General features: G+C 68.4%; 192 protein-coding genes, 3 tRNA genes, 3 pseudogenes and 1 riboswitch (1 of these 199 cut by a window edge). Of the genes and pseudogenes, 117 read left to right on the top strand and 81 right to left on the bottom strand.

Annotated features, from left to right (window positions below; translation table 11 throughout):
- A protein-coding gene (locus ACQ3HB_RS04430) for a PucR family transcriptional regulator (RefSeq protein WP_430918113.1) crosses the window boundary here: on the top strand, positions 1-1,292 show its 3' portion. The gene continues 388 nt to the left of window position 1, outside the view; only the last 1,292 of its 1,680 coding nucleotides appear in the window; its start codon lies off the left edge, out of view; it ends in the stop codon at positions 1,290-1,292.
- Positions 1,293-1,451: 159 nt separating this feature from the next.
- Here the strand turns inward: ACQ3HB_RS04430 and ACQ3HB_RS04425 are convergent, their stop codons facing one another.
- The gene (locus ACQ3HB_RS04425) at positions 1,452-2,666 is read right to left on the bottom strand and encodes an alpha/beta hydrolase (RefSeq protein WP_430918112.1); all 1,215 of its coding nucleotides are present in this window, start codon (positions 2,664-2,666) and stop codon (positions 1,452-1,454) included.
- A 514-nt stretch (positions 2,667-3,180) separates the two neighbouring features.
- On the opposite strand from ACQ3HB_RS04425, the gene ACQ3HB_RS04420 reads away from it, so the two are divergent.
- The 6 genes from ACQ3HB_RS04420 (at position 3,181) to ACQ3HB_RS04395 (ending at position 11,065) form a co-directional block, all read left to right on the top strand.
- Entirely contained in the window at positions 3,181-4,116 is a 936-nt protein-coding gene (locus ACQ3HB_RS04420; RefSeq protein WP_430918110.1) for a phosphate/phosphite/phosphonate ABC transporter substrate-binding protein, read from the top strand.
- A gap of 209 nt (positions 4,117-4,325) precedes the next feature.
- On the top strand, positions 4,326-5,489 hold the full coding sequence (gene phnC, locus ACQ3HB_RS04415) for a phosphonate ABC transporter ATP-binding protein (protein WP_430918108.1): 1,164 nt from the start codon (positions 4,326-4,328) through the stop codon (positions 5,487-5,489).
- Positions 5,489-7,291, top strand: coding sequence for a phosphonate ABC transporter, permease protein PhnE (phnE, locus tag ACQ3HB_RS04410; RefSeq protein WP_430918106.1), 1,803 nt, complete (start codon positions 5,489-5,491; stop codon positions 7,289-7,291). Before phnC ends, phnE begins: the two co-directional genes overlap by 1 nt.
- Positions 7,288-8,670, top strand: coding sequence for an FAD-dependent oxidoreductase (locus tag ACQ3HB_RS04405; RefSeq protein WP_430918104.1), 1,383 nt, complete (start codon positions 7,288-7,290; stop codon positions 8,668-8,670). Before phnE ends, ACQ3HB_RS04405 begins: the two co-directional genes overlap by 4 nt.
- A 57-nt stretch (positions 8,671-8,727) precedes the next feature.
- The gene (locus tag ACQ3HB_RS04400) at positions 8,728-9,795 is read left to right on the top strand and encodes an HAD family hydrolase (RefSeq protein WP_430918102.1); all 1,068 of its coding nucleotides are present in this window, start codon (positions 8,728-8,730) and stop codon (positions 9,793-9,795) included.
- Between the two features lie 115 nt (positions 9,796-9,910).
- The gene (locus ACQ3HB_RS04395; RefSeq protein WP_430918100.1) at positions 9,911-11,065 is read left to right on the top strand and encodes a zinc-binding dehydrogenase; all 1,155 of its coding nucleotides are present in this window, start codon (positions 9,911-9,913) and stop codon (positions 11,063-11,065) included.
- 228 nt (positions 11,066-11,293) lie between these two features.
- Here the strand turns inward: ACQ3HB_RS04395 and ACQ3HB_RS04390 are convergent, their stop codons facing one another.
- Entirely contained in the window at positions 11,294-12,181 is an 888-nt protein-coding gene (locus ACQ3HB_RS04390) for a VOC family protein (RefSeq protein WP_430918099.1), read from the bottom strand.
- Positions 12,182-12,451: 270 nt separating this feature from the next.
- Here ACQ3HB_RS04390 and ACQ3HB_RS04385 point away from each other — a divergent pair, with 270 nt between their 5' ends.
- The gene (locus ACQ3HB_RS04385; protein ID WP_430918097.1) at positions 12,452-13,174 is read left to right on the top strand and encodes a hypothetical protein; all 723 of its coding nucleotides are present in this window, start codon (positions 12,452-12,454) and stop codon (positions 13,172-13,174) included.
- 249 nt (positions 13,175-13,423) lie between these two features.
- On the opposite strand, the gene ACQ3HB_RS04380 is transcribed toward ACQ3HB_RS04385, so the two are convergent.
- Positions 13,424-14,338: a phosphoribosylaminoimidazolesuccinocarboxamide synthase gene (locus ACQ3HB_RS04380; RefSeq protein WP_430918096.1), complete on the bottom strand. Its 915-nt coding sequence runs from the start codon at positions 14,336-14,338 to the stop codon at positions 13,424-13,426.
- Positions 14,339-14,545: 207 nt separating this feature from the next.
- Between ACQ3HB_RS04380 and ACQ3HB_RS04375 the strand changes: the two genes are divergently transcribed.
- Positions 14,546-15,298 carry a PadR family transcriptional regulator gene (locus ACQ3HB_RS04375; protein WP_430918094.1) on the top strand — a complete coding sequence of 251 codons (753 nt, stop codon included), beginning with the start codon at positions 14,546-14,548 and terminating at the stop codon, positions 15,296-15,298.
- Positions 15,299-15,466: 168 nt separating this feature from the next.
- A complete protein-coding gene (locus ACQ3HB_RS04370; protein WP_430918092.1) occupies positions 15,467-17,020 on the top strand; it encodes a DHA2 family efflux MFS transporter permease subunit in 1,554 nt (517 codons plus the stop codon).
- 158 nt (positions 17,021-17,178) lie between these two features.
- On the opposite strand, the gene ACQ3HB_RS04365 is transcribed toward ACQ3HB_RS04370, so the two are convergent.
- Entirely contained in the window at positions 17,179-18,042 is an 864-nt protein-coding gene (locus tag ACQ3HB_RS04365; protein ID WP_430918091.1) for an alpha/beta fold hydrolase, read from the bottom strand.
- Between the two features lie 93 nt (positions 18,043-18,135).
- Positions 18,136-19,404, bottom strand: coding sequence for a phosphoribosylamine--glycine ligase (purD, locus tag ACQ3HB_RS04360; protein ID WP_430918090.1), 1,269 nt, complete (start codon positions 19,402-19,404; stop codon positions 18,136-18,138).
- Positions 19,405-19,423: 19 nt separating this feature from the next.
- Between purD and ACQ3HB_RS04355 the strand changes: the two genes are divergently transcribed.
- On the top strand, positions 19,424-19,789 hold the full coding sequence (locus ACQ3HB_RS04355) for a sterol carrier family protein (RefSeq protein WP_430918088.1): 366 nt from the start codon (positions 19,424-19,426) through the stop codon (positions 19,787-19,789).
- 216 nt (positions 19,790-20,005) lie between these two features.
- On the opposite strand, the gene ACQ3HB_RS04350 is transcribed toward ACQ3HB_RS04355, so the two are convergent.
- Both ACQ3HB_RS04350 and ACQ3HB_RS04345 read right to left on the bottom strand, forming a co-directional pair.
- Positions 20,006-23,548 (bottom strand): fibronectin type III domain-containing protein, encoded by a 3,543-nt coding sequence (locus ACQ3HB_RS04350; RefSeq protein WP_430918086.1) that lies wholly within the window; start codon positions 23,546-23,548, stop codon positions 20,006-20,008.
- A gap of 8 nt (positions 23,549-23,556) precedes the next feature.
- Positions 23,557-24,654 (bottom strand): hypothetical protein, encoded by a 1,098-nt coding sequence (locus tag ACQ3HB_RS04345; RefSeq protein WP_430918084.1) that lies wholly within the window; start codon positions 24,652-24,654, stop codon positions 23,557-23,559.
- A gap of 227 nt (positions 24,655-24,881) precedes the next feature.
- On the opposite strand from ACQ3HB_RS04345, the gene ACQ3HB_RS04340 reads away from it, so the two are divergent.
- Complete coding sequence (locus ACQ3HB_RS04340) at positions 24,882-31,052, top strand: beta strand repeat-containing protein (RefSeq protein ID WP_430918082.1); 6,171 nt, start codon at positions 24,882-24,884, stop codon at positions 31,050-31,052.
- 208 nt (positions 31,053-31,260) lie between these two features.
- Here the strand turns inward: ACQ3HB_RS04340 and ACQ3HB_RS04335 are convergent, their stop codons facing one another.
- Positions 31,261-31,716: an Lrp/AsnC family transcriptional regulator gene (locus ACQ3HB_RS04335; RefSeq protein WP_430918081.1), complete on the bottom strand. Its 456-nt coding sequence runs from the start codon at positions 31,714-31,716 to the stop codon at positions 31,261-31,263.
- Positions 31,717-31,812: 96 nt separating this feature from the next.
- On the opposite strand from ACQ3HB_RS04335, the gene ACQ3HB_RS04330 reads away from it, so the two are divergent.
- Positions 31,813-32,436, top strand: a complete 624-nt coding sequence (locus tag ACQ3HB_RS04330) for a LysE family translocator (RefSeq protein WP_430918079.1) — start codon at positions 31,813-31,815, stop codon at positions 32,434-32,436.
- A 231-nt stretch (positions 32,437-32,667) separates the two neighbouring features.
- Here ACQ3HB_RS04330 and ACQ3HB_RS04325 read toward each other — a convergent pair whose 3' ends face one another.
- Genes ACQ3HB_RS04325 through ACQ3HB_RS04315 form a run of 3 tightly spaced genes read right to left on the bottom strand, consistent with a single transcriptional unit; the run spans position 32,668 to position 35,887 of the window.
- A complete protein-coding gene (locus tag ACQ3HB_RS04325) occupies positions 32,668-33,576 on the bottom strand; it encodes a heme ABC transporter ATP-binding protein (protein WP_430918077.1) in 909 nt (302 codons plus the stop codon).
- On the bottom strand, positions 33,573-34,787 hold the full coding sequence (locus ACQ3HB_RS04320) for a FecCD family ABC transporter permease (RefSeq protein ID WP_430918075.1): 1,215 nt from the start codon (positions 34,785-34,787) through the stop codon (positions 33,573-33,575). The genes ACQ3HB_RS04325 and ACQ3HB_RS04320 overlap by 4 nt, the downstream gene beginning before the upstream one ends.
- A gap of 5 nt (positions 34,788-34,792) precedes the next feature.
- Positions 34,793-35,887 carry a heme/hemin ABC transporter substrate-binding protein gene (locus tag ACQ3HB_RS04315; RefSeq protein WP_430918073.1) on the bottom strand — a complete coding sequence of 365 codons (1,095 nt, stop codon included), beginning with the start codon at positions 35,885-35,887 and terminating at the stop codon, positions 34,793-34,795.
- A gap of 298 nt (positions 35,888-36,185) precedes the next feature.
- On the opposite strand from ACQ3HB_RS04315, the gene rffA reads away from it, so the two are divergent.
- The 4 genes from rffA (at position 36,186) to ACQ3HB_RS04295 (ending at position 41,102) form a co-directional block, all read left to right on the top strand.
- Positions 36,186-37,448 carry a dTDP-4-amino-4,6-dideoxygalactose transaminase gene (rffA, locus tag ACQ3HB_RS04310; RefSeq protein WP_430918072.1) on the top strand — a complete coding sequence of 421 codons (1,263 nt, stop codon included), beginning with the start codon at positions 36,186-36,188 and terminating at the stop codon, positions 37,446-37,448.
- 17 nt (positions 37,449-37,465) lie between these two features.
- Positions 37,466-38,482 (top strand): glycosyltransferase, encoded by a 1,017-nt coding sequence (locus tag ACQ3HB_RS04305; RefSeq protein WP_430918071.1) that lies wholly within the window; start codon positions 37,466-37,468, stop codon positions 38,480-38,482.
- A 206-nt stretch (positions 38,483-38,688) separates the two neighbouring features.
- The gene (locus ACQ3HB_RS04300) at positions 38,689-39,690 is read left to right on the top strand and encodes an NAD-dependent epimerase/dehydratase family protein (RefSeq protein WP_430918069.1); all 1,002 of its coding nucleotides are present in this window, start codon (positions 38,689-38,691) and stop codon (positions 39,688-39,690) included.
- 254 nt (positions 39,691-39,944) lie between these two features.
- Complete coding sequence (locus ACQ3HB_RS04295) at positions 39,945-41,102, top strand: glycerol dehydrogenase (protein WP_430918068.1); 1,158 nt, start codon at positions 39,945-39,947, stop codon at positions 41,100-41,102.
- A gap of 269 nt (positions 41,103-41,371) precedes the next feature.
- Here the strand turns inward: ACQ3HB_RS04295 and zapE are convergent, their stop codons facing one another.
- Positions 41,372-42,634 (bottom strand): cell division protein ZapE, encoded by a 1,263-nt coding sequence (gene zapE, locus ACQ3HB_RS04290; protein WP_430918067.1) that lies wholly within the window; start codon positions 42,632-42,634, stop codon positions 41,372-41,374.
- Between the two features lie 320 nt (positions 42,635-42,954).
- Here zapE and ACQ3HB_RS04285 point away from each other — a divergent pair, with 320 nt between their 5' ends.
- The 10 genes from ACQ3HB_RS04285 to ACQ3HB_RS04240 all read left to right on the top strand — a co-directional run bounded on the left by ACQ3HB_RS04285 (position 42,955) and on the right by ACQ3HB_RS04240 (position 54,029).
- On the top strand, positions 42,955-44,178 hold the full coding sequence (locus ACQ3HB_RS04285; protein ID WP_430918066.1) for an ROK family transcriptional regulator: 1,224 nt from the start codon (positions 42,955-42,957) through the stop codon (positions 44,176-44,178).
- Positions 44,179-44,509: 331 nt separating this feature from the next.
- Positions 44,510-45,850, top strand: a complete 1,341-nt coding sequence (locus ACQ3HB_RS04280; protein WP_430918065.1) for an extracellular solute-binding protein — start codon at positions 44,510-44,512, stop codon at positions 45,848-45,850.
- Between the two features lie 5 nt (positions 45,851-45,855).
- Complete coding sequence (locus ACQ3HB_RS04275; RefSeq protein WP_430918064.1) at positions 45,856-46,887, top strand: carbohydrate ABC transporter permease; 1,032 nt, start codon at positions 45,856-45,858, stop codon at positions 46,885-46,887.
- Complete coding sequence (locus tag ACQ3HB_RS04270; protein ID WP_430918062.1) at positions 46,884-47,798, top strand: carbohydrate ABC transporter permease; 915 nt, start codon at positions 46,884-46,886, stop codon at positions 47,796-47,798. The genes ACQ3HB_RS04275 and ACQ3HB_RS04270 overlap by 4 nt, the downstream gene beginning before the upstream one ends.
- Before the next feature lie 7 nt (positions 47,799-47,805).
- Positions 47,806-49,071 carry a 6-phospho-beta-glucosidase gene (locus tag ACQ3HB_RS04265; protein WP_430918059.1) on the top strand — a complete coding sequence of 422 codons (1,266 nt, stop codon included), beginning with the start codon at positions 47,806-47,808 and terminating at the stop codon, positions 49,069-49,071.
- A complete protein-coding gene (locus ACQ3HB_RS04260; protein ID WP_430918057.1) occupies positions 49,059-50,129 on the top strand; it encodes an N-acetylglucosamine kinase in 1,071 nt (356 codons plus the stop codon). The genes ACQ3HB_RS04265 and ACQ3HB_RS04260 overlap by 13 nt, the downstream gene beginning before the upstream one ends.
- A gap of 155 nt (positions 50,130-50,284) precedes the next feature.
- The gene (locus tag ACQ3HB_RS04255) at positions 50,285-50,779 is read left to right on the top strand and encodes a hypothetical protein (RefSeq protein ID WP_430918055.1); all 495 of its coding nucleotides are present in this window, start codon (positions 50,285-50,287) and stop codon (positions 50,777-50,779) included.
- Positions 50,780-50,786: 7 nt separating this feature from the next.
- The gene (gene purM, locus ACQ3HB_RS04250; protein WP_430918053.1) at positions 50,787-51,893 is read left to right on the top strand and encodes a phosphoribosylformylglycinamidine cyclo-ligase; all 1,107 of its coding nucleotides are present in this window, start codon (positions 50,787-50,789) and stop codon (positions 51,891-51,893) included.
- 96 nt (positions 51,894-51,989) lie between these two features.
- Entirely contained in the window at positions 51,990-53,447 is a 1,458-nt protein-coding gene (gene purF / locus ACQ3HB_RS04245; protein ID WP_430918052.1) for an amidophosphoribosyltransferase, read from the top strand.
- A gap of 174 nt (positions 53,448-53,621) precedes the next feature.
- Positions 53,622-54,029 carry a TIGR02611 family protein gene (locus tag ACQ3HB_RS04240; protein WP_430918050.1) on the top strand — a complete coding sequence of 136 codons (408 nt, stop codon included), beginning with the start codon at positions 53,622-53,624 and terminating at the stop codon, positions 54,027-54,029.
- A 247-nt stretch (positions 54,030-54,276) separates the two neighbouring features.
- Here ACQ3HB_RS04240 and ACQ3HB_RS04235 read toward each other — a convergent pair whose 3' ends face one another.
- The gene (locus tag ACQ3HB_RS04235) at positions 54,277-55,614 is read right to left on the bottom strand and encodes a 2TM domain-containing protein (protein WP_430918049.1); all 1,338 of its coding nucleotides are present in this window, start codon (positions 55,612-55,614) and stop codon (positions 54,277-54,279) included.
- A gap of 157 nt (positions 55,615-55,771) precedes the next feature.
- On the bottom strand, positions 55,772-55,966 hold the full coding sequence (locus ACQ3HB_RS04230) for a DUF3073 domain-containing protein (RefSeq protein WP_430918046.1): 195 nt from the start codon (positions 55,964-55,966) through the stop codon (positions 55,772-55,774).
- Positions 55,967-56,214: 248 nt separating this feature from the next.
- On the opposite strand from ACQ3HB_RS04230, the gene ACQ3HB_RS04225 reads away from it, so the two are divergent.
- Genes ACQ3HB_RS04225 through crcB form a run of 3 tightly spaced genes read left to right on the top strand, consistent with a single transcriptional unit; the run spans position 56,215 to position 57,637 of the window.
- Positions 56,215-56,739 carry a universal stress protein gene (locus ACQ3HB_RS04225; RefSeq protein ID WP_430918044.1) on the top strand — a complete coding sequence of 175 codons (525 nt, stop codon included), beginning with the start codon at positions 56,215-56,217 and terminating at the stop codon, positions 56,737-56,739.
- Between the two features lie 20 nt (positions 56,740-56,759).
- Positions 56,760-57,260 carry a fluoride efflux transporter FluC gene (locus ACQ3HB_RS04220; protein ID WP_430918042.1) on the top strand — a complete coding sequence of 167 codons (501 nt, stop codon included), beginning with the start codon at positions 56,760-56,762 and terminating at the stop codon, positions 57,258-57,260.
- A complete protein-coding gene (gene crcB / locus ACQ3HB_RS04215; protein WP_430918040.1) occupies positions 57,257-57,637 on the top strand; it encodes a fluoride efflux transporter CrcB in 381 nt (126 codons plus the stop codon). The genes ACQ3HB_RS04220 and crcB overlap by 4 nt, the downstream gene beginning before the upstream one ends.
- Before the next feature lie 84 nt (positions 57,638-57,721).
- On the opposite strand, the gene ACQ3HB_RS04210 is transcribed toward crcB, so the two are convergent.
- Positions 57,722-58,027 (bottom strand): hypothetical protein, encoded by a 306-nt coding sequence (locus ACQ3HB_RS04210; RefSeq protein ID WP_430918038.1) that lies wholly within the window; start codon positions 58,025-58,027, stop codon positions 57,722-57,724.
- Between the two features lie 110 nt (positions 58,028-58,137).
- Complete coding sequence (locus tag ACQ3HB_RS04205) at positions 58,138-59,397, bottom strand: TM2 domain-containing protein (RefSeq protein ID WP_430918036.1); 1,260 nt, start codon at positions 59,395-59,397, stop codon at positions 58,138-58,140.
- Between the two features lie 315 nt (positions 59,398-59,712).
- Here ACQ3HB_RS04205 and ACQ3HB_RS04200 point away from each other — a divergent pair, with 315 nt between their 5' ends.
- Positions 59,713-60,978, top strand: a complete 1,266-nt coding sequence (locus tag ACQ3HB_RS04200; protein WP_430918034.1) for an MFS transporter — start codon at positions 59,713-59,715, stop codon at positions 60,976-60,978.
- Between the two features lie 90 nt (positions 60,979-61,068).
- Here the strand turns inward: ACQ3HB_RS04200 and ACQ3HB_RS04195 are convergent, their stop codons facing one another.
- The gene (locus tag ACQ3HB_RS04195; RefSeq protein ID WP_430918032.1) at positions 61,069-63,090 is read right to left on the bottom strand and encodes an APC family permease; all 2,022 of its coding nucleotides are present in this window, start codon (positions 63,088-63,090) and stop codon (positions 61,069-61,071) included.
- Positions 63,091-63,333: 243 nt separating this feature from the next.
- Between ACQ3HB_RS04195 and ACQ3HB_RS04190 the strand changes: the two genes are divergently transcribed.
- Positions 63,334-63,843, top strand: coding sequence for a septum formation family protein (locus tag ACQ3HB_RS04190; RefSeq protein ID WP_430918031.1), 510 nt, complete (start codon positions 63,334-63,336; stop codon positions 63,841-63,843).
- A 290-nt stretch (positions 63,844-64,133) separates the two neighbouring features.
- Here ACQ3HB_RS04190 and ACQ3HB_RS04185 read toward each other — a convergent pair whose 3' ends face one another.
- Entirely contained in the window at positions 64,134-64,781 is a 648-nt protein-coding gene (locus tag ACQ3HB_RS04185; protein WP_430918029.1) for a PadR family transcriptional regulator, read from the bottom strand.
- Complete coding sequence (locus tag ACQ3HB_RS04180; protein ID WP_430918027.1) at positions 64,778-65,704, bottom strand: DUF4097 family beta strand repeat-containing protein; 927 nt, start codon at positions 65,702-65,704, stop codon at positions 64,778-64,780. Before ACQ3HB_RS04180 ends, ACQ3HB_RS04185 begins: the two co-directional genes overlap by 4 nt.
- Before the next feature lie 315 nt (positions 65,705-66,019).
- Here ACQ3HB_RS04180 and ACQ3HB_RS04175 point away from each other — a divergent pair, with 315 nt between their 5' ends.
- Both ACQ3HB_RS04175 and ACQ3HB_RS04170 read left to right on the top strand, forming a co-directional pair.
- Positions 66,020-66,808 (top strand): MerR family transcriptional regulator, encoded by a 789-nt coding sequence (locus ACQ3HB_RS04175; protein ID WP_430918026.1) that lies wholly within the window; start codon positions 66,020-66,022, stop codon positions 66,806-66,808.
- Positions 66,809-67,017: 209 nt separating this feature from the next.
- Positions 67,018-67,272: a hypothetical protein gene (locus tag ACQ3HB_RS04170; protein ID WP_430918024.1), complete on the top strand. Its 255-nt coding sequence runs from the start codon at positions 67,018-67,020 to the stop codon at positions 67,270-67,272.
- 201 nt (positions 67,273-67,473) lie between these two features.
- Here the strand turns inward: ACQ3HB_RS04170 and yczE are convergent, their stop codons facing one another.
- Entirely contained in the window at positions 67,474-68,196 is a 723-nt protein-coding gene (gene yczE, locus ACQ3HB_RS04165) for a membrane protein YczE (RefSeq protein ID WP_430918023.1), read from the bottom strand.
- A gap of 63 nt (positions 68,197-68,259) precedes the next feature.
- Between yczE and yczR the strand changes: the two genes are divergently transcribed.
- Together yczR and ACQ3HB_RS04155 are read left to right on the top strand one after the other, a co-directional pair.
- Positions 68,260-69,690: a MocR-like transcription factor YczR gene (gene yczR, locus ACQ3HB_RS04160; protein WP_430918021.1), complete on the top strand. Its 1,431-nt coding sequence runs from the start codon at positions 68,260-68,262 to the stop codon at positions 69,688-69,690.
- A gap of 338 nt (positions 69,691-70,028) precedes the next feature.
- Positions 70,029-73,277, top strand: a pseudogene (locus ACQ3HB_RS04155) (efflux RND transporter permease subunit); the annotation flags it as partial.
- A gap of 1,402 nt (positions 73,278-74,679) precedes the next feature.
- Here the strand turns inward: ACQ3HB_RS04155 and hutH are convergent.
- Positions 74,680-76,275 (bottom strand): histidine ammonia-lyase, encoded by a 1,596-nt coding sequence (hutH, locus tag ACQ3HB_RS04150; RefSeq protein WP_430918019.1) that lies wholly within the window; start codon positions 76,273-76,275, stop codon positions 74,680-74,682.
- 95 nt (positions 76,276-76,370) lie between these two features.
- On the opposite strand from hutH, the gene ACQ3HB_RS04145 reads away from it, so the two are divergent.
- The 5 genes from ACQ3HB_RS04145 (at position 76,371) to ACQ3HB_RS04125 (ending at position 79,848) form a co-directional block, all read left to right on the top strand.
- The gene (locus ACQ3HB_RS04145; protein ID WP_430918017.1) at positions 76,371-77,123 is read left to right on the top strand and encodes an IclR family transcriptional regulator; all 753 of its coding nucleotides are present in this window, start codon (positions 76,371-76,373) and stop codon (positions 77,121-77,123) included.
- Between the two features lie 230 nt (positions 77,124-77,353).
- Positions 77,354-77,917 (top strand): ArsR/SmtB family transcription factor, encoded by a 564-nt coding sequence (locus tag ACQ3HB_RS04140; protein ID WP_430918015.1) that lies wholly within the window; start codon positions 77,354-77,356, stop codon positions 77,915-77,917.
- A 5-nt stretch (positions 77,918-77,922) separates the two neighbouring features.
- On the top strand, positions 77,923-79,263 hold the full coding sequence (locus ACQ3HB_RS04135) for an MFS transporter (protein ID WP_430918013.1): 1,341 nt from the start codon (positions 77,923-77,925) through the stop codon (positions 79,261-79,263).
- A gap of 109 nt (positions 79,264-79,372) precedes the next feature.
- Entirely contained in the window at positions 79,373-79,576 is a 204-nt protein-coding gene (locus tag ACQ3HB_RS04130; protein ID WP_430918012.1) for a toxin, read from the top strand.
- Positions 79,573-79,848 carry a ribbon-helix-helix domain-containing protein gene (locus tag ACQ3HB_RS04125; RefSeq protein WP_430918010.1) on the top strand — a complete coding sequence of 92 codons (276 nt, stop codon included), beginning with the start codon at positions 79,573-79,575 and terminating at the stop codon, positions 79,846-79,848. The genes ACQ3HB_RS04130 and ACQ3HB_RS04125 overlap by 4 nt, the downstream gene beginning before the upstream one ends.
- 55 nt (positions 79,849-79,903) lie before the next feature.
- On the opposite strand, the gene ACQ3HB_RS04120 is transcribed toward ACQ3HB_RS04125, so the two are convergent.
- Positions 79,904-80,488, bottom strand: a complete 585-nt coding sequence (locus ACQ3HB_RS04120) for a pilus assembly protein CpaE (RefSeq protein WP_430918008.1) — start codon at positions 80,486-80,488, stop codon at positions 79,904-79,906.
- Positions 80,489-80,606: 118 nt separating this feature from the next.
- Positions 80,607-81,404 carry an antibiotic biosynthesis monooxygenase gene (locus ACQ3HB_RS04115; RefSeq protein ID WP_430918006.1) on the bottom strand — a complete coding sequence of 266 codons (798 nt, stop codon included), beginning with the start codon at positions 81,402-81,404 and terminating at the stop codon, positions 80,607-80,609.
- Positions 81,405-81,583: 179 nt separating this feature from the next.
- On the opposite strand from ACQ3HB_RS04115, the gene ACQ3HB_RS04110 reads away from it, so the two are divergent.
- Positions 81,584-82,066 carry an NUDIX hydrolase gene (locus tag ACQ3HB_RS04110; RefSeq protein ID WP_430918005.1) on the top strand — a complete coding sequence of 161 codons (483 nt, stop codon included), beginning with the start codon at positions 81,584-81,586 and terminating at the stop codon, positions 82,064-82,066.
- 175 nt (positions 82,067-82,241) lie between these two features.
- Here ACQ3HB_RS04110 and ACQ3HB_RS04105 read toward each other — a convergent pair whose 3' ends face one another.
- From ACQ3HB_RS04105 to ACQ3HB_RS04090, 4 genes are all read right to left on the bottom strand, one after another.
- Complete coding sequence (locus ACQ3HB_RS04105; RefSeq protein ID WP_430918003.1) at positions 82,242-84,011, bottom strand: glycoside hydrolase family 15 protein; 1,770 nt, start codon at positions 84,009-84,011, stop codon at positions 82,242-82,244.
- Positions 84,012-84,208: 197 nt separating this feature from the next.
- Entirely contained in the window at positions 84,209-85,834 is a 1,626-nt protein-coding gene (locus ACQ3HB_RS04100) for a carboxylesterase/lipase family protein (protein WP_430918001.1), read from the bottom strand.
- A gap of 12 nt (positions 85,835-85,846) precedes the next feature.
- Positions 85,847-87,199 (bottom strand): MFS transporter, encoded by a 1,353-nt coding sequence (locus tag ACQ3HB_RS04095; protein WP_430917999.1) that lies wholly within the window; start codon positions 87,197-87,199, stop codon positions 85,847-85,849.
- 444 nt (positions 87,200-87,643) lie between these two features.
- Positions 87,644-89,050 (bottom strand): ROK family protein, encoded by a 1,407-nt coding sequence (locus tag ACQ3HB_RS04090; protein ID WP_430917997.1) that lies wholly within the window; start codon positions 89,048-89,050, stop codon positions 87,644-87,646.
- Between the two features lie 336 nt (positions 89,051-89,386).
- Here ACQ3HB_RS04090 and ACQ3HB_RS04085 point away from each other — a divergent pair, with 336 nt between their 5' ends.
- Positions 89,387-91,858, top strand: a complete 2,472-nt coding sequence (locus tag ACQ3HB_RS04085) for a DEAD/DEAH box helicase (protein ID WP_430917995.1) — start codon at positions 89,387-89,389, stop codon at positions 91,856-91,858.
- 181 nt (positions 91,859-92,039) lie between these two features.
- On the opposite strand, the gene ACQ3HB_RS04080 is transcribed toward ACQ3HB_RS04085, so the two are convergent.
- On the bottom strand, positions 92,040-92,834 hold the full coding sequence (locus ACQ3HB_RS04080) for an SDR family NAD(P)-dependent oxidoreductase (RefSeq protein ID WP_430917993.1): 795 nt from the start codon (positions 92,832-92,834) through the stop codon (positions 92,040-92,042).
- A gap of 121 nt (positions 92,835-92,955) precedes the next feature.
- Positions 92,956-94,497 (bottom strand): carboxylesterase/lipase family protein, encoded by a 1,542-nt coding sequence (locus ACQ3HB_RS04075; protein WP_430917992.1) that lies wholly within the window; start codon positions 94,495-94,497, stop codon positions 92,956-92,958.
- 268 nt (positions 94,498-94,765) lie between these two features.
- On the opposite strand from ACQ3HB_RS04075, the gene ACQ3HB_RS04070 reads away from it, so the two are divergent.
- Complete coding sequence (locus ACQ3HB_RS04070) at positions 94,766-94,984, top strand: hypothetical protein (protein ID WP_430917990.1); 219 nt, start codon at positions 94,766-94,768, stop codon at positions 94,982-94,984.
- Between the two features lie 99 nt (positions 94,985-95,083).
- Here the strand turns inward: ACQ3HB_RS04070 and ACQ3HB_RS04065 are convergent, their stop codons facing one another.
- The 9 genes from ACQ3HB_RS04065 to ACQ3HB_RS04025 all read right to left on the bottom strand — a co-directional run bounded on the left by ACQ3HB_RS04065 (position 95,084) and on the right by ACQ3HB_RS04025 (position 105,616).
- Complete coding sequence (locus tag ACQ3HB_RS04065; protein ID WP_430917988.1) at positions 95,084-95,743, bottom strand: alkylhydroperoxidase domain protein; 660 nt, start codon at positions 95,741-95,743, stop codon at positions 95,084-95,086.
- Between the two features lie 2 nt (positions 95,744-95,745).
- Positions 95,746-96,348, bottom strand: a complete 603-nt coding sequence (locus tag ACQ3HB_RS04060) for a CMD domain protein (protein WP_430917986.1) — start codon at positions 96,346-96,348, stop codon at positions 95,746-95,748.
- Between the two features lie 167 nt (positions 96,349-96,515).
- Complete coding sequence (locus tag ACQ3HB_RS04055; protein ID WP_430917984.1) at positions 96,516-97,571, bottom strand: putative FMN-dependent luciferase-like monooxygenase; 1,056 nt, start codon at positions 97,569-97,571, stop codon at positions 96,516-96,518.
- Positions 97,568-99,310: a dipeptide ABC transporter ATP-binding protein gene (locus ACQ3HB_RS04050; RefSeq protein WP_430917982.1), complete on the bottom strand. Its 1,743-nt coding sequence runs from the start codon at positions 99,308-99,310 to the stop codon at positions 97,568-97,570. Before ACQ3HB_RS04050 ends, ACQ3HB_RS04055 begins: the two co-directional genes overlap by 4 nt.
- On the bottom strand, positions 99,307-100,308 hold the full coding sequence (locus tag ACQ3HB_RS04045; protein ID WP_430917981.1) for an ABC transporter permease: 1,002 nt from the start codon (positions 100,306-100,308) through the stop codon (positions 99,307-99,309). The genes ACQ3HB_RS04050 and ACQ3HB_RS04045 overlap by 4 nt, the downstream gene beginning before the upstream one ends.
- Complete coding sequence (locus tag ACQ3HB_RS04040; RefSeq protein WP_430917979.1) at positions 100,305-101,264, bottom strand: ABC transporter permease; 960 nt, start codon at positions 101,262-101,264, stop codon at positions 100,305-100,307. The genes ACQ3HB_RS04045 and ACQ3HB_RS04040 overlap by 4 nt, the downstream gene beginning before the upstream one ends.
- A 176-nt stretch (positions 101,265-101,440) precedes the next feature.
- Entirely contained in the window at positions 101,441-103,081 is a 1,641-nt protein-coding gene (locus ACQ3HB_RS04035; protein WP_430917978.1) for a TIGR04028 family ABC transporter substrate-binding protein, read from the bottom strand.
- A 223-nt stretch (positions 103,082-103,304) separates the two neighbouring features.
- Positions 103,305-104,996, bottom strand: a complete 1,692-nt coding sequence (locus ACQ3HB_RS04030) for an LLM class flavin-dependent oxidoreductase (RefSeq protein ID WP_430917976.1) — start codon at positions 104,994-104,996, stop codon at positions 103,305-103,307.
- A 137-nt stretch (positions 104,997-105,133) separates the two neighbouring features.
- Positions 105,134-105,616 (bottom strand): heme-degrading domain-containing protein, encoded by a 483-nt coding sequence (locus tag ACQ3HB_RS04025; protein WP_430917974.1) that lies wholly within the window; start codon positions 105,614-105,616, stop codon positions 105,134-105,136.
- Positions 105,617-105,675: 59 nt separating this feature from the next.
- Here ACQ3HB_RS04025 and ACQ3HB_RS04020 point away from each other — a divergent pair, with 59 nt between their 5' ends.
- On the top strand, positions 105,676-106,095 hold the full coding sequence (locus ACQ3HB_RS04020) for a GNAT family acetyltransferase (RefSeq protein ID WP_430917972.1): 420 nt from the start codon (positions 105,676-105,678) through the stop codon (positions 106,093-106,095).
- A gap of 302 nt (positions 106,096-106,397) precedes the next feature.
- Here the strand turns inward: ACQ3HB_RS04020 and ACQ3HB_RS04015 are convergent, their stop codons facing one another.
- On the bottom strand, positions 106,398-107,510 hold the full coding sequence (locus ACQ3HB_RS04015) for an Rv2578c family radical SAM protein (protein ID WP_430917971.1): 1,113 nt from the start codon (positions 107,508-107,510) through the stop codon (positions 106,398-106,400).
- A gap of 85 nt (positions 107,511-107,595) precedes the next feature.
- Between ACQ3HB_RS04015 and ACQ3HB_RS04010 the strand changes: the two genes are divergently transcribed.
- From ACQ3HB_RS04010 to ACQ3HB_RS04000, 3 genes are read left to right on the top strand one after another with little or no spacing between them, the layout of a single operon-like run.
- Positions 107,596-107,988, top strand: a complete 393-nt coding sequence (locus ACQ3HB_RS04010) for a PadR family transcriptional regulator (protein WP_430917969.1) — start codon at positions 107,596-107,598, stop codon at positions 107,986-107,988.
- Entirely contained in the window at positions 107,985-108,770 is a 786-nt protein-coding gene (locus ACQ3HB_RS04005; RefSeq protein WP_430917967.1) for a hypothetical protein, read from the top strand. The genes ACQ3HB_RS04010 and ACQ3HB_RS04005 overlap by 4 nt, the downstream gene beginning before the upstream one ends.
- A complete protein-coding gene (locus tag ACQ3HB_RS04000) occupies positions 108,770-109,024 on the top strand; it encodes a hypothetical protein (protein ID WP_430917965.1) in 255 nt (84 codons plus the stop codon). The genes ACQ3HB_RS04005 and ACQ3HB_RS04000 overlap by 1 nt, the downstream gene beginning before the upstream one ends.
- A gap of 33 nt (positions 109,025-109,057) precedes the next feature.
- On the opposite strand, the gene ACQ3HB_RS03995 is transcribed toward ACQ3HB_RS04000, so the two are convergent.
- Entirely contained in the window at positions 109,058-109,630 is a 573-nt protein-coding gene (locus ACQ3HB_RS03995) for a MepB family protein (protein ID WP_430917964.1), read from the bottom strand.
- A gap of 220 nt (positions 109,631-109,850) precedes the next feature.
- Here ACQ3HB_RS03995 and ACQ3HB_RS03990 point away from each other — a divergent pair, with 220 nt between their 5' ends.
- Together ACQ3HB_RS03990 and ACQ3HB_RS03985 are read left to right on the top strand one after the other, a co-directional pair.
- A complete protein-coding gene (locus tag ACQ3HB_RS03990; protein ID WP_430917962.1) occupies positions 109,851-110,522 on the top strand; it encodes a hypothetical protein in 672 nt (223 codons plus the stop codon).
- A gap of 243 nt (positions 110,523-110,765) precedes the next feature.
- On the top strand, positions 110,766-112,235 hold the full coding sequence (locus ACQ3HB_RS03985; RefSeq protein ID WP_430917960.1) for a mannitol dehydrogenase family protein: 1,470 nt from the start codon (positions 110,766-110,768) through the stop codon (positions 112,233-112,235).
- Between the two features lie 251 nt (positions 112,236-112,486).
- Here the strand turns inward: ACQ3HB_RS03985 and ACQ3HB_RS03980 are convergent, their stop codons facing one another.
- The 5 genes from ACQ3HB_RS03980 to ACQ3HB_RS03960 all read right to left on the bottom strand — a co-directional run bounded on the left by ACQ3HB_RS03980 (position 112,487) and on the right by ACQ3HB_RS03960 (position 117,812).
- Positions 112,487-113,299 (bottom strand): energy-coupling factor transporter transmembrane component T family protein, encoded by an 813-nt coding sequence (locus ACQ3HB_RS03980; RefSeq protein ID WP_430917958.1) that lies wholly within the window; start codon positions 113,297-113,299, stop codon positions 112,487-112,489.
- On the bottom strand, positions 113,296-115,320 hold the full coding sequence (locus tag ACQ3HB_RS03975; RefSeq protein WP_430918418.1) for an ABC transporter ATP-binding protein: 2,025 nt from the start codon (positions 115,318-115,320) through the stop codon (positions 113,296-113,298). Before ACQ3HB_RS03975 ends, ACQ3HB_RS03980 begins: the two co-directional genes overlap by 4 nt.
- A gap of 115 nt (positions 115,321-115,435) precedes the next feature.
- A complete protein-coding gene (locus ACQ3HB_RS03970; protein ID WP_430917957.1) occupies positions 115,436-116,146 on the bottom strand; it encodes an ECF transporter S component in 711 nt (236 codons plus the stop codon).
- Between the two features lie 377 nt (positions 116,147-116,523).
- Positions 116,524-117,474 carry a pirin family protein gene (locus ACQ3HB_RS03965; protein WP_430917955.1) on the bottom strand — a complete coding sequence of 317 codons (951 nt, stop codon included), beginning with the start codon at positions 117,472-117,474 and terminating at the stop codon, positions 116,524-116,526.
- Positions 117,471-117,812 carry a GNAT family N-acetyltransferase gene (locus ACQ3HB_RS03960; RefSeq protein ID WP_430917953.1) on the bottom strand — a complete coding sequence of 114 codons (342 nt, stop codon included), beginning with the start codon at positions 117,810-117,812 and terminating at the stop codon, positions 117,471-117,473. The genes ACQ3HB_RS03965 and ACQ3HB_RS03960 overlap by 4 nt, the downstream gene beginning before the upstream one ends.
- Positions 117,813-118,018: 206 nt before the next feature.
- Here ACQ3HB_RS03960 and ACQ3HB_RS03955 point away from each other — a divergent pair, with 206 nt between their 5' ends.
- The 5 genes from ACQ3HB_RS03955 to ACQ3HB_RS03935 all read left to right on the top strand — a co-directional run bounded on the left by ACQ3HB_RS03955 (position 118,019) and on the right by ACQ3HB_RS03935 (position 122,262).
- Positions 118,019-119,131 (top strand): AI-2E family transporter, encoded by a 1,113-nt coding sequence (locus tag ACQ3HB_RS03955; protein ID WP_430917951.1) that lies wholly within the window; start codon positions 118,019-118,021, stop codon positions 119,129-119,131.
- A gap of 317 nt (positions 119,132-119,448) precedes the next feature.
- Complete coding sequence (locus ACQ3HB_RS03950; RefSeq protein WP_430917949.1) at positions 119,449-119,919, top strand: hypothetical protein; 471 nt, start codon at positions 119,449-119,451, stop codon at positions 119,917-119,919.
- Between the two features lie 133 nt (positions 119,920-120,052).
- A complete protein-coding gene (locus ACQ3HB_RS03945; RefSeq protein WP_430917947.1) occupies positions 120,053-120,694 on the top strand; it encodes a hypothetical protein in 642 nt (213 codons plus the stop codon).
- An 84-nt stretch (positions 120,695-120,778) separates the two neighbouring features.
- The gene (locus ACQ3HB_RS03940) at positions 120,779-121,654 is read left to right on the top strand and encodes a YcnI family protein (protein ID WP_430917945.1); all 876 of its coding nucleotides are present in this window, start codon (positions 120,779-120,781) and stop codon (positions 121,652-121,654) included.
- Positions 121,651-122,262: a copper resistance CopC family protein gene (locus tag ACQ3HB_RS03935; RefSeq protein ID WP_430917943.1), complete on the top strand. Its 612-nt coding sequence runs from the start codon at positions 121,651-121,653 to the stop codon at positions 122,260-122,262. The genes ACQ3HB_RS03940 and ACQ3HB_RS03935 overlap by 4 nt, the downstream gene beginning before the upstream one ends.
- 172 nt (positions 122,263-122,434) lie before the next feature.
- Here the strand turns inward: ACQ3HB_RS03935 and ACQ3HB_RS03930 are convergent, their stop codons facing one another.
- Positions 122,435-123,091, bottom strand: a complete 657-nt coding sequence (locus ACQ3HB_RS03930) for a fasciclin domain-containing protein (RefSeq protein WP_430917941.1) — start codon at positions 123,089-123,091, stop codon at positions 122,435-122,437.
- 688 nt (positions 123,092-123,779) lie between these two features.
- Here ACQ3HB_RS03930 and ACQ3HB_RS03925 point away from each other — a divergent pair.
- The 7 genes from ACQ3HB_RS03925 (at position 123,780) to pip (ending at position 134,562) form a co-directional block, all read left to right on the top strand.
- A complete protein-coding gene (locus ACQ3HB_RS03925; protein WP_430917939.1) occupies positions 123,780-125,708 on the top strand; it encodes a cytochrome c biogenesis protein DipZ in 1,929 nt (642 codons plus the stop codon).
- 222 nt (positions 125,709-125,930) lie between these two features.
- Complete coding sequence (locus ACQ3HB_RS03920) at positions 125,931-126,710, top strand: nucleoside/nucleotide kinase family protein (RefSeq protein WP_430917938.1); 780 nt, start codon at positions 125,931-125,933, stop codon at positions 126,708-126,710.
- 199 nt (positions 126,711-126,909) lie between these two features.
- On the top strand, positions 126,910-128,955 hold the full coding sequence (recQ, locus tag ACQ3HB_RS03915) for a DNA helicase RecQ (protein ID WP_430917937.1): 2,046 nt from the start codon (positions 126,910-126,912) through the stop codon (positions 128,953-128,955).
- A 362-nt stretch (positions 128,956-129,317) separates the two neighbouring features.
- The gene (locus ACQ3HB_RS03910) at positions 129,318-130,136 is read left to right on the top strand and encodes a phosphatase PAP2 family protein (RefSeq protein ID WP_430917935.1); all 819 of its coding nucleotides are present in this window, start codon (positions 129,318-129,320) and stop codon (positions 130,134-130,136) included.
- Between the two features lie 148 nt (positions 130,137-130,284).
- Positions 130,285-132,360: an acyl-CoA dehydrogenase family protein gene (locus ACQ3HB_RS03905; RefSeq protein ID WP_430917933.1), complete on the top strand. Its 2,076-nt coding sequence runs from the start codon at positions 130,285-130,287 to the stop codon at positions 132,358-132,360.
- A gap of 106 nt (positions 132,361-132,466) precedes the next feature.
- Complete coding sequence (gene ypfJ / locus ACQ3HB_RS03900) at positions 132,467-133,354, top strand: KPN_02809 family neutral zinc metallopeptidase (RefSeq protein WP_430917931.1); 888 nt, start codon at positions 132,467-132,469, stop codon at positions 133,352-133,354.
- 248 nt (positions 133,355-133,602) lie between these two features.
- Positions 133,603-134,562, top strand: coding sequence for a prolyl aminopeptidase (pip, locus tag ACQ3HB_RS03895; RefSeq protein ID WP_430917929.1), 960 nt, complete (start codon positions 133,603-133,605; stop codon positions 134,560-134,562).
- A gap of 129 nt (positions 134,563-134,691) precedes the next feature.
- Here pip and ACQ3HB_RS03890 read toward each other — a convergent pair whose 3' ends face one another.
- The 3 genes from ACQ3HB_RS03890 to ACQ3HB_RS03880 all read right to left on the bottom strand — a co-directional run bounded on the left by ACQ3HB_RS03890 (position 134,692) and on the right by ACQ3HB_RS03880 (position 137,322).
- A complete protein-coding gene (locus ACQ3HB_RS03890) occupies positions 134,692-135,156 on the bottom strand; it encodes an FAD synthase family protein (RefSeq protein ID WP_430917927.1) in 465 nt (154 codons plus the stop codon).
- 175 nt (positions 135,157-135,331) lie between these two features.
- Entirely contained in the window at positions 135,332-136,276 is a 945-nt protein-coding gene (locus ACQ3HB_RS03885; protein ID WP_430917926.1) for a glycosyltransferase family 2 protein, read from the bottom strand.
- On the bottom strand, positions 136,273-137,322 hold the full coding sequence (locus tag ACQ3HB_RS03880; RefSeq protein WP_430917924.1) for a glycosyltransferase: 1,050 nt from the start codon (positions 137,320-137,322) through the stop codon (positions 136,273-136,275). The genes ACQ3HB_RS03885 and ACQ3HB_RS03880 overlap by 4 nt, the downstream gene beginning before the upstream one ends.
- Before the next feature lie 175 nt (positions 137,323-137,497).
- Here ACQ3HB_RS03880 and ACQ3HB_RS03875 point away from each other — a divergent pair, with 175 nt between their 5' ends.
- The 10 genes from ACQ3HB_RS03875 to ACQ3HB_RS03830 all read left to right on the top strand — a co-directional run bounded on the left by ACQ3HB_RS03875 (position 137,498) and on the right by ACQ3HB_RS03830 (position 154,487).
- Positions 137,498-138,097, top strand: coding sequence for a hypothetical protein (locus tag ACQ3HB_RS03875; RefSeq protein ID WP_430917922.1), 600 nt, complete (start codon positions 137,498-137,500; stop codon positions 138,095-138,097).
- Positions 138,098-138,306: 209 nt separating this feature from the next.
- Complete coding sequence (locus ACQ3HB_RS03870) at positions 138,307-144,024, top strand: PKD domain-containing protein (protein WP_430917920.1); 5,718 nt, start codon at positions 138,307-138,309, stop codon at positions 144,022-144,024.
- Between the two features lie 117 nt (positions 144,025-144,141).
- A complete protein-coding gene (locus ACQ3HB_RS03865) occupies positions 144,142-145,485 on the top strand; it encodes a hypothetical protein (protein WP_430917919.1) in 1,344 nt (447 codons plus the stop codon).
- Positions 145,472-146,896 (top strand): tyrosine-protein kinase domain-containing protein, encoded by a 1,425-nt coding sequence (locus tag ACQ3HB_RS03860; protein WP_430917917.1) that lies wholly within the window; start codon positions 145,472-145,474, stop codon positions 146,894-146,896. Before ACQ3HB_RS03865 ends, ACQ3HB_RS03860 begins: the two co-directional genes overlap by 14 nt.
- Before the next feature lie 7 nt (positions 146,897-146,903).
- Positions 146,904-149,012 carry a glycosyltransferase gene (locus tag ACQ3HB_RS03855; protein ID WP_430917916.1) on the top strand — a complete coding sequence of 703 codons (2,109 nt, stop codon included), beginning with the start codon at positions 146,904-146,906 and terminating at the stop codon, positions 149,010-149,012.
- Positions 149,013-149,047: 35 nt separating this feature from the next.
- Positions 149,048-150,361, top strand: a complete 1,314-nt coding sequence (locus ACQ3HB_RS03850) for a lipopolysaccharide biosynthesis protein (RefSeq protein WP_430917914.1) — start codon at positions 149,048-149,050, stop codon at positions 150,359-150,361.
- Position 150,362: 1 nt separating this feature from the next.
- Positions 150,363-151,088, top strand: coding sequence for an arsenate reductase/protein-tyrosine-phosphatase family protein (locus ACQ3HB_RS03845; RefSeq protein ID WP_430917912.1), 726 nt, complete (start codon positions 150,363-150,365; stop codon positions 151,086-151,088).
- Positions 151,089-151,202: 114 nt separating this feature from the next.
- Entirely contained in the window at positions 151,203-152,426 is a 1,224-nt protein-coding gene (locus ACQ3HB_RS03840; protein ID WP_430917910.1) for a DUF1972 domain-containing protein, read from the top strand.
- Positions 152,419-153,579 (top strand): Gfo/Idh/MocA family protein, encoded by a 1,161-nt coding sequence (locus ACQ3HB_RS03835; protein WP_430917908.1) that lies wholly within the window; start codon positions 152,419-152,421, stop codon positions 153,577-153,579. Before ACQ3HB_RS03840 ends, ACQ3HB_RS03835 begins: the two co-directional genes overlap by 8 nt.
- On the top strand, positions 153,564-154,487 hold the full coding sequence (locus tag ACQ3HB_RS03830; RefSeq protein ID WP_430917905.1) for a hypothetical protein: 924 nt from the start codon (positions 153,564-153,566) through the stop codon (positions 154,485-154,487). The genes ACQ3HB_RS03835 and ACQ3HB_RS03830 overlap by 16 nt, the downstream gene beginning before the upstream one ends.
- Before the next feature lie 99 nt (positions 154,488-154,586).
- Here ACQ3HB_RS03830 and ACQ3HB_RS03825 read toward each other — a convergent pair whose 3' ends face one another.
- The 3 genes from ACQ3HB_RS03825 to ACQ3HB_RS03815 all read right to left on the bottom strand — a co-directional run bounded on the left by ACQ3HB_RS03825 (position 154,587) and on the right by ACQ3HB_RS03815 (position 158,792).
- Positions 154,587-155,813, bottom strand: a complete 1,227-nt coding sequence (locus ACQ3HB_RS03825) for a glycosyltransferase family 4 protein (protein WP_430917903.1) — start codon at positions 155,811-155,813, stop codon at positions 154,587-154,589.
- Between the two features lie 23 nt (positions 155,814-155,836).
- Positions 155,837-156,655 carry a CDP-alcohol phosphatidyltransferase family protein gene (locus tag ACQ3HB_RS03820; RefSeq protein ID WP_430917901.1) on the bottom strand — a complete coding sequence of 273 codons (819 nt, stop codon included), beginning with the start codon at positions 156,653-156,655 and terminating at the stop codon, positions 155,837-155,839.
- A 535-nt stretch (positions 156,656-157,190) separates the two neighbouring features.
- Complete coding sequence (locus ACQ3HB_RS03815; protein ID WP_430917899.1) at positions 157,191-158,792, bottom strand: sugar transferase; 1,602 nt, start codon at positions 158,790-158,792, stop codon at positions 157,191-157,193.
- A 381-nt stretch (positions 158,793-159,173) separates the two neighbouring features.
- On the opposite strand from ACQ3HB_RS03815, the gene ACQ3HB_RS03810 reads away from it, so the two are divergent.
- Positions 159,174-159,692 carry a MarR family winged helix-turn-helix transcriptional regulator gene (locus ACQ3HB_RS03810; protein ID WP_430917897.1) on the top strand — a complete coding sequence of 173 codons (519 nt, stop codon included), beginning with the start codon at positions 159,174-159,176 and terminating at the stop codon, positions 159,690-159,692.
- Between the two features lie 83 nt (positions 159,693-159,775).
- A complete protein-coding gene (locus tag ACQ3HB_RS03805; RefSeq protein ID WP_430917895.1) occupies positions 159,776-161,104 on the top strand; it encodes a CPBP family intramembrane glutamic endopeptidase in 1,329 nt (442 codons plus the stop codon).
- Positions 161,105-161,194: 90 nt separating this feature from the next.
- Here the strand turns inward: ACQ3HB_RS03805 and ACQ3HB_RS03800 are convergent, their stop codons facing one another.
- Complete coding sequence (locus ACQ3HB_RS03800) at positions 161,195-161,332, bottom strand: hypothetical protein (RefSeq protein ID WP_430917894.1); 138 nt, start codon at positions 161,330-161,332, stop codon at positions 161,195-161,197.
- Between the two features lie 264 nt (positions 161,333-161,596).
- Here ACQ3HB_RS03800 and ACQ3HB_RS03795 point away from each other — a divergent pair, with 264 nt between their 5' ends.
- From ACQ3HB_RS03795 to ACQ3HB_RS03765, 7 genes are all read left to right on the top strand, one after another.
- Positions 161,597-162,925: a C40 family peptidase gene (locus tag ACQ3HB_RS03795; RefSeq protein ID WP_430917892.1), complete on the top strand. Its 1,329-nt coding sequence runs from the start codon at positions 161,597-161,599 to the stop codon at positions 162,923-162,925.
- A 156-nt stretch (positions 162,926-163,081) separates the two neighbouring features.
- Complete coding sequence (locus ACQ3HB_RS03790; protein ID WP_430917890.1) at positions 163,082-164,281, top strand: DNA alkylation repair protein; 1,200 nt, start codon at positions 163,082-163,084, stop codon at positions 164,279-164,281.
- Positions 164,282-164,755: 474 nt separating this feature from the next.
- Positions 164,756-166,006, top strand: coding sequence for an SLC13 family permease (locus tag ACQ3HB_RS03785; protein WP_430917888.1), 1,251 nt, complete (start codon positions 164,756-164,758; stop codon positions 166,004-166,006).
- 236 nt (positions 166,007-166,242) lie between these two features.
- Positions 166,243-166,424, top strand: a riboswitch (M-box (ykoK) riboswitch).
- Positions 166,425-166,870: 446 nt separating this feature from the next.
- Positions 166,871-169,702 carry a magnesium-translocating P-type ATPase gene (mgtA, locus tag ACQ3HB_RS03780; RefSeq protein WP_430917886.1) on the top strand — a complete coding sequence of 944 codons (2,832 nt, stop codon included), beginning with the start codon at positions 166,871-166,873 and terminating at the stop codon, positions 169,700-169,702.
- A gap of 132 nt (positions 169,703-169,834) precedes the next feature.
- Positions 169,835-170,536, top strand: coding sequence for an MgtC/SapB family protein (locus tag ACQ3HB_RS03775; protein WP_430917884.1), 702 nt, complete (start codon positions 169,835-169,837; stop codon positions 170,534-170,536).
- 256 nt (positions 170,537-170,792) lie between these two features.
- Positions 170,793-171,197: a RidA family protein gene (locus ACQ3HB_RS03770; protein WP_430917881.1), complete on the top strand. Its 405-nt coding sequence runs from the start codon at positions 170,793-170,795 to the stop codon at positions 171,195-171,197.
- Between the two features lie 145 nt (positions 171,198-171,342).
- Positions 171,343-171,861, top strand: a complete 519-nt coding sequence (locus ACQ3HB_RS03765) for a DUF427 domain-containing protein (protein WP_430917879.1) — start codon at positions 171,343-171,345, stop codon at positions 171,859-171,861.
- Positions 171,862-172,098: 237 nt separating this feature from the next.
- Here ACQ3HB_RS03765 and ACQ3HB_RS03760 read toward each other — a convergent pair whose 3' ends face one another.
- Positions 172,099-172,794 carry a FadR/GntR family transcriptional regulator gene (locus ACQ3HB_RS03760; RefSeq protein WP_430917878.1) on the bottom strand — a complete coding sequence of 232 codons (696 nt, stop codon included), beginning with the start codon at positions 172,792-172,794 and terminating at the stop codon, positions 172,099-172,101.
- 174 nt (positions 172,795-172,968) lie between these two features.
- On the opposite strand from ACQ3HB_RS03760, the gene ACQ3HB_RS03755 reads away from it, so the two are divergent.
- Positions 172,969-174,906 carry a 2-isopropylmalate synthase gene (locus ACQ3HB_RS03755; RefSeq protein WP_430917876.1) on the top strand — a complete coding sequence of 646 codons (1,938 nt, stop codon included), beginning with the start codon at positions 172,969-172,971 and terminating at the stop codon, positions 174,904-174,906.
- A gap of 270 nt (positions 174,907-175,176) precedes the next feature.
- Here the strand turns inward: ACQ3HB_RS03755 and ACQ3HB_RS03750 are convergent, their stop codons facing one another.
- Complete coding sequence (locus ACQ3HB_RS03750) at positions 175,177-176,220, bottom strand: hypothetical protein (protein WP_430917874.1); 1,044 nt, start codon at positions 176,218-176,220, stop codon at positions 175,177-175,179.
- A 228-nt stretch (positions 176,221-176,448) separates the two neighbouring features.
- On the opposite strand from ACQ3HB_RS03750, the gene ACQ3HB_RS03745 reads away from it, so the two are divergent.
- Positions 176,449-177,168, top strand: coding sequence for a GAP family protein (locus ACQ3HB_RS03745; protein ID WP_430917871.1), 720 nt, complete (start codon positions 176,449-176,451; stop codon positions 177,166-177,168).
- 42 nt (positions 177,169-177,210) lie between these two features.
- Positions 177,211-177,954, top strand: a complete 744-nt coding sequence (locus ACQ3HB_RS03740) for a potassium channel family protein (RefSeq protein WP_430917868.1) — start codon at positions 177,211-177,213, stop codon at positions 177,952-177,954.
- Positions 177,955-177,976: 22 nt separating this feature from the next.
- On the opposite strand, the gene ACQ3HB_RS03735 is transcribed toward ACQ3HB_RS03740, so the two are convergent.
- The 7 genes from ACQ3HB_RS03735 to ACQ3HB_RS03705 all read right to left on the bottom strand — a co-directional run bounded on the left by ACQ3HB_RS03735 (position 177,977) and on the right by ACQ3HB_RS03705 (position 185,930).
- Entirely contained in the window at positions 177,977-179,635 is a 1,659-nt protein-coding gene (locus ACQ3HB_RS03735; RefSeq protein ID WP_430917866.1) for a SulP family inorganic anion transporter, read from the bottom strand.
- Between the two features lie 86 nt (positions 179,636-179,721).
- Complete coding sequence (locus ACQ3HB_RS03730) at positions 179,722-180,216, bottom strand: DUF1269 domain-containing protein (RefSeq protein ID WP_430917865.1); 495 nt, start codon at positions 180,214-180,216, stop codon at positions 179,722-179,724.
- Between the two features lie 114 nt (positions 180,217-180,330).
- A complete protein-coding gene (locus ACQ3HB_RS03725; protein WP_430917862.1) occupies positions 180,331-180,732 on the bottom strand; it encodes an SHOCT domain-containing protein in 402 nt (133 codons plus the stop codon).
- A gap of 89 nt (positions 180,733-180,821) precedes the next feature.
- A complete protein-coding gene (locus tag ACQ3HB_RS03720; RefSeq protein ID WP_430917860.1) occupies positions 180,822-183,176 on the bottom strand; it encodes an arylsulfatase in 2,355 nt (784 codons plus the stop codon).
- Positions 183,173-185,005, bottom strand: a complete 1,833-nt coding sequence (locus tag ACQ3HB_RS03715; RefSeq protein ID WP_430917858.1) for a SulP family inorganic anion transporter — start codon at positions 185,003-185,005, stop codon at positions 183,173-183,175. Before ACQ3HB_RS03715 ends, ACQ3HB_RS03720 begins: the two co-directional genes overlap by 4 nt.
- A 48-nt stretch (positions 185,006-185,053) precedes the next feature.
- On the bottom strand, positions 185,054-185,725 hold the full coding sequence (locus ACQ3HB_RS03710; protein ID WP_430917856.1) for a GAP family protein: 672 nt from the start codon (positions 185,723-185,725) through the stop codon (positions 185,054-185,056).
- Between the two features lie 28 nt (positions 185,726-185,753).
- Positions 185,754-185,930, bottom strand: coding sequence for a hypothetical protein (locus ACQ3HB_RS03705; protein ID WP_430917855.1), 177 nt, complete (start codon positions 185,928-185,930; stop codon positions 185,754-185,756).
- Here ACQ3HB_RS03705 and ACQ3HB_RS03700 point away from each other — a divergent pair.
- The 5 genes from ACQ3HB_RS03700 (at position 185,929) to ACQ3HB_RS03680 (ending at position 190,893) form a co-directional block, all read left to right on the top strand.
- Positions 185,929-186,369, top strand: a complete 441-nt coding sequence (locus tag ACQ3HB_RS03700; protein WP_430917854.1) for a DUF6325 family protein — start codon at positions 185,929-185,931, stop codon at positions 186,367-186,369. The genes ACQ3HB_RS03705 and ACQ3HB_RS03700 overlap by 2 nt on opposite strands.
- Positions 186,369-186,707, top strand: coding sequence for an SHOCT domain-containing protein (locus ACQ3HB_RS03695; protein WP_430917852.1), 339 nt, complete (start codon positions 186,369-186,371; stop codon positions 186,705-186,707). Before ACQ3HB_RS03700 ends, ACQ3HB_RS03695 begins: the two co-directional genes overlap by 1 nt.
- A gap of 301 nt (positions 186,708-187,008) precedes the next feature.
- Positions 187,009-189,639: a helix-turn-helix transcriptional regulator gene (locus tag ACQ3HB_RS03690; RefSeq protein WP_430917850.1), complete on the top strand. Its 2,631-nt coding sequence runs from the start codon at positions 187,009-187,011 to the stop codon at positions 189,637-189,639.
- A 210-nt stretch (positions 189,640-189,849) separates the two neighbouring features.
- On the top strand, positions 189,850-190,053 hold the full coding sequence (locus ACQ3HB_RS03685; RefSeq protein WP_430917849.1) for a hypothetical protein: 204 nt from the start codon (positions 189,850-189,852) through the stop codon (positions 190,051-190,053).
- Positions 190,054-190,071: 18 nt separating this feature from the next.
- Positions 190,072-190,893, top strand: a complete 822-nt coding sequence (locus ACQ3HB_RS03680; RefSeq protein WP_430917847.1) for a mechanosensitive ion channel family protein — start codon at positions 190,072-190,074, stop codon at positions 190,891-190,893.
- Positions 190,894-191,015: 122 nt separating this feature from the next.
- On the opposite strand, the gene ACQ3HB_RS03675 is transcribed toward ACQ3HB_RS03680, so the two are convergent.
- A complete protein-coding gene (locus ACQ3HB_RS03675; RefSeq protein ID WP_430917845.1) occupies positions 191,016-191,285 on the bottom strand; it encodes a hypothetical protein in 270 nt (89 codons plus the stop codon).
- Between the two features lie 171 nt (positions 191,286-191,456).
- Here ACQ3HB_RS03675 and ACQ3HB_RS03670 point away from each other — a divergent pair, with 171 nt between their 5' ends.
- Both ACQ3HB_RS03670 and ACQ3HB_RS03665 read left to right on the top strand, forming a co-directional pair.
- The gene (locus tag ACQ3HB_RS03670; RefSeq protein WP_430917843.1) at positions 191,457-191,945 is read left to right on the top strand and encodes a histidine kinase; all 489 of its coding nucleotides are present in this window, start codon (positions 191,457-191,459) and stop codon (positions 191,943-191,945) included.
- Positions 191,946-192,031: 86 nt separating this feature from the next.
- Positions 192,032-192,877 (top strand): DUF4097 family beta strand repeat-containing protein, encoded by an 846-nt coding sequence (locus tag ACQ3HB_RS03665; RefSeq protein WP_430917841.1) that lies wholly within the window; start codon positions 192,032-192,034, stop codon positions 192,875-192,877.
- Here the strand turns inward: ACQ3HB_RS03665 and ACQ3HB_RS03660 are convergent.
- A complete protein-coding gene (locus ACQ3HB_RS03660; protein ID WP_430917839.1) occupies positions 192,855-192,998 on the bottom strand; it encodes a hypothetical protein in 144 nt (47 codons plus the stop codon). The two genes, ACQ3HB_RS03665 and ACQ3HB_RS03660, sit on opposite strands and share 23 nt — an antisense overlap.
- Before the next feature lie 27 nt (positions 192,999-193,025).
- On the opposite strand from ACQ3HB_RS03660, the gene ACQ3HB_RS03655 reads away from it, so the two are divergent.
- Both ACQ3HB_RS03655 and ACQ3HB_RS03650 read left to right on the top strand, forming a co-directional pair.
- The gene (locus tag ACQ3HB_RS03655; protein ID WP_430917838.1) at positions 193,026-194,000 is read left to right on the top strand and encodes an ATP-binding cassette domain-containing protein; all 975 of its coding nucleotides are present in this window, start codon (positions 193,026-193,028) and stop codon (positions 193,998-194,000) included.
- Entirely contained in the window at positions 193,997-194,833 is an 837-nt protein-coding gene (locus ACQ3HB_RS03650) for an ABC transporter permease (protein ID WP_430917836.1), read from the top strand. The genes ACQ3HB_RS03655 and ACQ3HB_RS03650 overlap by 4 nt, the downstream gene beginning before the upstream one ends.
- Positions 194,834-194,916: 83 nt before the next feature.
- On the opposite strand, the gene ACQ3HB_RS03645 is transcribed toward ACQ3HB_RS03650, so the two are convergent.
- Together ACQ3HB_RS03645 and ACQ3HB_RS03640 are read right to left on the bottom strand one after the other, a co-directional pair.
- Positions 194,917-195,258, bottom strand: coding sequence for a cupin domain-containing protein (locus ACQ3HB_RS03645; protein ID WP_430917835.1), 342 nt, complete (start codon positions 195,256-195,258; stop codon positions 194,917-194,919).
- Between the two features lie 98 nt (positions 195,259-195,356).
- On the bottom strand, positions 195,357-195,653 hold the full coding sequence (locus ACQ3HB_RS03640; protein ID WP_430917833.1) for a hypothetical protein: 297 nt from the start codon (positions 195,651-195,653) through the stop codon (positions 195,357-195,359).
- A gap of 166 nt (positions 195,654-195,819) precedes the next feature.
- On the opposite strand from ACQ3HB_RS03640, the gene ACQ3HB_RS03635 reads away from it, so the two are divergent.
- The gene (locus tag ACQ3HB_RS03635) at positions 195,820-196,227 is read left to right on the top strand and encodes an MmpS family transport accessory protein (protein WP_430917832.1); all 408 of its coding nucleotides are present in this window, start codon (positions 195,820-195,822) and stop codon (positions 196,225-196,227) included.
- Positions 196,228-196,436: 209 nt separating this feature from the next.
- Here the strand turns inward: ACQ3HB_RS03635 and ACQ3HB_RS03630 are convergent, their stop codons facing one another.
- The 7 genes from ACQ3HB_RS03630 to ACQ3HB_RS03600 form a co-directional block, all read right to left on the bottom strand.
- Positions 196,437-196,700 carry a hypothetical protein gene (locus ACQ3HB_RS03630; protein ID WP_430917830.1) on the bottom strand — a complete coding sequence of 88 codons (264 nt, stop codon included), beginning with the start codon at positions 196,698-196,700 and terminating at the stop codon, positions 196,437-196,439.
- 125 nt (positions 196,701-196,825) lie between these two features.
- Positions 196,826-197,731 (bottom strand): nucleotidyl transferase AbiEii/AbiGii toxin family protein, encoded by a 906-nt coding sequence (locus tag ACQ3HB_RS03625; RefSeq protein ID WP_430917829.1) that lies wholly within the window; start codon positions 197,729-197,731, stop codon positions 196,826-196,828.
- On the bottom strand, positions 197,728-198,387 hold the full coding sequence (locus ACQ3HB_RS03620; RefSeq protein ID WP_430917826.1) for a type IV toxin-antitoxin system AbiEi family antitoxin domain-containing protein: 660 nt from the start codon (positions 198,385-198,387) through the stop codon (positions 197,728-197,730). The genes ACQ3HB_RS03625 and ACQ3HB_RS03620 overlap by 4 nt, the downstream gene beginning before the upstream one ends.
- 154 nt (positions 198,388-198,541) lie before the next feature.
- Positions 198,542-199,201, bottom strand: coding sequence for a hypothetical protein (locus tag ACQ3HB_RS03615; RefSeq protein ID WP_430917825.1), 660 nt, complete (start codon positions 199,199-199,201; stop codon positions 198,542-198,544).
- 173 nt (positions 199,202-199,374) lie between these two features.
- A tRNA-Phe gene (locus ACQ3HB_RS03610) sits at positions 199,375-199,447 on the bottom strand.
- 77 nt (positions 199,448-199,524) lie between these two features.
- A tRNA-Asp gene (locus tag ACQ3HB_RS03605) sits at positions 199,525-199,598 on the bottom strand.
- 33 nt (positions 199,599-199,631) lie between these two features.
- Positions 199,632-199,704, bottom strand: a tRNA-Glu gene (locus ACQ3HB_RS03600).
- A 342-nt stretch (positions 199,705-200,046) separates the two neighbouring features.
- On the opposite strand from ACQ3HB_RS03600, the gene ACQ3HB_RS03595 reads away from it, so the two are divergent.
- Positions 200,047-201,354, top strand: a complete 1,308-nt coding sequence (locus tag ACQ3HB_RS03595) for a peptidoglycan DD-metalloendopeptidase family protein (RefSeq protein ID WP_430917823.1) — start codon at positions 200,047-200,049, stop codon at positions 201,352-201,354.
- 140 nt (positions 201,355-201,494) lie between these two features.
- On the opposite strand, the gene ACQ3HB_RS03590 is transcribed toward ACQ3HB_RS03595, so the two are convergent.
- Positions 201,495-201,986 carry an inorganic diphosphatase gene (locus tag ACQ3HB_RS03590; RefSeq protein WP_430917822.1) on the bottom strand — a complete coding sequence of 164 codons (492 nt, stop codon included), beginning with the start codon at positions 201,984-201,986 and terminating at the stop codon, positions 201,495-201,497.
- A 206-nt stretch (positions 201,987-202,192) separates the two neighbouring features.
- On the opposite strand from ACQ3HB_RS03590, the gene tilS reads away from it, so the two are divergent.
- From tilS to ACQ3HB_RS03535, 11 genes are all read left to right on the top strand, one after another.
- Entirely contained in the window at positions 202,193-203,272 is a 1,080-nt protein-coding gene (gene tilS, locus ACQ3HB_RS03585; RefSeq protein ID WP_430917820.1) for a tRNA lysidine(34) synthetase TilS, read from the top strand.
- 118 nt (positions 203,273-203,390) lie between these two features.
- Positions 203,391-203,942 (top strand): hypoxanthine phosphoribosyltransferase, encoded by a 552-nt coding sequence (hpt, locus tag ACQ3HB_RS03580; RefSeq protein ID WP_430917818.1) that lies wholly within the window; start codon positions 203,391-203,393, stop codon positions 203,940-203,942.
- A 240-nt stretch (positions 203,943-204,182) separates the two neighbouring features.
- A complete protein-coding gene (ftsH, locus tag ACQ3HB_RS03575) occupies positions 204,183-206,195 on the top strand; it encodes an ATP-dependent zinc metalloprotease FtsH (RefSeq protein ID WP_430917816.1) in 2,013 nt (670 codons plus the stop codon).
- A gap of 6 nt (positions 206,196-206,201) precedes the next feature.
- Positions 206,202-206,864, top strand: a complete 663-nt coding sequence (gene folE, locus ACQ3HB_RS03570; protein WP_430917814.1) for a GTP cyclohydrolase I FolE — start codon at positions 206,202-206,204, stop codon at positions 206,862-206,864.
- Between the two features lie 97 nt (positions 206,865-206,961).
- On the top strand, positions 206,962-207,753 hold the full coding sequence (gene folP / locus ACQ3HB_RS03565; protein ID WP_430918416.1) for a dihydropteroate synthase: 792 nt from the start codon (positions 206,962-206,964) through the stop codon (positions 207,751-207,753).
- Positions 207,746-208,114 (top strand): dihydroneopterin aldolase, encoded by a 369-nt coding sequence (folB, locus tag ACQ3HB_RS03560; protein WP_430917812.1) that lies wholly within the window; start codon positions 207,746-207,748, stop codon positions 208,112-208,114. Before folP ends, folB begins: the two co-directional genes overlap by 8 nt.
- Positions 208,114-208,677: a 2-amino-4-hydroxy-6-hydroxymethyldihydropteridine diphosphokinase gene (gene folK / locus ACQ3HB_RS03555; RefSeq protein ID WP_430917810.1), complete on the top strand. Its 564-nt coding sequence runs from the start codon at positions 208,114-208,116 to the stop codon at positions 208,675-208,677. The genes folB and folK overlap by 1 nt, the downstream gene beginning before the upstream one ends.
- The gene (locus ACQ3HB_RS03550) at positions 208,674-209,147 is read left to right on the top strand and encodes a DUF3180 family protein (protein ID WP_430917808.1); all 474 of its coding nucleotides are present in this window, start codon (positions 208,674-208,676) and stop codon (positions 209,145-209,147) included. Before folK ends, ACQ3HB_RS03550 begins: the two co-directional genes overlap by 4 nt.
- Positions 209,110-209,676 carry a PH domain-containing protein gene (locus ACQ3HB_RS03545; RefSeq protein WP_430917806.1) on the top strand — a complete coding sequence of 189 codons (567 nt, stop codon included), beginning with the start codon at positions 209,110-209,112 and terminating at the stop codon, positions 209,674-209,676. Before ACQ3HB_RS03550 ends, ACQ3HB_RS03545 begins: the two co-directional genes overlap by 38 nt.
- Positions 209,673-211,622 carry a PH domain-containing protein gene (locus ACQ3HB_RS03540; RefSeq protein WP_430917804.1) on the top strand — a complete coding sequence of 650 codons (1,950 nt, stop codon included), beginning with the start codon at positions 209,673-209,675 and terminating at the stop codon, positions 211,620-211,622. Before ACQ3HB_RS03545 ends, ACQ3HB_RS03540 begins: the two co-directional genes overlap by 4 nt.
- Positions 211,619-212,332 carry a Rossmann-like and DUF2520 domain-containing protein gene (locus ACQ3HB_RS03535; RefSeq protein ID WP_430917802.1) on the top strand — a complete coding sequence of 238 codons (714 nt, stop codon included), beginning with the start codon at positions 211,619-211,621 and terminating at the stop codon, positions 212,330-212,332. The genes ACQ3HB_RS03540 and ACQ3HB_RS03535 overlap by 4 nt, the downstream gene beginning before the upstream one ends.
- 8 nt (positions 212,333-212,340) lie before the next feature.
- Here the strand turns inward: ACQ3HB_RS03535 and ACQ3HB_RS03530 are convergent.
- Positions 212,341-212,832: pseudogene (locus tag ACQ3HB_RS03530) on the bottom strand (IS5 family transposase); the annotation flags it as partial.
- Positions 212,833-213,912: 1,080 nt separating this feature from the next.
- On the opposite strand from ACQ3HB_RS03530, the gene ACQ3HB_RS03525 reads away from it, so the two are divergent.
- The gene (locus ACQ3HB_RS03525) at positions 213,913-214,527 is read left to right on the top strand and encodes a hypothetical protein (RefSeq protein ID WP_430917800.1); all 615 of its coding nucleotides are present in this window, start codon (positions 213,913-213,915) and stop codon (positions 214,525-214,527) included.
- Between the two features lie 17 nt (positions 214,528-214,544).
- On the opposite strand, the gene ACQ3HB_RS03520 is transcribed toward ACQ3HB_RS03525, so the two are convergent.
- Together ACQ3HB_RS03520 and ACQ3HB_RS03515 are read right to left on the bottom strand one after the other, a co-directional pair.
- Positions 214,545-215,342, bottom strand: a complete 798-nt coding sequence (locus tag ACQ3HB_RS03520; protein ID WP_430917798.1) for a MurR/RpiR family transcriptional regulator — start codon at positions 215,340-215,342, stop codon at positions 214,545-214,547.
- Between the two features lie 537 nt (positions 215,343-215,879).
- Positions 215,880-216,047 (bottom strand): toxin-antitoxin system HicB family antitoxin, encoded by a 168-nt coding sequence (locus ACQ3HB_RS03515; RefSeq protein ID WP_430918414.1) that lies wholly within the window; start codon positions 216,045-216,047, stop codon positions 215,880-215,882.
- Between the two features lie 31 nt (positions 216,048-216,078).
- Here ACQ3HB_RS03515 and ACQ3HB_RS03510 point away from each other — a divergent pair.
- A pseudogene (locus ACQ3HB_RS03510) lies at positions 216,079-216,342 on the top strand (DUF2520 domain-containing protein); the annotation flags it as partial.
- Between the two features lie 246 nt (positions 216,343-216,588).
- On the opposite strand, the gene ACQ3HB_RS03505 reads toward ACQ3HB_RS03510, so the two are convergent.
- Positions 216,589-217,035 (bottom strand): DoxX family protein, encoded by a 447-nt coding sequence (locus ACQ3HB_RS03505; RefSeq protein WP_430917796.1) that lies wholly within the window; start codon positions 217,033-217,035, stop codon positions 216,589-216,591.
- Between the two features lie 484 nt (positions 217,036-217,519).
- Between ACQ3HB_RS03505 and lysS the strand changes: the two genes are divergently transcribed.
- The 6 genes from lysS to ACQ3HB_RS03475 all read left to right on the top strand — a co-directional run bounded on the left by lysS (position 217,520) and on the right by ACQ3HB_RS03475 (position 222,613).
- The gene (gene lysS, locus ACQ3HB_RS03500; RefSeq protein WP_430917794.1) at positions 217,520-219,070 is read left to right on the top strand and encodes a lysine--tRNA ligase; all 1,551 of its coding nucleotides are present in this window, start codon (positions 217,520-217,522) and stop codon (positions 219,068-219,070) included.
- A 43-nt stretch (positions 219,071-219,113) separates the two neighbouring features.
- The gene (locus ACQ3HB_RS03495; RefSeq protein WP_430917792.1) at positions 219,114-219,257 is read left to right on the top strand and encodes a hypothetical protein; all 144 of its coding nucleotides are present in this window, start codon (positions 219,114-219,116) and stop codon (positions 219,255-219,257) included.
- Between the two features lie 33 nt (positions 219,258-219,290).
- Positions 219,291-219,485 (top strand): hypothetical protein, encoded by a 195-nt coding sequence (locus ACQ3HB_RS03490; RefSeq protein ID WP_430917791.1) that lies wholly within the window; start codon positions 219,291-219,293, stop codon positions 219,483-219,485.
- A 72-nt stretch (positions 219,486-219,557) separates the two neighbouring features.
- Positions 219,558-221,018, top strand: coding sequence for a cardiolipin synthase (cls, locus tag ACQ3HB_RS03485; RefSeq protein ID WP_430917789.1), 1,461 nt, complete (start codon positions 219,558-219,560; stop codon positions 221,016-221,018).
- 219 nt (positions 221,019-221,237) lie between these two features.
- Entirely contained in the window at positions 221,238-222,119 is an 882-nt protein-coding gene (locus ACQ3HB_RS03480; RefSeq protein ID WP_430917788.1) for a hypothetical protein, read from the top strand.
- A gap of 44 nt (positions 222,120-222,163) precedes the next feature.
- Positions 222,164-222,613, top strand: coding sequence for a GNAT family N-acetyltransferase (locus ACQ3HB_RS03475; protein ID WP_430917786.1), 450 nt, complete (start codon positions 222,164-222,166; stop codon positions 222,611-222,613).
- A 44-nt stretch (positions 222,614-222,657) separates the two neighbouring features.
- Here ACQ3HB_RS03475 and ACQ3HB_RS03470 read toward each other — a convergent pair whose 3' ends face one another.
- Positions 222,658-222,891, bottom strand: coding sequence for a helix-turn-helix domain-containing protein (locus ACQ3HB_RS03470; RefSeq protein ID WP_430917784.1), 234 nt, complete (start codon positions 222,889-222,891; stop codon positions 222,658-222,660).
- The gene (locus ACQ3HB_RS03465; protein ID WP_430917783.1) at positions 222,891-223,538 is read right to left on the bottom strand and encodes a hypothetical protein; all 648 of its coding nucleotides are present in this window, start codon (positions 223,536-223,538) and stop codon (positions 222,891-222,893) included. Before ACQ3HB_RS03465 ends, ACQ3HB_RS03470 begins: the two co-directional genes overlap by 1 nt.
- A 461-nt stretch (positions 223,539-223,999) precedes the next feature.
- On the opposite strand from ACQ3HB_RS03465, the gene ACQ3HB_RS03460 reads away from it, so the two are divergent.
- Both ACQ3HB_RS03460 and ACQ3HB_RS03455 read left to right on the top strand, forming a co-directional pair.
- Positions 224,000-225,136 carry a baeRF11 domain-containing protein gene (locus ACQ3HB_RS03460; RefSeq protein WP_430917782.1) on the top strand — a complete coding sequence of 379 codons (1,137 nt, stop codon included), beginning with the start codon at positions 224,000-224,002 and terminating at the stop codon, positions 225,134-225,136.
- Positions 225,137-225,296: 160 nt separating this feature from the next.
- Positions 225,297-227,825 (top strand): ATP-dependent Clp protease ATP-binding subunit, encoded by a 2,529-nt coding sequence (locus ACQ3HB_RS03455; RefSeq protein WP_430917781.1) that lies wholly within the window; start codon positions 225,297-225,299, stop codon positions 227,823-227,825.
- Between the two features lie 315 nt (positions 227,826-228,140).
- Here the strand turns inward: ACQ3HB_RS03455 and ACQ3HB_RS03450 are convergent, their stop codons facing one another.
- Complete coding sequence (locus tag ACQ3HB_RS03450) at positions 228,141-229,067, bottom strand: Ppx/GppA family phosphatase (RefSeq protein ID WP_430917779.1); 927 nt, start codon at positions 229,065-229,067, stop codon at positions 228,141-228,143.
- A gap of 211 nt (positions 229,068-229,278) precedes the next feature.
- On the opposite strand from ACQ3HB_RS03450, the gene ACQ3HB_RS03445 reads away from it, so the two are divergent.
- A complete protein-coding gene (locus ACQ3HB_RS03445) occupies positions 229,279-230,631 on the top strand; it encodes a glucose-6-phosphate dehydrogenase (RefSeq protein WP_430917777.1) in 1,353 nt (450 codons plus the stop codon).
- Positions 230,632-230,686 lie beyond the last annotated feature (55 nt).

The raw sequence follows: 230,686 nt of genomic DNA, 5'->3' as shown, positions 1-230,686 counted from the left end.
AAGCCGAGCGGGCCAGGGACACGTGGGCCATCAACGCGCAACGAGCCATCTCGTTCGCCGCGCTCCGGCCCGATGCGACGCCGTCGATCCTCGCGGAACTATCCAGGCAGCTCGGACGGTGGGTCGCGCTCTTCGACGCTCGCGGCGGTCTCGCCGGGGTGCACGGGGTCGGGAGCGGGGAGGCTGGCGGGGGAGACCTGCTCGCGAGGACCGGGGCCGAGGCGCTGCGGCTCCTGCAGCGCGGACAGCGGTCGAGCGCGACGATCACGACCGAGTCCGAGACGGTCTCCCTCCAGACGCTCGGGCGGCGGGGCGATCTGCGCGGTGTGCTCGCGATCGGGGGCATCGGCGGCCTCGACGGTGCTGCGCAGACCGTGGTGACGTCGGTCGTGGCGCTCGCCGGCCTCGCGCTCGAACAGGGCCGTGCGCTCTCCCGAGCGACCGGCACATTGCGATCCGGTCTCCTCACAGCGCTGCTCGACGGCGAGGTCGCGCTCGTTCGCAACGTCGCTCGGCAGCTCGGGACGCCGCTCCCCGTCGAACCGGTGCGGGTCGCCGTCTGGACGGTGTCGGGCGGTGCGCGTGACGTCCTGCTCGCCGACCTCGAAGGGCTGCGCGAGCGGCGCCCGGGGCTTGTGTTCTCAGCCGTCCACCGCGGCGATGTCGTCGCGTGTCTGCCGGCCGACATCGCGTACGACCTCGCGCTCGAGATCGTCGGTGCGCACGGTGACCCGGCGGGCGGCGATGATGCAATGGGTGCGGGTGCGGGTGCGGGTGCGGGTGCGGGTGCGGGTGCGGGTGTGAGTGCGAGCGCGGGCTCAGACGCGAGCGCGGCTGCCGGGGCCAGTGCGTCCGCCGATCGGAGCGCCGCGGACCGGCTGCACGCGGGCCTGTCCGATCCCGTTCCGCACGCGGAGATCGCGGCCGGTGTCGAGCAGGCGCGACTCGCCCTGGATCAGCGTTCCGGCGATGAGGTGTCGGTGACGCGGTTCAGTGATCTCGCCGTCGGCGGGGTGCTCGGGCTCTTCGATGCCCCGCAGTTGGAGGCCGTCGCTCGAGCCGTCCTGCAACCGGTGCTCGACGTCGATCGCGCCGAGGGTTCGCATCTCCTGGAGAGCGTTTCCGTGTGGTTGTCGGCGAACGGACAGTGGGATCCGGCGGCGAAGCGGCTCGGCATCCATCGGCACACCCTGCGGTCCCGCATCACGCGTGTCGAGCAGCTCACGGGCCATCGGCTCGACGCGTTCGAGGCCCGCACCAATCTCTGGCTCGCCATCCGCTCCCTCCCCTGACCGCCCTGTCCCTACTCGCCGCGCGGTTGCACAATTCAGGACCGTTTGCATCATTCAGGATGATTGACCGGCGTTTCGGCCGAGATCCTCCTGAATTGTGCGGATGTTCCTGAATTGTGAAAGCCCCAGGGGTGAGGGAGGCTGGCGAACGGGCGCCGGTCAGGGGTGGAGGGAGCGCAGGGCGGTGACGACGTCGGCGTGCCAACGGCGCGCGGCGGGGAGGACGCCCGTGAAGATCGACGCGTCGTGCGTCACGCCGAGGTACTGGGTCGCGCTCGCGTCGACACCGGCTGCCCGGAGCGCCGCCGTGTACGCCGCACCGTCGCCTCTCAGCGGATCGAACTCGGCCGTCAGGATCACCGCGGGCGGCAATCCGACATGCGACGCGGCGAGCAGCGGCGACGCATGCGGGTCCTTCGCCTGCGACCGCGACGGCAGGTATGTCTTCGCGACCGACCGCATCTCCCGGATCGCGAGAATGCTCGGCACATGCATCGCCCGCACCGGCTTCAGATCGATGTGCTTCCCCGTGAGATCGACGACCGGCACTTCCAATACCTGCAGTGCGATCGGCAGCGCGTCCCGTTCGCGGTTCACGATCGTGACTGCCGCGGCGATGTTCGCGCCGGCCGAGATCCCGGCGACGGCGATGCGGGTCGGATCGACACCGAGGGACTCCGCCTCCGCGAACAGCCAGACGAGCGCCGCGAAGGACTGCTCGACCTGTGTCGGGTAGCGGTGCTCGGGCGCGAGGGCGTAGTCGACGGCGACGATCGCGACTCCCGCGTCGGCAGCACGTCGGCGGAACGCCGCATCGGTCGTCGGATAGTCGATGCCGCCGATGCGGAACGCGCCGCCGAAGAAGGAGAGGACGCCGGGAACAGGATGCTCCGTCGTGACCTCCGTGCCCGGGTAGTAGATGCGCACGCGGACGTCGGGGAACCGGTCGACGGGCACCGTGTGCTCGACGGTGAGGACGCGAGGACCCGGCGTCCCGATGGTCTGCAGCTCCTTCTTGTCCCAGTTGAGCGCGGCTTTCCGATGCGAGGCGCGCGTCTTCTTCTTGCGCGGCGCCTTCGGCGTGTTCGCGGGGACGGTCGGTTTCGGGGCCCGGGCCGATGTCGCGGGGCCGGCCGGGTCGGCCGTCGCGCCGGTCCCGCCGACGGGTGCCGGACCAGATCCGGTCGCCGACTGCAGCGATGTCGCTGATTTCGTCGATTCTGTCGATTTCGTCGGCTTCGCGGCTGCGGTCTGGGCGGCCTGCGCGCCACCGCGAGGGTGCAGCAGGAACGCCTTGGCCTGCTCGAGTGCCGTCGAGATGAGGTACTTGCGATGCGTGCGGAGACGCTCGGAGAAGATCGGGTCGAGAGGCACGGCGCTCACCTTCCTGGTGCGGTCGGCCGGCTGCGGTCGACGATCCCAGCAGTCTAGGCGTGACTGCGCCGGTGCCTGCCGCACGAGGGCAGGAGGAGTGCGCGAGAGCAGGACGGATCGTGGTGATGCGTCCTGCTGTCGCGCGGCTCTCCTGCTGTGGGGTCCTTCGACAGGCTCAGGGACCGGGGTGGGGCCCTTCGACAGGCTCAGGGACCGGGGTGGGGCCCTTCGACAGGCTCAGGGACCGGTTCTGCTCGGGGACCGGGTCCGGGAGCGGCATCTGATATTCGCGTCGGTCAGCTGTCGGCAGCACTTCACCGGCCGTTCACCGGGATGCCCCGCCCCGTTCGGGTGGCGCTCGTAGCGTCTGACAACGTACGCAGCAGCACGGCTCGAGCACCGCGTCGCCGAGCAGGATCGCAGCGCACAGGCACCTCTCCTCGCACCTCACAGCAGCGCCCAACGGCATCCGGCGATGGGCGACACGGTTCTTCCGAAAGGGACGTTCACCACCATGAAGCTCTCCATCACCCGCACCCTGGCACTCGGTGCGGCGGCCTTCCTCGCACTCGGCCTCGCCGCTTGTTCGAGCGCATCCGCATCGACCGACGGCTCGAGCGACAGCGCGGGCTCCGGCGCCGGTACGTTCGCCGTCGACGACCAGACGCTCGTCTTCGGCGTCGTCCCCGACAGCGTCAGCACGCAGACGAACTACCAGCCGCTCATGGATTACATCGCCAAGGAGACCGGCAAGAAGGTCGAATACCACGAGTCGACCGACTACGCCGCCCTCATCGAGGCAGCCGTCGCCGGCAAGATCGACGTCGCCTCGTTCTCCGGCTTCACCTACGTCACCGCCGTCAACAACGGCGCCAAGATCACCCCGATCTCCTCCATCGTCACCAAGCAGGGCCAGGAGCCCGGCTACTACTCCGAGGCGATCGTCCCGAAGTCGTCGAGCATCACGAAGCTCGAAGAATTCAAGGGCAAGAAGGTCTGCTTCGTCGACCCGTCGTCGACCTCCGGCTACCTCTTCCCCAGCTACAACCTCCTGAACGCCGGCATCGACCCCGAGAAGGACGTCACCCCGGTCTTCGCCGGCAAGCACGACGTCTCGGTCACCAAGACCGGTGAGGGCGTTGAGTGCGAGGCTGGCTTCGCCGAGGACTCCGAAGTCGCCAAGAGCGACAAGGTGAAGGTCATCGACAAGACGATGGTCCCCGGAGCGCCGATCGTGGTCTCCGACACCCTCCCGAAGGACGTCCGCGAGACGCTCACCAAGACGCTCGGCGAGGTGACGATCGACCAGATCATCAAGGCCGGCATCAAGGGTGCAGACAGCGATGCGTTCCGCGCCACGTTCTATGCGACCTCGCCCGTGGACGACAAGTACTACGACACGATCCGCGACATCTGCAAGAAGACCAACGCGAAGCAGTGCCAGGGCTAGTCCCTCATCTGCACTTCGACAGGCTCAGTGACCGGGCCCAGGCTCAGTGACCGGGCCCAGGCTCAGTGACCGGGTTCGGTCCCAGTGACCGGGTTCGGTCTCAGTGACCGGGACTCGGTCCCTGAGCCTGTCGAAGGGCGGCGGCCTCCGATCCAGGGCCGCCCCGCATCACCACACAGCCTCATCCGATGACCGGAAGGACCGATGACATGACCGTCACCGACCAGCAGCACAGCGACACCGCCGCGCGAGCCGGCGGTTCTCCGGTGATCGCGCTGCGCTCCGTCACGAAGCGCTTCGACAGCACCGTCGCACTGCGGAACGTGAGCCTCGAGATCGGGCGCGGCGAGATCGTCGTCCTCCTCGGCCTCTCCGGCTCAGGCAAGTCCACGCTCCTCCGCCACCTCGACGGGCTCGAGCTCCCGACCTCCGGCCAGGTGACCGTCCTCGGCGACGACGTCCCCGCCCTCGGCAGCCGCGACCTCCGCCGTCTGCGCGCGAAGGTCGGCTTCGTCTTCCAGCAGTTCGAACTCGTCCCCTCCCTCACCGTTCTCGAGAACGTGCTCACGGGATCGCTCGCCACCGTCCGCGGGCCACGGCTCGGCATCATCGGCTACGGTCGCACCCTCCGGCTCAAAGCGCTCCGTCACCTCGACCGCGTCGGCCTCCTCGAGCGCGCCTACCAGCGCGCAGACACGCTCTCCGGCGGCCAGCAGCAGCGCGTCGCCATCGCCCGCGCGCTCATGCAGGACCCGGACATCCTCCTCGCCGACGAGCCCGTCGCATCCCTCGACCCGGAGTCGAGCGACCAGGTCATGGCGCTCATCCGCGAGATCGCGATGGACAGCGGACTCACGGTCGTCTGCAGCCTCCATCAGGTGGACCTCGCGCTGTCCTGGGGCGATCGCATCGTCGGCCTCCGCCACGGCGAGGTCGTCCTCGACACCCCCACGGAAGGCCTCGGCAAAGCGGAGGTCATGGAGATCTACGGTCGCGTCGCCACGACGACGCGCGAACTGCAGGCCATTCAGAACGAGCTCGGGATCGACGAACTGCTCGGCGACCCGGACGACGACCTCCGCGAGATCCTCGGCATCGAGGACCGCGCCGGAGAGGACGAACTCCCGCGCGACGAGGACGCCGCCTGGGACGTCGATTCGGATGACGAGGCCCGCGACTGGAACGCGGGAACGGCGAGTCGGAATGCGGGTGCGACGGCACGCACTTCGACAGGCTCAGTGACCGGGTCAGCGACCGGGAGGGGCACTTCGACAGGCTCAGTGACCGGGAGCGGCTCAGTGACCGGGAGCGGCTCAGCGACCGGGAGCGGCTCAGCGCCCGAGGCCGGCACCGAGCGGGACGGCGTCAGCTGATGGCCGTCACCCTCGCGCCCACCCGCCGGCCCGGCTCGGAACGCCCCGAGCCGGCTGCCGACGACGACCTCGCGGGCCGCGCACCGGCGAGGCGCATCTCCGCCCAGACCGTCGCGGCATCGCTCACTCTCATCGCGCTCCTCGGCTTCTCCGTGTACTCGCTCGTCTCGGTGAACATCTCGATCCCGAAGATGATCGCGAGTTGGGGCAACGCCGTCAACTTCGTGAACCGCGTCGGCACGATCACCTTCCCCCCGATCGGCGAGCTCATCGGCCTGACCGCGCTCACCCTCGGCATCGTGATCACCGGCACCGTCCTCGCCGCGATCCTGTCCGTGCCCGTCGCCTACCTGTCGGCCGCCAACACGACGCCCGGCCAGTTCTGGCGGGGTCTCGGCCGCTTCATCGGCGTCTTCACCCGCGCGGTCCCCGACGTCGTCATCGCGATGATCCTCGTCCTCATGTTCTCCCTCGGCTCGCTCCCCGGCATCATCGCGATCGGCATCCACTCCACCGGCATGATCTCGAAGCTCTTCGCCGATGCGATCGAGCAGATCGATGAGGGACCGCGCCTCGCGATCCGCGCGGCCGGCGGGTCGAAGCTGCAGGAGTTCACGAGCGGCGTCCTCCCGCAGGTGCTGCCGTCGTGGGTCGCGACCGTCCTGCACCGTGGAGACATCAACCTGCGGGGGTCGGTCCTCCTCGGCTACGTCGGTGTGGCCGGGCTCGGGAGGGAACTGTCGCTCGCGTTCAAATCGCTCGACTACTCCCTCGGCATCGGGCTCGCCCTCGTCATCTTCGCGCTGTGCGTGGTCATGGAGATCGTGTCGAGCGCGGTGCGGAAGACGATGCTGGGGATCGCGCCGACGGGGCGCGGCCTCGGCGATCGTGTGGTGCGGGGGATCGGGAACCGGGCGAGGCGAGGCGCTGCGCCGGGCTCAGCGACCGGGGTCGGCGCTGCGACGGGCTCAGCGACCGCCGCGACCGCGACCGCGGCCGACGCGGATCGGATCGCCGCCGCTGCTCGACGCCCGTGGACGAGTGCGCGCGTACGTGGCACGGTGTCCGCGTGGGTCGCCGTCGCCGTGATCATCGGGGGCGTCGTCGTGTCCAACATCGTCTGGAGCGACTTCCTGACGTTCTGGGCGAAAGCGCCCGCGGTGCTCGCCAAACTGTGGCCGCCGTCGTTCGGCAACTATCTGCCGGAGCAGATGTTCGGTGCGATGCTCGAGACCATCACGATCGCCTTCGCCGCGACTCTCATCGCCCTCGTCGTCTCGATCGTCATCGGCTCGCTCGCGGCGCGCAACGTCGCCCCGACGCCCGCCGTCCGCACCACTTCGCGCTTCCTGCTCGTCGGGATCCGCGGCATCCCGGAGCTCATCCTCGCGATCCTCCTCATCGTCGTGACCGGCATGGGCGCTCAGGCGGGCGTCCTCGCGCTCGGGATCTGCGGCATCGGCCTCCTCGGCAAGCTCATCGCCGACTCCTTCGAAGAGGTTGCGGCGGGTCCGGAACGCGCCGTCCGCGCGGTCGGCGCGACGCGACTCCAGGTCTATGCCTCTGCCACGTTCCCGCAGGGCCTCAAAGCCCTCATCGGCCACACCTTCTACGCCGTCGACACCAACATCCGCGCCGCGACCATGCTCGGCATCGTGGGCGGCGGCGGCATCGGCTACTACCTCATCCAGGCGGACCAGGGCGGCAACTACGACCAGGTGACGGCGATCGTGCTCATGATCCTCGTCGTCGTGCTCGCGGTGGAGGGGCTCGCGATGTGGATGCGGCGGGTGTTCCGATGACCGCCGTGAGCGTGCCCGCGACGGTCGACGGGAGCATGACGGCTGCGGCGGCGGCCGCCGCATCGGGCGGCACGGCGGCGGGCGCGTTCGACGTCGCGATCGTCGGCTCCGGCATCGTCGGTCTGGGTGCTGCGCTGGCCGCTGCCGACAGGGGTCTGCGCGTCGTCGTGATCGACCGATCGGCCGAGGTGCAGGGTGCGACCGTCCGGAACTTCGGACACTTGTGCGTCACTCCGCAGGCCGGCTTCGCGAGAGCGCTCGGTGAACGGTCGCGGGAGATCTGGCTGCGTCTCGCCGCGGACGCCGACGTGTGGGTGCGGGAGAGCGGCACATTCGTCGTCGCCAGGCACGAGGACGAGCTCCGCGTCCTGCAGGAGTTCGCCGAGCGGACATCTGCCGCCAGTGGCTCCGCGATCCCGGCCACCCAGACCATCCAGGATCCACTGTTCTCACACAGAGGTGAGCGTCAGCCGCTGCGTGCGCTCGGCGAAGACCTCTTCCTGAAAACGGAGGATGAGCAGATCCGGATGCTGGACGCCGAGACCTTCCGCTCCATCGCGCCCGTCGCTCCCGCGTCGGTCGTGGGCGGCGCGTGGTTGCCGCGCGACCTGCAGGCGAACCCGCGGCAGGCGGCATCGGCCGTCCAGTCGCACCTGCGCTCCCGCGGCGTCGAGTTCCGAATGCGCACGGCGGTCACCGGGGTCCGCTCCGGCGCCGTCGAGACGACCCGCGGCAGCGTGACCGCCGGGACGGTCGTCGTGGCCGTGAACCACGACATCGACCAGCTGTATCCGGAGGTCGCTGAACGGCTGCAGATCCGGCGATGCGGCCTCGACATGATGCGGGTGCGCGGACGTCTGCGCGCGCCGTTGCATGCCCCCTTGCTCACCGGATGGTCGATGCTGCGCTACGGCGCGTTCGCGGAGCTGCCGTCGATCGGCGAGGTCCGCGAACGACTCACGAGGAGCGAACCAGGGCTCGCGGCGCTCGACCTCAACCTCATGACGACGCAGCTCCCGGACGGCAGCCTCATCGTGGGCGACACGCACTACCGCGGCGAGGCGGTCCCGCCGTTCCAGAGCGAGCACGCGTTCCAGGAGCTGCTGCGGGCGACGGGCGAACTCTTCGGCACGCGCGAGCTCCGCGTCATCGAGCGGTGGCAGGGGGTGTACGCGAGCGCGCCGCAGGACTTCCTCGTCGAGGAGCCGGAGCCGGGCGTGCACCTCGTCGCGGCGACCACCGGCATCGGTATGACGACGGGGCTCGCACTCGGCGAGCACGCCATCGACGCAGCCCACGGCGGTTCACAACTCAGGAGCGTCCCGGCGAGTCGCGCCGAGACACCGCATTCCCCGGCCGACACGCCGAATCGCTCCTGAGTTGTGAACACATCCACCGATGTCCGAACCGTCCGTCCCCTCCTCGAAAGGCACCTCATGACCACCATCGACACGACCGACACCGCCGGAACGACTGACGGCCTCCCGACCGAAGGGGCCGTCGAAGCCGAGCAGATCGTCGACGAACTCGCCGAACTCGACGACTTGGACGACGAACTGACCGCCATCAGCGATGAGGTGGACGAGGACGACGAACTCGTCCTCGAACTCGTGGTCCTCGACCTCGCCGGGACCACCGTCTCCGACGACGGCATCGTCGAAGAGGCGTTCCGCATCGCCGCAGCCGCGATCGGCCTCGATGACAGCGACGCCGACGGGTTCGACGACGAGGACGGGTTCGACGACAGCGCACTGGACGACGCCGATGACGCGGACGCCGAAGACGCCGACGCCGACGCCGATGACGCGGACGCCGGCGACGACTCGTCCAACCTCGCCGACACCGACGACGCCAGCGACGAGCGGGACGAACGCGACGAGGACGAGGACGACGAGACCGACGACGACGCTCGCGACGACGACTTCTCGGACGCTACCCCGACCCGCATCGACGAAGCCCTCGACTACGTCCGCCGCACCATGGGGCAGTCGAAGATCGACGTCTTCCGGGTGCTCACGGGCGGCGACGAGGAGCGGGCCCAGGCCGGCAACGTCGCGTTCGAAGAGGCCTATGCATCGCTCATCGCCGCCGGCCGCGTCGAGGAGATCCCCGGAGCATCCGACACGATCCGCCTCCTGCGCGAACTCGGCGTGACCGTCGTCCTCACGACCGGATTCGCCCCGGCGACCCGCGACGCGCTGCTTGAGAGCCTGGGCTGGACCGACATCGCCGACCTCGTCCTGTCGCCGTCCGACGCGGGCCGCGGCCGCCCCGCCCCCGACCTGCCGCTCACCGCGCTCATCCGCACGGGCGCGAGCTCGGTGGACACGATGGTCGTCGTCGGCGACACGGCGAGCGACATGCTCTCCGGTCTGAACGCCGGTGCCGGACTCGTCGTCGGCGTGCTCACGGGAGCGCACGACGAGAGCGTCCTGCTGGAGGCCGGCGCGGACGACGTCATCGCGAGCATCGCCGACCTGCCTGCGCTGCTCGGCCTCGACTGAACGTCCGCCGGCGCCCGCTCACCGAACGGCGGCCGCCACCCACCGCACCACTCGCACCGACGACAGCACTGACGACCGCACCGACGAAGGAACGACGGGGCAGGGACCGGGGATCATGCACACCACACTCACCGAACACGTCGGCAGCGACGTGCTCATCAAACCCTCACCGACCGCGATGGTCTGGCCGGGGCCCGGACACCCGCACCAGGCGATGGCCGTTCCCGGCGTGACCCTCGGCGCGGGAGACGTCCTCGTCGAGGTGGAGCTCGCCACGGTGTGCGGGTCCGACGTGCACACGGTCCTCGGGCGCCGCGATGCGGCGACACCGCTCGTCCTCGGTCACGAGCAGGTGGGTCGGGTCGTGGCGGTCGGGGGGCCTGTCACGGCCGTCGACGGCACCCTCCTCGTCGCAGGGATGCGGGTCGTGTGGTCGGTGATCGTGAGTTGCGGATCGTGTGATCGATGCGCCGCGGGACTCGAGCAGAAGTGCCGCCGCCTCGCGAAGTACGGTCACGACCGGGTGCACCGCGGCTGGGAGCTGAGCGGCGGGTTCGCGACGCATGTCGAGGTGCTGACCGGGACCGCGATCGTCGTCGTCAGCGAGACCCCGCCGGCGGAGGTGTTCGCGCCCGCGTCCTGCGCGACGGCGACAGCGGTCGCGGCACTCGACGCCGTCGGTCGTCCGCTCGCCGGGCAGGCCGTGTTCGTCACGGGGGCCGGGATGCTCGGCCTCACGGTCGCGGCGATCGCGACCGATGCTGGAGCGCGAGTGGTCGTGAGCGATCCCGATGCCGGACGCCGCGCCCTGGCGATGTCGTTCGGGGCGATCGCGACGGTCGATCCGACGGCGGTCGGTTCGGGTCCCGTCGGTGGTTCCGTCGGGCAGGCGTCGGTCGAAGCGGCGAAACTGGCGGCCGGCGTCGACGGCTTCCCCGTCGCGATCGAGATGTCGGGTGCCGGGGCCGGAGTGGATGCTGCGATCGGTTCCCTCGGCGTCGGCGGGACGGCCGTGCTCGTGGGCAGCGTGTTTCCGGGCGTTCCGCTCGCGATGGACGCGGAGCGCATCGTCCGGAACCTGTTGAGCGTGCGCGGCGTCCACAACTACCGGGCTGCTCATCTCGCCCGCGCCGTTGACTTCCTCACGGAGGCGTGGCGGCGGTACCCGTTCGCCGAGCTCGTGGGGGCCACCCTGCCGCTCGCCGAGGTCGACGCCGCGCTCGAACTCGCGGCCGCCGGTACGCACCCTCGGGTCGCGCTGCGTCCCTGAGCGTCCGTCCCGGTCGCTCCGCCCGGTCCCTGAGCCTGTCGAAGGGCATCGAGCACAACTCCTTCGATTCCGAGGTGTCGACATCGGCGATCCGCGGAATCCTGGGGATCTCGGATCGGCGACTGTTCGAATCGAAGGAGTTGTGCTCGATGGGACGGTGGCACTTGGGCGAGGTCGGCGGCCGGGTGCACTTCGACAGGCTCAGCGACCGGGTGCACTTCGACGGGCTCAGTGGTCGGAAGCGGCGACCACGTGCAGCGAGTTCAGCCACGGGTCCTCGACGCTCAGCGTCCTGCCGTCGTTGCGTGTCTGCAGACGGTGGTGCTTGAGCCGTTCCTCGAGCGCACCGAGGTCATCGGCCGTCGGCACCTGGATGTCGACGCGACCGAGCCCGAGCGCGGGCATCCGAGGGCCGGCTCCGCGGGAGTCCCACACGTTCATCGCCATGTGGTGGTGGTACCCGCCCGCCGAGACGAACAGGGCGCTCGAACCGAGGGCGACCGTCTGGTCGAAGCCGAGTGTGCCGACGTAGAAGTCGCGAGCGGATGCGACATCGCCCACCGACAGGTGCACGTGCCCGACGACCGCCGGGCCGGCCGGCGCGGCGAGATGCTCCTCGGTGAGGTGGGTCCGGAGGAACTCGTTGGGGTCGAGGTAGAGGGTCGCCATCTCGATCTGCCCGTGCACCCAACTCCACTCGGTGCGAGCCCGATCCCAGTAGAGCTCGACGCCGTTGCCCTCCGGGTCGGTGAAGTAGAACGCCTGGCTGACGAGATGGTCGGCGCTGCCCGTGAAGGTGCCAGGGGCGTGTGCGGCGACGGAGTTGAGGGCCGCGGCCAAGGCGCCCTGCGTGTCGAAGAGGATGGCCGTGTGGTACAGCCCGGCCGAGCCGGCGGAGGCGTGGCGCAGGGCAGGAGCGTGCTCCAGGATGACGATCGGCGTGGTGCCGCGGCCGAGGACGACGCTCTCGACGTCCGCACTCAGCACCTGGAGTGTGACGGCGTCGCGGTAGTACGCGGTCATCAGGTCCAGATCGCCGACGAGCAGCGTGACCGGGCCCATCGCCGTGTCGCCTGCCAGTTTGTCGAGCTGCGAGAGCTGCGGATCAGTATTCATGTGAATGGAAACCGATGTCGCCCCGTCGGCATTCCCAATTCCGATCGAGCGCGCCGCGGCATCGATTTCGCATGCTCACCTGAGCAACGGTGCGAGCGTTCGTGGGCCGTGCTGCGGAGTTTTGAACACCCCCGGACGGGTCGCACCTGAACGGAGGCGGATCGGATGTCCTCATTTCGGGGGACAAGGGTCCCGGGATCCCGGGAAATCCGCGACGAAACGACCCGTCGGCCCCGCCCGATCCGACACCTCCTGCGGTATCTTGAGGTCATGACGGTCACCGCGCGGCACCCCGGAGTGGTGCGAATCGGTGGCCGGTTGATGGTGGTCGATCCGTTCGCGGAACGAGGCGAGCTCACGGACGAGCAAGCGAACGTCCGTCGCCTCCGTCGGCGCCTCACGCTTCTCTTCGGTGGCTTCCTCGTGTTCGTCGCCCTCGTCATCGGCGGCCTCATCGGTGCATTCATCGACGCCGTCATCGCGCCGGGCAATGACATCGTCCTGTCCATGCCGATCGCCGACCCCGACTGGGTGCCCGGCGTCGACGTCATCGGCGCGATCGTGGCCGCACTGCTCACGGTCTTCCTGCTCATCACCCGTCAGGACCGACTCCGCCGACGTGACTCCCTGCGCGGCGGCCACCAGCCGTCGCGATGGGTCGACCCGCTCAACGACCACCTCATCGGGCTCGACGACGACGTCTCCTGGACGGGGCTCTGGACGCTCACCCGGATGTATGCGGCGGCCGAACGGGCCCAGCGCGAGTTCATCCGTGTCGGCGCGGCGCAGCCGGAGGTTGGCAGCGAGTGCGACCAGGTCGTCGCCGACGCACGATTCGCGGCGAACGACACGCGTGCGGCGCTCGAGAAGACCGCCGTGCAGATGGGCGTGCTCGTGCCGGAGGGGCCGTTGCCCGATGCGCAGGCCATCCTCGCCAACTCGGCTCGTCAACGCGGCCGCGCCACTCGCAAGAACCTCGCGACCGGCCTCTGACGCTTCGAGCTCGGTCCCTGAGCCTGCGTGCCCGGTCCCTGAGGCCGCACGCCCGGTCCCTGAGGCCGCACGTCCGGTCCCTGAGCCTGTCGAAGGGTGGAGTCAACGCACTTCGACAAGCTCAGTGACCGGTGGTGGGGTCGATGCACTTCGACGGGCTCGGTGACCGGTGGTGGGGTCGATGCACTTCGACAAGCTCAGTGACCGTGGTGCACTTCGACGGGCTCAGTGATCGGAGCCGGGGCGCGCTCAGCGCACTGGCGCGGTGAGCCGCTCGAGGAGTTCGCGGTAGCGGGCCGTCGTCTGCTCGACGATGTCGGCGGGGAGCGCCGGCGGCGTCTCGGAAGCCGACTGGTCCCAGTTCGCGGCCATCCAGTCGCGGACGATCTGCTTGTCGAAGCTCGCCATCCGTTCCTCCGGCGACCCGCCCGCGGCGTAGGTGACGGCATCCCAGTACCGGCTGGAATCGGCGGTGAGCACCTCGTCGGCGAGCGTGATGACACCCGTCTCGGGGTTCCGGCCGAACTCGAACTTCGTATCGGCGAGGATCACACCGCGGGCTTCTGCGATGGTCGACGCCGTCGCGTAGATCGAGAGCGACAGATCCTTGAGCGCGACCGCGTCGTCCTCGCCGATGAGTTCGATCATGCGGCTGAAGCTGATGTTCTCGTCGTGTTCGCCGAGCGGCGCCTTGTAAGCCGGTGTGAAGAGGGGCTCAGGGAGACGGTCGCCGTTGCGGAGTCCTGCGGGGAGGGGGATGCCGCACACGCTCTGGCTGGCGACGTACTCCTTCCAGCCGGAGCCGGTGAGGTAGCCGCGGACGACGCACTCGATCGGGAACATGTCGAGTTTCCGGACGAGCATCGCACGGCCGGAGAATTCGGCGGGGATGAGCTCGCGCACGGTGCCGTCTGCGGCCTGTTCGTGGTCGGCGACGAGGTGGTTGGGAACTGTCGCCAGCTGGTCGAACCACCACAGGCTGAGGGCGGTGAGGAGCTCACCCTTCCCCGGGATGCCGGGTTCGAGGACCTGGTCGAACGCGCTGACGCGGTCGCTCGCGACGACGAGCACCCGATCGGTCGTGCCCTCGGTGGGCGCGTACAGGTCGCGCACCTTGCCGGAGTAGGTGTGGGTCCAGCCGTTCGGTTCCGCAGATTCGCTCACCGCATCATTATCCCGCACCGCCGAAGGCCCGATGTCGCAGGCGCCGGGGACACGTGGTGCCGGGACGGGTGGGTGCGGCGGACGGTTGCGGCGAGCGATTCCACGAGGTATATTCCATGTGGAATAGTTCGAGCGGAACACATCCGGGATCCGATCAGGAGACCGGAACTCGACAGGCAGCGCGACAGGAATCAGGGAGGGAGACGCATGATGCACCCGAAACCCCTCGGTCCCCTCGGCGTCGCCGCCCTCGGCTTCCTCAACGAACGCCCCATGCACCCGTACGAGATGTACCAGCTCGCCGTGCTCCGCCAAGAGGTCCGCGTCGTCAAAGCGAGCGCCGGCTCCCTCTACCGTGCGGTGTACGCACTCGAACGCGACGGCTACGTCCGCGACGTCGGCACCGACCGCGACGGCGCCCGCCCAGAGCGCACGACCTTCGAGATCACCGATGCCGGACGCGACGCGCTCGCCGACCGCCTCGTCGAGATGCTCCGCACCCCGGTGGACGAGTTCCCCGAATTCGCCCTCGCGATCGCCGAAGCGCACAACCTCACTCGTGACCACGTCATGGACCTGTTGCGTGAGCGCCTCGTCGCCAAGCGACGCGATATCGCCGAGACCGAGGAGCGCGTCGCGGAGGTCGACTCGCGCAACGTGCCCCGCGTCTACTGGATGAACGTCGGCTACTCGCAGGCCATCGCCAACGCCGAGGTCGCCTGGATCGAGCAACTCCTCGGCGAACTCGAATCCGGATCACTGCCCTGGCACGACCCGGACCACCACCACTGCTCGATGTCGCACGTCCACGAACCGGACGACGCGCACCAGGCCCACGAATCGCACCTCCACGCATCCCACGTGCACGCGTCCCATATATCGGGAACTCCTGGGACTCCCGGAACGCCCGAACAGGAGACCGACCAGCGGCCTTCGCCGGTCACCCTGCCGAGCGGTTAGCCGCAGAGCAGCGCGTTCTCCCGGACTCGTCGGCCCGACCGACCCGTCCGTCCACCCCACTTCACCTCCCGCACCGGCGCGGAACACGCATCGCGTCCGCGCCAGCCCGCAGACCTCCGTCGCGGCGTCCCGCGGCGAGTCACCGCCTCCGCTCAGAAAGCACGAAGCATGTCACAGACAACCACCAAGAACACCGCAGTGCGGCCATGGCCGGCACTGTGGTCCCTCGTCATCGGGTTCTTCATGATCCTGATCGACACGACCATCGTCTCCGTCGCGAACCCCTCGATCATGAAGGGGCTCGACACCGACATCAACAACGTCATCTGGGTGACGAGCGCCTACCTGCTCGCCTACGCGGTGCCGTTGCTCATCACCGGCCGCCTCGGCGACCGCTTCGGCCCGAAGAACCTCTACCTCATCGGCCTCGTCATCTTCACCCTCGCCTCGCTCTGGTGCGGTCTGTCCGGCACGATCGAGATGCTCATCGTCGCCCGCGTCGTCCAGGGCCTCGGCGCCGCGCTCATGACGCCGCAGACGATGGCGGTCATCACCCGCATCTTCCCGCCGGACCGCCGCGGTGCTGCCATGGGCCTCTGGGGCGCCACGGCCGGTGTCGCGACGCTCGTCGGACCGATCCTCGGCGGCGTGCTCGTCGACGGCCTCGGCTGGGAGTGGATCTTCTTCATCAACGTGCCCGTCGGCATCGTCGGCTTCATCATGGTGTGGCGAAACGTCCCGCACCTCGCGACGAGCCCCCACAAGTTCGACATCCTCGGCGTCGTGCTGAGCGCGATCGGCATGTTCCTCCTCGTCTTCGGCATCCAGGAGGGCCAGACCTACGACTGGGGCACCATTACGGGACCCATCACCGTCTGGGGACTCATCATCGCCGGCATCGTCGTCCTCGCGCTGTTCGTCGGATGGCAGGCGGTCACGAAGAGCGAGCCGCTCCTCCCGCTCGGCCTGTTCCGCGACCGCAACTTCTCGGTCGGCAACCTGGCGATCTCCACGATCGGCTTCACGATCACGAGCATGTCCCTCCCGCTCGTGTTCTTCTACCAGACCGTCCGCGGCCTGACCCCGACGCAGTCCGCCCTGATGCTCGTGCCGATGGCCGTCATCTCCGCCGGTCTCGCACCCGTCGTCGGCCGCGCCATCGACAAGGTCAACCCGAAGTGGTTCGCCCTCGCCGGTCTGCTGCTCCTGGCGCTGGCCCTCGGCTGGTACTCACTTCTGCTCACGCCGGAGCAGCCGATCTGGATGCTCCTGTTCCCGAGCGCGATCCTCGGTTTCGCGAACGGATTCATGTGGGGGCCGGTCTCGAACCTCACGACCCGCAACCTGCCGCAGCACCAGGCGGGTGCCGGATCGGGCGTCTTCAACACGACCCGTCAGATCGGCGCCGTCCTCGGCAGCGCTGGCATCGCAGCGCTCATCCAGGGCCGCCTGGCCGCGGAACTCCCCGCCGCTCCCGGTGGTGCGAGCTCGGGAGCCTCTGACTTCACCGGTGCGGAACTGCCCGAAGCACTCCACGCTGGCTTCACGACGGCGATGGCGCAGTCCCTGCTCCTCCCCGCGGCGCTCGCGGTCGTCGGTGCGATCGTGGTGCTGTTCTTCCAGAAGCCCAAGGCTGCGGCATGGTCCTCGCCCGAGACCCGCTCCGGTCAGCAGGCCACCGCGGCCGATGCGGCTGAAGCCGCCGTGCTGGCCGCCGAGTAGCCTTCCGCCTCGCCCCATCGCCTCAGCGCGATGACAGCCCGCGATCCGTCACTGACGGGTCGCGGGCTGTTCGCGTTGCGAGAGTGAGTGACACGTGCGGGACTTCGGAGGCCTGGTCAGACGACCGTCGTCAGACGATCTTGGTCTGGCTAGCCTCGTCAGACGAGGGGGAAGAACGGAGTGAGGGCCGCCGAGAACGACCGGGGCTGCTCGACCCACGGGTAGTGGCCGCACTCGTCGAGGACGACCGCCTGGCCGTACGGGAACTGCTTCGCCAGGGCGACGACCGGGGCGAGCCCAGTCAGGCCGTCCTCGGCACCCGCGACGACGAGCACCTGCGCCGTGACCGCCTTGAGCGCATCGCGGAGGTCGTACACGTCGTCCTCGCTGATGGTCCGGACGAACGCGTCCTGCGCAACGGGGTGCCAAGCACCGAGTTGTTCGTGGGAGCGCGCGGCATCGTTCCACTCCGCCCAAGCGATGGGTGCAAGCGCTGGGAAGAACGTGTTGCCGGTCGCGGAATCAGGCGCCGCCATGATGCCGGGCACCGCCTCGACGAACTCCGGATACCAGTCCTCGCCGCTGTGCTTCGCGATGATGTCGGCACTGTCGTCGTCCGTGTCGACCAGCCAGGTGGCGGGCGGGGTCACGAGGCAGAGCCGCTCGAGGTGCTGCGGGTAGCGCGAGGCGTAGACGATCGCGACCCGGGTGCCGGCTGAGTGCGCGAGGAGTTCGATGCGCTCGAGCTCCAGCCAGCGCCGGAGCGACTCGACGTCGTCCGCGAGCCCCGGCCACGATGCGGCGACCGCACCGGCCTCGGTGTTCGGGCCCGACTCGGACTCGCCCACACCGCGCTGGTGCAGGACCACGAGCCGACGCCTGGCGCTCAGCCCGCCGAGATCGCCCAGGTACTCGGGATGCCGTGCAGGCCCGCCCGCGAGCACCACGAGTGTGGGAAGGGAGTCGTCGCCGATGAGATCGACGTGGAGACGGGTTCCGTCGTGACTCGTGAAGCTCGGCATCGTTGCTCGCCCGTTCGATCGTTCGGTTGGTCGGTGAGGGGATCAGTCGTCTCGTGGGAACACTCCGCGAGCCGGTTCCGTCCGCGAGGCGGATCAGTCCGCGACGCGAGCCGCGATGTCGGTACGGTACTGGCCGCCTTCGAGGTGGATCAGTTCGATGGCCTCGTACGCTCGAGCGCGGGCCTCGGTGAAGGTGGTCCCGAGGGCGACGACGTTGAGGACGCGACCGCCGGTGGCGACGAGACCGCCGTCGACATCGGCCGTTGCGGCATGCACGAGGTGGACGCCCTCGACGGCGACTGCTCGGTCGAGGCCCGTGATGGGACGACCGGTGACGGGCTTCTCCGGGTAGTTCTCGCTTGCGAGCACGACGGTGACGGCTGCCGCTTCGGCGAAGGCCGGCTTGGGCTGCTGGGCGAGCGTGCCGGTGGCCGCACCGAGCAGCAGTGTGGAGAGCGGCGTGACGAGACGGGGGAGGACGACCTGCGTCTCCGGGTCGCCGAAGCGCGCGTTGAACTCGATGACGCGGATGCCGCGCTCCGTGATGATGAGGCCGGCGTAGAGGAGGCCGGAGAACGGGTTCTTCTCGGACGCCATCTGCTGCACGACGGGGATCGCGATGGTGTTCAGCACCTCGTCGACGAAGAGGTCCTCGCCGCCGAAGCGCTCGTCGAGCCAGGGGAGGGGCGAGTACGCGCCCATGCCGCCAGTGTTGGGGCCCGCATCGGCGTTGAGCAGCCGCTTGTAGTCCTGTGCCGGGGAGAGCGGGTAGACCGTCTCGCCGTCGGTCACGAAGAAGAGGGAGACCTCCGGGCCCTCGAGGAACTCCTCGACGAGGACGCCGCCGTAGCCCAGCCAGTAGGTGGCGTGCTCGATGGCCGCATCGCGATCGGGGGTCACGAGGACGCCCTTGCCGGCCGCGAGTCCGTCGGCCTTGACGACGTACGGAGCGCCGAACTCGTCGAGCGCGGCGATGGCGGCGTCGAGCGCTTCGGCGCGGACGGCACGGCCCGTGGGGACACCGGCCTCGTCCATGATGCGCTTGGCGTAGGACTTGGAGCCCTCGAGCGCAGCGGCGGAACGATTGGGCCCGAAGACCGGGATGTGGGCTGCGCGCAGCTTGTCGGCGACACCGGCGACGAGCGGGGCCTCAGGACCGATGACGACGAGATCGACCGCTTCGTCGCGAGCGAAGTCGCGGACGATGGACGGGTTCTCCTGATCGATGCCGACGACCGTGACGTCGCCGGCGATGCCGATGTTGCCCGGCGCCGCAATGATCTGGTGGCCGGCTTCTTCCGAGAGGAGGGCCTTGATGATGGCGTGCTCGCGGGCACCGGAACCGAGGACGAGGATCTTCACGCGTACTAGCCTAGGGCGCATGGCACGACCTCGGATCACGGATTCCACAGGCAAGGCTGCACTCGAGCAGGCGCTCGGCGATGCGGCTGCTCCACGGAACGACATCGCGACGGCGGTCCGCTATCTCCTGGAGCTGCTCGTCGAGCGGGCGCCGGGAAACACGGTCGAGGTCCGGGTGCCGCCGTTCGGCGCCGTGCAGTGCATCGAGGGCCCGCGGCACACGCGTGGCACGCCGCCGAACGTCGTCGAGATGGACGCGCAGACCTGGTTGTCCCTCGCGAGCGGACGCACGACGTGGGACGAGTCCGTCGCGACCGGCAAGGTTCACGCGTCGGGCCAGCGCGCGGACCTCTCCGACCTCGTGCCGCTGCTCCTGCCCCGCTGACGCCGGCCGGATGCGCTGACGCGTCTGCACGGGTGAAGGAGAACCGCGCGAGAGAAGGACCGTTCGCGTGGGAACGTCCTGCTGTCGCGCGGTTCTCCTGCTCTCGTGCCCTTCGACAGGCTCAGGGTCCGGGGTACGGCTCAGGGTCCGGGGTGCGGCTCAGGGTCCGGGGTGCGGCTCAGGGTCCGGGGTGCGGCTCAGGGTCCGGGGTGCGGCTCAGCGACGGCCCATGGGGATCAGGCCGGACGCGATGAGGCCACCTCCGGCGGCGGCCACGACCGTGACACCGCCGAGGAGCACGAGGAGCGCGAGGAACAGCGGCACGACTTGCGATGCCGGGACCACCTGCCCCTCCTGCACGACCGTGACGGTCTCGTAGATCGTGCCGCCCACACCTGCCGCGGCCGCAGCCGGAGGGGGCAGCGGCGCAGGGGCCTTCAGGGAGCGGGGCGGTTGCTTTGCGTTCGGGACGAGCGACGGCATGCTCCCATCACCGCTCTGCGCGGGAGGCACTGCCACGAACGTCGCGGCATCGAAACCGACCGTCAACGGAGCCGCGACCTTGCCCGGATCCTGGCGTCCCCCGCTCGTGAACCAGTAGGAGAACTGGCCGGTGAGCTGCTGGAAGTCGACGAAGCTCTGCGGGAAGGACCCCCAGTACGAGCCGTTCGTCCCGTCCCGCCCGACCTGCTCGCCCTGCGCGATCTTCACGCCGACGTAGTCGGGGGAGACGGTGAAGCCGTCGGAGCGCATCGTCACGCCGTGGAGGGTGCCGAGCACGATCTCGCGCGGAGGGATCGGGACCCATTTGCTGAGATCGTCCATGTCCGTGCCGTAGCCGCTCGCCGTCGCGGTGAGGGTGCCGACGCCGTTCTCGACGGTGAGCTTCGGGTCCGAGCCGTACCAGAACGTCAGGCCGCCGTAGAAGGCGACGGAGAAGTCGCCCTTCCACTGGATCGTCCCGCTGTTCGTGGAGGGGTCGACCGTTCCGGCGCCGCCGACGATGACGAGCTGTGCATCCGTGAAGGGGCTGTTGACGTTGGAGTCGACGGGCTTGCCGTTGCGGTCCGTGCAGCGGGTCTCGTAGCGTGCGAGCTCGTAGGCGCCGGACGCACCGGGCTTCTCGATGCTGACGGGCCCGGACTGCGCCGAGTAGCGGTCGGGGGTCAGGACCTCGCCGTGCCCGATGTCGGGGATGCGACCGGCCGTGAGGAAGTTGCAGCCTCCGAAGAACGCACCGTTGCCGGCCTCGTGGCTGAATCCCCAGCGGAGCACGGCGTTGTCGATCGTCGTCGGGCCGGACCGGTTCGCGGCGACCGTGAAGGGGACGGCGGCGATGCGATCGGCCGAAGCGCGATTCGCGGTATCGGCCCTCGAGCCTTTCGCGGCCTGCCCGTCCGGCACGAAGGAGAGGGCGTAGTCGCCGTCGTCGACCTCGCCGATGCGGACGGTGGTCGTGAGGACGCCGTCCTTCACCGAGAACTGTCCGAGGTAGGTGAGGGGTTCGTAGAGCCAGACCTCGCCGCTCGTCGCCGATCCCTTCCAGGGGAACGTCGCGGAGAGCATCGACGTCGGTTCGACGGTCCTCCCGATGCCGGCCTCCTCCGCCGTGACCATGCGGACGGAGCCGTCCGCCATCGCGGTTCGCAGTGCTGCGAGCGTGGTGATGGCGGGCGGGACTGAGCCGGGGACCGCTTTCGCGAGCGTGGTGACCGCGGCGCTCGACGTCGACGCTGGACCTGTGCCGGCAGCGTTCACGGCGGCCGCCGTGACCGTGTACGTCGTCGAGCGGTCGAGGCCGGTGAAGGTGTATGCCGTCTGCAGCATACGATCGGGATCGTCCGGGTTCGTGACCGCGGGCACCTGCGTCTTGCCGACGGCGGTCGAGCTCCCGGCCCGGTAGAGGGTGAGTTCGAACGCCGTGACGGGTGAGCCGTTGGCGCGGCCGTTCGCGATGCCGGCGCCCGCGACCGTGAGGCGGTCCGCGCCATCGCTCGTGAGGGTCGTCGGCCGGTCTGCACGTTGCGGAGCCGATGCGCCGGACGCCTGCACGGCCGCGCTCTTGAGCGAGGTGACCCGGTAGCGCTTCGCCTGCGCATCGATCCGTTCGTACGCCGTGATCTGCACCGTGTAGGCGCGGCCGCCGGGCTGGTCGGGCAGCGTCGCCGTCAGCGTCCCGCTCTGGCCGAAGCCAGTGCCGAGGTCGACGACGCCGACGATCGCCGACGAGCTGAGGCCCTCAGTGGTCGCGATCGTCGCCAGGTAGCCGGTCGATGCGGTCGCTCCGGTCGCTGTGGTCCATTCGGCGCCGAGGCGGCCGGGGCCGAGTTCCGTCAACTTGGGCTGGGCGACGCGGGTCGACGGCACGGCGGTCGCTTCGACGCGTACGGAGGCGCTGAGCGGCGAGGAGGTCTCCCCTGCGCCGTTGAGTGCCGTCACCCGTACGGAGAGCGAACTGCCGACGAGCCCCACGCGGCCGAAGGCGTGCGTCGTCGTGTCGGCCCCGACCTCGGTCGTGGCGACGAGGTTGCTGAGGTTGATGGTCGTGCCCGCGAAGAGCTCGAGCCGGTAGCCCGTGAGGGCGTAGCCGCCGTCCGATGCGGGGGCGGTCCAGGACGCATCGATGCCGAGCGGGTCCGTCGCCGACGCGGCGACGATGGGCTTCGACGGTGCACCGGGGGCGCCGCGCAGGGTGGAGACGGCTTCCGACGGGGCGGATGGCGCACTCGACGCATCGGTGCCCTGTGCCGTGATCGTGAAGGTGTAGGCCGTGTGCGCGGCGAGCCCCGTGACGTCGTAGGTCGTGCCGACGAGGAGCGGATCGAGGTTCGGGATCGTCTTGACGCGGTCTCCGCCCCGGTACACGTCGATGACGTAGAAACGGACGGGGGCGCCGGAGGAGACGGCGGGCCACGACACGGTGATGGCGCTGTCGCTGAGGGGAGTCGCGTTCGGTGCGTCGGGGACGCCGGGCGCCGCAGCCGCTGCGATCGCGGACCGCTGCGAGGCGAAGTCGTTCGACGGCGTCGGGTCGGCGGAGGGCGACGGGGTCGGCGACGCCTGTGCGGGGTTCGGGGTCGGCGTGCTCGACTCGCTGGAGGGCTCTGGCTCCGCGGGTCGTTCGGGTTCGGCGAGGGTGCTCGTCGCCGCAGTCGCGACGGAGTCGAGAGCGGAGGTGCCGACTGCCGGGGTGCCGACTGCGGGGGTGCCGACTGCGGCATCGGGCGAAGCGCTCGTCCCGAGGAACCGCGTGACGATTCGATAGGAGGTCGACGCCTGCAGGCCGCCGATGCTGACGGCCGTCTCTCCGGAGGCGAGTGGCCGCTCGAGGGTCGCGTCCACGATCGTGAACGGACTCGTGTCGGGCGCGTCCGGTGCACCGGGAGACGCCGCGGGCACTCCGGGCGTCGGGTCGAGCTCGGCGAGGGGAGACGGAGCGATCGCGTCCGCCGCGGCGTCGGGATCTCCCGGGAGGATCGCCTCGGCCGGGTACAACAGGAGGTGCGTGTCCGTGGCGACGCCGCCCTGCAGAGCGGCGAGTGCATCCGGTGCAGGGGACGGCCAGCTGAGCGTGAGCGCTTCGGGCGCCGCCGACTCGAGGACGGGCGCCGCGATCGACGGATTCGTCGTCACCGTGAGCGCGGACGGATCCGCGCCGTCGATCGTGGCGAATGCGGCTCCGGCTCCCGCGCCGGCTCCGGAGGCGATGACCGCCAGGCTGAGGGCGGCGCCGAGCGCGGTCGTCGTGCGGCGTCGCATCGCCCGCATCATCGGGACGCGTCGCCGGACGGCTGATCGATGGAGGGCGATTCGTCGGGAGGGCTTCCGGCGGTCGTCGTCCCGCTGCCCGCACCCGCTCCGGACCCTGTTGCGGCTCCCGCCCCCGCGGCCACGAGTTCAGCCTTTGCCGCACGCTTCCTGCCGGACACGACCGCCCACACGAGGAAGGCCACGGCCCCGATCGCGAGGGCCCCGACGCCGATGATGGCTCCGGTCAGGAGCGGCACGAGGTCGTCGGTCGCCGACGCCGCGGCCAGCTCGTTCGGCTTGGCGACGATCGTGCTCGAGACGATCGTCGGCTCCGGTGTGCTCACGGGAGCAGCCGCCGGCGCGGGCGGCGCGGCCACCTGGGCGTTCGTATCCCCGCTGTAGAGATCCGTGAAGGTGATGGGCGTGAAGCTCTCGTTGTTCGCGTTCTTCACACCGTGCGCGCCGATCGTGATGATGCCGCACTGGACCTGCCGGCAGTCGACCGTGGTCGCGTTGCCGCTGCGGTCGAAGGCCTGGAAGGTGGATCCCGGGATGCTGATGACGCCGGACCAGTTGCCCGCGGCATCGACCTCGCCGCCGTTGGCCGCGTAGCTCGTGTCGCCGCCGGGGAAGGTCACGAAGAGGGCGTATCCGGTCGGATTGGTCTCGTCATCGGGGACGTAGCGGTACTCGCCGCCCGTGGTGCCGCCGTTGCTCGGCTTCCAGGATTCGCCGGGCTCCGCCCAGCCGAAGAGGACGTAGATGCCGCCGTGCCCGTTGACGATGGACTGGAACCCGGATCCCGTGACCTGCACCTGGGTGAGGTAGTTGGGGTCTGCGACGTTCTGCAGGTCGGGGCGGTCCACGACGTGGGTCGTGACACTGCCGGCGGCGTGGGCCGGGGCGGGGACGGAGAGCGGCACGCCGGCTGCAGCCAGGGCGATGCCGGCGACGAGCGCCGCCGCGAACACGGGACGTCTGCCGAACCGCCGAAGACGTGAGCCGAGGCGGCCACCCGCTCCGGCATCCGGTCGGAGGTCGGAACGTGCGTGCGTTCGCGCGCCGACGAGCGGGGCGCCTGCAACGGCTGGATGGCTGGTGGTGCTCGCGGTCATGCCGATTCTCTCCTGCGGTGGGGGAGCTGCTGTGGGAGGGCTGGCGAGAGCGGCCTCGCGCGGTGGGAGCGGCAGTTCCGTCAGCCGGTTCTTAGCCTAGCCTTAATTAGGTATGGATTACCTTACTTAGTTAAGGCTAGGCTAACTTCGCTTGGATCGTCGCACTCGCGACGCCGCTCCCCGAGCGGTTCCCGGCTTCCCCTTCGTCACAGTAAACGGAGTTCGCCTTGCCCGTCCCACGCAGCGCCCCAGGCGCACACAGCAGTCCACCGAGCGGCCCGCCGAGCGCGGCGCCCAGGCGTCGCCCCTTCCGGGCCGCGACGACCCTCCTGACCTCGATCGCCGTCGTCGCCCTCGGGCTCACGGCCGCCGCCCCGGCCAGCGCGGCACCCGCTGCAGCCCCTGCGGGCAGCCACTCCGTGACGGACGCCGTGTTCCGTTGGGGCGTCAACAACGAGACCAACAACTCCGCGTTCAACGGCGGATTCAACCTCCTGAGCGCAGGCAACATCAACAAGGTCGACGCCGCCGACCTCATCACCGAGGCCGAATGGAACGCCGCGAACAACGGCGCCGGCAACGTGCACATCGAGAAGCAGACCGCCACCGGCGGCACCGCGCCCGCGACCTGGGCGGGGCTCCGGACCGACGCCAACGGCGCGAGCACCTCACCCCCCACGAACAACCGCTACAGCGGACACCAGGTCGTCATCGACGGCGGCACCGGCACGGTCGACACGTCCGCCGGCACCGCCGAGATCCAGTGGAACGGCACCTTCACGGTCGCCTACTACACCGGCCTCACCCAGTTCTACGTCGTCGACCCCAAGCTCACCGTCGAACCCGACGGCACCGGGACGGTCACCGCGACCCTCGGCGGCTGGGGCACCGACATGACCGACACGACCAAGTTCGTCGTCCTCCCCGAACAGCCGGACACGGTCATCGCGAGCCTCTCCGGCGTCGAACTGACCGACACCGGGATCACGGTCACGCCCGACTACCTCGGCGTGCAGATCACCCCGCCAGCCGACCAGCCCGACCAGGTGCTCGGCAACGCGACCTCCGGCTCGTTCCCGCAGTCGTTCGTCAACTTCCAGGCGCTCACCGGCCAGGCCCCGTACTGGTACTCGAGCGGAGGATCGACCGACAAGGCGAAGCCGATGCTCCCGCTCAGCGTGAGCTACTCGGCGGCGCCCACGGAACCGGAGAAGGTGCCGGCGTCGATCACGACCCAGCCCGCGGCCGCATCCGTCGCGGACGGCGCCACGGCGTCGTTCGCCGTCACCGCGGCCGGTGACGCACCGCTCAGCTACCAGTGGCAGCGGAGCGGCAACGGCACCGACTGGGCGAACATCGACGGCGCGAACGCCGCCACGTACGCGTTCACAGCAACGGCGGCCGACAACGGCGCATCGTTCCGAGTGATCGTCGACAACGCCGCGGCGAAGCCCGTCACCTCCGACCCCGCGGCCCTCACGGTCGCCGCCAAGCCGACCATCGAGGTCACCGGCGCCCAGCTCGAATGGGCTTACACCGCCTACGCGCAGTACGGCGTCTTCGGCCCCTGGTCGCAGAAGGCAAACGGGAAGAACGTCAGCCTCACCACCACGAACGGCAAGACCGTCACCGGCAATGACGTCGACAAGGACACCGACTTCACCCTCGTCCGCTTCGACGGCGGAACGGGAACCCTCGACGAGGCGACCGGCGCCGGCACGATCACGTGGGCCGACACCGGCGACTGGGTCATCAACGCCTACAGCGGCCAGTTCGGCGCACCCGACGAGACCCTCCGCAAGCCGATCCTCACGATCAACCCCGACGGCACCGGCTCACTGAGCTTCGAGGCCTACATCCCGGCAGCGGTCGACATGTCCGGCAACCCGACGCCCGCAGTGGGCCCCACCCGCATCACGACCGTCACCCTCTCCAAGGTCACGGTGAAGGACGGCGTCATCTCCGTCGTCCCCGACTACGCCGGCCGCACCTACTCCGTCGACGGCGTCGTCAAGAACACTCTCTGCGACGGCATCGGCGGCGCCTGGCCGACCGACTGGATCAACTTCGTCCCGTCATCCGTCCGCACGCACTACTACACGACGAGCTGCACCGGCCTGAACCTCAAGAAGCCGACGCTGCCCTTCACCGTGTCGATCCAGCAGACCCCCGCAGAGATCAGCACGCAGCCGAAGGACGTCACGGCCGATGAGGGCAAGGCCGCGACGTTCACCGTCAACGCCTCCGGCAACCCGATCAGCTACCAGTGGCAGCGCAGCAGCGACGGCACCGACTGGGCGGACGTCCAGGGCGCGACCGACCGCACGCTCAGCGTGACGACGGCAGCAGCCGACACCGACGCGAAGTTCCGCGTCGTCGTCGCAGGCACCGTCACGAGCGACACGGTCACACTGACCGTCGTCCCGAAGCCCGTCGTCCTGAACCCCGTCGAGCATGCGACCTTCGAGTGGGGCATCAACGCCGTCTCGCAGGGCGCATCCGCCAACGGGGCGTGCAGCTACTTCGTCGCAGGCATCGCCGACGGCACCGACGCGAGCTACAAGACGAAGGACGGCGACGTCGTCCTCATCAAGCGCGCAGCGAACGGCGCAGCCATCGAGGTCACCAAGGAGAACCGGTGCACCCCGATCGAGAACGGTGACGCTCGTCAGCGCGTCCTCTTCACGAACGGCACCGGCACGACCAACCCGGAGACCGGCGAAACGGTCATCCAGTGGAAGGGCTCCTTCACGGTCTACTCCTACGGCGGCCTGGTGCCGTGGTCGGTCACGGACCCGAAGCTCACCATCGACGCAGCCGGCAACGGCGTGATGAAGGCGGAACTGTCCGGCTTCGCGGCATCGATGGCGGACCCGAACGTCAAGGTCCCGCTCCCGCCGGAGAAGGACATGACGATCCTCAACCTCAAGAACGTCTCGATCTCGGGCGACACGATCACATCCACGCCGGTCTACGCCGGCGTCGACTACCACCGCCTCATCGACGCGAACGACCCGAACTCGGGACGCGAAGCGGCATCGGCCATCCCCGACGAAGCCAAGGCGGCGAACCCGAACTGGGGCTCCTGGCCGACCGACATGGTCGACTTCCAGTACCGCAGCGGCCTGTCCAGCTACTGGCACACGAGCGGCCTGAGCGCCGACCCGCAGAAGCCGCCCATGGGCGTTGGACTCAGCCTCGACGGCGGCGTCCCGCCGTACACGACGCTCGAACCGATCACCGTCACGAAGCAGCCGAAGGGCGTCAGCCTCGTGACCGGCAAGGACACGTCGTTCTCCGTCGAGGCCACGAGCAAGCAGGATCTGCACTACCAGTGGATGCAGACGCCTGACGGGTACACCTGGACGAACATCCCGGGTGCGACCTCGGCGACCTACTCGGTCACGAACGCACCGGCGACGACCGACGCCACCTACGTGAAGGTGCGCATCACGAACGACGGCCTGTCCGTCGACTCCGACTCCGCGCGATTCCGGGTCAATGCCCAGACGCTGCTCGTCGAGGAGTACCCCGTCGGCGACGAGACGGTCTTCGCCGGCTCCGACCTGTACCTGAGCGCGTACTTCAGCGGGTTCCCGGACCCGTCGTACACGCCGCAGCTCAGCTCCGACGGTGGGAAGACCTGGACGGACCTCGCGCCGGCCCAGGACTACTCGAACTACCAGATCCCGAACATCCCAGAGTCGTACGACGGTTCGCTCTACCGCCTGCTCGTCACCAACGGGTACGACACGGTCGAGAGCAAGCCGGCATCACTCCACGTGTTGCCGAAACCGAGCTCACCGACCCTCGCGGTTGCACCGGAGAGTCTCCCGGGGTCGGGTGCCATCGATCCCGCGGTGGAGACGAACGTGTACATCCGCGGTGGCGGCTTCCCCGACCCGACGGCAGACGTCACGGTCGCGGTCGTCCCCACGGCGAGCTGGAACGCACGCGGCGCCACCTACACGGCTCCCGACGCGGTCTGGAAGAACGACATCCAGTCGCAGTGGAACTTCACGAAGGGATACTTCACCTTCGTGCCGACGATCGAGCCGGGCCTGCTGGACCCGAACGTCGCCTACTCGGCTGTCGTCTTCAACAAGAACACGACAGACCGCAGCTACGACGCAGGCATCGTCCTCCCGATCATCGGTCAGGGCGCACCGACCATCACCGCGCAGCCGACCAACGTGACCGCACCGGTCACGCCGGCGACCGGTGACGCCACCGCGAGCTTCACGGTCGCAGCGACGGGCACTCCGTCGCCGCAGATCAGCTGGCAGAAGCGCTTCGGCACGGCTGAGTGGACGACGATCGACGGCGCCGAAGCTGCGACGCTCAACGTCGCGTACACGGCCTCCGACAACGGCACCTCCTACCGCGCGGTCGTGACGAACGGCCTCGGCTCGTCCGTCACCTCGGATGCCGCGAAGCTGACCGTCGGCACTGCCCCGGCGATCACCTCGCAGCCGATCGCGGCCAGCGTCCTCCCCAAGCAGACGGCAACGTACTCGGTGGGTGTCGCGGGAGATGACGCAGCCGTGCAGTGGCAGCGCCTCGACGCCGGTTCCTCCACCTGGAAGGACCTCGCAGGCGAGACGAAGACCACGCTGAACGTCACGGCGGCGAAGACCGATGACGGCGCAGCGTTCCGCGCGGTCGTCACCGGTTCGATCCCCACCGAGATCAACGGTTCCGTGTTCAGCGTCACGAGTGCGGCAGCCGGCCTCACCGTGCAGACCACGGCCATCGCCATCACGAAGCAGCCCGCCAGCTGGGTCGCTCCCGTGACCCCCGTGACGGGCCCCGCGACGGTCTCCTTCGGCATCGAAGCGACCGCGCAGCCCGCCCTGAAGTCGATCCAGTGGCAGCGTCTCATCGGTTCGACGTGGACCGACGTCGTCGGCGCGACGGAGTCCGTCTACGCCTTCGCCTACACCGAAACGGACAGCGGCTCGCAGTTCCGGGCGGTCGTCACCAACACGGCCGACGAGAGCGCGACGAGCCACGTCGCGACCCTCACGGTCGGAACGCCCGCCGTCATCACGGCGCAGCCGGCATCGGTCACCGCCGTCGACGGAACCAAGGTCGACTTCACGGTCGCCTTCGCCGGGACCGGCACGACCGTTCGCTGGCAGTCGCTCGCGGCTGGCGCGTCCACCTGGACCGATGTCGCAGGCGCCACGGGAACGACGCTCCAGGTTCCTGCAGTGCTCGCGGTCTCTGGTACGGCGTACCGCGCCGTCGTCACGGGAACCATCCCGACGGAGATCACCGACGCATCGCTCGCCGGCATCTCGAGCCTGCTCGCCTCGGAGCAGGCCGTCCTGACCGTCACCGTCCCGGCGACGATCACGACCCAGCCCGGGTCGATCACGGCGCCCGTCGCGCCGGTGGCCGGTTCCCCGGTCGCACGGTTCACGGTCGGTGTCGCCGGCAGCCCGGTCCCCACGGTCACGTGGGAGCGCCAGATCGCCGGTGGCGAGTGGACCTCGATCGACGGGGCCTCCGGCGCTGTGCTCGACGTCGCCTACACGGCGGCTGACAACGGCAACCAGTACCGTGCGGTCGTCACCAACGGCGTCGGTGAGACGATCCGATCGAACGCTGCGACCCTCACGGTCGGCGAGCAGGCAGCCATCGCGGGTCAGCCGACAGCGGTAACGGTCGCGAGCGGCGCTGACGCGACGTTCACGGTGGAGGTCTCCGGATCGCCGGCACCTGCCGTTCAGTGGCAGAAGCAGGCGCTCGGCAGCACCTCGTGGACCGATGTGCAGGGCGCGACCGGTACGACGCTCACCGTCGCATCGGCCGATGTCCGGGGCGGCGAGTCCTACCGCGCGGTCGTCAGCAACCCCATCCCCACCACGGTGGGTGGCACGGGCGGCAGCTCGGTCACGAGTTCCGCTGCGGCGATCACGCTGACCGCTCCGGCATCGGCTCCCAAGCCGCTGACGGATGAGCAGCTGAACGCGGCAACGCCGAACACGACCGTCACGATCGACGGCATCACGGGATCGACCGTGGTCGTGAACGTCGGTGCCAAGCATGCCGGACAGTTCGTCGGTGCGACGGTCTACTCGACGCCGCAGTGGCTCGGCTGGAACCTCGTCGATGCATCCGGCACGGTCACGCTCACGCTGCCGGAGGGCCTGCCTGCCGGCGACCACCGCATCGCGATCGTGGACGCGTCCGGTGCGCTCATCGGTGTCGCCACGTTCACGGTGACGGTCACCGTCAACCCCGACGGGACCACGACGAGCACGGCGAAGCTCGCCTCGACCGGTGCGGACCCCGTCCTCCCGATCCTGGGGGCTGCACTGTTCCTCATCGCCGGTGCCTGGTTGGCGGTCTCCGCTCGCCGTCGCCGCGAGCAGGGAGTGCTCATCGGTTGATGAGACCCGTGGTCAGTGGTCGCTGCGCGCACCGCGGCGGCCACGGGCCACGCAACACAGGAGGCCGTCCCGTCCGGGGCGGCCTCCTGTCGTCCGCCCGCATCCCCCGTCCTGGCCTCTGATCCGCCGAGGTGAGGCTTCCGGTCGTCCGTGGCGCTCCTGAGCAACCGGAAGCCTCACCTCGGCGGGTGGGGACCTGGCGGTGTGCTCAGGGGAGGGGGACGCCGTGGGTGGTCGCGAGGCGCTTCATCACGAGCGTGGATGTGAGGCGTTGGACTCCCGGGAGGCCGCCGAGGGCGCCGTCGTAGAGCTCCTGGTAGGCGGCGAGATCGCGCGTGAGCACACGGAGCACGTAATCGGTCTCGCCGAAGAGTCGTTCGGCCTGCACGATGTTGGGCAATGCGGTGGCCGCGGCTTCGAACGCCGCGACCGTCTCGGGGTCCGTGCGTCCGATCGTGACGAACACGATCGCCTCGAACGTGAGCCCGACGGCCTCTGGCGAGACGACAGCGCGGTAGTGCTCGATGACTCCCGACTGCTCCAGTTCGCGAACACGGCGATGGCACGCCGACAGACTGAGGCCAACGCGCGAGGCCAGTTCGGTCACGCTGATCCGGCCATCCTCTTGCAGGGATGCAAGGATCTCTCGGTCAAGTGCGTCCATGTCAATAATTCTTGCGCACATCAGGCGAAACCGAAGCGTACATCGAAGCACATTCCACCGTTTTCTGCGTAGCTTCTTCCGGGAGGAGGAACGATCGTGGACGCATCGCTCATCGGACAGTTCTGGGTGGTCGCCGTGTTGCTGGCACTGACCCCGGGCGCGGACTGGGCGTACGCCATCGCCGCCGGTCTGCGCGCCAGAACGATCCTCCCGTCGATCCTCGGGATGCTGACGGGCTACGCGGTCGTCATCACGATCGTGGCCGTGGGGGTGGGCGCGCTCGTCACGACGTACCCGATGCTCTTGACGGTCCTGACGCTCGCCGGCGGGGCGTACCTGATCTGGCTCGGGCTCTCGACTCTGTTCCGCCCGGTTCCGCCGATCCAGGCGAGCGACGAACCGATCCGCGGCGGCGCGGTCGGACAGTTCTTCCGGGGCGCCGGGGTGAGCGCGATCAACCCGAAAGGCCTCCTCCTGCTCCTCGCCCTCCTGCCGCAGTTCACCTCGGCTACCGGCTGGCCGTCGACGACGCAGATGCTCGTCCTCGGCGCGCTCCACCTGCTCAACTGCGCGGTCATCTACTCGAGCGTCGCGCACCTCGCGCGACGTCTGTTGCGGTCACGGCCGAAGGCGGCGGTCGTCGTGACGAAGGCGTCGGGCATCGTCATGACGCTCATCGGCGCCGCCATCCTCGTGGAGCGGATCATCGAGCTGCTCTGAGCGGTCCGGCCGTTCGTGCTGTGCCTGTCCGTGGCCTGCCACTCGGGCCGTGGCTGTTCACAACTCAGGAGCATCCCGGAGTGTCGGCGGCCCCGGGCGGCGTGTCGCAGCCGACACGCCGCAGCGCTCCTGAGTTGTGAACAGGACTTCCGGAATTGTGCCGGGGCAGCCAGGGCAGAGGCGGCGGCAGGAGGAGAGGAGAGGAGAGGAGAGGAGAGGAGAGGCCCGGGATCAGCGGACGGGCAGGATGATCGTCGCACCGGTCGTAGGGTGGGACATCACCTCCACGGGATAGCGGTAGACCTCGGTGATGCGCTTGGGCGTGAGCACCGCGGCTGGCGGACCGGTCATCACGAGGCGGCCCGTCTGCAGGAGCGAGATCCGGTCGGCGTACGCGGCGGCCAGGTTGAGATCGTGCAGGACGACGATGACGGCGTCGCCCTCAGCAGCCGCTTCACGCGCGAGCCGGAGGACGTCCTCCTGATGTCGGAGGTCGAGCGCGGCGGTCGGTTCGTCGAGGAGCAGGATGCCCGTGCGTTGCGCGAGCACCCGGGCGAGCGCGGTCCTGGCGCGCTCGCCGCCGGAGAGGGACGGCACCTGTCGTTCGGTGAACCGGCCGATGTCGGTGACGGTGATCGCCTCCGCCACGGCCGCGTCGTCATCGGCTTCCCGAATCGTCCGCCGCCACGGCGCACGCCCCATCTCGACGACCTGCTGCACGGTGAAGGGGAAGAAGACCTCGTTGTGTTGGAGGAGCACGGCGCGACGCCTCGCGAGTTCACGGAGCGGCCAGTCGGCGAGGGGCCGACCGGCGATGTCGATGCTGCCGCCGCTGATCGCCTGATCGCTCGTGATCGCGGCGAGGAGCGTCGACTTGCCCGCGCCGTTCGGACCGATGAGCGCGTGCACCTCGCCGGATCGGACGTCGAGGGTGACGTCGTCGAGGATCTGTTTGCCGTCGATGCGAACGCTCACGCCGCGGACGTCGATGGCCGTCGTGCCGGGTTCGAGGGCGGTCGGGACGTCGAAGCGGGTGCTCCGATGCGGTGCTGCCGGTGGGCGGCCGGCATGACGGTCCCTCGTCGTGCTCGCCACGCTCGTCGCGCTGCTGCTGCCGCTGTTGTTGCTCTGCGCGCTCATCCCCAGCCTCCCGAGCTGCGCCTGGTGCGCCGGAGCAGCCAGAAGAAGAAGGGACCGCCGACGAGTGAGGTGAGCATGCCGATGGGGAGGTCGGCGAGCGGGACTGCCGTGCGGGCGACGAGGTCGGCGCCCATGAGGAGGACGGAGCCGCCGAGGGTGCTCACGATGAGGAGGGGCAGGTGCGCCGGCCCGATGATCATCCGCATGAGGTGCGGGATGACGAGGCCGACGAACGCGATGATGCCCGCGAACGCGACGCTCGCCCCCACGAGGAGCGCGACGATCACGATCACGAGGATGCGCAGGCCCTCCACGTTGACTCCGAGGTGCCTCGCGCTCTTCTCGCCGAGGGAGAGGAGGTCGAGCAGTTTCGTGACGAGGAACGCGACGACGAGACCGACGATGACGAGGGGGACGACGATGCCGACCTGCTGCCAGCGCGACCCGTTGAGGCTGCCGAGTTGCCAGAACACGATCTGCTCGCGCGCCGAGGTGTCGCCGAGGAAGGTCATGAAGGCGAGGCCCGCACCGGAGAACGCGTTGATCGCGATGCCGGTGAGGACGAGGGTGATGACCTCGGTGCGGCCGTTCGCGCGACTCATCGCGTAGACGAGGAAGGTCGCGAGGAGGCCGCCGACGAACGCGGTCACCGCGACGGTCCACTCGCCGAGGAAGGCCCAGCCGAAGACGATCGTGGCCGCTGCGCCGAGCGCCGCCCCACCGGAGACGCCGACGACGCCGGGCTCGGCGAGCGGGTTGCCGAACACGGCTTGCATGAGGAGGCCCGCAGCGGCCAGGGCTGCACCGATGACGAGTGCCATGACGACGCGGGGGAATCGGATGTTCCACAGGGCGCTCTCGCCGTTCGGGTGCGTCGGCATCGGCAGGGCGTCGAGGCCGAGCTTGTGCATGATCGAGCCGAAGACTTCGAGCGGCGGGACGTGCAGCTGGCCGATACCGGCCGAGACGAGGGCGAGGACGACGAGCGTGATCGCGAGGACGACGGTGAGGGTGCCTGCGCGGAGTGGGTTCGTGCGCGGGAGTGCTTGAGCGCCCGACCCCTGAGCGTGTCGAAGGGATCCACGCCCTTCGACAGGCTCAGGGACCGGAACAGGCTCAGGGACCGGAACGGGCTCAGGGACCGGAACAGGCTCAGGGGCCGGAACGACCGGCTCGGGGACCGAGGCGCCGGACGCCCGATCATCGCTCACTCGCGTCATTTCCCGTCGGCCTCCGGCGCGTACAGTGCGCGGGCGAGGGCGTCGAGGACCGCGGCCGTTCGCGGCCCGAAGCTCATGACCTCGGTGTCGTTCATGTCGATGACGCGCCGATGTTGTCCGGCCGGCGTCTCGGCGATGGCGGGGATGCGTTCGAGCAGGCCGTCCACCCCGCCGACGGATTCGAGTCCCTTGGTCATCATGATGAGGACGTCGGGTGCGGCGTCGATGAGCGCTTCCGCCGTCATCGGCCGCATGCCCTTCCAGCCGATCTCCGCTGCGACGTCGACGGCCCCGAGGCTGTCGATGAGGGCGTCCGCACCGGATCCCTCGCCGAAGATGTAGTAGATCCCGGCGTTGCCGCGGACGTAGAAGAACATCACTCGTGGTCGATCCGCGGGATCCTTCGGGGCGAGCGCCGCGATGTCGCCGATGGTCTTCGACACGTCCGCCTGAATGCGCGCGTTGAGGAGCTCGCCCTCGTGCGGGACGCCCAGTGCCGCGGCGACCTGGAGGACGAGGTCGTCGATGTTGTCGAGGTTGCGTTGCGGGGTGAGGACGACGACGGGGATGCCGGACTCTCGCATCTGCAGGACGACGTCCCACGGGCCGATCGAACTGTCGGTGATGATGACCGACGGGTTGAGCGCGAGGATCGCTTCACCGTTGAGTTCGTGGCCGTTCTGCGTCACGAGGGGGAGGTCGGCGGCCTCCGGGAAGCCGGTGGAGGTGTCGCGTCCGACGACGTTGTCGCCGAGCCCCAGACCGAAGACGGTCGCGGCGAGCGAGCCGTAGAGGTCGAGCGCGAGGATCCGACTGGTGTCGGTCACGGTGACCTGGGTGCCCTGGTTGTCGGTCACCTTCACGGGGAGTTTCGAGGTCACGTGCTTCGCGACGGGCGTGATGCCGGGCTGGTTCATGCACGCGGTCGTCGGGCCCTCGAAGGTGCGGGGGTCGGCGACCGGCGTCAGCTCCGCGAGCGGTGTGGAGTCGCCGCACGCTGCCGTCGCGGCCGCTTCCGAGCCCGAACCCGAGGTGGCTGGGCCACCGGCGCACGCCGAGAGAGCGATGGCGAGCGCCGCGACGACGGCCACGATGCTGGTGCGTCGCGCCCTGCGTCGGGGTGCGCTGAGGGGTGCGCAGAGGTCCGCGCCGCGTGAGGTTCGGTGCAGCGGATTCGGGGTGGCTGCCGGCGGAGAAACGTTCATAGTTAAGGTAAGCCTAACCTACACAACCCTCCGATTTCGAGGCCTGCGCGATGGGTCGGCGGCGCTCGCCGTATCACTTCCCGTGTGTTTCCCGTGAGAGATTGCCGTTCGTGGCGTTCCATTCATGTCGAATTCATAGAAAGTGCATAGGATGAGGCAACTTTCGCCAAGGGGAGCGTGAACGATGTCGCCGCAGCAGCCAGCACCGACCACCGCGGAGGCTGCGTTGCGCTCTCCTCGCCAGCCCGATCCCGCTCGCCAGCCCGCCGGCCGCTCGCTCGACGACCTCATCCCGTTCTCCCGGCCGTACCGCGCTCCCGGCGAACTCGTCAATCTCGAACGCGTCCTGTCCTCCGACCACGCCCACGGGGACGGCGCGTTCACGGCATCCGCCACGGGGCGCCTCCGTGAGATCACCGGCACCACCGGTGTCCTCCTCACGAGCTCCGGCAGCCATGCGCTCGACCTCGTGAGCATCCTCCTCGGCCTGCGCCCCGGCGACGAGGTCATCCTCCCCACCTACACCTTCCCGTCCGCCGCGAACGCGGTCGCCCTCACCGGCGCGACCTGCGTCTTCGTCGACAGCGATCCCATGACGGGCAACATCCATCCCGCCGCCGTCGAAGCCGCGATCACATCGCGCACGAAGGCGATCTCCGTCATGCACTACGGGGGCGTCCCGGTCGACCTCGCCGCCATCCTCGCGATCGGCGCCGAGCACGGCATCCCGGTCGTCGAGGACAATGCGCACGGGCTCGGCGTGCAGCACGGAGAGAAGCGCCTCGGCACCTTCGGCGTGATGGGCATCCAGAGCTTCCATGACACCAAGAACGTGCACTCCGGGGAAGGCGGCGCGCTCATCATCAACGACCTGAGCCTCCTCGAACGCGCCGAGATCGTTCGGGAGAAGGGCACCGACCGCTCCAAGTTCCTGCGCGGCCAGGTGGACAAGTACAGCTGGGTCGACGTCGGATCCAGCTACCTCATGAGCGAGTTGCAGGCGGCCGTGCTCGACGCGCAGCTGCAGTACTTCGACCTCATCCAGCGGAAGCGCCACGCCGTCTGGGACCGCTACGCCGTCGAGCTCGCCGACTGGGCCGATGCCGTCGGCGCGCAGCTCATGACCGTGCCCGACGGTGTGAACCACGCGGCGCACCTCTTCTTCGTGCTCATGCCCGACCAGGAATCGCAGCTCGGCCTCATCACCCACCTGCGAACCTTCGGCATCGTCGCGACATTCCACTACGTGCCGCTGCACTCGAGCGCGGCCGGTCTTCGTCACGGTCGTGTTTCGGGCAGCGTCGACAACGCGGTCCACTTCTCGAGGCGGCTCGTCCGACTTCCGCTCTGGGCGGGGCTCGACGACCAGCAGATCCATCGCGTGATCGATGCGGTGCGCTCGTACCGCCCGGACCCGGCGCCGCGTTCGGTGAGCCTCTCGGCGTAGGCCGCTACCCTGGTCAGGTGAATACGAGCAACGACGGACAGCCGAACGACCCGATCCCGCCGGCGACGCTGGACGCGACGATCGTCATCCCCACCTACAACGGGGAGGTGTACCTCGAGCAGATCCTCACCGCGATCGAAGCGCAGGACTACGACGGGACCGTCGAGACGCTCGTCATCGACTCGGGATCGACCGACCGTACCCTCGACATCGTCGCTGCGCACCCGAACGTGCGGCTGCACCGGATCCCCAACAGCGAGTTCGGTCACGGCCGGACGCGTCAGCTCGCGGCGCGCATGGCGAACGGGCGGTACGTCGTATACCTGACGCACGATGCGATCCCCGGCGACAGCCGCTGGCTCCACGAGATCACGGCGCCGCTCGATCCCGACGGCATCGATGCGGTCGCGGTCATGGGCAAGCAGGTGCCACGGGTGACGTGCTTCCCGCTGCTCAAGTACGAGATCACCGGTGTCTTCCAGAACTTCGGTCCGGATTTCGGGACGACGATCTTCTCCAACGACGGCTTCGCGGACGGCAACCAAGGCCTGCTCGACGCGCTCGCGTTCTACTCCGACGTCAACTCCGCGACGCGGCGCGAGCTGCTGCTCGGCGACATCCCGTACCGCGACCTCCCCTACTCGGAGGACATGGCGTTCGGTGAGGACATCATCGCCGCCGGTCTCCGGAAGGCGTATGCGCCGCGAGGTTGGGTCGTGCACTCCAACGACCTGACGCTCCGCGAGTACGGCATGCGCATCTTCGACGAGACGACGGCGCTGCGCCGCATCGGGAAGCCGATTCCGCCGCTCGGTCGTGGGCGACAGATCGCGTACATCGGGCGGGGGGCGCTGCGGGACACCCCTCGCATCGCTCGTGACAAGCAGTACGGCTGGAAGCGCCGACTGTACTGGCTCGCCGTCAACCCGATCTTCCACATCGTGAAGTGGGACAGCTACTACAAGGCATCCCGGGTGGACCTGAACGACGAGGCTGCACTGCAGGCCGGTTCGCTGGAGCACAGCCGCAAGTAGTCGGCATCCGGCGCGGTCCCTGATCGTGTTCCCCGGTCCCTGAGCTTGCCTCCGCTCCCTGAGCTTGCCTCCGGTCCCTGAGCTTGTCGAAGGGGGGGGCCTTGCGGTGGCACTTCGACGGGCTCAGTGACCGGGCCGGCCTGGGCGACCTCTGCTGTCGGCGAAAGCTCTGGCGCCGCACAGCCTGATGGGCTTCCATGGAGGGCATGCAGACGAACAGGATCCTCGTGTTGGGCGGCACAGAGTTCGTGGGCCGTGCCGTGGTCGATGCGGCGCTCGCCGCCGGATGGGACGTCACGGTGTTCAATCGCGGCACCCGTCGCGACGATCAGCGTCCGGAAGCCGTGACGACGCTCCACGGCGACCGTTCATTGCCCGGCGGGCTGGATGCGCTGCGGCTGGGGGAGTGGGACGTGGTCGTCGACACCTGGTCGTGGGCTCCGTCGGCCGTACGCGACGCCGCGACGCTCCTCGCCGACCGCGCCGCACGATACGTCTACGTGTCGAGCCGTTCCGTCTACGCATACCCGGCGCCCGCCGGTGCCGCTGAGGACGCCGCCGTCGTCGAGGGATCGGCGCACGACGAGCACTTCGACGACTACGCGCGTGCCAAGCGGGGCGGTGAGCTCGCTGCCGTCGCGGCGTTCGGCGACCGGGCGATCCTCGCCCGCGCCGGCCTCATCCTCGGACCGTTCGAGAACATCGGCCGTCTGCCGTGGTGGCTCGGTCGGATCGCCCAGGGCGGCCGGGTGCTCGCCCCCGGTCCCGCCTCCGGTCCGATCCAGTACGTCGACGCCCGTGATCTCGCATCGTGGATCCTCGATGCCGCGTCGATCGGTGCGAGCGGTCCCTTCAACGTCGTGAGCGAGGACGGGGGCATCACGATGGGCGAGCTGCTCGACGCCTGTGTGGCAGCGACCGGCTCGGATGCGGTCCTCGAATGGATCGACCCCGAGGTGCTGCTCGCCGCCGGCGTCGTACCGTGGACGCAGCTGCCGGTCTGGTTGCCTGCCGGTGAGGGTGCGGATGCGATGCACCATGCCGATGTCAGTCGTGCGATCGATTCCGGGCTGCGGATCCGTCCCGTCGCTGAGACGGTCGCGGACACCTGGGCGTGGTTGCAGGCGATCGGCGGTACGGCGCCGCAGCGTGCCGACCGTCCCGCGGTCGGCCTCGACCCCGACGTGGAGCGTCGTCTCCTCGGCTGACCCCTGCTCGCCGGCGCGCTTCAGACCCTGGTCGCTGAGCCTGCCGAAGTGCCCCACCCGTGCGCCCTTCGACAGGCTCGGGGACCGGAGGTGGAGCCCGGTCGCTGAGCCTGCCGAAGTGCTTCAAGCGGCCCGGGCGCCTCACGGCACATACCCCACTCGAACGGTGCCGAACGGAGAGCGTGCTCAGGCGCCTGTCGTAGCGTCGAAGTGCGGAACCCCGCGAACCCGACACCGAAGTCCAGAGGAGAACCATGTCCACCTCAACAACTCAGCGTCCCGTCCGAACCGTCATCAGCCCTGGCCGTTACGTCCAGGGTCCGGGGGCGATCACCCGCCTCGGGGAGTTCCTCAGCCCGATCGGCTCCGTCCCCCTCATCGTCTCCGATGATGTGGTGTGGGGCTTCGTCGGTCACGATGTCGAGGCCTCCCTCGGAGGCGCCGACCTCCCGTTCACGCGCGAAACGTTCAACGGCCTCGCGACATCGGCGAAGATCGACAGCCTGGTGGGTGCGATCACCGATGCCGGAGCCGACGTCGTCGTCGCCGTCGGTGGCGGCAGCACGATCGATGCGGTGAAAGCCGCAGGATTCCTCGCCGGGATCCGCTGGGTGAGCGTGCCGACCGTCGCTTCGACCGACGCGCCCACCTCGGCACTCGCCGTCGTCTACACCGAGGAGGGCGCGTTCGAGGAGTACCGCTTCTTCCCGCGCAACCCGGACCTCGTGCTCGTCGACTCGCAGCTCGTCGCGAACGCGCCGGCCGAGTTCCTCGCCGCCGGCGTCGGGGATGCCCTGGCGACGTGGCTGGAGGCGCGGGCGACCTCGCGATCCAACTCGTTGACGATGGCGGGCGGTGTGCCGACCCTCACGGGTACCGCGCTCGCGAAGCTCAGCTGGGACATCCTGTGGGACAACGCGCTGCCCGCGCTCGATGCGGTGCGTGACAACCTCGTCACGCCATCGGTGGAGAAGGTCATCGAGGCGAACACGCTGCTCTCCGGTCTGGGCTTCGAATCGGGTGGCCTCGCCGCAGCGCACGCGATCCACAACGGCTTGACGGCGGCCCCGCAGACGCACGGCCTCGCCCACGGTCAGAAGGTGAACATCGGATCGCTCACGCAGCTCATCCTCGAGGGTGCGCCGACGTCGGAGATCACCGACTTCATCGAGTTCACGACCCGTGTCGGACTCCCGACGACGCTCACCGAGATCGGCCTGACCACCGGGAACCTCGACGAGCTGCGTCTCGTCGCGGAGGCGGCGACGGTCGAGAGCGAGACGATCCACAACATGCCGTTCGAGGTGCGCGCGAACGACGTCGTGTCGGCGTTGCTCTCGATCGAGCGTCTGTCTCGTCGGGTGCGGAGCGACGCGAACCTCCCGGAGCCGGAGTTCTACCGGGCGCACTGATCGCTCCGGCCCGGTCACTGAGCTGAACCACCGGTCGCTGAGCCGAACTACCGGTCACTGAGCTTGTCGAAGTGGAGTCTCCCTGCGCTGGACGTCACCCTTCGACAGGCTCAGGGACCGGAGGCCGGCCCGGTCGCTGCGCTCGCCAGACCGGTCACTCTGCGCTCCGGCCCGGTCGCTGAGCCCAATCCACCGGTCACTGAGCCAATCCATCGGTCACTGAGCCTGTCGAAGTGTGTGCGCCCACGACGGCACCGGGAACGACCGCGTCAGACGTCGGCGCGGAGCATGGCGAGGCGGCTGGCCGTCCGGAAGAAGTCCCTCGCGAACGCCGGTGCAGCAACGAACTCGTCGCGGGGGACCGCCGCGATCACGTGCAGCTCCTTGCCGAGATCGCACAGGGCGTCGACGAGGCGCACGAAGCGCATCCGGGCCTCGCGGGTCAGCTCGGCCGGCGACGGCAGGGCATCGAGGATCCACCGGTCGAAGTCCTGCGCCCACGCGAGGTAGTCGCCCACCGACGTGCGCGTCTCGAGGAGGTCGGCGGCTGTGAACCACACGGTGCGATCGCGAACCGCAGCGGCGCGGAACACGTGTCCGCTGATGTGCAGCTCGTGGGCTTCCTCTGGCCCCGGTCGGACAAGCCCCGCCATCATGAGCTGCTCGGCGGAACCCGGCGAGATCCAGCTGCCGCGGGCGAAGCCCTCCCGCGCGCCGGCCGGTTCCGCCTCGCGATGATCGACGTCCCCATCCAGTCGCACGATGTCCATGTTCGCCTCGACGAGCGCGATGCCCGGCTCGAAGATGTGGTGGTAGACGGGATCCGGGAGGAGGTCGGTGGGCGCGTAGTTGGAGCTCGCGATGAGGGTCACATCGCGTTCGAAAAGGCTGCGCAGGAGCCGCGTGATGAGCGTCGCATCGCCCGGGTCGTGCACGTGGAGCTCGTCGAAGTAGATGACGGACGCGCCGTCGAGGAGCTCGTCGACGGCGGCGTCGACCGCGTTCGTGACCGCTGCAGCCGCCGCCCGCGCTGACACCGCCGCGCTCGCTGCACCCGCGGAGGAGGAAAGCGCAGTGGCGCCCATCGCGGTCCCTGCATCGCCCGGCGTACCCGTCGCTGCCGGTGCGAACGATCGATCCCGGTTCGCGGCCCTGGCGGCTTCGGCTGCCGCGGTGCGATGCGTGTGGATCGCGAGGTGCAGGGCGCGGAAGAACGAGTGGAAGTGCACGCGCTTCTTGGCGGTCGTCGGGAGGGCGTCGAAGCACGCGTCGAGCAGCCAGGTCTTGCCGCGTCCCGCCGGACCCCAGAGGTAGAGGCTGCGGGGGAGTGGGCCGCCCCGTCCCGCGTCGACGATGGCGTCGCCGAGTTCCGCGAGCCGTTCCGCGACGATGCGCTGTGCCGGATCGAGTGCGAATCCGGCCGCCGAGGCCGCCGCATCGAGTGCGAATCCGGCCGCCGAGGCCGCCGCATCGATCGCTGTGCCGGTGCTCACCGTGATCGTGTTCACCTTGCCGGTGTGCTGCTGCGTCATCGATCCTCCTCCGCCAGCCTACGTGCCTTCATCGACCACAACTCCTTCGATTTCGACATCGTGGATCGGCGCGCCCCCGGAATTCCGGGGATGTTCGTCGTGAGGGTGGCCGGATCGAAGGAGTTACGACTGGCACTTCGACAGGCTCGGTGACCGGGGACGAGGCACTTCGACAGGCTCAGCGACCGGGAAGGGATGGCTCAGTGACCGGGGATGGATGGCTCAGCGATCGGGATCCGGAAACACAGGCTTTACTGTTAGGAAACTTTCCTGTTATATTCGCAGACAAGAATTGGATTCCAATGGAGGGATCAGGAAACATGAGCGATCGCACCCTGCGCGGCACCCCGGCGTGGCTTCGTTCGACGAACGACCGCACGGCGCTGGAACTGCTCCTCGAGCACGGCGCCCTCACGCGGCTGCGTCTCGGCGAACTGTCCGGCCTCTCGAAGCCGACCGCGTCCCAGATGGTCCAGCGCCTCGAGAACGCCGGACTCATCCACCCCGTCGGCACCGTCTCAGGAAGCCGCGGCCCGAGCGCCGCGAGCTACTCCGTCCGCATCGACCGCCGACTGGGCGTCGCCGTCGACGTGACCCCGAGTCTCATCCGATCGACGATCGTCGACGCCTCCGGTGCCGAGCACCCCGTCGAGACCATCCCGACGGTCGACGGTGAGCGCTCCGCCGTCACCGACATCACCGCAGCGATCGCCGCCGCAACGGAGGCTGCCGGGGTCAACCCGGCGTCCGTCCACCTGGTGAGCGTCGCCGTCCAGGGCTCCTACGACGCCGAGACCGATGAACTCGCCTTCGCGGAGAGCATGCCGGGGTGGCAGAGCGAGGGGATCCGACAGGTCCTCGAAGCCGCCACCGGTCGCTCCGTCTTCATCGACAACGACGTGAACCTCGCCGCCATCGCGGAACGTTCCGTCGGCGCCCCCACCGATGCGGCGAGCTTCGCCCTGCTCTGGATGGGCGACGGCCTCGGCCTCGCGGTCGACATCGCCGGCGTCGTCCACCGTGGAGCATCGGGCGGGGCGGGCGAGATCGGCTACCTGCCCGTCACGCGCGAGGCGAGCGCGTTCGATCCGACCGCGGACGACCTGCAGGACCTCATCGGCCCGGACGCCGTCGCGATGATCGCCAGCCGCGTGACCGGATCCCCGGCTCCCCGGAAGGACGACTCCGGCGCGTACGCGGCCGCCCTCGACCTCCTGTCCGGCAGCGGATCCGGTGACGGAGCGAGCGATGCCCGCGACGCGATCATCGCGGAACTCGCCCCGCGCATCGCCATGGGCATCGTCCCCGTCCTCGCCCTGCTCGACCCCGAACGGGTCGTCCTCGGCGGCCCGACGGGCGCCGCGGGCGGAACGCCGCTCGCGCACGCCGTGGGTGAGCACATCGTCCGCTCCACGAGATGGCACCCGACCGTCGTCGCGTCGTCCGTGGAACACCTTCCCGTCCTCCATGGAGCGCGGGACGTCCTCATCGGCGAGTTGCGCGCGCGACTCTTCGACGAGGTCGACCGGATAGCCGTCGGCTAGCGGCAGGAGACGCCGCACCAGCCGCCAGCCGAATCCACCCGCAGAACGCCGGACCAGACCCCATACCGCCGATCGGTCACCGTCAGTCGCACGTCGACAGGCTCAGTGACCGGGACCAGGCTCAGTGACCGAGCACGAGCTCACTGACCGGGACCGCTCAGTGACCGGGAGCGGTGATCGTCGTGCCCGCTTCGACAGGCTCAGCGACCGGGCATGAGCTCAGCGACCGGGCATGAGCGGAGCGTCCGGTCATGAGCTCAGCGACCGGCGGGCCCAGCAGTTTTTCCACCACAGCAGCACCACATCACGAAGCAATCAGAGAGGATCCACCGTGCAGAACCGTTCCAAGTTGTTCACGGCGACCGCGCTCGTCGCGGCCGCCGTCACGTTGCTCGCCGGCTGTTCGTCGGGCGGCGGGGCATCCCAGGCCGTCGCAGACAAGGCGCCGTCCACCCTCGAGGGGACCGTGTCGCTCTGGCACTTCTTCTCCGACCGCGAGGGCGATGTCATCCAGTCCGTCGTCGACGACTTCGAGAAGGCGAACCCGAAGGTCAAGGTCGAGGTCCACGCGGGCCAGGACGACGAGAAGCTGCGGAAGGCGATCGCCGCCGGCAAATCCGTCGACGTCGGCCTCTCCTATTCCACGGATGTCGTCGGCAACTTCTGTTCGAGCGGAGCCTTCCGGGACCTGAACCCGTACATCAAGCGGGACAAGGTCGACCTCGACCAGTTCTCCGACACGGTCCGCAGCTACACCGAGTTCGACGGCAAGCAGTGCGCGATGCCCGTGCTCGCCGACGTGTACGGCCTGTACTACAACAAGGACCTCCTCGCATCCGTCGGCGTCACGACGCCTCCGAAGACGCTCAGCGAACTCGAGACGGTCGCGGACAAGCTCACGACCTTCAACGACGACGGTTCGATCAAGACCCTCGGCTTCAACCCGCTCATGGGCTTCTACGAGAACGCCGCGTCGCACTTCGGTCCGCTGGCCGACGCGCAGTGGCTGAAGAAGGACGGGTCGAGCGCGATCGGGACCTCCGCAGGCTGGACCGATCTCATCACCTGGCAGACGGCCTACGTGCAGAAGATCGGCTACGACAAGCTGCAGGCGTTCACCGCGGGTCTCGGCCAGGAGTTCTCGGCCGACAACGCATTCCAGACCGGCCAGGTCGCGATGAACATGGACGGCGAGTACCGCACGGCCTTCATCCACGACCAGAAGCCCGACCTCAACTACGGCACCGCTCCGTTCCCGACCGCTGACGGTCACGAGGACCAGTACGGCGCCGGGTACATCACGGGCAACATCGCCGGCATCGCCAAGGGCTCGAAGAACCCCGAGCTCGCCTGGGCGCTGCTCAAGTACATGACGACCGACACCGACGCCGTCGTGAAGCTGTCGAACGGCCTCAAGAACGTGCCGACCACGAAGGACGCACTGCACTCGCCGAAGCTCGAGGTGAGCGATCAGTTCCGGACCTTCCTCGACATCGCCGAGAACCCGAAGTCCCAGACGACTCCGCCGAGCCCCGTCGGCGCCGGTTACCAGCAGACCTTCGAGGACTTCTGGCGTGCCTACCAGGCGGACCCCTCGCAGGACCTCGCCAAGGGTCTCAAGGACGTCGACCAGCAGGTCGACGACGCCATCGCACTGACGACGGGTCCGTAACGACCATGACCACCACCACTCCCACCACCGACGGGCGCGCTTCTGTCGTGCGCCCGTCGGCGGGCGGGGCCGGATCGACCGGCAGCCCGGACCTCACGGCTCCGCGCAAGCCGCGCCGCCCCCAGCGTCGCTGGGCGATCTGGTTCATGCTCGCCCCGGCGATCGCCGGACTCATCGTCTTCTTCGTCTATCCCCTGCTCGCGAGCGTGTACTACTCGTTCACGAAGTTCGACCTCGTGTCGCCGCCGGAGTGGATCGGTCTCCGCAACTACGAGTACCTGTTCACGAAGGACCCCCGCGTCGTCGAGGCCGTCTTCAACACGCTCTGGTTCGTCATCGTGCTCGTGCCCGTGAAGATCGTCTTCGCCCTCGCCGTGGCGGGTCTCCTTGCCCGGGCGAAGAAGGCGAGCGGCTTCTGGCGCACGCTCTTCTACCTGCCCGCGCTCGTCCCGCCGGTCGCGAGCGTCGTGGCGTTCGTGTTCCTCTTCAACCCGGGAACGGGCCCCGTCAACCAGATCCTCGGGGCGCTCGGCCTCGCGAAACCGCTGTGGTTCAACGATCCGGCGCTCGCGAAGCCGTCGCTCGTGCTCCTCGGCGTCTGGGTCATGGGCGACATCATGATCATCTTCCTCGCGGGTCTCCTCGATGTGCCCCGCGAACTCTACGAGGCGTCGTCGCTCGACGGCGCCAACGGTCCGCAGAAGTTCCGTTTCGTCACGCTTCCGTCGATCTCGCCGGTCCTCGTGTTCGCCGCCGTGACGGGGGTGATCGCTGCGATCCAGTACTTCACGGAAGCGGCCGTCGCCTCGAGCGTCGCGAGTGGGAAGGCGACCGTCGGGGAGGGGTCCGGAGCGGGTCTCGGCTATCCGAACGGGTCGCTCCTCACCTACACGCAGTGGTTGTACGTGCGTGGATTCAGCAACTACCAGCTCGGTTACGCGAGTGCGCTCGCCGTGGTGCTCTTCATCGTGGCCGCCATCATCCTCGTGTTCATGCTGCGCCGCGTCAAAGCATTCACCCCTGAGGGAGCCCAATGAGCGCCACGACCGCATCCGCGCCGTCTGCACGACAGGCGCCAGTCCAGATGGTCCCAGGCCGTCTGCTGCCACAGCCGAAGAAGCGATCGACGAGGGTCAGCCTCGCGTGGATCGCCGAGCACGCCGTGCTCATCGTCCTCGGGCTGCTGTTCCTCTTCCCGATCGTGTTCGTCGCGCTGACCTCGCTCATGTCGAGCGATCAGACGCTCACGGCATCGCTCTGGCCGAATCCGTTCCACTGGGAGAACTACGTGGAGGCGTTCACCCGCGCTCCGCTCGCCCTCTGGTTCGGGAACTCCGCGATGTACGCCGTGCTCGCGACCGTGTTCATGCTCGTGTCGAGCGTGCCGGCCGCTTACGTCCTCGCGAAGATCAAGTTCCGTGGAGCGAACCTGATCTTCCTCGCGATCATCGTGGCGATGCTGCTCCCGCCGCAGGTCACGGCGGTTCCGATCTACGTGTTCTGGTCGCAGCTCGGGCTCACGGGGACGCTGTGGCCGGTCATCCTGCCGAACCTGCTCGGCGACGCGTTCTCGATCTTCCTGCTGCGCCAGTTCTTCCTCACCATCCCCAGCGAGTACGCCGATGCGGCTCGTATGGACGGGTGCGGGGAGTGGGGCGTGCTGTGGCGGGTCGTCGTCCCGATGGCGCGCCCAGGCATCGCAGCAGCCGGTCTGTTCATGTTCTTCCACTCGTGGAACGACTACTACGGACCACTCCTCTACACCTCAGAGAACCCGGCCTCCTGGCCGGTGGCCTACGGCCTCGCGACCTTCCGCAGCGTGCACGGCACGGACTGGGGACTCACGATGGCGATCACGATGCTCGTGACCGTCCCCGTGGTGGTCGTGTTCTTCTTCGCTCAGAAAGTGTTCGTTGAGGGCATCGCCCTCTCCGGCGTCAAAGGATGATCCTCGAATGAAATTGACTGTGATCGGTGGCGGGTCCACCTACACCCCCGAACTCATCGACGGCTTCGCGCGCTTGCGCGAGCAGTTGCCGATCGACGAGGTCTGGCTCGTCGACCCGAGCGAGGAGCGCCTGTCGCTCGTCGGCGGGATCTCCCAGCGCATCTTCCAGGAGTACGGCCACCCGGCGAAGGTCCACCGGACGAGCGATGTGGTCGCCGGTGTCTCGGACGCCGACGTCGTCCTCATCCAGCTCCGGATCGGCGGTCAGGACGCGCGGCACGGCGACGAGACGTTCCCGCACGAGGCGTGCTGTATCGGCCAGGAGACGACGGGCCCCGGCGGCTTCGCGAAGGCGCTGCGCACGGTCCCCGTCGTCCTCCGGGTCGCCGAACAGGTCCGGAAGCACGCGAAGCCGGATGCGTGGATCATCGACTTCACGAACCCCGTCGGCATCGTGACGCGCGCACTCCTCCAGGAGGGGCACCGCGCGGTCGGCCTCTGCAACGTGGCGATCGGCTTCCAGCGGCACTTCGCCGAGCTCGTCGGCACGGCGCCGGAGGAGCTCGTACTCGGTCACGTCGGCCTCAACCACCTCACGTGGGAGCGGTCGCTGCAGCGCGTCGGGTCCGCGGAGGACATCATGCCGGCGCTCCTCGCCGAGCACCTCGGCGAGCTCGCCGAGCACGTCGAACTGCCGGAGGCCCTGCTGTCGAACCTGCACATGGTGCCGTCCTACTACCTGCGCTACTTCTATGCCCACGACGTGGTCTTCGAGGAGCAGAAGCACGGCGAGACCCGTGCGCACGCCGTACAGGAGATCGAGCGGAAGCTCCTCGCGCTGTACGCGGACGAGTCCGTCGTCACGAAACCCGTCGAGCTCGCGGGCCGCGGCGGCGCCTTCTATTCGGAATCGGCCGTGGACCTCATGGCCGCGCTCCGCACCGGATCCGGCGCGATCCAGGCCGTCAACCTGCGGAACGACGGCACGCTGCCGTTCCTTCCGGACGACCACGTGATCGAGGTCTCCGCGGCGATCACGGCTGACGGCCCCGTCGCGATCCCCGTCGCACCGCTCCCCGATGACGTCGCCGGGCTCATTTCGCACGTCGCCGGGTACGAGCGTCTCGCGCTCGACGCGGCGATCCACGGCGGCCGTGACCGCGTGGTGCGGGCGATGCTCGCGCACCCGCTCGTCGGCCAGTGGGACCGCGCCGAGCAGCTCACCGACCTGCTCATCGCCGGCAACCGGGAGTACCTGCCGTGGGCCAGGTGATCGGGGCCGCTGGGGCGGCCCCGGCCGAGGCGGCTTCGACTGCGGCCGGCCGCGCCGACATCGCTGCTGTCCGCGGTGCGAGCGACCGGCCCGTGAACCGGCTCGTCGTGGCCGTCGACGGCGGCGGCTCGAAGACCGAGATCGTCGTCATGCGCGACGACGGACCCATCGTCGGCCGGGCTCGGGGAGGCGGTTCATCGCCGCACTTCGAAGGGCTCGCGCAATCGGCAGCGACGATCGACGCGCTCGTGCGTGAAGCGATCGGTCGGGCTGTCGACGCGATGGGTGTCGATGCCACCGGCGTCGAGGTCGTCCACACGGGCGTCTATCTCTCCGGGCTCGACCTGCCCGTCGAGATGGACACCTACCGCGACGTGCTCGCGGACTACGACTGGTTCCCGGAGGGAGGCGTCGTCGACAACGACCTGTTCGCCCTCCTCCGCGCCGGGACGGACGCGCCGGACGCCGTCGCGGTCGTCTGCGGCACCGGCATCAACGCGCTCGGCGTGCGATCGGACGGCCGCACGGCCCGCTTCGCGGCGCTCGGCGGCATCTCGGGCGACTGGGGCGGCGGCTGGTTCCTCGGCGAACAGGCGCTCTGGCACGCCGCGCGGGCCGTCGACGGACGCGGCCCGGCGACCGTGCTCGCCGAACTCGTCCCGGAGGCCCTCGGACTCGCGACCGTGCAGGAGGTCATCGAAGCGCTCCACTTCGACCGGCTCCCGCACTCCGAGCTCATCCAACTCTCGCCCGTCCTGTTCCGGGCGGCGAGGGAGGGCGATGCCGTGGCCGCGGGAGTCGTCGATCGGCAGGCGGAGGAGATCGTCGCGCTCGCCGCATCGGCCATCCGTCGGCTCGGCCTGGAGGGCACGGTGCTGCCGGTCGTGCTCGGCGGGGGAGTGCTCGCCGCCCGCGACGAACGCCTGCTCGCCGGGGTGACCGCTGGACTCGCGCGGGAGGTGCCGCACGCGGTGCCGCTGGTGACCGAGGAGCCGCCGGTCGTGGGTGCTGCTGCGCTCGCGCTCGCCGACGCCGTCCGTCGGTCGCTGCGCGCCTGAGGTCGTCCGCCCGGCCGGTCACTGAGCTCACCAACCCGGTCGCTGAGCTTGTCGAAGTGCGCCCTTCGACAGGCTCAGGGACCGGGCCGAAGGGCGACAGGCTCAGGGACCGGGCCGCGTACGCCACGCACAGGAACGTGGGGGACAATAGAGGTATGACAGACGCGACCGGTCACTCGAACTCGGCCGACGAGCAGACTGCAGCGACACCAGCCGCAGCGCCCGCCGTGGAACCGGCCGCACTCCCCGAGGAGACCACGGTCACCGAGCAGGTCGGCATCCGCCGTTCGCCCAGGTACTGGCGCTTCGCGATCATCGGCCTCGTCGTCGGCATCTTCGCCGCCCTCATCCTCACCGTCGCGTTCCCGCCCAACCCGGACTTCTCCCTCCTCCAGGTCTTCGGCTTCCTCCTCCTGGTCTGCGGCGTGCTCGGCACGACCCTCGCCATCCTCGTCTCGCTCATCCTCGACCGCATCGTCGGACGGAAGATCATCCTCGTGACAGCGGATAGAGTTGACGTGCGTCCAGCCCCTGCAGCCCCCACCGGCGCGGCAGCGGCTCCCGAATCTCCCGCAACGCAGGCTTCCACCACGGAGCACGATGCGGAGCCTCCTGCTTCAGAATCCCCCTCACCCACCGCAGAACGCTAGGGCCGTCATGACCTCATCCACCAGCTACCGGGAAGCGGGCGTCGACACGGCCGCAGGCGATCTCGCCGTCGAACTGATGAAGTCGGCGATCACCAAGACGCACGGCCCGGAGGTCTTCGGCGGGTTCGGCGGATTCGCCGGTCTGTTCGACGCCTCTGCGCTGAAGTCCTTCGACCGGCCGCTGCTCGCCACGTCCACGGACGGCGTCGGCACCAAGGTCGCGATCGCGCAGGCGCTCGACAAGCACGACACGATCGGCCAGGACCTCGTCGGCATGGTCGTCGACGACATCGTCGTGGTGGGCGCGAAGCCGCTCTTCATGACCGACTACATCGCGTGCGGCAAGGTGCACCCTGAGCGCATCGCGTCGATCGTCGCCGGCATCGCCCGCGCCTGCTCCGACACGGGAACGGCCCTCATCGGCGGCGAGACCGCCGAGCACCCGGGCCTCCTCGGACCCGACGACTACGACGTCGCCGGCGCCGCCACCGGAGCCGTCGAAGCCGACCGCATCCTCGGCGCGCACCGCGTGCAGGACGGCGACGTCATCCTCGCCCTCGCCTCCTCCGGCCTGCACTCGAACGGGTTCTCGCTCGTCCGTCACATCCTGAGCACCAACGGCATCGGCTACACCGACACGAACGACGACCTCGGCGGCACCGTCGGTGAAGCGCTCCTCGAGCCCACGCGCCTGTACACCTCGCCGCTCCTGCGCGTCCTCGGCGACGCGGCGATCGCCGACGGCGTCCACTCGCTCAGCCACGTCACGGGCGGCGGCATCGCAGCCAACCTCGCCCGCGTCCTCCCGCTCGGCTCCTGGGCGGAGGTCGACCGCTCCACCTGGAGCCCCGACCCCGTGTTCCGCGTCCTCAGCGACATCGCCGGCACCTCGCTCGAATCGAGCGAAGGCACCTGGAACCTCGGCATCGGCTTCTTCGCAGTCGTCTCGCCCGACGTCGCCGCCGGCGTCGCCGCCGCGCTCGAAGCAGACGGCATCCGCACCTGGCAGACCGGCACCGTGCACATCGGCGCGCACGACGGCGCAGGCTTCGAACAGGGCGCGAAGGGCGTCGACGGAGGCGCAGTGCGTCTCGTCGGCAACTACCGTGCCTGATCGTCCCACTTCCCCTCAACTCGTGATGCCGCTCGCCGGCATCGCGCCCGTCACCCCCTAGCTCGACCCAGCGCGACCCCCAAGGAGCCCCCACGCATGTGCGGCATCGTCGGCATCGTTTCGACTGAACCGGCCAATCAGCAGGTGTACGACAGCCTGCTCCTCCTCCAGCACCGCGGACAGGACTCCACGGGCATCGCCACCGTGGACGGCAACACCTTCCACATGGTCAAGGCCAAAGGACAGGTGCGCGAAGCGTTCCGCACCCGCGACATGCGCTCGCTCCTCGGCAACATGGGTCTCGGCCACGTTCGCTACGCGACCCGCGGCGACGCGACGAACGAGAAGGAAGCCCAGCCGTTCTACGTGAACGCGCCCTACGGCATCATCCTCGTCCACAACGGCAACCTCACCAACACGCGCGAGCTGAGCGACGACCTCTTCCACGTCGACCGTCGTCACGTGAACTCCACGAGCGACACCGAGCTCCTCCTCAACGTCCTCGCGACGGAACTGCAGAGCCAGGTCTCCGGACTGGACCTCGACCCCGACCAGGTGTTCGCCGCGGTCGAGCAGGTCCACGAACGCGTCGAAGGCTCCTACGCCGCGATCGCCCTCATCGCCGGCCACGGCCTCCTCGCCTTCCGCGACCCGTTCGGCATCCGCCCGCTCATCCTCGGCCGCCGCCGCGCCGGAATGGTCGGCGACGACTGGGTGGTCGCCTCCGAATCGCTCGTCCTCGAAGCGTCCGGCTACGACATCGTCCGCGAGATCGCACCGGGTGAAGCCGTGTTCATCACGACCTCCGGCGAGATGTACTCCCGCCAGTGCGCCAAGAACCCGCGCCTCGTGCCGTGCTCGTTCGAGTACGTCTACCTGGCCCGCCCCGACTCCGTCATGAACGGCATCTCCGTCTACGAAGCGCGTCTCCGCCTCGGCAACCGCCTCGCCGACACGATCGCCGAGTACACGCCGATGGGCGACATCGACGTGGTCATGCCGATCCCGGACTCCTCCCGCCCCGCAGCGATGCAGGTGGCGCAGAAGCTCGGCATCGAGTACCGCGAGGGCTTCTACAAGAACCGCTACGTCGGCCGCACCTTCATCATGCCGGGGCAGGCGCAGCGTAAGAAGAGCGTGCGCCAGAAGCTCAACGCGATGGGCTCCGAGTTCAAGGGCAAGAACATCCTCATCGTCGACGACTCGATCGTGCGCGGCACGACGTCGAAGGAGATCGTCGACATGGCGCGCCTCGCCGGGGCGAACAAGGTGACGTTCACGTCCGCTGCGCCGCCCGTCCGCTACCCGCACGTGTACGGCATCAACATGCCCTCGCGGCAGGAGCTCGTGGCGCACGGGAAGAAGATCCCGGACATCGCGCGCGAACTGGGCGCCGACAACCTCATCTACCAGGAGATCGCCGACATGAAGGCCGCGATCCTCGAGGGATCGAACGTGACCGACCTCGAGACGAGCTGCTTCACGGGTGAGTACGTGACCGGCACGGTGACGCCCGAGTACCTCGACTGGGTCGAGCGCTCGCAGTTCTCCTGACACGCCTCGTCTCCCGCGTCTCCGTCGCCTCCCGCCTCTCAGCTCGCGAGGGGTCGCATATGGCGAGTCCGACCATGGTCTCACTCGCCATATGCGACCCCTCGCGAGCTGTTTCAGGAGGGGCGTTCGCGATGTTGTGGGTCGGTTCTCAGGAACGCGATATAGCTTGATCGCATGACTGGCGCCCGCACTGCACGCGGCGGTGTCGAGGATCGCATCGCGGACGACATCCGTGAGGGTGAGCGCGCCGATCGGCCTCTCCGCCGCTTCTTCCGTCGGCTACGCGCCTGGATCGAGACGAAGCCGGGCCTGCGCCACGGGTATCGGTTGGTCGTCGGCGTCGTCGGCGGGCTCATCGCCGTGGTCGGCCTCATCCTCGTGCCGCTGCCCGGACCGGGCTGGCTCGTCGTGTTCGTGGGCCTCGCGCTGCTCGGCACCGAGTTTGCGTGGGCCAAGCGTGCGGCCGCGTTCATCAAGCGGCAGCTCGTCCGGTTCGCCGCGTGGGTCCGTCGTCGGCGTGAGCAGCGTCAGGCGCGTCAGCGTGCTGCCGCTGCCGCCGGTCCTTCCGGCCACCCGTTCTAGCCCCCGGTGCGAGTCCGGCCCTCCCGGCCCCGGTCACGTGCACAATTCAGGATGATTTGCAGAATTCAGGATGATCCGGCGCGACTCGCCGCGTGATCGTCCTGAATTCTGCACATCATCCTGAATTCTGAAACGCCATTCGGGGTGGGACGAGTGGGGCGGTGCGGAGGTGAGGGGGCGAGACGCACTGAGGGCGCGGACCGAAGCCCGCGCCCTCAGGACGTGATGCGGTGTTGGTGTGCGGCGACTAGGCCGACGGCGCGGACTCGTCGGGAGCCGCGGGAGTGATCGGCGTTGTCGGTGCGGCCTTCGGCGCCCGCGTACGCGGTGTGGCCGGCTTGGAGGCGGCTGCCCCGGTTGCGCCGCCCGCAGATGCCGCACGCGTCGTCTTGGCCGGAGCCTTCCCGGTGGTCGGCTTCGCGGTGGTCGGCTTCGCGGCAGCCGGCTTCGCCGTTGACGCCTTGGCGGTCGTGGCCTTGGCGGCGGGCGCCGAAGCGGCGGGAGACGTGGCCGTCGTGGACTTTGTCGCAGGAGTCTTGGTCGCGGGCGTCTTGGCAGCGGTTCGTGCGGGAGTCGCCTTCGTGGCGCTACCCGATCCGGCGGCCGGAGCCTTCGCTGCAGTCCTGCTGGTGCCCGCCTTCGGGGCTGCTGAGGTCTTCGTGCTCGCGGCAGTGCCGGTCGTCGACTTCGTGGCGGCCGCCTTGGAGGAGGAGGACTTCGCCGTGCTCGATGCAGCGCGGGTCGGGCTCTTGCGGGTCACGGTGCTGGGCGCGCTCACGACGGCGTCGACTGTCGCGGCGGCCGGAGCGCTCGCATCGGCTGAGGCAGAGGTGCTGGCGGACGCTCCGGACGGGGTCGCGAGCTTGGCCGCCGTGTCATCGGCTGCTGCGGCGACCGTGGCCTCGTCGCGCTCGGCGGCGGACGCACCGGTCGTCGGCACCGGTGGGATGCCGGCGCCCTCTGCCGTGGTGTCCGCGCCGTGGAACTGCGCGGCGAACTCGCTGGGCGATGCCGGAGCGGGGGCGCTGATGCCAGCGGCCGGCTGCGTCCCGACGGGAGCCGTGAACTGGGTCGTCGGCTGGTCATCGGCCGCAGTGCGGGGCTGCGCCGAGGGTGCGGGGAAGCCGAGCTGCTCGAACGCGTTCGTCTGCTGGCTGCCGGTCGGGGCCTGTTGGCCCGCGGGCGCCCGCCCGTAGGCGGAGGGTGCCGGAGACTGCGGCTGCTGCGGATAGGCGCCCGGCGCATAGCCCTGCGGTCCGGTCTGGAACGGCTGGCCCGTGTTCTGGTACTGCGCGGGGTCGTATGAGGCCTGCGTCCGCTGCTTCGTGAGTCGCGCGACCTCGGCATCGATCGCGTCTTCGGTGATGTGGTCCAGCGGCCCGTAGGCCTGGAGCGCCAACACGAAAGCGGGGATGGCGAGACCGACGATCGCCCAGATCGGCCAGAAGTACTGGTAGTACCCGGTCAGGAGCCAGATGATGACGACGACGAGAGAGATCCCGCCCCAGATGCCCAGGAACTGTTTGAAATCGTGCTGTGCCTTGAGGCGTTTCTTGGCGGCTGCGCGGAGTTCATCGGTGTTCATCCCTCAAGGCTAGCCCCAGGGCATCACGAACACCATTTCCGGAACCGTCCGCAAAGGGCTGATCAGCTCGGAATCAGGAGATCAGAACAGAACCGGGACCGATTCGGGAACGACGGTACAGTGCACCTCGCGCGTGTGGGCGCCGTGCAGGATCCGACTACGCGCCCTTGGCTTCGCCGTCCGCGTACTTGTCGGAGTATTCCGCCCACTTGGCGATCTCTTCGTCGTATGGTTCGTCGCTGGAGTGCCCGGTGAGCTCGCGCTCAAGCGCGTTGTAGTTCACATCGGGGCTGAATGACTTGAGCTCACGTGCGATCTTCGTGTGCTTTGCCTTCTGACGGCCACGGCCCATGCGAGACCCCCTCACGATTTTCTGACCGGGCGCGCTCGCGGGCACCCGGGGCTTTCGCCTACCAGGGAACGATAAAGACTAACCTCGAGCTTACCACGGCGGCGGTCGCCCGAGCGCTGCCCGGCGCGCATGCCGTCGGTGCGGTGTCGCCGGGTCGCTCGAACGCTCCTCGCGGGTCGTGTCCTCGCGAGGAGCGGCTTCCCGGTGCGGCTCCGAAGTGTCAGGATGGGACCGCGAGGAGGTCGATCATGTCGGATCCAGAGGTCCACCCGGTCATCGTTGTAGGGGTCACGCCCGCCCAGCCGGACGCGGTGCTGCTCGAAGCGGTCGCGTTCGCGCGAGCCTTCGGCGCGGAGCTCGTCCTCGCGCACGTCGACGCGAGTCGGTTCGTGGTCGTCGAGAACGTCGACGGCACGGTGATGTCGCTGCCGTTCGACGCGGATCTCCACGACTTCGAGCCGGAACCGCTCGACCCGGAGCTGGAAGCGCGGGCGCATCGCGTCCTCGATCCCACTGGCGTCGTGTGGGGCTTCCGGCAACTGGCGGGAGATCCCGCCCGATCGATCGCCAAGCTCGCCGACTCGATCCAAGCGCGGGCGATCATCGTCGGGACTCGCGAGCGCGGCATCCGCAAGGGCATCATCGAGTTCTTCAACGGTTCGGTCGCGGCCGCCCTCGCGCACCGTCAGCCGCGCCCGGTCATCGTGGTGCCGCTCGCGCCGACATCGTCCGACGATCCGTTGTGGGACGCCGCCGCTGGTGAGGATCGGTGACGCCGGGGGTTCATCGGCCGATGCACCTGCGGTGGTCGTCCATCGCGCTCGTCTTCGTCGGCGGGGCGATCGGCACGGGACTGCGGGAGGCGGTGTCGCTCGCCATCCCCGCCGTCGGCGGTGTGCCCGTGGCGATCTTCTGCATCAACGTCAGCGGTGCGTTCGCGCTCGGACTGCTGCTCGAGACGCTGCTGCGTCGTGGGCCGGATGAGGGCGTGCGGCGCGGCATCCGTCTGTTCGTGGGGACCGGCGTCCTCGGCGGATTCACGACCTACAGCGCGCTCGCGAACGACACGGAGCTGCTGTTCCGGGACGGGCAGGGCTGGGTCGGTGCGGGCTACGCGGTCGCGACTGTGATCGTGGGTGGCTTCGCGAGCCTGCTCGGGATCTGGGTGGGCGGCGTCATCGGCCGATCGCGTGATGCCCGTGGTGCGGGCGATGCAGGTTCCGCGGGCGATGCGGGTTCCGCGGGCGATGCGGGTTCCGCGGGCGCTGCGATCGACGGTGGGCAGGCATCGTGAATCCGCTGCTGTTCCTCGGTATCGCCGCCGCAGGTGGCCTCGGCGCTGTGGCGAGACTCGTCGTCGATGGGGCGATCCGGGCCAGATGGGCGACGCGGTTCCCCTGGGGGACGACCGTCATCAACGTGACCGGGTCGTTCCTGCTCGGTCTGGTCACGGGTCTGGCGGTCGCGCACGTGCTCGACGACTCCTGGAAGCTCGTCATCGGCACGGGCCTGCTCGGCGGCTACACGACGTTCAGCACGGCGAGCGTCGAGACGGTGCGCCTCCTGCGCGACGGTCGCCTGCGCGCGGGCCTCGCGAACGGGCTCGGGATGCTCGTGGGAGCGGTCGTCGCATCGGCGATCGGGATGCTGCTCGGCCTCGCCGCATCCTGATCCTGCCCTGTCCTTGATCCTGCCCGGTCCTTGATCCTGCCCGGCCTTGATCCCGCCCGGTCCCTGAGCCTGTCGAAGGGGCCCTCACCGCTCCGGCGCGTCGAGCACCCGTCGGTTGTGGACGGCGTTCATCCAGGCGGGGATGACGAGCACGGGCGCCACGAGCAGGATGGCCCAGAAGCCGATGACGTACCAGGCGAGCGTCGCCCCGAAGAGTGTCAGCCCGACGGCGAGCCCGCGCAGGATGAGGCCGCCGACGGGGATGACGTCGGGTCGGCCGTACCAGAGGGGTACGGCCGTGTCGGGGTTCGCGGACAAGACCCGGGACATCGCGAAGACGCCGAGGACCAGGCCGACGAACACGACCATGAATCCGAGCGTGGGTGGCATCCCACCAGTCTGCCCCACCCGGCCCGCGAGGGGTCACGAACTGCGGGTGCCGAGGCGCAGCACCCGCAGACTGCGACCCCTCGCGAGCCAAGGGGAGGAGGAGCGACTGGTTAGCCGACCGTGAGCGTCCAGTTGCCGTCGCTGCGGACCGACACGACTGACGGGCCCTTGCTGAGCGGAACCGTGCCGGAGTACGCGCCGATCTCGTTGACGAGCAGTCCCATCGAGAACGCCTTGTCGGTCTCCTCGACGATCTGGAAGTTGCTTGATCCGTCATGCGTCGCGCCGAGCTTCCCGGCCGGTCCGTCGTAGAGGAAGACGGCGTCTCCTGCACCGGACGCGGCGAGAGCAGGCGCCGCGGAGACGGGGGAGATCGTGATCGACCAGTTGCCGTCTGCCGTCACCTGGAGCGTCGTGCCCTCGGAGAACGAGGAGAAGCCGTAGACGGTCGTGCCGGAGTAGGCACCGATCGTGTTGACGAGCAGGTCGCCCGTCGACTCGTTCGACGCGTTGAGGACGGAGATCGAGAAGTTGCTGGTTCCGTCGTGGCTCGCCGTGACGAGTCCGGCCTTGACGCCGACGGGCAGGGTGATGAGGTTATCGCCCGCACCGCTCTGCACGATGGGTTCGAAGGCGCCGAACTTCTTGTCGGCCCAGGCGGGAGCGCCTGAGGCGGGAACGGCGGGCTCCTCCGCGGCAGGCGCCGCGGGGTCGGCGGCATCCTCGACCGCGGCCTGACCTGCCTCGCTCACGGCGCCGGAGACGGACGTCGCCGCTCCGTTCGCGGCGTTGACCGCGGAGATCACGGAGGAGATGACGATGACGACGGCCGTCACGATCCACGCGATCTTCTTGTTCTGGTCGTACCCGGCCAGCTTGAGGCCCTGCTTGTCGCGCTGCGCGCCCGTGAGCACGAGGATGAGGTCGATGAGCCACCACACGCCGAAACCGCCGAACGTGATGAGCTTGAGGATGCCGGTGCCGACCTTGCCGAGGTAGAAACGGTCGATGCCGAGGCCGCCGAGCAGCCAGGACAGGATCCACGTGGTGACGAAGGACTTGCCGGAGACTCCGCCGCCGTTCGCGAACGATGCCGCGGAGAAGTTCGGGTCGTAGCCGCCGGGCTGGCCGGGCTGAGCGTACTGGCCCGGGGCGTACTGGCCGGGCTGGCCGTACTGGCCTTGCGGGGCGAACTGGCTCGGCTGGGTGGGCTGGGTGAACCCGGGCTGCGGGAGGATCGCCTGGGTGTACGGCGCCGTGGGCGGAGCCGGGGGAGCCGCGTACGCCTCCGTCGGGGCGGTGGGCGGCGCGGGCGGGACGGGTGGCTGGACCGGCTGGGCGGCTGGCTGTTCGGAGGCGGGATCGGTCATGGTGGTGCTCCTGTGGATGCGTCGGGTGATCGGGACGTGTCACGATGGCGTGCCTGCTGCTGCTGTGCGTCGTGTGCGCGCCATCGGCGACCCTGATTTATACCACAAGTCAGGCGTCCCACCCGTTTTTTCCTGTATCCCGGCTCAGCCCGCGAGGGGTCACGAACTGCGGGTGCCGAGGCGCAGCACCCGCAGTCTGCGACCCCTCGCGAGCTCAGGGGGCGGGCGTCGGGAATGGGGAGCGGGCGGATGGCGTTGCCACCACCACCGAGCTGCTCGATCGAGTGCGGCGCCACGATGAGAGAGCCAGCGTGCATGACGACTGACACCGCTTCCCTGCCCACAGCCACGCTGCCGACGACCGCCGCAGGTCGCCGGTCCGCAGCGCGCAGGGCCGATGCCGCCGGCCACCTCGCCGCGACAGGCGAGACGAAACCGAACTGGCTCGGCGTCGTCGCGCTCATGCTCGGCATCTTCGCCGTCGTCACGAGCGAGTTCCTCCCGGCCAGCCTCCTGTCTCCGATGGCGGAGGGCCTCGGCGTGAGCGAGGGCGTCGCCGGGCAAGCGGTCACCGTCACAGCGCTCGTCGGCATCATCGCCGGCCCAGGCGTCGGGCTGCTGCTCCCGAGGCTCGACCGCCGCCATCTCATGGTCGGCCTCGCGCTCCTCGCCGCGCTGTCCAACGTGCTCGTCGCCATCGCGCCGACGTTCTGGGTGCTGCTCATCGCCCGCGTCCTGCTCGGCATCGCGCTGTCCGGGTACTGGTCGATGGCGATCGCCGTCGCCTCGCAGCTCGTCCCGGCCCGTCTGCTCGGCCGCGCGATGATGATCGTCAACATGGGCGTCTCGATGGCGACGGTCGTCGCGGTCCCGCTCGGCGCCTACCTGGGCGATCTGTGGGGCTGGCGCGCCGTGTTCATCGTGGTCGCCGTCCTGTCCGTGGTCGCCGCCGTCGTTCTGTTCTGGCGCCTGCCGTCCGTGGCAGCGGCCAAGGAGGCCGGTGTTCGCGCCCTGTTCGACACGGTCAAGTCGCCCATCATGATCGTCGGGCTGCTCGGCCTGGTCCTCGTCGCGGGCGGGCACTTCGCCGGGTTCACGTACATCCGGATCGGTGCGGACCAGATTCCCGGTCTCGACGCAGGCGGCCTGGCGATCCTGCTCGCGCTCTACGGCATCGGCGGCCTCTTCGGCAACCTCGTGTCCGGGTTCCTCGCCGACCGTCGCCTCAGCAGCTCGATCGTCGCGTTGCCCGTCCTGCTCGGCATCGGCCTCATCGTGTTCGCGGTGCTGCCGACGGTCGTCCCGGTCGCGTTCGCCGCCGCGGTCGTGTGGGGCTTCGCGTTCGGCGGTGTGCTGACACTCGTGCAGACGTGGTCCGCGAGGGCGGAACCGGACCGCAAGGAGGCCGCCGGAGGGCTTGTGGTCGCCGGATTCCAGATCGCGATCGCGGTCGGTGCAGCGGTCGGCGGCCTGCTCGTCGACGGGGTCGGTGTGCAGTCGACGTTCATCGCGGGCGGTATCGCGACGATGCTCGGCGGCGTGCTCCTCGGCCTGAGCGCCCGTCGTACGACGAAGCCCTAGCCCGTCCGGCCTCAGCTCGCGAGGGGTCACGGATGGCTCGTTCAGACCCTTCCGTACGAGCCGTCTGCGACCCCTCGCGGGCCGAAGAGGCTAGCGGTGGGGCTTGCGCTCGACGGGATGCGTCGGGTGCGCGGGATTGCCGGGGTGCGGACCGTGGCCCTGCTTGGGCGGCCGCACGAACTCGCCGCGACGCTCCTGGCCCGGCAGCGGCCGCGAACGACGACCGTAGATGAGCTCGGAGGAGTCGAGCAGCCACGGCACGAGCGCGACCGTCACGCCGTGCACGAGCATGATCTGCTGACGGATTCGGCTCGCGCGGCGGTTGTGGAGCAGCGACTCCCACCAGTGACCGACGATGTACTGCGGCATGTACACGGTGACGACCTCGGCGCCGTGCTTGGCGCGGTGGGCCTTGATGTACTTCGCGAGCGGCGTCGCGAACTCACGGTACGGCGATTCCAGGATCGTGAGGGGAACGTGGATGTTCTGCTCGATCCACTGCTCCTCGAGTCGCTTCGTGGATTCCGGATCGATCGAGATGTGCACGGCCTCGAGGCTGTCGTGCTTCGCGGCGATCGCGTAGTCGAGGGCTTTCAGGATCGGCTTCTGCATCTTCCCGACGAGGACGATGGCGTGGTCGCCCTGGGCGCCGAACGTCGTCGTCGGGTCGACCTCGACCTCCTTCTCGACGTCGCGGTAGTACCGATTCACGCCGAGCATCAGGAGGAACAGGATCGGCATGAGCACGAACACGAGCCACGCGCCGTGCGTGAACTTGGTGATCGTCACGACGATGAGGACGCTCGCAGTGAGGAGAGCGCCGAAGCCGTTGATGATGAGGCCGCGCCAGACGGAGCCTGGATCATCGCAACCGCCCTTCAGCATCTTCCACCAGTGCTTGACCATGCCGGTCTGACCGAGGGTGAACGAGACGAAGACGCCGATGATGTACAGCTGGATGAGCTGCGTCAGGTTGGCCTGGTAGACGACGAGGATCGCGCACGCGGCGAGGGCGAGGACGATCATGCCGTTGGAGAAGACGAGGCGGTCGCCGCGCGTGTTCATCGACTTCGGCGCGTAGGAGTCGCGAGCGAGCACCGCGCCGAGGAGTGGGAAGCCGTTGAACGCCGTGTTGGCCGCGAGGAGCAGCACACACGCGGTGCCTGCCTGGATGAGGAAGAAGGGGATGCTGTTCGCCCCGAACACGGCCGTCGCGACCTGGGCCATGAGGCTCGGTTGCGGGGTCGTCGCACAGTTCTGGAAGCCCTCGAGGTTGCACGGGTTCTCCGCGTAGTGCACCTGCGAGATGAGCGCGAGGGCGGTGAGGCCGGCGAAGAGGACGATGGCGGTGCCGCCCATGAGGACGAGCGTGCTCTGCGCGTTCTTGATCTTGGGGCGGCGGAAGGCGGGCACGCCGTTCGAGACGGCCTCGACACCGGTCAGCGCGGAGCAGCCGCTCGAGAAGGCGCGGAGCAGCAGCAGGATGAACGCCGCTTGCGTCAGGCTCTCGCCGTGGACGTCGAATGCGGCGCTCGACGCGACCGGCGCATCACCCATGAACGTCCGGGCGAGCCCCGCGATGATCATCACGAGCACACTGCCGATGAAGAAGTACGTGGGGATCGCGAACGCCTTGCTGGACTCGCGCACGCCCCGCAGGTTCACGGCCATGAGGATGAGCACGAAGCCCACGGCGAGCTCGACGCGCCACGGGTTGAGGCCGGGGATCGCGGAGATGATGTTGTCGACGCCGGACGCGACGGACACGGCGACGGTCAGGACATAGTCGACGAGGAGGGCCGAGGCGACGATGAGGCCCGCGCGCTCGCCGAGGTTCTTGTGCGCGACCTCGTAGTCGCCACCACCCGACGGGTACGCCTTGATGAGTTGCCGGTAGCTCGCCACGACGACGACGAGGAGCACGATGACGCACGCCGCGACCCACGGGGCGAAGCTCAGGAATGCGAGGCCGCCGAGCGTCAGGATCATCAGCAGTTCCTGCGGAGCGTAGGCGACGCTCGACAGCGCGTCGCTCGCGAAGATGGGGAGCGCGAGCCGCTTCGGGAGCAGCTGGCCTTCCAGTTTCTCGGTCGGCAGAGGCTCTCCGATCAACCAGCGTTTGGCGGATCTGGGCTCTGTTCCGGGTTCTCGACCCTCAGTTGTCACGAGCGGCGATCCTACTCCTTCGTAGACCGGAGTCAAGCCGAGGGGACTCGTACGCCCGAATCCGTGCTAAACGCGCGTACGGGGTTCGCTCAGGACAAACGCAGTTGGCGGACAGTGTTTGTTCACCTATACCCTGTCATCGGCCCGCCCGAGGGGCTCCGTATCCGCATCCAGCTCGAAGGACCCCCTATGAAGTCCCGATTCCTGCCTCTGCTCGTCGCCTCCCTCGCCCTCAGCACCCTTGCGCTGAGCGGGTGCAGTGCTCTCGACCGGCTCGTCTCAGACAACCTCCCCCGCCCCGCCGAGACCCGCGATGCCGACTCCGGCGAGATCGTCGGTGGAGGCAAGACCGATGTCTTCACGCTGCGTGTCGGCGACTGCCTCGACGACAGCACAACCGCGGAACAGGTCTCCGACGTCACGACCGTGCCGTGCGGCGAAGCGCACGACTACGAGGTCTACGCCGACTTCCCCGTGCCGGACGGCGAGTACCCCGCCGACATGCAGGACATCGCCGACCAGGGCTGCTACGACCGCTTCCAGGCGTTCGTCGGCGTGGCCTACGAGGACTCGACGCTCGACTTCAGCAACTACACGCCGACCGAGGACGGTTGGACGGAACTCGACGACCGCCTCGTGACCTGCCTCATCTTCGACGAGGGCAAGGTGCAGGGCTCGCTCGCGGGCGCCGCCCGGTAGCTCGAGGCGCTTCGGCGGGCTCGGTGACCGGCCTCTCCGGCCCCTGTGCCCGTCGAAGGGACGAGCACAACTCCTTCAATCTGGACCGGTGTCGACGGCCCGACCCCGGAATTCCGGGGCACGCCGGGTTTGCGGTCGCCGGATCGAAGGAGTTGTGCTCGAAGGAGTTGTGCTCGGTGGGGCACTTCGACGGGCTCAGCGACCGGGGTGCGGCTCAGCGACCGGAGTGTGGCTCAGTGACCGGGGTGCGGCTCAGCGACCGGAGTGTGGCTCAGTGACCGGGGTGCGGCTCAGCGACCGGAGTCGTCGGTCCGGAGCGATTCGCGGAGCTTCTCGCGGACGGACGCGAGTTCCGTCCGGAGCAGCTCGGTCGTCTCATCGGTGATCGCCCCGCCCTTCGAGACGAGCGTCCGCAGTTCGGTCCGCAGGCCCTGACGGAAGTCGTTCAGGACCACATCGATGCCATGCAGCGCGAGCCGACTCGTCGTCCGCGGGTCGTCCCCGGCCGGGGAGGACGTCGTGGTGGTCGTGTTCGTCGTGCGCGGCGAGGCCTTCGCCTCACGAGCGGCCGATGCGAGATCCGCCCGCAGGCTCTTCATCGCCGCGGTCACACCGCTCCGCACCTCGTCCGCCATGAACCGCACCGAATCGGTCAACTGCGTCTCGATGCGGCCGAGTTCCGACTCCCGCTCCGCGAGCTCAGCGCGTCCGGCATCGGTGATCTCGTAGACGGTCTTGCGGCCGTCGGTCGTCTTCGTGACGAGACCTTCCTCCTCGAGCTTCGCGAGGCGCGGATAGATCGTTCCGGCGGACGGGCTGTACGTTCCGCCGCTCCGATCGGTGAGCGCCTGGATCAACTCGTAGCCGTGCTTGGGCGATTCCGCGAGCAGGCTCAGGAGGTAGAGGCGGAGGCTGCCGTGGGCGAAGACGGGGGTCATGCGCCGGCCTCGGCGTTCCCGGTCACTGGGCTGTCGGTCGAGGTGGATCCGCCGGTCGGCGCATCGCCCGCGCCTGCATCGCCGCTCGTCGCGCCGGGTGCCGGCGTCGCGTGCGCGAGTGCTCGACGCAGAACCGTGATCCCGCCGGACACCGTGTTCGCGCGAACCTCGACGAACTGGCCGGCGAGCGTGCCGGTGTGCGCCGTGTAGCCCTTGCCGTGGACGCCCTTGATGAGCGAGCCGTCGATCGTGAGCGTGCCGGAGACCGTGTTGGTCGTGAAGCGTGCCGGGAGTTCCTCATCGAGGCGGACGGTGATCGATCCGCTGACCGAATTGAGTTCGAGCGAGTCGCAGGGGCCCTGCACGTCGAGCAGGATGTGCGATGCGACGCCGTCGACGGCGGCTTTCGAGATCCGGCCGGACGCGGTGACGTCGCCCGAAACCGAGTGCGCGTTGATGCGGCCGTTGTGGTTCTGGACCGTGATCTCGCCGTTGACGGAGTTGACGTCGAGATCGCCTGTCACGTCGTCGATCACGAGGTCGCCGGAGACCGTGTTGACCTTGGTATCGGCCGTGATGCCGGAGACGAGGCCGGATGCAGTGACGACGCCGATGTTCAGTGCGACGTCGCGGGGGACGAGCACGCTCACCTCCGCAGTGGCGCGGTTGGAGCCGAAGTTCTTGAAGACCTCGATGAAGTTGTCCCACCGGAGCTGCGGGTGGTCGATCTCGGCCTGGTCGCCGTTGATCGAGATCTTGAGGTCCTTGCCGGTGACGCCGTTCACTTCGATGCGGGCGCCGGGCTCGTCGTGGCCGATGATGTCGATCTGGCCGCCGATGAGGCCGACTTTGAGCTTGCGGACGAGGTCGATGTCGATGACGCGGGTCTCGCCGGGAGCGATGACCCATTTCTCCTGTGCCATGGTGGCGATCCTTTCGGGAGTATCGCGATATATCGCGTCTGAATGAACAACACGATATATCGCGTTTCTGGATCCTGCAAGCGGTTTCGCCTCGAATCCCGTGGTTCTCAGGGAAACTCCGGGCGATCCCTGAGTGAACCCCGGCCGCCACCGACATCGACGCATGTTCTGGAAGAGAGGAGTTGAGGTTGACGCTACGTCAAGGTCTAGCGTGGGCGTCATCGGCGCGGTGATGCTGTGGAATGCCCCGGCGTCCGGCTCCCGCGTCCAACCGACGCGGGCGCGCCGAACCGACGCAGGAGAGAGGAGTCGCACATGGACTGGTCCATTCAAGAGATCGCGAAACTGGCGGGCACGACGAGCCGTACGCTCCGCCACTACGGCGAGCTCGGCGTCCTGCCGGCGACCCGCATCGGCGCGAACGGCTACCGCTATTACGACGAGGCGGCGCTCGTGCGGTTGCAGCGCATCCTCCTGCTGCGAGACCTCGGGCTCGGTCTCCCCGCCATCGCCGAGGCCCTCGCCGCCGATGACCGCGCCGAACGGCGCACCGCCGACACCCTCCGCACCCACCTCGAGTGGTTGCAGCGGGAACGGGACCGACTTGCGCTGCAGATCGCATCGGTCGAAGACACCATCACGAGAATGGAAGGAGGTCAGCCCCTCATGGCAGAGCAGATGTTCGACGGGTTCGACCACACGACGTACCAGGACGAGGTAGCGAGCCGATGGGGTGAGCAAGCGTCTGTCGACAGCGACCGCTGGTGGCGTGGCATGAGCGCTGCGGAGCGGGCCGACTGGCAGGCATCCGTCGCTCGCCTGTGCGCGGACTGGGCTGCTGCCGCAGACCTCGGCGTCGATCCGGCCGGTGACGAGGCGCAGGTGCTCGCCCAGCGGCAGTTCGACTGGCTCTCAGGCATTCCAGGGACTCCGGGAGCTCGCGGTTCCGGCGCACCGGGAGCGAGTGGCCCGACGAAGGAGTACTTCACGGGGCTCGCCGAGATGTACGTCGCCGACCCTCGTTTCGCCGCGAACTACGGCGGCCGGGCCGGCGCGGAGTTCGTGCGCGACGCGATGCGTGCCTACGCGGACCGCGAGCTGTAGTCGGCCCTGCCCACAGCATCGGCGGGCCCGTCAGCCCCGCGTCGCGAGCATCGCCGGCCCCGCCGGCCGCTGCGTCGACCGCAGGCGTGAACGTCCGCGCCCCACAACCCCAGACCTCCGTTTTCGTGCAAGACGTCCCTTTTCGAGGGCACTTCTTGCACGAAAACGGAGGTTTCGGGGTTGCGGGGGTGCTGCGCTACCGTCGGAGGATGGATGGAGTGAAGCGGCGGATCGCGTGGGGCTGGTTGGCGCTCGCCATCGCCACGTCCCTCGTCGTCTCGTTCCTCATCTTCGGGACGAGCACGGGGGAGTGCCTGGACGCCGCGCCCGGCTCCGGCGCGATCAGCGCCTGCTCGTCCGAGCCGATGATGGGCTACGCCGGCTCCTGGGTCCTCGGGCTCGTCGCCGCGGTCGTGGTCGTGTACGCCGTCATCCGAACGTTCCGTCGTCCGTCAGCCGACTGACGCCCTTCCAGCACGACAGCAGGCTGACGTCCCGACAACCGGGCGACGTCTCGACGGCAGGTCGACGTCACCAGGGCGGCTGATGACATCGCCAAGGCAGGCTGACGTCCTGCACTGCTTGGTGACGCAATCGCCCGCGGGCCCCCTCCGGCGCCCGTCTCTCCGGAGTGCCTTTCCACAATTCAGGAACGTCACCACAATTCAGGATGATGCTGTCCGACTCGCCGGTGAATCGTCCTGAATTGTGCCGATCGTCCTGAATTCTGCAACGGGGTCGGGGTCGGGGTCGGGGTCGGTGGTGGTGGTGGTGGTGGACAGAGTAGGCAAGGCCGGGGCCGCGGAGGAGACGGGCTCGGGCGTGCGGAAGAAGGGGATCGTCCAGCCGCAGATCGGGCCGATGAGCACCGCGAACAGCACGGTGCCGACACCCACGTTGCCGCCGAGCAGCCACCCGATGCCGAGCACGACGACCTCGACGATCGTCCGCCCCACCCAGATCGGCCAGCCGGTCCGGTGGTGGATGCCCGTCATCAGCCCGTCGCGCGGCCCCGCACCGAAGCGGGCGCCGATGTAGAGGCCGGACGCGACGCCGAGCAGCAGCAGGCCGCCGGCGAAGAGGAGGAGCCGCGCCCACAGGACGAGGTCCGCGGGGATGAGCCACAGCCCGAGATCCGCGGCGGGGCCGACCAGGAGCACGTTGCAGAGCGTGCCGATGCCGGGTTTCTGCCGCAGCGGGATCCAAGCGAGGAGCACGACCGCACCGATGATCACGGCGGACAGCCCGAAACTGATGCCCGTCTTCATCGCGACGCCCTGGCCGAACACATCCCAGGGGGCGACGCCGATGCCGGCACGCACGATCATGGCGATGGCGATGCCGTACAGGAGGAGTCCGCTGAAGAGTTGGATGATGCGTCGGGTCATAGTGGACAATCCAATTCCCTGATTGGCTTTGGCGCCAGAGGCCAATCTGGCTATCGTGGCTGCATGCCGTCGATCATTCTCAGTGCCAGATCACTTGCAGGCCTCCTCGGGGAGTGGAAGGGCGCCTCGCCCGCCTACCGCGGCCTCGCCGATCGCATCCGCCTGCTCGTGCTCGACGGGCGCATCCCCGTCGGCACCCGCCTCCCAGCGGAACGCGAACTCGCCGACCGGCTGACGCTCAGCCGCACGACCGTCACGGCCGCCTACCGCGAGCTGCGTGACGCCGGCTACCTGCGGAGCGTCCGCGGATCCGGCAGCGTCACCCTCCTGCCTACCGCGCCGACGACGCTCGCACCGGTCCCGCAGGGCGGCTTCCTCGACTTCAGCAAAGCCGCCGTGCCGCCGTGCCCCGAGGTGCTCGACGCCGCTGTGGCCGCCGCCGCCGAACTCCCCAGATACATGCACGATTGGGACTACGACCTCGTCGGCATGCCAGAACTCCGCACGGCGATCGCCGACCGGTACACGGCGCGAGGCCTCCCCACCGACCCGGACGAGATCATGGTGACGGTGGGCGCGCAGCACGCGATCGCGCTCATCGCCCGCACGATGCTGAGCCGCGGCGATCGTGTGCTCGTGGAGATGCCGAGCTACCCGCACGCCTACGAAGCGCTCCGGGCGGCAGGAGCACGCCTCGGGGCCGCGACCGTCTCCTCCGACACCGGGTGGGACCCGCGCGAGATCGAGCAGTGGTTCGAACGCACGAGCCCCGCCCTGGCCTACCTCATGCCCGACTTCCACAACCCGACCGGCGCATCGATGCCGACGGACACCAGGGAGCGCATCGCCGCCGCCGCGGAACGGCACGGGACGGTGCTCGTGATCGACGAGACGACCGCGGAATTGAACATCGATCGGGTGGAATCGCATCCGCCGTTCGCCGCGACGGCCGGTGCACCGAAGTCCGTGATCACGATCGGCTCCGTCGGCAAGACGGTCTGGGGAGGGCTCCGCATCGGGTGGATCCGGGCCGAGCGGGGCACGATCAGGAAGCTCGTCTCCGCGCGCTCCCTCGGCGACCTCGGCACACCGATCCTCGACCAGCTGACGGTTGCGCAGGTCATGCCGGTCATGGACGGGATCGTCGCGAGGCGCGGCGAACAGCTCGGGCGGACGCGCGATCGACTGGTGGACCTCCTCGCCGACCGACTGCCCGAGTGGAACGTCCCGCGCGTCGATGGCGGCATCGCGACCTGGGTGAACCTCGGCGATGCGGCGTCGTCGCAGCTCGCGCTCGCCGCACGCAGTCATGGGCTCGTGATCGTGGCGGGGCCGCGATTCGGGATCGACGGCGCGTTCGAGCGGTATCTGCGCATCCCGATCAGCTATCCGTGGGCCGAGACGGAACGGGCCGTGGACCTGCTCGCGGCCGCATGGGGCTCGGCCGCGTTCGGGTCCGTGCCGAGCTCGGAGTATCTCGACGAGGTCGTGTGAGTGGGCCGGTCCTTGGGCCGGTTGAGGCGTGCTCGCTTCGGTGGGGCACTTCGACAGGCTCAGTGACCGGGTGGTGGCTCAGTGACCGGGTGGTGGCTCGGTGACCGGGCTCCGGTCCCTGAGCTTGTCGAAGGGTGGGGCTCGCGGTGTGGCACTTCGACAGGCTCAGTGACCGGGTGGTGGTTCACTGACCGGGTTGTGGCTCGGTGGCCGGGCCGCCGTTCGGCGACCCAGGACGGCGAGAATCCGCCGGTCCGACGGGGATCCCGGCATCGATCAGCTGGCTGATGTCATAATTGCAGCGTCCGCAACTCCTCGTTCTCACTGAAAGCGGCCCCGTGCATTTCCTCTCCGTCTTGAGCATGAAGAACCGCGCGTTGATCGCGCTCGTCACCATCGTCGTCGCCATCTTCGGCGTTCTGGCGATGACGGGACTCAAGCAGGAACTCGTGCCATCGGTGCAGTTCCCGCAACTCGCGATCGTGACGAGCTACCCCGGCGCAGCGCCGGAAGTGGTGAACGACGACGTCTCCACCCCGATCGAAACCGCGATCCAGGGCGTGCCCGGCCTCGAATCGACGAGCGCGACCTCGAGCACCAACTCCAGTCTCATCAGCGCCACGTTCACCTACGGGACCGACCTCGCGACCGCTGAGCAGAAGATCAACCAGGCGATCAACCGCATCAAATCGACCCTGCCGAAGGACCTCGACCCGCAGGTCGTCAGCGGCAGCATCGACGACCTCCCGGTCATCCAGATCGCCGTCACGGGCGGCGGATCGGCCGATGCCCTCGACACGCTCCTCAAGAACTCCGTCGTTCCCGACATCAAGGACGTCGCGGGCGTCCGAGACGCATCGATCGTCGGCGCCGTCGGCAAGCGGATCAGCATCACGCCGGACTCGGTGAAGCTCGCCGAGATCGGCAAGACGAGCCAGGTCGTCTCCTCGACCCTCGAGCAGAACGGTGTGCTCCTGCCCGCCGGCAGCATCACCGAGAACAACCAGACGCTGTCCGTCCAGACCGGGACGAAGCTCGGTTCGGTCGACGACATCAAGGCTCTCCCGATCTCCGGCGTCGTGAGCGCGACGGGCGGTGTCGTCACCCTCGGTGACGTCTCCACCGTCGAACTGACGAACGACCCGACGACCTCGATCTCCCGAGTGGACGGCAAGCCGGCGCTCACCGTCGCCGTCACGAAGCTGCCCGCAGCCAACACGGTCGAGGTGTCACAGGGCGTCCGAGCGATCCTCCCCGACCTCGAGAAGACCATCGGCTCCGACGCGAAGCTCACGGTCGTCTTCGACCAGGCGCCCTACATCGAGCAGTCCATCGAATCGCTCACGACCGAAGGCCTCCTCGGCCTCGCGTTCGCGGTCCTCATCATCCTCGTCTTCCTGCTCGACGTCCGCGCGACGATCGTCACCGCGATCTCCATCCCGACGTCCGTGCTCATCACCTTCATCGGCCTGCAGGTGGCCGAGTACTCCCTCAACATCCTGACCCTCGGCGCGCTCACGATCGCCATCGGTCGAGTCGTCGACGACTCCATCGTCGTCATCGAGAACATCAAGAGACACCTCTCGTTCGGTGACAACCGGACGGGGCCGGAACGCGCGGCCTCGATTCTCAGCGCCGTCCGCGAGGTCGCCGGCGCCATCACGGCCTCGACCGCGACGACCGTGGCCGTGTTCCTCCCGATCGCGTTCGTCGGCGACATGACGGGCGAGCTCTTCCGGCCGTTCGCGCTCACCGTCACGATCGCGCTGCTCGCCTCGCTGCTCGTGGCGCTCACGATCGTGCCAGTGCTCGCGTACTGGTTCCTGCGCGCGCCCAAGAAGCAGGCGGCCGACGCAGAGGCCGCTGCATCGTCCGCTTCGGCAGAGTCCGATGCCGTGACTCCGGCGCAGGGCGTGCCCGCGCTCACGGACGGGGCAGCAGCAGCCGCCGCGATCGGCGAGGTCACGACGAGCCGCCGCGCCCGCCGCGTGAGCGTGCAGGACGAGGACGACCTCGAGAAGCCGTCCAGGCTCCAGAAGGCGTACCTGCCGATCATCCACTGGACGCTCAAGCACTCCGTGACGACGATCCTCCTCTCGCTCCTCGTGCTCGGCGGCACCTTCGCGCTCACGCCGTTCATGAAGACCAACTTCCTCGGCGACTCCGGTCAGAACACCCTGTCGGTCAGCCAGACGCTGCCTGTGGGCGCGAGCCTCGAATCGCAGGACAACGCTGCGTCGCAGGTCGAAGCGAAACTCCGTTCCATCAAGGGCATCGAGACCGTGCAGCTGTCGATCGGGTCGAGCGGCAGCTCCATCCGCGACGCGTTCGTCGGAGGTGGCAGCTCCTCGATCACCTACTCGATCACGACCGACGAGAACGCCGACCAGACGGCGCTCCAGAAGAAGGTCCGCTCCGAACTCGCCGGGCTTCCGGACGCCGGGACGATCGAGGTCACCGCTTCCTCGGGCTTCGGCGGTTCGAGCGACATCGAGGTCGACATCACCTCGCCTCGCCAGGCCGACCTCCAGACCGCCGCCGACACCGTGCAGAAGGCCGTGCAGAAGCTCGACGGCATCGACCAGGTCACGAGCAACCTGAGCGCGTCGCGTCCCTACATCCAGATCAAGGTCGACCGCGACGAGGCCGCGAAGGCCGGGTACACCGAGGTCGCGCTCGGCGGATTCGTCTCGCAGCTCATGCAGCCTACGTCCGCTGGGACCATCGTGATCGACGACACGACGCTCACGATCTACGTCGACACGCAGGACCCGCCGACGACGATCGCCGAGCTCGCCGCCTCGACGGTTCCGACCGTCGCCGGCCCGCTGCGCCTCGACCAGCTGGCGACCGTGTCGCAGGTCGACGGCCCCGCGAGCATCACGACCGTCAAGGGACTGCGTTCCGCGACGATCAGCGCGACTCCGTCGAGCGACAACCTCGGCACCGCGAGCACCGAAGTGCAGGCAGCGATCGACAAGGCGAAACTGCCGGCCGGAACGACGGCGACCCTCGGCGGCGTGACCGCCGACCAGGGCAACGCGTTCAGCCAGCTCGGGCTCGCGATGCTCGCCGCGATCCTCATCGTCTACATCATCATGGTCGCGACGTTCCGCTCGCTCCGCCAGCCGATCCTGCTCCTGATCTCGGTGCCGTTCGCGGCGACCGGTGCGATCGGCCTGCAGGTCATCACGGGCGTGCCGCTCGGGGTGCCGTCACTCATCGGTGTGCTGATGCTCATCGGCATCGTCGTGACGAACGCGATCGTGCTCGTCGACCTCGTCAACCAGTACCGGCGTCGCGGCATGACGGTCATCACGGCCGTCGAACACGGCGCCGCACGACGACTCCGCCCGATCCTCATGACGGCCCTCGCGACGATCTTCGCGCTGACGCCCATGGCGCTCGGCGTCACGGGTCACGGCGGGTTCATCTCGCAGCCGCTCGCGATCGTCGTCATCGGCGGTCTCGTGTCGTCGACGCTACTCACGCTCGTGGTGCTGCCGACGCTCTACAACCTCGTCGAGGGCGCGCGTGAGCGCCGAGAGGCCAAGCGGGCCGCGAAGGCTGCTGCTGCTGGTGCTGCCGGGGGCGCTGCCGATGATTCCGTTTCGGGTGGGGCCGGTTCGGACGTCGTCGCCGCCCGTGCTGGTGAGCCTGCGACCGTGGGTGCCGGTGCTGGCGGCCTCGGCGCTGCGGCTTTCGGCGTTGGCGCCGCAGGTGCCGGATTCGGTGCTTCGGTGCTGGTCGGTTCCGGAACCGGGGCGTCCGGCGGAAGCGATGCCGATCTCGCTGGTCTCCCTGACACCGACGCCGCAGGAGTTGTCGATGTCGATGCAGCCGATGCAGATGCAGATGCCGGTGCCGATGCCGATGCCGGTGCCGCGGACGCACATCACGTTCCGTTCACCCCGACCGACGAGTTCCTCGACACCGCCGAGGGTCCGGACGTCGAAGTGCCGACGACCGCTCTCGACGGTTCCGTGCTCGCCGCCCCCGCTGCGGCGACCGGCGCGATCGACCTGCCCGGTGGGGCCGCTCCGGCGGGTGCGACCGCTCTGCCCGGTGTGCCTGCTGACGAGGCCGCGCCCATCGAGGCCCCGGAATCCGGCCTCGAGACCCTCGAGGGTCCGGACGTCGAACGGTCTTCGGGCGACGCCCCAGCGCTCGACTCGGCGCGCGAGCCCGTCTCTGATGTCGTGCCCGTCTCTGATGTCGAGCCCGTCTCCGATGCCGAGCCCGTCGAGGGTCCTGACGTCGAGCGTTCGCTCGATGACGTGCCGGCCGTGATCGAATCGCGCCTCGAGTCGTCGACGGAATCACTGACCGAGCCGTCTGAGCCGGATGCGCCGACCGACGCTGCAGAGCCACCCGCGACCGCTATCAATGTGGCCGATGACGCCGCCGCCGTGCCGCAGCAGACCGATGGCCCATCGGGTGTCGACCGTCTCGACGACCGCGGCGTCGAAGCGGCAGCCGAGCCGGTCATCGACTTCGGTTCTGCGGAGCCCGAAGCACGTTCTGCGCATGATGCAGACGCGGAGAACCCGGAGCACCACCACGGGGTGCATGTGGCGTCGGACGAGTCGCTGCCGAGTACGCAGGCGATCGATGTCGTTCACCTCGACGATCCCGAGCTCGCTGCTGACGCGCCGCACCATGGTGTGCACGAGGCTCCCGTCGTCGAGGATGCGCACTCGGAGCCCTCGGACGACTCCGGTTCCGCTTCGGATGCTTCATCGCCATCCGACGCTGTCGCATCGGCCGAACCCGCTCCGGATGCATCCGGCTCTGCAACCGACGAAGCCGAAGCAGCCCCGGCCCCGGACGCCCAGGCGCCGGACGCCCCCGGCAAGCGCAACTCCCGTCGGGCCCAGTGGCCCTGATCCAGGGCGAGGTGAGGCTTCCGGTTGCCCAGGCGTGCCCTGAACAACCGGAAGCCTCACCTCAGCAGGAGTACAGGACGAGGCAGCAGCGGCGGAGAGCCCGTCAGCGCAAGGGGCCCACGGCAGCGGAGGCCGCAGCGACGAGCCTGCCCGACTGCACGAGCTGCGTGACGGCCTCGATGTCCGGTGACAGGTAGCGGTCCGGTCCCGGCCCGTCGACGACGGTGCGGACGAGTGCGTGCACCGCGCCGGTCCCGCCGGCGGGCAGGAGCGGTGCACGCAGGTCGATCGCCCGAGCGGCCGTCATGACCTCGATCGCGAGCACCCGCCCCAGGCCGTCGACGGCCCGCCGCAGCTTGCGGGCCGCGGCCCATCCCATCGACACGTGGTCCTCCTGCATCGCCGACGACGGGATCGAGTCGACCGATGCCGGCGCCGCCAGCCGCTTGAGCTCGCTCACGATCCCGGCCGCCGTGTACTGGGCGATCATGAGACCGGAATCCACGCCGACCTCGTGCGCCAGGAACGGCGGCAGGCCTTGGTTGCGGCTGTGGTCGAGGAACCGGTCGGTGCGGCGTTCGGACATGCTCGCGACGTCGGCGGCGACGATCGCGAGGAAGTCGAGCACGTAGGCGACGGGCGCGCCGTGGAAGTTCCCGTTCGACTCCACGCGACCGTCGAGGGTCAGGACCGGGTTGTCGACGGCGCTCGCGAGCTCCCGGGACGCGACGAGTTCCGCGTGGGCGAGCGTGTCCCTCGCGGCCCCGTGGACCTGCGGTGCGCATCGCAGCGAGTAGGCGTCCTGGACCCGGGTGCACTCCGGCCCGCGATGGCTCGCGACGATGGGCGAACCGGCGAGGAGCGCACGCAGATTGGCTGCACTGTCGGCCTGTCCCGCCTGCGGTCGGAGCGCTTGCAGGTCTTCGGCGAACACGGCATCGGTTCCGAGGAGCGATTCGACGCTGAGCCCTGCGGCGATGTCCGCGGTCGTCAGGAGCGCGGACAGGTCGTGGATGGCGAGCGCCAGCATCCCGAGCATCCCGTCGGTGCCGTTGATGAGCGCGAGCCCTTCCTTCTCGGCGAGGCGGAGCGGTTCGATGCCGGCTGCGGCGAGGGCGTCGGCCGCCGGGATGCGCGCGCCCGTGGCATCGTGGACCTCGCCTTCCCCCATGGTCGCGAGGGCGCAGTGGGCGAGCGGTGCGAGGTCGCCGGAGCAGCCGAGCGACCCGTATTCGAAGACGACGGGCGTGATCCCGGCGTTGAGGACTGCCGCGTAGCGTTCGACGACGACCGCGCGCACGCCCGTCCGGCCCGTCATGAGTGTGGAGAGACGGAGCAGCATGAGGGCGCGGACGACCTCGCGTTCGACCTCCGCGCCCGAGCCTGCCGCGTGGGAGCGGACGAGGCTCGCCTGCAGGTGCGCACGGCGATCGGTCGAGATGAACGTCGTCGCGAGCGCGCCGAATCCGGTCGAGATGCCGTAGTGGGGCTGCGGGTCTGCGGCGAGTGCCTCGACGATGGTGCGCGATGCGGCGACGCCCTCGAGGGCGCGCGGGTCCAGCCGGATCTCGGCGTCGTGACGGGCGACGGCGACGACATCGGCGATGCTCACCGGACCGGCGCCGACGGTCACGAGGGGTGCTTCGCCGCCTTCGGGAGCCAGGGATCCATGGATGGCTGCTGTGGGAGGAATCGTCATGGTTCGATTGCACACCGTGGATCGCGGGCGCGGGTGCGCGTACACTCGACTCCGTCTGGGATCCCAGACGTGAGCGACGGGAGGCAGGAGCGCAGATGAGCCAGGTCCCCGCCGCCGATGCGACGCTTCGGATCCTCTCCTTCCTCGCGGCGCAGCGCGGTCCCGTGCAGGCCGCCGTCATCGCGAACGGGCTCGACCTTCCGCGCTCCACCGTCTACCACCTGCTGTCCGTCTTGCAGGAGCGGGGCTTCGTCGTGCACCTGCCCGAGGCGAAGCGCTACGGGCTCGGCGTCGCTGCGTTCGAGCTGTCCGGCGGGTACGCGCGGCAGGAGCCGCTCAGCCTCCTCGGTCGGCCGTTGCTCGCGGACCTCGTCGACCAGGTGGGGGAGAGCGCTCATCTCGCCGTCCTCCACGGGCGGGATGTGCTCTACATCGTCGAGGAGCGCGCGCCCCGGCGAGGTCATCTCGTGACCGATGTCGGCGTCCGACTGCCCGCCCATCTCGCGGCGAGCGGATGTGCGATCCTCGCCGCCCTGCCACGGGGCCAGGTGAGGGCGCTGTATCCCGATGCCGCGGCATTCGTCGATCGGACGGGCGTCGGGCCCAAACGGTATGCGGAGCTCAGGGCCGTGCTCGACCGGACGGCGGCCGACGGTTTCGCGCGCGAGGACGGCGGCGTGACGCGAGGACTCGCATCGGTCGGAGTGGCGGTTCGAGACCATCTCGGTTGGCCGGCCGCTGCCATTGCGGTGACGTTCGCGTCGTCCGCGGGAGTCGACGAGGTCGCGGTGGCCGCCGAGGTCGCCCGCGCCGCCTCGGAGCTCTCGCGGCGCATCCGTGGTCGGTGAGCTGCGTGGTCCACCCCGCTCCACGCTCGCCCGGTTCCTGAGCCTGTCGAAGGGCGCCCCGCCGCGCGCATAACTCCTTCACATCGATCGGCTGCAGCATCGACTTCCCCGGATTTCCGGGGTTCGTCGACTTTGTGGAGTGCGGATTGAAGGAGTTGCGGTGCACCAACACAGGGGAGAAATGGATAAGAAGTCTTGTACAAGGTTTCTTATGTGTTTACGATGGGCGCATGACGGCATCGCAACTCTCGCTCACCGACCCGAAGGTCATGCGGGCTCTCTCACATCCGATCCGCCTCCGGCTCCTCGGCGAGTTGCGGGTGCGCGGGCCGCAGACGGTCGGGCTCCTCAGCGGCGCGGTCGATGAGGCGCCAGGGCTCGTCAGCTACCATCTGGGCGTCCTGGCCGAGCACGGGCTGGTCGCGGAGGTGCCCGAGCTCGCGCGTGACAAGCGGGAGCGCTGGTGGCGCGCTGCCCACGACCGAACGCACTGGGACGCGGCCGAGCATCTCGACGACCCCGAGCGCCGGACGGCGCTGACGGCACTCCGCGGTTCGGTGCAGCGTCGATACACGGAACTCCTCCAGGAGTACCTCGAACTCGAGCCGACCCTGCCCGCGGCCTGGGTCCGGGCCGCGACCTCCGGCGACGAGATCCTCCACCTCACGAGTGCGCAGCTCGCCGAACTGGGGGAGGACCTCGAGGCCCTCGCGCGCAAGTGGGCGGCCCTGAGCGATCGCGATGCCGATGGCGCCGCCGACGTCGCGCTGATCTACCACGCCTTCCGGCGGTGAGGCCGATGCGCGGCGGGCGACATCGCGATGGCGGCGACGGTGCGACCGACTCCCGGGCCGGGGCCACCCCCGCTCGCCGCCGCTTCCTCCTCCTGACCGCGCTCCGCTGGTTGCCGACCGGGCTCGTCGCACCCGTCATCACGCTGCTCGCCGTCGAGCGCGGACTGACGATCGCCGAAGTCGGAGTGATCGTCGCCGTGCAGGGGTTCGTCGTCCTGGGCGCCGAACTGCCCGCCGGCACCCTGTCGGACGCGATCGGCAGGCGGCCCACGCTCATCCTCGCGGGTGTGACCGGCGTCTGCTCGATCGTGCTCGTTGCGACCGCGCAGTCCTTCGCGATGTTCGTGGTCGCCTTCGCGCTGCAGGGCATGTGGCGCGCGCTCGATTCCGGCACGCTCGAGTCCTGGTACGTGGACCGGGTCGTGGATGACGGGGACGGCACCGGTGAAAGCGGCGGCGCGGGCAGCAGCGAGGGCAGCGGGCCCGACATCGCCTCCGGCCTCGCGGCGGGCGCGACGGTCCTCAATCTCGCCATGGGCGCCGGTGCGCTCGCATCGGGCGGTGTCGTCGCCGTCGGTCTCGCGATCGGCACCCGCCCGTTCGGCGTGTCTGCGCTCGTGCTGCCCGTCGTCGTCGCGGCTGTGCTCACCGTCGTGAGTCTCGTGGCCGTGATCCTGCTCGTCACGGAGGAGCGCCCGGTCGGCGGGCGTCCGCGACTGCGCGGCCTGTGGAAGGCGATCCCGTTCGGCATCGTCGACGGCGTCCGGCTGGTCACCCGTTCGCGCGTCCTCCTCGCACTCGTGGCGGTCGAATTGTGCTGGGGCTTCGGGATGGTCGCATTCGAGACGCTCATGCCGTTGCGGCTCGGCGAGGTCGTCGGGAGTGCGACGGAGGCCGGTGCGCTGATGGGGCCGGTGACCTCGGTGGCCTGGCTCGCGGCCGCAGCCGGAGCCGCGTTGGTCCCGCTCGCGAGCCGACGGTGGGGGACCGCGCTCCCTGCTGCAGGCCTGCGGGTCCTGCAGGGGCTCACCGTGGTCGGGATGGGTCTGCTCGCCGGGCCGGTCGGCGTGATCGGCGCGTTCGTCGCCTGCTATGCCGTGCACGGTGCATCGAATCCGCTGCACAACGCGCTCCTGCATCGGCAGGCCACGAACGCCAACCGTGCGGTGGTCCTCTCGATCAACTCGATGGTCGCGCAGCCGGCGTTCGCGATCGGGGCGCTCGTGCTGGGCGCCATCGCGAGCGGGGCGTCGCTCGGCGTGGCGATGGTCGTCGCCGGCGTGGTGCTCGCGCTCGCCGCGCCGCTCTACCTTCCGGCTCGACGGCAGGAGCTCCAGGCCGCCTGAGTGTGCTTGTGGACAACGCAAGCGGCGCGTAGTCTTTTAGTAATACGTTTCTCGAATGGAAGTGCATGACTCGGCTCGAAAACATCGGATCGCCCCGGAGGACTCCGTCATGGCGGCCACGCACTGCCTCCTCAGGATCGATCTCGATGCGCGGAGTCCAGCACGTCAGCTTCGTCTCGGATTCGATCGCTGGGGAGTCCTCCCGGAGACCGTTGTGCTGACCTTCGACAACGGACATCAACTCGTCATCCATTCGATGCGAGCGCGCAAGAGCTATCTGGCCCTGCTGCCAGACGAGAGGAGCACACGATGACACACGGCGATTCCACAGACCGCACCATCGACGGACGCCCGATCGATGAGGCGCAGATCGAAGCATGGGCGACAGAAGCGGAGGTGGGATACGAGGTCGATGTTCCGGCCAAGCGTGGCCGTCCGCTCCTGGGAAGCGGCGTGGCCAGAGTCGTTCCGGTGCGTCTCGATCCCGAGCTCTCGGATGCGCTCACCGTGCGTGCGCAACAGGACAACACGAACCGCAGCATCGTGATCCGCGACGCGCTCCGGGCCTGGTTGCAGACCGCCTGAGTCCCGGCTTCCTGCATTCCCGTCTGTGCGTTCCGTGCTGGGCCGCAGGAGGGGACTACTCCGTCGAACGCAGGACGAGTGAGAGCAGCGCTTCCGCGTACGCGTCCTCCGGCGTGCTCGCCGAGTACCTCTCCGTAAGGCCGTTCGCGTGCGTCACGACATCGAAACGCGACAGGTCGCCGAGATCGAGCGCGGAGTCATCGGCGTCACCGGAGTCACCGGAGTCGTCACCGGTGTCGCCGTCGGCCTGCACCTCATCCGCTGCGGTCATCGCGTTGGTCGCGGTCGCCGCCGAGATCGATGCCGACGCGACCGTCGGGTCCATCCCCGCGCCCGCCGCGTGCGCCGCATCGACGAACTCGAGCGACCGGAACGACGCCCCGAGCAGTTCGCGCAACTGGCCCTCGGACGGCAGCCACAGCGTGTCGACCTCATCGACCGAATCGAGCGCCCACTCCGTGGTCCCGTTGAACCCGAAGCTCCGGCCGCCGGGATGCTCATGCACCTCGATCGTCATCTCGCTCACCGTGAAGACCTCGCCCTGGAACTCACCGCGATCGATCATGAACCGATCGCCGGCGACGGGATGCCATCGCAAGCCCGCCGTGCGGAGGGCACGAGCCAGTTCCGTCGAGATCATCCGACCAGTGTCCCGTCGGCCAGTGTGCGGAGGGCGCGAGCCGATCCCGTGGAGGTCATCCGACCAGTATTCCGTCGACCGATGTGCATCGCCAGTGAATCGTGTCGCGTGGCCGAGCTCAGCGGCGCGGCTTCTGCAGCCAGGGGCGCAGCATCCTGGTGACGAACGGGAGCAACCAATAGGTCATGATCGGCGTGAGGACGAGGGTCGAGATCAGGACGTGGAGGAGCACGCCGAGCGGTTCCCAGCCGGGGACGAGATACGTCACGATGAGGGTGAACACGAGGTTGAGCGGGAAGAATCCGAGCCAGATCGTGACCGCCTGCTTCCAGCGCGGCGGGGCGGGCGGGATCGGGTCGTCGGCGGACTCGTCGATGAGGGTGCCGCCCGCGTCTCCGAGTGGACCGGCATCGCCCCGCTCGGTGTCGTTCGTGTGGCCGGCGCCGTTCGCGTGGCCCGCGCCCGTCGTCGTCCCGCTCGCGTGGGTGCGGGTGCTGCCCGTTCCCGGGTGCGTCGCGGTGCTGCCGGTACCGGAGGCGCCAGACCCGCCCGATCCGCTTGCTCCACCAGATCCGCTTGCTCCTCCGAGGTGCAGGATCCCGTCTGGCGCATCGAACCAGCCCTCGATGCCCGTGCGCTTCTCGACGCGGGACTGTTCCATGAATTCGCGGCCGCTCGACAACCACCAGGCGCGTTCCGACGACTGTTCCCAGTCCGCCAGTGTCGCCTCGTTCGAGAAGCGGTAGAGCATGTACCAGAGGTCGCTGTCCTCGCCGGATCGGATCCAGCCGGAGCCGAGGAAGCCGGGGTGCTTGTTGGCGAGGTTGATGCCGGCCTGCACCCAGATGGTGGCCTCGGCGATGCGTGCGGGGTTCACCCGACGCTCGATCGAGACGGTGATGGGTTCGTGTTCCATACCCTCAAGTACACAGCATCCGCGCGTCGGCCTGCGCCAGCCCGCCTGCCGCTTCCCTCCCTCCGGTTTCCACAATTCCGGAACGTTCGCGATGGAAGGCGCTTGCTCGGGCGGAATCCGCCCGACTTCGTCACTCCAGCCACAGGAGTTCCGGAATTGTGCACGGCTAGGCTCGGGGAATGGCGACTCCCGACTTCGTACTCGCGCTCCGGGCGCACATCGGCAACGCTCCACTGTGGCTGACGGGCGTGACCGCGGTCGTCCTGCGGGGCCGCGAGACGGCGCATCCCGAGGTGCTGCTCGTGCGTCGGGCCGACAACGGCGCCTGGACCCCGGTGACCGGCATCATCGACCCGGGCGAGGAACCGGCCGTCGCCGCAGAGCGTGAAGTGCTCGAGGAGACGGCGATCACAGCGATCGCGGAACGGCTCGCCCTCGTGCAGGTGCTCCCGCCCAACGTGTACGACAACGGCGACGTCACCCAGTACATCGACCTGTCCTTCCGCTGCAGCTACGTCTCCGGCGAACCGTTCCCCGCCGATGGCGAGAACACGGAGACCGCCTGGTACCCGATCGATGCGCTCCCCGAGATGTCCGAGGGCATGCGGTTGCGGATCGAGGCGGCCGCGTCCGACGAGCGTGAGGCGCGCTTCAGCCGCTGATCGCGCGGGCCGCCTCGTCCCAGGGCTGCGCACAATTCCGGAATTCCTGTGACAGGAGTGACGAAATTAGCCGATTTCGCCCCAAATCGTCACTCCTGTCACACCTTTTCCGGAATTGTGGACATCCTGAGGCGGTGGCGGCACTCTGCACCAGGCGGCGTGGAGACGGCGGCCGCTAGACCCGCCCGGCCTGAATGGCGTCCGCGGCACGCACGAGCGCGAGGTGCGAGAGCGCCTGGGGCGTGTTGCCCACCTGCCGGTCGCCCTGCACGTCGTATTCCTCCGACAATAGTCCGACATCGTTCGAGAACGACACCAGTCGATCCATCAGACGTCGTGCATCGCCGTCGCGGCCCGAGCGCGCATACTGCTCGACGAGCCAGAACGAACACGCGAGGAACGGATGCTCCTCCCCAGGCAGCCCGTCGACGCCGCTGTCCGTGCGGTATCGCAGGAGGAGCCCGTCCTTCAGGAGGTCCTCCTCGAGGGCCGCGACCGTGCCGATCATCCGCGGATCGTCGTGCGCGATGTACCCCATCTGCGCCAGCTGCAGGAGTGAAGCATCGACTTCCTTCGTCCCGTAGTGCTGCACGTAGGTGCCGCGCACATGGTCGAAGCCTTGTTCCTCGATCTCGTCGCGGATGCGATCCCGCAGGACCTCCCATCGGTCCGCGGGGCCGTCCAGTCCGTGGTCACGGACGGCGCGAACGGCGCAGTCGAGAGCCGCCCACAGCATCGCGCGAGAGTGCGTGAAGTGCTGCAGCTCGCCGCGCACCTCCCAGATCCCGTGGTCGCGGCGATCCCACTGCTCCTCGACGACGCCGAGCAGCGCCCGCTGCAGACTCCAGGAGAATTCGTCCTCGCGGATCCCGATGTCGCGGGCTTGGGCGAGCGCGAGCATCACGGCCCCGAAGATGTCGCCCTGGTACTGCGTGTACGCGCCGTTGCCGATGCGGACGGGCGTCGCCCCTTCGTATCCGGGGAGGCTCGTGAGCTCGGACTCGACGAGATCGCGCTCGCCGGACAGCCCGTACATGATCTGGACGTCGTTGGGGTCGCCGGCGATGGCGCGGAGCAGCCAGTTGCGCCATCCGTGCGCCTCGCCGTCGAAGCCGTGGCTCATGAGCGCTTCGAGCGTGAGCGACGCATCGCGCAACCACACGTAGCGGTAGTCCCAGTTGCGGACCCCGCCGAACGACTCCGGGAGGCTCGTCGTCGCGGCGGCGACGATGCCGCCCGTGTCCTCGTGGGTGAGCGCGCGGAGGACGAGGAGGGAGCGGACGACCGCGTCGGCGTACTCCTCGGGCGGCTCGCACCGGTCCGCCCAGCTCTGCCACCATTCGACGGTGGCGTCGATGCGCGAGTCGACGTCGATCGGTTGCGGCGGTTCGCGGTGGGCCGGGTACCACGTGAGGGTGAGGTCGACGGTCTCGCCGGCCGTGACGTCGAACTCGGCGCTGTGGGAGTGGTTCTGCGCGGTGAGGTGCGGTCCTCGGACCACGACCGCATCCGGACCTGCGACGGCGACGATCCCGTGCCCGTCCTCCGCCTGTCGCACCCAGGGGAGCGCGCTCGCGTAGCCGAATCGGATGCGCAGGTCTTCGACCATCGGCACCGTCCCGCGGATTCCGCGTACCCGCCTGATGACGTCCGCTCGCCGGTCGCCGTGCGGCATCACATCGGTCACCTCGACCTCGCCCTCCGCGGTGATCCACCGGGTGACGAGCACGAAGGTGCCCGGGATGTACTCGCGCGTGACCGTGGCCTTGCTGTCGAGCGGGCGGAGCAGCCAACGGCCGTGGTCCTCCGTCCCGAGCAGCGCACCGAAGGTGGATGCTGAGTCGAATCGGGGCAGGCACAACCAGTCGATGCTGCCGGTTCTGGAGACGAGCGCTGCCGTGTGGCAGTCGCCGATCATGGCGTAGTCCTCGATGGGGCTTGGCATCCCACCATGCTGTCATGCGGTGCTGGGGAGGCCCCGGGGACGCGCGGGTTCCCACTCATCGTGCGGGCGTCGTGCCCTCCTCCTGCTGCCGGTGGCTTTCACAATTCAGGAACTTCTGCACAATTCAGGACGATCCGCGCGGACACGCCGGTGGATCGTCCTGAATTGTGGCAGAGGTCCTGAATTGTGCAAACGGATCAGTGACTGACGGCCACCTCCCGCGGGAGCAGGGGTCGGACGTCGGCGTAGCCGTCCGCGACGAGTTCCGACGGCACGTCGAAGCGGCGGACCGGGAGGGCGTCGGGGTCGCAGGACGGCCAGTCCGGTGCGCCCGTGCGGAGGAACGCGAGCGCGCCTCCGTGCACCTCGTCCGCGAGTGCCTGGGGCGGCGTCGATCCGGCGATCGCGTCCACGCGCGGTGCATCGAGGCAGTCGAAGAAGAACGGGACGTCGAGGCAATGCGCGGCATCGCCGAGGACGGGCGACGCCCACGAGAAGCGGTAGAGCCAGACCGGGGCAGCGGTGTCGGAGGCTGCGGTGCCTGCCGTCGCGGCGGCTCGTGCTGCCGCGGCGATGCGGGCCTCCGCGACGCCGAGGGCGGGGGCCCGGAACATGCGGTCCGTGAGGTACTGGCCGACGGTCCCGGCGGTGTCGAGCAGCGGATGCGCCTCCACGTATGCGGCGGCCACGTCCGCCTCCACGCCGAGTTGCCCGAGCAGGGCGCCGGCCGGGACCGAGGCAAGCTGTTCGCGGGCGCCGGCGAGGACCATGTTGAACTCCTGGTCGGTCGTCCCGAGCACGAGCGGATGGCGGCTGCCGACGCCCTCGCGCACGGCGTCGAGCGTCTCGAACGGAATCAGCTCGCCATCGACGACGGGTCCGAGGACGAGACCGTCACCGAGCATCGCGGCGAGCCCGGCGATCGGATCAGCCGGCTGCGCGGAACCGTCCCCCTGGGTCGAGGAAGCATCGGCCTGCGAGATCCCAGCATCGGCCTGCGCGCCGCCATCGCCCGCCGGCCCATCGCCGACACTCGAGACGAGCCGCTGCAACTCCAGAACGCGCTCCTCGCTCACCGTCGCGAATCCCTCACGGCTCGGCACCACGCCGGCGAGGCTCGCGATGCGTCGAGCCAACTGCTCAGCCTGTTCGACGCTCGTCGAAGTCGGGACGCCTGACACGGAGTAGGCGCCGTGGAACAGCGCATCCGCCCGCGGCGTCGAGAGGAGGGTGAGCACGGCCCCGCCGCCTGCGGACTGGCCGGCGATCGTCACACGTGAGGGGTCGCCGCCGAACGCCGCGATGTTCGCCTGCACCCATTCGAGGGCGAGGATCCAGTCGAGGACCCCGCGATTCAGCGGTGCGTCTTCGAGCCAGCCGAAGCCGTCGAACCCGAGCCGATACGACACGTTGACGGTCACGACGCCGTCGCGGTTGAAACTCGCACCGTCGTACCAGGGGCTCGCCGGCGAACCCGCCACGTACCCGCCGCCGTGGATCCAGACGAGCACGGGGAGGGCGGCATCGGCGTCGCCGGGCACGGGAGTGAACACGTCGAGGTTGAGGGTGGAATCACCGGGGATCGACGGCTCCGGGATGATCGTCACTTCGGAGAGCGCCACCCGCTGGGGCGTGGCGCCGTGCTCGACGGCATCGCGAATCCCCTCCCACGGACGATGCGGAACAGGCGCGGCGAATCGCAGTGCACCGACGGGCGGCTCGGCGAAGGGGATACCCAGGAAAGCGGCGGAACCGTCGCGCCAGAGGCCGCGGACGGCGCCCGCTGCGGTGGTGACGATCGGGTGTTCGGTGGAATCGGTCATGTGTTGGTGCTCCTAACGCACGCTGCGGATGGGAATGAGGACGAGGGCGGCGATCGCGACGGAGACCATCCCGAACACGAAGAGTGCCGGGTAGCCGCCGAACGTGCCGATGAGGACACCCGCGATCGCCGGGCTCATGGCCTGCGGGATGTTCGTTGCGACGTTGAGGATGCCGAGGTCCTTGCCGGCAGCGACACCGCCGCCGGGCAGGACCTCCGTCATCAGCGCCGTGTCGCACGCCATGTAGAGGCCGAAGCCGAAGCCGTTCACGGCGCTCATGATGAGCATCCCGGTGAGGTTCGGCATGATGAGCGGGAACACGAGTCCCGCGACCATGAACGCTGACGCCGTGTAGATGAACACCTTGCGTTTGCCGATCCGGTCGCTCCACCAGCCGCCGAGCGACACGGCCACGATCGTGGTCACGAGGCCCGCGAGGCTCAGGAGGCCGATCGTGCCGTTGGCTTCCGCGATGGGCATGCCGATGTAGTCGGTGAGGATGAACAGCTGGAACGCGAAGACGACGAAGTAGCCGAGGATGAAGAAGAACCGTGCCGCGAACGCCCAGGCGAAGTCCGGGTTCTGTCGGGGATCGATCCAGAAACCGCTCATGAACTGCTTCCAGCTGAACGGTGTGCGGGGCGCATCCTTCGTCGAGAAGTCGCGGTTGAGGAGCACGAACAGCAGCGTGACGACGAGGACGCCGATGCCGAACGCGGTGTAGCCGACGCCGACGTTGCCCGCCAGGTTGCCGGCGACGAGGACGCCGATCGTGCCGCCAGCCATGGTGCCGATGCCGACCATCGCCGATGCGACACCGCGACGACTGCGGGGGAACCGGTCCGGAACGATCGCTGAGAGCGGCCCCTGTAGTGCGTTGAGCGACACCTGGATGATCACCCAGAAGATCGCGATCCAGACGATCGAACCGAGCCCGCCCAACCCCATGAGGAAGATCGCACCGGCGGCCGCGCCGATGATCATCCACGGTGCGCGGCGACCGAGGCGACTGCGCGTGCGGTCGCTGAACGCGCCGACGATCGGCTGGGCGAACAGGGTGAAGACGAAGGAGACGGTGCTGACGATGGCGAGGTTCGCGACCTTCTGCTCCGGATCGATCGCGGCCACTTGATTGGGGAGGAGGACGGCGACGAGGCCGGAGTACGTGGCGAACAGGACGAGCGAGGTGATCGCGAGCGATGGGAGCAGGGACCGCGTGGGTGGGGGACTGGTCGCGGTGGACGCGGTGGCGTCGGGGAGGGTTGCCGGCTGTGATGCTGCGGCCTTCGATGCCGGGGCATCCGATGCGGCGGGCTGTGTTGGCGCTGGGGGCTTGGACGGGGACGGCTGAGTGGGGTTGGACACGACGCTCCTCTTCGTTGAGAACGGTCTTGGCGGGGTCGGTCATCCGAAAACCGAATGACGTTCGGGAATGAGTATGCGCCCTTCGCGGCTGGAGTTCAAGGGTTGAATTTAAGCGACGAGTGTCGTGTGTGTGGCTGTCGTCAGGGCGCGTGGTGCGGGTGATGCAGCGTGGTGCAGCGGCAGCGGCAGCGGCACGGCACGGCAGCTCGGCGTCGAGTGCCCGTGGTGTGTGCACAACTCAGGAGCGCTGCGGCGTGTCGGCGCCGAACCGCCGGAACCCGGCCGCGACACGCCGAGGCTGTCCTGAGTTGTGAACAGGGGCGGGTGTCGGTTGGGCGGGAGCGGGGTGGCGAACGCTCGGAGTGGGGCGGGCGGTCGGGGCGGGAGCCGACGGGGGCTGGTGGGGGTTGGTGGGGGCGGTGGGGTGGCCGGCCGGGGCGAGCGTCAGCGCGCGGCGAGGGCCAAGGGATCGACGAGGAGTCGTTCGCGGGCGAGCTGCGATGCGCCGAGCAGCGCCGCGCGCTCGCCGAGGATGCCCGGCAGGATGCGAGGAGTCGTCTCCGTATCGATGCCGGCGACATCGGGACGGTCGAGGCGGAAGCATCGATCGATCGTCGAGATGAGCGGAACCCAGTATCCGCCGAGGACGATCACCTGCGGGTCGAGTGTCCCGGCGAGGATCTGGAGCGCGCGCGCGATCCAACTCGCCGCCGCGTCCCATGCCTCGACGGCCGCGATCTCGCCCGCCTGCACGCGCGCGACGAAGGCGTCGAGCGTCGTGCCGAGGCCATCGCGTTCGAGCGCTTCGCCCATCCCCGCCGTTGTCAGGACCGCATCCGGTCCGGCGACGGTCACGAGGCAGCCTCGCTGACCGCAGGCGCAGCGCTCGCCGTCGGGGACGATCGGCAGGTGGCCGAGTGCTCCGGCCATGCCGCGGGCGCCGTCGACGATGCGCCCGTCGATGAGGACCGCGCCGCCGATGCCCGAATTGCTCTTCAGGTAGACGAGGTCCCTGATCGCCGCGGGCGCCGCGCCGAGCGCACGGAGTTCGGCGACGGCGGCGAGCGGCGAATCGGACCGGAGGGTCGCGCTCGCGTCGAGTCGCGGTTCACGAGCGCGGAGGCCGGCGATGACGTCCACGCGGCCCCAAGCGAGATCGGTGTCCGCGATGACGACCGGCGGGTCCCCGTGGACGGGTGCGAAGGCGATGACCGTCGTGTCCGCGACGCGGCGGCCCAGATTCGCGGCGAGGTCGAGTGCTTCGGTGAGGACGCCGGCGAGGACGTCGAGCACCGCATCTGGCTCGCCCATCGGTCGACCGTGGTGGCGTGCGGACCGGGTGAGCACCTCGCCGGCGATGGTCGAGAGCTCCGCGATGGCCTGGTCCGCGTCGAGCTGGAGCACGAGGACCGCCGTGTCGTCTGCGGCGAGTTCGAGGAGGGTGAGCGGGCGACCACGATGCGCAGACCGCGAGGCCTGCGTGTCCGTTCCGGCGGGGAACGCATCGTGAGTGCCGTCGAATCGGGGACGTGTGGTGCCGGAATGGACGACCGCCCTCGTCGAGGCGGCGGGCTTCGGGGGAACTTCGCGGAGCACGCCTGCTTCCAGCAACGCCGCAGTGAGCGCCGTGACCGATCCTCTGGTCAGCCCGGTGGCATCGGCCAATCGACTGCGCGAACTCGGACCATGTTCGAGGATGCTGCGCGCGACGAGCGACAGGTTGTGGCGGCGGACGTCGCTGCTGACGAGGGACTCTCGTTCCGCGTGGCCCGGCCGTTCCGCGTGGCCCGGCCCGTCGCCGACCGCCGGCGCGGAGGATCGACGTCCTCCGGCTGCTGGCTCCCGCGTCATGCAGCCAGCTTCCCATACGGCCCCGCGACTGGCTCCCCGCGTCGCCGTTCCGTCGGACGGCTCCGCACGCCAGTGGTGGAGCGGATCCGATGCTGCGCCGTGACATCCGAGGCGACTTCGGGTAACGTAGACAGGTCGGCTCTAGACACCGCGTTGTGTACCGCGGAAAGGGTTTGTAAGTCTGGTGGGCCGGTTTCCCAACGAACACGTTGGTGAATTTCACACATTGTGAACGGTCCCGGCCATTGATCGCCCGGGTATGAGCATGCCGCAACATCATCCGTGTTGTGTCGTCATGCGTGTTGTTCATGCAAACGAGATAACCCGGAAAGCACCATGCCCAAGAACAAGAACTCAGCCGGCGGACGCCCCGCCAAGAACTTCGACCCGCGTTACGGCGAGAACAAGAAGCCGTACGCAGCCCGCACCGGTGGTCCTCAGGCCGGCAGCAAGAGCCCCAGCCACCGCGGCTACCGCGCGGAAGACGCCAACGCCCCCAAGAAGTCGCGCTGGAACGCCGATGAGCGTGCCGACCGTGCCGCTCGCACCGACGCTTCCGACGGCGGCTCGCGCTACGACCGCAACGACCGCCCGTCCTCGGGTGGGTACCAGGGTCGCAACGACCGCAACGACCGTCCGTCGACTGGTGGGTACCAGGGTCGCAACGAGCGTCCTGCCTACAACCGTGGTGGCGACGACCGTCCGGCACGTTCCTACGACCGCCCCGCGACGGGCGGCTACCAGGGTCGCAACGACCGCAACGATCGTCCTGCGACGGGCGGCTACCAGGGTCGCAACGAGCGTCCTGCGTACAACCGTGGCGGCGATGACCGTCCGGCACGTTCGTACGACCGCCCCGCGACGGGTGGGTACCAGGGTCGTAACGATCGGAACGACCGTCCGTCGACCGGCGGCTACCAGGGTCGCTCGAACGACCGTCCTGCCTACAACCGTGGTGGCGACGACCGTCCTGCGCGTTCCTACGACCGTCCGGCGACGGGTGGCTACCAGGGCCGCAACGACCGCAACGATCGTCCTGCGACGGGCGGCTACCAGGGTCGCAACGAGCGTCCTGCGTACAACCGTGGCGGCGATGACCGTCCCGCACGTTCGTACGACCGCCCCGCGACGGGTGGCTACCAGGGCCGCGACGACCGTCCGGCGCGCAGCAACGATCGTCCGTCCTACGGCCGCGACGCCTCGAACAGCGACCGTCCGGCACGTTCCTACGACCGTCCGGCGACGGGTGGCTACCAGGGCCGCGACGACCGTCCGGCGCGCAGCAACGATCGTCCGTCCTACGGCCGCCCTTCGACAGGCTCAGGGACCGGTGCGGATCGTCCGGCACGCTCCTACGGCGGCGACCCCCGCCAGGCGAACCGCACCGACCGTGCGGCCGGATCCTACGAGGACCGCCCCAAGCGTTCCTACGACGACCGCCCCGCCCGCTCGTACGATGATCGCCCCAAGCGCTCCTTCGACGACCGTCCGGCTCGCAGCTTCGACGGTGCCGGTGCCGGCAACGGCCGCAGCAGCGACTTCTACCCGAAGAAGGACGACGGCGCACGCTTCGTCCCGCAGGACGACGTGGTGCTCGAGCGCCTCGAGGCCGACGCGATCGAAGCGAAGGACGTCGAAGGCGTGACCTTCGAATCGCTGGGCCTCGGAGGCAACATCGTCCGCGCCCTCGAAGAACTCGGTGCAGCCAGCCCGTTCCCGATCCAGGCGGCGACGATTCCCGATGTCATCGCAGGTCGCGACGTCCTCGGCCGCGGCCGCACGGGCTCCGGCAAGACGATCGCCTTCGGCGCTCCGCTCGTCGAGAAGCTCATGGAGAACGGCGGCGGCAAGAACCGCAAGCCGGGCCGCAAGCCCCGCGCGCTCATCCTCGCTCCGACGCGTGAGCTCGCGCTGCAGATCGATCGCACCGTGCAGCCCATCGCACGCGCCGTCGGCCTCTTCACCACGCAGATCTACGGTGGCGTCCCGCAGGGCCGCCAGGTGGGTGCGCTGCAGCGCGGCGTCGACATCATCGTCGGCACGCCCGGCCGCATCGAGGACCTCATCGAGCAGGGTCGTCTCGATCTCTCGCAGGTCACCGTGACCGTCCTCGACGAGGCCGACCACATGTGCGACCTCGGCTTCCTCGAGCCCGTCCAGCGCATCCTGCGCCGCACGGCTCCCGACGGCCAGAAGCTGCTGTTCTCTGCAACGCTCGACAAGGGCGTCGCCACCCTCGTCAAGGAGTTCCTCCCGAACCCCTCGGTCCACGAAGTCGCCGGTGAAGACCAGGCGTCGTCGACGATCGACCACCGCGTCCTCGTGGTGGAGCACAAGGGCAAGGACCTGCTCATCGAGCAGCTCGTCGACCGCAGCGAGAAGACCCTCGTCTTCGCCCGCACCCGTGCGTACGCCGACCGTCTGACCGAGCAGCTCGAGGACGCCGGCATCCCCGCCGTGTCGCTCCACGGCGACCTCAACCAGGCGCGCCGCACGCGCAACCTGGAGAAGCTCACCTCCGGCCGCGTCAATGTCCTCGTCGCCACCGATGTCGCAGCCCGCGGCATCCACGTCGACGACATCACCCTCGTGGTGCAGGCCGACGCCCCGGACGAGTACAAGACGTACCTGCACCGCGCCGGCCGTACGGGTCGTGCGGGCAAGGTCGGTCGTGTCGTCACGATCATCCCGCGCGCACGTCAGCGTCGGATGACCGAGCTGCTCGACCGCGCCGAGATCGAGGCGTCGTTCGTCAACGCCGCTCCTGGCGATGCCGTCGTCGGTGAGATCTCCGCTTCGGCCGTCTAGCACGCAGCACCCTGACAGCCCGTCCCGCTCACGCGGGGCGGGCTGTTCGCGTCTCTCCTGCCCTGTCCGCCCCTGCCCGCCCTTGCCCCTTCTGCCGAGGGGTCGCAAATTGCGGGTCTTGGCCGAGCGCACCCACAATTTGGGACCCCTCGGCAGAGGGGCGGGGACGGCGGAGGGGCGGCTAGGGGGCGATGGAGTCGACGTAGCCGCCGTCGACGCGGACGGCACCGCCCGTGGTCGCGGAAGCGAACGGTGACGCCAGATAGACGACCATGTTCGCGATCTCCTCCGGTTCGATGAGCCGCTGCAGAAGCGACTGCGGCCGGTGCAGGCGCATGAACTCGCGCTGCGCATCGTCCCACGGGAGGTCCCGATCGACCAGCTCGTAGACGAAATCCTCGACGCCGCCCGTGTGCGTCGGGCCGGCGATGACCGAATTCACGGTCACCCCGCTTCCCGCAGCGACTTTCGCGAACCCGCGTGAGACGCCGAGGATCGCCGTCTTCGTCACCCCGTAGTGCACCATCTCGATGGGGATCACGAATGCGGAATCGCTCGCGATGTATTGGACGCGGCCCCAGCCCCGCTGCATCATGCCGGGCAGGAGCATGCGCGTGAGACGGACCGCGGCGAGGACGTTGGTGTCGAAGTACCGCCGCCACTCGTCGTCGGAGATCTCGATGGCATCGGCCGATCCGAAGATGCCGAGGTTGTTGACGAGGATGTCGATGCCGGAGAGCAGTTCGACGGCCCGGTCCGCGCCATCCTGCGTGGTGACGTCGGCGGGGATCGCGACCAGATCCGCATCGGGCACCTGCTTGCGGAGCGCTTCGATCGCGGCATCGACGCTGCGTGCGCTCCGTCCGTTGATCCCGACGCGTGCGCCGGCCGCCGCCAGTCCGCTCGCGATCGCGAATCCGATGCCCTGCGTCGACCCGGTCACCAGGGCCGTCTTCCCACTCAACTCGATCAGCATGCCGCCACCCTAGTCCTGCCTGCCGCCCCGTTTCCGGCTGCCGAGGGGTCGCAACGTGCGGGTGTTGGCCGGGCGGACCCGCACGTTGAGACCCTTCGGCAGAAAAGGCGAGGAGGTCGAGCTAGGGGCGGAAGGACTGGAGCTCGGCGTCGCGGGGAGCGTGGATGAGCGGATCGGCGGCGCCGTCGAAGGAACGGACGGGGCGCTCGGAATTCCAGACCGGCCAACCGGGCTCGCCGTCGCGCGCGAACGCGACCCACGCCGAGTGCATCGACGTCGCGAGCGACTGCGGCGCATCGGGACCGGTGAGCGCGATCGCATCGGGTGATGAGGCGACGTCGAACACGAAGCCGAGCTCCATCGCGTGCGCCGCGCCGAGGTCCTGGACGGGGCTGCTCCAGTCGAATTCGTACAGCCAGGTCGATGAGCCGAACGACGCCCGCGCATCGGCGATCCTGTTGGCGGGGACGCGCAGGAGCAGGTCGGTGGCGAGCGCTCCGAGGATCTCGCCGGGCGTCGCGCCGGGCCGATTCCGGCCGTAGAGGCGCACGGCGGCCGCGGAGATCTTGAACTTCAGCCTGGCGAGCAGCACGTGCACCTTGGTGATGGTGCCGACGACGCCGGTGGGCATGAACCAGAGGCGGTACTCCTCGGTCGTGGTGCCGATGAGGATCGGGATGTCGGCGCCGCGGCCGTTCGAGAGCGCGTCGATCGGGTCGACGGGGACGAGGTTGCTCCCGCGCACGAGGGTGAAGGCCGCGCCGCCCGTGATGGGCGTGGTTCCGGCGGTGACGCGTTCCTGGGCGGCGACGAGGTCCGCTGGGCTCACGCTGCCGAAGCCGGCACGCGTCGCGGGGACGCCGAGGTCCTTCGCCATGAGCTGCGTGATCCGCCCCGCCGTCTCCGGGGTCTGCGCGCTGAGCGGCCCGCTCATGATGATCGCGCGCTGGATCAGGGAGCCGGAATCCGGATGCGCCGCGATGGCCGCGACGAGCGCACCGCCGGCGGACTGGCCGAAGATCGTCACGCGTTTCGGATCGCCGCCGAAGTGTTCGATCTCGCCCTGCACCCAGCGGAGCGCGGCGTGGAGATCGGCGAGCCCGAGGTTCTGCGGCGCGTCGTCGAGGACCGAGAAGCCCTCGGATCCGAGGCGGTAGTTCGCAGACACGAAGACGACGCCATCTCGTGCGAAGGCCGTGCCGTCGTAGGACGAGAGCGCGTTCGATCCGTGCGCGAGGGAGCCGCCATGGATCCAGACCATGACCGGGAGGAGTTCCGTGGGCGCCGATGGATCCGACGGGGCGGGCGCGGATGTGGATGCTGGCGCGGACGCCAGTGCGGGCGTCCACACGTTGACGTTGAGGATGTCCTCGCCTGGGATCTCGACCGTCGGCAGGAGGTCGGCCAGGCCGCCGCCGTACGGCGCCTGCGGGGCGGTGGGCCCGAACGCGCTCGCATCGCGGACGCCCTCCCACGATTCGACGGGCTGCGGCAGGCGGAATCGGTTCGCTCCGAACGGCGCAGCAGCGTACGGGACGCCGAGGAATCGCGTGATGCCGTCCTCGACGACACCCTCGACCGCTCCAGATCCGATCGTGACGGTCCGGCGGCCCAGAGGTTCGGATACCGCGTTCGGCGTGGGCGGTGCGGATTCGGTGGTCATGGGGTGCTCTCTCATCGCGGCGGGTTCGGGAGGAGGCGATGGCGTCCTGCGGGCAGGTGCACCGGTGCGCCGTCCCGGGGGACGAACTCGACAGGCGCCGGCGAATCCACCTCAACCCTATCCGCGGATGCGTGCACGGTCATCCCGCACCCTCAGCCCGCGGGGTGTCACGAATGGCTCGTTCCGAGGGGTGAGGACGAGCCATGTGCGACCCCTCGCGGGCTGGTGACGGCTGAGCCGCTTGTATGCCACGTGCTACCTTCGGGGCATGAACGCGCGCGATGAAGCGAACGAGAGCACTCCCGGACCTCCGCACGTCGAGCCGGAGCCGGACTTCCAGCCGCTCGTTCCGGGCTTGGAGCGGGTCTCGTCCGACGCGTTCCGCAGGGGCACGTTCAGTCGTCGACGGATCGTTCGCGCAGCCATCGTGCTCGTCGTCGTGCTCGTCATCATCACCGCGGTCGTCTGGTTCGCCCGCCCGCAGTGAGCGCCGCCCCGGCCCCGCACCCTCAGCCCGCGAGGTGTCACGAATGGCTCGTTCCGAGGGGTGAGGACGAGCCATGTGCGACCCCTCGCGGGCTGGGAGTCAGACGGCGGGCGGGTTGACCGGCTCGCCGAGGGACAGCATCAGCCGGTTGGCCCAGTTGAAGAAGGCAGCACCGTGGATGACGTCCACGATCGACAGCTCGTCGAGGCCCAACTCGCGCAGCCGTGCGATGTGCGAAGCGTCCAGCCGCGAGGGCGTCGAGGCGAGAGCGACCGACGCGTCGACGATCGCGCGCCACCGCTCATCGAGCTCGGCACCGACGCCGTCGTCGAGGAGCCGCTGGACGTCATCGGTCCGCTTCGAGTGGTGTGAAGCGAACCGCGCGTGCACGGACGCACAGAACACGCACCCGTTGAAGCGCGACGTCGCGGCTGCGGCCAGCTCGCGCTCGGCGCGCGGCAGACCCTCCTTGGCGTTGTAGAAGATGTCCTTGTCCGTCCGGGTGCGCGCACCGAGGATGTCGGGATCGCGGACGAGCAGCCGGAAGTAGTCGGACGATGCGCGGCCCTTGTCGACGAGTCCCGCGTAGTGGTGCTCGTCGAGGTCCTCGATCGGGAACGGTTCGAGCCACGGCAGCCAGCCGAGTTCCGCCTGCGTGAATGCAGTGGGGGAGTCGATGCCCGGGTGCTCGATGAGGTGCTCGGTCGCGGGGGTCTGGACGGGCGCTGTGGCGGTCGCGGCGTCAGTGGGTGCGGTCATGGTCAGGACTCCTCGGAGATGAGACGCAGGCCGACGACGACCCGGTACTGGAAGGACAGGAAGGCGACGAGCTGCGAGATCGTGACGATGTCGTTCGTCGACCAACCGGCGTCGAGCAGACGCTGCAGGGCGGCGCTGGACGCCTCGCGCGGACGGAAGACGAGCAGATGCGTGTGTTCGAGCGCAGCGGCGAGCCGACCGAGCGATGCAGCGTTGCCGGACTGCACGGCGTAGACGAGACCGGTCGTGTTCTCGGCCTGCAGCGGGCCATCGTGCGGGTATGCGCCGTACGGACCGGTCGTCGCACCGGCCGCGGCCTCCTCGGCGATCGTCGCAGCGAGGGCGGTGCCGCCATCGAGCGCTGCGAGTCGGCCGAGGTAGTGCTCGGTGATCGCGGCGTCACCGTTCAGGGAAGCGACGAACGAAGCGATGGCGAAGCGTTCGAGTGCGGTCACCTCGCCGGCGTCGCGCGGTTCGAAGAGCGCGTCGTAGCTGGCCTGGGCGTTGTTGCGCGTCTCCGGGCGGATGCGGCGCAGGGCGTCGAGACTGGTGTCGGGGTCGATCCCGACGAGGAGGTCGATCACGTCGACGGTGGCTGTAGGCACTGGCTTCCTTACTGGTTGTGGGCGCCCTTCGACAGGCTCAGGGACCGGGTGGTTCGGGGAGGTGGGCCCTTCGACAGGCTCAGGGACCGGAGCGGGCTCAGGGACCGGAGCGGGCTCAGGGACCGGAGCGGGCTCGGGGGCCGGAGCAGGCTCCGGGACCGGGTCGCTCAGGGGGCGACGGCGCCCTTCGACAGGGTCAGCGGGCGAGGACCGTCGGTCCAACCGAGCGCGGGCGCGACCTCCGTCGCGATCAGCTCGATGGAGCGCAGGATGAGTTCGTGGGGCGGGTCGACGGAGTGCACCTGGAACGCGACCTCGGTCACGCGGTCGAGCGTGCGATCGGCGGCGAGCGATTCGACGACGTCCTCGACGGTCCCGACGTGCGTGTCGAAGCCGGCGATGAGCTCGTCGAGCGTGTCGCCCGGGATGTGCTGTCCGCTCGCCCGGAACTGTTCGACGACCCGGCGCAGCCCGACCTCGGCGTACCGGCGCGCTTCCGCGCGATCGTCGGCGACGAAGAGGCTGCGAGAGCCGACGATGCGTGGTGCGATTCCCGGCACGAGCGCTTCCTCGTATGCGTCGACGATGGGCAGCTGGAGGTCCGCGAGCGACGCGTGGGGCGCATCGGCGGGTCGTGGTTGGGTGCGCGACAGCATCAGCCCGTGGCCGTGTCGTCCTGCGCGGGTGCCGCCCGAGACGGAGAACGTCGCCTGCCAGATCGCGCCGAGGAGTCGGCAGCCCTCCGGGTACAGCTGGCGCTTGGTCTCGCCGAGTTCGCCTCCGCCGAGCGCGCGCAACAGGGTGTCGAGCTTCTCCTCGTACACGCTGCCGCGCTCGGAGCTCACCTGTCCGAAGACGGGGAACGACGATGGGGTCCCGCCGCTGCCGATCCCGAGTTCCACGCGGCCGCCGGAGACGAGGTCGAGGACCGTGGCGTCCTCCGCGACCCGCACGGGGTCCTCGAGCGGGAGCGTGATGATGCCCGTCCCGAGTCGGATGGTGGACGTCTTCGCGGCGATGTTCGCGAGCAGGACGAGCGGAGAGGGCAGGCCGCCCTCCTGTCCGCTGAAGTGGTGCTGCGCGAGCCAGGCTCCGTCGAAGCCGAAGCGCTCGGCGTGCACGATCTGTTCGGTCGCGAACCGGTAGCGTTCGCGAGCGCTCGTGTCGTCGAGGACCCTGGTGAAGAACGAGAGCCGCTTGGGTGCTGTGAGGGTGTCGGTCATCGGCCGCCCGCTCCGATCCGCCCGGGCACGGCCGCGAGCAAGTGTTGGGTGTACTGGTCTTCGGGATTCGTGAACACGGCGCGCGTGGTGCCGCTCTCGACGACGCGTCCCGCGCTCATGACGGAGACGGTGTGGCTGATCTGCCGGACGACGGCGAGGTCGTGCGAGATGAACAGGTAGGTGAGGCCGAGTTCCTCCTGGAGGCCTTGGAGGAGTTCGAGGATCTGCGCCTGCACGGTGACGTCGAGCGCCGAGACGGCTTCGTCCAGGATGAGGACGCGCGGTTCGATCGCGAGGGCGCGGGCGATCGCCACGCGCTGCCGCTGTCCGCCGGAGAGCTCCCGGGGTTTCCGGCCGAGGACCGAGGCGGGGAGGGCGACCCGGTCGACGAGCTCCGCGGCACGCTTCGTCCGGCTGGTGCGGTCGCCGATCCGGAAGTTCTGGAGCGGTTCGGCGATGATCGAGCCGACCGATTGCCTGGGATCGAGCGAACCGAACGGGTTCTGGTAGACGAGTTGCACGTGCCGCCGCAGTTCGCGGACGCCCTTCGACGGGATCGAACCGACGTCGATGCCGTCGAGCGAGATCGTGCCGGCATCCGGCTTCTCGAATCGCGCGATGATGCGCGCCGTCGTGGTCTTGCCCGAGCCGGACTCGCCGACGAGCGCGTGGGTCGTGCCGCGTGCGACGGTGAAGGAGACGTCGTCGACGGCACGGAACACGTCGCTCGCGCGGCGCCCGGTGCTGAAGTCCTTCGTGAGCCCCTTCACCACGATCGCCGATGCGCTCTCCGCGGCCGCCACATCGGCATCGCGCAGGAAGAGCGGCGGTCGCGGTTCGAGGAAGTCCTCGACGCGGAGCGACGGGGCGTCGGACAGGAGCCGTTTCGTGTAGTCGACGGTCGGGTTCGCGAGGAGTTCGGTGGTGGGTCCGTGCTCGACGACTCGGCCGTCCTTCATCACGATGATCCGCGAGGCGCGGTCGGAGGCGACCGCGAGGTCGTGCGTGACGAACAGGACCGAGGTGCCGAACTCGGTGCGCAGGTCGTCGAGGAGGTCGAGGATCGTGCGCTGGACGGTCACGTCGAGCGCACTCGTCGGTTCGTCGGCGATGATGAGCTGCGGTTCGAGCGCGATCGCGATCGCGATGAGGACGCGCTGCCGCATGCCGCCCGAGAGCTCGTGCGGGTACTGCCTGGCGCGGAGCTCCGGACGGGACAGGCCGACACGCGACAGGAGATCGAGCACGCGCGCATCGATCGCCCGACGGTCGCCGCGTTTGTGGATGCGGAGCACCTCACCGAGCTGCGCACCGATCGTGCGCACGGGGTTGAGCGAGGAGGACGGGTCCTGCGGCACGAGGCCGATCTGCGCGCCGCGGACGGATTGCAGCCGTTTGTCGTTCCAGCCGGCGATGTCGACGCCGGACAGGCTGATGCTGCCCGCGTCCAGCTGCCCGTTGGAGGGGAGGAGGCCGATGACGGCGTGCGCCGTGGTCGACTTCCCTGACCCCGACTCGCCGACGACCGCGACGACCTCGCCCTGGCCCACCGAGAACGAGACGTCGTGGACCACACGCGTGGTCCCCGCATCCGTCCGGTAGGACACGCTGAGGCCGGAGACGTCGAGGACGTTGCCTGTTGGCGCTCCCGGCGTTGCTGCTGGCGAGGCGCTTGCTGATGGCGAGGCGCTCGCCGAGGCCGTTGCCGAGTTGCCGTTCCGTGCTGTCGTGGCGCTCATCGCTGCTTCCCGATCGACTGGCTGATGCGATTGGCCGAGAGCACGACGGCGACGACCACGAGACCCGGGAGGACGGTGAGCCACCACGACGTCGCGATGTAGTTGCGGCCCTCCGCGATGAGGAGGCCCCATTCCGGGGTGGGCGGCGGGGCGCCATAGCCGAGGAATCCGAGTGTGGAGATCGCGAGGATCGCGGTGCCGAACTGGAGGGCCGCGAGTCCGATGACCGCCGTGAGCGAGTTCGGCAGCACGTGCCTGGCGAGGACGGCGAGGTAGCTGCCGCCACTGCCGAACGCCGCTTCGACGTACTCGCTGCGCCTGACGCGCACGACCTCTGACCTCGACAGCCTCGCGAACGATGCGACGCTCGTCACGCCCACTGCGATCGCCGCGTTGGTCGTGCCGAAGCCGAGCAGGATGATGATGCTGAGCGAGAGCAGGAGGCCGGGGATCGAGAGGAGGACGTCGACGACGCGCATGAGGATGTCGTCGAGGAGGCCGCCGTTCGATCCCGCGAGGACACCGATGACGGTGCCGACGACGAGGCCGACCGTGACGGCGATGAGCGCGCCGGACAGCGAGTTGACGGAGCCGTGGATGACGCGGGCGAGCAGGTCTCGGCCGATCGAGTCGGTGCCGAACCAGTGCGCGGCGCTCGGGCCCTGCAGCTTCTCAGCCGGCACGCCCGTGAGCGGGTCGAAGCTCGTGAAGAGGCCGGGTGCGATGGCCCAGGCGAGCGCGATCGCGATGACGAGCCAGGCGAGGACGAGCGTGATCTGGATGCGGCCGAACCGCCCGAAGAGACCGCGGCGCCGACCCGCGGGAGCGAGCGCGGCGGGGCCAGCGGGGCCGGACGGTCCAGAAGGTCCGCCTGGACCCGCGGGGCCGGACGGTCCGCCGGGTCGCGCAAGACCGGATGCCGCAGCCCCGGCCCCGGCCGCCGAAGCTGGAACGGTCCCAGCGACATCGGCCTGCAATTCGTTGATCGGCGTGCTCATACGGACGCCCCCACTCTCTTGGACAGTCTCGGATCGAGTACGGGATACAGGAGGTCGACAGCGAGGTTCACGACGACGAAGACGAGCGCGGCGAGGACGACGATCGCCTGCAGCACGGGGGTGTCCTGCTGGGACACGGCCTGCTCGGTGAGGCGGCCGATGCCGGCGCGCCCGAACACGGTCTCCGTCACGACGGCGCCCGCGATGAGCTCGCCGAAGAGCACGCCGGCGATCGTGATGACGGGCAGCACGGCGTTCTTCGCGACATTCCGCCACAGCACCCACGACGGGCTCGCGCCCTTCGCCCGGACGACCGTGACGAACGGCTGCAGTCTGACCTCGTCGATCGACCGCACGAGGATCTGCGCGAGCGGCGCCGAGATCGGCACGGCGAGCGTCACGACCGGCAGGATGAGCGCCTGGAACGGATCGGCGCCGATGACCGGGACGAGTTTCAACTGGAACGAGAACACCTGGATGAGTACGATGCCGAGCCAGAACACGGGCACGGAGACGAGCAGGCCGGGCAGTGAACGGAGGAGGTTCGCGAGCCACGCGAACGGCGTGAGGGCGGAGAGGAACGCGACGCCGACCGCGATGACGACGGCGAGGAGGAACCCGATCGACGCGAGTTTGAGCGTCTCGGGGAGGACCTCGGCGAGGAGCTTCAGGACGGGGGTGCCGCTCTGGATCGAGTATCCGAAGTCGCCCTGCACGAAGCCGATGAGCGTGTGCCAGAACTGGATCGGTACGGGGACGTCCGCACCGTACGCGACGCGGATGTCCGCGATCTGCTGCGGCGAGAGGCCCAGTTCCGGGTTCTCGAACTTGATCATGATGGCGTCGCCCGGCAACGCCTGCAGGAGCACGAACGTGACCGTGAACGCGGCGACGAGGACGATGACCGCCTGGCCGACCCGTTGCAGCACGAAGCGGGGATCGAAGGTGGATCTCATGAGCTGGTCCTCCTGGTGCGGGCGGCCGGGCTGGGGCGGTTGGGCGGCGGTCGGATGGCGGGTGAGCGAGGGTGTGCGATCGAGGGCGTGTGATCGAGCGGACTGGACCGGACGTCGCGAACGACGGCGGGAACGCAGGGAGCGCGCGATCACCCGATCGCGCGCTCCCGACATCGCTACTTCTTGTCGAGCCAGACGTCGTAGAACGTCGGGCGACCGACGGACTCGAACTCGACGCCCTTCACGTACGGCGCGGAGCCGTAGACCTGGGGCTCTTCGAAGAGCGGGATCACGTACGCCTGCTCGGCGAGGTAGTCCTGCACGGCGGCGTCCGCTTCGAGGCGCTTCTTCGGGTCCGGTTCGGAGGCGACGGCCAGGAGGAGCTCGTCGAGCTTCGTGTCGTTCGAGAGGAGCACGTTGCGGTTCTTCGTGTAGAACTGGCTCTTGATCACGTCGAGATCGGCGCGGCCGACCATCGAGTTCAGCAGCGGCGTCTTCAGCGGGTCCTTGATGTCCTCCGCGTAGCTGCCGGCATCGGCCGACTTCACGTTGAGCAGGACGCCGATCTTCTTGAGCTGCTGGCTCACGAGCTCGAGCGCCTGCTTCGAGAGCGGCTGCGCCTTCGACTCGTACACGTCGAGGGACAGCTTGGCGCCGTCCTTCTCTCGGATGCCGTCCGAGCCGAGCTTCCAGCCGGCCTCGTCGAGGAGCGTCGCGGACTTCTTCGGGTCGAACTTCAGGAGAGCCGATTCGTCCTTGTAACCGAGCGCCGTGGACGAGAGCGACGAGGTCGCCTTCGGGTAGTTCTTCGTGTAGATCGTGTCGACGACCTCCTGGGTGTCGACGCCGGCGACGAGCGCCTGACGGACCTTGATGTCGCTCAGGATCGGGTTCGTGAACCGCAGATACAGCGAGTTGTTCACTCCACGCGTCTGTGGAGCGTGGATGTCGAAGCCTGCCGCCTCGACCTGTGCCTCGTCGAATGCCTGGACGTAGCGGATGTAGTCGGCCTGGCCGGAGGTGAGGGCGCCGATGCGGACGCTGTCCTCCGGGGTCACGACGATGTCGATGCCGTCGAGGTAGGAGCGGCCCTGGTGCTTGAGGGACGGCGGAGCCCAGTCGTAGTCGTCACGGGCCTTGAGCTTCAGCTCGGTACCGATCTTCTCGTCGCTCACCGTGAACGGGCCGGAACCGATGATGTTCTTCGCGTTGCCCGCGCCGAACCCTTCGAGGTTCTGGTCGAGCGTCGCGGGGGAGACGATGCCGGAGGTGATGGTCGACGTCGCCTGCAGGAATCCGGGCGCCGGAGCGGAGAACGTGAACGTGACCGTGTGCGGGTCGACGACCGTGCTGCCCTGGTAGTTGTTCACGGCCTCGGAGATCGTGAGCGCCTTCTCCTGGTTGCCGAGGCCGTAGGTGTCGAAGTTCTTCGCGACCGCTGCAGCATCGAGCGGCGTGCCGTCGGAGAAGGTGACGCCGTCGCGCAGGGTGAAGGTGTACTCCGTCGCATCGGCGTTGACCGTCCACTTCGTGGCCAGCCACGGCTCGATCTCGAGCGTCTTCGGGTCCTGGTAGGTCAGGCGATCGGTGATGTTGTTGACGATGCCGCCGTTGGGGTAGAAGCCCGCCTGCGGCGGGTACAGGTTCGTGTACGGCTGGTACTCGAGGTAGGTGAGGGTGCCACCCGTGATCGGGTCGCCGCCGGAACCGGAGGTCGAGGCGGGGGCTGCGCCGCCGGCGCACGAGGCGAGGAGCGCGGTCGCGGCGATGGCGGCGATCCCGGCCGCGAGGATGCGGCGAAGGGCTGGTCGGGGCATGGTTGTTCGCTTTCGATTGCTGGGGTGGACGCCCTCTTGCGGCCGGACGATGCTGTGGTCCGGTGCTCCGCGGAGGGTGCGATTCGGGGGTGCTGGGAACGGCGCGACGATGAGCGTGGCACCAACAGTAGGGATTCAAGAACGCCTGTTGGGCAACAGGACGAAATGTGACGAGCGGGGGTCCGTTCGCCGTCATCCGGCCTTCGGGAAGCCGTTTCCGAGGTCAGGAGACGGTTTGGGGCACACGGTCGTCGGACGTGTGCAAGGGGCTCTCGGCGGCCTCCGACGCAGCCGCCGCAGCGCGCGACGCGGCAGCCCGCACGTGCACGTTCTCGGGTCGTTCGAGGCCCAGATGCTCGCGGAGGGTGTGACCGCTGTACTCGGTCCGGAACAGGCCTCTCCGCTGCAATTCCGGGACCAGGAGCCCCGTGAACGCCTCGAACTGGGCCGGCTGGAACGCCGTCAGGACATTGAAGCCGTCGACTGCCCCCGCGCGGAACCAGCGCTCGAAGTGATCGGCGACGGTCACCGCGTCACCGGCCACGATCGCGGCCGGAACCACGCTCGTCACGAGCAGATGACGGAAGGTTACGAAGCGGTGTCCGGAAGGGCTGGATGGCGCGTTCGCCGTCGTTTCGTCGTCGATTGCGGCCGATTCGTCATCGTTTCCGGGCCGCTCGTGGCCTTGGACAGGGGCGACGACGCGACCCGTGCGCTCGCCGACGAGTGCGACGAGCCGGCGACCCGCATCGGAGAATCCCGCGAGGTCCGCGTCCGTGACGACATCGGCGAGACGCTTCCCGGCGAGGTCTGCGCCGACGGTTTCGGCGAGGGCCGCGATCGTGCGGTTCGTCGGGAACGCATCGGGGAGGGGCGCTCTCGTCGAACCCGCCGTGTCGGCCGGAACACGATCGTCGACGGGGATGCCGTCGAGCAGCCGATCGACGATCGCCCACGCCTCCTCGGTCGTTTCGGCGACGACCGGCAGGATCGGCGAGATGACCTTGAGTGCATCGGGATCGCGGCCGTTCGCGGCGGCCTCCGCGCGCAGGCTCGCCCGCAGCTCGATGCCGGCCTGGAGGGTCGGCACCGCGACGAGCGCGAGGTCCGCGTGGGCCGCGACGAGCTCGCGCGACCGCGGCGAGGTCCCCGCGTTGACGATCGGCAGGTGCCCCTGCGGCGGTCTCGCGGCGTTCAACGGACCAGTGACGCTGAGAGTCGAGCCGACAATGTCGCTCCGGTGCAGCTTCGTCGGGTCGATGAGGACGCCGCCATCCTGATCGCCCACGAACGCGTCGTCCTCGAAGGAGTCCCACAGCGACCGGAGCGCACCGACGAACTCCTCGGCCCGGTCGTATCGGTCGGCGTTGCCCTGGTGGGCATCCCGCCCGTGATTGCCCGCCGCGCGCGGCTCTGCGCCGGTGACCAGGTTCAGCCCCGCACGCCCTCCGGACAGGATGTCGACGGATGCCGTGCTCCGGGCGAGCGTGTACGGATCGGAGTAGGTCGTGTTCGCCGTGGCGATGAGGCCGATGCGTTCGGTGATCCCCGCGGCGAAGGTGATTGCGCTCACCGGGTCGATGCGAGCGAGGAGGTACGGGTCGCGGTACTCGAGGTCATGGCCGGTCGCGAGCCAGTCGCCGAAGAAGAGGTAGTCGAGGCGGGCGTCCTCCGCGAGCTTCGCGACCTGGCGGATGATCGTGCCGTCATCGGCGGGGTCGTGGTGGGCGCCCGGCTGCCGCCAGCCCGACGGATATGCGCCGAGCGCGCGGAACATCGCGCCGAGGATGAGGTGCCGGGGTGCGTGCGTGCTACTGCTGCTCTTGCTCGTGCTGCTGTCCGCGTCGTCTCGGGATCGCTGCGTGCTGCTGCTGCTGGTGTCAGCGTCGTTTCGGGGAGGGGTGTCGTGCGTCATGCCTCCCGACGCTACGCATCCGTACGTGCGCGTTCCCGCCCGTTACGTTTCCCTACGCCCGCCCCTCCCAGCCCGCGAGGTGTCACATATGGCTCGTAACGGACGTACCGAACGAGCCATATGTGACACCTCGCGAGCTAGGGGAGGGTGAGGCGGAGAGCCTCGACGACGAGGGCGTGATCGGTCGCCTGCGTCAGACCGCTCACGGCGACGACGCCGACGAGCTCATCGCCCACGTGGATCGGGAACGCCCCGCCGTGGGCCGCGTGCAGTTCGGGATCGAGTCCGGACTCCGCCGCGAAGTCACGACCGTCGAGCCGGAACTGCGCGCCGACGAACCATGATGCGTGATCGAAGATCCGCACCGTGCGCGCCTTGCGCATGATCCAGTCGTCGTTCTCCGCGCTCGACCCGGGGAGCCCGCACTGGAACGCGCGCTGTTCGCCGAGGAGCACGGCGATGGAGACCGGGTGCTCGCGTTCGGCGGCCAGGTCGTGGAGGATGTTGCCGAGCTTCCAGGCATCGGTGTGATCGAAGGCGGCGAAGCGGAGTTCGCGTTCCTGCTCGGCGATGGCGGCGACGAGAGCGGTGTCGGTTTCGTGAGCGGCGGCGTCAGACATGTCCACATCATGGCACGTGGACCGCCTCGACACGGGATGGCTTGCGCCAGACTGGAGGGATGCAGATCCGCCCGTTCGCCGTGTCAGACCAGCCCGTCGTCGTCGCCCTCTGGGAGGCCTCCGGGCTGACCAGGCCGTGGAACGATCCCGCGAAGGACATCGAGCGAAAGCTCACCAACCAGCCGGAGCTGTTCCTGGTCGGCGAGCACGGTGGCGAGGTGATCGCGACGGCGATGGTCGGCTACGACGGTCATCGCGGGTGGGTCCACTACCTCGCGGTCGCACCGTCCCGTCGTGGCGAGCGCCTGGGCCAGGCGCTCATGGTCGAGGCCGAACGCCTGCTGACCGAGCTCGGCTGCCCGAAGCTGAACCTCATGGTGCGCACCGGCAATGAGCAGGTCGTCGGCTTCTACCGGGCGATCGGCTACGGCGTCGATGACGTCGTCGTCTTGAGCAAGCGCCTCATCCCCGACGCCTGACCGTCGCGCCGCCTGACCGTCGCGCCGCCTGACCGTCGCGCCGCCTGATCGCCTGACCGATGCATCCCGGGCCGACTGTCGCCCCGCCCTCACAACTCCTTCACGCATAACTCCTTCGATTCTGCGCCGCTGCGGATCGGAGCCCCGGAATTCCGGGCCAGTTCTCCGGGCGATGTCGAAATCGAAGGAGTTGTGGTGGAAGAGCCGCGGTTCGTCGGTCCAAGTCAGTGCAACTCGGGGCGACTCACCGCAACTCGCTGCGCCCGCCGCCGCTTCGAGCGTCGGCCCCGGAATACCACGACTCAGAACAGCGTGGGCTGCACCTGCAGGCCGGTCATCGGGGCGCCGCTCCTGGCGAGGTCGTCGAATCGGACGCCCTTGTGGACGCTGACGCGTTCGCCTTCATCGTTGCGCATCATCCCGATCGCGCTCGACCGCACGCCGCCTGTCGCGGGGTCTTCTCGTCCGCGTTCGAGGCCGTGCGCACGGATGAGGGGGCGGATGCGTGCCGCCAGCCAGCGCCGGTACTCCTTGGGCGCGTGCATGCCCGTGCGGTAGAGGTCCTCGTAGCGGTCGACGAGTTCTGGGTGTTCGCGTGCGAGCCACTGCATGTACCAGGGCTTCACGCCCGCTTTGAGGTGCAGCGCCGAGTAGAGCACGGAGGTGGCTCCGGCCTGTGCGATGCGGGTGAGCGCGTCGTCGAGGTGGGCGACGGAGTCGGTGAGGTAGGGGAGGATCGGCATCATGAACACGCTCACGTCGAAGCCCTGATCCCGCGCTGCCGTGACGGTCGCGAGGCGGGCTGTGGCGGTCGGGGTGCCGGGCTCGATCGAGTGTTGGAGTTCGTCGTCGAAGATGGCGATGGACATCGCCAGGTCGACGGGGACGCGCTGTGCCGCCTCGGCGAGCAGGGGGAGGTCGCGTCGGAGCAGAGTGCCCTTCGTGAGGATGGAGAAGGGTGTTCCGGAGTCCGCGAGGGCGTCGATGATCCCGGGCATGAGCCGGTACTTCCCTTCCGCGCGCTGGTAGGGATCGGTGTTGGTGCCGAGGGCGACGGGGTGTTTGCCCCAGCTGGGCTTCGCGAGTTCCTTGGCGACGACCTCGGCCACGTTGACCTTGACGATCACCTGCGTGTCGAAGTCGCGCCCCGCGTCGAGGTCCAGATACTCGTGCGTCGGTCGCGCGAAGCAATACACACAGGCATGCGAGCAGCCACGGTAGGGGTTGATGGTCCAGCCGAACGGCATCTCGGATTGGCCTGGCACCCTGTTGAGCGCCGATTTGGCGAGGATCTCATGGAAGGTGACGCCGGCGAACTCGGGCGTCTGCACGCTCCGCACGAGGTTGTTGAGCTTGGCGAGGCCGGGCAGCGCCGACGTGGTCTCCGTGCCGAGTTCCTGTCCGCTCCACCGCATGACTCCATTAGAACATATGTTCGATCGGGTGGCCCTCTTTTCCGCGAAGTGGACATGAGGAACCTATGTTCCTATAGTGGATGTCATGCCACGACGTCGCGCCGGAGCCTGGCTCCCCCTGGAACTCGAGATCCTCGACTGCGCCATCGCGCTCCAGCACGAGGGCGAGGGGGTCTACGGGTTCTCGATCGCGAAGCGGCTCTCCGAGCAGGACGGTCGCGAAAGCCTCATCGCCCACGGGACGCTCTACAAGGCCCTCGCCCGGATGACGGCGGCGGGCGCCCTCGAATCGGCCTGGGAGGACCCGTCCCTGTCCGAGGCGGAAGGGCGTCCTCGTCGTCGGCTCTATCGCGTCACGCCCGTCGGACAGGAAGCCGTGACCGCGGAACGACAGCGTCTCCAGCAGGCCGAACGTGAGCGCGCTGCATCGGCACGCCCCGCCGCGAACGGCGCGACCGCTGCGGTGAGGCACGCATGACCGTCATCCGCTCGGGCCCCTACCGTCGCTCGGCTCGGCGGGTGCTCGCCTGGTGCGAGTGGTACACGCGTGACCTCGATCCGCGCGTCGCCGCTGAGCGCCGGGACGAGATCGCCGCGGACCTCCACGATGAAGCACTGCACGCGGAGTCCTCCGGCGCGACGCCCGCATCGGCGGCGCGGTCGATCATGGGCCGGTGGATCCGCGGCGTGCCGGCCGACCTCGCCTGGCGGGTCGAACGACTCCGCAACGGTGAGGCGGCATCGCCCGTCCCGATGTCGATCCGTCGCATCGGGGCGTCGCTCGCTGCCGTCCTGTTCATGCTCGGCCTCACGCTCGCCGGCACCGGAGTCTTCACGCTCGTGCGTGTCGTCCGGGCCCTCGTCATCGGCGATACGACGGCGGTCCCGCCCGGAACCAGGTGGCTGCTCGTCCTCACGTTCTTCGCGATCCTCGGCACGATCCTGGTCTGTTCGCGCGCGACGAGGAGCATCGGGGCCCTCCTCCTCGTGCCCTCGGTGCTCATCCTGCAGCGCAGTGCTGACGTCCTCTGGTTCGTGAGCGCGACCGCCCAAGTGATCGTCGCCCGCATGTGGCAACTCGATCTCCTCATCTCCGTCATGAGCATCGGTCTCGCGATCGTCTTCCTCGCGGCCGCTCTGTGGTGGTCGCCGTCGATCCTGACCTGGCGGCGCCGTCGCACGCCTCCTGCCGTGTCGGCCTCGACCGGTCCTGCACCGATCCTTCCCGCATCGACCGGTCCCGTGACCGAGGTGCGCTGATGGTTGCCGAACCAGCCTCAGGTGACCACGACCGGTCGGCGAAGGCTCCGGATGATCCGGAGACCGGGCGCCCGCTCGTCGCCAAGCAGCGCTTCGCCCTGAGGATCGCTGTGGCGGCCGTTGCGGCATCCGGGTTGATCCTGCTCGGCGGTGCAGGTGTGGCCCTCGCGACGAGCGTCGGCACGGCGATCGCCCAGCACAACGCCCAGCAGGAGCTCGTCCGCAACAACCCCTGGGCGCCCTCCGCCGACTGATGCCACTCCCCGATCCCAGGGGCGTTCATCTGATCAGGCGGCGAAGAGGCGGCTGACGTCGGCGGAGGAGGCGGGACCCGCTGTGAGGTCGAGGAAGTGAGGCGCCTGCTGGGCCTGCAAGCGCTCGGCCTGGCGGCTCGACGGGGCGACCCATGGCGCGTAGAGGCGGAAGCCGCGCTTGCCGACGCTCGTGCGAGTGCGAGTGCGAGTGCGAACGCCATCGCCATCGCCACTGCCGTCATCGGACACAGCGCCGGATCTGTCGGCCGAAACGAGCCCGTACCCCACGAGTGCCGCCTTCGGGAAGACGAACAGACCGAACGATGCCCCTTCGCGCACGGCGATGGTGAAGGCGTCGAACGGATCAGCGACGTCGAACGGCCGGGTCCCGCCGTCTGCCGCGCGTCTCCAGACGGCGACGAACGCCCCGTTCTTCGTTGGGGTGATGCGAGCGAATCGACCGACGATGCGCAAGCCGGACACAGTGTATTCGATGCCGTCGTAGTCGAGCCCGTCGACGTCCGGCCGGACGTCCTCCCGCGTGAGGCCGGCGGGCGAGAACACGGACTCGTCGACGCTCGCCCACGGGTTCGTCTCGGTGCTCACGGTCCTCAACGCTAGCGGTTTCGGGCCGGAGAAGTTATCCACATCTCATATATGAGTGCTTGACTGATGTGGCTGCCGCCTGTGACAGTTGCTCAGTCATCGACTCGCGAGAAGAGAGTCGTGGTCGCTCGGAGCAGCGCAGAGAAGTGCCCCGGCGCGCCGACACCGAAGTGCCTCGTCCGGGGCTTACGAAATCAATCGTACGAGATCGAGGTGCAGAGTGGAACCCCATGACCCCGCCGAGCTGCTGATGCTCCCGTTCGCGATTGGCGACGACCGCTTTTCGACGTATCTCGAGGCCACCGACGGCGATACCGCGCGCGCGATCCGTCTGTATTCATGGAATGTGGAAGTCGCGGCGAGCTTGTGGGGCGACTTCCATCTGCTTGAGGTGACACTTCGGAACGCGTTGCACGCGCAACTCGCACGTTTTTGCGGGCGGGATGAATGGTGGCTCTCCACCACGCTGACTGCGGGCGATCATGCGAGTATTCGTCGCGTAACGGTTTCGTTGGATCGAACGAAGCGCGATCGTTGGGTGGCAGGGCATGTCGTGGCCGAACTCAGCTTCGGATTCTGGACCGGATTGCTCGCCAACTGCTATCACGCACAGCTGTGGGAGCCTTCGGTTCGAATGGCCTTCGACCGGAGTCACGGTCGGCGAGGCTCGCTGCATGCTTCGCTTGAGCGGCTCAGGAAGTTGCGGAACCGCATTGCTCACCACGAGCCGATCTTCACACGAGACCTCGAATTCGACCACGCGCAAGTTCTCCGGATTCTCCGCTCGCTCAACACTGACGTCGCCCTGTGGAACGAATCCCATTCACGGTTGCCGGCGATCATCGCAGGGCGGGAAGCGACTCTCGCCGGCTCGCGGTCATCGCGGTTCTGACGGTGCACCAACCCACCGGAAACGGCCACTTGCGAAGCGGAGAGATCGGCGTACCCTGGAGGAACAGGAGCGATTCAGTACCGAAGCCCCTCACGGTGTTCCCCCGAACTCCGTGAGGGGCTTTCGTCATTCCGCGAGAGTCGCGAGGCCAGTGTCCGGTTCAGGTGGGTTTCGTGCCCGGTTCGTGCCCGTTTCGAATCCCGACGGATGCCGCATGCAGCGCTCGTGCGTATGCTCGCCTCCATGCGACTCGACAACGCCGCCATCGCCCACCTCCCCGCCGACGTCCCCGGACCCGTCTACGACCGTTCCGCCGTCTCCGTCGGCATCGTGCACGTCGGCGTCGGCGGCTTCCACCGTTCGCACCAGGCCATGTACCTCGACCGATTGATGAATGCGGGCCTCGCCCTCGACTGGGGCATCTGCGGCATCGGCGTCCTCCCCGGCGACCGCCGTCTGAGGGACGCCCTGGTGCCCCAGGACGAGCTCTACACGCTGGCGCTCAAGCCCAACGACGGCAGCCTCGACGCCCGTGTCATCGGTTCGATCGTCGAGTACATCCACGCGCTCGACGAACCCGAAGCGGCCATCGAGCGCCTCGCATCGCCAGACGTGCGCATCGTGAGCCTCACGATCACGGCGTTCGGGTACAACATCGATATCACGACGAGGGTGTTCGATGAGACGGCCCCGGCGATCGTCGCAGACCTCGCAGACGGAGCCGTCCCCGCGACCGTGTTCGGCCTCGTGACGGAAGCGATCCGCCGCCGCAGGGAGCGCGGCATCGCACCGTTCACGATCATGTCCTGCGACAATTTCGAACACAACGGCGATGCTGCGCAGACGGCGTTCGTCTCGTTCGCGCGGCTGAAGGATCCGGAGATCGCCGCCTGGATCGACGAGAACATCCCGTTCCCGAACTCGATGGTCGACCGCATCACCCCGGTCACGACGCCGGAGGACATCGCCCGGATCGCCGACGAGTTCGGCATCGAAGATGCGTGGCCGGTGGTCGCCGAGACCTTCGAGCAGTGGGTGCTCGAGGACCGTTTCGTCTCAGGCCGACCGCCGTACGAGGACGCCGGCGTGACGATCGTGGACGACGCCGAACCGTACGAGCGGGTCAAACTCCGGCTCCTCAACTCAACCCATCAGGCATTGGCGTACCTCGGGATGCTCGCCGGATACTCCTACACGCACGAGGTCATGCAGGATCCCGAATTCGAGGCGTTCCTCCGCCGGTACATGGACGACGAGGTCTCACCGACCCTCAGTGGGGCCCCGATGGACCTCGCCGAGTACACGGACACGCTCGTCCTCCGCTTCTCGAACCCGGCCGTCCTCGACACGCTCGCGCGGCTCGGATCGAATCCCTCTGCCGGGATCCCGCAGCTGGTGCTGCCGATCGTCCGCGACAACCTCGCCGCGGGTCGGGACATCGCGCTGGGCGCCGCCGTCGTCGCCTCCTGGGCCCGGTACGCGGAAGGAGTCGATGAACAGGGCGGCTCGATGGCGCTTCCCGATGCCGAACCGGCGGCGCTCGCCGAGGTGGCGCGCTCGCAGCGCATCGACCCGCTCGCATTCCTGCGGAACCGGGAGCTGTTCGGAGACCTCGTCGACGACGCCGTCTTCACGGCCGCGTACGTGCACGCGCTCGACGTGCTGCACACGCGTGGGGCGCGGGCCCTCGTCGGGGAGCTCGCCGCTCGCTGAGCCGTGACCAGCTGCGCTTGACCGGTTTCGACCGGGCCGGCCAGACCTGCTGGTGCGCGCATAACTCCTTCGATTCGAGCATGCCGACATCCTGGATCCCCGGAATTCCGCGGATCCGGATGCTACGCCGACGCACATCGAAGGAGTTGTGGTGGTGACGTCGGCGAGAGGTAGGCAGGCAGGCAGGCAGGTAGGCAGGCGGGTAGGCCGGGCGGGCTCGGCGGGCGCGCGGGATGCAGCGGGCGCCGCGCTCAGGGACCGGGGGAGAAGGACCAGATGAGGATCGCGCCGGTGGCGATCCAGAAGAGGATCATGAACACCCAGTCGCGCGTCCGGAACGGGATGATCGACCGTTCCGTGCGCTGGGAGTGCGCGCCGAACGCGCGGGAGTCCATCGCGAGCGCCACCCGCTCCGCATGCCGGATCGCTCCGGCGAGCAACGGCACGATGTAGCCGACGGAACGACGGACGGCCGCGATCGGACCGCGACCACCGACCATCCCGCGAACCCGATGCGCGGAGCGGATGACCTCGAGCTCGTGTCCGAACCGCGGCACGAAGCGATACGCGGCGAGTGCCGTGTAGCCGATGCGGTAGGGCACGTGGAGCTGCTGGATCATCGACCGGACGAAGTCGGGACCGCTCGTCGTGAACCCGCCGATGAACGCGAGCACGAGCAGACTCATCAGCCTGAGCGCCGTCGCGAGGCCGACCACGAGTGCGCCCAGGTAGAAGCGGTAGTCGCCGACCTGGAAGAGGATCACGGAACGGTCGACGTGTGCGCTGTCCGTCCAGAGCCCGAAGCTGAGCGACCCGACGGCGATGACGAGCGGCAACACGACGAACAGGAGCAGCGCCGTGCGTTTCGTGAGGGTCGCGCCGACGAGGATGAGGAGCAGACCCAGTCCGATGAAGAGGACGGGCGTCGCGATGTCGCGCAGGAAGACGAGCACGATCATCGCGGGGAGGGGCGCCGCGAGCTTGGCGAGCGGGTTGAGTCGGTAGAGGAAGCGGTACGCCGGATGGGTCGTCGTGGCGTACGGATCGATGGTCGCGGCGCTCATGCGTCGTCCGCCGTGGAGGATGAGGGCGGGCTCCCGGTCCCTGAGCCTGTCGAAGGGTTCTGTGGACTCCGCCCTTCGACAAGCTCAGGGACCGGGTGCGGCTCGGGGACTGGGTGCGGCTCAGGGACCGGGTGCTCGGGAACCGGGTGCGGCTCGGACGGCAGATCCTGCAGACGAGCCAGGTGCTGCCAGCTCGGGTGACGGTCGACCGCGCGCATCGCCTGCGCGAGCGGCGGCAGACGGAGCCCGGCGCGTTCGATGAGCGCGTCGTCGGCGAGGATGTCGGCAGTCCGCCCGTAGGCGAGGAGGCGGCCGTCGTCGAGGACCGCGACGTGACTCGCATCGTCCGCTACGAGCTGCATGTCGTGCGTGACCACGATGACGGTCGTGCCCTGCCGATTGAGGTCACCGAGGAGCCCCAACAGTTCGACGGCGCGTTCGCGGTCCTGCCCGAACGTCGGTTCGTCGAGTGCGAGCACGGGAGCGCCCGCGATGAGCGCCGTCCCGACCGACAGCCGTCGCTTCTGGCCGCCTGACAGCAGGAACGGATGCACATCGTGCAATGACTCGAGTCCGAATCGCACGAGCATCTCATCCACTCGCCGGGTGATCTCGGCATCGGCGACCCCGCGGATGCGCAGCCCGTGCGCAAGCTCCTCGCGAACCGTGTGCATGATGAACTGGTGCTCGGGATTCTGGAAGACGAAGCCGATGGCCGCCGCCAGGGTGCGCACGTCGCTGCGGCCGGGATCGATGCCGCCGACCCGGACGTGCCCGCGCGGCGGAGCGACGACCCCCGCGATCGCCTGCACGAGCGTGGTCTTCCCCGCGCCGTTCGTCCCGATGACGGCGACGAAATCACCCGCGCCGATGTCGAGGGAGACGTCGTGCAGGATCTCCCGTTTGCCGCGTGTGACGGTCAGTCCGTGGACGGAGACGGCGGGAGTCGCGGAGTTTCCGCTCCCCGAGCTGGGGCCGGTCCCTGAGCTTGTCATTCCGGTCCCTGAGCCTGTCGAAGGGTTCTGTGGACTCCGCCCTTCGACAAGCTCAGGGACCGGGGTGGCGCGCTCAGGGACCGGGGCTGTGTGCTCGGGGACCGGGGCTGTGTGCTCGGGGACCGGGGCGGTGTGCTCAGGGTCCGGGGGGATGTGCCCTGACAGCGCGGGCAGCTCCGCTTGCGCGTTGAGCGCCGTCGCGAGCTCGGCCGGGGTCAAGGGGAGCGGGTCGAGCGCCACTCCTGCATCACGCAGCCGGAGCCCGGCGAGCGTCGCGACCGGCACCCACACCCCCATCGCGAGGAGCTCGTCGAGGTGGCCGAGGAGGATCTCGCGCGTCGGTCCGTCGAAGGCGAGGCGGCCTGCGCGATCGAGGACGACGACCCGGTCGACGAGGTCGATCGCGGCGTCGAGGTTGTGCTCGACGAGCACCACGGCGTGCTGGCGTTCCTGGACGAGGTCGCGGAGGACCGCGTAGACCTCGTCGATCCCGGCGGGGTCGAGGTTGGCGGTCGGCTCGTCGAGGACGAAGAGGCTGCTGCCCATCGCGAGCGCACAGGCGATGGCGAGGCGCTGCCGACCGCCGCCGGAGAGCCGATCCGGGTTCTCCGCCCGGCGCTCCCACAGCCCCACCTGTCGGAGCGCCCGCTCGGCGCGCGCGAGGACCTCGTCGACCGCAAGCAGCTGGTTCTCAGGACCGAAGCAGACCTCGTCCAGGAGGGTGCCGGTCACGATCTGCGAGTCGGGGTCCTGGAAGACCATCGCGACGTGTTCGCTCAGTTGTGCGACGGACGCGGTGGCCGTGTCGAGTCCGCCCGTGACGACCGTCCCGTCGAGCGTCGCTGGGACCGCGTGCGGGATCAGACCGTTGAGTGCGAGCGCGAGCGTCGATTTGCCCGAGCCGCTCGGTCCGAGGAGGAGGACGACCTCACCCTGCGCGACCTCGAACGAGACGCCGTCCGGAGTGGAGGCGGCGCGTTCGTCGTGTCGGATGCGGACATCGCGAACCGAGGTCGCCGCGTGCATCGAGTTCGGCGATGCGCCCGATGCCGGACGTGGGGCCGCAGCGAACGGCTCGTCTGGTGGTGGTGGGGTCGCGGTCACGGGTGCGTTCGGGCTGACGGGTCCGGGGACCGTGCGCTCAGCGACCGCCCGTGGTCGGGGTGGTCCCGGTCGTGCCCGTGGAGGGCGCGCCATCGCTTGCGTCGCCGCCCGTTCCTGCATCGATGCCGGTGCTGGCGGTGGTCGAGGTGACGGTGGATGAGGTGCCAGCGGTAGCAGAGACGACGGTCGCCGTCCGACGGTCGACGGGCAAGCTCAGCGAGCGTCCGACGCCGGCGCGGGTGAGGGCCGCCGCGATGCCTCGACCGAGCGCTGTGAACGCGATCGGGCTGAGCACGAAGAGGGCGATGTAGACGACCTGGGCGGCCGGTGCGAAGTGGTTGATGCCGAGGGCGACGAGCACTCCGCCGCCGAAGACGAGACCGGCGATGCCCGCCGCCAGGTAGAAGATCCACGGCTTCCAATTGCGGAAGCGCGTGATCGCGAACGGCAGCTCCTGGAGGAGGCCGATCGCGAGGCCCGTGCCGAAGTAGCGGAAGAACCACTGTGGGCTGAAGGCCGCCGAGACGAGTCCGGCGGTCACGCCCGTGATGAGCGCGACGCCGGCACGCCGGAGCAGCGCCTGCGAGACGACGCCGGGCAGGAAGTAGACGCCGATGATGATGCCGTAGAGCACGGGCGCCGTGGCCGAGATCGCACCGCCGACGTACCCGCTGACGACGAAGACGAGGCCGCCGCCGACGCCGATCGCTGCGCAGGTGAGCAGCAGGCGCGTGCTCAGTCGGTTCATGGTGCTCCGTTCGGGACGGTCGTGGAGGTCCGGAGCCCTGAGCAGTCGTTCGCGATGCCTCGACGAGGACGGCGACGCGGCTGACGGGCCGTGAGGCCAGCCTATCCTTTGTCGCGCACCTCGTCTCCAGCGACTGTCGTCCACTGGGCGATCGCTCAGCTTGTCGCCGTCATCGTCCGGGCCGTCCCATCGGCCCGCTCAGTCGCGCCGTCATCCAGCCGGGTGTTCACAACTCAGGACGGGTGCGGTGTGTCGCCTCCGCCGCGCCGTCTCGGCGGCCCGACACGCCGGAGCGCTCCTGAGTTGTGAACACACCGGAGCAGGACAGCTCTCCCCGAGGCGCTGCAGAAGACGGGCGCGAGCGACCGATGACCAGCTCAGAGCGAGCGGCGGCGAGGCGTGAGGCGCACGTTCGGGAGCGGGGGAGCCGGGATGTGATCCGCGCCATGTCCCGCGACCGTTCCGAAGCGCACGGCGCCGCGTTCCCAATCCTCCCGGGCGGACGCGATCTCATCGTGGCTGCGCGCAACGAAGTTCCACCACATGACGAGCTCCTCGCCGAACGGGACGCCGCCGAGGAGGACGAACCGAGCGCCGTCCGACGTCGAAACGTGCACCGCGTCGCGACCTGTGCCGAGGTAGAGGAGCGGACCGGAACGCAACTCCGTCCCCGCGATCTCCACCGTCCCCGAGAGGACGAGAACGCCGTGTTCGAAGGCCGGATCCACGGGGATCGAGGCGGACGCGCCCGCATCGAGCATGACATCCGCACCGAGGAGCGGCGTGTGCACGAGCGCGAGCGACTCCGCATCGCCGAGCGACCCGACGAGCACGGTCGCCCGCAGACCGTCCGTCTCGAAGACCGGCAGCTCCGTGTGCTGTGCGAACGCGGGATCGCCGTCGGCGACATCGCGCGGCAGGGCCACCCACAGCTGGAGGCCGTGCATCGACGACGGTTCGTCGCCCAGGGAGAACTCCGAGTGCGAGACGCCGTAGCCGCTCGTCATGATGTTGAGTTCGCCCGGCCGCACGATGACGTCGCTCCCGACGCTGTCGCGATGCCGGATGTCGCCGTCGAGCGGCCAGGTGACGGTCTGCAGTCCCGTGTGGGGGTGGGGGAGGACGCGCATGACGGCCGCCTCCTCATCGAAACGGTCGAGGAAGCACCAGGCGCCCACCATCGGCAACTCGCGTTGCGGGAGGGACCGGTGAACGCTCAAGCCGCGGACGCCGCCGAGCGGGACCTCGCGCGATTCGAGGACGCGCGTCGTCGAATCATCGGTCGCGGCGCACAGCTCGGTCTCACCCCCGGTGTCCAGCCTGGTCATGCCGACGCGCCGTCCTCGTCCGGCTCGGCGGGGCGTTCCGCAGGCCACTCGACGTGCGCCTCGAACGCCGGATGCTTCCGCAGGTACGCCTGCACGAACGGGCAGTAGGGGACGATCTTCTCCCCGCGCGACACGACGTCCTCGAGCGAACCCTCCACGAGGATGCTGCCGAGCCCCTGCCCGCCGAAGTCCGGATCGATCTCGGTGTGCGTGAACACCACCTGCCCGGGCCTCAGCTTGTAGCCGGAGATGCCGGCGCGGACATCGCCCACCCAGATCTCGTACTCGTGGGTCGTCTCGTTCCGCGTGACGCGTGGTGCTGCTGTCGGCTCCGCCATGGCATCCCTTCCGGTCACCTTCACCGTAGTCCCGGGCGGGACGCATCGCACCCGATTCGGGGTCCGATCCCGCCGCCGTCGGCGTGGAGGGCCCGCGAGCGGCGCCCAAGGGGGTTGGCTGGACGGACGAAGCGGTGTTGTCTGGGCTGAGCCTCGCTCTCAGCAGGCCGGGCGACACCGCCGCACCGACTGGAACGGGGAACCACATGGGCCTATTCGATCGCACCGAACCGACGGAGGAGCCTCCGCGGCTGTGGAGCGACCGCATCGGCGTCGTGGCCACCAGGAGCCTGCAGATCATCGCGATCGTCGCCGTGGCGGCCCTCGTCGTGTTCGCGATGACGCAGCTGTCGCTCGTGATGATCCCCGTCGTCCTCGCGCTCATCCTCGCGTCCGCGATCCACCCGCTGGTCCGTTGGATGCGCGTCAAGGGCATCCCGTCGATCCTCGCCACCTGGATCGCGCTGCTCGCCCTCATCGTCATCCTCGGCGGCGTCGGCTGGCTCATCGTGTGGGCCGTCCGCTCGCAGTGGGACGACCTCGTCTCCTCCGCGTCGGACGGCATCGATGCGCTGCAGGACTACCTGCAGCACCTCCCGTTCTCGATCAGCAGCGAGCAGATCGACAGTGTGAAGGAGGGCGCGGTCGGCTTCCTCACGAGCAGCCAGTTCGGCAGCGGCGCGTTGGCGGGCGTCTCGGCGACCGCGAGCTTCTTCACGGGCCTGTTCCTCATGGTCGTTGTCCTGTTCTTCTTCCTGAAGGACGGACCGAAGATCTGGGAGTTCCTGCTCCGTCCATTCACGGGTGCGCAGTACGACCGCGCTCGCCGCATCGGCACGAAGACGGTCGACGTCCTCGGCGGCTACGTGCGAGGAACAGCGACAGTCGCTGCGGTCGACGCAGTCGGCATCGGCGTCGCGCTCGCGATCATCGGCGTGCCGCTCGCGCTGCCCCTCGCCGTCGTCGTGTTCCTCACCGCGTTCATCCCGCTCGTCGGAGCGACCGCGGCGGGCATTCTCGCGGCCCTCGTCGCCCTCGTCGCGAACGGACCGGTCGCCGCGCTCGTCGTGATCATCGTCGTGATCGCCGTCAACCAGCTCGAAGGCAACTTCCTCCAGCCCGTCGTCATGGCTCGCTCGCTCAAGCTCCACGCGCTCGTCGTCCTGCTCGCCCTGACCGCGGGCACGATCCTCGGCGGCATCGTCGGGGCGGTCCTGTCCGTGCCGATCGCGGCCGTCGCCTGGGGCATCATCTCGGTGTGGAACGGTCCGGACCAGCCTGCTGAGCCCGCGCGGCAGAAACGACCGGAGACCGTGTAGGCCGCCTGCCGGAATCTGTCTGGCCCGCTCCGCGCGCCGACCCTCGCCCGCTCCGCGCGCCGACCCTTGCCCGCCCCGCTTCGCCAGTCCTGCCCCTCTTCGCCAGCCCCGCCCGGCTCGCCGACCACCCGCCCCCATCACCCACCCCTCGCTCGCGTAACTCCTTCGATTTCGACAGGTCCGCGGGCAGACCCCCGGAATTCCGGGGCAGCCGATCCGGCGCTGTCGAAATCGAAGGAGTTACGCGAGCGGGGCGAGAGGCAGGCGACTCAGGCGACTCCGGCGAGTCGGGACGTGAGGACGGCTAGCATCGTGATGTGGACGTCCACGACCTGATCGGGCTCATCCTCGAGGTCTTCACCTGGATCGGTCTCGGCTCGGCCGTGGTCGTGCTCGTCATCATGCTCATCGCGCGGGCCGCGGACGGCACATGGGTCGAGACGCACGCCGTGATCGTCGACGGGGTCGGGGTCGACGGCGCGGGCGTCGATAGGGCGCGTGTCGACGGCGATGCCAGTCCGGACCCGGACCCCGACGTCGCGCCGAAACAGCTCCGCTGGATGACGGAGGAGAGCGAACTCTTCTCACGCGACCTCACCGACGCGGAGGCCGCCGCCATCCGCGACCCGGACGAGGCGATCGTCTACTACTCGCGTCGCGATCCATCGCTCGCCCGCTTCGGACGCCGCGCGGAACACGCCAAAGCGCTCCGACTGCTGTTCTTCGTGACCGCGGGGGTGGGCGTGGGGTCGTTCATCGCGTCGTTCATCGTCCTGTTCGCCGAGTGAGCCTGCGGTCCCGCCGCGCAGGGTCGCATCCGCTCATCTCTCCACAGCCCGTCCCACGACCGTGATCGGCGCCGCGCTCCGGTACCCTGGTCGTGTGCGCATCGCACGAGCCGGATCCAGGCGGAGGAACAGCATGAGCGAACGGTGGGCACGGGTCGCCCGCGGCACCGCGGCTGCTGCATTCGCTACCTTCGCCGCCGCGCTCTCGCACACCCTCGGCGGGGCCACCGTTCCGTCCGTGTTCGTCGTCGTGGTCGGCTTCACCTTCGCCATGCTCGTCTGCATCGGCCTCGCAGGTCGCCGCATCAACCGCATCGGTCTCGCCGCCTCCGTGCTCGTGAGTCAGCTCGCGTACCACTTCCTCTTCAGCGTCGCATCGGGTTCGGCGGCCGCATCGGTCGTTCCGCAGGCCGGCGGCTCCACGGCGCTGCACCAGCACGACGCCGTCATCCAGATGCAGGTCACGACGACCGGTGCATCCACCGGCACCGCGAGTGCCGCGCACATGCACGGCGGCTCGGCGATGTGGATCGCGCACGTCCTCGCCGCCGTGGTCACGGTCTCCGCAATCCTCTACGCCGAGCGTTGGATGCGCGCAGCCGTCACCGCGTTGCACCGGCGGGTCCTGCCCGTCCTCGCGATCGTCGCGCCCTCGCTCATCCCGTCGCCTCGCCGAGTCCGCTGGGCTCGCGTCAACAGTTTCCCGCGCCGTATGGGCGTCATCCTCCTGCACCTCCGACACCGGGGACCACCGATGGTGTTCGCCGCCCTGTAGCGGCACGCGCACCATCCTCTTCCCCTTTTCCCGTCCGTGACCGGCGACCGCCGGACGGACTCTGTCGACAGGACAAACAGCGTGATGAACAGCACCCGCACCTCCAGCATCAGCACCGAGCTCGCCGCTTCCGCGGGCGACGCGAGCGGCTCACGGAAGCCCTCGCGTTTCAGGCGTGCAGCCGTCGTGGCCGCAGCGATCGGCGGCGGCTCGCTCCTCGCCATCGCCGCACCGCTCGCAGCCTCCGCGCACGTCGGCGTCGAGCCCTCGAGCGGAGCAGCCGGTTCCACGTCCGTGCTCGCCTTCTCGGTCGGGCACGGCTGCGACGGCTCGCCCACCACGAGCCTCACCTTCACCATCCCTGAGGCCATCAACTCCGTGACGCCCGCGGTGAACGCGAACTGGGACATCAAGAAGGTCATGGTCCCGCTCGCGAAGCCCATCACCGACGCCCATGGCAACCAGCTCGCCGAGCGCGTCGGACAGGTCGTCTACACGGCCAAGACCCCGCTCGCGGACGGCTTCCGTGACACCGTGGCCTTCCAGGTGCAGCTGCCGGTGGACGCCGCGAACACGAGCCTCGCCTTCCCTGTGACGCAGGCGTGCGAGGTCGGGGAGACGGTCTGGGACCAGGTCGCCAAGAAGGGCCAGGACCCGGAGTCGCTCGAGTCCCCGGCTCCCGCGGTCGCCGTCGGCCAAGCGGTGACCGAATCCGGCCACGGTGACGGCGATGGAGACGGCGATGGCGACGCCGCAGCCGGTCACGATGAAGCGGCAGCGTCCGACGCCGGCTCGACCGATGTCCTCGGCCGTGTCCTCGGCATCGCCGGACTCGCGGTCGGAGCTGTCGGCATCGTCCTCGCGGTCTCCGCTCGCCGTGGTCGTCCGGCAGGCGCCGGTTCAGGCGCAGGCTCGTCCAACGCCGGCTCCAACGACTCCTCGAAGACGGAGGGCAAGTGACCACGTCCCGCTCCCGGGCGTTCGCCGCGACCGCCGCTGCTGCGTTCATCGCCGTGGCGGCGGTCGTGGGGGTCGCCTCTCCCGCATCCGCGCACAACTCGATCGTGTCGACCACTCCGGCGGCCGACAGCACGGTGACCGAGCAGCCGGAGCAGATCGTCATCACCACGAATGACAACCTGCTCGACCTCGGCGACGCCGGCAACTCGAACCAGATCCAGGTGACCGGGCCGGGTTCGGAGAAGCTGTACTACGGCACGGCCTGCACGACCGTGAACGGTCCGGCGCTCGTGATGCCCCTGCAGCTGGGGCAGGCGGGGGAGTACACGGTCACGTGGCAGCTCGTCTCGACCGACGGACACCCGCTCTCCGGCAGCTACACGTTCACCTGGGCGCCGGCCGTCGGCCAGGAGCTCGCCGAGGGCGCTTCCTCGCCGAAGTGCGGTCAGGCCGGTGCGGCACCCGCGCCAGAGCCGTCCTCGACCGATGCGCCGTCCGCTCAGGCGTCCGGCGGCATCGGCGGTGACGTGTGGTGGATCGTCGGAGCCATCGGCATCGTCGTCGTCGCTGGAGCAGCGCTCCTCGTCGTCACACGTCGTCGCCCCTAACCGCCGCCCGCCCCTCCCCTCTTCTTCTGCCGAGGGGTCGCAAATTGCGGGTGCTGAGTGAGCTCACCCGCACTTTGGGGCCCCTCGGCAGAAGTAGGTGGGGGCGAGGGCAGACAGAACGACGCCCGCCATCCGGAAGGATGACGGGCGTCGTGCTGTGAAGCGGTGAGACTTACTTGGGCATCAGGACCGAGTCGATGAGGTACACGGTCGCGTTGGCGGTGTGGACGCCGCCGCAGATGACCTTGGCACCGTTGACGGTCATGTTGTCTCCGCTGCCGGCGACCTCGACCGTGCCACCCTCGACGGTGGTCTGCGTGCCGTCGATGGCGTCAGGAGCGATCTGGCCGGGAACCACGTGGTACGTGAGGATCTTGGTCAGCGTCGCAGCGCCCTCAGGCGTCTTCAGGGAGTCGATCGTCGCTGCATCGATCTTCTTGAAGGCGTCGTCGACCGGTGCGAAGACCGTGAACTCGGAGCCGTTGAGCGTGTCGACGAGGTTGACGTCGGGGTTCAGCTTGCCGGAGACCGCAGCCACGAGCGTGGTGAGGAGCGGGTTGTTCGACGCTGCGACGGCGACCGGGTCGGTCGACATGCCGACGACGGAACCGGGGCCGGAGGGGACCTGGTCGGCGTAGGCGGCGCAACCGGGACCGACGAGGTCGGCTGCCGGGTCGGCCGTCATGGCCGGGGCGGACGATTCGGAGGTCTTCGGGGTGCTCGAGGCGCCGGCGTCCGAGCTGGACCCCGTGGAACATGCCGCGAGTCCGAACGTGGCGATCGCTGCAATCGCGAGTGCTGCAACGGTGTGCCGTTTGTTGATGCGCATGTGATTTCTCCTTTGATGAATGACGCTGTGGTGGTGCGGTGGTGAACGGTGAGGCGATGATGCGTTGCCTCCGTGGTGCTTCGGGATGTTCCCGGGAGGCGACCCTCACAGACACCTTCGGAGCCCCTCACCTGCCGGTTTGGAAAACTTCTGAATTCATTCCCGATCCGTCCCGAATCCCTGCAAACACGCGGAGAACCCGTTCGCAACTCAGGAGCGTGTGTTCGCAACTCAGGAGCGTGTGTTCGCAACTCAGGAGCGTCCGGGCGTGTCGTGGCCGCATCGGGGGCGAAGGCACGCGCCACGCCGCATCGCTCCTGAGTTGTGAACCGGGGCTCCTGAGTTGTGAACCGGGGCTCCTGAGTTGTGAACCGGGCGATGCTGCACCGTTCGCGCCGGAAGCAAGCGGGGCCGGAAGCAAGCAGGGCCGCGAGCTTGCCGGCCGGAAAGCCGGAAGCAAGCAGGGCCGCGAGCTTGCCGGCCGGAAAGAGGATCGCGCGCGCGAGGGCGATGCGATGCGACCACGCCGATCCTGGACATCGCCCGATCCGGTCCACATCCGTCCAATCACTTCCGGCCTCCGCACCGAACCACCCCCATCAGCCGAAGCCGGCACCACGGCGGTTCGGCGCAGACGGCCGGGTCGGCAGACGCCTCCGGCACTTCGGCACCACAGACGGAGGACACAGTGCTCACCCTCGCCATCATCGGGTTCCTGGGGGGACTCATCACGGGCATCTCGCCGTGCATCCTCCCCGTGCTCCCGGTCATCTTCTTCTCGGGAGGCGCCCAGAGCGCCCGGGGGGACAAGACCAACCTGTCCAAGCGCGCACAGCGGAAGGCGGACCGGAACGGCGCTGCAGCCGCCGACGTGTCGACAGCTGCTGGGACCGCGACATCGGTCGATGCGGGTGTCACGGCCGCAGCCGGCGGAGGCACCGCGACCGCGGTCGCCACCAAGCCGGACGCCGACGCCGCGACGACCGCGACAGCCGGAGCCGGAGTCGGCACAGCAGCCGAAGCCGAACCGCAGCTCGCCTCGCGCTGGCGCCCCTACCTCGTGATCCTCGGCCTCGTCGTGAGCTTCAGCCTCTTCACGCTCGTCGGGTCGCTCCTCCTCGCCCTCCTCGGCCTGCCTCAGGACGTGCTCCGCTACGCGGGCATCATCGTCCTGCTGCTCATCGGTGCCGGCCTCATCTTCCCCGCGTTCGAGCACATCCTCGAGAAGCCCTTCTCCTGGATCCCGCAGCGCAACGTCGGGACCGAGGGCAGCGGCTTCCTCCTCGGTATCGGCCTCGGCGCCGTCTACGTGCCGTGCGCCGGTCCGGTGCTCGCCGCCATCACGGTCGCCGGTTCCACGGGCCGCATCGGTCCGGAGACGATCGTCCTCACCGTCACGTTCGCACTCGGTGCAGCGATCCCGCTCCTCATCTTCGCTCTCGCCGGCCGTCGCGTCGCCGAGCGCGTCCGCACCTTCCGCAAGCACCAGCGCGGCATCCGCATGACGGGTGGCATCCTCATGGTCGCTCTCGCCATCGGACTCGTCTTCAACCTCCCCGCTGCGCTCCAGCGTCTCCTGCCCGACTACACGGCCGGCATCCAGGACCAGTTCAACTCCTCCGAGGAGGTCACGAAGGCGCTCGATCTCGGCGGTCTCGTGAACGACGAGAACAAGGACCTCAGCAAGTGCACTAACGGCGCGGCCGAGTTGCAGAGCTGTGGCACGGCGCCGAGCATCAAGGGCATCACCGAGTGGTTCAACACCCCCGGCAACGAGGCGATCGACCTCAAGTCCCTCAAGGGCAAGGTCGTCCTCGTCGACTTCTGGGCGTACTCCTGCATCAACTGCCAGCGGTCGCTGCCCCACATCACCGCTTGGTACGACACCTACAAGAAGGCCGGCCTCGAGGTCATCGGCGTCCACTCTCCGGAGTACGCGTTCGAGAAGGAGCCGGCGAACGTCAAGGCCGGCGCTGAGGGCTTCGGCATCACGTACCCGGTCGCGATCGACAACTCGCTCGCCACATGGACCAACTACCGGAACCGCTACTGGCCTGCGCACTACCTGATCGATGCCGAGGGCACCGTTCGTCAGGTGAAGTTCGGTGAGGGCGGCTACGCGACGACCGAGAAGCTCATCCGTGAACTCCTGAACGACGCGAAGCCGGGCGAGAACCTGCCGGCCGCGACGGAGATCGCCGACGACACCCCCACCGCCGGGACCACGACCCCGGAGACCTACCTGGGCACGACGAAGGTCGTCAACTTCGCCGGCACGGAGAAGTACTCGGCCGCGACGAAGGACTTCTCCTTCCCGAAGGGCCAGGCGAAGGACTCGTTCTCCCTCGACGGCGCCTGGGATCTGCAGACGCAGTTCGTGACGCCGACCGATGACTCCGCGAAGCTCCGTCTCGCCTACACCGGCAATGAGGTCCGCATGGTCCTCGCCGGCACGGGCACGGTGAACTACACGATCGACGGCAAGGCGCAGAAGCCCATCAAGGTGGACGGAACGCCGAACTCCTACGAGCTGCTGAAGACGAAGACGAGTGGTTCCGGGACCATCGAGGTCACGCTGCCGAAGGGTCTGCAGGCCTACTCGTTCACCTTCGGGTAATCGCGGGAGCTCGGAGCCCGGGGGTGGCACATCGCTCCCGGCTCCGCCTCGTCCACCGTCATAACTCCTTCGATTTCGAAGCCGATGCCGAATCGGTCCCGTCGTTCCGGGCCCGGTGAACTGACACGGTTCGAAATGAAGGAGTTATGACGGTGCGGTGTGTGGGTGCGGAGGGGAACCGCGGGCAGGCCAGCCGCGACCGTCGCATGGCAAGCTGGTGAGATGACCGAACTGACCGTCGCTGAGCTGGTGGCCCGTGTCGCAGGACTCGCGAAGGAGCGCGTCGGGCGTGACGCCGACGGCCGTGTCATCGTCGGGATCGTCGGGGCGCCGGGTTCCGGCAAGTCGACGCTCGCGGAACTGCTCGTCGCAGCTCTCCGCGAGTCCATCGGATCGGACGATGCGGTCGCGCTCGTCCCCATGGACGGCTTCCACTACGCGCAGGTCCAGCTCGACGCGCTCGGGCGGAGCGCCAGGAAAGGCGCCCCGGACACCTTCGACGCGGCTGGGTTCACGGCGCTGCTGCAGCGGATCCGCGATGGGTTCGCGCCGGGTGAGGGGCGGGTCGTGGGGCTCGCCGGCGACGGAACCGCTGGCAGTGCGGGCGACGCGCATGCCGGTCGCGATGCTGCGGACGGGCTCGATCCCGATGCCGTGCCAGACGTGTACGCCCCGCGCTTCGAGCGGTCGATCGAGGAGCCGATCGCCGGAGCGGTGCGGATCGCCGCGGAGGCGCGCGTCGTGATCGTGGAGGGGAATTACCTCCTCCTGGAGCGGGACGGGTGGGGCGATGCCGCGGCCCTGCTCGACGAGGCGTGGTTCCTGCGCGTGCCGCAGGACGTGCGCATCCCGCGACTGGTCGCGAGGCACATGCTCTTCGGGCGGTCGCAGGCCGATGCGGAAGCGTGGGCGGCCGAGGTCGACGAACCGAACGCCCGGGTGATCGAGGCCAGCGCGGTCCGGGCCGACCTCGTGGTGGATCTCGTCGAACGACTCGTCTGAGTCCGTCGAACGACCCGTCTGAGGGCGTCGTCCGATGGCATCGTTGCTCGCCGGCTCCACCCGCCGGCTCCACTCGCCGGCTCCACTCACCGTGCTCGGCTCCGATTGAGGCTCCTCCACAGGCGCGCGCCCATCGGATGCCGTCCACAGGGGCAGTCGGCGGTCCCGCCCTGTCAGCCGCGGCGGCTACGATCGACGGATGAGTTGGAGCGCCGAACCGCAGTGGATCCCGAGCGACGAGGACGCCCCGTTCGACGATGCGCCGCCCTACGACGACATCCCGTACGACGACGTCCCGCCGGACTTCGCCGAGCCGTCGTTCCCCGACGGTGCGTTCGCGCCACGGGTGGGCAGCGGCTCAGCGACCCGCTCCGGAACCTCGGCGCCTCCTCCGCCAGTGCGGGCGGCGGGACAGAAGTTCGCGACCGCCGCCGAAGCGCTGCACACGGTCTTCGGCTACGACTCCTTCCGTGGCGAGCAGCAGCAGATCATCGAGCAGCTCGCGAGCGGCGGCGACGCCGTCGTCCTCATGCCCACCGGCGCCGGCAAGAGCCTCTGCTACCAGATCCCGGCACTCCTCCGGGAGGGCACGGGCATCGTGGTCTCGCCGCTCATCGCACTCATGCAGGACCAGGTCGACGCCCTGCTCGCCGTCGGCGTCCGCGCGGCCTTCCTCAACTCCACGCAGGACCCGGCCGAGCGCGCCCGCGTGGAGCAGGCCTACCTCGCAGGAGATCTCGACCTCCTCTACGTCGCGCCCGAGCGACTCAGCGGCGAGGCCACCCGTCGCTTCCTCGAACGAGGCACGATCGCCCTCTTCGCCATCGATGAAGCCCACTGCGTGTCGCAGTGGGGCCACGACTTCCGGCCCGACTACCTGCAGTTGGGCGAGCTCGCCGAACGCTGGCCGGACGTGCCCCGCATCGCCCTCACCGCCACGGCGACCGATGCCACGCATCGCGAGATCACGCAGCGACTCCATCTCGACGACGCCAAGCACTTCGTCTCGAGCTTCGACCGCCCGAACATCCAGTATCGGATCGTCGCCAAGAACGAGGTCCGCAAGCAGCTCGTCGCGTTCATCAAGGAGCAGCCGGCCGGCACCGCCGGCATCGTCTACGCCCTGAGTCGTAAGACCGTCGAGCAGACGGCGCAGCTCCTCCGTGACAACGGGATCGACGCCGTCCCGTACCACGCAGGCCTCGACGCCCGAGTCCGTGCATCGGCCCAGTCACGGTTCCTCCGCGAGGACGGCGTGGTCGTCGTCGCCACGATCGCGTTCGGCATGGGCATCGACAAGCCCGACGTCCGGTTCGTCGCCCACATCGACCTCCCCAAGAGCGTCGAGGGCTACTACCAGGAGACCGGGCGCGCGGGTCGCGACGGTGAGCCGTCGGTCGCGTGGCTCGCGTACGGTCTGCAGGACGTCGTGCAGCAGCGCCGCATGATCGCGGAGTCGCCGGGTGACCTCGCCCACCAGCGGAACCTCAGCGCCCACCTCGATGCGATGCTCGCGCTCTGCGAGACCGTCGACTGCCGACGGATCAACCTGCTCCGTTACTTCGGTCAGGCGTCGGAGCGGTGCGGCAACTGCGACACGTGCCTCGAACCGCCCGTCACCTGGGACGGCACGATCCCGGCGCAGAAGCTGCTCTCCACGATCGTCCGGCTCAAGCGCGAACGGAACCAGGCGTTCGGCGCTGGGCAGATCATCGACATCCTCCGCGGCAAGCGCACCGATCGCGTTGCGCAGCAGAAGCACGACTCCCTCGCCACCTTCGGGATCGGTGAGGACCTGAGCGATCAGGAATGGCGCGGTGTGGTCCGACAGCTCCTCGCCCGCGACCTCCTCGCGACGCAGGGGGAGTACGGCACGCTCGCGCTCACCGAGGCGAGCACGGAGGTGTTGAGCGGTGCTCGGCCGGTCGCGATGCGTCGCGAACCGGAGCGCGCTGCGCGGTCGTCGTCGCGGTCGTCCCGTTCGGGCGGTTCGTCGGCGAACGCCGCGCTCGAGCCGGCCGCAGCCGAACTGTTCGAGAGTCTGCGGGCCTGGCGCGCGGCCACGGCGAAGGAGCTCGGCGCACCCGCCTACATCGTCTTCGGCGATGCCACACTGCGCGAGGTCGCCACGGCCAAGCCGTCATCGCTCGCGGAACTCGACGGCATCACGGGCATCGGCGCCAAGAAACTCGAGGCCTACGGTGAGGCCCTCATCGAGACCGTCGCGGCGCACCTCGCACGCTGAGCTCTTCGGGCCAGTCACCGAGCGTATTCGACCCGGTCGTTGAGGTCCCTCAGTCCGGTCGCTGAGCTTATCGAAGTGCTCCGAGTTCGCCGGCAGCCGCTGATCCCACCGCGCATAACTCCTTCGATTCGCACTGAGTGCGATCCGCGACCCCCGGAAACATGCGGAACTTCCCGAGGCGGCGTCAGAATCGAAGGAGTTGCGCTCGCCGAGGGGACGGGGACGCAGAGGGAGGGCGCGACGGCCGGGCGACGGATTACCCAGCGTGTGCGGTGTATCACGATCTGAGCACAAAGCTACCAAGCGGTCGGTTTTGGTGGAATGCTGCCGGAGGGCGATGAGGCCCGTCGGAAAGGACAGTCATGACAGTGTCGTCAGGATCGGATGCTCAGGCGCCCGTCGCATCATCCACCCACCAGCGACGAGCAGGGGGAAGTGCCGCGGACGGAAGCGCTCGAAGTCGCCCTCTGCTCGTCGCCGGTATCTTCACGCTCGCCGTGTTCGCGATGCTCGCGGTCGTCGTCTCGCTCGACGTCGCGGCCCCCGTGTTCCAGCCGATCGACGCGTGGTGGCATGAGCTCGTCGCCGGCCCTCGTCCCGAGGCTCCGCTGTTCCTTGCGCAGGCGCTCAACGTGTTCGGCGGTCCGATGGGACTGCCCGTCCACCTCGCGATCCTCGCCGCCCTGCTCGTGCTCCGCCGCCGGTGGAGCGCGCTCTTCTTCGTGTCAGTGTTCCTGGGGTCATCGCTCGTCTCCCAAATCGTGAAGAACCTCGTGGACCGTCCGCGCCCGCTCGACCCGATGATCATCGTCGATCACGGTTCATTCCCGTCCGGCCATGTCATCACTGCGGCGGCCGTCGCCGTGGCGCTGCTCCCGATCATCGGCGTGAGACTTCGGAAGGTCACGGTCGTCTTCGGCGTCCTCCTCGTCGCATCGATGATCTGGAGCCGCACGTTCTTCAGCGCGCACTGGTTGAGCGACACGATCGCGGGCGCACTCGCCGGGGCCGGAACCGCCCTCGTGCTCTGGTGGGCGTTCACCCCGTTGCTCGCTGCGGACGAACGGCGGCGCGTCGTTCGACGTGATGGACGTCGGGCGGCGGCGCGCGCGGTCCGCTCCGGGGGCGATGAGCGCGTCGCCCACCTGGTCGATCACCGGGACGGCCCGGCGCAAAGCTGAGCGTTCACTCAAACGGATGTGGGGTAAGTCCAACGGCCGGTCAACACGTCCGACCGAGCTTTGTCCGATGTCCACAGTCCGATTCCCTGTTTCCTGTGACAGTCCTACCATGAGGGTGGATTTCATTGGCGAAAGGCAGGATGCACAGATGGTCGATACGGCGGTCAGGACGAGCGCTCCAGTGGCAGCAGGAGTCGAAGTGGCGCCTTCGGACGCGCGCATCGACGTGGAGTCGCTCGCACGGCAACTCCTCGGAACGTGGCCGGAAGCGCGTCTCGCTTCGCGCGAGCTCGCCGCGAAGCCGGAGATGCAGCGCATCGAGGGCCAGTCGATGGACGATCACCGCGATCGCGTCTTCCACCAGCTGAAGCTCCTCGTGGAGAACGGCCAGGTGCACCGTGCCTTCCCGAAACGGCTCGGCGGCGCGGACGACCATGGCGGCAACATCGCCGGGTTCGAAGAGCTCGTCCTCGCCGACCCGTCGCTGCAGATCAAGTCGGGCGTGCAGTGGGGCCTGTTCGGCGCCGCGATCCTGCACCTCGGCACGGCGCCCCACCACGACGCGTTCCTGCCGGGCGCCATGAACCTCGACATCCCCGGTGCGTTCGCGATGACGGAGACCGGTCACGGTTCCGATGTCGCATCCATCGCGACGACGGCGACGTACGACCCGGAGACCCAGGAGTTCGTCATCAACACGCCGTTCCGCGCGGCGTGGAAGGACTACCTCGGCAACGCGGCCGTGCACGGCAAGGCGGCGACGCTCTTCGCCCAGCTCATCACGAACGGCGTGAACCACGGTGTGCACTGCTTCTACGTGCCGATCCGTGACGACGACGGCGCGTTCCTGCCCGGCATCGGCGGAGAGGACGACGGACTCAAGGGCGGCTTGAACGGCATCGACAACGGTCGTCTGCACTTCACCGACGTCCGCATCCCACGCACGAACCTCCTCAATCGCTACGGCGACGTCGCCGAGGACGGTACGTACTCCTCGCCCATCTCGAGTCCCGGTCGTCGTTTCTTCACGATGCTCGGCACGCTCGTCCAGGGGCGGGTGTCGCTCGACGGGGCGTCCACGGCGGCATCGGCGGTCGGTCTCCAGATCGCGATCACCTACGGTTCGCAGCGTCGGCAGTTCAACGCGGCGAGCGACACCGAGGAAGAGGTCATCCTCGACTACCAGCGCCACCAGCGCCGACTCCTCCCGCGCCTCGCGACGACGTACGCGCAATTCTTCGCCCACGACCGGCTGCTCGTGAAGTTCGACGAGGTGTTCAGCGGCAAGGCGCATTCCGATGACGACCGTCAGGACCTCGAGACGCTCGCCGCCGCGCTCAAGCCGCTGTCGACGTGGCACGCGCTCGACACCTTGCAGGAAGCGCGCGAAGCGTGCGGCGGGGCAGGCTTCCTCGCCGAGAACCGCTTGACCGGCCTGCGCGCGGACCTCGATGTCTACGCGACGTTCGAGGGCGACAACAACGTCCTCCTGCAGCTCGTCGCGAAGCGGCTGCTCACCGACTACAGTCGCAAGTTCGCGAAGGCGGATGCCGGTGCGATGGCGCGCTACGTGGTGGAGCAGGCGACTGACCGCGCAGTGCACGGCAGCGGACTCCGCAGCCTCGCGCAGACGGTCAAGGACTTCGGATCGACGGCTCGATCGGTGAGCCAGTTGCGCGAGACCAACGTGCAGCGTGAGCTCCTGACCGAGCGCGTCGAGACGATGATCGCGGAGGTCGCGGGCAAGCTGCGGGGTGCGAACAAGCTCTCGAAGCAGGCGGCCGCTGATCTGTTCAACGCGCACCAGAACGAACTCATCGAGGCCGCGCGCGCCCACGCCGAGCTGCTGCAGTGGGAGGCGTTCACCGAGGGCCTCGAGCACGTCGAGGACGCCGGCACCAAGCAGGTGCTCATCTGGCTGCACGACCTGTTCGGACTGTCGCTCATCGAGAAGCACCTCGCCTGGTACCTCATCAACGGGCGTCTCTCGCCGCAGCGCGGGCAGGCCGTCAGCGCGTACGTCGATCGGCTCATCGCCCGTCTGCGTCCGCACGCGCTGGACCTCGTCGAGGCCTTCGGCTACTCGGAAGCGCACCTGCGCGCGCCGATCGCGTCCGGTGCCGAAGCCGAGCGACAGCAGGAGGCGGCGGACTACTTCGCGGCCCTCCGCGCCTCCGGCACCGCCCCGGTCGACGAGAAGACGCTCCAGAAGAAGTCGCGCTAGCCTCGGATTCCAGCCCGCGAGGGGTCGCAAATGGCGGGTCCTAGCGGCTCGCACCCGCCATTTGCGACCCCTCGCGGGCTGAAGGACGGGGCGATAGGGTGCGAGGGTGACGTTCAACGACAACGCCGACATCAGCGGCAACAAGGTCAAGCGCCGAGGGCGGACGACGGGCATCGCCGTAGGCGGCGGAGCCGTCGGGCTCATCGCGATCGCCCTGATCTCGCAACTGCTCGGCGTCGATCTGACCGGTATCCTCGGCGGCGGCAACAGCACGCAGCAGATCGGCGAGGAGACCAACCTCTCCGACACATGCAAGACCGGAGCCGATGCCAACGCGAACGTCGACTGCCTCATGGGTGGCGCCTACGAGTCGCTCGACACGTACTGGGCGGGCGAGCTCCCCGCACTCGGCGGCACGTACACCGCGCCGTCGGACTTCATCATCTTCGAGGGCCAGACGAACACCGCGTGCGGTGCGGCATCGAGCGCGACAGGTCCGTTCTACTGCCCGCCCGACGCGACGATCTACATCGACACGAGCTTCTACGACGAGCTTCGCAACCGCTTCGGCTCGTCCGGCGGTCCGCTCGCCGAACTGTACGTCGTCGCCCACGAGTGGGGCCACCACATCCAGCAGATCAGCGGGATCATGGACAAGGCGAACCGCCAGGGGACAGGGCCGGCGTCGGATTCCGTCCGCATTGAGGTGCAAGCAGACTGCTTCGCCGGCGCGTGGGTCGCCGCGGCATCCGACACGACCGATCCCAAGGGCGTGCGGTTCCTGAAGCCCGTGACCGATGCGCAGATCCGCGATGCGTTGAGCGCGGCGGCGGCCGTTGGCGACGATCGCATCCAACAGGCGTCCGGCGGACAGGTGAACCCGGAATCGTGGACCCATGGGTCGAGCGAGCAACGGCAGAAGTGGTTCATGGCCGGGTACAACGGCGGACCGGGATCGTGCGACACCTTCTCGGTTCCGGCGTCGCAGTTCTGAGCAGTGGGCGTTCTGCCCTTCGACAGGCTCAGGGACCGGAGCGAGGCTCAGGGACCGGAGCGAGGCTCAGGGACCGGTGCGAGACTCAGGGACCGGTGCGAGGCTCAGGGACCGGGCGCTTCGACGGGCCCAGGGACCGAGGACGGCGGGTCGGTGCGGGTCGTTGTCCCCAAAAGGTTGCGTGACACGTCAAGCTTGACGTGCACCGAGTCGGCGGATCCTCGCCGACGTGGAGAGGAAGAGCACTGATGGCTGAGCTGTACCCCGAGACCGAACCGTACGAGACCGGCATGCTCGACGTTGGCGACGGCCAGTCGATCTACTGGGAGGCCTCCGGCAACCCGGACGGCAAGCCGGTCGTGTTCCTCCACGGCGGTCCAGGAGGCGCCACGAGCCCCGTCCACCGCCGCCTGTTCAACCCGAAGCGGTACCGCATCGTCCTCCTCGACCAGCGCGGCTGCGGCAAGAGCACGCCGCACGCCAGCGCCCCGGACGCCGACCTCAGCACGAACACGACCTGGCACCTCGTCGCCGACATCGAGGCGCTCCGCAAATCGCTCGGCATCAAGCGGTGGATGGTGTTCGGCGGCTCGTGGGGGAGCACCCTCGCACTCGCGTACGCCGAGAAGCACCCGAAGCGGGTGACCGAACTCGTCCTGCGCGGCATCTTCACCCTGCGCGACGCCGAGCTCGACTGGTTCTACGAAGGCGGCGCCTCAGCGCTGTTCCCCGACCTGTGGGAGGGCTACCTCGCGCCGATCCCGGTGGCCGAGCGCCGTCGTCTGATCGAGGCGTACCACCGTCGCCTGTTCGACGTCGATCCCGCGGTCCACGAACCGGCCGCGCTCGCGTGGTCGACGTGGGAGTCCTCGACGATCACGCTCCTGCCGCAGCCGGAGACGGTCGCGAGGTTCACGGATCCGCAGTTCGCGGTCGCGTTCGCCCGCATCGAGAACCACTTCTTCACGAACAAGGGCTGGTTCGAGCCCGAGCAGCTGATCCGCGATGCCGGCAGGCTCGCCGACATCCCCGGTGTCATCGTGCAGGGCCGGTACGACGTGTGCACGCCGGCGTTCACCGCGTGGGACCTGCACAAGGCGTGGCCGGAAGCGGAACTGAACATCATCCCGGACGCGGGTCACGCCTTTGACGAACCAGGGATCCTGTCGGCGCTCATCGAGGCGACAGACCGCTTCGCGAAGCGGTAGCGAGCGTCGGTCGGGAGCCGGGGCACTTCGACAGGCTCAGTGACCGGGGGCGCGGTGAGCGAGTGATGCTCGACCACCGGATGCACTTCGGCAGGCTCAGGGACCGAGCGATGCTCGGTGAGCGGAGCGTCAGGCCTGCGCGGCCACCTCGTACTCGCGCTGCTCCTCGAGCAGGACGAGTGCACGCCGGAGCGACGTGCTCGACGTGCTCATCGTGTACGGGAAGTAGACGACCTCGACGCCGACCTTCGCGAACTCGGCTTCAAGTCGGTTCCCCTCCGGGGTGCCGCGCCAGTCGTCGCCCTTGAAGAAGATGTCGAAGCGGAGCGCTTCCCACGCCTGGAGCTTGTCGTCCCACGTCTCCTCGACGGCTTCGTCGACGAAGCCGATGTGGCGGACGATCTCGAGCCGCTCCGACAGCGGGATGACCGGCTGGATGCGCTTGCGCGTGCGGAGCAGTTCATCGGAGACGACGCCGGCGATGAGGTAGTCGCAGGCGCTCTTCGCGTGCTTCAGGATGTTGAGGTGGCCGACGTGGAAGAGGTCGAAGGCTCCTGCGGCGTATCCGACGCGGCCCGTGGGCCGTGAGGCCACGCTGAGTTCGCTTCGTGCATCCATCGGTCATCGCCCCGTTTCATCGCCTCATGGAGGGTGGTTCGGCGCATCCGTGAGCCACCTGCGAGCATAGGAGCGGGCAGGGCGCTGGAAGCAGTCCACTTTCGAGGGGCACCCATGAGGGGGACGACGCTTCACCGCTCGTGAAAACGGCTCAGTCGGTGGGGCGCGCGTACTCCCGGACGACGCCGCCGAACGCTGCGAGGAGCATGCCCCGTCCGCGTCGTTCCGTGCGCAGGCCACGCGCCTGGTGCCGATGCGATCGCGTGACGACACCGATGAGCCACCGGCACCGCCCGGCCACTGCGCGCGTCATGCCCGCGACCGCGCCGCGCACACGTGCGACCACACGTTCGCGTCGAGTCGTAGCGAGTGCCAGTTGCACGACGACCGACGTGTTCCCGTGACTCCGCGCGCGGTCCAGCACCCATGTGCGCGTGACTCGCGATGCGGGCACCAGGTCGAGGGCGTTGGACTCCTCGCACCAGACGATCCGGCCTCCGGCGCGGACGAGACGGTGGCTGAACAGAGTGTCCTCGCCCGCACTCAAACCGATCCCTTCGTCGAAGCGAACGCCCAACGTCCGGACTTGACTGAGATCGAGGAGGAGGTTTCCGGCCGCGGCGACGGTGATCTGCGTGCCGCTCGGCATCCGGCGACGCTTGAAGAACTCGCCCGCCGCGACCCACGGCTCCGGTTCCGTTTCGAACACGGAGGTGACCCGGCCCATGACGGCGGCCGCGCCGGTGTCAGCCCACACTCGAAGCAGCGCCGCGAGCCAGTCGGGTTCGGGGCGCTCGTCGTCGTCGATGAACACGAGGACGTCAGCCTGAGCTGCTTCGTCGAGCACTCGGTTGCGCGCCGCGGCGATGCCGGGTTTCGCCTCGACCGCATAGTGCACCCGTGCATCCGGCCACGCCTCGACGACGCTTCGTGCCGAGGCCGCTGGATCGTTGTCCACAACGATGACGAACGGCTCGACGTCGAATGACGGATCCGCCGTGACGTGGTCGAGGTGTTCGAGGATGAGCGGAATGGTCTCGGCGATCTGCTCGGGCCTGCGGAAGGTGAGTACCCCGATGGCAAGGCTCGTCGTCATCGTCGATCTCCTTCAGCGAAGCGGTCGCCGTCGCCGCGGAGGATCGCCCGCGCCCGGCGGAATGCGGCGACGTGGGCCGCTCCCATCACGTCCCAGTCCCGCCCGCTGAGGTCGGGAAGGGGGCGGGCAGGATCGGAGCGAACCGCGTCGAGGGCACGAATCAGGTCGGAGGCGTCGAGATCACCGGTGAATCCGTGCACCCATCCGTCACCGACTTCGGCGGCGAGAGCACGGTTGACGTCGTTGTCCGGCGCGAGCACCGGGCGGCCGAGCGACAGCGCCGTGAGGATGCCGCCCGAGTTGTGCATGAACCGGTACGGGAGGACGACGAGTTCGGATGCCGTGGCGAGGGCGACGAGTTCCGACGGCTCCAGGAAGTCGAACGTGAAACCGATCCGGCCGTCCCCGTCGCCGAGGCCACGGATGGTCTCGGCGAGTTCGGTGCTCGACGGGCGCCCACCGACGCGCAGACTGTACGATTCGCCGGTGCGGGGGAGCGCGGTGAACGCCTCGACGAGCTGCTCCACGCCCTTGTACCGACGCACCATGCCGAAGTAGCCGAACCTTCCGTCGATGACTGCCTCACGCGGGAACCGCGCGTACCAGTCGCGGTAATGGCCGTGCGGGATCAGTACCGACTCGGCCCCCTGCGGCACAGGTGTCGATTCGTTGAGCGTGATGACGAGCGTGGTCCTGCGTTCGAACCAAGTGAGCAGCCAACGTTCTCGACGTGAGATGCCAGAGGGGAGGCCGATGTTGTGCAGCGTGCGGATGATCGGTGTCCGCGTGATCGTCAGTCGAAGGAGGAACAGGACGAAGCACAGCTGACGAGCGAATTTCTTGAGGGGTGTGTGGCCGTCCACCAGGATCTCCGGCCAATGCGCGTGGAACGCGTCGTACCGCCCGATCAGCGCCGTGCGCCACGAGAAATCGAGCAACGTCACTCCGGGGACGGCGCGGATCGCGTCGAGCAGCATGATGTTGTACGGGTTCGTCGTCGGGCGCGGCTTCGGCACCGATTGGAGGATCGTGAAGCCGTGTGCCACAGCGGGGTCCTTGTCGTCGAGCGGTCGGGAGCGGCATCGCGCCGGGCCCGTTCGGGTTGGGCGGCGCTGCGGGCGACCTCTTCGGGGGAGTCCCCGCCGATCGGCCCGTGGCTATGATCGTAGGACATCGGAGCGGCCGTCGGTTCGCTCGATGCATGCACGGTGAGGAGCGGCGATGAGTGCTGAGCAACCCGAGGTCACCCGGGAGCCGAACCACCGGCGCCGCAACGTGCTGATCGCCGTCATCGTCGCGATCCTCGTGATCATCGCCGTCGTGGTGACGATCGTCGTCGTGAACTCGGGCGGCCAGACGCGCGGCCCGGCCTCCGTGTCGACGAGTGCGCCCGCCGTGGCTCCGACGGCCGCGCTCCCTCAGCAGACGGCCGCGCCGATCGGCGACGACGTCACCGTGGAGCAGGGCGTCACCGTGAGCATCAGCGAGTTCCGCGCCGTCGAAGGCGAAGCCAAAGGTGCTGGCGAGATCGCCGGCCCCGCGGTCCAGTTCGACGTCACGGTGAAGAACGGATCCGGCGCCGCCATCCCGCTCGACACCATCCAGGTGAACCTGTTCTCCGGCGAGGGGATGACCCCCTTGGTGCCCCTCAGCGGGCCCGGTGTCACCCTGTTCCCCGCGAAAGCGGACGCGGGCGCCTCCGGAACGGCGACCTTCGTGTTCGCCGTCGCGCCGGCCGATCGCGAGACGTTGACCGCCACGATCGACTACCGTGCAGGCGTTCCCGCAGCCGTCTTCACGGGTTCCGCGCCACAGCAATGACGCTCGAACTGGGGGGTTCAGACCCCTCGGTTCTGCGGCCCTTCCTCCCTATACTTTCGGCTGAGGGGCCAATTCTCCGTTTCGCCGTACCCGCTCACGTGACCCGAATTCACGAGATGCGCCGCTGACGGTTGGGTCCTCGAACGATTGCACCGACCCGACCAGCGATCAGAACTCGAGCGAACATGTCCCGATCAAACCGTGCTCCCGTGGCAGCGGCAGTCCCGCCCGTCCGCCGCGCAGCCGAAGCCTCCGGCCTCCCCACCGAGCGAGACGACGCACAGCCGCGTCGCAGCAGCCGCGGACCGATCGTCGGCATCGGTGTCGTCGTGGCGCTCCTCGCCGCCGTGTTCACCGGCACACAGCCGGCGCTCGCCGACACCGCGCCAGCGGAACCGACCACGCCGACGACCGTGTCCTCGGACGCGCTCCCGACGGCGCAGATCGACGGGGTCGCCTGGTCACAGGTCGTCGTCGGCAACACGGTCTACGTTGCCGGCAGCTTCACGACCGCGAGGCCGTACGGTTCCGCGGCGGGTGTCAACACCGTCACGCGCAACAACCTCCTCGCGTACGACATCACCACGGGCAACCTGATCTCATCCTTCGCACCGAGCCTGAACGCTCAGGCACGCACGATTGTCGCGTCGCCCGACGGGTCGAGGATCTACGTCGGTGGCGACTTCACGAGCATCGACGGCGTCTCCGCCTACCGGATCGCAGCGTTCAGCACGGCGACGGGCGCACGCATCATGTCGTTCCGTCCCGTCATGGGCTCGACGGTCCGCGGACTCGCGGCGACGAACGACACCCTGTACGCAGGCGGCTACTTCCAGTCGGTCAACGGGGTCACCCGCTCACGCGCCGCAGCACTCAAAGCAAGCGACGCGAGCGTCCTGCCCTGGGCGCCGCAGACCGACAACTACGTCACTGCTCTGCAGGTTTCGCCTGACGGACACCAGGTCGTCCTCGGCGGAGCGTTCACGACGCTCAACGGTTCGAGCAACCCCGGCTACGGGCTCGCGGCCGTCGACTCGGTCACCGCAGCGCTCATCACCCCGTTCGGCGTGAACAACTTCGTCCGCAACGGTGGCAACAACGCCGCCGTGTACAGCCTGTCCTCGGACGGCACGAACTTCTATGGGACCGGGTACGTGTTCGGCGCCGGCGGCAACCTGGAGGGAACCTTCTCCGGCAAATGGTCCGACGGATCGATGAACTGGGTCGCCGACTGCCACGGTGACACCTACGACTCCTACCCGATGGGCGACGTCGTCTACACGGTGAGCCACGCCCACTACTGCGGCAACATCGGCGCGTTCCCGCAGACCGACCCGTGGACACAGCACTACTCGCTCGCGTTCAGCAAGGCGGCACTCGGCGTCAACACCGGTGACATCTACGGATACCCCGACCACCCCGGTCAGCCGGCGCCGAAGCTTGAGCACTGGTTCCCCGAGTTCGTGCAGGGCACCTACACGGGTCAGGGACAGGCGGGCTGGAACATCACGGGCAACGACAAGTACGTCGTCGTCGGCGGCGAATTCCGTGCCATCAACGGCGTCTTCCAGCAGGGCCTCACCCGGTTCGCGGTCAAGAGCATCGCCCCCAATCTCGACAAGCCGCGATTGAGCGGCGCGAACTACCAGATCAAGGCCACGGCTCTCGGAGCCGGCGCGGTGCGCGTCGCCTGGCCCGCCAACTGGGACCGCGACAACGAGAACCTCACCTACTCCGTGATCCGGAACGGTGCGACCGCTACCCCGGTGTACGTGAAGCATCAGAAGTCGAACTTCTGGACGTTGCCGAACATGTCGTACACCGACCGCGGACTGACAGCGGGGCAGAGCTACACCTACCGCGTGCGCGTCACGGACCCGCTCGGCAACTTCGTCGACAGCGCCTCCGTCACCTCCGTCGCGTCCTCGACGCCGACAGATCCGTACACGCTCGCGGTCCTCAACGACAACCCGAATTCCTACTGGCCGCTCGGTGAACCCAGCGGCTCCAGCGCCCTCGACTGGGCGGGTGCGAACGACCTCTCCCTCGGAGCAGGCGTGACCCGCGGCGCTCCCGGCGCGATGGTCGGATCCTCGACCACAGCATCGACGTTCTCCGGCACGGACACAGGATTCGGAGTGACGACCGGAACAGCGGCAGCGGCCCCCGACACCTTCACCGCTGAAGCATGGATCAAGACGACGACCACGTCCGGCGGCAAGATCCTCGGCTTCGGCAGCTCTGCTACCGGGAACTCCGGCAGCTACGACCGCCACGTCTACATGGACAACTCGGGCAAGATCCTCTTCGGCGTCTACCCGGGTAGCACGCAGACCGTGAACTCGAGCAGCGCCTACAACGACGGCCAGTGGCACCACGTCGTGGCTTCGCTCGGCTCCGGCGGCATGAAGCTCTACGTCGACGGCAAGGTCGTCGGATCGCGGACCGATGTGACGACCGGGCAGGCGTACACCGGCTACTGGCGGGTCGGCGGCGACAACATCGGAGGATGGCCGAACCAGCCGTCGAGCAACTACTTCAACGGTGACATCGACGACGTCGCGGTCTACCCGACCGTGCTCGACCGCACCGCCGTGATCAACCACTACGTCGCCTCCGGACGCACCTCGCCCATCCCGGCGGCTCCGACCGACACGTACGGCGCTTCCGTCTACAACCTCGATCCCACGCTCTACTGGCGCTTGAACGATGCGAGCGGCTCGACCGCCGTCGACTCCGGACCCAACGAGAACCCCGGCACGTACACGGGCAACGTCACGAAGGGGGCCACAGGCGCCCTCAGCGGCAACCCGGACAAGGCAGCCACGTTCGCTCCGGTGAACAATAACGGCAACTGGACTGAAGCGGGTGTGGCGAGCACCAAGACGTTCACCGACCCTGAGGCGTACTCCGTGGAGCTGTGGTTCCAGACGACGACGCACAACGGCGGCAAACTGATCGGATTCGGTGCTCAACCGACCGGCACGTCCAGCAGTTACGACCGGCACGTCTACCTCGAGAACGACGGGCGACTGACGTTCGGCACCTACACGGGGCAGACGAACACGATCACGACTCCGAACGCGTACAACGACGGGGCCTGGCACCAGGTCGTCGCGAGCCAGTCGTCGGACGGCCTCAAGCTGTACGTCGACGGTGCACTGGTCGGAACGAACGCGACGACCCAAGCCCAGAACTACACGGGCTACTGGCGGATCGGCGGAGACACCACCTGGGGCGGCACCGCGCCGTTCTACACCGGCAAGCTCGATGAGGTCGCGGTCTACGACAAGGCGCTCACTCCTGCGCAGGTCAACCAGCACTACGTCATCGGCTCCGGCAATGTGCCGAACCAGGCGCCGACGGCAGCGTTCACCTCGCACGCCACGGACCTCTCGGTCGCCTTCGACGCCACGGGCTCGAGCGACAGCGACGGCGTCGTGTCCTCCTACGCTTGGGACTTCGGCGACGGAACCACTGGCACCGGTGCAACACCGACGCACCCGTACGCGGCGTCCGGCGACTACACGGTCACCCTGACCGTGACCGATGACGACGGCGCCACGGCGACGGTGCAGCACCCTGTCACGGTCCTCGCAGCGAACGTCGTCCCGACAGCCGCATTCACCACGACGGCGAACAACCTGACGCTCAACACGGACGCGACGACGTCAGTCGACCCGGACGGGACGATCACGGCCTATGCCTGGAGCTACGGAGACGGGCAGGGCGGCACCGGGGCGACCTCGAGCCACACCTACACGGCGGCCGGGAACTACGACGTGACGCTCACCGTCACGGACAACCGCGGAGCCACCGCGACCGTCACGCACACGGTGACCGTCAGCGCGCCGGTGCTCGTGCCACCGGTCGCATCGTTCACCACCACGGCCACCGATCTGAACGTCTCCTTCGACGGCTCAGCGTCGACCGATCCGGACGGCAGCATCGTCTCCTACGCCTGGGCGTTCGGCGACGGCGCGAACGGCATCGGGGCGACGGTGCAGCACAGCTACCCCGCGACGGGCAGCTACGTCGCAACGCTGACGGTCACCGACAACTCGGGAGCGACCGGCACGGCGACGAAGACGATCACGGTGACGGCTCCGCCGGCTCCGCCCGTCTTCGCCCAGGACCGTTTCGAACGCAGCGTGACGGCCGGCCTCGGGTCCGCAGAGACCGGCGGCGCATGGTCGCTGTCGGGCGGAAACGCTCCGTTCTCCGTCGGAGGCGGCAAAGCATCGGTGGATACTCCTGCTGGAGCGACGCGACGCGGAATCCTCGGCGCAGCGACCGGCACGGACTCCGAAGTCGCAGCGACGTTCAGTTTCAGTGAGATCACCGGAACGGGCGTCTACGCTTCGGCGATCGCCAGACGAGTCGGCACCGATGACTACCGCGGGCGCCTGTGGGTCCGTGCGAACGGCAGCGTCGTGCTCCAGACCATGCACGGCGGGACCGTCCTCCAGCAGCTCGTGCTGCCGGGTGTGACGTACACGACGGGCGACAAATACACGCTCCGCGTCCAGGTGACCGGATCGAACCCGACGACCGTCAAGGCGCGCGCCTGGAAGGTCGGATCGACGGAACCCACGACGTGGCAGGTGACGAGCACGGACACGACCGCCGCCCTGCAGGGCGCCGGAGCCGTCGGCTTCGAGACCTACCTGGGTGGAACGGCGACGAAGTCCGTCGTCGTCGGCGTCGACGACTTCCTCGGCCGAGCACCGGTCGACGGCCCGCTCGTCGTCCCGACCGCTCCGGCGAACGTCGGCCCGACGGCCTCGTTCGCCGCCTCGAACAGCAATCTGACGGTCTCCGTCGACGGTTCGGCCTCGGTCGACCCCGACGGCACGATCGCCTCCTACGGTTGGGCCTTCGGCGATGGTGCGACCGCTACCGGTGCCACGGCATCCCACGCCTACACGAACCCCGGTACCTACACGGTCACACTGACGGTGACGGACAACGCGGGAGCGACAGGAACGGCCACGAAGCAGGTCACGGTGACGGCACCGCCGCCCAACGTCCCGCCGACAGCCGCATTCACCGCCACGGCGACCGACCTCGCGCTCAGCGTGGATGGCTCGACCTCGACGGATCCGGACGGAACGATCGCGTCCTATGGCTGGGACTTCGGCGACAGCGGGACGGGCACCGGTGCGACTGCGTCGCACACGTACACGACGGCGGGCACCTACACGGTGACGCTGACGGTGACCGACAACGCGGGAGCCACGGCGCAGACCACCCGGAGCGTCACGGTCACCGCACCGGTCGTGCCGCCCGTCGATCCTCCGGCGACCACGACTCTTGGAGCAGACACGTTCGAGCGGGCCGTCACCGCAGGCTGGGGCACCGCCGACACCGGTGGCGCCTGGACGCTGAGCGGCGGCAACGCGGCGTTCACCGTCGCTGCAGGCACCGGCCAGGCCGCGACCCCGTCGGGAGGAACGCGACGCGCCCTGCTCGCGGGAGTCTCGGCCACCGACGTCGAGCTCTCCGGGAACGTGTCCTTCGCCTCGAACATCACCGGATCGGGCGTGTACGAATCGCTCATCGCCCGTCGAGTCGGCACCGACGACTACCGGGCGCGCCTGTGGGTCCGTCCCACGGGTGTGGTGGTGCTGCAGCTCATGCACGGCGCGACCCTGCTCCAGCAGGTCGTTCCGGCCGGGCTCGCGTACGCCCCCGGCGACGTCTTCACCGTGAAGTTCCAGGCCGTCGGCACCAACCCGACGACCCTGAACGCGAAGGTCTGGAAGGTGGGCTCCACGGAGCCGACCGCATGGCAGGTCACGGCCACCGACACGACGGCAGCCCTCCAGGCCGCCGGTGCTGTCGGCGTCGAGACGTACCTCGGGGGCACCGCGACCGAACCGGTCACCGTCGTCCTCGACGCCTTCCTCGCACGCAAGCCCAACTAGCGAACGTGGTGGGGAATGAACATCGCGCCTTCACGAGTGCGGTAGGGCTAGGCTGCTTGCACGTGACGGGCGAGGGCCCGGCACCCCGTGGATCCGACGGTTACTGAGGAGCGACGCATGCCGACGCTCGAAGCACCTGCACTCGACCGGTACCTGCTGGTCGGGCTCGGTGTCGTGCTCGCTGCTGTCGTCTTCCTTCTGCTCAGGCGCAACGCGAGAGTCGCGGCCGTGGTCTGGCTCGTCGCCGTGTGCTTCGTGCCCGTCTGGCTGGGCCTCAACATCGGTCCGTACTGGCCTCCGGCCGCACTCGCGGGGCTCGGCGTGATCCTTGCGCTGCTCCCGGTCCCTGGGTGGAGGATCGGCACCGTCGACGTCGTGATCATCGCGCTCAACGGCCTGTACGTGGTCTCACTCGTGCTGAAATCCGTGACGATCGACGCCGGCTTCGTGCTCGTGTTCACCTGGACGGCAGGGTATGTGCTCGGCCGTGCTGTCGCCCTCCGCGTGGGGCTCGTGTGGCTCTACCGTGCGGTGAGCATCGTCTTCTCGGTCGTTGCGGTGCTCGCGATCCTCGAGTTCGTCATGCACTGGAACCCCTTCGTGCAGATCTCCGCCGGCAACAGCTTCCTCTACCAGGTGTGGGGGACGCTGCAGGAGCGGGGCGGCATCGTCCGAGCGGAGGGCGCGTTCGGGCACTCGATCGCGCTCGGTGCGTCACTCGCGCTCGTCATGCCGATGGTGCTGGTGAACGGCTTCCGGCTCTGGATCAGACTCGGCATGGTCGGGGTGATGCTGCTCGCGACCGTCCTCACCTTCAGCAGGGCCGGCATGATCTGCGCAGCCCTCTCGATCATCGGGTCGCTCGTCTTCGTGCGCGGCATCATGTCGCTCAAGGCGAAGCTGCTCGTCGTCGGCGTCATCGCCGCCATCTCCGCTGCCATCTTGCCGTTCGTCGGCGACGTGTTCACCGCAGCGGGCGATGAAGCGGTGGGAAGCGCGGACTACCGCGGAGACCTCGTGTCCCTCGTGGCTGACATGAACGTCATCGGGGTCTCACCGTCGATGACCCGCCTGCCCAATGGTGACGTGTACTTCGGATCGTTCCACTCGATCGACAGCGCGCTGATCCTCTTCGGGCTCACGTACGGCCTCCTGCCACTCGTGCTCGCTCTCGCGCTGCTCGTCGCGGGCGTGATCGTGCTCCTCCGCGGCCGCGGCAACGCACCGCTGGTCGGCGTGATCGCTCAGATCCCAGCTCTCATGACGGTGGCGCTCATCACCCAGTACTCGATGCTCTTCTGGTTCGTGTTCGGGGTCTCCGTCACGGCCTACGCACTGCGATCCGGGCAGGATCCGCAGACCCAACAGAACAACACTCGTATGACAGAATCAACATCCGTCGAACCGCAACCCGAAGCGGTCACAAGGGGAATAGAGGCCGGCGTCCATGGGGGCTCGTGACTACCTGCAATTGGTGAAACGCGGATGGTATCTGCTGGTCGCCGCAACACTGCTCGGCGCCGGAGTGGCGGGAGGGCTGTCGCTGCTCGCGACACCCGTGTTCTCGTCGACCGCGTCGCTGTACTTCTCGCTCAGCCAGGGGAACTCCGCCTCGGACCTGAACCAGGGCTCGACGTACACCCAGAACCAGATGCTGTCGTTCGCGCAGCTCGCGACGTCCGCGATGGTCCTCGACCCGGTGATCGACGATCTCGGCCTGGACAAGAACGCGACGCAGCTGGGTCGGCGGGTGACGGTCACGACGCCGCAGAACACGGTGATCCTGAACGTCGTCGTCACCGACCGGTCCGGGCAGGTAGCGGCCGACATCGCGAACGGTGTCGCCGATCAACTCGTGAAGTCCGTCGAAGCGATCGCGCCACGCGACGCCCAGGGCAAGACGACGGTGTCCGCGACGACGATCGACGCCGCAGTCGTGCCCCAGTACCAGTCGTCTCCGGACAAGCCCAAGAACGTCGTGCTCGGCGCGCTCATCGGTTTCGTCGCCGGGCTCTTGATCATCCTGCTGCGGGAGCTCATCGACAACCGGGTGCGCACTCCCGAATCGCTCGCCGCGATCTCGTCAGCACCGCTGCTGGGCCGACTCGATCGACTGTCGAAGCGTGAACGCGACGGTCTGGCGATGCTCGACGACCCGCGCGGTCCCACGGCGGAGGCGTTCCGCCAGTTGCGTTCGAGTCTGCAGTTCGTCGCGATGTCGAAGAAGCGGCTCAGCGTCGTCGTCACGTCGTCCATCGCAGGCGAGGGGAAGTCGACGGTCGCTATCAACCTGGCGTTGACGCTCGCGGAGACCTACCCCAAGGTGATCGTCGTCGACGCGGATCTTCGGCGACCGATGATCGCGGAGTACACCCAGCTCGAAGGCGCCGGCGGCCTCACGACGGTACTCGTCGAAGACGCCGACCTCGACGCCGTCATCCAGCAGTGGGCCGTACCAGGGCTCCATGTGCTCCCCGCCGGCACGATTCCACCGAACCCGAGCGAGCTGCTGTCCTCGACGGCGATGGCCCGCCTCGTCGAGCGACTCGTGGAACGGTACGACGTCGTGATCATCGACTCCGCGCCGGTGCTCTCGGTGGCGGACGCCTCGATCCTCTCCCAGCTGGTGGACGGGACGGTCATCGTGGCCGACACGACCCAGGTCCGTCGTGCTCAGCTCTCGGAGACCCTCGATTCGCTCGCCAAGTCGGGCGCCAAGGTGCTGGGCGTGGTCTTGAACAAGGTGAAGCACGCCACGGGTGAACGCTACGAGTACCAGGCGCACACCCACGCACACGTCGCCGAGCGATCTGCGGAGCGTGCTGAACGAGCAGAAGAGCGCGCTGCCGAGCGCGCCGCAGCAACGAAGTGACCCGATGATGAGCGACGACGGAACGACCCGGCTCGGCATCGTCGTCGTCAATTTCGGGTCCTCTGCGCTCATCCAACAGAACCTTCGCGATCTCGATGTGGACGCTCTCGGCGCCCGAGTCGTCGTGGTCGACAGCTTCCACTCCGATGCCGAACGGGCTGCACTCGTGGAGCGCGCCGCTCCGCACGGCTGGGAACTCGTACTGCCGGCGACGAACGTCGGTTTCGGCGGCGGGATGAACCTCGGCGTGGCCCGCGCCTCGGAGCTCGGCTGCACAGTCTTCCTGCTCATCAACCCTGACGCCGTCATCACGACGGACGGCGCAGCCGCGTTGCTCGAGCGGCACGATCGCGAACCGCTCGAGCTCCTCGCACCACGCATCGTCCGCCCAGACGGCACGGTGTGGTTCCAGGGTGCGGATCTCACACTCGACGACGGCCGGATCCGTTCGCTGCGGAATCGCGCGTCGCTGGCCGGTCGCCCGTACCGCACCTGGTTGAGCGGAGCGTGCCTTCTCATCGGACTCGAACTCTGGACCCGCGTCGGCGGGTTCCACCCGGACTACTTCATGTACTGGGAGGACGTGGACTTCTCCGCTCGTGTGCAGGACGTCGGCGGGACCGTCGCCGTGGACGACACGGTCGAGGTCGTGCACGACGAAGGCGGCACCCAATCCCATGGCGGCACTGTCCGCTCCGGGACCGCGAAGTCGAATCTCTACTACGAGTACAACGTCCGCAACCGCATGCGCTTCGCGGCGCTCCTCCTCGATGAGGACCGCATCCGGGCCTGGCGACGCACCGCTCCGGCCGTGGCGTGGGAGATCCTCCTGCAGGGAGGCCGACGGCAGTTCCTGACCGCGTCCGGTCCTGGGGCGCTTCTCGCCGCCGCACGCGGCCTGCTCGACGGCGACCGTCTCGCCGTGAGGGCTCTGCGAGATCGTCGACGAACAGGTCGGGCGGAGGGGTCCGGCCCGCGGATGAACGTTCCCTCGGTCGACGTGCCTCCGGTTGATGCACCGGCACGTCGGAAGCACGTCCAGCTCTACGAAGTGGTCCGAACCGCGCACCTCGAGCGAGCCGCGGCTTCGACGGCCTCGTCGCCCTCCGTGATCCTCTACGAACGGACCAGGTACGACTTCGATGCTGCGCTCGCCGCATCGCTCGAGGTGAGGCGAGCAGGCGTTCTGGGAGCATTCCGCTACTTCCTCCGCACCGACGTCGACGTCCTGGAAGTGAACGAACCCCTGCAACTCTCCGCCATGCCCCGCACGGCCGCAGCGCTGCTTGGATCACGTCTGCGGCGGATCCTCCGGGGATCCCCTGCAGAGAGGACGACAGTCGTCACATACGCGATCGAGAATGCGCCGCCACGCTCAGCCCCGCGACCGGCGAACGCGCGCTCACGCCTCAAGCGACGACTGCAGTTCGTCGCTGCGCGCCTCGTCTGGCATCGTCTCGATCGCATCGTGTTCGGCACCGAACAGGCGAAGAACCTCTACCGGGACGTCTTCGGGACACCCGTCGGGGACGCGCGTCTCATCGAAGCGTTGCCCCGCGCGGAGGGATCCGAGACGCACGCCAAGGACCGGTCGCTCGTGCTCTTCCTCGGAGCGCTCGGCGAACGGAAGGGGTTCGACCTCGTCCTCGACGCGTGGCCGTACGTGCTGGAACGGATGCCAGAGGCCAGACTCCGAATCGACGGGAAGGGCGAGCTGGAGAGCAGGGCGATCGAGGCCGCATCGGCCGACGCGTCGATCGACGTCGCCATCGACCCGCCACGTTCCACGATCACGGAAGATCTCGCGCGTGCACGCGTGCTGGTGCTCCCTTCACAGCCCTTCCGCGGGTGGCGCGAACAGGTCGGACTGCCGATCGTCGAAGCGCTCGCGAGCGGCTGCCTCGTCGTCACGACCGACCAGACGGGCCTGGCCCCCTGGCTCGAAGCGAATGGTCATCGGGTGATCAACGGCTCGACGACGCCGCAGGCGATCGCGGAGGCGGTCATCGACGCGCTGTCCAACGGTCGCGAACCGTCCGCGGTCCTCGCCACGCTTCCTCCGGTGGACGGACGACGGGCGGCCGAGGACTGGCTCCTCGTCGGGAGCGCATCGTGAGCCGGGTGGCGGCCGGGACCCGCAAGAACACGGGGATGCTCGGATCAGTCGGATCCACGGCGATCGTGAAGGTCGGCGTCATGGGTGTGTCCGGCATCCTCGGTCTCATCACGACGCGCCTCATCATCCAGCACTTCGGAACGGACGATTACGCGCAGTACGGTCTTCTGACGTCGCTCCCCAGTCTGCTTCCGTTCGCCGACCTCGGCATGGCGGCGGTCGTCATCAACGCCGTGGCGGGTTCCAACGATCCGAAGCAGGATCAACTCGTCCGCCGGTCGATCATGACGGCGCTGCGGATCCTGATCGTCGCCGGCCTCATCCTCATCCTCGTCTCCGGCCTCATCACCTGGTTCGACTGGTGGCCCGTGCTCCTCGGTGCGGGCGTGCAGGGGGATGAGGGAAACCTCGCCGCGTTCCTCTGCCTCGCGGTCTTCGGACTGGCCCTTCCGTTCTCCGTCGGCGCCCGAGTGCTCGTGGGGCTGAAGCGCGCGAGCACACAGGTCGCGGCCCAGTCCGTGGTGTCCCCGCTCATCCTGCTGAGCGTCGGCCTGGCCGTCACACTCTCGCTCCCGGTCGGCGGCTACCTGGCCGTCATCTCCGCGGTCGCCAGCGGCATCGCCTCCCTCTTCTGCCTCATCCTCGCCGCACGAGCGCTGCGGCCGCAGATCTCGCGCGCGATCAGAGACGTGCCGCGCATCCGATCGGTGAAGGGCGTGCCTGCGTTGGGGCTGGCCTGGCCGATGCTCGCCCAGATGGTGGCTCTGCCCATCGCGATGCAGACGGACCGGATCCTCCTCAGCCACCTCACGAGGGGCGATGAGCTCGCCCAGTACAACCTCGCGATGCAGCTGTTCGGACTCGTGCTGCAGACCATCGCGGCCGCCGGCGTCGCACTCTGGCCGTTCTTCGCGAAGGCGCGAGCGGACGGAGCCATCGTGTCGCCGATGAAGTCCGTCATGTGGTTCCTCGGCGGCGGCCTCGCCGTTGCGGGCGCACTCGCGGTCGTCTCGCCGTGGATCACCGGGTTCGTCTCCGCCGGCAAGATCCAGCTCGACGTGTGGCTGCTCGTCGGCTTCGTGGTCTTCGTCGCGATGCAGTCGGCCAAGTATCCGCTCGGCATGTACATGACCGACGCCCGTGGACTGCGGTTCCAGGTCCTGCCCATCGTGATCATGGTCCCGTTGAACCTCGGACTGTCCTGGCTGCTCATCGGGGTCCTGGGCGCGGCCGGGCCGATCATCGGCTCGGCGATCGCGGTCGCACTCTGCCAGGTCGTCCCGAACTTCTGGTACGTGACGAGAGACCTCCGAGCTCGCCGCGTTCTGAGCCCCGATCCGAAGGAGTGACATGGCGCAGGAACCCAACGAAGCGGCTCCAGCTGAGGGCGGCGCGACCAAGGGGTCGTCGAGCGAAGAGCCCGGTCGCATCCTCGTCGTCTGCCACGCGAATGTGTGCAGATCCGTCCTCATCGCCGGAGTGATCCGGTCGGAGCTCGCGCGCACGGCCTGGGCGGACGTCCAGGTCGTGAGCGCAGGCACAGGCGCCCAAGCGGGGATGCGGGGATGCGAGGAGGCGTCCGAGATCCTCGCCGACCGGTATGGAGTGCACAGCGGTCCCCATCGCTCGCAGGCCGCGACCCTGTCCAGAATCACCGCGGCAGACCTCGTGCTCACAGCCGAGCGGGCACAGCGGGCCGCAGTGGTCGCGAGTTCTCCGCTCGCCTCGTCGAAGGCGTTCACCCTCCGCGAAGCGGAGGCGCTCCTCGGAACGCTCGACGCCGACGCAGTGCGCAGCTCCGATGTCCTGCAGCGACCAGACAGGAGTTCGCTCGTGACCCTGCGCGCCCTCGCCGCATCGCGTCGGGGGTACGCGCGATATCCGGAGACCCAACGATCGCTCTGGAGCAGACTCGTGCCAGGGGCCGCCGCGCGGACGACCCCCCAGCACCCCATGGACATCTTCGACGGACACAACGCGACGCCCCGCCGTCACGCCGAGACGCTTGCGACGGCAGAAGCCGCCGCCGTCGCATTCGTCCGTCAGCTGGAGCGGCTCGGGCTTCCCGTCCGGTGAGGCTGACCTGCTCCCGGAATCACCCTGTTTTTGGGGGTATGGAACCCCCCATGCGACCCCCATTCCAGCGATAAACTACTGACCACTCCACAGGAAATGTCCCGAGCGTTTCCCGTGTCGAAGGTCCAGGGAACGCCCGAACGTTCCGACTGGATCGACCATGTGGAGGTCGAGGAGGGCGGGCGCATGGGGACGGATCAGTTCGACGATTCCGGTCGCCCCGTCGTCCGCATCCTCGGCACCCACGGCATCCCGGCCGCATACGGCGGCTTCGAGACGGCCGCCGAGAACATCGCCGTCTATCTCCACGAGCACGGCTGGCGTGTCATCGTGTACTGCCAGTCGGACGGTTCGGGGGAGATCGTCGAAGACGTCTGGCGCGGCATCGAGCGCGTCACGATCCCGGTCGGCCCGGACGGATGGAAGGGCACGTCGCTCTTCGACCTCAAATCCATCCGACATGCTTCGCGGTTCCGCGATGTGTGCCTCACGTTCGGATACAACACTGCGGTATTCAACGTCATCCAGCGTGTGAAGGGCATCCCGAACGTCATCAACATGGACGGCATCGAGTGGTCGCGCGCGCGATGGGGCTTCATGAAGCAGTCGATCCTGTACGTGAACGAGCGGATCGCCTGCTGGGTCGGCAACCGCCTCATCGCCGATCACCCCGAGATCGAGCGGTACCTCGCGAAGAAGGCGAAGCGGTCCAAGCTCACGACGATCACCTACGGTGCGCACCTCGTCGAGTCTGCTGCGATCCAACCGGTGGCGGATCTGGGCCTCGAACCGGGCGGCTACCTGACGCTCATCTGTCGGCCCATTCCAGAGAACTCCATCCTCGAACTCGTTCAGGCGTTCTCCTCCAAGCGACGCGGCGTCAAGCTCGCCGTGTTCGGTACGTACACACCCGAGGCCGACGACTACCACCGGCAGGTCGTCGACGCGGCCAGCGACGAGGTCGAGTTCGTGGGCCCCGTCTACGATCCGACCGACCTGGCCGCCCTCCGATTCCATTCCCTCGGGTACCTGCACGGCCACACCGTCGGCGGGACGAATCCGTCGCTCGTCGAGGCCATGGCCGCCGGCAACGCCGTCATCGCGCACGACAACGTCTACAACCGATGGGTCGTGGGCGACGGAGCCCTCTACTTCAGCACGGTCCAGGACGCCGACGCGCGGATCACGGAGTTGCTCGAGCGCCCGGAACGTCGGGAAGCACTGTCCGCCTCGAGCACGGCACGCCATGCCGAGGAATTCACGTGGGAGCACGTCGCGGGAGCGTACGAGTCCGTCCTGCACAGTTACGTTGGAGGAGTTGATGTCGCACGTGTCTGAAACCGTCACCGCGCCGGCCGAAGCAGCCGCACGAAGCACGAAGGACTGGCAGGGCGAGCGCGTCCGGGTCGGGGTCATCGGTCTCGGCAAGATGGGACTGTCCCATCTCGCGATGATCAAAGCCCACCCGGGGGTGAGCGTGGATGCTGTGGTCGATTCGACGGGTTTCATCCTCGACGTCCTGTCGAAGTACACGGGGCTGCGGACGTTCCCGTCCGTCGAAGCGATGCTGGAAGCGGTCGAGCTCGACGCGGTCATCGTCGCGACGCCGACGAAGTTCCACGCGCCCATGGTCAAAGCCGTCATCGAACGGGGTCTCCACATCTTCTGCGAGAAGCCGTTGAGCCTCAGCTCGGCCGACTCGGATGAGCTCGCGGCTCTCGCGGCGGAGCGGGGTGTGGTCACCCAGGTCGGGTACCACAACCGGTTCGTGGGGGCGTTCCGCGAGGTGAAGCGTCTCCTCGATCTCGGCGCGATCGGCCGGGTCACCCACATCCAGGCGGAGGCGTACGGCCCGGTCGTCCTCAAGTCCCGCGGATCGACCTGGCGGAGCAACCGCAACGAAGGCGGCGGGTGCCTGTACGACTATGCGGCGCATCCGGTCGACCTGCTCACCTGGTACGCGGGTGAGCCGATCGGCGTGGGAGGCACCGTGCTCGGCAGCGTCTTCTCCGAGCACACCGAGGACGAGGTGTTCTCGACGCTCTTCTTCGACGGCAACGTCAGTGCGCAGTTGTCGGTCAACTGGTCTGACGAGTCGTTCCGCAAGATGACGACGATGATCACGATCACCGGCACCGCCGGCCGGATCCACGCGGACCGTCAGGAGTGCCAGGTGTATCTGCGCGACACCGCCCCCGAGATCGACGGCTATGCACCGGGGTGGAACGTGAAGTACACGACCGAGCTGACGGAGGAGGTCTGGTACTACCTGCGCGGCGAGGAGTACAGCGCCCAGCTCGACCACTTCGTGCACCGCGTCGCAGACGGCGCCGTCGAGGGCACCAACTCATTCAGCAGCGCAGCCGCGACGGACCGCGTCCTCGAACTCCTCACCATCGACGCGGCGGCCGGACCGTCGACGCGCGCCGCAACAGCAACCGCACCGGTCAAGCCGGCTGCGAAGAAGGGCTTCTCATGGCGCAAGGCGTGAACGTGCAGCAGACGACCGCCGCCGAGGACGCCGCGGTCCGGATGCCCAGGCTCCTGTTCGGAGACAACCAGTTCTTCGGCGTCAACCACATGTCCGAGGAGAAGGCGCGCGCTCAGGCGATGCGGTTCCAGGACCTCGATGCCGTGATGGACGTCCTCGACGTCGCCGTCGACGAGGGCATCACCACCTTCATGTGCACGACGCACGACCGCATCGCCCAGATCGCGGAGCGGGTCCGCGCCGACCAGGTCACGTACGCCGACTTCGCCTTCTACCCGTGCATGCCGTACGCGCACAAGTACGCCGACGCGGTGACGGAGAACGGGATGCTCGGAGCCGTCCGGCGGTTCCTCCCGGAGGAGGGCCTCGTCAATGCGGCGCTCCGCGGCGGCAAGGCCTTCGCGAAGAAGGACGTCGAGGGGCTCATCACGCTCCTCGTCGATGCCGAGATGGCGATGTTCCGTGGCGTGCGCACTCCCGTGATCTGGCTGCAGAACGTCGTGGTCGACCTGCTCCTCGGCCTCGGCTTCCGCGACGCGTTCTCGATCTTCGAGGAGCACGTCCGCACACGATACGGCGCGGAGCCGGGGTACATCACGATGAACCTGCCGCTGCTCCTCGACGTTCTGGACGACAGCGGGATCGTCAATCCGATCGTCTGCTCGAACATCAACAAGATCGGTTTCCGCATGTCCGGCGGCCTCGGCGAGTACCGTCGAGTGCTTGAGGAGCGTCAGTTCCGAGCCGTCGCGATGTCCGTGTTCGCCTCAGGGGCGATCCCTCCGCGCGAAGCGATCGAATGGCTCTCCGCTCAGCCGAACATCGAGTCGATGGTGTTCGGTGCGTCGAGCCGTCAGAACATCCACAGCACGAAGACCCTCGTCGACGAGTACTTCGGTTCCGTCTGAGCAGGCCGGTCGCGTGAGCGCGGCCGACCACGTCTGAACGCCTGAGCGGCCACCCGGATCCCGAGTGGCCGCTCAGCGCGTTCAGATCGAGGAGTCGCGTCAGCGCCGCACGAGTCGGACCGATTCGATCACCGAGATGATCTCTGCGCGGTAGCGGGTGACGCCGAAACGCGCGAGCGCGGCGGTCCGGCTGTTGCGGGCGAGACGCGCTCCGAGCTCAGCGTCGTCGAGGATCGTCGCAATGGCGTCTGCGAGGGCCTGTGCGTCGCCTGGCGGCACGAGGAGTCCGGTGTCGCCGTCCTGGATGGTCTCGAGGTGGCCGAGCGCTGCAGAGGCGACGACGGGCCGGAGTGCGAGCTGCGCTTCGACGACGGCGTTGCCGAAGGGTTCGCGGAGCGAGGGTGCGACGACGATGTGCGCGCGCTCCAGGGCGGGCCAGATGGGGGAGACGTACCCCGTGAACGTGACGGCGCCGCGGAGGTCGTGCTGCTCGGCTCGCTCGCGGAGTTCCTCCTCGTACCACTCGTAGCCGGCGAACGGGCTCCCGCAGACGTCGATGCGCACGTCACGACCGGCCGTGCGCAATAGGCCGACGGCGTCGAGCGCGACGTGCGGTGCTTTCCGCGGCGAGAGTCTGGCGACGACGGCGAGTCGATGCGGCTCGGCGCCGATCGGCAGCGCGGTCGGTTCGACCTCCGGCGCCGGGACCCCGTTGAAGACCAGTCGTGCTTTGCGTGCGAGGCCCGGTGCGGCGCCGCACGTGGCCTCGAGCGATGCTCTGCTGATGACGATGAGCGCGTTGGCGAACCCGAGAGGCGCGTTGAGCGCGAACCGTACGAGCCGTCCGTCGGTGGTCTCGGCCTCGTGCACGTGGCACACGGCCGGCACCCCGCTGAGTCGTGCGGCGATGAGCCACCAGGGGAGGGTGACCGTGTTGACGTAGACGACATCCGGCTTGACACTGCGGATGACGCCACGGAGGGTCCGGATCGAACGGAGGCCGTCGAAGGCGAGCGAGGCGACGCCGCCGGCCGATGCATTCGCGCGTCGGAGGACCGGGAACGGGACGAAGAGGACCTCGGCTCCCCTGGATCGGAGCTTCGGGACGAGCTTGCCGTCGCGAGGCAGAGCGACGACCACGCGGTATCCGCCCTCGACAAGCCCCTCGATCGACTCCAGCATCTGGAGGTCTGACCCGTACACGTCCGGCGACGGGTTGGCGAAGAGCACGGTGCCCGTGTGTGCGTCACCCATGCGGAACGTCTGCTTCCTCGTCGTGTCGTCGACCTGGTCAGCGGTCGTCGGGGGCGTTCCGGTGTCGGTCATCGTCGCTGTGTCGTCAACAGCGCTCAAGATCGGATGACTGCCGGGGCGGGGTGCTCCACATCGGCGCCCAGGCGTCCCATGTCGCCGAACCATTTGATCGACGCGAGCAGCAGATGACCGCTGTTCGCCACGAACATGAGGGTATAGACGGCGAAGAACAGGTACGGGGATCCCAGCAGCAGGAAGATCATGCAGAGGAAGCCGTAGTCCGTGGGGATGACGAGGAGTGAACGCAGCAGGGTGCTGTGGCCGTTCGGTGCCGGGGTGTCGGTTCCATAGACGCGTTTCAGCTGGTCGTTCAGGATGATCGCGAAGAACGCGACCGCTGCGACGACCGTGTACGCGATCGGGATCAACAGGAGAGCCTGGCTCGGGAGGTCGAAGAAGCGGTAGGCGGTCACGAGCACGGCGAGGTGCAGCGTCGAGATCTTCGTCGCATCGATCACGTGGTCGAGCCACTCGCCGGACGGTGAACCGCCTCCGCGCAGGCGGGCGACCTGGCCGTCGGCGGAGTCGAGCGCGTAGCCGAGGGCCAGCGCGAACCAGACCGCGACGCCGAGCCACCAGGTCGGCGGGAGGATCGCGAGCATGGCGATGCCGCTGAACGTGAAGACCGCGCTGATCGCTGTGACGGCATTCGGCGTGAGTCCGAGCTTGTACGCGGCGGCTGCGAGGTAGCGTCCGACCTTCCGGTTGACGTACACCGAGTACGCGGGAGCGCCACGTGTGCGCTTCTTCTGCGCGCCGGCGAGGCGGGAGACGATCTCCGAGTACGCGTCTGTCGGGTGCGGCTCGGTGGACCGTGGCGGTGTGAAGTGAGTGACGGGGGCAGTTCGGGTCATGCCTGTCCTTGTATTCTCATGTCGGGTTCGCCGAATGGACCTGCGGTGATTTCGGGTCGGCAGGTCGTGGCGTGTGTCCGGCGAGGGTTCTGCCGGGTGGTGCGTGTCGGATGGTCGGCGGTGTGCCGGTGCATCACGTCGATGGCGCTCGCCGCACGGCTCGCTCGGGTGCTGCCGGCGCGTTCGGGGTGAGGCGCCGTCCGCTTCCGGAGCACATCGGGTAGGTGCGCGTCGGTTGCGGTCGCAGGAGCAGGTTCGGGTGTGCGGCAAGCGTCATCGAGCCGGTGAACGTCCTCCGCCGCGTCGGGTACGCGTATGGCTTCGGGGTGCACCGGGTCGCGGTGACAGTCGTTACTGTATCCGACCGATTCACCCGCCGGAAGGGGGTTTGTCCTCTTTTTGGCGGACACGATGGAGGACGTCGGAAAATTGCCCGCTCCTTGAGCGAATCCTGCGGAAATCGTGACGGAATGTTGCGTCGAATCAGTGGTTTCGTCTGATCCGACGAGCCGTGGCGCCCCCATCGCCCGCGACATCAGTACGCCCCCACCGGCCGAAGGACCACCTTCACGGTCTGCCAGAGGATCATGAGGTCGCCCGTGATGGACCAGTTCTCGACGTAGTAGAGGTCGAGGCGGACGCTCTCCTCCCAGCTGAGGTCGGACCGTCCGCTCACCTGCCACATGCCGGTCAGACCCGGCTTGATGTGGAGACGGCGATGCGCATCGCGCTCGTAGCCCTCGACCTCGCGAACGAGCGGCGGGCGCGGTCCCACGAGGCTCATGTCGCCCGTGAGGACGTTCCAGAGCTGCGGGAACTCGTCGAGCGAGAACTTGCGGAGGACACGACCGACGCGGGTGACGCGCGGGTCGTTCTTCATCTTGAAGAGCATCCCGTTGCCCTCGCTCTGCTGGAGCAGCTCTGGCAGAGCGGTCTCGGCGTCCACGACCATGGAGCGGAACTTGTACATCGTGAACCGCTCGCCGTTCCGACCGACGCGCTCCTGCGCGAACATGGCCGGGCCGGGGCTGTCGAGCTTCACGAGCAACGCGATGATCGCGAGGAACGGGGCGATGACGATGAGCCCGATGGTCGTGAGCGTGACGTCGAGCGCACGCTTCAGGATGTGGTGCCCGCCCTCGAACTGCGGGATCTCCACGTGGATGAGCGGGAGGCCCTCGACGGGACGGAAATGGATGCGGGGACCCGCGACATCGGTCAGTCGTGCGGCGAGGACGAGTTCGGTCGCGGTGCCCTCGAGGTCCCAGCCGAGGCGACGGACGTAGTCGCTGCCGCCTTCGACGGGGCCGGCGATGATGACGGCGTCGGCGCTGAGGTTGGCCGCGGCCTGGGCGACGCCGTCGACGTGCGAGACGACGGGCACCTGGCGGCGGGCCGTCGCGATGGGGTGCGGGAGGTCCTCATCGACCACGGACGCGCCGACGATGTCGTAGCTGACGCTGTGCCGGTCGGTGATCTGCTTGATGACGTACTCGACGTCATCGCGTTTGCCGACGACGACGGCGCGGGCGAGGTAGGTTCCGGCGCGACGCTGGGCGACGAGCCACTTGCGCCACAACCACCGCTCCACGAGGAGCGCGAGGGTGCCGATCGGCAGGGCGAGGATGAAGAAGCCGCGCGCGATGTCGACCTTCAGGATGAGGAAGGTGATCGCGAGGATGCCGAACGCGAACGCGCTCGAGTTGACGACGCGGCGGTACTCGGTCACGCCTGAGCCGAGGATGCGGGCGTCACGTGAGCGTGTGCTCGCGAGGAACACGAGCCAGACGGCGACGATGAGGCCAGAGAGCAGCAGGTAGCGGTCCTGCGCGAAGTCGGGCAGGGTGCCGTCGATGCCGAAGCGGAACGCGAACGCGGTGAGGATGGCGCCGACGACGATGACGCTGTCGCTCACGAGCAGACGCATCCGGTAGCGCAGCGCCCACTCGCGCTGGGTGAGGGACTTGACGGCCGGCGCCGACGCGACGCTCGAGGGTGCGACGAAGGAGGCCTGCTTGCGGCGGCCGATCGTGATCGGTCCGGCGAGCTGGAACTTGTCCTTCACCTCGGTGCTCATGATGCCGTCGGAACGGTCGCGGGCGAGGTGACGGACGGCAGGGTGTTCGGGTTCTGCCATCGGGTGAACCGACGGCGATTCGGGTGCGTCGTCATGGGGCTGGTGTCCAATTGTTCGATGCGTCGACAGACGGATCGGCTGCTGTGATGCGGGTGCGAGCGTTCGGGCGCTCGGGGGAGTGCGTCGTCGGCCGGGTACCCGACGGCGCCCGGACCTCGAAACCGAGATCAGCGTCCCCCATGAATGTGTTTCGAGTTTAGGGACGACGGTCCGCGACTGATTCCCCCACTCCTGGGGGCATTCACCCCCCAGTTCTGGGGGTCGGGAACGGTTTCGAGGAGGAAACCGTCGTCAGTGGCACGCTTCGCGGCGGTATCCGCAGGCCGCCCGAGCTGTCGCCCCGGGCGGGCCGGGGACTGCGCGAGGGACTACATTGGTGCCATGGATGCAGCGGGTTCCGCGTTCGACGCGCAGGGTGATGCGTCAGACGACGAACGCCGCGAGGCGATGACCGAACAGCGTGATCCGATGACCGAATGGCCCACCGGCCGCCTGCTCTCGATGGCCTCCCGCCTCGTCGAGCACACTTGGCTGCGCGCGCTCGAACAGATCGGTGTGACGCACGCCGGCCTCATCGTCCTCCACCTCCTCGACGACGGCCCGACGAGCCAGAAGGAGCTCGCCCGCCGCGCGCGCGTGCAGAACCAGACGATGTCGCGCACCCTGGACCGGCTGGAGCGCGACGGCCTCGTGCAGCGCGTCGCCGACCCGCATGACCGCCGCCGGCACGTCGTGAGCCGGACCGATGACGGCAAGCGCGTCTGGAAGACCGCCGACCGACTCGAGGCCGACGTCTTCCCGACCATCACGGATCACGAGGTGCTCCGCGGGGTCCTCCTCGAGATCATCCGTTCCGGCGAGTCCGCGCGCTGGTCAGAGGAGCAGCCGGCGCCGGAGTGAGCTGCGCCCGGCGCGTCGGTCGAGCAGAGCGCGGTGGTCGACGTCGCATTGCGATCGTGGCGCGGACCCGGCAGGGTTGACGGATGGAACCGTCCAGGGGGAATCAGCAGGATCCGAACACGCAGCCGTGGGCGCCGATGGGGCAGCCGGTGCCGTCGCCTGTGCAGCAGCCGGTGCCGTCGCCCGTGCAGCAGCCGGCAGTGCCGCAGCCGGGCTCCGGCCAGCCGCAGCATCCGCCATTGACGCCAGAACAGGAGGCGCAGTGGCAGGCCCAGTGGGCTGTGAACGTCCGCAAGGCCGAACGCGATGCGGAGCGCTACCGCCGCGCTGAAGCGCACCGGCAGTGGATCGAAGCGCACCGGGAACGCGTGGAATGGCGTCCGATCGTCGTCTTCCTCGTCATCGCCTACGCGCTCGCCTGGCTCGTCGCCCTGCCCCTCTACCTCGACGGCGGACTCGCGAACCCCTGGTTCGGCTTCATCGCGGTCTGCATGATGGCGACTCCGGCGATCGCCGCGCTCATCGTGGTCCGCTTCGTGCGCCGTCCGCCGTCCATCCCGCGTGAGCTGGGACTCTGGCCGCTCGGTCGCGCGCCGCGGTTCCTCTCCTCGCTCGGCCTCGCGATCGTGGTGCCGATCCTGCTCGTCCTGATCGCCGTGCCGATCGGCGCCCTGCTCGGTGTCTATCCGGCCGACTTCGTGCACCTGTCCGCGTTCCAAGTCGTGATCGATGCGCAGCTCGCGGCGCTGAACGCGCCCGCCCTCGGCATCCCGATCTGGGCGCTCCTCGCCGCTCAACTCCTGAACGTCGTCATCGGCGCCGTCATCAACACCGTCCCGGCACTCGGCGAGGAACTCGGCTGGCGAGGCTACCTGCTGCCCAAGCTCCTCCCGCTCGGCAACGTGCGCGCCATCATCCTCTCCGGCGTGATCTGGGGCGTCTGGCATGCACCGCTCCTCCTGCTCGGCTACAACTACCCGTACGCGCCGGGGTGGCTCGGCGTCCTCATGATGGCCGGCATGTGCATCCTCATCGGGGCGGTGTTCGGCTGGTTGCGACTGCGATCCGCATCCGTGTGGCCTGCGGCGCTCGCCCACGGGGCGTTCAACGCGGCGGCCGGATTCTCGTTCCTCTTCGCGATGGCGGGCGAGCGGGTCGACACGGTCAACGCGACGATCCTCGGCTGGTCGGGGTGGATCGTCCCGCTCGCGCTCGTCGTCTGGCTGGTCGCGACCGGCACGTTCTCGGCCGGCCCGCCGAAGGAGGCCCCGGCCTCCGTCGTGCCGATTCAGCCGTGGGGGCAGCCGATCGCACAGCAGCAGCCCGGCGCGCATCCCGGCGCGCAGCCCGGCTCGCAGACGGTGCAGCAGCAGCCCGTCGCGCCACCGCAGCAGAATCCTCCCCAGCCCTGACCCGGCTCATCCCTCAGAGACACAGAACGGCCCCGTCCGCACCAGCTGAGCTGGGCGGCCGGGGCCGTTCCGGTGAATCGTGGGGACGAATCAGCGGTTCTTGACGTTGGTGACGGCGTCGCCGTCTCCGCGCGAACCGTTCTTCGCCTTCTTGTCGGCGCGCTTCTCTTTGAGCGACTTCGCCGGGGCCTGTTTCGCGGAACTCTTCTTGGGGGATTTGTCTGCCATGGCCGGTCTCCTTCGTGAGTCACGGTGACCCTGTGGCCCCAAGGGTAGGCCCCACAGGCCCTCCGTGGTGACGAGCACGTGGGTTTGCCAGCCTGCGCCACACCTGAGGGACATCGAATCGTGACACCCGTTCGAGGCACGTGGGAGTGGTGAAAACACACAGGAGTGGCTAGTGTTGTCAAAGTTTCTATTGTGACTGATGTGACTCATCAGCAACCACGACCCGCCGAGAACACAGCAATCGTGTCGCCGGCACGGAGAATCATGGGCAACGATCACTCGTTCCAGAACGACGCCTCGGGCGCCGGTCGCTCCCGCGCGCCCCGCAAGCGCACCTGGATCTCGATGTTCGCGGCGGCGGGAATCCTGACCGCCTCGCTCACCTTCAGCGCGACGCCCGCGTTCGCTGCTCCCTCGTACCCGAGCTGGGACGACATCGAAGCCGCGAAAGCGAATGAGGCGTCCAAGCAGGCGGAGATCGCGAACCTCGCCGGGCTCATCTCCTCGCTGCAGGCCGTGTCCGATGCCGCGTTCAAGGAAGCGCAGATCGCCGGTGAGACCTACCGGCAGGCGCAGGAGGCCGTCGACCAGGCCACCGCGCGTGAAGCTGCTCTCACGAAGCAGGCCGACGAGGCCGCGGCTCGCGCCAAGGAGTCCCGGCAGCGTGCCGGCGCCATCGTCGCCCAGCTCACGCGCGCCGGATCCGGCGACGCATCGCTCGACCTCGTGCTCGGTGCGGGCGGATCGAACGATCTCCTCGGCCGGCTCTCCGCGATGGACAAGCTGAGCGAGCGCAACACGAAGTCCTACAGCGAAGCGCTCACCGACAAGAACCAGGTGTCCTCGCTCACCGATCAGGCCGCTGTTGCCAAGGCGGAACGCGAACGTCTCGAGACCGAGGCGCAGGCTCGATACGACGACGCGCAGTCGGCTTCTGCTTCCGCGCAGGCCGCTGTGAGCGCGCAGGAACAGCAGTCGACTCAGCTCTACGAGCAGCTCGCCTCCCTCAAGAACACGACCGCTCAGGCGGAGCGCGACTTCGCGACCGGTGAAGCCGCTCGTCGTGCAGAAGCCGCTCAGCCCGGCAACGGGGGTGGCAGCAACCCCGGTTCCGGAGGAGGCAGCAACCCAGGAAACGGCGGCGGGAGCCCCGGCAACGGCGGCGGCGGTAGCAATCCCGGCAACGGTGGTGGCGGCGACCCGACTCCTCCTCCGCCGGACGGCGCATCGGTCGAGGCCGCGATCTCGTTCGCGATGGCCCAGGTCGGTAAGGGCTACCAGCTCGGCGGTTCCGGCCCCAACGTGTGGGACTGCTCCGGCCTGACGCGTGCGGCCTACGGTTCCGGCATCGGCACCCACTCGGCGACGAACCAGTACTACACGATGCAGGCGCAGGGTCGACTCGTCCCGTTCAGCCAGCGCCAGCGCGGCGACCTCATCTTCTGGGGCGGCGGCGGGGACTATTACCACGTGGCCATCTACCTCGGGAACGGTCGCATCGTCGAAGCCGCGAACGAGAACTCCGGTGTGCGCGAGTACTTCATCTGGGGCATGGGCGACGTCGCGTCGTACGTGGGTCGTCCCACGGGCTGAGCGGCAACGCCTCCTCCGCGTTCGTTCCGTCCTCGCGGCTGTCTCTGAAGACGGAGCCACGACTGTCGCGAACCGGTCCATGTCGGACCCTGCCGGTAGCGTCGAGCACGTGCGCCGCTGATCGAGCGGCATCGGCCGACACCACAGGAGCTGCGCATGGGCGCCATGAACGAACTGATCAATGCGGCGGCGGTTCTCGGCCTCCGCGATCGGCTGAACACGGCGGCGCCTGCAGTCCGGTGGACCGAGCTCACCGCGTCGGCCGATGAACTGGATGCCCTCAGCCTGCGGGAACGCAGCGACCTCGTGAGCGCCGCGCTCATCGCGGACCTCGGTCGGTCCTCCGGCTCCTCCTCGGCGGCATCGACGAGGACCCCAGGAGCGGCGGCCGACTACTCGAGCGCGGCCGGAATCTTCCGAGCGCTGATCGCCGATCCGTCGTTCCGAGGCTGGACGGTGTGGCCCGTGTCCGAGACGGTGACGACGCTCGCGCTCGCTGATGCCAGCACGGACGCGTTCCCAGACGGCATGGCCCTCCTCGCGGAGCTCACGCCCAGGCTCACCGCCGAGTTCGCCATCCGCCGCTTCCTCGAAGCCGACCTCGACCGTGCACTCGACATCGTCCAGGCGTGGACGGGTTCGCCCGACGAACACGTCCGCCGACTCGCAAGCGAGGGCACCCGCTCCTACCTGCCATGGGCGATCCGCGTCCGTGCGCTGCTCCGGAGCCCTCGGAGCACGATTTCGATCCTCGACGCCCTCGTGCACGACGACAGCGAGTACGTGCGTCGATCGGTCGCCAACCACCTCAACGATCTCAGCCGCGAACACGCCGATGTCGTCGTGGAGGTCGCCGGGCGCTGGCTCGCCGATCCCGGAACCGATGCGCCGACCGCCGCGAACACGCGATCGCTCGTCCGCCATGCGCTTCGCACCCTGGTCAAGCGCGCGGACCCCGGAGCCCTCGCCCTCCTCGGCTTCGAGCCCGTCAGGGTCGAGGTGTCCGACCTCGTATTCGCGGAGCGCACGGTCGTCCTGCCGGGCGAACTCGAGTTCTCCTTCACCGTCGCGAACCGCGGCGATGCGCCAGCACGGCTCGCCATCGACTTCGCCGTCGCATACGTCAAGAGCAACGGCGGCCTGGCCGAGAAGGTCTTCAAACTCTCGACCGTGGAACTCGCGGCGGGCGAGCGGACGACCGTCCGGAAACGGCACGGCTTCCGGCAGATGACGACGCGGGTCCACTACGCCGGCACGCACGGCATCGAGGTGCAGATCAACGGGGAACGGCACGCGAGGGCCGAGTTCGAGGTCGTCCTCGAAGGCGGTTCCGTACTCGCGACCGGGGCCGTCTGAGCCGGGTGTCAGCGGCTCGCAGACCGGCACACCCGCGCCGACACGTCAGCACAAACGCATCGGCACAGGCATGACGGCACCACCGAGGACGAGCGCACATGGGGCGCCCGCCCTCGAGCGAAGCCCCGGACGCCGACGGTATTCGGGCTGTCGCCGGTACCTGAGGAGCGCCGTCGCCCGGGATGTTGAGGTTTCGCGTGACCGACGATACTGAGGCCGCGATGTGCCCGCACGGGCTTGAGATGCGCTCCCCGGCAGTGTAAACACCCTCATCGCTCCCCACGTGCGGGCTCTCCCTGCCCGCCCCGCGCTGATGCATAACTCCTTCGATCTGTGTCGCGCCCGGTCCGCGGCCCCCGGAATTCCGCGGCCTGTCGAGTTTGCGGATGGCGGATCGAAGGAGTTGCGCGCGATGGCAGACGGGCGGTCGTAGGATCGAGTGCCGATGAGGCGACCCGACGTCGGAAGGACAGCGTGCGTACTGCGATCCTCGGCGGCGTGCTGCTCGTCATCGGCGCCGTGACCGTCGCGACCGGGGTGCTGCCCGCGGATGAGGCGATCGGCATCGCGCAACGGGTGTGGCCGATCCTCCTGTTCGTCGTCGTGATCACGGTCGTCACCGAACTCGCCGCCGAAGCCGGCCTGTTCGCACTCATCGCCGAGCAGACGGCGTCGTGGGGTCGTGGACGCACGTGGGTCCTCTGGTTGCTCGTCCTCGGCTTCGCCGTGGTCAGCACCGTGTTCCTGTCCCTCGACACGACCGCCGTGCTCCTGACCCCGGTGGTCGTCCTCCTCGCGAGACACGTCGGGGTGTCGCCGATTCCGTTCGCGCTGACGACCGTGTGGATGGCGAACACCGCGTCGCTCCTGCTGCCGGTCTCGAACCTCACGAACCTCCTCGCGCAGCATGCGCTCGACGGCCCGAGCCCTGCCGAGTTCGCAGGGCTCATGGCGGCGCCCGCCGTGGTCGCGGTGATCGTGCCGGCGGCGATCCTGTTCGTGGTGTTCCGGAAGGAGCTCGTTGGTCGGTACGCCCTTCGACAGGCTCAGGGACCGGGGGGTGGGGTTCAGGGGCCGGCGGGCGGGGGCCACGGACCGGAGGTGGGGAGTGGGGCTCAGTCGACGGACGGCGGGTCGCCGTCTCAGGGCGGCGACCGCGTGCTGCTCGTCGCGAGCGCGATCGTGGTCGTCTGCCTCCTGCCACTGCTCGTCTCCGGGCTCGAGGTCTGGATCCCGGCCCTCGGCGGCGCCGTCGTGCTCGGCATCGTGTTCCTCGTCCGTCGCCCGTCTGCGCTCCGGTTCGGGCTCCTGCCCTGGCAACTGGTGCTCCTCGCATCGGGCCTCTTCCTCGTGGTCGAAGCGGCGCACTCGCTCGGACTCGGCACGCTCCTCACGACGATCTCCGGCACGGGGAACGACCTGCCGAGCCTCCTCCAGCTCGCGGGCGTCGGAGCGCTGAGCGCCAACGCCATCGACAACCTCCCGGCCTACCTCGCACTCGAACCCGTCGCGGGCGACCCGCTCCGGTTCGCGGCGCTCCTCATCGGCGTCAACGCGGGACCGCTCATCACCCCGTGGGCATCGCTCGCGACGCTTCTCTGGCACGCGCGCCTGCACTCGCTCAACGTGCGCTTCGGGTGGGGGCGCTACATCCTCCTCGGGCTGCTCGCCGCTCCGCTGACGGTCGTGCTCGCGACGACGGCGCTCTGGCTCGCGCACCGCTGACGCTACCCGCGCTACCCGCGCCACCCGCGCCACCCGCGCCGCTCACCCCCGTCCCGCTCTCGCTGCACGAGGGAAGGAACACCGCGCGACAGGAGGATCGGATCGCGTCAACCGTCCTTCTGCCGAGCGGTTCTCCTCCTCCCGGGCAGGGCCTCCCGGCAGGCCTCCCGCAACCGGAGCGAGGCGCGGCCAGCGCGGGTTTGCCGCACCGCCGAGCCGGGTGTATGGTCGTGCACGCAGCACCTTGTTAGGCGAGGTTCCTGCACGAATACAGGCCACTGATCTGACGACGTCGAGAGACGCCCAAGATCAGGACAGGTTTCCCCGGCTTAAGGGGTCACCCCAAGTGGCTTCCCGAAGGACTGGTTCCCGAAGGATTACGTCGTGCAGAGTCGAAGCTCTTACGTGGAGGTGTCGCGAATCCGATGTCGGTTGCACCGTCCGTTTCCAGCGGACCCTGTCGCCGTGCCCGGATCGCGACGAGCTGTGTGCGGCGTTCGCCGCGAATGCGGAACACGAACCGAGGAGGTGACCTGCGATGGAAGACGGACATTCACGATTGCCGCGTCGCCACGACAGCACGGGTCCCGCTCCTCGTCCCGCCGCCTGAACCGCCACTGACACACCGCGCCTGAAGCGCTGCGTCGGGCGGCGTCGGCAGGTTCCGGAGCGCTGACCCGACACGTCCGTGGCGCGCGGCTGCACCCAGCACATGCAGCCGATCCGGCGCACCCAGCATGGGCGAACACCCCGTCATCGAAGCGGTTCTCACGGCAGTCATCACGATCGTCGTCGAAACCGACATCGGGACAGGGCCGTTCGCCCTGCCTCCGGCGCGCCCGAATCACAGTTTCGGAGACGACCATGAACACCATCCGCCACCTGACGGGCCCTCTGACGGACCTGTCCACGAACACGATCGCACCACCGGGCATGAGCCCCCGCCGGGGGAAGGGCCGCGGCTCGAAGCAGCGCGCCGACACCCGCAAGACTCTCCTCGACACCACGCAGCGGAGCGTCCTCCGCACCGCGGCGAACGCACCTGTCGCCGACACCGTCCGCCGATTCGACGTCGGCCGGGACGGAACCGAGCTCATCGGGCTGAGCCCCGAGACCGTCGAGCGGCGATTCGACGAGGTCGGCGCGAACATCGTCGACCACAGCAAGCCGGCGCCCGCCGTCGTGCAACTCCTCGCGACGTTCGCGAACCCGTTCATCCTCATCCTGCTGTTCCTCGTGACGATCATCTACTTCACCGATGTCGTCTTCGCTGACCCTGCCGAAGGACCGTCGTACGAGGGCGTCATCACGATCGGCACGATGGTGCTCGTCAGCGTGCTCCTGCGCTTCTGGCAGGAGTACAGCACCGGCCGTTCCGCCGAGGCGCTGCTCGCGATGGTCCGAACGACGACCGCCGTCACCCGCTCCCACGGCGGCGTCCCGGTCACGCGGGAGATCCCCATCGAGCAGGTCGTCCCTGGCGATGTCATCCAGCTCGCAGCGGGCGACATGATCCCGGCCGACGTGCTCATCGTCCGCGCCAAGGATCTGCAGATCAACCAGTCGATGCTCACGGGGGAGTCCCTGCCGTCGGAGAAATCCGCGCAGCAGTCCACCGGCCTGGAAGACACCGAGCTCCTCGAAGCGACCAACCTCGGCTTCATGGGGACGTCGGTCGTCAGCGGATCGGGCACGGCCATCGTGCTCGCCACCGGGCAGCGGACCTACTTCGGTTCGATGTCGTCGTCGATCGTCGGCAAGCGCCCGGAGACGAGCTTCGACAGCGGCATCCGCAAGGTGAGCATCGTGCTCATCCAATTCATGGTCGTGATGGTCTCGATCGTGTTCATCGTGAACGGCCTCACGAAGGACTGGGGCTCCGCGTTCCTCTTCGCCGTGTCCGTCGCCGTCGGTCTCACCCCGGAGATGCTGCCGCTCATCGTCACCGCGAACCTCGCGAAGGGCGCGCGGTTCATGGCGAAACGGAAGGTCGTGGTGAAGCGGCTGAACTCCATCCAGAACTTCGGGGCGATGGACGTGCTCTGCACCGACAAGACGGGCACGCTCACCGAGGACCGCATCGTGCTCGAGCGGCACATCAACGTCTTCGGCCGTTCGAGCGAGACGACGCTCGGCCTCGCGGCAGCGAACGCGCACTTCCAGACGGGGCTGCGGAACCTGCTCGACGGCGCGATCCTCGACGTCGCCGGCCCGGGTGAGCTGGAGCGGATCACGGCCGAGTACACGCTCGTCGACGAGATGCCGTTCGACTTCGTGCGCCGCCGGATGTCGGTCGTGCTCGATGACGGACTGTCGCACCTCATCGTGACGAAAGGCGCCGTCGAAGAGGTGCTCGCCCTCTGCACGACGGAGCAGGTGAAGCTCGGCGCCGCCGGACGCACCGCCCCGCTCACCCCGGAGCGACTGGCCGAGATCGCCGATCTCGTCGCCGAGGAGAACCGGATGGGACTCCGCGTGCTCGCGGTCGCGACCAGGTCCATCACCGCCGACATGCAGGACGACGCTGACGGCACGCTGGGCGCGGCGGGCGCGGACGGCGTCGACCCGAACGTCTACAGCACGGCCGATGAGACGGAGATGACCCTCGTCGGGTTCCTCTCCTTCCTCGACCCGCCCAAGGCATCGGCGAGGGACGCGATCGCCTCCCTCGAACGCCACGGCACGCAGGTGAAGGTCATCACGGGTGACAACGAACTCGTCGCTGCGACCGTCTGCCGGACCGTCGGCATCGACGTCGGCGAGATCGTCCTCGGCTCCCAGATCGACGCCCTCGACCAGGACGAGCTCACCGAACTCGCCCTGCGCAGCACCGTCTTCGCGAAGATGGACCCGCTGCAGAAGGCACGGATCGTGGAAGCGATGCGCGACGGTGGCCAGACCGTCGGCTTCCTCGGCGACGGGATCAACGATGCCGCAGCGCTGCGTGCGGCCGACGTCGGCATCTCCGTGGACACGGCGGTCGACATCGCCAAGGAGTCCGCAGACATCATCCTGCTGGAGAAGGACCTCACCGTCCTCGAAGGCGGCGTCGTCGAGGGACGACGCACCTTCGCCAACACGATGAAGTACATCAAGATGACGGCGTCGTCGAACTTCGGCAACATGTTCTCCGTCCTCGTGGCGAGCGCGATGCTGCCGTTCCTCCCGATGATCCCCATCGTTCTGCTCGTGCAGAACCTCACCTACGACCTCTCGATGCTCACGCTTCCGTGGGACAAGGTGGACAAGGACTACCTGAAGAAGCCGCGCAAGTGGGAGGCGAAGTCGCTCGCCCGGTTCATGATCTTCATCGGGCCGATCTCGTCGATCTTCGACATCTCGACCTACGCGCTCATGTGGTTCGTGTTCGCCGCGAACTCGCCGGAGCACGCGGCCCTGTTCCAGTCGGGCTGGTTCGTGGAGTCGATCATCTCGCAGACGCTCATCGTGCACATGCTGCGGACCGAGAAGATCCCGTTCATCCAATCGCGGGCGAGCCTGCCCGTGCTCCTGGCGACCGGCGCGGTGTGCGTGTTCGGACTCGTCCTGCCGTTCAGCGGCTTCGGTCAGGCGCTCGGCCTCGTGCCGCTTCCATGGACGTACTTCCCGTTCCTGATCGTCACGCTCGCCGCGTATTGCGTGCTGACGCAGCTCGTGAAGACCGTGTTCATCAAGAAGTTCGGCAGCTGGCTGTAACGGTTCCGCAGTGCCTCACGGGCGAGGCGTCGTTGCGACGGCGTCCCGCCCGTGCGTCACATCCCATCTCCATTCGATCCGCATTCGATGCAGCTGCATCGGCGGGTCACGACCCCTGGGAAGGGCATCATCATGGACATCCTCGACATGATCCTGCGCATCGGCCTCGGCCTGCTCCTCGGAGCAGCGATCGGCTTCGAACGGCAGTGGCGCGCCCGAACCGCGGGCCTCCGGACGAACGCGCTCGTGAGCCTCGGCGCGACGCTCTTCGTCCTCCTCGGTGCCTACAGCTTCGGCGGGGGCGACCCGACTCGTGTCGCCGCGCAGATCGTGTCCGGCATCGGCTTCCTCGGCGCCGGCGTGATCATGAAGCGCGGTCCGTCGATCTCCGGACTCAACACGGCGGCGACCCTCTGGGCGTCCGCCGCCGTCGGCGCTCTCGCCGGGACGGGCTCGTACCTCGTCGCCATCGCAGGGACCGCCGCGATCATCCTCGCGAACACCTTCCTCCGGCCGATGGGACGACTCCTCGATCGTGGATCGTCGAACGTCGGCCGGGAGATCCCACCCGTCTCCTACGAGTTCACGGTGCGCTGCCCGGAAGACGCCGAGGCGACCGTGCGCGCACTCGTCTTCGACGCCGTGCACCGCGACGAGTTCACCGTGCAATCGGTGACGTCGACGGACACCGATGCCGGAGTGGTCATCGTGGCGACGCTCACCTCGTCGAGTCGCGACGACCGTGCGCTCGAACGCGCCATCGAACGGGTCGTGCACGAGCCCGCCGTGACGGCCGTGCAGTGGTCCGCGACGAACCTCGAGGTGGCCGACTGACCGTGCTCCCAGCCGTCGCGCGTCCCGGTCCCTGAGCGTGTCGAAGGGCACTGTCAGTGTCCGGAAGGTTCCGGTCCCTGAGCCTGTCGAAGGGCACTGTCAGTGTCCGGAAGGTTCCGGTCCCTGAGCCTGTCGAAGGGTGTTGCTGGTGTCTGCACTTCGACAGGCTCAGTGACCGGGCGGCTCGGCGACCGGGCGCCCAGCCGGGATCGATACGGTGGAGGCTGATCCTGCCCGACTCACGAAAGAGCCGCACATGACCGCTGTCTCCCTCATCCGATCCACCGAACTGTCCGATGCCGCCGAGTACGCGTATGCCGCGACCGCGCCGGCCGGCAGCCGGTACATCTTCCTCGCCGGGTCGTGCCCGCTGAACGCCGACGGGAGTACGGCGGGCGTCGGCGATGTCACGGCGCAGGCGCAGAAGTGCATCGAGAACCTGCACGTCGCGCTCGCCGCCGCGGGTGCGCGCATCGACGACGTCATCAGCACGCGTGTGCTCGTCGCGTCGTCGAAGCAGGCGGATCTCGTCGAGGCGTGGGACGTCGTCCGTGACGCCTTCGGTGAGCACGACGCCCCATCCACCCTGATGGGCGTCGCCTGTTTGGGATATGACGACCAGCTCGTCGAGATCGAGGCGACGGCCGCCGTCCTCGACTGACCGTTCACAACTCAGGACGCCGGCGGCGTGTCGGGCTCGACGCGCCGCCCGGAGGCCCCGACACGCCGAAACGCTCCTGAGTTGTGAACACACGCGTCTCACGCTCGCACGGCGCGATCCCAGCAAACAGGGCCACGCTGGGCGGATGCGATCCTCACGCCGCCCGATCCCCGTCCCGCCGAAGCCCGGGCAGGAGTCCGTCTGGGACTACCCGCGGCCGCCGCGCGTCGAGGCGAGGTCGGAGCGCATCGTCGTGCGCCTCGGCGACACGGTGATCGTGGACACGACCGATGCCGTCCGTGTGCTCGAGACGAGCCATCCGCCCGTCTACTACCTGCCGATCTCCGCGTTCGCACCCGGAACACTCGTGCCGACGCACGGTTCGAGCTGGTGCGAGTTCAAGGGCGAGGCGAACTACTTCGACGTGCGATCCGGCCCCGGCCCGGACGCCGTCGTCGCGGATCGCGCCGGCTGGACGTACCCGCGACCGACCCGCGGCTTCGAGATCCTGGAGGGGCGCATCGCGATCTACCCCAGTCGGATGCACTCGTGCGAGGTCGACGGCGAACGGGTCGTGCCGCAGGAGGGCGACTTCTACGGCGGCTGGGCGACGGCGAACATCGTCGGTCCGTTCAAGGGCGGTCCAGGCACCTCCGGTTGGTGATCCCGGGCCCGTCGCGCAGGCCCGTCGTGTTCACAACTCAGGAGCGATGCGGCGTGTCGGTGGCGACGCGCCGTGGCTGGGTCGCGACACGCCGGGGTCGTCCTGAGTTGTGAACACACCCGCCCGGAGTCCGGCAGGAGGTGAGGCAGGCAGTCGGGCGAGCGCGGAGGCTGGCGGGCCAGCGCGGAGGCAGTCGGGCCAGCGCGGAGGCAGGCGGGCGAGGCAGAACGAGCGCGATCAGCGGAAGGCGTCGGCGATCTCGGCGAGGTGACGACGACTGATCGATGCGGCCGCGTCGCCATCGTGTCCGAGGATGGCCGAGACGATGGCGGCGTGGTCGTCGTGGTCCGCGCGGCGCTTCGGGACATCGCGGGACAGCCGCAGCATGTCGAGCATCGCGGCGCGGCTCCGCGGCACGAAGGCGTCGAACATCCCGAGCAGGACGGCGTTGTGGGCGGCTGCGACGATCGCGCGGTGGAACGCGGTGTCGGCATCGACGTAGGCGTCGTCGCCCGCGCCGGACGAACGTGCGGTCTGACTCACGGCCTCACGCGCGGCGAGGGCTGCGCGGATCGTCCGGAGATCCGCGGGCGTGCGTCGTTCCGCCGCCAGTCGGGCCGCCTCCGTCTCGATCGCGGTGCGAGCTTCGACGACCGTGACGATCCCCTCGTGGAGCAGCAATCGGTCCCAGTCCTCCCGGGGTTCCGCCGTGAGCACGAAGACTCCGGACCCCTGACGCGGATCGAGGACGCCCCGACCGGCGAGTTCCTTGATCGCTTCACGCATGGTGGAACGGCCGATGCCGAACTGCTCTGCGAGCGTCGTCTCGCCGGGGAGCTTGCCGCCGACGGCCCATTCGCCGGCCGACAACCGGGCGAGGAGCGCGTCGACGACTTGTTCGGTGAGCGGATTCCGTCGAATCGTCGTTGCCACAGCGACCTCGTTTCTCTCCTCAGCTTGTCTGAGGAGTTGTCGTGCTCTATCGTAGCCTCCATGCTGTTCAGCGCGCGACTTCTTCGGTGCCGCGACAGGGCCTGATCCGACCGGCCCCCTGTCGTGGAGTCGAAGCACGCCGCCGGTCGACCATCTCGACCGAAAGCACGGAACATGACCATCGCATCAAGCCCCTCTCGCATCGCTCCCACCGAGCAGATCGAGCAGCCCGCCCCGACCGCCCCGCCCGTGCCAGCCGAGCAACCGGCCGAGCAGCCAGCCTGGAACCGGCAACGGCCCTCCGGGATGCCGTCCCACCGGTACCGCGAGGTGTTCGACCGGGTCGACGTCCCGCTCGTGGAACGCACCTGGCCCACCGCCCGCTTCACGGCCGCGCCGCTGTGGGTCCCCGTCGATCTCCGCGACGGCAACCAAGCCCTCGCCGAACCGATGAGCCCCGAGCGCAAACGCCGCTTCTTCGAACTCATGGTGCGGATGGGGTATACGGAGATCGAGGTCGGCTACCCGTCCGCATCGCAGACCGACTACGATTTCGTGCGCCTCATCGCCGACACCGACATCGCGCCGGAGCACGTCACGATCGTCGTCTTCACTCCTGCGCGGCGCGATCTCATCGAGCGGACCGTGCAGTCCATCCAGGGCATCCGGAACCCCGTCGTCATCCACATGTACGCGGCGACAGCCCCGAGCTGGCGCGATCTCGTGCTCGGGAAGTCGCGCGACGAACTGACGGCACTCGTCCTCGCCGGGGGTGAGGACGTCCTGCGAGGCGCCGGCGGGATGCCGAACGTGCGATTCGAGTTCTCGCCGGAGGTCTTCAACCTCACCGAGCCGGACTACGTGCTCGGTCTCTGCGACCGGATGACCTCGCTGTGGGACGCGAGTCCGGAGCGACCCGTCATCCTCAACCTGCCCGCAACGGTCGAGATCGCGACCCCCAACGTGTACGCCGACCAGATCGAGTACATGAGCACGCACCTCGCGAGGCGTGACGGCGTCATCCTGTCCGTGCATCCGCACAACGACCGTGGCACCGGCATCGCGTGCGCAGAGCTCGCCGTCCTCGCGGGCGCACAACGGGTGGAGGGCTGCATCTTCGGGAACGGGGAGCGCACGGGCAACGTCGACATCGCGACGCTCGCCCTCAACCTGCACGCGCAGGGCGTCGACCCGATGATCGACTTCTCCGACATCGACGGCATCCGCCGGGTCGTAGAGGAGTGCACGCGGATGCCGATCCACGAGCGGCACCCGTACGTCGGCGACCTCGTCTACACGGCGTTCTCCGGCACGCATCAGGACGCCATCAAGAAGGGCTTCGCCGCGCACCGATCCGCGTCCGCGGCGGCAGGGGTCTCCGAGCGCGAGCATCGCTGGGAGGTGCCATACCTGCCGATCGATCCAGCCGATGTCGGGCGCAGCTATGACGCAGTGATCCGCGTGAACAGCCAGTCCGGGAAGGGCGGCATGGCGTACCTGCTGGAGACCGCATCGGGGCTGGATCTGCCGAGACGGTTGCAGATCGACTTCTCGAAGCGCGTTCAGGCGGTCACCGACGGTTCGGGGGAGGAAGTGACCGCTGAGCAGCTGTTGGCGATCTTCCGCGAGGCATATGTCGATGGCGGCATGGGCGTCGATGTCGGAGCAGACGCCGCTGGGGAAGCAGATGTTGCTGCGGGATCGGATGGCGATGACGGAACGGATGTGGCTGGGAGCGCGAGCATCGTGGGTGGCGCGGACGGGTCTGTCTCCGAACGGGCTGTGCGTCTCATCGGGTGGTCCGCCTCGAAGGATGTGGCGGGCGCTGAGTCGACGCAGCTCGAGATCCGAGTGGACGGCGTGACGACGGAGCATGCGAGTGTCGGCATCGGACCGGTCGATGCGCTCGTGGCGGCTCTGGCATCGGTCGGTCGGCCGATCGAGGTCCTCGGTCTCACGCAGCAGTCGTTGGGTGAGGGGGCGGCGAGTCAGGCCGCGACGTACCTCGAGTACCGAGCGGGTGGGCGCGATGCTTGGGCGGTCGGCATCGACGACTCCGTCCTTGCGGCGACGCTGGCCGCCGTGATCCGGGCGGCGTCGAGCGTCGCCTGACCATGGAAGCGCCGGCCACCACATGTCGGGGTGTTCACAACTCAGGAGCGATGCGGCGTGTCGGCCGCGACGCGCCGCCCGCGGGCCCCGACGCGCCGAGGCCGTCCTGAGTTGTGAACATCCCTGCAGCCGCTGGGGGGCCGGTACGGCGGGCGTGAACGACGAACGGCCCCGCACGCCGACCGGTGCAGGTCGGGTGCGAGGCCGTTCGGCTGTTCGCTGTGATGCGGTGGAACGGTGATGCAGGTGCGCGTGTGATCGCGCGAGTGCTTACGCCTGCTGGCGGCGCTTCCGGGCGACGGCCATGGCGGCCAGACCTGCTGCGAGGAGGACGGCACCGCCGGCGATGAGCGGCGTGGTCTCCGCGCCGGTGTTGCTCAGGCGCTTGACGGGTGCGGCCGCCGGAGTCGCGATCGGGTCGGCTGCCGCAGTGACCGTGTTGAAGCGGTAGACGGTTCCTCCGAAGGAGACGGTCTGAACGGTGTCGGTGACGCCCTTGTCAGCGAGGACTCCGAACGCGATGATCTGGAAGCTGCCGAGCGCGGCGTCGAGGTCCGCGAGCGTTGTCGGGGTGTTCGCGATGATCACACCGTCGGCGAGTGCAGCCTTGGGCGTTACGACCGACGCCGTCTTGACGGAGAAACCGTTCGAGGACTTCGTTGAGAGGTTCTCGCCGGAGGGAGCAGGCGACTCGGTCTTGGGCGCGTCGTCCTCGAGCCGATTTTCTTCGTCAGCCGGAGACTCGGTTTCTTCGGGCGTCGAGGTCACGGACGGCGACGGCGAGGGCGTCGGCACGCTGGTCTCAGTCGGCTCCGGCGTCGGCTCAACCGCGGGGAGCTCAACCGGGATGTTTTTGCTCGACACCCACAGGTCCTTCAGGCCGGTCTGGCCTGGCACAGCGGGGCGAAGGGTCGCGAAGTCAGTGTTTGCTGCACCGTCGAGACCAATCGTTGCGTAAATTGCGATCTGGTAGTGAACGGCATCGTTGGTGGACGTGAAGCCGGTCCCGGCGACGATGTCTGAGAGCTTCTGCGAGGTTCCATCGACCGTGATGGGCTGCGCCAGGCCGTTGATGATCTGTGACCGTCCGGCGAGGTTCAACCCGGCGGCGGTTACCGTGGCGCGGGCGCCGGGGGCGTCGTAGCCTTCGTGCCAGCCGGTGTACGGCTTCGCCGTCGGTGCGATCTGGTCGCCGGTCACCTGGACTTCGGAGGGGGCGGCGAAGGCGGGGCCCGCGAGGGCGAGGGTCGTGCCTACGACGAGCGCGGCCCCTCCGGTCAGAGCCGCGAAGCGGCCGGCAGTCGTGATGCGCACGGGTGTCTACTTTCGTTCGGGACATGCGGGGGCATCGGGCGCCCGACCGCAGATTCACTCCATCTTGGAGGGCCAAAACAGACTTGTCCATCAAATGACGGTTAATTGTGAGTCATGCGACCAAATTGTGATGAGAGTGACGAAGTTCACCCCCGATGACTTCACCCGTTGCAGGTGACGGCCTCGCTGTGCCGACTGGCTAGCTTGGGATTCGACGTGAGGGGCACCATGGGCGAAGTCGTACTGTCACTGCTGCCGCTCGTGTTGGGGGTCGTCCTCAGCCCGCTCGCCATCATGGCCCTCGTCGCCGTGCTCCTCTCGCGCAATGCTCGTGCGAACGGCGTGATGTTCCTCATCGGCTGGGCCCTCGCCGTCGTCGTCGTCCTCGGGGTGAGCTTCCTGATCTTCACGGCGCTCGCGGTCCACGATCGACAGGCGCCGCCGCTCTGGGTCGCCGTCGTCAGGATCGTGCTCGCGGTCGTCCTGATCCTCGGCGCGGTCTTCGTCTACCGGCGCGGCAAGGCACGGATCGAGAAGATGGCGGTCGCGACGACTCCGGCGCAGGTCGTCGCAGCGGCTCCGCAGCTGCCGGGCTGGCTGCACGCCGTCGAGTCGTTCTCCCCGTTCCGCTCGTTCCTCCTCGGCTTCGGGATCTTCCTCCTCAACCCGGTCGACGCCTCGTGCGCGATCCTCGCCTCGCTCGAGCTTCGGCTCGCAGATCTGCCGGTCGGGCAGACGATCGCGGTCGCCGTCGTCTTCGCGGTCCTCGGCGTCCTCCCGATCGCCCTCCCCGTCGTGTTCACGCTGGTCCGGGGCGAAGCCGCCCAACCGCTCCTCGACCGGACACGGACGTGGATCGCCGGCCACACCAACGTGCTGAACGCGGCCCTCCTCCTCGTGATCGCCGTCCTACAGTTGCAGAAGGGGATCTCGGCGCTGCTCGCCTGACGACGCGGCGGCCGGATCGTGGACTGAACGACGGGATGACCGATGGTTGGCGCTGACGGATCGACGACCGGGACGACCGGGACGACCGCGGCGCCCGCCCGGGACCGCTGGGAGTCGTGGACGGAGTGGCCGCTCATCGTCGCGTCCGGTGCGTTCCTCGTCGCGTACTCGTGGACGGTCCTGGACCAGACGACGCCCCCGGCACTGCAATCGGCGCTCTCGACCTCACTCGCGATCGTGTGGGTGGCGTTCGCGCTCGACTACGCGGTCCGCCTCGTCCTTACGCCGAAGCACGGCCACCTCGCGTTCCTCCGCGGGAGCCTCAGCGATCTGCTGTCCGTGGTCGTCCCCATCGCTCGGCCGTTCCGGCTGCTCAAGAACCTGCGTCGTCTGCCCTGGTTCAGCGGTCGGGGAGGGGCGCCGATCCGCTCCCGAATCATCGTGTACGGGCTCAGCTACGCGATCATGTACGTCTACGTCATCGCGCTCACCGTGCTGGCGGTGGAGCGGACCGCGCCGAACGCGACGATCCTGAGCTTCGGCGATGCGGTGTGGTGGGCGTGCGTGACGATCGCGACGGTCGGGTACGGCGATTTCGCTCCGGTGACGGTCGTGGGGCGGATGCTGGCGGTGCTGTTGATGGCGGGCGGGGTGGCGATCATCGGCACGGCCAGCGCGACGATCGTCTCGTATCTCTCGGAGCGGATCGCGGCATCGCACGCGGAGCACGACCGGGGGCACGGGGCGCGGCAAGAACACCCAGGCGACCCGCGCGACCCGCGCTGACCGACCGCGCCGGACGAGGAGATCACGAGCCCAGCGACGCGAGCGCGGCGTCGACCGACGCGAACACGCGGCCCTCGGCACTGAGCCCCTGCCACCAGCTCGTGCGCCCCGCCATCGCCGCCGCTGCATCGGGCAGTCCAGCGACGATGAGCGTCACACCGTCCTGACGGCACTCTCGGTCGAAGTCGGCGAGGCTGTCGAGGACGGTGAGCGAGGTCCGGGGTAGACGTGAGGCGTCGAGCACGAGAGTGTCCGCACCCGGGACCCGGTGCACTTCCGCGCTCGCGGCGCCGAGTGTTCCGCGCACGTTCGCCGTGTACAGGGCGATGTCCGGCCGCACGACGACCGCGCGAGGCATTGGTCGGGCGACGGTGAGCTGGGGCCGGTCGAGTTCGCGCAGCACGAGGATGAGCGTGAGGACGACGCCGGCGCCGACGGCCGGGAGCAGCCCCGCCGCGAGACCGATGGCGGCCGTCACGATCGCGATCCAGAACTCCACCCGGCTGATGCGGGCGAGCCGGACGAGCCCGCGCACGTCGATGAGCCCGACGACGGCGACGAACACCATGGCAGCGAGCGTCGCCTGCGGCATGAGGCTGAGGACGGGGGCGAGGACGAGGGCCACGACGATGGCGAGTGCGGCGGTGACGAGGCTCGCGAGCTGCGAGGTGGCGCCCGCCCGCTGGTTCACGGCGCTCTGCGAGAAGCCGCCTGCTGCGGGGAGGCTGTTGCAGACCGATCCGATGAGGCTCGCGGCGCCCGTTGCGAGGAGTTCCCGGTCGCTGTCGATGGCCGGATCGCCGGCGGCTCGGAGCGCTCTGGCGACCGACGCCGACTCGAGGAACGCCATGATGGCGATCGCGAGGGCCCCCGGGATGAGCGCGCCGAGGTCGCCGAAGCGTGGCGGGCTCGGCAGCGGGATGCCGGTCGGCACGGCGGGGATGAGCTGCACGCCGGCGGCGGGGAGCGCAGTGAACGCCGCGAGGAGGATGCCAGCCACGACGATCACGAGCGGGCCCGGGATCCGAGGGAGGAATCGCCGGAGGATGAAGAGAGCCAGAATGCTTGCGACCGACAGGCAGAGCGTCGCGAGGTTCGTCCCCGGCAGCGCTCGGATGATCGCGTTGATCGTGCGGATGAACCCGGAGCCCGTCGCATCGATGCTCACGCCGAGGAGCTTCGGCACCTGGCCGAGCGCGACCGTCGCTCCGAGCCCGACCTTCAGGCCGATGAGGGTCGCCTGGTTGATGTTCTCGACGAGCGAGCCGAGCCGGAACACGCGCGCGAGGATCAGGAACACGCCGACGAGCATCGTGAGCGTCACGAGATCGCCCTCGGACGCGTCGAGTTCGGAGGCGACGCCCGCCGTCACGAGCGTCGTCGCGGTGAGAGTCGCGATCGTGGACGTCGTCGAGGTGCTCATGGCGCGCGAGCCGCCGAGGAGCGCGTAGACGATCATCGGCACCATGCACGTGTACAGGCCGATCTCGACGGGGAGGTTCGCGATCGTCGCGTACGCCATCGCCTGTGGGATGACGACGGCGCCGGCGGTGACGCCGGCGAGGACGTCGGGGAGGAGGCGTTTCCGGGTGTAGCCGTGGAGGGTGGGCGCGAACCAGGCGGGCAGGCCGCGCCCCGGACGGCGAGGAGCCGGCTCGCGCTCCGCCTGGGTGTCATCCATGTGATCTCCCCGTGGTGGCGCCGCGCGAGCCGGCTCGGTGGTCGGTGGCGTGGCGGACGGTGTGGAGGTCCGCCTCGTCGCCCGGATCAGTGCTTGGCGGCGAGGTCCTCCGTCAGGTGCGCTTCGTCCTCAGCAGAGAGCGACGTCTGCACGACGGTGCCGCCGTACGACGAGAGCGCTGCGGCGAACTTGTCCTCGGTGAGCTTCGTCGCGTAGATGACCACGGCGGACTTGCCGGCGGTCACCGTCTCCTTGACCCGGTCCCGGAACTCGGCGTTGATGCCGGATTTGTCGAGTCCCGCGAACAACGCCCCGAACACGCCACCCACGATCAGGCCCGCGAAGGGGATGAAGAAGAGGATGCCGATGAGAGTGCCGAAGAGGGCGCCCCCGGCGACGCCCACACCGATCTTGCCGACGGGTCCAGGCGTCTGGACGTGCGTCTTGCCTTCCCCGTCGACCTTCACGAGGGCGAGCCCCGCGAGCTCGACGACGAGGTCGTTCTGGAGCTTCAGCACTTCGTTGTAGGCGGCTTCGGCTTCGCCCTCGTTGTCGAAGGAGATGACGATCAGATCGGACATGCTGGTGTTCCTTTCACTGCGGTTGCGCCGTTGCGATGTGCTGCGGCGATGCTGCTCGGCCCGGGGAGCGGTCGGGGCGTCCGGGCGGCGGTCGCCCCGATCGCGCCCCACCGATCAGGCGGTGGCGGTCTTGGAGAGCGCGTGCGCTTTGAGCGACGCGTACTCCTCCTGCGTGATCGATCCGGCGTCGAGGAGCGCCTTCGCCTTGGCGATCTCGTCGGCCGGACTCGCCCCGGCGACCTGGCGGATGTATCCCTCGGCCTCCGATTGCGCCTGGCGTGCGGAGCGTTGGCTGCGTTCCGCCATTCCGGCGCCGCGGGCGATGAGGTACACGAGCACCGTCAGGAACGGAACGAACACGAGGAAGAGGATCCACAGCGCCTTCCACCATCCGTTGAGCTTGTGGTCCCGGAAGAGGTCCGCGATGACTGCGAACAGGGCGAAGAGGTAGGAGATGAACGCGAAGCTCCAGAAGAAGATCCAGAGGATGTTCCAGAAACTGTCCCAGAAACTCATGATGTGGTCCTTTCGAGATGTGTGCTGCTGTCGAAGGCGGAACTGATGGAGCGGAGTGGTGCCGGCTGTGCTGGTGGATCGGTGGCGACCTACTGGTGGCGGAGCGCAGCCTGCAGGTGGTCCTCCGGGTCGATGAGATGGCTGTGGTCGTCGAGTCCGAGGTCGACCTCGGCCCATGAGATGACGCCCGTGAAGTGGCCGCCCCATTCGGCGTAGCCCTCGTAAGCGGGCATCCCGGTGTCCTCGCCCGCGTCCATGCCCTCGTCGAAGGAGAAGTACAGCGGATGGGTGCGTTCCACCCGTCCCGTTCCGACCGCGTCGCCGTCGATGAACAGGCTCACGTCTCCGCCCTTGCCGATGCCGCCGCCGTCGTAGGCGAACTCGACGCGCACCTGGTGGGTTCCCGCGCCGATCGGCGTGTCGGAGAGGGTCGTCGTGCGCACGAGCCCGCAGAAGTTGTAGTGGTAGCCGAGCTTGCCGTCCTCGGTGAAGAACGACCAACCGCCCGTCCGTCCGCCCTGCGCGACGATCGCCCCGCTCACCGCTCCGTCGTCGGGAACGACGATCTCCGCAGTCACCGAGTAGGAGCGGTTCTTGACGTTGAGGGTGACGTTCTCGCCCAGTCGGATCATGCCGGGGTAGAGCTTGAGGGTCGTCCCGGTCACGAGCGTCGGCCGTCCGGCGAGGACGGGGTTCATGCGTTCCGCGGCCCGATCGTCCATCGGGAAGACGTTGTGCCTGGCCGCCTCGATGAGGAACAGCTGCTGCATCTCGGCGAGCTTCTCCGGTTGCTCCTTGGCGAGGTTGTGTGCCTGCGTCCAGTCGGTCGTCGTGTCGTAGAGCTCCCAGACGTCTGCCGAGAAGTCCGGCGCTTTGGAGACGACGTCCCACGGTGTGCGGTGCTTCGTCTGCGCCGTCCAGCCGAGGTGATAGATGCCGCGGTTGCCCATGAGCTCGAAGTACTGGGTGGTGTGGCGCTCGTCCGCGCCGGCGTCCGTGAAGCTGTACGCCATCGAGACGCCCTGCATCGGGATCTGGGTGACGCCGTTGACGGTGTGCGGTTCCGCGAGCCCGGCCACATCGAGGACGGTGGGGGCGACGTCGATCGCGTGGTGCCACTGGTGTCGCGTCTCGCCCTGAGCGGCGATCTTCGCCGGCCAGTGCACGATCGTCCCGTTGCGGGTTCCGCCGTAGTGCGAGGCGACCTGCTTCGTCCACTGGTACGGCGTGCACATCGCATGCGCCCACGCGACGGAGTAGTGGTTGTACGCCTGCGGCCCGCCGACGTCGTCGAGGTGCTCGTCCCAGAACGCGACGTCTTCGAATTCCGCGCCGCCGTTGGACGCCGTCGTGAGCATGTAGGCGCCGTTGATGCCGCCCTCCGCGGAGGCCCCGTTGTCGCCGATGATGTAGTAGACGAGCGTCTCGTCGAGAATGCCCTGCTCTTCGAGCGTGTCGATGACGCGACCGGTGTGGAAGTCGGCGTATTCGAGGAACGCCGCGTAGACCTCCATCTGGCGGGCGAGGATCGGCTTGCGATCGTCCGGCACGTCGTCCCAGGCGGGGAGTCCGTCGGGGCGCGCGGTCAACTCGGAGTCCGCCGCGATGACGCCGAGTTCGAGCTGCTTCGCGAAGGTCTGCTCACGCTGCGCGTCCCAGCCGTGGTCGAATGCGCCCTTGTACTTCGCGATCCAGTCCTTCGGCACGTGGTGCGGTGCGTGGGTGGCGCCGGGGGCGAAGTAGACGAAGAACGGCTTGTCCGGCGTGAGGTTCTTCTGTTGCCGGATGTAGTCGATCGCCTTGTCGGCGAGGTCCGGCATGAGGTGGTAATCCGGGTCGTGCGGGGGCTCGATCGTCGTCACGCCGTCGACGAGGGCCGGCGTGTACTGGTTCGTCTCACCGCCGATGAACCCGTAGAAGCGTTCGAAGCCGCTGAACGCTGGCCAGTGGTCGAACGGGCCCGTGGGACCGGTCTCCCACACGGGCACTTCGTGGCACTTGCCGAACTGGGCGGTGTTGTAGCCGTTCTGGCGCAGGATCTCTGGAAGCGGGACGGCAGAGTTCGGTCGCGTCGAGCGGTAGCCGGGCGCGGGTGTCGCGGTCTCAGTGATGTGCCCCATGCCCACCGAGTGGTGGTTGCGACCGGAGAGGAGCGCGGCGCGGGTGGGGGAGCAGAGCGCGGTCGTGTGGAAGCGCGTGTACTTCAGGCCGCCCGCCGCGAGTCGTTCCGCGGTCGGGGTGTGGATGGGGCCGCCGAACGCACTCGACGCGCCGAATCCGACATCATCGAGGAGGATCACGAGGATGTTCGGCGCCGTCGCAGGTGGGCGAGCGACGACGATCGGGGGGAACTGTTCCTCGAGGTGCTTCGCGTCGTAGGACATCGGTCCCTGGTAGGGGCGGTCCGGGACGGGGAGTACGGTTCCGGGTCGTTCCTCGCTCATGGTGTGGTCCCATCTGTCGCTGCCGGCCCGGTGTCTCCCGGCCTGTTGTCGTCAGCCTGCCCGCGCGCATCGGCGGACGCATCATCCCGTCCGGGTGAGGTGCCGACCACTGCCTCCGCAACGGCGCCGGAGCTCGCCGCTGAACCGGCGGAGGCCACCGCTCCAGCCACCGCGGGAACACCGATCGGGGCGCTGGAGAGTGCTGCTACGGCCGCGCGGTTCGTCGCGTACACGTCGATGCCGTCGAGCAGGTCGAGCTCCTTCATCTGCCTCTGCAGGTCCCGTCTGGCCCGGCTGAGGTGGAGGCTCACCCCCGCGGTCTTCGCGGCGGCGACGGCCACTCGGAAGCTCTTCGCGCCGGTGACGTCGATGTCCGTGATCGCCTCGCAGTCGAGCACGAGGTGTCGAACGCCCTGCGGCACGCCCGAGTCGAGGACTTCCGTCACGCGGTCGGTGAACAGCGAGGAGTTCGCGAAGAAGATGGGTGCCGCGAAGCGCAGGACGATCACGCCCGGGGCGGTGACGACCGTCTCGGCGCCGCCCGCGACCGCGGCATCGGTGGGGGAGTCGTTGATCGTGAGGACGTCCACCGGCGGGTTCGCGGCACGGCGGGCGAGGTTGATGAGCGAGAGGAAGAAGGCGATGAGGATGCCGGGGATCGGGCCGAGGAGCAACGCGCCCAGGAAGCAGGCGACGCCGACGAGGAACTCGAACTTCCGTTCCCGCCAGAGCCGGGCGAAGTCGCTGATGCCGAGGAGCGGGACGACGGCGACCGCGACGATCGCACCGATCGCGGGGGACGGGATGTGCTCGAGGAGGGCCGTGCCGAACATGACGAGGAGGAGGGTGCCGATGGCCGCGACGATCGTCGGGAGCTGGGTGCGCGATCCGGCCTGGTCGAGGGCGGCCGTGCGGGACGTGGAGGAGCCGATCGTGAACCCGCCGGACGCGCCGGACGCGAGGTTCGCGGCGCCGAATGCGAGGAGGTCGCGGTTCGGGTTCGTGGAGTAGCCGTGCTTCTGACCGTACCGTTTCGCGACCAGGAGGCCCTCCGCCATCGCGACGAGCGTCAGCGCCGCGGCGCTCGGAGCCAGATGGAGCCAGGTGCTCCATTCGAGCTGCGGCCAGGTGAGCACGGGAGGCCCGGACTCGATCTTGCCGAGCACCTTCACCCCGGCCTGCTCCACGCCGGACAGGACCACGAAGATCGTGCTGACGACGAGCACGATGAGCGCCCACGGCACGCGCTTCGCGAGGATCCGCCCGCCCACCAGGATCGCGACGGCCGCGACGGCGATCACGAGCGACCACAGATTCGTCTTCACGAGCCCCGTGATGAGCTCGCCCGCCTTCGCGAGGAACTCGTCACCGCTGTTGATCGAGACGCCCAGCATTTTCGCGACCTGGCTCACGAGGATGTCGAGCGCGAGCCCGCCCACGAAGCCGATGAGGATCGGTTCGGAGAGGAAGTTCGCGAGGAAGCCGAGCTTGAACAGCGCGCACAGGCCGAAGAAGCCGGCGCCGATGATCGCCTGCGCGAGCGCGAGCTGCAGGTAGTTGTCGCTGCCCGCGACGGCCAGCCCGCCGAGCGACGATGCCACGAGGGCGGCCGCCGCGGCATCGGGTGAGGCCACCATCTGCCTGGTCGACGCGACGAGTGCGTAGACGATGCCGGGCAGGATGAGCGAGTACAGCCCGGCGGTGGCCGGGAGCCCGGCGATCTGCGCGTAGCCGATGTTCAGCGGGACGGCGATCGCGAGGAGCGTCACCCCGGCGAGTGCCTCGCGGCCAAGGTTGCGGACGTGCAATCCGGGAAGGACCTTGATCATTCGCGTCTCCGAGTCTCTGCTCTGCTGCTGTCTGGACTGTCTCGCGGCTCAGAACGAGCCGATGCCCTTGCCGACCGTGACCACGCCGATGACGAGGAGCAGGATCGCCATGACCGTGGCGTTGTTGGCGACGAGCCACACCCGCAACCGTTCGAGGGGTGCGCGCATCCGGTCGGCCGCCACGAGGTAGGCGATGACGGGGATCGCGACGGAGCAGACGGCGATGACGACGAACACGACGACGGCGACGATCTCCCCGCCGATCGCGATGGAGGACGTCCCGATCGCGACCCCTGCTGCCGCAGCCATCATGAGGTTCTTCGGGTTCACGGCCGCGAGGAGGAAGGCGAGGCCGAACGCGGCGCCCGGCTTCATGGAATCGATCGCCGCCATCCACTTCGGCAGGGCAGCCGTCTCACCCTCCTTGGGCCGTTTTCGCCACTGCCCGAGCGCGAGGACCAGGAGCAGGGCGCCGAGGACGATCTTCACGACGCCCGCGATCGGCTGCGAAGCATCGCCGTCGGCGACGGTGATGAGCGAGCCGATGAGCGTGAAGACGACGGACGCGACGACGATGCCGAGCAGCCAGCCCAGGAGGAACCCCAGACTGAGCGACTTCGCCCGGGGGGAGAGCAGCATGAGGATGGCGGCGATGATGGGGATCGGGCTGATCGCCACTCCCAGCGCGAGCGGGAGGATCTCCCCGATGACCTGGCCCATGTGCGCGTCCTCTCCTCGTGTACTGGCGTCAGTCGACCATGCGGCGGATGCCCGACGCCTCACCCGATCGAGGCGACTTCGTCCGACCGCGCGACGCGGCGACTTCACCCGCAGTGGGCGACGCGCGGAGACGGCCCGGCTCGGATGCTGGTGACACGGCGATGCGACCGGCGTCGTCGACCGAGCGAGGGAGAGCAGCAGCCATGTCACCATCCATCACGGGGCCGGTCGAACTGCTCGCCTGGCACTTCCCGAGCGTCGAGGACGCCATCGTCGGCGCGGGTGCACTCGAGGAGTTGCAGGCCGATCCGTCCATTCGCATCGTCGATCTGATCCTCGGGACGAGCGAGGACGGTGAGATCGTGTTCGTCGAGATCGGCGCGGACGGTGCGGAGTCCCTCACGCTCGTTGAGGTCCCCGAGGAGACGAGGGGTCTGATCGCGCATCAGGATGTCGATCAGCTCGCGTCGGAGTCGGAGCTCGACGACGGGTCCTCGGTCCTCGTCATCGCGATCGAGCACGTGTGGGCTGAGACGCTCAGCGAGGCGATGGCAGCGGCCGGCGGGACGACTGCTTTCGACGAGTTCGTACCGGCGGCGGCGATCGATGAAGTCCTGCTCCTCGCCGTGGAAGGAGCGGAGTGATGCTGCTCAGACGATTCGGCAGGCCGGGACTGCTCGGTCTCGCTGCGCGCACGGCGGTCGTCGCCGGCACGGCCGCCGCGACGGCGGGCGCCATCAACCGGCACGCCCAGAACCGTGCCGTGGAACAGTCGGAGGCCGCCGCGTACGAGCAGGACCAGAGCACGCAGTACGCGGAGGCGACGGCGCCCCAGCCCGTGGCGGCTGCGGCACCCACGGCCGCTGGTGGCTCGGGCGGGGCGACGATGGTCGATGAGATCCAACGGCTCGCGACGCTCCACCAGCAGGGTGCGCTGACCGATGCGGAGTTCGAAGCGGCGAAGCAGCGATTGCTGGGATGAGCGGCTTCGCGGCGCGCTGCGTCGCACCCTGGCGGAACTCGGGGGAACGGCCGACATCGCGGTGGCGACGTCTCACCCGTTTCGGGTGAGTCGTTGTCCAACAGGTGTAGTCCCTCTGTTGCTCAGGCTGCGAACTCACTAGCATCGGCCCTAGCGCGCACATCCCGTCGTGGGGACGTGACCCGACACGCTCAGTGAGAGGCGGGTCGCTGTGCTGTATTCCATCGAAACGAGCTCGTCGGGGGACCGGGGAGTGCTCGCTCCGCCGAATCTCTCCTCCCTCGTGCGGCACCGTCGGCGCTTGCAGCTGCCGACGGACCGCGCCGCGATCACGGAGGTGTGGGCTGCGGCCGGCGCCGGGAAGTCGACGCTCCTCGCCGGATGGGCCGAACAGCTCCGCGCCGACGGAGAGATCATCGTGTGGGTCGGACTGGGCGGTCCGACGACGACGGCCCGATCGCTCCCCGCCCTCGTCGCGGCGTCGCATCGGCTCGCCGTCGACGACTCCCGCCCTCCGTCGGACCCGGAACGGGGTGACGGTGTCGTCCCGGAGACGCCCGCGAGCGCGGTCGAGGCGCTCGCTCCGCTCCTCTCGGACAGTCGGCCGACGACGATCCTCCTCGACGACGTCCACCACCGCGGCAGTCGCGCAGACGCCGAGTGGCTCACCAGATTCATCAGCGCGAGGCCTGCGCACGTGCGGATCGTGCTGGCCGGACGGTATGCACCGGCGTCGCTCGCCAGGATCGCGCTCGTCCCCGGCATCGTCGAGTTCCGTTCCACCGACCTCGCCTTCACCCGTGACGAGGTGGCGGCGTTCCTCGCGGTGCGGTCGATCACCTTGAGCGACGACGAGCTCGATCTCATGACCCGCCGCACGGAGGGCTGGGCCGCCGCGCTCTCCCTGCTCGCCGGGTGGCTGCAGAACCTCGACGGGGAAGCCCGGCTTCCGGAGCAGTTCCTCGACGACCATCGAGCGATCGGCGACTACCTCGTCAACGAGGTGCTCGACCAACTCGATGAGGACAGGCGACGATTCCTCCTCGTCACCTCGGTGGTCGACTCGCTCTCCGTCCCGCTCGCCGTCCATCTGACCGGTCGCGAGGACGCCGGAGACATCCTCGATTCGCTCGAACAGCAGACCGCGCTCGTCTCCCACACGGGAACGGGGTCGGCCGAGTACAGCTACCACGCGACGCTCCACGGCTACCTCAGAGCGGAGCTGCGCCGACGGGACTTCGGAGCGATGCATCGTGCCGCGCGCGATGCTGCCGACTGGTATCGGCTGAGCGGGCGTCCGGACCTCGCGCTCGAGCTGGCGCTCGCCGCGGATTCCGTCGACGACCTCCTCGACGTCGTCGACGCGGAAGGGGTCGGTCTCGTCTTCGCGGGCAAAGGGGCGCTCGTCCAGCACGCCCTCGACCGCTTGGAGATCTCCGGGCGTCAGAGCACGACGACGCACGTGCTCGCCGTCCTCGACTCCGCCCCCTACCTCCCCGATCCGGAGCGCGCCGACCTGCACCTCGCCGCGGCGAGCGTCCGCATCGAGGAGGCGCCCCCGCTCGTCCGCGTCCTGCACACGGCGCTCACGATCATGCGCGCCGCGGACGAAGCGCTCCGTGCCGGCCACGAGCCGGCCACCGCCGATGACACGGCGGAGCCGGTCTCCGTCCCCTTCGTCGATGTGACGGTGCTCACGGCCCTGGACGAGCGGCTCGCCGAGGCCGCGGGCGACCCGAACGGCTGTGATGCGCTCCTGATCGACGTCGCCCTGTTCTGCGCTCTCGCACGCGCACGCGTCCAACGTGCCACGGGCGACGAGGCGGAGCTGGAGACCTTGCGGTCGGCCGTCTCGTCCGCCGCGGCATCGCATCGCACCTGGCTGCAACTCGTGCTCCTCGACGCGGCTGCAACGGCGGCCGCGCGGACCGGTCGATGGTCCGAGGCGATCGACGACCAGGACCGGATGGCGGTGCTCCCGCAGACCGAGGCGCTCGGCGACATCGTGTCCGGCCGCATCCAGTTCGCGATCGCGGCGGCCGCGTTCGTCCGGTGCCGCCCGTTCGACTTCAGGGAGGTCGACGACATCCTCGCGAGCGACGGCGCGCACATCGACCCCGGCATCGGGGTGCCGGCCGAGGCGCTGCGACTGCTCGTCGCGCTCGACGGAGACACGGGCGTCGGGGCACGCGAGCGCTTCGACGAGCTCGACAACCTCCTGAACAGCCGTGGGCACGAGCACCCGCGGACCGTCGCCGCATGCTCCCAGCGGTACGTGGAACTCGCCCTGCGACTCCACGACCGCCACCGTGCCGTCGGCGTCGTGGAACTCGTCTCCGCGATCCTCGGCCGGGACAGCCTCGAAGCGGTCACCGGGTCCGCGTTGCTCTCGAACGCCGCCGGACGACAGACGCATGCCGAGACCGTTCTGCTGTCGGCCCTCGAAGGCGGATCGCGCGCCTGGCACAGTTCCGGACCGGTGTTCGCGTGGTTGACGCTCGCTGCGTGGGCGGAGCGGAACGGGCGGGACACGATCGCCGACGGTCGGGTCCTCCGCGCACTCGAGGCTGCCGAGCGTCTGGAGATGCGCCGCCCGTTCATCGCCCTGCAGGGGACCGGCGTCGCGCTGCTCGAACCACGGTTGGGGCGGCTCGGCGTCCTCGAGTCGTTCGCGGAGTCGATCATCGCCGCAGCCGGTCGGATCCTGCCGGCCGATGTCGTGAGGCGGCAGCAGGACACGGCGGACTTCACCCCGAAGGAACGGGAGATCCTCCGTGAGCTGCCGAGGCATCAGAGCGTCGGCGACATCGCGCTCAAGCAGCATCTCAGCCCGAACACCGTGAAGACGCACATGCGGTCCATCTATCAGAAGCTCGGGGCCACCGGGCGGGCCGAGGCGGTCGAACGAGCGATGTCCCAGGGGCTCCTCTGACCCGGTCCCGGTCCCTGAGCCTGTCGAAGGGTGTCGCCTTCCCAGTCCCTGAGCCTGTCGAAGGGTGTTGCCTCCACTCGACACGCTCAGTGACCGGGCCGATCAACCCGCTCTCGCCCGGAACGGAGGATGCGCCGTGCGCCGCCATCGACGAGTCTGATGGCTGACGGGCCCCGTTCGACGGGCGACCGCCTCGACCCGAGGAGGAGCATGGAGACTCGCTACGAGATCCGCATCCCGTGTGCGATCTCCGACACGATCCGCGCGGCCTTCCCCGAGCTGGAAGCGGTGCAGCTCGGTCCTTCGACGACGGTCCTCTCCGGACCCGTGCGCGACCAGGCGGAACTCCACGGCCTCGTCGCCCGGCTCGCGGACCTCGGCATCGACATCACCGAGATCCGCACCCAGCCATGAGTGAGAGCGGGTTCCGTGATGCCTGACCTCCCGTCGATCTTCCCCGAGGGCAGCATCACCTGGGCGAACGCGCTCATCTCGGTGCTGATCCTCATCGCGGCGTTCATCGTCGCCCACTTCGCGAAGAAGGGCGTGAACGCGCTCCGGACGCGCCTTCCGGGCCTCCACCCGGAGCTCATCTCCCTGACCGCTCGCATCGTGAAGTACGCGATCATCCTTCTGGCCGTCGGCATCGTCCTCGCGCTTCTCGGCGCCAACATCCAGCCGGTCCTCGCTGCCGTCATCATCGTCGCGGCGGTCGGATTCATGGCGGTGCGTGGCATCGCGACGAACTTCGGGGCCGCGGTCATCATCCAGTCGAGGCGTTCGATCCACGTGGGCCAGTGGATCGAGGTGCTCGATTTCGTGGGGCAGGTGAAGGAGCTCAACTCTCGTGCGGTCGTCGTCACCACGCGCGACGGGCGCACGGTCCATCTGCCGAACGTGTCGGTGCTCGAGAATCCGATGGTGAACCACTCCGAGGGCGGGGCCACACGCAGTTCGCTCGAGGTGCGGGTGCAGGGCGTCGACGACCTCCTGAGCCTCCGGGGCACGATCGCACGCGCCGCAGGGCAGGCGCCGGGCGTCATCACCGGTCACGGCGTGGATGTGCTGGTGCGGTCGGTCTCCCCACGGGCCGCGACGCTCGAGCTCCGGGTGTGGCATGCGCCGCTCGCGGACGTCGGCGTGGTGTCGGAGGTCGTGACGAGTGTGGCCGATGCGCTGCAGGGCGCCTCGGTGCGCGCGACCGTCGCGGCATCGGTCCCTCCGCCTCCGCTCACGCCGCCGCCCGCGCTCTGAGCGCGCGAACCCGCAATCGCCCGAGACGAGGAGAACCGCGCGAGAGAAGGACCGATCGCGCACATCGGTCCTTCTCTCGCGCGGTTCTCCTGCTCCCGTGCAGGTGGGCCGGCCGAGCGCGGCTACTCGTACATACGCGAGACGATCCAGCCGCCTTCATCGCGCAGGACGTCGAACATGCGGGAGTCGCCGCGTTCGTTGCTGGCTTGGAACCGCCAGCCACGGAAGCCGGAGCTGGGGTGCGTCATCATCGGTGGGACGTAGAGGGGTTCGCCGCTGAGGGCCGTCGGGGTGTCGGTGATCCGCCATCGTTCGCCGTGCCAGACCATGCGGACGGGGACGGTGTTGGCGTGCCAGAGGGTGGCGAGATTGTCGGTCGTGGTGGGAGGCATGGGGTGCGCTTCTCTCGAATGAACGTTCGAATCTCAGGAGTCTAAGCCTGCCTCTCGCAAAACGCCAAACGTTCGATTGAATCGATGCCAGATTCGATGTGACACCACAATTCTGAAAAATGACACCATCGACGCTTGACATGACACCACGGTGGTGTCACGCTGGTGCACATGGAACTCGGAAGCTACGTCACAGACCTCCAGCGCCAGCTGGTGGACACCGCAGCGAACGGCGCCGAGGAGACTCGCGCCGTCGCAGAACGGCTCGCCGCAGGCCTCGACGCCGCGACCAGGCTCGTCCTGCTCGATGCGCTGTCGGCCGCCGCCGGTGAGATCACCCGCGACCTCGCTCCAGGCGCCGTCGACGTCCGTCTCCGCGGACGCGAGGTCGAGTTCGTCGTCACCGCACCGAACGTCGAACTCGACACCGATGAGCGTTCCGCCACGACCGTCGACCTCGACGACGTGAGCACGTCCCGCACCACGCTCCGCCTCCCCGATGCGCTCAAGGCACGGGTGGACGAAGCCGCCGCGGCAGACGGCCTGTCCGTCAACACCTGGCTCGTCCGTGCGGTCGCGGACGCGCTCCAGCCCAAACAACGACGATCTGTGCAGCGCGCGCTGCGCACCGGTGACAACTTCGCCGGCTGGGCCCGATAAGCCCCGACGCACCGCATCACTGAACCCCGCGAACCCGCGGGGCCGATCACCCATGCCCAGAGCATCACAGAAAGGGAGGCGTCAGCATGCCTGCATTCAGCACCCCCAACCCCATCGACCTCGCCATCAACTTGCCGGCAGGAGCGATCGACGTCATCGCCGGAGATCGCACCGAGACGGTCGTGACCGTGTCGCCGACGAACCCGTCGAAGGCCGTCGACCGCCGAGGCGCCGAGGAGACGAGCGTCGACTTCGACGGCCAGCGGCTCACCATCACGGGGCCTCGCCCCCGCGTGAGCTGGTTCGGACCGTCCGAGTCGATCGACGTGACGGTCGAGCTCCCGGCCGGTTCCCGACTCACCGCCGAGATCGCAGCGGGCAACATTCGGGCCCTCGGGCGACTCGGTGCCACCCGAATCAAGAGCTCCACGGGCACGGTCGATGTCGAGGGCACAGGCGACCTGTGGCTGCGGGCTTCGAACGGCAATGCGACCGTCGGCACCGCGGACGGCGGCGCGGACATCACGGCCGGCCAGGGCCAGATCCGCATCGGCGCCGTCACGGGAGACGCGATCTTGAAAGCCTCGCACGGCAACATCCAGATCGGCGAGATGGGAGGAGCGCTCGAAGCGAAGCTCTCCTACGGCGATCTCGAGATCACGAAGGCGCTCTCCTCGGTCACGGCCAAGACGGCATACGGCAGCATCCAGCTGCGCGAGGTCTCTGGCGGGTCCGTGCAGGTCGAGAGCGGATTCGGGCAGCTGACGATCGGTGTCCGCGAGGGCGTGCCGGCCTGGCTCGACCTGTCCTCGAAGAACGGCCATGTCCGCAATCAGCTCGACGGCGACAGCGCGCCCGCACCGTCGGAACAGACCGTCGCGGTGCACGCCCGCACCCAGTTCGGCGACATCACCGTCGCTCGCGCCCGGTGACTCCGAGCGCCAGAACGGTCAGCACCGACATCGCTCGCATCACCAGCACAGACAGCTTCAGCACCACAGACAGCTTCAGCATCACAGACAGCTTCAGCATCACAGACAGCTTCAGCACCACAGACAGATTCAGAAGGGAACGAGATCCATGAACACGCAAGCGATCGACGTCCGGGGACTCCGGAAGTCCTACGGCGACAAGGTCGTCCTCGACGGTGTCGACCTCACGGTCCCCGCCGGCACCGTCACCGCCCTGCTCGGCCCGAACGGCGCCGGCAAGACGACGACGGTCCACATCCTCAGCACCCTCGTCCGGCCGGACGGGGGGACGGCGTCCGTCAACGGTCACGACGTCGTCCGCGATCAGGACGGCGTGCGCGCCCAGATCGGGCTCACCGGCCAGTTCTCCGCGGTCGACGGCCTCCTGAGCGGAGAGGAGAACCTCCTCCTGATGGGACGCCTCCGCCACCTCGGTACGAAGCGTTCGAAGCGGCGTACGGCCGAACTCCTCGAACAGTTCGATCTCGTCGAGGCGGCCCGGAAACCGCTCGCCACCTACTCCGGCGGCATGAAACGCCGACTTGACCTGGCGATGACCCTCGTCTCGACGCCGAGCGTCATCTTCCTCGACGAGCCGACGACGGGACTCGATCCGCGCAGCCGGCACACGATGTGGGAGATCGTGCGCGGCCTCGTCGCGGATGGCACGACCGTGCTCCTCACGACGCAGTATCTGGAGGAGGCGGACGAGCTCGCGGATCGAATCGCGGTGCTCGACGGCGGCCGCATCGTCGCCGACGGAACACCGGACGAGCTCAAGCGGCTCGTGCCCGGCGGTCACATCCGGCTCCGGTTCGCCGATGCGACGACGCTCGAGAGCGCATCGCGGCTCCTCGACGATTCGGCTCGGGACGACGCCGGGCTCGCGCTCACCGTGCCGAGTGACGGCGGTGTCGGCTCGCTCCGGACCGTCCTCGACCGCCTCGGCGCGGCCGACCTCGAGGTCGACGACCTCAGCATCCACACGCCCGACCTCGACGACGTCTTCTTCGCCCTCACCGGCAAGCAGGGTGCATCGGGCAGGGACGACAGCAGCATCGATTCGAAGGGAACGGCATCATGACCACCACGCTCGTCCACCAGGCGCCGACGGTCGTCGCAGACCGCCACTCGCACGTCGTCGCGGATGCGATCACGATGCTGCGCCGCAACCTGCTCCACATGATCCGCTACCCGGGGCTGTCCGTCTTCACGATCCTCGGGCCGGTCGTCATCCTGCTGTTGTTCGTGTTCGTCTTCGGCGGCACACTCGGTGCGGGGCTTCCCGGGGTCGATCCGGCGGGCGGCCTGCAGGCGTACGTCGCGTACGTCATGCCCGGCATCCTCGCGATCACGATCGCCGGGACCGCTGGCGGCACGGCGACGACCGTCTCGATGGACATGACGGAGGGCATCACCGCCCGCTTCCGCACCATGGCGATCTCGCGCGCATCGGTCCTCGCCGGACACGTGCTCGGCAACACGATCCAGGGGTTGATCGCCGTCGCCCTCGTGCTCGGCGTCGGTGTCCTGATCGGCTTCCGTCCGACGGCTGGACCGATGGAGTGGCTCGGCGTCATCGGCATCGTCACGTTCATCGCGTTCGCGATCAGCTGGCTCGGGGTCGCGATGGGCATGCAGGCGAAGTCGGTCGAGACCGCCAGCAACCTGCCGCTCATCCTCACCTTCCTCCCGTTCCTCGGCAGCGGGTTCGTTCCGACGGATTCGATGCCGGCCGGCCTGCAATGGTTCGCCGAGGTCCAGCCGTTCACGCCGTTCATCGAGACGATCCGCGGGCTGCTCGTCGGTACCCCGCTCGGCTGGAATGCGGTGTTCGCCCTCGTGTGGTGCGTCGTGATCTCGGTCGCCGGCTACGTCTGGTCGATGGTGATCTACGAGCGGAAGTCGGTGCGCTGAGCCGCTGTTTCGTCATCGGCATCGGATACCGGCAACGGGCGGTCGCGAACCTTCGCGGCCGCCCGTTCCTCGTGTTCTGCGGCTCAGCGCTGCGGGCCGAGCGCTCCCGTCGGCTCGCCCGCTGCATCGCCCTTCAGCTCGACGAAGATCGTGTGCGTGGGGGTGTCGCCGATGTTCTCGCCGCTGTGGCGTTGGGCCGGAAGCCAGACGGCCTGCCCGGCCGGCAGTTCGACCTCGAACTCGCGCCCATAGGAGCGCAGCGTGCGTGTGAACCCGGACAGGGTGACCATGACGCTGTTCGGATGGTCGTGCGGTGTCGATCTCGCGCCAGGATCGTCCAGGTACTCGAGGACGCGCACGAACTCGTTCTCCCACAGCAGCCGGTACAGCTGCGGGTTGGTGAGCGTCGGGTCGTCGGTGACCATGTGCCGACCGTACGCTCCTCGGCCGAACGCCTCAAGGGGATGTTGGGTGAGCTCGCGACGTGAGACGGCTCAGGCGGGGAGGTTCAGCGGAGCGGTGCTCAGCTGGCGATGGTCCGCCAGAGCTGCACCCAGCCCTCGGGGATCGCAGCGATCGCCGCAGCGGAGGCCGACGCGTAGTCGGGGCCTTCGCCCTCTACCGTGCGGGTCTCGGTGGGACGGTAGACGCCCGTGCCGACCAGGTTGCCGTCGACCCGGCCGCCCGCGACGAGGATCTGTGTGAGCTCGTGCCCCTCGGGGACCTGGCTGAGGATGTCCGCGCGCAGCTCGTCGACGCCTTCGCCCTTGCCCATGGCTTCGAGGGTGACGTCGGGACGGATGACTGCCGTGATGCGCATGCCACCAGCCTACGAGCAACCGCCGACCGTCCGGCTCACCGGCATCGCCGCACGAACCGAAGAAATCCAACAATTGTTGCCCATCGGTTATCAACTCGGACGATCCACTCAGTACGATGGTGGTTTTGCACACCGCACATCTGCACACCTGCACAAGGGGACATTCATGAAGAAGTACATCTGCGCCGCTGCCGTCATCGCGACCCTGGCACTGGCTGGATGCTCGTCGACCGCCAAGGACGCGACGCCGGCCGTCGAAGAGGAGCAGGTCGCGAACACCGTGACCTACGAGGTCACGAGCGACGGTCCGACGGCCAGCTCAGTCACCTACATGACGCTCAACAATGGCGGCACCGGCCAGGAGCAGGCGACGGATGCCGCTCTGCCGTTCACGAAGGAGCTGACGCTCGAGGACGGCGGAGCATTCTCGACGAACGTGTTCTCGCTCGTCGCGCAGGCGGCTGAGGGCGCCACGACGATCTCGTGCAAGATCACCGCGAAGGGCGAGGTCATCGCCGAGCAGACGTCGACCGGCGAGTACGCGGTCGTCAGCTGCTCCGGGTCGAGCAAGTAGTCGTTTCCCTCGAATGCCCCGGTCGGTCCCGTGTGGACCGGCCGGGGCATTTTCGTCGCGCGAGCTGAGGGCATTCGTGCGGACCGAGGGGATCCGCACGAACCGAGGAGAACTGCCCGAGCGGAGGAATCGTTGCGGTATTCGTCCTCGTGTCGGGCTGTTCTCCTGCTCTCGTGCGCTGTTCGATGCCCAGGAGCGCTCCCTCGGGGTCAGCGTGGCGACTGCTTCCCGGCATCGGCACCGTGCACGCTTTCGAACGCACGGAGTGCCCGCCGTGCGAGAGTGACCATCACGGCTCCCCAGATCACCCAGACGATTGCGATCGCCAGCTGCCAGTATGCGGTCGGGATACTGGGTTCCGCGATCACGAGCAGCACGCTGAGCACGAGGTACGCGACGCCGATGCCGAACCAGATCCATCCGAAGACGCGGCGACGATCGAGGGCGATGCGCTGCATGATCAGGGAGTCCACGACGCGAACCTAGCTCGACCGGGGCGTGATCCGACAGGGGTTGCAGTCGACGGCGATTGGCCGATGAAGCGAATCGTGTGCGGTGCTGTTGAGAAGTGGCCGTGATGACGCGAAGAGAACGGTGGTCAGCTCCAAGCGAGAAACTCCGGCGACCAGGTCAGGCCCGATGCTTCGCCACGAAGCGCAGGATCGATGAACGACCGCATGAGTTCGGCGGCTCTGTGGACGGTGGGGTAGTCGGAGCAGTACAGGACGTCCTTCGCCTCCTTCGCATAGGCACGGCCCCAGATGGGTGGGATGATGAGCTCTGCGATGCTCGGAAGAGAGCGCACTCGTGCCTCAGCGATCACCGCACGTTGCAGGGCATCGGCGCTTATCGTCTGCGTCGTCGCGAGCACGACGAGGTCGACGAGGTCCTTTTCTCGGCTCGAAGGCTTGCCGCGGTAGTCCGCCATCGTTGCGCACACCTTGTCGGCGATTTGGTCGACGACTGGGTAGAGGCGATAGTCGACGCTCGGAAGTCGCGGAAGGTTCAAGCGATTCGCTGGTGCCGAGACGGTGACCTCATCAGTGACGAGGACCCCGACGACCAGGTCGACGTGGAGCGGTTCCTTGCGGTCCGCGCCGATGTAGACGTCGAAATCGACGCTGTACCTCTCTGCGTAGTTCTGCTGGTCGCCGCCGACGGCCGTGTGATGCCGCGTGTAGATGAAGCGGAAATGGTCGCCGAGGTCGATACTTGTCAGTCTGATCAGCTCTGCGAGCGCGCCGTCGAGGGTGTTGTTCGTTCTGAAGAGGTCGATGTCGGTGGTGCGTCTCGCCGAGGCGACGCGAGCCAGAACACCGGTGCCACCCTTGAGTAGCCAGTCCGAATTCTTCTGCTCGGAGAACACTCTGCTGAGGAAGCGTCGGAAGTACTCCTGGCGGATTCGGTCCTGCGTGGATGTCGTCTTGTCGAGAGCGAACGCGTGACGGGCGGCGTCGCGGATTGCGGATTCGACGCCGGCAGCACTTGTGTAGGGCTCGGTCATCGTGCGCGATTCATCCCGGCGAGCGCGAAGAGTCGATCGAGCAGTGCAGCGCCGTCGCCCTTGCGGTGGCCGTTGCGTGCGGCCAGGGGGCCGAGATCGCTTTCCAATTGGCTCAGGTCGAGTTCGAACTTCCGGGTCGCGTCTCGGAGCGCGTTCGCGACGATGGACAGGTCGGTTCGATCCTCGATGAGATCTGTGATCGTGCGCTCCGGAGTCGTCACCGGTATCCCGTCGTGGATCGTGACGTCCTTCTCGGAAAGCTCGCGCTGACGGTAGTGGACGTCCGGCCGCTGTGTCTGCCGACGGGTCGGCGTCGTGAGTTCGGTCCGGTTCGAGCGGAGGTCGCCGATGTCGTGGAGCCACGCGGCTGTCTGGCCACTGACGACGATTCCTCGATGCCTGTCATTCAGACGCTCGCTCGCCAGGCGTGAGGGCTCGCTGCTCAGCCATGCCGCGCGCACATCGAGATGCGATCCGGACGGAGCAGCGGAGTGTTTGTAGACTCCTTGAGCGATCCGTTCGAGATCACCGGCATCAGTGAGCCGCGACAGGTCGAGTCTCGTCACGCCGCGTGCCACAGCCTGCGCTGAGGTGACCATCCCCCATTGCGACGCCGAGATCTGGGCCAGTTCGCGAAGCGCCTGTCGCCCATTCATACTTGGATTATGTCACTCATATTGATACAAATCAAGATCACAGTTTGCGTCGGCGACAAGCGCCAGAGGCTATATGGTCTCTGGGCTCATCGGAAGCGGTTCACGCCGACATGCTGTCAGCGGGCGCTCTCTGCGTGCCGGGAGACGTAAAGACTCACTCCCAGACTGTGATGACGACATCGACGGATGTCTGGTCGAAGCGCGGTACTTGGATCGTCGCGAATCGATCCGAACCCAAACGAAGACAGGTTGACGGTTCGGCGAGTCGATGGGGCTCCACTGTGGACGACTCTGCGTAGCCGGTCGCGGCGGCGCATGTTTCGTACTGCGCGACCCCGCTGGAAAGAGCAAGCGCCGAGATGCCATATCCGAGCACGATCGCCGTCCCGTTGTATGACAGGGTGTCCGACCAGGCACCGCTCTGTCCTGCGTCGAAATTGGGCATCGTGGAGTTGAGGTCCACCTTGTCGCCCCGCTTGGCGAGCGTCACGGTTGCGGCGGCGCGTACAGAGTGTGCGTCCTCAGGGGCGACGGTGTACGGCAGCGACGCGTGCAAGGAGCTGTTCTCGGCTCGAAGGGACTCGATGGTCTCCTGGCGGGCATCCAGACGAGCTTCAGCGGTCTCGAGCTCGGCGGACAGCGAGTCGATGGTCCCGTCGCGTTGTGCGATCGTATTGCCGAGGTCGGAGACCTTGATGACAGCGGGGACCACGGTGAGCACTATCCCCAAGATTGCACCGCTGATGCTGATCATGGCGGTTTTCAGGTTCAGCCGGCTCGTCAGTCGAGCGACGCGATTCTCAGATGCGTTCATCTGAACATTCTCAGATGGAATGCCGAAGTCCTGATCCAGCATCTGTCGGCGAAAGTGTGCCGCGACGCTTGGTCACGCCGTCATTCGCGCGTCGAATCCCCTCGACGCGCGTAGGCGGGTCGAGGCTGAAATGAAGAAACCCCCACCATGTAGAAGCTAGGCGGGGGTTTCAGTGGCTCCGACGGGCGTCGATCCCGTGACCTCACGATTTTCAGTCGTGCGCTCTACCAACTGAGCTACAGAGCCGAGAGCAGACGTTCTCGAGGAACTTCATGTCTCAAAAAGCAGAAGCCCTCCCTTTCGAGAGGGCTTCCCACCTTTTGCGACCCTGACGGGACTTGAACCCGCGACCTCCGCCGTGACAGGGCGGCACGCTAACCAACTGCGCTACAGGGCCTCGATATTTATTTTTCCATACTAGTAGTTGGAGTGACCCCAACGGGATTCGAACCCGTGCTGCCGCCGTGAAAGGGCGGTGTCCTAGGCCGCTAAACGATGGGGCCGTGAAGCCGATTGAACTTCAACTACCGAGGGATAAGCATACGGGTACGTTTCGCAGAATCCCAAATCGAGTCGACGGAACGGCGAAAACCGGGCGTGTCGCGGCCGTCCGCACTCGGCAGGGCGGTGTCCCATGCGGCATGAAATCCTCGTCGAATCCGGCGACTCCGGCGGAATCAGCTGCCGGAACGCGCGGATCGGAGTTAGATTCGGGCAGGACCACAGCGACCGGATCCCACGACTCGGCGCGCGCAACCCTGGCCGTGACCCCCATTCGGGGTTACGGTGACGGGAGTTGTTGCTGTGATCGATGTGACTGATGTGACTGGATGGGCCGAAACCTCATGACGAACAGACTCCCGGGCGCCCCGCGCCGAGGACGAACGACCGAACGAGGCGGCCCGGCGCGGGCGAGCACGAATCGCCGTTGGCGGTCCCGTCTCGCGGGACTCGCCGTCATCGCCATCACCGTCGTCGGTTCCGTGAGCATCGCCGCTCCCGCGTCCGCCGCCGACTACCCCAGCTGGGACGACGTCCAGGCCGCCAAGGGCAATGAAGCCGCGAAGGCCGCCGAGGTCACGAGGATCACCGACTTCATCAAGACGCTGCAGGTCGAACTGCAGCAGGCGCAGGACGAGGCGAAGAAGCGCGGCGAGGAGTTCCAGGCCGCGGAGGAGGCGTTCTTCGAAGCCGATGAGCGCGCCAACCAGATCCAGACGCAGGCCGATGCCAAGCAGACCGAGGCAGACACGGCCACGAAGCAGGCCGGTCGCGTCGCATCGCAGCTGTACCGCTCCGGCGGCGCCGACCTCAGCCTGAGCCTCTTCCTCGACGAGAAGACCTCCGGCGCATCCGATCTCCTGTCCAAGCTCGGCAACATGAGCAAGGTCGCCGACCACAGCAACGGCGTGTATGAGGAAGCGCTCGCCGCGAGCAACACGGCGAAAGCCCTCGGCGAGCAGGCCAGCCTCGCCCGCGACGAACGCGAGACGCTCCGCCAGGCCGCGCAGGCCGCGATGGTGGCCTCGCAGGCCGCAGCGACGGCCGCAGCGGACAAGCTCAAGCAGAACCAGGACCTCATCGTCACGCTGCAGGCGCAGCTGAAGGCGCTCCAGGACACGACCTCTGCGACTGTCGCCCAGTACGAGGCTGGTGAAGCCGCCCGCAAGGCTGCGGAAGCCGCAGCAGCGGCCGCTCGCGGACAGGCCGCCGACGGTGGCCAGCTGAGCAGCCAGGGCTGGGCGGTTCCCGCATCCGGCAACATCACCGGGTACTTCGGCAACCGCGACCCGATCAGCACTGGCGGCGGAACATCGAGCTCCTCTCACCGCGGAACGGACATCGGCGCGAGCTGCGGCAGCAACATCTACGCGGCGACCGGCGGAACGGTCACCTACGCGGGTTGGTACGGCACGTACGGCAACTTCATCCTCATCGACCACGGCGACGGCGTCAGCACGGGCTACGCCCACATCGTCAACGGCGGCTACGAGGTCCAGGAGGGCTACCAGGTCAGCGCCGGTCAGGTCATCGCTCACGTCGGCACGACGGGCGCATCCACCGGCTGCCACCTCCACTTCGAGGTGCGCATCAACGGCACGGCGATCGACGCCCAGCCGTTCATGGCCGACCGCGGAGCAGGGCTCGGCTAGACCGAACGTGCCGGCGGGCATGATGTGCCCGCCTGACGGTTTTCCTCGCGGAGACGCGAACGAGGGCGGTACCCGATCGGGTACCGCCCTCGTGCTGTGCTGAGTGTCGCCTCAGAACCGGTTCACCGGTCCTGGCGGGCTCAGTGGCCTTCGGCCTTGAGCTTCGCGAAGCCTGCCTGGACGATCTTGTCGGCCTCTGCCGCGTCGCCCCAGCCGTCGATGCGAGCCCACTTGTTCGGCTCGGTGTCCTTGTAGTGCACGAAGAAGTGCTCGATCTCGGCGCGCGTGGCCTCCGGGATGTCGTTCAGGTCCTGGATGTGCTGCCAGCGCGGGTCCTTGTACTGGACGGCGATGATCTTGTCGTCTCCGCCGCCGTCATCGGTCATGCGCAGCACACCGACGGGGCGCACCTTGATGCCGACGCCGGGGAAGGTGGGGTGGTCGAGGAGCACCAGGACGTCGACCGGGTCGCCGTCTTCGCCGAGCGTGTTCTCGAAGAAGCCGTAGTCCGCGGGGTACACGAAGCTCGTGAAGAGGACGCGGTCGAGGAAGACGCGACCGGTCTCGTGGTCGATCTCGTACTTGTTGCGGCTGCCCCGCGGGATTTCGATGACGGCGTCGTACTCGGCCATAACTGCCTGCTCCTCGGAGAGAGTTGAATGTCTGGGATGTGGCCGATCTCCGGCCGAGACCCACCATAACCGATGCTTCCGCGCGCCCCCTGGCACCCGCGCGGAACTGCCGAGGTGAGGCTTCCGGTGGTTCCCGGCGCTTCTGGACGACCGGAAGCCTCACCTCGGCTGATGCACGAGCGGATGAAGCGGCTAGCGTTACGAGGGTGAACGACGTCCGACCATCACTCCACCCGTCCGTCGCCGCCGTGCGGAAGGCGGTGCGGGACGCGCTCGCGGCCGGCGGCGCGAGAACTGGGGGAGCGCGAGTGCTCGATGCCCAGAACCAGAACCAGACCGAGAACCAGGACCAGACCGAGATCGCGCTCGGAACGGCGCATGCGGACGTGCTCGTCGCTCTGAGCGGAGGGCCGGACTCGCTCGCGCTCGCCGCCGCCGTCGCGTTCGAAGCGCCGAAGCTCGGCATCGCTGCGGGCGCGGTCATCGTGGACCACGGTCTCCAAGAGGGTTCTGCCGATGTCGCGGCCCGCGCGGCGGAACAGGCGAAGTCCCTGGGGCTGACACCGGTGCACATCATGACGGTCGAGGTCGCAGACGACGGAGGCGGAGGACCGGAGGCGGCAGCGCGGGATGCCAGGTACCTCGCGCTCGACGAGGCCCGCGCCGCCGTCGGCGCTCACACGATCCTCCTCGGGCACACCCTCGACGATCAGGCGGAGAGCGTCCTCCTCGGCCTCGCGCGCGGCTCTGGCGCGGCGAGCCTGCAGGGGATGGCGCCGACCACGGGCGTGCTCGTCCGGCCGATGCTGGGACTCCGCCGCACGACGACGGTCGAGGCGTGCGCGGCGCAGGGCCTCGAGCCGTGGACCGATCCGCAGAACACCGATCCCGCGTTCACCCGCGTCCGCGTGCGCGAGACCGTGCTCCCGACGCTCGAACGTGCACTCGGCCCGGGCATCGCCGAAGCCCTCGCCCGCACGGCCGAAGCGCTCCGCGAGGACGCCTGGGCCTTCGACGAGATGATCGAGGAGATGATCGAGGAGATCGTCGAGCACGCCGAAGCCGGCATCGCCGTGAGCGTCGGCGCGCTCGCCGCCAACCCTGCCGCGCTCCGTCAGCGGATCATCCGCTACGTCGTGCAGAGCGAGTTCGGCGTGTCGCTCACCCGCGTGCAGACGATCGAGGTCGCGCGCCTCGTGACCGACTGGCGCGGACAGGGGCCGATCGACCTGCCCGACTGCACGGCGACGCGGGACGGCGGGCTCATCGTCTTCTCCGCGCGCTGAGCCGGTCTGCAGCCGAGCGGTCAGCGGCCCACCGGTCCTGCCCGATCCGCACGTCCGTGCAGCCGCGTTCACGGCTCCGGCGCAGGGGCGGAGCGCGCCGGTCGCATACACTCGACGCATGGAGCAGAGCGACATCCCGGACGACCTCACGACCATCCTCGTCACCGAACAGGAGATCCGCGACAAGCTCGCAGAGCTCGCCCGGCGCATCGAGGTCGACTATGCAGGGAAGGACCTCCTGCTCGTCGGTGTGCTGAAGGGCGCGGTCATGGTCATGGCCGACCTCGCACGCGAGCTGCGCATCCCGCTGTCGATGGACTGGATGGCGGTCAGCTCGTACGGCGCAGGCACGAAGTCGAGCGGTGTCGTGCAGATCCGCAAGGACCTCGACTCCGACCTCACGGATCGTCACGTGCTCATCGTCGAGGACATCATCGACTCCGGGCTCACGCTCTCCTGGCTGCTCGACAACTTCGCGTCGCGCGGCGCGGCATCGATCGAGGTGTGCGCGCTCCTCCGCAAGCCGGAGGCGGCGAAGGTCCAGATCGACTGCACCTACGTGGGCTTCGACATCCCCAACGACTTCGTGGTCGGCTACGGACTCGACTTCAATGAGAAGTACCGGAACCTGCGCGACGTCGGCGTCCTCGCCCCGCACGTCTACGAGTAACCCCTGTTCATCCACCATTCTCAGGACGAGGTGGGTGTCGGCTGCAGCGTGCGCTCGACACCCACCTCTTCGTGAAAACGGCGGATCTGAGGGCCCGGAATCGGCCGCGGAAACGCTCGTTACGCCCACGGCAAACACGCAGACCGCATCCAGCACCGAGGCGGTAGCCTTGAGTTCTCGTTGCGGCTCCGCCCAACGACCGGTCCTGCAGAAAGGGAACGGGCCAGTCCCGGCCTCATCATGAACGTCAAGCGCCTCTTCAAGGGTCCCATTCCCTACCTGATCATCGCCGCCCTGGTCTTCTGGATCGGCATCAGTCTGATGAGCATGAACGGGTTCCGCGAGGTCTCCACTCAGGAGGGCCTCGCCTTCCTGGACAAAGGACTCGTGAAGGAAGCCGTCATCACCGACGGCGACCAGCGCGTCGACCTCACGCTCACGAAGCCAGACGACAAGTACGGCGAGCAGGTGCAGTTCTACTACGTGAACGCCCGCGCTGCAGACGTCATCGAAGCGGTCGACTCCGCCAACCCGTCCGGCGGCTACAACGACAAGGTCCCGCAGCCCAGCTGGTTCCTGTCCATGCTCGGCCTGCTCCTCCCGCTGCTCCTGATCGGCGTGTTCTTCTGGATCATGCTGTCCGGCATGCAGGGCGGCGGCAACAAGGTCATGCAGTTCGGCAAATCGAAGGCGAAGCTCGTCTCCAAGGAGTCGCCGAAGGTCACCTTCGAGGACGTCGCCGGAGCGGACGAGGCGATCGAGGAGCTCGAGGAGATCAAGGACTTCCTCAAGGAGCCGGCCAAGTTCCAGGCCGTCGGTGCCCGCATCCCGAAGGGCGTGCTGCTCTACGGCCCTCCCGGCACCGGCAAGACCCTCCTGGCCCGCGCCGTCGCGGGTGAAGCAGGCGTGCCGTTCTACGCGATCTCCGGTTCGGACTTCGTGGAGATGTTCGTCGGCGTCGGTGCGAGCCGCGTCCGCGACCTCTTCCAGCAGGCCAAGGAGAACTCCCCGGCCATCATCTTCGTCGACGAGATCGACGCCGTCGGTCGCCACCGCGGCGCCGGCATGGGCGGCGGTCACGACGAGCGCGAGCAGACGCTCAACCAGCTCCTCGTGGAGATGGACGGCTTCGATGTGAAGACGAACGTCATCCTCATCGCCGCGACCAACCGTCCCGACATCCTCGACCCCGCGCTCCTGCGTCCGGGCCGCTTCGACCGCCAGATCGGCGTCGACGCCCCCGACCTCGCCGGCCGGAAGAAGATCCTCGAGGTGCACGGCAAGGGCAAGCCCTTGGCCGCCAGCGTCGACCTCGAGGTCGTCGCCCGCAAGTCGCCCGGGTTCACCGGCGCGGACCTCGCCAACGTCCTCAACGAAGCGGCACTCCTCACCGCCCGCTCCAACGCGCAGCTCATCGACAACCGTGCGCTCGACGAAGCGATCGACCGCGTCATCGCCGGTCCGCAGCGCCGCACGCGGGTCATGCGCGAGCAGGAGAAGCTCATCACGGCGTACCACGAGGGCGGCCACGCTCTCGCTGCTGCTGCGATGAACAACACGGACCCCGTCACGAAGGTCACGATCCTGCCGCGCGGCCGTGCCCTCGGGTACACGATGGTGCTGCCGCTCGAAGACAAGTACTCGGTCACGCGCAACGAACTCCTCGACCAGCTCGCGTACGCCATGGGCGGCCGCGTCGCTGAGGAGCTCGTGTTCCACGACCCCACCACGGGTGCGTCGAACGACATCGAGAAGGCCACGGGCATCGCTCGCAAGATGGTCACCGAGTACGGCATGACCGCCGACGTCGGCGCCGTCAAGCTGGGCCAGTCGTCCGGTGAGATGTTCCTCGGTCGCGACATGGGTCACCAGCGCGACTACTCGGAGCGCATCGCCGAGCGCGTCGACGCCCAGGTCCGCGAGCTCATCGAGGCCGCTCACGATGAGGCGTGGCAGGTCATCACGGCCAACCGCGCCGTCCTCGACCGTCTGGCTGCAGAGCTCATGGAGAAGGAGACCCTGGACCACCTCCAGCTGGCCGAGATCTTCAAAGACGTCAAGAAGCTGCCGCCGCGTCCGGTGTGGCTGTCGAGCGACAAGCGCCCGATCGGTGCAGGTTCCGCCGTCGGTTCGCAGGCGTTCACGGCCCCGATCGATGCAGGTGCTGCCGATGGTGGCATCAGCTCGGAGCCTGAGGCCGAAGTGAAGCCCAAGCGCACCCGCGCCACCAAGCCCCGACCCGCCACCGCGTAACGCGTGATGGCAGGCGTTGATCGGGGGCGGATCGAAGCGGCTGTCCGGGAGATCCTCGAGGCGATCGGGGAGGACCCGGGCCGCGACGGTCTGGAGGCCACTCCGTCGCGGGTGGCCGAGGCGTACTCGGAGTTCTTCTCCGGTGTCGGCGAGGACGCGGCCGTGCATCTGGAACGGACGATCCCCGTCGGCGACCACGGTGACGGGGACGAGCGGACGAGTGAAGCCGTGCTCATGCGCGACATCACCTTCCGCTCGGTGTGCGAGCACCACCTGCTGCCGTTCATCGGCGTCGCCCACATCGCGTATCTGCCGGCGGAGAAGGTCATCGGGCTCGGCGCCCTGCCCCGGGTCGTCGAAACGCTCGCCGCCCGGCCACAGGTGCAGGAACGACTCACCGAGCAGATCGCCGACGCCATCGACGACGGCCTCGCGCCGCGAGGGGTGCTCGTCGTGCTCGACGCCGTCCACGGGTGCGTGACCACGCGCGGTCCTCGTCAGACGGCCAGCTCCACGGTCACCTTCGCGAGCCGTGGCGAGCTCCGCGATCCGGTCGCACGCGCCGAGCTGTTCGCGCTCCTCGGCACGCCTGCAGCAGCCGCGCCGCCCGCCGCCGTCGCGCCGCCCACCGTAGCCTCGTCGGTCGACGACGCCAGCCCCGGTCGGTGACGCGATGACGTGGCAGACCGACGATCCGCGAGGCGCCGGATCCCCACGCCCTGCAGGCAGGCCGCTCGCCGGCGCGGCTTCCCCGCGCATGCAGATCATGGGCGTCGTGAACGTGACCCCCGACTCCTTCAGCGACGGCGGACGATATCTCGACGTCGACGATGCGATCGCCCACGGCCTCGAGATGGTCGCGGACGGTGCGGACATCATCGACATCGGCGGCGAGTCCACGAGGCCGGGTGCGGCACGGGTCGCGACCGAGCAGGAGCTCGCCCGTGTGGTGCCCGTGATCGAGGCCCTCGCGTCGAATGGCGTGCGCGTCAGCATCGACACGATGAACGCGGACACGGCTCGTGCCGCGATCACGGCGGGCGCGGCGATCCTCAACGACGTTTCCGGCGGCCTCGCCGACGACCGGATGGCCGGAGTCGTCGCGTCGAGCGGCCTGCCGTTCATCGTGAGCCACTGGCGGGGGCACTCCGACACCATGACGAGTCGTGCGCAGTACACGGACGCGGCGACCGATGTCGCAGCCGAGGTGCGCGCGCGGGTGGAGGCGCTCATCGCGCAGGGCGTCGCGTCAGAGCAGATCATCGTGGACCCGGGCCTCGGGTTCTCGAAGAACGCCGACCACAACTGGCGCATCCTCGCGAAGCTCGACGAGCTGCTCGCGCTCGGTCATCCCGTGCTCGTCGGTGCGTCCCGCAAGCGCTTCCTCGGCGCCCTCCTCCCGGACGACGCACCCATGGAGGCCCGAGACCTCCCGACGGCCGTCGTGAGCGTTCTCGCGGCCGGCGCGGGTGCGTGGGGCGTCCGCGTGCACGATGTCGCGAGCACGCGCCTCGCCCTCGACACCCTCTCGGCATGGCAGGCTGGGAACGATGTCTGATTCGATCACCCTCACCGGTCTCCGCGCCTTCGCCCACCACGGCGTCTTCGACTTCGAACGAGCCGACGGACAGGAGTTCGTCATCGACGTGTCCGTGTCCCTCGACCTGCGCCCAGCTTCGGGCGGCGACGACCTGCGCGCGACGCTGCACTACGGAGAACTCGCCGAGGAGGTCGTCGGCGCGGTCGAACGCGATCCCGTCGACCTCATCGAGACCGTCGCCGAGCGCATCGCCGGAGTCGTCCTCGCCCACGAGCGCGCCGATGCCGTGACGGTCACCGTGCACAAGCCGACGGCGCCGATCACCGTGCCGTTCGCCGATGTCGCGGTCACGATCACACGAACGAAGGCGGACGCCTGATGGTCTCCCGCACGCCGATCCACGATCCGCAACGCCGCTTGCCCGTCCCTCGCGGCGGGGCCGAGGTCGAAGCCGTCGTGGCGTTCGGCAGCAATCTCGGCGATCGTGAGGCGACGATCCACGCAGCCGTCGCACAGCTCGAACTGGCCCCTGGCATCGCATCGGTGCGGTTGTCGCCGCTCGTCTCGAGCGCCGCCGTGAAGCTCGACGGCGTCGACCAGTCGGCACCCGCGTATCTGAACGGCGTCGCCGTCGTGCGCACGAACCTCGACCCGCACGACCTCCTCGACGCGCTCCACATCGTCGAACAGACCCACGGGCGCGTCCGCGAGGAGCGCTGGGGAGATCGCACGCTCGACCTCGACATCGTCACCTACGGCGCCTCGGTCATCGACGACGAGCGACTCACCGTCCCGCACCCGCGGGCGGCGGAGCGCGGCTTCGTCCTCGTGCCCTGGCTGCTCCTCGACGCGGACGCCGAACTGCCCGGCATCGGCCGTGTCGACACGCTGCCCGCCGCGACCGACGACTCGGTGACCGTCGTGGACGGAGACGCCCGATGAAGCGCACGTCCGCGACACCGCTCATCATCCTCGGCGCGGCCGGGCTCGTCATCGGCTTCCTCGGCGAGGTCGCCACGGTGTCCGCAGGCCGCCCCTCGGTCATCCCGCCCCTCACCCTCGCGATCTCGCTCATCGCCATCGCGATCATCCTCGTCGCAATCTCGTTGCCCATCCGGCGTGCGACCACGGGCCGCGCCCACCACCGCATCGAGCCGTTCCGCGCCATGCGCATCGCGGCGCTTGCCAAGGCGTCGAGCCTCGCCGGCTCACTCGTCCTCGGCGGCTCCGTGGGGGTCCTGCTCTTCCTGCTGACCCGCCCGATCGTTCCGGCGGTAGGCTCGTTCTGGCTGGTCATCGCGTCGATCGTGGGATCAGCCGCACTCGTCGCCGCCGCACTGGTGGCCGAGTGGTTCTGCACCGTGCCGAAGGATGATGACGATGACGCCCCAGGAGCCACAAGCCGTTCGTGACGCGGACGGGAGCGGCGGTTCTGTTCCCGACGGCGGTCGACGCGCAGCTCGCCGACTCGAGCTGCCCGGTGTGGAGTGGCGGCGTGTCAGCCCCAAGTTCATCGCGGTCGAATTCATCTCGGCTGCCGCATACCTCCTCGTCATCACCGCGGCGGCGGTCTTCGTCGCGGTCGTGTGGAACTTCGCCTGGGTCTGGTTGCCGTACGGCGTGATCGCGATCATCCTCGTCATCACCGCGGCCTTCATCCCTCGCCGCACCCGCGCGATCGGCTACCAACTGCGTGAGGACGACCTCCTCTTCCGGCGCGGGATCATGTGGCAGCGGTTCGTCGCCGTGCCCTACGGGCGGATGCAGCTCATCGACATCAACCGCGGTCCGCTCTCCCGGGCGTTCGGTCTCGCCGACCTCAAGTTCGTGACGGCCTCCGCGTCGACAGGCGTCGTCATCAACGGCCTGCCCGATGCCGAAGCCGAAGCGCTGCGAGACCACCTCGTGACCGTCGCCGAGAGCCGGCGGACGGGCCTGTGAGCGACCCCATCGTCGCCCGCGTCGATGGGCAGAGCCTCGTCGACGGAGCATGGCACCGCCTCCATCCGGCGACCCCGCTGCTCCGCGGCGGCATCGCGTTCGTCGCCATCCTCGGTGTGGTGATCGCGAATCTCCGTGAGCGGCTCATCGACCTCTTCATCCCCGCACGAGGCGCCCCGGGCGACCCCATCGACTTCGTCGTGGACCACGGCTGGGTCGGTTGGGCGCTGCTCGCCGTCGCCGCCGGCCTCATCGTCATCATCGGGATCTTCTACCTGTCGTGGCGCATGCACACCTTCCGCGTGACCGACGAGGCGGTCGAGGTGCGCAGCGGCGTCCTGTTCCGCACGCACCGCAAGGCGAAGCTCGACCGCATCCAGGGGATCTCGGTGGAGAAGCCGTTGCTCGCCCGGCTCGTCGGCGCCTCGCGCATCAACGTGAGCGTCGCCGGACAGGACGCCAACGTCAAGCTCGAGTACCTCTATGCGAAGGACGCCGATGGCCTCCGACGCGATGTCCTGACACTCGCGAGCGGTGTGAAGCTCGCGGAGCGCACAGCCGCCGCGCCCGGTGGACAGGCTGCGGGATTCGGCGCGCCGGTGGCTCCAGGCGCCGACGAGTTCGGGGTCCCCGGTGGTCCAGGCGCTGGCGTCGGAGCAGCTGCGGGCGCTGCTGCGGGCACTCCTGGAGCCGGCGCCCATGCTGCTCCGGGGGAGCACTCAGGCCGCAGCGCCGCGGTCTCCCGCTTCGTCACCGACCGCGTCGACGACTTCATCTCGCCGGACCTCGACCCTGACGCCGCACCACCCCAGTCGGTCGTGCAGCTGTCGCTCGGTCGTCTCATCGGCTCCGTCGTCCTCGGCTGGTACACCTGGGTCGTCATCATCGCCGCCATCGTGGGAGCCGTGTTCGTCGCACGCGGCTCGTACTACGTCCTGTTCTTCGTCGTGCCGATGGTCATCGGTCTCGTCGGGTACCTGTGGTCGGGCGTCACGAAGTCACTGCGCTACAGCATCGCGGCCACGCCCTCCGGCGTCCGTGTCGGCTTCGGGCTGTTCTCGACGACGAGCGAGACCATCCCGCCCGGTCGGATCCACGCGATCCAGGTGAGCCAGTCGATCATCTGGCGTCCGTTCGGCTGGTGGCAGGTGCGGATCAACAAGGCCGGTCTGTCGCTCGAACAGGCAGCTCGCGGCTCGTCGACGAACACCGTCCTGCCCGTCGGTTCGCTGGAGGACGCGGCGAAGGTCGTCGAACTGATGCTCGCCGGCCGCATCGACGGCAGCGCGTGGGGACCGCTCAACTCGGCTCTCTCGACGCGTGACGGGACGGGCTTCGTGCAGTCGCCCAAGCGCGCGTTCTGGATCAACCCGCTGTCCTGGCGCCGCACCGGCTACGCGCTCCGCGACGGGCTCCTCCTCTTCCGACGCGGGGTCGTCTGGCGGAAGCTCGACATCCTGCCGCTCGCCCGTCTGCAGAGCATCCGCATCGAACAGGGACCGCTCCTGCGCGCCTTGGATCTCGCATCGGCGACCGCGCACACGGTTCCAGGCGCCATCGTCGCCGAACTCCCCGGCATCGCCCGGGAGGAGGCCATCCACCTCTTCGAGTCGACGGCCGCGGGGATCATCGCAGCGCAGACCGGTGACCGCAGCCATCGCTGGGCGAGCTTCGACCAGGGTGATCCGCCGACAGAGGCGGTGGTGACGGCTCCGTACGCGGATCTCGCGACCGAGCAGCAGGGCGTCGGTCCTGCTGCGATGGCGGAGACCGCCGGTGTGGTGACGTCGGGGGCGTCGGGGCCGTCGGTTCCGTCGGTTCCGTCGGCGCCGGTCGTGCCGCCTGTCGCCGCACCGCCTGTCGCCCCACCATCTGCGGCTGCGCCGACTGCCGCCACATCGCCCGTCGCCGCACCGCCCGCCGACCAGCAGGGGGACCGCGCATGAGCGCCGAGGCCAGAAGCGCTCGACTCGGCGTCGGCATCATCGGCTCCGGCCGGGTCGGTCCCGTGATCGGTGCTGCCCTCGGCGGTGCAGGGCACGCGGTCGTCGGCATCACGGCCGTGTCCGAGGAGGGCCGGGACCGCGCCAGTGCGATGCTGCCGGACGTGCCCGTCCTGGAGACGCCGGAGGTCGTCGAGCGCAGCGAGCTCGTCATCATCGCGGTCCCGGACAGCGAACTGCAGTCGCTCGTGGAGGGCCTCGCGGCCGTCGGCGCCTGGCAGCCCGGTCAGCTCGTCGCGCACACCTCGGCGAAGTTCGGCGTCGGCGTCCTCGCCTCTGCCGCGGCGGCTGGGGTGATCCCGCTCGCGCTGCATCCGGCGATGTCGTTCACGGGCACGAGCCTCGACCTGTCGCGTCTGCAGGAGTCGTTCTTCGCCGTGACGGCGCCCGGCCCGGTGCAGCCTATCGGTCAGGCGCTCGTCGTGGAGATGGGTGCAGAGCCCGTGATCGTGGCCGAGGCGGATCGCCCCGCCTATGCGGAGGCCATCGAGACCGCATCGACGTTCTCCCGCGCGATCGTCCAGCAGGCGACGGGCCTCCTCGACGACATCGGCGTCGAGAATCCGGGAAGCTTCCTGTCCTCGCTCGTCCGGTCCGCGGTCGACGACGCCCTCCGGCAGACGAGTCGCCCCGACGACCTGGAGCTCCTCTAGGGTGTGTCTCATGCTTTGGACCAGATCGTGATCGCTCGGAGGACTGCTCCGCCGCGATAGGTGATGGCAAGTTTGTCGTAGCGGGTCGCGATGCCTCGCCACTGTTTGAAGGTCGCGAAGTTTCGTTCGACGACGTTGCGGTTCTTGTGGTCGTCGCGGTCGAAGCAGGGCGGGCGGCCGCCTCTGCTGTCGCACCGGATTCGATGTCCGATGTGGTCGGCGGGTTGCGGGATCACGGCCTCGACGCCCCGTTCGTGCAGGTGGGTGCGGATCGCGTGGGACGGCTCACCCTTGTCCGCGCGAACCCGGACGGGCCTCATGCGCAGACACCCGGCACCTGGGCGGCCGATCCGCAGGTGGTTTATCAGGTGCGGGAACATCGGCGAATCACCCGCCTGTCCCGGGCTCGTCAACACCACCAATGGTCGGTCGTGGCCGTCGACGAAGGCGTGGATCTTCGTGCTCAAACCGCCACGCGATCGCCCAATCGAATGATCTGCGCCGCCCATGCCGCCTCGAGATCCCCGATGACCTCGATCTTATCGGTGAGCCGACATGCTCGAAGCGTTGCATCGAGACTGAGCGACGCGGCGGTGATGCCGTAACGTCTCGCGCCTTGTGAAATTGGCCAGGAAGAGATCCGACAGATCAACAATATAAAATATCAAACGAGTATCTTATAAAAATGAGATGTTGACAAGGTTAGTGATCGGAGTAGGGTCGCATGAAAGGAGGGAGCATCCCTCGGAACGGGAGTTTTAGGATGAATCGCAGTGCAATGAAGCTGGGCGGTAACGCCGTCTTTGCAGTCGTTGTTCTCTCTGGTGTGGTCGCGCTTGGGGCGGCGCCTGCGTCTGCTGGGGGGTATGCGCAGGGCGTTCAGACGTGCGCAGGGGGTCCGTCTCACTACGCAGGGATTAAGGGTTTGTGGGCCACGTCACAGATCGATTTCACGAGCACTCTCGATGGGTCGCACATTCGATACATCGACCCATCCATCGAAGAGGTGTACCGAACGATTTACTCGCCATACACCTCAGCCCAGTGGTCGATCATTGCCGGTACTTGGGGCTACGCCTCGGGAACCTGCAGCTAGCTCTTTCCATACGGAAGGTCTGTAACCAGATCGAGAAGCACGCAAGAACAAGAATAAGAACAAGAAGGAGAACGCAATGGCGCACCAATTCTTCAGTAAGGCTCGTGGCGGACTCATCGCCGCGGCAATGTGCACTATGGGGCTCGGGGCAATCGTCTCGACGCCTGCCTACGCGGCAACTTTCGTCTCCGGCACGCAGATGTGCGCTGGTGGACCATCCCACTTTGCTGGCGTCTCAGCAACGGTGAGTGGGAGAGCCTCTTCGCTGGTGTTCACTCAGGTGTCGAATCCGAACAACCAGGTTGGTGACACATTCGATGGTGACGGTTCATACAAGAGCTGGTACTCGCCGTGGACGGCCGCCAATTGGTCTCTCGCTGGCGAATCAATCACGAGGACAAGCGGAATCTGTGGGTAAATATTGCTTGAAGGGAGATTGCTTCGCCAAGCGATCTCCCTTCATCTTCGTTTCGAGGTGTGCATCGTGAATGGTTTGAAGTTGAGATCATTCGTCCTCTTCATATCGATCGTTTCTGCCGCGATGTTGGTCGGCTGTTCGGACACTCAGGAGGGCCGGACCGGCGACGGGTGGAGCGACGAAGAGGCAAGTGACGTGTATTCGACACTGAGCACGTCTGCGCTGAGAGTCAATATGGAAGCGGTGCAAGCGTGCGTTGAGGAAGCTGGCATCAGCGTCGAGCTCGATGTGGCAAACGGAACCTTCAGGCAGGATCTCTCTGGACTGCCTCAGGGCGAACAAGATGAACGGACGGGGCAAATCAAAGACTGCATTGCTGAGAATGACCCGAATCATTCGGATGGCGTTCTCACTGATTCGCAGCGTCTTCATCTCTTCGAGCTTCATCTTCAACAGGCCAAATGTCTGGAAGCACAAGGATTTAAAGTCGGCGAGATTCCAAGTGAAGAGGGGTACCTGAGTCGTGACGGTGATGACGGCATGAGCTTGTGGGTGCCTTTTGCGGCGATATCCGAACAACTCCCGAACTGGGCTGTGAAAGAGGGAGTCAGTCAGGGCAACGCGTTCTCCGAAGTAACGGATAGGTGCCCCGACCCCGCACGTTTCGTTTCGGTGCTGTAAGGGGCCGTCGTGCGTGCTTATTCACATGCGGCGGATTGAACCTGGGCTAGGACAATTTCGCAGATTAGTGAGACCGAGCGGTAGTACGCGAAAGGGGAGGGGTTGTAAGAGCCAGTGTCGTTGTGCGGTGTGTGTAAGTGCAGTTCGGCTCCGGATGCGGCTCTGGACTTTACGGCTGCACCGATCACGGCGGTAAATGCCCCCGATTTGCGCGATGTCTGAAGTGCATTCGTCAAACTAATTGAATCGTCGGGACCAATCGCGAGCATGACAGAGTGGTGCCCGTCTGTGGAGAACTCCCCGGGCGCGAAGTATCCATCTGACCAGAAGTGGCTCACCTTTCCCTCTCGGTAGAGTGAACGGGCTAAGACCTCTCCCATGGACGAGAACAAACCCCGCGCATATACGTGGATCTCTCGACTTTCGACGATCTTTTGGCAGAGCTGAGTGATCTTCACGGGGTTCGTGTCGTCGAATACGGACGCTATTCTGGCTTCGTCTGCGCGGCGGAGCTGGGTGAAAAGGTGTGCCTGAGGAAGCCCCGGAATGGGTCGTTCCTCGAACTCCCAGGTGCCGGCGGACTGCATCGTGGCCATGTCAACCGCGAGAGAGATGCGAAAGTCGACGTATCCGCTGTACCCGATCAGTCGACAGAACCGTGTAACGGTGGCGTTTGCGGTGCCGCTACGGTTCGCAAGAGCAGCAATGTGCGCTTTCGAGACGTATTTCGGGTCCTGAAGGACAGTCGTCGCGATGGCCTTCATTGATGCTGACATCGTCGATAGGTTCAGATTGATGCGATCAAATACGGTCAATCTGTCCTCCTCCGGCGTTCCGTTTCGGCGGCGTCGTCTTCTTCGGGATTGCTTTCGTCGCTCCCGATGATTGACTCGGCTTGGGTGTGCTGCGACGTGCGAACTCCGGAACCAGCGACCTCGGTAGTTGTGAGGGTCCATCGGGGTCGTCGACGGGTGATCTAATCACCATACTTGTAACCACCTGATTCAGCCACCATTGAAGATGTCAGATGTGGAGTTGTTCCTCCAGGACGATCTCCTTCGTGGACGTATTCCGATCCGTTCGGAGCCTGCGAACCGCGCGGGCGTGTGCCGTGTCGTCCTGAGCTCTTGGGCTCGGAAACTCCCGACCCGCTGTGGACCGTGGTGAGTCGGCTAATCCTGCAAAGACGCTCGCAGCCTCCCGCTGTGGAGCCCCAATGAAAGCTCGTTGGGTGCCCCAGACGAGGCTGGTCGATCTATTCCCATCGTCACCATTGGTCAAGCTCCCGGGGAGCCCTCGGACTTTTCTTCGGCATCGCCAGTGTGCGCCTCGGGCGGCGAGCCACGCGTCCGCTACGTCCTCGTCCGGCGCGAGGAGGGCAGCCGGTTGAGTGAAACGTGCAGCTCAGCCGCTTCAAGGGCGAGCTTGCGGGGGAGTTCCGGCAGAATTCGCACCGTGAAACTTGGGGAGTATGTGCGATTGGTGATGGTATCGGGGATGCCCTCTCGGTTCCCGATCATATCCTCGACGACATTCACGATCTGTGTCCGGATGCTGCCGGACGTGCCCGTCCTGGAGACGCCGGAGGTCGTCGAGCGCAGCGAGCTCGTCATCATCGCGGTCCCGGACAGCGAACTGCAGTCGCTCGTGGAGGGCCTCGCGGCCGTCGGCGCCTGGCAGCCCGGTCAGCTCGTCGCGCACACCTCGGCGAAGTTCGGCGTCGGCGTCCTCGCCTCCGCCGCGGCGGCCGGGGTGATCCCGCTCGCGCTGCATCCGGCGATGTCGTTCACGGGCACGAGCCTCGACCTGTCGCGTCGAGAATCCAGGAAGCTTCCTGTCCTCGCTCGTCCGGTCCGCGGTCGACGACGCCCTCCGGCAGACGAGTCGCCCCGAGGACCTGGAGCTCCTCTAGCGCCCACTTCACCATCACAACTCCTTCGATTCGGCCGCGGCCCAGACCCGAGGTCCCGGATTTCCGGGGGCCCCGTGGTTTGCGGCGAGCAGATCGAAGGAGTTGTGATGGTGGTGACGCGGCGATGCGACGGAGGCAGGGCCGGGTGGTCAGCTCGCCCGACGACGACGGAAGACGGCGTCGAGCGCGTAGGGGCCGGCGCCCGTGAGCGCGAGGACGAGCGCGCCGACGCCCAGCAGCAGGACGAGCTCGACTCCGCCGTCGGACGCGAAGAAGCCGGCCGGCAGGTGCACGAGGAACAGGGCGACCGCCATGTCGACGGCGAGCGTCGCGCCGATGATCCGTGTCGCGAGTCCGAGGACGATGAGGGCGCCGCCGACGAGTTCGAGGAACGCGACGACGATCGCCGCGATCTCGGGAAGCGGCACGCCCATCTCGGCGAAGCTCGCCTGCGTGCCGGGGATCGTCCAGACGAAGACCTTCTGGGCGCCGTGCGCGATGAACGCGGCCCCGAAGACGATCCGGAGGACGAGGAGGCCGATGCCGGTCCCGCTGCTCGCGAAACGGCTGGAGAGCTGGGTGGTTGGAGTCGTCATGGACGAGCCTTTCGAGTTCGTGGATGGCGGCGCCGTGCCCCGAACAGGGGACAGCTTCCCTCGATCCAAACAGGGCAGGCGTCTGAGAGCTGTCCTCCGAATGGTTCCTCTGCGGCCCTTGCCAGCTCGTTCATAGCTCCTGGCAAGGTTCCGGGTGCGCATAACTCCTTCGATTTCGACACTGCCGCCCGCGACATCCCCGGTTTCGCGCGGCTCGCGGAATCCGGCTGTCGAAATCGAAGGAGTTGTGCGAGATGAGGGAGGAAGGCAAGGAGGGAGGGAGGGAATGAGGGGAGGAAGGAAGGAAGGAGGGAATGAGGGGAGGAAGGGAGGGAGGAAGGAGGGAGGGAGGGAGGGAGGGAGGGAGGGAGGGAGTAAAGAGGGAAGGATGGAAGCTGAGGGGGAGGGCGAAGGCGAGGGGATGGAGCGGGCGCTCGGGCTCGCCCGGTAAACTCTGGTGACCGCACGAGGAGAATCCCACAGCATGACTGAGCACACGGACGCGCCCGCCGACAACCAGGGCACCGCCGCCGAAACGACCGATGCCGCGAACGAGCTCGCGGAGATCACCGAGCAGAAGGCCGTCCGCCTCGCCAAGCGTCAGCGCCTGATCGATGAGGCCACGTCCGCCGCGGGCGGTGCGTATCCCGTCACGCTGCCCATCACGGACACGATCCCTGCCGTGCGTGAGCGCTTCGGCTCCCTCGAGCCGGACGAGTCGACCGGCGTCACCGTCGGCGTCGCAGGCCGCGTGGTCCACAACCGCAACACGGGCAAGCTGTGCTTCGCGAGCCTCCAGTCCGGCGACGGCAGCCGCGTCCAGGCCATGGTCAGCCTCGCGAGCGTCGGTGAGGAGTCCCTCGCCGCGTGGAAGGAGCTCGTCGACCTCGGCGACCACGTCTTCGTCTCGGGCGAGGTCATCTCCAGCCGCCGCGGCGAGCTGTCGATCATGGTCACGGACTGGCAGATCGCCGCGAAGTCGATCCTCCCGCTCCCCAACCTGCACAACGAGCTGAGCGAGGAGACGCGCGTCCGCAGCCGCTACCTCGACCTCATCGCCCGCGAGCAGGCCCGTCTCAACGTCATCAACCGGGCAAAGGCCGTCGCGAGCCTCCGCAGCACCTTCACGAGCCGGTCGTTCATCGAGGTCGAGACCCCGATGCTCCAGGTCATGCACGGCGGCGCCTCGGCCCGCCCGTTCGTCACCCACTCCAACGCGTTCGACACCGAGCTGTACCTGCGCATCGCGCCGGAGCTGTACCTCAAGCGCGCCGTCGTCGGCGGCATCGATCACGTGTACGAGATCAACCGCAACTTCCGCAACGAGGGCGCCGACTCGACGCACAGCCCCGAGTTCGCGATGCTCGAGGCGTACGAGGCCTACGGCGACTACAACACGATGGCCGAGCTCACGCAGACGCTCATCCAGGAAGCCGCGGTCGCGGTCAGCGGCAGCCATGTCGTCACCTGGGCCGACGGCACCGAGTACGACCTCGGCGGCGAGTGGGACCGCATCTCGATGTTCGAGAGCCTCTCCGCAGCAGCCGGCGTCACGATCACGCCGCAGACGCCCATCGAGGAACTGCAGGCGCTCGCCGCCCGCGAAGGCGTCGAGGTGCCGCACCCCATCCACGGCAAGTACGTGGAAGAACTGTGGGAGCACTTCGTGAAGGGCGACCTCGTCCGCCCCACCTTCGTCATGGACTTCCCCGTGGACACGAGCCCGCTCGTCCGCGCGCACCGCTCCATCGACGGCGCCGTGGAGAAGTGGGACCTGTACATCCGCGGCTTCGAACTCGCCACCGGCTACTCGGAGCTCGTCGACCCCGTCGTGCAGCGCGAGCGGTTCATCGAGCAGGCGAAGCTCGCCGCCCAGGGCGATGTCGAGGCCATGCGTCTCGACGAGGAGTTCCTGCGCGCACTCGAGTTCGGCATGCCGCCTTCGGGAGGCATGGGCATGGGCATCGACCGCCTCCTCATGGCGCTCACCGGCCTCGGCATCCGCGAGACGATCCTCTTCCCGCTCGTCAAGTAGCGGATCCACCCACGATCACGGACGGTCAGGCGAGGCGATGAGCATGATGGACCCGAACGGCGCGAAAGACCCGAAGAAGTCGACCACGCCATCCACCGGACGCATCGCGATCTGGGTGATCGTGGGCGGCATCGGCCTGTACCTCGTGATCAGCGGTGTGTGGCAGGCCATCGCCAACGGCAGCTGACGCACAGCAGATCAGGGGTATCCTGGAGGGGTTATGGACAACTACTGGTTGAACGCGGCGTGGTCGATCGCCCCCACCCTGCTCGTCGGGATCATCTTCTGGGTCATCATGCGTTCGATCATCCGCTCGGACCGCAACGAGCGCGCGGCGTATGCCCGCGTCGAGGCCGAAGAGCGCGCGAAGCTGGGCCTCCCGCCCGTCGCCCCGAACGCCACGCGAGAGAGCTGACACCTTCAGCACCCTTCGCGTCCGCGAGGTGAGTAGGCTGGGGTCCACCCGCACCCCGAGCGAATGGGCGCCATGACGATCGAATTCACCTGGTCCTGGCTCGGTGCGGCGTTCTTCGCCGTCGACTTCATCATCCGAGTCATCGCCGTCATCGTGGTGCCGCGCAACCGCCGCCCGACAGCCGGCATGGCGTGGTTGCTCGCGATCTTCCTCATCCCGTACGTCGGCGTCATCGCGTTCCTCGTGATCGGCAATCCGAAACTGCCGAGGAAGCGTCGCAAGAAGCAGTACAACATCAACGTCTACATCCGGCAGACGACCCGCGACCTCGTGCGCGCGAACCTCACATCGGACGCGCCCGCGTGGTTCCGGTCCGTCGTGCAGTTGAACCGCAACCTCGGATCGATGCCGCTGCAGGGCGGGAACTCCGCCCGTCTCATCGGCGATTACGAGGCGTCCCTCGAAGCGATGGCGCACGAGATCGATGCCGCGAAGTCGTACGTGCACGTCGAGTTCTACATCCTCACCTGCGACCAGACGACGAAGCCGTTCTTCGACGCGCTCGAAGCGGCCGTCGCCCGCGGCGTGAAGGTGCGGGTCCTCCTCGACCACTTCGCCAGCTGGCGGACGCGCGACTACAAGCAGACGCTCAAACGCCTCACGGACATGGGCGCCGACTGGCATCTGATGCTCCCGCTGCAGCCGCTCAAGGGCAAGTTCCAACGACCGGACCTCCGCAACCACCGCAAGATGCTCATCGTCGACGGCACGGTCGCGTACATGGGGTCGCAGAACGTGATCGATCGGAGCTACAACAAGCGCAGCAACATCAAGCGCGGGCTCAAGTGGAAAGAACTCATGACGCGGGTCGAGGGACCCGGGGTGAGCGGCATCAACGCGATCTTCCTGAGCGACTGGTACAGCGAGACCGACGAGGTGCTGTCCACCGAGGTGGGCGTGCTCGACGCGCTGCCGATCGGCGACCTCGAATGTCAGGTGGTGCCGAGCGGTCCAGGGTTCGACGGCGAGAACAACCTCAAGCTGTTCCTCGCGCTCATCTTCGCCGCTCAGAAGCGCATCGTCATCACGAGTCCGTACTTCGTCCCGGACGAGTCCCTGCTGTCCGCCGTGACCACCGCCGTGCAGCGAGGCGTGCCGGTCGACCTGTTCGTGTCGGAGATCGGCGACCAGGCGATGGTGTGGCACGCGCAGCGGTCCTACTACGAAGCGCTGCTGCGGGCGGGCGTCCGCATCTTCCAGTACCCGGCGCCGTACATCTTGCACGCGAAGCACTTCACGATCGACGACGATGTCGCGGTCATCGGGTCGAGCAACATGGACATGCGCTCCTTCGGTCTCAACCTCGAGGTGTCGCTGCTCGTGCGCGGACGCAGCTTCGTCGACGAGATGCGGGGCGTCGAGGACGGCTACCGCGAGATCAGTCGCGAGCTGACGTTGGCCGAGTGGCTGAAGCAACCCCTGCGGTCGACCGTGCTCGACAATCTTGCGCGGCTGACGTCGGCCCTGCAGTAGCGCGCGGTTCCGGCCACGAGCTCCTCCTCGCCGGTCACTGAGCTTGTCCGCGCCGGTCACTGAGCTTGTCCGTGCCGGTCACTGAGCTCGTCGAAGTGTCTGACAGCCCCACTTCGACGAGCTCAGGGACCGGTGAGCAGTGACCGGTGACCGGTGAGCAGTGACGAGTGACGGGCGCCGCTGACCGTGCGCACCCGCCCGAGACCCTAGGGTGGATGGGTGAAACGTTGGGGGATCGGGATGCTGCTCGCAGCGCTCACCGCCGTGTCCCTCGCCGGGTGCGGCATCTTCGACGCCGCCGTGCTCGCCTCGGGCGGGCTGCAGTCTGCCCTGGACCGTTCGCCCGCAGTGGAGCGGGCCACGGTCGACTACACCCCGGCGAGCACCGGGCGATCAGGCGCCGTCCGCACGGACGTCGTGGTGAAGCCGGATGCGTCCTCCGGCCGCATCGAAGCGATGCTCCACGACGCCGCGACGCGCCTGACCGAAGCAGAGCTGAAGGACGTCTTTCGCACCCTCACCGTGTCATCGTCGGATGGCGGCTGGACCATCGCTGTAGCGGCACGTGAGGTGCTCGGCCAGACGAAGCGGATCGACGAGGCCGTGGACTACGTGCTCCTCGCCGATGACCTGCCCGGCTCGATCACCGTCACGCTCGGGACCCCCGCGCGTCCGACGTGGACCGGCGTGCGTCTCGCGGTCGACGAGGACGAGTCCGTCGAGAGCGCCACGGCCCTCTTCGCGGAGTTCGCATCACGGCCACTGCCCGTGTGGGGGATCGACGACACCCTGCTGTCGATCGAGACGCCGACTCCGGAGGGCGGTTCGCGGAGCTCCGTGACGACGCTCGCCTCCGAATCCGGACAGTTCACCGATGCCGTGTACCTCGCATCGGCCGGGGTCCTTGGCGTCCGTTCGCTCCTCGGGACGGGCGACGCGACGGACATCCGCATCACCTGGAAGCTGACCGTCCCGATGCTCGACGTCGTGATCGATGCGCGACCGGCGGATCCCGCAGGCCCGTTGCGAGCGACCGTCGACGCGCAGGCACGCGGTGCGCTCGCCGCATCCGGTCTGCCGTTCACACTCACGGTTCGATGACGCCCCGCCAGCCCACTCGGAATCGACCGGAGACAGCCTCACCCATGGACTTCACCCTGCGCCAGGCGCGCGCCGACGACATCGACTGGATGGCCGAGCTCCGCGCAGACGTCATGTTCGACGACCTGACCCGCCTCGGCCGCTACGACGCGGTGCGTGTCCGCGAGCGCTTCCGCGCGGGATTCGATCCGGCGCACACCGTCGTCGTGCTCGTGGACGGCCGCGAGGTCGGGCTCATCGCGCTCCGCCCCGCTTCGGATGGGACGTGGATCGAGCACTTCTACCTCGATCGTTCCGTGCAGGGGCGGGGGCTCGGCGGCGCCGTGTTCGCGACGGCGATGTCGGAGGACGACGGCCCCCGCCCGTTCCGGTTGAACGTGCTGCAGGGGAGCCCGGCCCGCCGCCTCTACGAGCGCCACGGGTTCGTGCTCGATCATGAGGACGCCATCGACGTCTTCCTCGTCCTGCCCGCCCCTGAGCCTGACCGCCCCTGACCCGGCCGGGCCGGGCGCGCTGCCGGACGGGTCAGTCGACTGGGTCAGGCGGCGTCCGTGGCGACGAGCAGCTCGCCGACCGTGCACCCGAGGACCGTGCAGATGGCGGTGAGCGTGGAGAACCGGATGGCGCGAGCCCGATCGTTCTTCAGCACCGACAGGTTCACCACACTCACCCCGACGCGCTCGCTCAGCTGCGTGAGGGTCATCCCCCGCTCGGCGAGCAACTCGTCGAGTCGGCAGTGGATCCCCGTCGGATCGTCATCGGCTCCGCCCATCAGATGAGGCCTTCCGTGTCGCGCTTGAGGCGCTCGCCGTGCGCGAAGACGACCGCGACGGCAGCGATGGCGACGCCGATGACGACCGGCATGAGGTCCCACGGATAGTCGTACTTCCCGATCAGGCCACCGAGCGGGTACCTGGCCTCGAGCAGTTCGCTCTCGCGGCCGAAGACGTTCGCGATGACGCCGCGGTTCACCATCGACTCGAGGAATTGCGTGCCCATGCCGCCCACGACCACGAGGACCGCGGTGATGGTCGCGAGTCTGGTGAGGAGAGAGCTGAACGCCGCGCCCTTCGCGATCTGGACGGCGAACACAATGAGGCAGACGAAGACGGCGGACACGGCCAGACCCGGAACGATCGCCTGCAATGTCATCCAGAACTGCATGTTGGGGCTCAAGCCGTCCATCACGAGGTCGGCGGAGGTCGTGCTGAAGGTCGCGGTCACCGTGCCCTCCACGGGAGACGGCGGTGCGATCGACTGCGACGGCACGGGCAGGGTGATCTCGATGCCGCTGTTGGCGGCGACTCGGACGACCCCGACGATCGCTTGGTAGATCGCGATGACGATGACGGCCGCACTCAGCACGATGACCGTCACGAGGTCATAGCGTTCGGTATTGGCTTTCGCGTCCCTGGGCATCAGATCAGTCCTTCCGTGTTGTGGTCGTGTGCTCGGTCATCCGGAAACCTAACGTTTATCGATAACAACGACAATCGATACGGTAACGATGATCGATATGCTCGTCAACCCCGGAGCGTCGCATCGGCCCCGCATCGACCTGCGCCTGCCCACCCGAACTGTTTGCACAATTCAGGAACATCTGCACGATTCAGCACGATCGCGGACGACGCGCCGGTCGATCGTCCTGAATTCTGGGAACAGTCCTGAATTGCGCAAGCGACAGGGAGGGGGCGGGTGCGTGGCGGAGATGGAGCGCGAGGGCGAGCGGGGAGCGTGAGACACGCCGACCCTCCGAATGTCCGCAGAATCGACCACTGACGGAGCCAGGTCGCGTCCCTATACTGGGGGCAAGTCAGGCCATCGAAGACGTCGCCTGCTCCTGGTGGACGTTCCGTCTGACGTGAATGAAGGAGGCATCTGTGCACCACACCGATATTCCGACCCGCGCCGACGTCGTCGCTCTCGCGACCGCTCGAGAACCCTGGAGCGTGTCCATCTACGTGGAGACCACGTCAGGACCGACCGACCCGGATCACGTTCGCATCGACCTGAAGAACCAGGTGAAGACCGCCGTCGAACAGATGGAGGCCGGCGGAGCGGACAAGCAGGCCATCGCCACCTTCACGAAAGCCGTCGACGACCTCCTCGAGGATCCAGACTTCCTCCGCTACCTGTCCTCGAGCCTCGCCGTGTTCATCGGCGGAGGCGAGACGCGCTACTTCCGCGTGCCGAACATCCTCGGATCGTGCGCGGAAGTCTCCGACCGGTACTACATCAAGCCGCTCATGCGGGCGCTCACCTTCCCGCAGTCCGCGTACGTGCTCGCGCTCGCGCAGAGCGGCGTCCGGCTCGTCGCCGTCTCGCGCGACCTGCCGGCCACGAGCATCGAGGTCGAGGGCATCCCGGCCGATGTCGCGGAGGCGGCGGGCGTCGACTCAATCCGTGGGCGCGGCTCCAGCGGCCGCAGCCCGCAGGGCCGCATCCAGGGCTCCGAGGGCCAGAAGGTCCGCATGCAGGAGTACGCGATGGCGATCGACAAGGCCATCGCGCCGGTGCTCGCCGGTTCCAAGGAGCCCCTCATCATCGCCGGCGCCGAGCCGATGACGTCGATCTACCGTGGCGTGAGCAGTTACCAGCACGTCGTGAAGCCGGAGATCCAGGGCAACCAGGAGGGTCGATCCGACGAGCAGCTCGCCGAAGCGGCCCGCCCGATCCTCGACGAGCTGTACGCGACGAAGCTCAAAGGGCTGTGCGAGCAGTTCGGGACGAGCGCGTCCAATGGTCACGCCGTCACGGACCTCGGCGATGTCGCGCGGGCGGCGACCGCGAAGGCCGTCGACACGCTCTTCGTCGACATCGACCAGAGCGTGCCAGGAACGATCGACGAGGAGACCGGGGTCGTCACTCTCGATGACACCGCAGACGCCTCCAACTACGGCGTGATCGACGAGATCCTGCGCCGCTCGCTCCTCGCCGACGCGAAGATCCTCGCGGTCCGAGCCGACGAGGTGCCCGGCGGTGGGGCGCTCGCCGCGACGGTGCGCTTCCCGGTCTAGAGGGGATCAGAGCAGCATCGCGACATCACACGGAGGGGTCCGGCCAGCAGGCCGGGCCCCTCCCGTCACGCTTGAGGCGAACAAGGGCATACTGCAGCCGGAGCATCGTTACTCTCGATGTAACGGCATCTACCCTGCCCGGTGCCGGAGGAGTGTGATCATGTTCGAGAGATTTACCGACCGTGCGCGTCGAGTCGTCGTCCTGGCCCAGGAAGAGGCCAAGATGCTCAACCACAACTACATCGGAACCGAGCACATCCTGCTTGGTCTGATTCACGAGGGTGAAGGTGTCGCCGCCAAGGCGCTCGAATCCCTCGGGATCTCGCTCGACGCCGTGCGCGAGCAGGTCACCGACATCATCGGGACCGGTCAGCAGCAGCCGACGGGACACATCCCGTTCACGCCGCGCGCCAAGAAGGTCCTGGAACTGAGCCTGCGCGAAGCGCTGCAGCTCGGCCACAACTACATCGGCACGGAGCACATTCTCCTCGGCCTCATCCGCGAGGGCGAGGGCGTCGCAGCCCAGGTGCTCGTGAAGCTCGGCGCAGACCTCAACCGGGTGCGCCAGCAGGTCATCCAGCTCCTGTCCGGCTACCAGGGCAAGGAAGCTGCGCCCGTCGGCGCCAACCAGAGCGAGCAGCAGGCTCAGGGCGGTTCGCAGATCCTCGACCAGTTCGGTCGCAACCTCACGCAGGCTGCGCGCGACAACAAGCTGGACCCGGTCATCGGTCGCGACAAGGAGATGGAGCGGGTCATGCAGATCCTCTCGCGTCGCTCCAAGAACAACCCCGTCCTCATCGGTGAGCCCGGTGTCGGCAAGACGGCCGTCGTCGAGGGCCTCGCCCAGGCGATCGTCAAGGGCGACGTCCCCGAGACGCTCAAGGACAAGCAGCTGTACTCGCTCGACCTGGGTTCGCTCATCGCCGGCAGCCGCTACCGCGGTGACTTCGAGGAACGCCTGAAGAAGGTCACCAAGGAGATCCGCACGCGTGGCGACATCATCGTCTTCATCGACGAGATCCACACGCTCGTGGGTGCAGGCGCCGCTGAGGGCGCCATCGACGCGGCCTCGATCCTGAAGCCGCTCCTCGCCCGGGGTGAGCTCCAGACCATCGGCGCCACCACGCTCGACGAGTACCGCAAGCACTTCGAGAAGGATGCCGCCCTCGAGCGCCGCTTCCAGCCCATCCAGGTCATGGAGCCTTCGCTGCCCCACACGATCAACATCCTGAAGGGGCTCCGCGACCGCTACGAAGCCCACCACAAGGTGTCGATCACGGACGGTGCGCTCGTCTCGGCCGCCAACCTGGCCGACCGGTACATCTCCGACCGCTTCCTCCCGGACAAGGCCATCGACCTGATCGACGAGGCCGGCGCACGCCTGCGTCTCTCGATCCTGTCCAGCCCGCCCGAGCTCCGCGAATTCGACGACAAGATCGCCAAGGTCCGCGAAGCCAAGGAGACGGCGATCGAGGAGCAGGACTTCGAGAAGGCCGCATCCCTCCGCGACGAGGAGAAGAACCTCCTCGGCGAGCGTCTCCGTCTGGAGAAGCAGTGGAGGTCCGGCGACGTCAAGACGACGGCCGAGGTCGATGAAGGACTCATCGCCGAGGTGCTCGCGCAGGCCACCGGCATCCCCGTCTTCAAGCTCACGGAAGAGGAGTCCTCGAGGCTCGTCTTCATGGAGAAGGCGCTGCACCAGCGGGTCATCGGTCAGGAGGAGGCCATCGCGGCGCTCTCCAAGACGATCCGCCGCACGCGTGCAGGCCTCAAGGACCCGAAGCGTCCGTCCGGTTCGTTCATCTTCGCCGGCCCCACGGGTGTCGGAAAGACGGAGCTGGCGAAGGCGCTCGCCGAGTTCCTCTTCGACGACGAGAGCGCGATGATCTCGCTCGACATGTCGGAGTACGGCGAGAAGCACACGGTCTCGCGTCTCTTCGGTGCTCCTCCCGGATTCGTCGGCTTCGAAGAGGGCGGCCAGCTCACGGAGAAGGTCCGTCGCAAGCCGTTCAGCGTGGTGCTGTTCGATGAGATCGAGAAGGCCCACCCGGACATCTTCAACTCGCTCCTCCAGATCCTGGAAGAGGGCCGGTTGACCGATGGTCAGGGTCGAGTCGTCGACTTCAAGAACACGGTCATCATCATGACCACCAACCTGGGTGCACGCGACATCGCGGGCGGCCCGGTCGGCTTCCAGATCGAGGGCAACGCCTCGACCGGATACGACATCATGCGCGGCAAGGTGAACGAGGAACTGAAGAAGCACTTCAAGCCCGAGTTCCTGAACCGTGTCGATGACATCATCGTGTTCCCGCAGCTGTCGAAGCCGGAACTGCTGCAGATCGTCGACCTGTTCGTCAAGCGTCTCTCGGAGCGTCTGCTGGACCGCGACATGACGATCGAGCTGACGCTGCCGGCCAAGGAGCGGCTCATCGAGGTCGGGTTCGACCCCACCCTCGGTGCGCGTCCGCTGCGTCGTGCCATCCAGCGCGAGGTCGAGGACCAGCTCAGCGAGCGGATCCTGCAGGGCGACCTCAACGCGGGCGACCACGTGCACGTGGACTTCGCGAACGGTGCGTTCGTCTTCACGACGACGTCGCGCGGCGAGACCGTCGGCGCTGGCGTGAACGCGCAGGCAGCGCTCGGCACCGGGACGGTCACGCCCGACCTGGCGATCACGAGCGACTAGTCACCAGATCGACGACGAAGGCCCCCACTCGGTTGAGTGGGGGCCTTCGTCGTTGGTGGGGTCGTCCGGTCGCTGAGTCACCTTCCGGTCACTGCGTCACCTTCCGGTCGCTGAGTCACCTTCCGGTCACTGCGTCACCTTCCGGTCGCTGAGTCACCTTCCGGTCGCTGAGTCACCTTCCGGTCGCTGAGTCACCTTCCGGTCACTGCGTCACCTTCCGGTCGCTGAGCTTGTCGAAGTGCGGTGCCGTCGGAGTGCACCCTTCGACAGGCTCAGGGACCGGGGTCCTTCGACAAGCTCAGGAACCGGCGCGCCTCAGCCCAGACGGTCGAGGTAACGCAGGATGATGCCCTCCCGCAGCGCCCACGGGGAGACGTCGAGCTCGCGCACCCGGAAGGCCGACATCGCCTCCGACAGGACGATGCCGCCCGCGACGATCTGGAACGTGCGATCCGCGGTGATGCCGGGCAGTGCTGGGCGTGCGTCGGCCGGGATGCGCGCGAGGCGGGGGATCCAGTCGTCAAGCTGGCTGCGGCGGAGCAGGCTGCGATCGGTCCCACCCACGCCGTCGGCGACCGACCCCGCGAGCCGGGCGAGCGAGCGGATCGTCTTCGAGGAGCCGACGACGTGCTGTGCGTCCGGGAGCTCGGCGAAGTGGGTGAGGCCCTCCTGCAGGACCTCGCGTGCGTAGACACGGAGGTTCTCCTGCTGGTCGGAGGTGGGCGGATCGTTGTGGAGGAATCCCACGGTCGATCGGCCAGCCCCGAGCGGAAGAGAGATCGCCACGTCGGGGTACTCGTCGCCGCCCGCCGCGACTTCAAGGGAGCCCCCGCCGATGTCGAGCAGGAGGATGCGATCGGCCGACCACCCGTACCACCGGCGCACGGCGAGGAACGTGAGCTTCGCCTCGTCCTCACCGGACAACACTTGCAGTGCGATGCCCGTCTCCTCTTCGATGAGCGCGAGCACCTCCGGACCGTTGGTCGCCTCGCGGATGGCGGAGGTCGCCATCGAGAGCAGCTCGTCGAGACCGCTGTCCCTGGCGATCTTCGCCGCCCCGCCGATCGATTCGAGGATCGTCTTGATGCCCTCGTCGCTGATCGATCCGTCGTCGGTGAGATAGCGCATGAGGCGCAGGACGGACTTGTGCGAGGCCATCGGGATGGGGCGGGCGCCGGGGTGCGCGTCGACGATGAGCAGGTGGACGGTGTTCGAACCGACGTCGAGGACTCCGAGGCGCATGAGTGAAACAGTAGTGGCTCCAGGCCGCCCCTCAGACCGCGCGTCACCACCACAACTCCTTCGATTTCGACGTCGCCGGATCTGGTGCCGCGGGAATTCAGGGGTCGTCGGCGGAGACTGTCGAAATCGAAGGAGTTGTGCTCGATGGCAGGCAGGCGGATGATCTGGCGCGTCTGGACGGGCCTGGAGGGCTCGGGGCTAGGATCGCAGCATGACGGTCGACACACTCGTGATCCTCGGTGCGGGAGGCGACCTGACGTCGCGTCTGCTCCTGCCCGGTCTGTCCTCGCTCCTCGCCTCGTCGCGGGGGACGGAAGTCCACCTCGTGGGGGTGGATCGTGCCCCGCTCACCGATGAGCAGTGGCGGAAGAAGGTCGCGCAGGCGTTCTCGGAGACGCCGTCGAAGCTCGGCACGCGCATCGCCGAGCGGACCACCTACGTGCAGGGCGATGCCGGCAGCGCTGATGACCTCGCACGCGTGATCACTGCCGCCGAGGGTCGCGTCTCGTTGTACTTCGCGCTGCCGCCCGCCGTCGCGCTCCTGGCATGCAAGGCGCTGCGGAAGATCGACCTCCCCAAGGGGATCACGCTCGCCCTCGAGAAGCCGTTCGGAACCGACTCCGCATCGGCTCGCTCCCTCAATCGGCTCCTGCAGCACCTCGTCCCGGAGGAGCAGGTGTTCCGGGTCGACCACTTCCTCGGCAAGTCGACCGTGCTCAACCTGCTCGGACTCCGCTTCGCCAACCGCATCTTCGAGCCGCTCCTGTCCGCATCGAACGTCGAGAAGGTCGAGATCACTTTCGACGAACAGCTCGCGCTCGAAGGTCGCGCGGGGTACTACGACCACGCGGGCGCACTCGTCGACATGATCCAGAGCCACCTGCTGCTCGTCCTCGCGTTCGCCGCGATGGAACCACCTGCGAGCGTCGACGCCGACGACCTCCGCGGCGGGATGGCGCAGGTGCTGCGGGCCACGCGTCCGTGGAAGCGCGACGGCACGTCCAGCCGTCGCGCCCGCTACGGCGCGGGGACCATCGGGCGCCGCAAGCTGCCTGCGTACGTCGACGAGCAGGGCGTCGAACCCGAGCGCGGCACGGAGACGCTCGCCGAGATGACGCTCGCGATCGACAACTGGCGGTGGGCGGGCGTCCCGTTCATCCTCCGGTCGGGCAAAGCGCTGGCCGACACGAAGCAGGAGATCGTCTTCACCTTCAAGGAGGTGCCGCACCTGCCGCGAGGGCTGCACGGCGCGAAGTCGCCCGCCCGGCTGCGCATCGGGTTGAAACCGGCATCGCTCGACCTCGACCTCATGATCAACGGTGAGGACGACCCCTTCGAACTCGAACCCGTCGCGATGCACGCGGATCTGCAGGCGGGCCAGCTGAGCGCGTACGGCGAGGTCCTGGCATCGCTCCTCGAAGGCGATCCGACGCTCAGCGTGCGAGGCGACGTCGCGGAGGAGTGCTGGCGCATCGTGTCGCCCGTGCTCGCCGCCTGGCGGAAGTCGCTCGTGCCGATCGATACGTACCCCGCCGGCAGCGACGGCCCGCGCACCTGGCACTAGCGGGCCGGTGGCGCCGAGCGCGGGTCCGTGCCGCGAGCGCGGCTGCGGTCCGACC

Source organism: Plantibacter lichenum (assembly GCF_050587525.1).
Lineage (GTDB): Bacteria > Actinomycetota > Actinomycetes > Actinomycetales > Microbacteriaceae > Plantibacter.
The sequence above is the reverse complement of the archived record's forward strand: the minus strand, read 5'-3'. Positions and strand labels throughout refer to the sequence as shown.

Bases quoted from the DNA above. Each gene is read 5' to 3' on its own strand.
- ACQ3HB_RS04420 (WP_430918110.1), top strand. From the start codon at position 3,181: ATGAAGCTCTCCATCACCCGCACCCTGGCACTCGGTGCGGCGGCCTTC.
- phnC (WP_430918108.1), top strand. From the start codon at position 4,326: ATGACCGTCACCGACCAGCAGCACAGCGACACCGCCGCGCGAGCCGGC.
- phnE (WP_430918106.1), top strand. From the start codon at position 5,489: ATGGCCGTCACCCTCGCGCCCACCCGCCGGCCCGGCTCGGAACGCCCC.
- ACQ3HB_RS04405 (WP_430918104.1), top strand. From the start codon at position 7,288: ATGACCGCCGTGAGCGTGCCCGCGACGGTCGACGGGAGCATGACGGCT.
- ACQ3HB_RS04400 (WP_430918102.1), top strand. From the start codon at position 8,728: ATGACCACCATCGACACGACCGACACCGCCGGAACGACTGACGGCCTC.
- ACQ3HB_RS04395 (WP_430918100.1), top strand. From the start codon at position 9,911: ATGCACACCACACTCACCGAACACGTCGGCAGCGACGTGCTCATCAAA.
- ACQ3HB_RS04390 (WP_430918099.1), bottom strand. From the start codon at position 12,181: ATGAATACTGATCCGCAGCTCTCGCAGCTCGACAAACTGGCAGGCGAC.
- ACQ3HB_RS04385 (WP_430918097.1), top strand. From the start codon at position 12,452: ATGACGGTCACCGCGCGGCACCCCGGAGTGGTGCGAATCGGTGGCCGG.
- ACQ3HB_RS04375 (WP_430918094.1), top strand. From the start codon at position 14,546: ATGATGCACCCGAAACCCCTCGGTCCCCTCGGCGTCGCCGCCCTCGGC.
- ACQ3HB_RS04370 (WP_430918092.1), top strand. From the start codon at position 15,467: ATGTCACAGACAACCACCAAGAACACCGCAGTGCGGCCATGGCCGGCA.
- ACQ3HB_RS04365 (WP_430918091.1), bottom strand. From the start codon at position 18,042: ATGCCGAGCTTCACGAGTCACGACGGAACCCGTCTCCACGTCGATCTC.
- ACQ3HB_RS04355 (WP_430918088.1), top strand. From the start codon at position 19,424: ATGGCACGACCTCGGATCACGGATTCCACAGGCAAGGCTGCACTCGAG.
- ACQ3HB_RS04350 (WP_430918086.1), bottom strand. From the start codon at position 23,548: ATGCGACGCCGCACGACGACCGCGCTCGGCGCCGCCCTCAGCCTGGCG.
- ACQ3HB_RS04345 (WP_430918084.1), bottom strand. From the start codon at position 24,654: ATGACCGCGAGCACCACCAGCCATCCAGCCGTTGCAGGCGCCCCGCTC.
- ACQ3HB_RS04335 (WP_430918081.1), bottom strand. From the start codon at position 31,716: ATGGACGCACTTGACCGAGAGATCCTTGCATCCCTGCAAGAGGATGGC.
- ACQ3HB_RS04325 (WP_430918077.1), bottom strand. From the start codon at position 33,576: ATGAGCGCGCAGAGCAACAACAGCGGCAGCAGCAGCGCGACGAGCGTG.
- rffA (WP_430918072.1), top strand. From the start codon at position 36,186: ATGTCGCCGCAGCAGCCAGCACCGACCACCGCGGAGGCTGCGTTGCGC.
- ACQ3HB_RS04300 (WP_430918069.1), top strand. From the start codon at position 38,689: ATGCAGACGAACAGGATCCTCGTGTTGGGCGGCACAGAGTTCGTGGGC.
- ACQ3HB_RS04295 (WP_430918068.1), top strand. From the start codon at position 39,945: ATGTCCACCTCAACAACTCAGCGTCCCGTCCGAACCGTCATCAGCCCT.
- zapE (WP_430918067.1), bottom strand. From the start codon at position 42,634: ATGACGCAGCAGCACACCGGCAAGGTGAACACGATCACGGTGAGCACC.
- ACQ3HB_RS04285 (WP_430918066.1), top strand. From the start codon at position 42,955: ATGAGCGATCGCACCCTGCGCGGCACCCCGGCGTGGCTTCGTTCGACG.
- ACQ3HB_RS04275 (WP_430918064.1), top strand. From the start codon at position 45,856: ATGACCACCACCACTCCCACCACCGACGGGCGCGCTTCTGTCGTGCGC.
- ACQ3HB_RS04270 (WP_430918062.1), top strand. From the start codon at position 46,884: ATGAGCGCCACGACCGCATCCGCGCCGTCTGCACGACAGGCGCCAGTC.
- ACQ3HB_RS04265 (WP_430918059.1), top strand. From the start codon at position 47,806: ATGAAATTGACTGTGATCGGTGGCGGGTCCACCTACACCCCCGAACTC.
- ACQ3HB_RS04255 (WP_430918055.1), top strand. From the start codon at position 50,285: ATGACAGACGCGACCGGTCACTCGAACTCGGCCGACGAGCAGACTGCA.
- purM (WP_430918053.1), top strand. From the start codon at position 50,787: ATGACCTCATCCACCAGCTACCGGGAAGCGGGCGTCGACACGGCCGCA.
- purF (WP_430918052.1), top strand. From the start codon at position 51,990: ATGTGCGGCATCGTCGGCATCGTTTCGACTGAACCGGCCAATCAGCAG.
- ACQ3HB_RS04240 (WP_430918050.1), top strand. From the start codon at position 53,622: ATGACTGGCGCCCGCACTGCACGCGGCGGTGTCGAGGATCGCATCGCG.
- ACQ3HB_RS04235 (WP_430918049.1), bottom strand. From the start codon at position 55,614: ATGAACACCGATGAACTCCGCGCAGCCGCCAAGAAACGCCTCAAGGCA.
- ACQ3HB_RS04230 (WP_430918046.1), bottom strand. From the start codon at position 55,966: ATGGGCCGTGGCCGTCAGAAGGCAAAGCACACGAAGATCGCACGTGAG.
- ACQ3HB_RS04225 (WP_430918044.1), top strand. From the start codon at position 56,215: ATGTCGGATCCAGAGGTCCACCCGGTCATCGTTGTAGGGGTCACGCCC.
- ACQ3HB_RS04220 (WP_430918042.1), top strand. From the start codon at position 56,760: ATGCACCTGCGGTGGTCGTCCATCGCGCTCGTCTTCGTCGGCGGGGCG.
- ACQ3HB_RS04210 (WP_430918038.1), bottom strand. From the start codon at position 58,027: ATGCCACCCACGCTCGGATTCATGGTCGTGTTCGTCGGCCTGGTCCTC.
- ACQ3HB_RS04205 (WP_430918036.1), bottom strand. From the start codon at position 59,397: ATGACCGATCCCGCCTCCGAACAGCCAGCCGCCCAGCCGGTCCAGCCA.
- ACQ3HB_RS04200 (WP_430918034.1), top strand. From the start codon at position 59,713: ATGACGACTGACACCGCTTCCCTGCCCACAGCCACGCTGCCGACGACC.
- ACQ3HB_RS04190 (WP_430918031.1), top strand. From the start codon at position 63,334: ATGAAGTCCCGATTCCTGCCTCTGCTCGTCGCCTCCCTCGCCCTCAGC.
- ACQ3HB_RS04185 (WP_430918029.1), bottom strand. From the start codon at position 64,781: ATGACCCCCGTCTTCGCCCACGGCAGCCTCCGCCTCTACCTCCTGAGC.
- ACQ3HB_RS04180 (WP_430918027.1), bottom strand. From the start codon at position 65,704: ATGGCACAGGAGAAATGGGTCATCGCTCCCGGCGAGACCCGCGTCATC.
- ACQ3HB_RS04175 (WP_430918026.1), top strand. From the start codon at position 66,020: ATGGACTGGTCCATTCAAGAGATCGCGAAACTGGCGGGCACGACGAGC.
- ACQ3HB_RS04170 (WP_430918024.1), top strand. From the start codon at position 67,018: ATGGATGGAGTGAAGCGGCGGATCGCGTGGGGCTGGTTGGCGCTCGCC.
- yczE (WP_430918023.1), bottom strand. From the start codon at position 68,196: ATGACCCGACGCATCATCCAACTCTTCAGCGGACTCCTCCTGTACGGC.
- yczR (WP_430918021.1), top strand. From the start codon at position 68,260: ATGCCGTCGATCATTCTCAGTGCCAGATCACTTGCAGGCCTCCTCGGG.
- hutH (WP_430918019.1), bottom strand. From the start codon at position 76,275: ATGACGATTCCTCCCACAGCAGCCATCCATGGATCCCTGGCTCCCGAA.
- ACQ3HB_RS04145 (WP_430918017.1), top strand. From the start codon at position 76,371: ATGAGCCAGGTCCCCGCCGCCGATGCGACGCTTCGGATCCTCTCCTTC.
- ACQ3HB_RS04140 (WP_430918015.1), top strand. From the start codon at position 77,354: ATGACGGCATCGCAACTCTCGCTCACCGACCCGAAGGTCATGCGGGCT.
- ACQ3HB_RS04135 (WP_430918013.1), top strand. From the start codon at position 77,923: ATGCGCGGCGGGCGACATCGCGATGGCGGCGACGGTGCGACCGACTCC.
- ACQ3HB_RS04130 (WP_430918012.1), top strand. From the start codon at position 79,373: ATGGCGGCCACGCACTGCCTCCTCAGGATCGATCTCGATGCGCGGAGT.
- ACQ3HB_RS04125 (WP_430918010.1), top strand. From the start codon at position 79,573: ATGACACACGGCGATTCCACAGACCGCACCATCGACGGACGCCCGATC.
- ACQ3HB_RS04120 (WP_430918008.1), bottom strand. From the start codon at position 80,488: ATGATCTCGACGGAACTGGCTCGTGCCCTCCGCACGGCGGGCTTGCGA.
- ACQ3HB_RS04115 (WP_430918006.1), bottom strand. From the start codon at position 81,404: ATGGAACACGAACCCATCACCGTCTCGATCGAGCGTCGGGTGAACCCC.
- ACQ3HB_RS04110 (WP_430918005.1), top strand. From the start codon at position 81,584: ATGGCGACTCCCGACTTCGTACTCGCGCTCCGGGCGCACATCGGCAAC.
- ACQ3HB_RS04105 (WP_430918003.1), bottom strand. From the start codon at position 84,011: ATGCCAAGCCCCATCGAGGACTACGCCATGATCGGCGACTGCCACACG.
- ACQ3HB_RS04100 (WP_430918001.1), bottom strand. From the start codon at position 85,834: ATGACCGATTCCACCGAACACCCGATCGTCACCACCGCAGCGGGCGCC.
- ACQ3HB_RS04090 (WP_430917997.1), bottom strand. From the start codon at position 89,050: ATGACGCGGGAGCCAGCAGCCGGAGGACGTCGATCCTCCGCGCCGGCG.
- ACQ3HB_RS04085 (WP_430917995.1), top strand. From the start codon at position 89,387: ATGCCCAAGAACAAGAACTCAGCCGGCGGACGCCCCGCCAAGAACTTC.
- ACQ3HB_RS04080 (WP_430917993.1), bottom strand. From the start codon at position 92,834: ATGCTGATCGAGTTGAGTGGGAAGACGGCCCTGGTGACCGGGTCGACG.
- ACQ3HB_RS04075 (WP_430917992.1), bottom strand. From the start codon at position 94,497: ATGACCACCGAATCCGCACCGCCCACGCCGAACGCGGTATCCGAACCT.
- ACQ3HB_RS04070 (WP_430917990.1), top strand. From the start codon at position 94,766: ATGAACGCGCGCGATGAAGCGAACGAGAGCACTCCCGGACCTCCGCAC.
- ACQ3HB_RS04065 (WP_430917988.1), bottom strand. From the start codon at position 95,743: ATGACCGCACCCACTGACGCCGCGACCGCCACAGCGCCCGTCCAGACC.
- ACQ3HB_RS04055 (WP_430917984.1), bottom strand. From the start codon at position 97,571: ATGACCGACACCCTCACAGCACCCAAGCGGCTCTCGTTCTTCACCAGG.
- ACQ3HB_RS04050 (WP_430917982.1), bottom strand. From the start codon at position 99,310: ATGAGCGCCACGACAGCACGGAACGGCAACTCGGCAACGGCCTCGGCG.
- ACQ3HB_RS04045 (WP_430917981.1), bottom strand. From the start codon at position 100,308: ATGAGCACGCCGATCAACGAATTGCAGGCCGATGTCGCTGGGACCGTT.
- ACQ3HB_RS04040 (WP_430917979.1), bottom strand. From the start codon at position 101,264: ATGAGATCCACCTTCGATCCCCGCTTCGTGCTGCAACGGGTCGGCCAG.
- ACQ3HB_RS04035 (WP_430917978.1), bottom strand. From the start codon at position 103,081: ATGCCCCGACCAGCCCTTCGCCGCATCCTCGCGGCCGGGATCGCCGCC.
- ACQ3HB_RS04030 (WP_430917976.1), bottom strand. From the start codon at position 104,996: ATGACGCACGACACCCCTCCCCGAAACGACGCTGACACCAGCAGCAGC.
- ACQ3HB_RS04025 (WP_430917974.1), bottom strand. From the start codon at position 105,616: ATGTCTGACGCCGCCGCTCACGAAACCGACACCGCTCTCGTCGCCGCC.
- ACQ3HB_RS04020 (WP_430917972.1), top strand. From the start codon at position 105,676: ATGCAGATCCGCCCGTTCGCCGTGTCAGACCAGCCCGTCGTCGTCGCC.
- ACQ3HB_RS04015 (WP_430917971.1), bottom strand. From the start codon at position 107,510: ATGCGGTGGAGCGGACAGGAACTCGGCACGGAGACCACGTCGGCGCTG.
- ACQ3HB_RS04010 (WP_430917969.1), top strand. From the start codon at position 107,596: ATGCCACGACGTCGCGCCGGAGCCTGGCTCCCCCTGGAACTCGAGATC.
- ACQ3HB_RS04005 (WP_430917967.1), top strand. From the start codon at position 107,985: ATGACCGTCATCCGCTCGGGCCCCTACCGTCGCTCGGCTCGGCGGGTG.
- ACQ3HB_RS04000 (WP_430917965.1), top strand. From the start codon at position 108,770: ATGGTTGCCGAACCAGCCTCAGGTGACCACGACCGGTCGGCGAAGGCT.
- ACQ3HB_RS03985 (WP_430917960.1), top strand. From the start codon at position 110,766: ATGCGACTCGACAACGCCGCCATCGCCCACCTCCCCGCCGACGTCCCC.
- ACQ3HB_RS03980 (WP_430917958.1), bottom strand. From the start codon at position 113,299: ATGAGCGCCGCGACCATCGATCCGTACGCCACGACGACCCATCCGGCG.
- ACQ3HB_RS03975 (WP_430918418.1), bottom strand. From the start codon at position 115,320: ATGCACGCGGCGACCTCGGTTCGCGATGTCCGCATCCGACACGACGAA.
- ACQ3HB_RS03970 (WP_430917957.1), bottom strand. From the start codon at position 116,146: ATGAACCGACTGAGCACGCGCCTGCTGCTCACCTGCGCAGCGATCGGC.
- ACQ3HB_RS03965 (WP_430917955.1), bottom strand. From the start codon at position 117,474: ATGACCAGGCTGGACACCGGGGGTGAGACCGAGCTGTGCGCCGCGACC.
- ACQ3HB_RS03960 (WP_430917953.1), bottom strand. From the start codon at position 117,812: ATGGCGGAGCCGACAGCAGCACCACGCGTCACGCGGAACGAGACGACC.
- ACQ3HB_RS03955 (WP_430917951.1), top strand. From the start codon at position 118,019: ATGGGCCTATTCGATCGCACCGAACCGACGGAGGAGCCTCCGCGGCTG.
- ACQ3HB_RS03945 (WP_430917947.1), top strand. From the start codon at position 120,053: ATGAGCGAACGGTGGGCACGGGTCGCCCGCGGCACCGCGGCTGCTGCA.
- ACQ3HB_RS03940 (WP_430917945.1), top strand. From the start codon at position 120,779: ATGAACAGCACCCGCACCTCCAGCATCAGCACCGAGCTCGCCGCTTCC.
- ACQ3HB_RS03930 (WP_430917941.1), bottom strand. From the start codon at position 123,091: ATGCGCATCAACAAACGGCACACCGTTGCAGCACTCGCGATTGCAGCG.
- ACQ3HB_RS03920 (WP_430917938.1), top strand. From the start codon at position 125,931: ATGACCGAACTGACCGTCGCTGAGCTGGTGGCCCGTGTCGCAGGACTC.
- recQ (WP_430917937.1), top strand. From the start codon at position 126,910: ATGAGTTGGAGCGCCGAACCGCAGTGGATCCCGAGCGACGAGGACGCC.
- ACQ3HB_RS03910 (WP_430917935.1), top strand. From the start codon at position 129,318: ATGACAGTGTCGTCAGGATCGGATGCTCAGGCGCCCGTCGCATCATCC.
- ACQ3HB_RS03905 (WP_430917933.1), top strand. From the start codon at position 130,285: ATGGTCGATACGGCGGTCAGGACGAGCGCTCCAGTGGCAGCAGGAGTC.
- pip (WP_430917929.1), top strand. From the start codon at position 133,603: ATGGCTGAGCTGTACCCCGAGACCGAACCGTACGAGACCGGCATGCTC.
- ACQ3HB_RS03885 (WP_430917926.1), bottom strand. From the start codon at position 136,276: ATGACGACGAGCCTTGCCATCGGGGTACTCACCTTCCGCAGGCCCGAG.
- ACQ3HB_RS03875 (WP_430917922.1), top strand. From the start codon at position 137,498: ATGAGTGCTGAGCAACCCGAGGTCACCCGGGAGCCGAACCACCGGCGC.
- ACQ3HB_RS03865 (WP_430917919.1), top strand. From the start codon at position 144,142: ATGCCGACGCTCGAAGCACCTGCACTCGACCGGTACCTGCTGGTCGGG.
- ACQ3HB_RS03860 (WP_430917917.1), top strand. From the start codon at position 145,472: ATGGGGGCTCGTGACTACCTGCAATTGGTGAAACGCGGATGGTATCTG.
- ACQ3HB_RS03855 (WP_430917916.1), top strand. From the start codon at position 146,904: ATGAGCGACGACGGAACGACCCGGCTCGGCATCGTCGTCGTCAATTTC.
- ACQ3HB_RS03850 (WP_430917914.1), top strand. From the start codon at position 149,048: ATGCTCGGATCAGTCGGATCCACGGCGATCGTGAAGGTCGGCGTCATG.
- ACQ3HB_RS03845 (WP_430917912.1), top strand. From the start codon at position 150,363: ATGGCGCAGGAACCCAACGAAGCGGCTCCAGCTGAGGGCGGCGCGACC.
- ACQ3HB_RS03830 (WP_430917905.1), top strand. From the start codon at position 153,564: ATGGCGCAAGGCGTGAACGTGCAGCAGACGACCGCCGCCGAGGACGCC.
- ACQ3HB_RS03825 (WP_430917903.1), bottom strand. From the start codon at position 155,813: ATGACCGACACCGGAACGCCCCCGACGACCGCTGACCAGGTCGACGAC.
- ACQ3HB_RS03820 (WP_430917901.1), bottom strand. From the start codon at position 156,655: ATGACCCGAACTGCCCCCGTCACTCACTTCACACCGCCACGGTCCACC.
- ACQ3HB_RS03815 (WP_430917899.1), bottom strand. From the start codon at position 158,792: ATGGCAGAACCCGAACACCCTGCCGTCCGTCACCTCGCCCGCGACCGT.
- ACQ3HB_RS03810 (WP_430917897.1), top strand. From the start codon at position 159,174: ATGGATGCAGCGGGTTCCGCGTTCGACGCGCAGGGTGATGCGTCAGAC.
- ACQ3HB_RS03805 (WP_430917895.1), top strand. From the start codon at position 159,776: ATGGAACCGTCCAGGGGGAATCAGCAGGATCCGAACACGCAGCCGTGG.
- ACQ3HB_RS03800 (WP_430917894.1), bottom strand. From the start codon at position 161,332: ATGGCAGACAAATCCCCCAAGAAGAGTTCCGCGAAACAGGCCCCGGCG.
- ACQ3HB_RS03795 (WP_430917892.1), top strand. From the start codon at position 161,597: ATGGGCAACGATCACTCGTTCCAGAACGACGCCTCGGGCGCCGGTCGC.
- ACQ3HB_RS03790 (WP_430917890.1), top strand. From the start codon at position 163,082: ATGGGCGCCATGAACGAACTGATCAATGCGGCGGCGGTTCTCGGCCTC.
- mgtA (WP_430917886.1), top strand. From the start codon at position 166,871: ATGAACACCATCCGCCACCTGACGGGCCCTCTGACGGACCTGTCCACG.
- ACQ3HB_RS03775 (WP_430917884.1), top strand. From the start codon at position 169,835: ATGGACATCCTCGACATGATCCTGCGCATCGGCCTCGGCCTGCTCCTC.
- ACQ3HB_RS03770 (WP_430917881.1), top strand. From the start codon at position 170,793: ATGACCGCTGTCTCCCTCATCCGATCCACCGAACTGTCCGATGCCGCC.
- ACQ3HB_RS03765 (WP_430917879.1), top strand. From the start codon at position 171,343: ATGCGATCCTCACGCCGCCCGATCCCCGTCCCGCCGAAGCCCGGGCAG.
- ACQ3HB_RS03755 (WP_430917876.1), top strand. From the start codon at position 172,969: ATGACCATCGCATCAAGCCCCTCTCGCATCGCTCCCACCGAGCAGATC.
- ACQ3HB_RS03745 (WP_430917871.1), top strand. From the start codon at position 176,449: ATGGGCGAAGTCGTACTGTCACTGCTGCCGCTCGTGTTGGGGGTCGTC.
- ACQ3HB_RS03740 (WP_430917868.1), top strand. From the start codon at position 177,211: ATGGTTGGCGCTGACGGATCGACGACCGGGACGACCGGGACGACCGCG.
- ACQ3HB_RS03735 (WP_430917866.1), bottom strand. From the start codon at position 179,635: ATGGATGACACCCAGGCGGAGCGCGAGCCGGCTCCTCGCCGTCCGGGG.
- ACQ3HB_RS03730 (WP_430917865.1), bottom strand. From the start codon at position 180,216: ATGTCCGATCTGATCGTCATCTCCTTCGACAACGAGGGCGAAGCCGAA.
- ACQ3HB_RS03725 (WP_430917862.1), bottom strand. From the start codon at position 180,732: ATGAGTTTCTGGGACAGTTTCTGGAACATCCTCTGGATCTTCTTCTGG.
- ACQ3HB_RS03720 (WP_430917860.1), bottom strand. From the start codon at position 183,176: ATGAGCGAGGAACGACCCGGAACCGTACTCCCCGTCCCGGACCGCCCC.
- ACQ3HB_RS03715 (WP_430917858.1), bottom strand. From the start codon at position 185,005: ATGATCAAGGTCCTTCCCGGATTGCACGTCCGCAACCTTGGCCGCGAG.
- ACQ3HB_RS03710 (WP_430917856.1), bottom strand. From the start codon at position 185,725: ATGGGCCAGGTCATCGGGGAGATCCTCCCGCTCGCGCTGGGAGTGGCG.
- ACQ3HB_RS03700 (WP_430917854.1), top strand. From the start codon at position 185,929: ATGTCACCATCCATCACGGGGCCGGTCGAACTGCTCGCCTGGCACTTC.
- ACQ3HB_RS03705 (WP_430917855.1), bottom strand. From the start codon at position 185,930: ATGGCTGCTGCTCTCCCTCGCTCGGTCGACGACGCCGGTCGCATCGCC.
- ACQ3HB_RS03695 (WP_430917852.1), top strand. From the start codon at position 186,369: ATGCTGCTCAGACGATTCGGCAGGCCGGGACTGCTCGGTCTCGCTGCG.
- ACQ3HB_RS03685 (WP_430917849.1), top strand. From the start codon at position 189,850: ATGGAGACTCGCTACGAGATCCGCATCCCGTGTGCGATCTCCGACACG.
- ACQ3HB_RS03680 (WP_430917847.1), top strand. From the start codon at position 190,072: ATGCCTGACCTCCCGTCGATCTTCCCCGAGGGCAGCATCACCTGGGCG.
- ACQ3HB_RS03675 (WP_430917845.1), bottom strand. From the start codon at position 191,285: ATGCCTCCCACCACGACCGACAATCTCGCCACCCTCTGGCACGCCAAC.
- ACQ3HB_RS03670 (WP_430917843.1), top strand. From the start codon at position 191,457: ATGGAACTCGGAAGCTACGTCACAGACCTCCAGCGCCAGCTGGTGGAC.
- ACQ3HB_RS03665 (WP_430917841.1), top strand. From the start codon at position 192,032: ATGCCTGCATTCAGCACCCCCAACCCCATCGACCTCGCCATCAACTTG.
- ACQ3HB_RS03655 (WP_430917838.1), top strand. From the start codon at position 193,026: ATGAACACGCAAGCGATCGACGTCCGGGGACTCCGGAAGTCCTACGGC.
- ACQ3HB_RS03650 (WP_430917836.1), top strand. From the start codon at position 193,997: ATGACCACCACGCTCGTCCACCAGGCGCCGACGGTCGTCGCAGACCGC.
- ACQ3HB_RS03645 (WP_430917835.1), bottom strand. From the start codon at position 195,258: ATGGTCACCGACGACCCGACGCTCACCAACCCGCAGCTGTACCGGCTG.
- ACQ3HB_RS03640 (WP_430917833.1), bottom strand. From the start codon at position 195,653: ATGCGCATCACGGCAGTCATCCGTCCCGACGTCACCCTCGAAGCCATG.
- ACQ3HB_RS03635 (WP_430917832.1), top strand. From the start codon at position 195,820: ATGAAGAAGTACATCTGCGCCGCTGCCGTCATCGCGACCCTGGCACTG.
- ACQ3HB_RS03625 (WP_430917829.1), bottom strand. From the start codon at position 197,731: ATGACCGAGCCCTACACAAGTGCTGCCGGCGTCGAATCCGCAATCCGC.
- ACQ3HB_RS03620 (WP_430917826.1), bottom strand. From the start codon at position 198,387: ATGAATGGGCGACAGGCGCTTCGCGAACTGGCCCAGATCTCGGCGTCG.
- ACQ3HB_RS03615 (WP_430917825.1), bottom strand. From the start codon at position 199,201: ATGAACGCATCTGAGAATCGCGTCGCTCGACTGACGAGCCGGCTGAAC.
- ACQ3HB_RS03595 (WP_430917823.1), top strand. From the start codon at position 200,047: ATGACGAACAGACTCCCGGGCGCCCCGCGCCGAGGACGAACGACCGAA.
- ACQ3HB_RS03590 (WP_430917822.1), bottom strand. From the start codon at position 201,986: ATGGCCGAGTACGACGCCGTCATCGAAATCCCGCGGGGCAGCCGCAAC.
- hpt (WP_430917818.1), top strand. From the start codon at position 203,391: ATGGAGCAGAGCGACATCCCGGACGACCTCACGACCATCCTCGTCACC.
- ftsH (WP_430917816.1), top strand. From the start codon at position 204,183: ATGAACGTCAAGCGCCTCTTCAAGGGTCCCATTCCCTACCTGATCATC.
- folE (WP_430917814.1), top strand. From the start codon at position 206,202: ATGGCAGGCGTTGATCGGGGGCGGATCGAAGCGGCTGTCCGGGAGATC.
- folP (WP_430918416.1), top strand. From the start codon at position 206,962: ATGGGCGTCGTGAACGTGACCCCCGACTCCTTCAGCGACGGCGGACGA.
- folB (WP_430917812.1), top strand. From the start codon at position 207,746: ATGTCTGATTCGATCACCCTCACCGGTCTCCGCGCCTTCGCCCACCAC.
- folK (WP_430917810.1), top strand. From the start codon at position 208,114: ATGGTCTCCCGCACGCCGATCCACGATCCGCAACGCCGCTTGCCCGTC.
- ACQ3HB_RS03550 (WP_430917808.1), top strand. From the start codon at position 208,674: ATGAAGCGCACGTCCGCGACACCGCTCATCATCCTCGGCGCGGCCGGG.
- ACQ3HB_RS03545 (WP_430917806.1), top strand. From the start codon at position 209,110: ATGACGATGACGCCCCAGGAGCCACAAGCCGTTCGTGACGCGGACGGG.
- ACQ3HB_RS03535 (WP_430917802.1), top strand. From the start codon at position 211,619: ATGAGCGCCGAGGCCAGAAGCGCTCGACTCGGCGTCGGCATCATCGGC.
- ACQ3HB_RS03515 (WP_430918414.1), bottom strand. From the start codon at position 216,047: ATGATCGGGAACCGAGAGGGCATCCCCGATACCATCACCAATCGCACA.
- ACQ3HB_RS03505 (WP_430917796.1), bottom strand. From the start codon at position 217,035: ATGACGACTCCAACCACCCAGCTCTCCAGCCGTTTCGCGAGCAGCGGG.
- lysS (WP_430917794.1), top strand. From the start codon at position 217,520: ATGACTGAGCACACGGACGCGCCCGCCGACAACCAGGGCACCGCCGCC.
- ACQ3HB_RS03495 (WP_430917792.1), top strand. From the start codon at position 219,114: ATGATGGACCCGAACGGCGCGAAAGACCCGAAGAAGTCGACCACGCCA.
- ACQ3HB_RS03490 (WP_430917791.1), top strand. From the start codon at position 219,291: ATGGACAACTACTGGTTGAACGCGGCGTGGTCGATCGCCCCCACCCTG.
- cls (WP_430917789.1), top strand. From the start codon at position 219,558: ATGACGATCGAATTCACCTGGTCCTGGCTCGGTGCGGCGTTCTTCGCC.
- ACQ3HB_RS03475 (WP_430917786.1), top strand. From the start codon at position 222,164: ATGGACTTCACCCTGCGCCAGGCGCGCGCCGACGACATCGACTGGATG.
- ACQ3HB_RS03470 (WP_430917784.1), bottom strand. From the start codon at position 222,891: ATGGGCGGAGCCGATGACGATCCGACGGGGATCCACTGCCGACTCGAC.
- ACQ3HB_RS03465 (WP_430917783.1), bottom strand. From the start codon at position 223,538: ATGCCCAGGGACGCGAAAGCCAATACCGAACGCTATGACCTCGTGACG.
- ACQ3HB_RS03455 (WP_430917781.1), top strand. From the start codon at position 225,297: ATGTTCGAGAGATTTACCGACCGTGCGCGTCGAGTCGTCGTCCTGGCC.
- ACQ3HB_RS03450 (WP_430917779.1), bottom strand. From the start codon at position 229,067: ATGCGCCTCGGAGTCCTCGACGTCGGTTCGAACACCGTCCACCTGCTC.
- ACQ3HB_RS03445 (WP_430917777.1), top strand. From the start codon at position 229,279: ATGACGGTCGACACACTCGTGATCCTCGGTGCGGGAGGCGACCTGACG.